This is a genomic window from Pseudomonas asplenii, from assembly GCF_900105475.1.
Lineage (GTDB): Bacteria > Pseudomonadota > Gammaproteobacteria > Pseudomonadales > Pseudomonadaceae > Aquipseudomonas > Aquipseudomonas asplenii.
The window spans coordinates 5,843,112-6,069,737 of record NZ_LT629777.1 but is presented as its reverse complement, the minus strand read 5'-3'; the positions used below and the strand labels follow the sequence as shown (position 1 = coordinate 6,069,737).

Sequence of the window (226,626 nt, the reverse complement as noted above, 5' to 3'; positions counted from 1 at the left end):
GCAACCTCCGGAGCGTTTGCGATCATCGTCGGTCTGGCGTTGCAGAGCACCCTCAGCGACGTGTTTTCCGGCATCGTGCTCAATACCACCAAGCCGTACCAGGTCGATGACTGGATCTCCATCGACGGTACCGAAGGCCGCGTGGTCGATATCGACTGGCGTGCCACGCGCCTGCAGACCTCCCAGGGCAGTCTGGCGGTGGTACCCAATTCGCTGGCGGCGAAAGCCCGGATCATCAACTTCAGCCGGCCCAGCGATGTCCACGGCCTGGCCATCAGCCTGGAGGTCAGCCCGCATGTACGGCCTAATGTGGTGGTCGAAGCGCTGGAGCGGGCGGTGCTGGGCTGCCGCTCGTTGTTGACCAAGCCGGCGCCGAGCGTCGCGCTGAAAAGCTCCAGCGCGGCCGGGGTGGAATACGAAATCAGCGGTTTTGTGGTGTCGATGGGTCTCAAGCGCGAGGTGAGCAACCAACTCTACGATCTGGCGTTCCGGCACCTGCAGGCGTCTGGCGTGAGCCTGCTGTCGACGGCGGAGAGCAATCTGGCGGCAACGATTTCCCGTCCGCGGGCATTGCTGGAAAGCTCACCGATCTTTTCGACGCTGCGTTCCGAGGAAAAGGAAACCTTCAGTCAGAACATGGTCCCGCAGCTGTTTCGTGCTGGCAGCATGATCCTGCCGCGCGGCGAGGTCAGCGATCATCTGTTCATCATCGAGTCGGGCGTGGTGTCGGTCACGTTGTTTCGGGGCGACAAGCCGAGCGAAGCAGCGCGGATGGGGCCGGGGGAGGTGATCGGTGAAGCCGGGATCCTCAGCGAGCAGGGTGTGCCGGCAGACTTCACGGCCAAGACCGATTGCCTGCTGTATCGGGTCGAGAAGGAATACCTCAAACCGTGCCTGGATGCCCGGCATGATATCGGCGAAGCGATGAAGAGCCTGCTGGATCACCGTCTGCATGCGGCGCAGAACTTTACCCTCGACGTGTCCAAACCGGTGGTCAAGCGCGGGTTCATGCATTGGTTGCGCAGTCGGGGTGTGTAGGGAACGGTGTGGATCACGGGGATCGCTTGCGCTCATAAACCGTAGCGCGGCGGTCGCTCACCAGGTCCTTGTAATGTGCGTCAGCAACACGCTTGGTTCGCTGTCCAGTTCGCGGTTTGCGACATTGGCCGATCATTCCCCCTGTCGACGATTGCTAGGAGTGGGGCGGGGCGAAAGCCCCATAACTTGAGTGGTCAGCCAGGCTGACCTATATTGGTTTCCTTTTTGCTGCAATATCAGATCAAGGAACCATCATGACGGGTAAGCGCGAAAACGCTGGTGAGCGATCCAGTATCGGGCAGCCAGCGGAAGAGGGCATACGCCTCTGTGAGTTCAAGATAGATAATTTCAAGTCCCTCGTCGGCTTTGAAATGCAGTTGGCGAATTTCACTTGTTTGATCGGTCTGAACGGTGCAGGAAAGTCGACGATCCTGCAGGCATTGGATTTCCTCTCTCAACAAATCAAGGGGGATTTTTCAGGATGGTTGAAAAAGCGCGATTGGAAACCGATCGATCTGAAATCCAAGTTAAGCAAGAGTAGCAACATAAAATTCGAAGCCGTTTTCGATGTCGATGGTCAACGTGCTGTGTGGAAGGCAAGCTTCAATCGGACCTTTCTGCGCTGTACCGAAGAATCATGGGAAATTGACGAAACCACGCTTTGGGTGGGTGATGGACGTCTTGCTACTTATGAAAAAAAAAGGGGAATCCTCAGGGGGCTGGCGGGACCGATGGACTTCGACTACCAAGGTTCGGTTCTTTCCGTTCTGAAAGAGTCCCGCTTGCCACCGGTAATCCTAAGACTCAAAAAGTTCATTTCCAGCATCACCTCCCTGGATGCTCTGTCTCCCCAGTATTTGCGCAAACAGGCCCGAGGAAGTGATGGCGACCTGGGTTTTGCCGGAGAGAAACTTTCCGCGTTTATCCATCAGTTAGCTCCACGCGAGTTGGGCTCCTTGCTAGCGATGCTTAAGAATAACTATCCGGCACTTCAGTCAATTGAACTCAAGTCCCTGAACTCCGGCTGGAAGTCCTTGGCTATACAGGAGACCTACACTACAGGAACATTCAGTACCCAAGCCCGGCACATGAATGACGGCATGCTGCGTTTGATGGCGATATTGGCAGAAACCTTGTCCCGTCACGGATTCATGCTTTTTGACGAAGTGGAAAACGGTATAAATCCAGAGTTGATCGAGTTTCTGCTGGACTATCTGGTGAGCCTCGATCGGCAGGTGATGGTGACGACCCATAGTCCGATGATTCTCAATTATCTGGAGGATGATATTGCCCTTGAGGGTGTTCAGCTTATCTATAAGACTGACGACGGCAGAACGCGGACGATCCCGTTCTTTTCCATCCCCTCCGTTGCCGAAAAGCTCACTGTGATGGGACCTGGAGAAGTGTTTGTTGATACCGACCTGGTGCGCCTGCCTCAGGAAATCGAGCGTTGGGTCGCGAGGTAATACGGATGTTGCTTTTGGTCAGTGGAGAGGGGCCGTCAGACATAGGTCGCCAGTCTCCCGGTGAAGAGGGCTTTGAGTTTATCCCAGGGCCGATGTGCCTGATTTTGGATCTGCTGATCGACAGATTGATGGGGTACTCATTGATCGATTATCACGCCGTGCAATTCGTCCATAAATCCGCACTGATTACCGTGGAGCCCAAGCATCAAGGGCGGCAGTTCTCGGCACCAGGAAAGCGTAAACCCAAGGAGACTGGTTACTATCACGAAAATGCCCGGCGTCTCGCCCTCAAGGCTGTTGCATTGGCTCATGAGCGTAATGATGTGGTTGTTCCTGTATTGTTTAGAGATGCCGATGGAACGCAGTCTTCAGGCCGAGGAGAGTGGCGGGAAAAATGGCAATCGATGATCAAGGGGTTTGCTGCGGGTGGTCTACCGCTGGGGGTTCCGATGTTGCCCAGGCCCAAGTCCGAAGCTTGGTTGCTGTGTGCATTTCGACAACCGATCTATCAACATTGTGCTGTGCTGGAACAGGCATCGGGTAACGACGACTCTCCCGATTCACTCAAACGTCAGCTTGAGCGAGTGCGCAATGGTTATTCGTCAGCCGCCGATCTCAATGATGCAATACGTAATGGTGAAGTTGACCCTCACCGGATCGACATGGACAGCTTCAATGACTTCCGGGATCGGCTGAGCGAGGTTATTCAACAAATTATTGCTCCGGCTGAAGCCGGCCCCCCGTCCGTATAGCCGCTGTCAGTTTTCAGGGCACAGCTGGAGCAGCAACTCGCGAATCCGATCCAGCGACGGCTGGATATCCAGGGTTTCAATCGAGCCATAACCCATCAGCAGGCCGGTACGCGCTGGCGCGGTGTAGTAGAAGGGCGCCAGCGGGTACAACCCGACCTCGAAGGTTTTCGCCAATTCGACTAACTGCGGGATATCCACCGTGCCACGATCGAGGATCGCCAGGTGGTAGCCGGCGGTGGAGTGGATGCGCTCGAACCAAGGCGACAGGTCGCCGTCGAGCCGTTCGATCAGGTGCTCGCGGCGGCTGGCGTAGGCCTGGTGGCAGCGGCGGATGTGCTTGACCAGGTAACCGTCGCCGATGAACTTGGCGAGCGCCCACTGGGTGAGGGTCGCGGTGTGCCAGTCGGTCAGTTGCTTGGCCGAGACCATCGCCTTGAGCAGCCCCGGCGGCGCCACCAGGTAACCCAGGCGCAGCTCCGGCAGAAGAGTCTTGGAAAAGGTCCCGACATAGGCCACCAGGCCATGCCGGTCGAGGCTCTGCAGGCAGTCGGTGGGGCGCCCTTCGTAGCGGAACTCACAGTCGTAGTCGTCCTCGATGATGATCGCGCCCAGTTCCCGGGCCCGTTCCAGGAGGGCCCGGCGGCGCTCCAGGCTCATCGGCATACCGAGGGGGAACTGGTGCGCCGGGGTCACGTAGATCAGCCGCGTGCCCTCGGGAATCAGCTCGACCCGGATACCTTGTTCGTCAACCGGCACGCCGACCACGCGCGCGCCCTGGGCGGCAAACAACAGCCGCGCCGGCGGGTAGCCGGGGTCTTCGACGGCGACGGTGCAGCCGGGCTCCACCAGTACCCGGGCGACCAGGTCCAGGGCCTGCTGTGCGCCATTGGTCACCAGCAGGTCGGCGGCGCTGCAACGCACGCCACGGGCGAAACCGATATGCCGGGCAATCGCCTCGCGCAGCATCCCGACACCTTCCGGCTGGCTGTACAGACCGTGGGCCTGGGCGGTCTGGCGCAGGGCGAAGAGCACGCAGCGGCGCCATGCTTCATGGGGGAACAGGTGCTTGCTGGTGGCCCCGCCGAGGTAGTCGTAGCGCAGGGTACCGAGCGGATGGTGCAAGGGGATCGAGGCTTCGCGCCATTGCCGCACCACCGCCGCGCCCGCCAGTGCTTCGCTCTGGGCCGGAGCGCGGGTTTGGGGCACATAGCCGTTGACGAAGGTCCCGGCCCCGACCCGACCGATCAGCAGGTTGTCGCAGGCCAATTGGGCGTAGGCATCGGCCACGGTCTTGCGCGACACGCCCAATTGTTCGGCGAGCAGCCGGGTGGGCGGCAATTGGGTCCCCTCGGCCAACTGGCCGCTGGTGATGGCGTGGCGCAGTTGCTCGGTGATCTGCCGGGCCAGGTCGCGACGACCCTCGAGGGTGATGTGCAGTTCCATGGGAGGGCTCGTTGGCGGGAGAGGCGGGACATGCCGGTGGGCAGTTTAGCCTGCCGGCCGCGCGGCTGGCAGCAGGGGCGCGATTGGCTACCTGATCTTGCCCGCAATTGGCTATTTGGCCCGTGCCCCGCCGGGCTTACTGTAGCGCCACTCACCCCCTGTCAGGAGCATTGCCATGCAACCTCGTATCGATTTCTACACCGCTTCCCCGGATGCCATGAAAGCCATGATGGCGCTGGAGGGCGCGGTGAACAAACTGCCGCTGGAAAAATCCCTGCTCGAACTGGTGAAGATGCGTACCTCGCAGATCAACGGCTGCGCCTTCTGCCTGGACATGCACAGTGCCGATGCGCGCAAGGCCGGGGAAACCGAGCGACGCCTCTACACTCTGTCGGCCTGGCGCGAAGCGCCCTTTTTCAGTGCCCGCGAACGCGCAGCCCTGGCCTGGACCGAGGCGCTCACCCGGATTGCCGAAAGCCACGCCCCGGACGAGGACTACGAACGGCTCAACGCCGAATTCAGTCCGGCGGAACAGGTCAACCTGACCCTGGCGATCAACACCATCAACAGTTGGAACCGCCTGGCCGTGGGGTTTCGCAAGATGCCCCAGGCGTGATCGGCTGTACGGTGGATTTTCCCCGCCACTGAGCCTGTTTCCATCGCGTGCGTCTGTTCTAGAGTGCCGGTACTTGTGCCAGCCTGATGGGGAGCGCCCGCGGATGTACAGTCAGTTGCAGCCACCGGCCCTGCCGGCAGCGTTTCACTCGCGGATCTACGCCGGGGAAGTGTTTGCCCTGACGTTGCCAGCCATGGTGCAGTTGATCGAAACGGCCCGTGGCCTGCTGGAAGAAGCGCTGTATCCCTTCGAACCGACCCGGATCCATCGGCACCTGGATCACGTCCAGCAGGCGCAATGCTTTACCCGTCTGCAGACGCTGTTCCACCGGCACGAGGGCATCCAGCGCAGTTGGTCGCAGGTGCTCGACAGCCTCGGCCTGGACGCCAGTGGCATCGCCTGCGATCGCCTGCACCTGCGCTTCCAGCCGCCTCATCCGCCGGGTGACAGTGCGCCACGGGACAGGGCCACGGCGACCATTGCCTTCCACCGCGACACCTGGGGTTCGAACCTCTACGCCCAGACCAATTGGTGGGCGCCGATCTACCCGATCAGCGCCGGGCGGACCTTCGCCCTTTACCCCCAGCTCTGGGAGCGAGCATTGGCCAACAGCAGTGCCGACTTCGACCTGAGCCATGTGCTGCAGCGCTCGCACCGCGACGGCCGCAACTCGGTGGATGCCGACCAGGCGATTCCCCATCTGCTGGAGTCCATCGACGGTGAGGTCGCGGTGCCGGTGGTGATCGACCCCGGCAGCCTGCTGGCCTTCTCCGGTGCCCACGCCCATGCCGGCGTGCCCAACCACACCGAACTGACGCGGATCTCGTTCGAGACCCGCACGGTGTGGATCGATGATGTCCTGGCCGGACGCGGCGCACCGAATGTCGATGGTCGGGCGCCTTGGCGTTCACCGGGGTTCTTCCGTCGGCTGAGCGACGGTCGGCGTCTGCACGAGGTGTTGGGTTGCAATTACCTGGATGCCTGTAGATAGGCCCCGGGGGTGGTGCCGGTCATCTGTCGGAAGAAACCGATAAAGCCGCTGTCGCTGGCAAAGCCCAGCTCGAAGGCCGTGTAGGCGATATTGCGACCGGTGGCCAGCAGTTCTATGGCGCGCATCAGCCGCCATTGCTGGCGCCACTGCTGATAGCCCATGCCGGTTTCCCGCAGGAAGATCCGGCCGATGGTCCGGCTGCTGGCACCTATACGCGTGGTCAGCGCCTGCAACTCCGGTGGCAATTGCTCCAGTGAGGCCAGCAGCGGCGCCAGGCGCTTGTCCCGCGGCAATGGCAGCAGCATCGGCTGGCGCGGCGCCTCGCGGATTTCCGCCAGGCACAGCCCCAGTAAATGCGCCGGTTTACCCTGGCTCCAGTCGGTATCGAAGGTAGCCAGGGTCATGGGCTCCAGCACGGCGCGCAACAGCGGGCTGACCTCGATGATCATCACCTGCTGCGGTAACCCGTCGAGCAGTTCGGGCGCCAGGTACAGCGAACGATAGTCGACGATCTGCTGCATCTGTGCGCGGTGTTCCACCCCGGGCGGTATCCACGCCGCGCGAGAGGGCGGTAGCAGGCACAGTTGGTGGGCCAGGGTAATACGCGAGCAGCCTTGGCGGGTGAACAGCAGTTGCCCGCGCCGATGGCAATGCAGACCCGAGTCATGGTCGCCCAGTTGTGCGGCGATACCGATGACCGGCGCGGTGAAACGGTCCGGGTTGAAGCACGCCAGGGGATCGATTCTCGCCATGGAGTTGTCCGATTTCAGCAGTTTTTTGTCAGAGCTTGAATAGTACGCCAAACCTGCCTCCCTAGAATCACCGTCTGTGAGTTCAAGGAGTGTGCTGTGATGAAATCTAAAGGCCTGTTGTCTCTGGCGATCGCCCTGTTGATGTTTCCGCAGATCGCCCAGAGCATGTTCAGCCCGGCCCTGGCCGATATCGGTCGGGTGATGGCGGTCAGTGCGACGGTGGCCTCGCAGATCCTGTCGGTCTATTTTCTTGCCTTTGCCTTTGGGGTGGTGGTGTGGGGACGCAGCTGCGATTGGCTTGGCCGACGTCCATCGATGCTGGCGGGTCTGGTGGTCTATCTGCTGGCGACCGGCCTGGCCTTGGCTGCCCGTCGCTTCGAGGTATTGCTGCTATCCCAGGCCTTGGCGGCCTTCGGTGCGGCGGCCTGTTCGGTGGTAATCCAGACCCTGCTGCGTGATCGTTTCCACGGCACGCAACTGGCCCAGGTCTTTTCCGTGGTCGGCATGGCCCTGGCGGCCAGCCCGGCCATCGGCCTGTTGGCCGGTGCGGGGCTGGTGGATAGCGGCGGTTATCGCGGGGTGTTGTTCGGTCTGCTGGGCCTGGCCTTGTTGCTGCTCGGCCTCTCGGCCTTGGCGTTGCCGGAAACCCGCCCGGCCAATGTGACCACGCCAGCGCTGTTCGAGACGCTGCTGTGCCTGCTCGGGGACCTGGCCATCTGGCGTTCGGCACTCTGGGTGGCGGCCTTCAATATCGCGCTGTTCAGCTACTACAGCCTGGCACCGTTCATGTTCCAGCGCCTGGGGCTCGACGGCGAACTGTTCGGTTACAGTGGCGTGGTACTGGCCTTGGGCTCGGGGCTGGGGGCCTGGTCGAACCGGCAGCTGTTGCAGCGTGGCTGGAGTGGTGGACGCTTGGTAACGCTGGCCTCCTGGTTGGTGCTGGGGGCTGGCGTCGCAGTGTGGGTGTTGCAGGATAGTGCGCTGTTCGTGCTGCCGATGCTGGCGGCGGTGCTGGGTTTCGGCCTGGCGATTCCGAATATCCTCGGCGCCGCGCTGGCGTCCTATGGCGATCGGCTGGGGACCGCAGGGGCGCTGTTTGGCCTGATGTATTACCTGATGATCGGCGCCGGGCTGATGCTGGTGGCCTGGAGTCAGAGCCTGGGCGCCAGCCTGTTGGGATGCGGGGCGATCGCGTTGCTGCTGACTGGGTTGCGGCCACCTTCAGCCCCGTGAGCCGGTAACGCTGCCTGCCCGTTGCTGACGAGCTTGCAGCCGGGCAAACAGCAGCATGCCCGACAACATCGCTACGACGAAGATCACACTCTGCCAATGTCCACCGGGCAGCAGTACCAGCGCTGGGCCTGGACAGATTCCGGCAATGCCCCAGCCCACGCCGAACAGTAGGTTCCCTCCGATCAGACGTCGATCCAGGTGGCGTGTGGTGGGTAATTGCATGGGCGCGTCCAGCAGTGATCGTTGCTGTTTCATCGCCCACTGAAAGGGTAGCCAGGCGCTGCCGATAGCGCCGATCATCACCAGCGCCAGGGATGGGTCCCAGTGGCCGAGGATATCCAGAAAGGCCAGAACCTTGGCCGGGTTGCTCATGCCCGCGAGCAACAAGCCAAGACCAAACAGCAAACCGGCGATAAAAGCCGTTATCTTGCGCATGCTCAGTACCCCACCAGGTGACGCAGCACCCAGACCGTCAGGAAGCCCGCCAGCATGAAGCTCAGTGTGGCGACCATGGACCGTGGCGATAGGCGTGATATCCCGCATACGCCATGCCCGCTGGTACAGCCGGAGCCGTAGCGTGTACCGATGCCGACCAGCAGACCGGCGAAGGCGAGCGTGAAGCCATTGCCTTCGAATACGACGACGTTCGGCAGTTGGAAAAGTCCCCAGGCCAGAGGGGCCACCAGCAAACCGAGCAGGAACAGGGCCTTTTCCGCGCGCCCTTCGCTGCCTTTTTGCAGCAGGCTGCCGAGCAACCCGCTGACCCCGGCGATCCGGCCGTTGAATAGCACAAACAGACTGGCGGCCAGCCCGATCAGTACCCCACCGCCAAGGGCGGACAGTGGCGTGAAGTGAAGTGTATCGATAGGCATGTGCGTTTCCTGGTCACGTGTGGCCTGTAAGACCCAGAGCATTGAGTGCCAACATCAGGGCGGCGAGCAGTCCGGTCAGCGCGAACAACTGCTGCAACCGTGGCCCGGCCAGCCGCCCGGCGAGCTGGCGCCCGAGCACCAGGCCCACCACTGCACCGCCGGCAAAGGGCACGCCGACCGACCAGTGCATCACCCCGGACAAGGTCGCCGTGACCACGCTGCCGGTGGACACCAGGGCAATCACCGCCAGGGAGGTGGCGACGATGCTCTTGCTGTCCAGATTGGTGTAGCGGGTCAGCGCCGGAATGATCACGAAACCACCGCCGACCCCGAGCAATCCGGACAGCAGCCCCGAGAGCATTCCCGTGACGGTCAGCGCCCGGGCGCAGGGCAGGGTCCAGCGCAGGCGACCCTGTGATGGATTCAGCACGCAAGGCAGGAAGGCTGCACGGGGCACTGGTTGACCATGCTTGAGTTCGTGCTGGGCCTTTTTGAAGATCCGCACGCAGGCGTAGAGCATCAACAAGGCAAAGCCCAGCGCCAGCGGCTCGTTCGGCAGCCGATGAGCCAGCCACAAGCCTACCGGCGTGAGCAGGATACCGATGCCGGCGATAAAACCGGCGGCGCGATACCGTACGATGCCTTGGCGCAGGCCGAGCAGGGCGCCGACTGCCGCCGCCAGACCCACCGCCAGCAGGCCGATCGGGGCGGCCTGGACCATCGACAGCCCGAGCACGAACACCAGCAGCGGCACTGCCAGGATGCCACCCCCGGCGCCCGTCAGGGCGAGGATTACGCCAATCAGTACGCCGAGCCCGCTGCCCAGCAAGAGAGAGTCGTTCATACCGCCGGCTTGTCCGCTTGCAGGGCGGGGCGGGCCAGCCACTCATGGCCCTTGAGCATGCCGCGCCAGTACAGCGGCGGCAGCAGTCGTTCCTTCAGCCACCAGGCCAGCCGGGTCGGCCGGCGACCGTCGAGCAGCCATGGGGCGAAGGTCGGCGCCAGCTTGCCACCGTAGGTGAATTCGGCGAGGACAATCTTGCCGCGCTCCACCGTCAGCGGGCAGGAACCATAACCGTCATAGACCGCCGGACGCGACAGTCGTCCCAGCGCCACCAGCACGTTGTTCGCCACCACCGGTGCCTGCTTGCGCGCCGCTGCGGCGGTCTTGGCATTGCTGGTGTTGGTGACGTCGCCAAGCCCGTGGATATTGGCGAACTGGCGATGGCGCAGGCTGGCGGGATCGACATCGACCCAGCCGGCGGCATCGGCCAGCGGGCTGCTGCGGATGAAGTCTGGAGCAATCTGCGGCGGCACCACGTGCAGCAGGTCGAACGGCCGCACCAGGGTTTCACGGCTGCCATCAGGCAGGGTGCGGGCGAAGGTCGCCTGTTTCGCCGGGCCGTCGACGGCGATCAGGTTGTGGCCGAACTGCAGGTCCACGGCGTAGCGGTCGATGTACTCCATAAGCGCCGGTACGTAGTCGGCCACGCCGAACAGCACCGCACCGGCGTTGAGGAAGCTCGCCTGGATCTTGCCCTGCAGACCGTTCCTGCGCCAATGATCGCAGGACAGATACAGCGCCTTCTGCGGTGCTCCGGCACACTTGATCGGCATCGGCGGCTGGCAGAACAGCGCCTGGCCTGCCTTGAGTTCCTGCACCAGTTTCCAGGTATAGGGGGCCAGGTCGTAGCGATAGTTGGAGGTCACGCCATTATGTCCAAGGGTCGCCTCCAGGCCGTCGATGGCACTCCAGTTCAGCTTCAGGCCAGGGCAGACGATCAATTGCTGGTAGCTGATGCGGCGTTGGTCGGCCAGCACCACGCAATGGGTGTCCGGTTCGAAGGCGCTGACCTCGGCCTTGATCCACTGCGCGCCGCGCGGAATCAGTGAGGCCAGCGGGCGGGCGGTCGACTCGGCGCTGAACACCCCGGCGCCGACCAGGGTCCAGCCCGGCTGGTAGTAGTGGGTATCGGCCGGGTCGATGAGCGCGATGTCCAGGCCGGGCGCGCGGGCCAGCAGGCTGGAGGCGGTGGCGATACCGGCGGCACCGGCGCCGATGATCACGACCTGGTGCTGGATCGGGGCATTGCGAGTATTTGAATTCATGGGAACAGGTCCTGGTTCAAAGGGCATTCATCGGGATTTTCAGGTAGCGCACGCCGTTGTCTTCCGGCTCCGGCAATTGGCCGCTGCGCATGTTGACCTGCACCGAAGGCAGCATCAGCACCGGCATGTCGAGGGTGGCGTCGCGAGCCTCGCGCATGCGGACGAAGGTGTCCTCGTCGATGCCCTCATGCACATGGATATTGCGCGCACGCTGCTCGGCCACGGTGGTCATGTACTGCAACTCGCGGCCGCCTGGCAGGTAGTCGTGGCACATGAACAACCGGGTCTGCGGCGGCAGCGCCAGCAGGCTGCGGATCGAGCGGTACAGGGTGCGCGCATCGGCGCCGGGGAAGTCGCAACGGGCGGTGCCGTAGTCGGGCATGAACAGTGTGTCGCCGACGAAGGCGACGGTTTCATCGCCGTCGTGGATCAGGTAGCTCATGCACGCCGGCGTATGCCCCGGGGTGTGCACGGCGGTGGCGCGCAGGTTACCGATGGTGAACTCGCCGTTGTCGGCCAGCAACACATCGAACTGGCTGCCGTCGCGGCGGAACGCGCTGCCCTCGTTGAACAGCTCGCCGAACACCTGTTGCACCTCGGTGATATGGCTGCCGATCGCCACCTTGGCGCCCAACTGCTCCTTGAGGTACGCCGCTGCCGACAAGTGATCGGCGTGCACGTGGGTTTCCAGGATCCACTCCACTCGCGCATCCAGCTCGCGGACGCGCGTCAGCAGGCGGTCGGCCGACTCGGTGCGGGTGCGCCCGGACTTGGGGTCGTAGTCGAGCACGCTGTCGATCAGGGCACAGCAGCGGGTGTCGCGATCCAGCACCAGGTAACTGATGGTCCAGGTGTTGGGATCGAAGAAGGCTTCTACGGTCAGCTTGTCGCCGATGTTCATTGCGTACTCCAGGCAAAGCGGGGCGGCGACCGACACTGGCGGGGGCCATCCCTTGTTCGTCGAGGATTTCAATAAGCATGCCAACCAGCGGCTGCGCGCTTTTCCCACTGTTCCTTGATGTTTGTCAGCACGATTGGCGGAATTTTGTGCTGATGAAACTCAGTCTGGCAGATATGGCAGTTATCATGGCGGTCAGTGGCAGTAAAATGGCAGAAGCCTTCGCGCTGTATTAAGCTGCGGCCTTCGCCCTGGAGCCTTCATGAACCTGATTGCCACCGATTTCTCCCAGCCGGACATGCAGGCGTTGGTGTCCTACCTTGAGCACGACGTGCAGCCGACCATTGTGCTCGATACCGACTACAACATCGTGGCGGCCAACACCGCCTACCAGCGCCAGTTCGGCGTCGAGGGCCGGCCCCATGTCGGCGCCAAGTGCTACCGGGTGTCCCACCAGTTCGCCGTCCCCTGCGACCAGGCCGGCGAGCACTGCCCGATGCGCAAGGCCTTCGAGACACGCCTGCCCGAGCGGGTGCTGCACATTCACCATACGCCGCGCGGCCCGGAGCATGTCGACGTGGAACTGCGCCCCTTGCTCGGCCGCGAGGGCGAAGTGGTGGGTTATGTCGAACGCCTGAACAGCGTCGCAGTGGCGGCGGCGCAACCCCAGCATCAGGGCCTGGTGGGCCGTTCGGCGGCCTTCAAGGCGGCGCTGACCGCACTGCAACGGGCGGCGCCGTCACCCATTCCGGTGTTGCTGCAGGGCGAGTCGGGCACCGGCAAGGAACTCTTCGCCCGCGCCCTGCACGAAGGCAGCCCGCGGGCGGGTGGACCGTTGGTGGTGGTCGACTGCACTGGTCTCACCGAAACCCTGCTGGAAAGCGAACTGTTCGGCTACGAGAAGGGCGCCTTTACCGGCGCCTTGCAACGCAAGATCGGCCTGGCCGAAGCGGCCCACGGCGGCACGCTGTTTCTCGACGAGATTGGTGAGGTGCCGCTGGCGATGCAGGTCAAGCTGCTGCGGCTGATCGAGTCCGGCAGTTTCCGCCCGGTGGGCAGCCTGCGCACCGTGCACTCGGACTTCCGTCTGGTCTGCGCCACCCACAAACCGCTCAAGGACATGGTCGCGGCCGGCAGTTTCCGCCAGGACCTGTTCTACCGCATCAGCGCCTTTCCGATCCGCTTGCCGGCGTTGCGTGAGCGCAGCGATGACCTGCCGCTATTGATCGACAGCCTGCTGCAGCGCCTGGCGCCGGGCGCTGTGCCGCGTCTCGATCCGCAGGCGTTGCGGGCGCTGACCCTCTACGCCTGGCCGGGCAATATCCGTGAGCTGCGCAATGTGCTGGAGCGGGCGCGGTTGTTTACCGATGACGGGGTGATTCGTCCGCAGGATCTGCCGGAGGAATTGCGTAACGAGGCTCCCATGGCTGCTGCACCTTCACGTCGTCGGGGGCGCAAGGATCTGGAGCAACTGGCCCATGCGCTGGAGGTGTTCGAGGGGTCGCGCAGTGAGCTGGCGAAGGAGCTGGGTATGAGTGAGCGGACGTTGTATCGGCGGTTGCAGGCGTTGGGGATTGAGCGCTAGTCGAGTCCGAAGGTGGTTGGGCATATCCGGCAGTGCCGAACCACTTCGTTCGTGAGCAGGCAGAGGTGCTTCTACTCTTGTCTCTCTTCGTTGGAGTCTGGTGTCGATGAGTTTTTACCAGCGTCTTTTTTCCTGTCTCGTAGAAAGGCCAAGGCAATCGCCACAAAGTTCGCTGCAATCAGCGTAACGGCCAGTCCAGGCTCGCCATGCTGCATCAACCAGAAACCGATAGCCAAAACGGAGAGAGAAAGTACCAATGCATAAGTCTGGCGGCGAAACACCTGCCAGCCAAAGACTTTCAGCGATTTCTCTTTGAGCGTTTCCTCAGTTACGGATATTTGATATTGCAGCTTGAACTCTTCGCGTTTGAGCTCCAGCAGTTGTCTATCCATATCCTGGCGATGCCTTTGTGCACTTTGTTCCATATCTTGACGATGCTTTTGTTCACTTTCTGTCATGGTGAACAATCGATTAGCTCCGTCGGGGAGTTCTTGATTGATTTCCCGAAGCTGACGCGAGGAGGGGTATGGAGAGGAGTGGTGTTCTTTTATGATCGAAATTGCTAGTGTCGAGATGGTGTCAATAACCTTTTCGCCGTTGTCTGAACTCAACAGATCACCAAGGCTGGGGTCCGATTCTTTCAGGTGTTGCACTGCGGCTTTAATCTCACCTGAAACTATTGTCTGTTCGGACTCAAGATTCAAGGGGTTGCTTTCACTATTTTCCTCGTTGTCCGGAATGCCACTTAGATCGCTCATGCAGTAATTCCCTGATCTCGAAGTCCTTTGCGAGCGCTACAGCGCTTCCTGCTGTGTAAGCTGTATCAGCATTTATCATTTTTATGGCTTTTTCGAAGTCATGGCCTATACGCACTGCGTCATCTTTTGCGCTTTGGATACACTCGCTACGATAGCTTCCGTAGCTCAATTCTTTCATTTCGATTTCGGCGATCTGCTCTTGAATGTGTTCAAGTGCCATTTTCTGGTCGCGCAACGTTTTGTGAAGAGCCTTTATCCCACGCGGCCCCTCGACGCTTTCCAGTTGCTTGATGATCTTGCTAGCCTCTTCGAGCGGACTACTCGTTTCTTTCAAGCTGAGAAACGATGAAAAAATATCGAGATTGGCATATCGACTCATCTTTCCACTACCTCTCAATGCTACCCACCCAGCAGCCCTTAGCTGGCTTTGGTGCGGATTTTCAGGCTCTCATTCTACCCCGATGCAAGCAAAAGTATATGTGCATTCCTAATACCAAATGTATGCAGAGCGGCTTTCGTACGGCGCTTTCTGTGCATGGGCTTAGGGCGCCAGAGGCGGGTTGCTGTGCCTGCATGGGGCTAGGCGAAAGCCCGAAGTCATAGCACTATTCGCCACTGACTCAGTCGTGTGCGCCCACGCCGGCGCACGTTTTACGGGAAACCCGTCAGTGAATGGACTCGTTGTCATCACCACCTACTTCAATCCCTGTGGCTACGTCACCCGGCGGAACAACTACGACCTGTTCATCGCCGGCATGCGCCAGGCCGGGGTGACCTGCATTACCGTCGAATGCGCTTTCGGCGACGAGCCCTTCGAACTGCCGCCGAGCCTGGACGTCATTCAGGTCCGCGCCCGTACGCTGCTCTGGCAGAAGGAGCGTCTGCTCAACCTGGCCGCTTCCTGGCTGCCCGGCAGTTGCCGCTACGTCGCCTGGCTCGACTGCGACATCCTCTTCGACAACCGGTCCTGGGCCAGCGATCTGGTGCGCGTGCTGCGCGAGTACCCGGTGGCGCAGGTCTTCGACAGCTGCCTGCGCCTGGAGCGCGGCAACGTCGAGGGCGCGACGGCCGACATTGCGCATTCCTTTGCCGTGGTCATGCAGCGCCAGCCCGACAGCCTCGACGCCGGCCGCTACGACCTGCATGGCCACACCGGCTACGGCTGGGCGATGCGCCGCGAGATCTTCGACGAAGTGGGGCTCTACGAGTGCGCGGTCTCCGGCAGCGCCGACCACTTCATGGCCCACGCGATCTTCGACGACTACAACTTCTGCATCCGCAACGCCCTCAAGCACGACCTTCGGCAGATCGACCACCTCAAGGCCTGGGGCCGGCGTTTTCACCAACGGGTGCAAGGCCGCCTCGGCGTGGTACCGGGCCGCATTCGCCACCTGTGGCACGGCGACGCCGTGAACCGCCGCTACTTCCTGCGCATGCACGACATCACCGACCTCGGCTTCGACCCCTGGACCGACCTGCAGATTGTCCCCGGTGCGCCGCTGGAGTGGGCCGAGGGCATGAACAAGCCGGGGCTGCGCCAGTACTTCGTCAACTATTTTGCCAGTCGTCGCGAAGACGGCCTCCAGGCGATTCAGGAGAACCTTGCATGAACGATTTCGCCAACCCGGACCTGGACGATGCCATTGTCGAACTGACCGATGTACTCGACACCCTCGAACAGCGTGTCCAGGACAACGAACTCGCCATCGACAAGCTGGCACGCCAGCGCAAGACCTACCTGACCCAGGTGACCTATGACCTGCTGCCCAAGCTGTCCAGCGGGGTATTGGCGAAACTGCGCGCACAGGTGCCGGGTTTCGTCACGTTGCAGGTGCAGGAGAGCTTTGACAGCCAGCGCAAGTTCCTCGGGCTGTTCGCCAGCAAGGACTACGCCCATACCCTGGCGCTGTTGCAGACCCGGTTGGCCAGCCACCTCGATCAACTCCAGTACGCCGGACTGCGCGAGCGCGACAACGAGATCGGCCAGGTGTCGGCGCAGCGGGAAGAGTTGCAGGCCCAGCGCAAGGCGACCGGGGAACTGCTGGCGTTGCTGCAGCAGGCCAGGCAGCAGGGCACGCCGTTGCCGCCACAGGTACAGGAGCAGGTTCGGCATCTGGCCTCGCTGGCGCGGGCGGCTCGCAAGGATGATGACCGGCCCTACGTCCCGGATCGCGATTACACGTCCTCGTCGCGTTATGCCAATGAGCCGAATCGCACGACGGTGGACGATCGGGTACCGGTGAGCCGGGATAATCCGCTGGATCTGCTGATTTATTGGGCGACGGATGTCAGTACCAGCCTGCGGACCTTGGTGATTGATACGGTCCAGGAGGCGAAGCACGATGTTGAGGCGCTTCGGCGGGAGGTGACTGGCGAGCCGAATGAGTCGAGGGCTGCCGTAGAACCGGGGGATTCGGGGTCGTCACCATCGTCGTCCGGAGGGGATTCGGTGGTGCCGGTTGCGGTGGCGGCGGGAGTGACGGCTGCCGCAGTGACGGGGGCGGTGATTGCTACGGATGATAGTTTGGGGTTGTTTTCGTGAGAGAGGGCTTTCGGCCGATTCTGTTGAAAAAGTCGGTCTGCCCAAACTGCCTGACCATTGACTGGTGGAAACGCCTTTTTTGCACGCTGCTACGTGAAATCCCAGTCCGGAAACCTCTGCCAAAACTAAAGATTTCAACCTCGGGCGTGTACTTTTCTGATGCGCAAACCATGGCTGACTTTTTCAACAAAATCGGCCAAAAGCGGACGTTTGCAATAGGTGAAAAGATATTTCTTTTCGTTGTGAACACTCGCTTTTAAGCTGTGAGATGTTGCCACACCGTGGCTCAGCGCGCCGACGATGCGTGGGGTCCAATGCTGATTTGCATACCCGTATGATTAACCCCGCTGCAACACCATGGAATGACCAGATGCACCCATCGTTAAAACAAGCGCTCGACATCATTAATATTGAGCGCAACGCCGCCGAATACACCCAGGCGTTTGACGCGGTGAATGAAGTGGTAAGCGTATTTGGCGAGCTTGACCTAGCCAATCGCCTGTTCGCGGAGATACCTCGCACAGTGCCCGAAGAGCTGGTTGTCGAACTGTTCAATTTATTGGCATGGCAAACAAACGATAACGGCGCGGCAATGACGCGTGAGGTAGAGACGTGGCTCAGAGAACAGCACGATCCGCGCAAGCTTAGGCTTGCCATGAGCCTGGATGTATATCCATTTCCAGATGCCCAGGAGATGTATCAGGTGTTGTCCACGCTGGCTGCGGCTATGCCAGAAGTGGCAGCTATGTGCCAGACGCTCATGACGTCACGAAAGGCGAGCACACACAGTCAAACATGACGAAAGAAGAAAGAAGCACCACTGGGTCCGCTATGTGTCGATATCTACCTGTCACCTCTAACAGAACCCGAACCGCCTTTCTTATCAGGAGCAAAGGCGCTCTGCGCAGTCAGAGCCAGGGCTATCGATCAGCCAGTGGAACAGACTAACTGTCGTGGTAGTCTCAAATGTTCCCCCTGGCACCGGACGGTTCTTACAGGGGGTAGTCCGCAACGTTGGGGTATTTTTTCCATAGGAGGTTTCGCGTGTCCTGGAAGTCAAACCTTGTAGTGCTCGCCCTGTCTGCCGTTGCCGTTTCGGCGCAGGCCCAATCCGATCGTCAAGTGGTCGAGGATATGGTGACTCGCTCGGCCAATATCTGCCCAGGCCACAGCGCCGAGAGCACCATGCCCACGGTGAAGGCGGTGCCTGTCGGCGCGTTGCGGGTGATGCTTGAACGCGGTTTGGTCATGTGTCCCGACCAGCGCCTCGATGTCGACGCGCCTGCTGTATTCTACGGCAGAGTTGGCGTCTTCGAATGGAACCCGCAAGTGTCTGCAAGCTCGGAGGTGATCATCAGGCAGATCGACGTCATGACCCGCAAGGACGAGTACCCCTCGGATACCTTGGTTTGGGATGCCAAGGGTATGCCACTTGAGCAGCGCACTGTGCCCGCTTTCGAACCCAAGCCAGGGGCTGCTGTGCTGTACCAGATACGGTAAGCCTTGTGTTCGGGGTTAGTAGACCACCACAGTTGTGGCTTGCACCAGATCGCTATCGCCAGCAAGCCGGCTCCCACGGGCAGCATTCCCACGCGGAGCGTAGGAACGATCAACGACGAGCTGCTTATTGATCCGGGATTGCCTGTAATGGGGGCTAGAGTCTCAAACTTTCCAGTTCGGCGGTGTCCCAACGTTGCAGGTTGATCGCGTGATATAGCATGCCGAGGGTCAAGGGGATCTTGCCTCGTCGTTCCTGGGGTCTTCGCCAGAAAAACAGGTCATACCCCTCAGGCCTGAAATAGCGATAGGCATCGTAGTCGATGAACCTGATAGGAAAGCGCTTCTGCAAGACTTCTAGCAGCTCGGCCGCATCGTCGCCATCGCAATGCAGATCATGGTTGACCGAGATGCCCAGGTTGAGAACGAGGTGCTTTGGCAGGCCAATATGCTCATCCAACAACTGGATAAGCTGCTTCATTGACTCGTCATCCGGCAGGTCTGAAGTCGGCTTCATTGTCAAAACACCTGGTCTGCCCCATCAACGACGGCGTTGTATTTCTTCACGCTGATCACTGCGACCTTGCCTAATTCGTAAGTAGTGTAAGCCCATCCGAAAACCGGAATGGCCCGTCCTGCGATGCTGCCTATCTTACTCGTCATGCGAAGGCTGGGCGGGAAGAAACCGGTGAGGGTCGGCATTCGGAATGGCAGGCGGCGCTTGCGTGCAAGGCGCCTGGCCAGGACGGAGGCAATGGACGTTCTTGGAATGGCACCTTGGGGCTTTGCTCGGGTCGGCACGATGTTGGCACCGCTCACAATGGCGATGGCGGCCGCGACGTCGGTGATTTCAAGTTCTTCCATCAGGGTTTCGATTGCGATCAACCACCACAGTTGATCGGCACTCAACCCGCATTCGCCTTCATAACAATACAGCCTGCTCATTGGTGGTATTCCATAGTTGATGGATCGTTCCCACGCTCCCGCGTGGGAATGCCTCACAGGACGCTCGGTGTCTGCTCTTGGTGTGACGCGGAGCGTCACAGGCTGCATTCCCACGCGGGGCGCGGGACCGATCAAAGACCCGAAAGCCACTGCTGCCAGCGCCCGAATTCCTGCCTGCTAGACTGGGATTTGCCCCACCGGCATTCAACGGTTTCAGTTGCACAACGAGGATGTGAGCCATGAACAGTTTCCTGGCGCTGTTGACCGATAACCGCTTCATGCCTCACGGCCACTGCTATCTATGGCGCCCGGATCTGCTCTGGATCAATGTGCTGTCCGATGGCCTCATCGCTCTTTGCTATGTCACCATTCCCTTTACGCTGATCTACTTCATCCGCAAGCGCAAGGACATCCCCTTCGACTGGATGTTCGGGGCCTTCGGCGTGTTTATTCTGGCCTGCGGGACCAGCCATGTGATGGAGATCGTGACCATATGGAAGCCGTACTACTGGCTGTCGGCACTGGTCAAGGTGATCACCGCCATCGCTTCGGTGATTACCGCCATCCTGCTGGTCAAGCTGGTGCCGGTTGCCTTGAAGATCCCCAGCCCGCAGCAACTGGCCAGGGTCAACGACGAGTTGCGCGAGGCGCAGGCCGAACTGGTCACTACCGCGCGCCGGGCGGGTATGGCGGAAATCGCCACCAACGTGCTGCATAACGTGGGTAACGTGCTCAATAGCGTCAATGTGTCGGCCCAGGTACTGTACGACAAGGTGCGGGCCTTCAAGGGGCAGGGAGTGGCCCGGGTCGTTCAACTGATGAAGGAGCACCCCGACGATCTTGGTGACTTCATCAACCACGATCCGAGAGGGCGCGCGCTGCCGGATTACCTCGCCAAACTGGCGGATGCGCTGGTGCTCGAGCAGCAGGCGATGATCGACGAGTTGGCGCAGTTGACCAGGAGCATCGAGCATATCAGGGACATTGTCACGACCCAGCAGTCCTATGCCGGCAACTCCAGCATGCTGGAGTCGGGTTCGCTTCAGGAGTTGATCGAGGATGTGGTACGCATCTGCGACGTCTCCCTGGCCCGCCATCAGATAACGCTGGTCAAGGAGTTCAACGATATTCCGACGATGGCGTTGGACAAGCACAAGGTGCTGCAGATTCTGATCAATCTGATCAACAACGCCAAGCAGGCGCTTGAGTCTGTCGAGGAGCGGTCGTTGCGGATCATCCTGCGCCTGAAGGCCACTGATGACCAGCGCGTACGAATCGAGGTTGAGGACAACGGCGAGGGCATTTGCGCGGATCATCTCGCGCGGGTGTTCGAACACGGTTTTACCACGCGTCCCACCGGCCATGGCTTTGGCCTGCATAGCTGCATTCTCGCCGCGCAGCAACTGGGCGGCAATCTGACTGCACAGAGCGCGGGGCCCGGCAAGGGCGCGCTCTTTATTCTGGAACTGCCGCTTGTGCTGACGCCGGAGCACGCTCAGCAGGGCGGGGCGGTTGCACAACGAGCCTCAGCCCCCTGATGCACCGTTCGTTCATGGCCTGGTTCGCTGAAGTGGCTCCGAAGGGGCCGCTGGCCATGCCCTCCCTGCCACTTTTGAGCATTTCCGTAATCCGTTGAGCGGGAAAAACCAACGATTGAGTCAGTGTTATTGTCTATCGTGATAAATTGACGGCATTCGTCGCTACGCCCAAATGGCAGCAGGCAACCCCACCAAGAGCGACATTAATGCAAGCAACGGCCCGCGAAGTTCATGTACCCCCGGTTCTGCAGGATCTGCGAACTGGAACGGCCGAACGTCATATCGCCCTGGAAAAACGCCTTCCCTTTTTCTCCGACAGCCTCGACGCGAAGGCCTTTCAACGGTTGATGCAGGCCTATTACGGTTTCTATCGTCCATTGGAAAGCGCCCTGCAGGACAGCAGCGTGTTTCCTGCCGATTTCGAGCTGGCACCCCGCCTGAAGGTCCAGACCCTGCGCCGCGATCTGCACGCCCTGGGGCTGTCGGTCGAGGCTATCGACAACCTGCCGATCTGCCCGGCATTACCCGTGGTCGACTCTAGTGCCGCCTGCCTGGGCGTGCTCTACGTACTCGAAGGGGCCACGCTCGGCGGGCAGATCCTGCGCCGGGAGGTCGCCAAACGGCTGGGCATTGAAGCTGAGAGCGGCGCGGGATTTCTGCATGTCTATGGCGACGCCACCGGGCGGCGCTGGCGCGATTTCATTGAATACCTGGGCAGTCGATCGATGGAAACGGTCGAGCGCCAGGCTGTCGTCACGGCAGCACAATCGACATTCGGCTGTTTCGAGCACTGGCTCGAAAGTCGCGAGGTACTGCATGCCCCTGCAAGATAAAAAAGTATTCGAAGAGCTGCTGGACAACTGTGCCAACGAGCCGATCCGCTTTCCCGGCGCCATCCAGCCCCATGGCCTGCTGTTGACCCTGAGTGAGCCGGCCCTGGAGATCATTCAGGTCAGCGCCAACGTCGAAACCCTGCTCGGCCGCGCGCCGCAGACATTGATCGGTCAGTCCTTGTCCAGTCTGCTCGGCGACGAGTACACGGCGGACGTGTGCGAGGCGTTGCAGCAGCCGGCGTTTTTCGATGCGCCACCGTTGTATTTCCAGCTCAATGGCACCGCGTTCGAAGGCTTGTTGCATCGGCATGAGGGCGTGCTGATTCTGGAACTGGAGATCCACGTCGAGAATTTCCAGTCGCTGAACATTGCCGGCAACCAGACCAACCTGGGCCGGATGCTGCAGCGGCTGCAAGCGGCGACATCGCTGCAGGTCCTGTACGACATCTGCGTCAAGGAAGTGCAGGCGATGACCGGTTACGACCGGGTGCTGATCTACCGTTTCGAGGAGGAGGGCCACGGCCAGGTTATCGCCGAAGCGTCTTCGCCATCCATGGAGCTGTTCAACGGGCTGTTTTTCCCGGCGTCCGATATTCCCGAGCAGGCGCGCGAGCTGTATCGCACCAACTGGCTGCGGATCATCCCCAATGCCGATTACGAGCCGGTGCCGCTGGTGCCGAAGCTGCGCCCCGACACGGGGACGCGGCTGGACTTGAGTTTTGCGACCCTGCGCAGTGTGTCGCCGATCCACTGCCAGTACATGAAGAACATGGGCGTGCTGTCGTCGATGAGCATTTCCCTGCTCAAGGGCGACAAGCTCTGGGGCCTGATCAGTTGTGGCAACCGTCAGCCCTTGCACGTGCCGCATGAATTGCGCATTGCCTGCCAGACCATCGGCCAGGTGCTCTCCCTGCAGATCAGTGCAATGGAAGCGCTGGAGGTCAGTCGCCAGCGCGAAGAAAAGGTCGAGGCCCTGGCAGTGCTCAACCAGGCGATGATCGACTCGCCGCAAAACGTCTTTGACGGTTTGGCTAATCAGTCACAGGTCCTGATGGCGTTGGTCAATGCCGGCGGCATTGCGATCATTGAGGACAAGCAGTTGCACTGTTATGGCAACTGCCCGGCTCCGCAGGAGATCCGCGCGCTGCACCAATGGTGGCAGGCGTCCGGCGAGCCGGTGTTCGCCAGCCATCATCTGTCCAGTGTCTACCCAACTGCTGCGGCCTATCAGCAGGTGGCCAGCGGTGTGCTCGCCATGAGTCTGCCCAAGCCGGTGGAAAACGGCGTGCTGTGGTTCCGGCCCGAGGTCAAGGACAGCATCAACTGGAGCGGTAATCCGAGCAAGCCACTGGATCTGGAAAACTCCGAGATGGGCATGCGCCTGCGGCCACGGACTTCATTCGAGATCTGGAAGGTCGAGATGGCCGGGATCTCGACCAAGTGGAGCCACGGCGACCTGTTCGCGGCCAAGGATCTGCGCCGTTCGGCGCTGGAAAACGACCTGGCCCGACAAGTGCGGCGTGAGCAGGAAGCGGTGCGCGCCCGTGATGATCTGGTCGCGGTGGTCTCTCACGACCTGCGCAATCCGATGACGGTCATCTCGATGCTCTGCGGCATGATGCAGAAGACCTTCAGTTCGGACGGCTCGCACACCTCGCGGCGTATCGCCACGGCCATCGACACCATGCAACAGGCCGCCGGGCGCATGAATACGCTGCTGGAGGACCTGCTCGATACCTCGAAGATCGACGCCGGGCGCTACACGATCAAACCGCAGAAGCTGGATGTGGGGCAGATGTTCGAAGAGGCGCAATCGCTGCTGGCGCCGTTGGCGCTGGACAAGGCCATCAGCATTTCCTTCGAGGCCGAGCCCGACTTGCGTATCCACGCCGATCCCGAACGGCTGTTCCAGGTACTGTCGAACCTGGTCAGCAATGCGATCAAGTTCACCCCGCGCCTGGGCACGGTTGGGGTACGCGCGCAGTCATCGGGCAGTGAAGCCGTCTTCACCGTGCGTGACAGCGGCGAAGGCATTGCCCAGGAAAACCTGCCGCATGTGTTCAGCCGTTACTGGACGTTGAAAGAGGGCAACCCGACCGGCACCGGCCTGGGTCTGTACATCACCCAGGGCATCGTCCATGCCCATGGCGGGCAGATCGTGGCCAACAGCGAGCCGGGTCAAGGTGCCGAGTTCCGGTTCACCTTGCCGGTGTTCAAGGAAAGCGCCTGATAGCCGAGCTGGCGCGCTTCAGTTTTCGGGCGAAAGCGTTTGTGCCTGACTGGTTTCCTCAGCCAGTTTCAGGCGGTCGGCCTTGCTGATGTATTTGGGCTTGTTCTTGGGGGCCAGTTTGGCGCTGGCCTTTTTGGCATGGGCTTTCAACAGCTGGCCGATTTTCTTGCGGCGGTTCATATTCTGACTTCCTATTCCTCGCGGGAATGATTTGAATAAAAATTATAGATTTCAGTAATTATCCTCTTCAGCATAGAGTGGTTTCAAGATGAATGGAGGGCATCATGAAACCGGAACCTAACAGCTCTTCGGCGAAGTTTGACGTATCACGTGCCGCAGAATACGGCATTCAAAGCCGCGTGGCCCTGGCGGGCTACGATGCCTGTCACGAGTTGACCGCGTGTGTATTGGCCGCAACGCTTTCGACTGGACGAGCGGCGCGAGTGCTGGTCGTCGGCGTCGGCGGGACGGCTCAGGAAGTCATCACCATGGGGACGCTGGAGCCAGCGTGGACCTTCGTCGGAGTGGACCCCTCGTCAGCCATGCTGGAGACGGCAGCAGCGAATCTGGAGGCCCACGGGATTCTTGGGAAAACGCAGTTGCTGCTGGGAACGGTTGATGATCTTCCGGTCGACGAGCCTTTTGATGCGGCGACGTTGATTGGCGTCCTGCATCACGTACCGGGTGACGATGCGAAGCGGCATCTTCTGCGTTCCATTCAGTCCCGGCTGAAAGTGGGTGCGCCCTTTGTCGTGGCGTGCAATCACTACACCTATGCCGAACAACCTTTGCTGCTCAAGACCTGGGGCGAGCGCTGGCGCCAGCAAGGGGCCAGCCCGGATGAGGTCAAGGCCAAGCAGGCCAGGATCATGCAAGGCGCCGAACCGCCCAGCTCGGAGGAGGCTGTTTACACGCTGCTGCGCGAGTGCGGTTTTGGCGAGAGTCAGCGCTTTTTCAGCAGTTTGTTCTGGGGGGCCTGGGTGACCCATAAATGCGGGTGAGATGCGGCTGATGCTACCCGTAACAGCCTTTCGTTGGGCGTCATTCCACGTAGCGCAGCCACAAATGCCTTCGACCGGAAATAGCCTGGCTGAAAACTGAAACCAGGGCTTGCCGGTTCTCTTCAGTAACGTTGTAGAGCGCACAGAAGTCTCTTGCCACCGCATCGGCCACGGACGCATCGACAGGCTCTGCACGCAAGAAACCCAGATAGGCCGCACCCACCCCGATCAGCTCATAGCCATGGGCGAGGGCCAAATGCTGTGCGACCGCATGGTTCTGTGCAGGGCTCAGGTCGCAGGTGAAATAACCGTTGGGAAAAGCCGCGAGCGCCAGGGCGGAATGCTCGACGGGCACCAGCAGGGCCGAGAGGGGCTGATCGAGCAGTGAAACAGGATCGTCCTGATAGCGGATCCACTCCTGGATGGCCTCTTCATCGAGCGTCAGGCCATGGGCGCAAGCGTCTTCGAACGAGACCGTGGCAATCAGTTGGGTGAAATTGCGCAGGCAGATGGCAAACTCGGCCTTCGTCGTGGGATAGCCCAGGTAGTCACCATTCTCGAAGCACTCCGGCGGCAGCTTGGCGATCTCCTCGTCCGTGGCCTCGTCCAGGTCGATGCTGTGGCGCGCATGCCCGGAGGTGTAGCGGGCCTGGGCCAGGTCGTCGAGGGAGAACAGGGGGATGAAGCCGGGATGCTGGTCGGCGATCGTCCGATGGGCCGCGAGCAACTCGTCCAGGCTGGAAATGGCGCTGATGCTGTACTCGTCGCAGGTGCCTGCCGACGGGTTGTGCGGCAATGCATTACCGCGAAATTGAATGTCCATGGAAGGGCTACCGGCTCCGTGGCGATATTCGGATGAAGGAGTAGATAACGATGCTCTTCACCTGGCAAGGCCCCATTCGGATGGGGCCTTGCCACGGCCGTCACAGGATGAATGCGGCAATCACCGGGTATTGCGAGTGGGAAGCAGGTCCTCAGGCTGCATCGTCAGGATGATCTTGCCGACGTTTTCGGAGGACTCCATGCGGCGATGGGCATCGGCGGCACGTGACAGAGCGAAGGTGCTGTCCACCACGGGCTCCAGGCTTTCTGCGCCTTCGAAGCGTTCCAGCCAATGTTCGCGGAATCGCCGGATCATCTCGTGTTTCTCGTGCTGGGTGCGCGATTTCATGACCGTGCCGATGATCTGCAGGTGCCGGTAGAGGAGATCTTCCAACTTCAACGTCACGTCGCCGCCTCCGCCCAGGATACCGACCTGGATAAGCCGCCCGCCCTTGGCCAGCGACGCGACGTTGCGTGCGAAATAGGGTTCGCCGATGAAGTCGATGACCACATCGACACCCTGGCCATTGCTCTGGCGAGCTATGAACTCAGCGAAGTCCTGACGTTTGTAGTCGATGGAGAAGTCGGCGCCCAGGTGCTCGACGCGCGACAGCTTGCTGGCGTCGGTCGTCGCGTAGACGGTCGCGCCCGTGGCATAGGCCAACTGCACCGCAGCAGAGCCGACACCACCGGCGGCGGCATGGATCAGGACCGAATCGCCGGATTTCAGTCGGCCCAGGTGCATCATCGCTTCATGGGCGGTGACGAAGACTTCGGGGATGGCGGCGGCCTGCACATAATCCAGTTGCGCTGGAATCGGCATCGCCATGCGGTAGTCGATACGGGCCAGTTCGGCATAGGCGCCGCCGCCCACGACCCCCATCACCCGATCACCGACCGCATAGCCGATGACGTCGCTGCCGGTCTCGATGACTTCCCCAGCAATTTCAAGGCCGATGATCGGCGAGTCGCCAAAGTTCGGGCGCCCGTAGCCACCTTTGCGGTGGGTCAGGTCGGCGCGATTGACGCCTGCCGCGTAGACGCGTACCAGCAGGTCGCCAGGACGCACTTCAGGTCTCGGTACGTCGGTCAGTTCCAGTACATCGGCGTCGCCGAAGGTTTCGAAGGTGATCGCTTTCATGATGGGTTCTCCTCAGGCTTGGCTGATGAATTTGTGGGTGAGGTAGTGTTCGATCCCTTCGATGCCACCTTCCGATCCGTGACCGCTTTCCTTCAGGCCGCCGAACGGCAGCTCGGTGGCGACGATGCGGTACTGGTTGATGCCAATCATTCCGGCCTCCAGCCCGTCGGCGACGTCGATGGCAGTGCGGGCATCGCGAGTGAAGGCGTAGGCGGAAAGCCCGTAGGGCAGACGATTGGCTTCAGCGAGCCCGTCGGCCAACTGATCGAACGGCATCAGGAGTGCGATAGGGCCAAACGGCTCCTCGTGCATCACCCGGGCATCCATTGGCACATCGGCCAGCACCGTTGGCTCGAAAAAGAAACCGGGGCCAGGCAGCGCCTTGCCACCGGCGAGAACCCGTGCGCCCTTGGCGACGGCATCGGCGACCAACTCTTGCATCTTGGCCAGTTGCCTTGGGTTGGCGAGCGGCCCGACCTGGGTGTGGAGGTGCAGGCCATTGCCGATGCGCAGGGCTTGGGTCGCGCTGACGAAGCATTCGACGAAGTGGTCGTAGACACCCCGCTGGACCAGGAACCGGGTCGAGGAAATGCACACCTGGCCAGTGCCCCGGAAGCGGTTCGCCACGCCTTCCTCGGCGGCCTTTTTCACCTCGGCGTCATCGAATACCAGGACCGGCCCGTGGCCGCCCAGCTCCAGGGTGATCGGCTTGACGCCTTCAGCGGCCCGGGCGGACAGCAGGCGGCCGATAGGGACCGAGCCGGTGAAGGTCACCTTGCGGATGCTCGGCGAGGCGATCAGGTGGCTGGACACCTGATCCGGCACGCCGAAAACCACCTGCAGGACGCCCTTGGGCAACCCGGCATCGTCGAGGGCACGCGCCAGGGCCAAGGCGGTGGAAGGGCTTTCCTCGCCAGGCTTGAGGATGACGCTGCAGCCGGCCGCGAGGGCTGCCGAGAGTTTGCGCGCCGGAGTAATCGCCGGAAAGTTCCAAGGCGTGAACGCTGCCACCGGGCCAATCGCCTGGCGCTTGACCAGTTGCAGTACGCCGGGACGGTTGGCCGGCACGACACGGCCATCGATACGGCGTGCGCTTTCGGCGAACCACTCGAAATACTCGGCGGCCCGGGTGACTTCATCCATGGCCTCGGTGAGTGGCTTGCCTTCCTCCAGCGTCATCTGTTCGGCGATGTGTGCGGCCCGTTCGAGGATCAGGTCGGCTGCGCGCTTGAGAACCCTGGCTCGCTGATCGGGTACGGTCTGGCGCCAGGTGGCGAAGCCCTGTTGGGTGACGTCGAGGGCGTGATCCAGGTCGGCCGTGGTGGCGAGTGGTACCCGGCCGATTTCATGTCCGGTGGCCGGGTTGATGACCGCGGCGGTCGCGCGGCCTTCGGTGCCGATCCATTCACCACCGATGAAAAGGTAGAGCGAGTCATAGGGCGTGTGCATTGATAGGGCCTTCATTGAGGGGTCGAGAACTGATGGCAACGTCGCCGGTTGCGGCTTGTCGAGGAGGCCGTTGCGGCGATCCGTGCCATCCAGTCTAGGGAGGACCGCCCCGTTGATTGAGTCGAGCAGGAGGGAAGGACTGTTGTCTGTAGAGGAAATATCCGGCGGGCGATATGCGGTACTCTCATCCACCCACCGCCGTCACCTGCCGCCCGGGCCTGGTGCATGGCATTCATCGATAACGCTGGGCACGCCCCTGTGGACGGTAGCAATGGACAAGTTTTCAAACATGGCGGTGTACGTGAAGGTGGTCGAAATGGGCAGCTTCACCGCAGTGGCGAACCACCTCGACTCGACGGTTGGCAATGTGTCCCGGGCCGTTTCGGCACTGGAGTCCCTGCTCAATACCCGCCTGTTGCAGCGCTCGACGCGGCGCCTGTCGGTGACTGATGCGGGCCGCCGTTTCTATGAGCGCTGCACGGCGATCCTCGCCGACCTCGAACATGCCGAAGCGGAAGCCGGCAGTGCGCTGCAGGAGCCCAGGGGGACGCTGCGGGTGCATTGCGTGCCGGGTCTGGCGCGTCATTTGGTGACCCAGGCCGTGCTCGGCTATCGCCAGGACTACCCCGAGGTCTCGGTGGATCTGCTGCTTTCCCAGCGCATGCCCAACCTGTTGGAAGACCAGTTGGATGTGTCGATCCTGATCGCCAGGACGCTACCGGATTCGGCGTATATCAGTCAGAAGATCGGGGTCAGCCACTGCGTGCTGGTCGCGTCCCCCGAGTATCTGGCGGCGCATGGAGCGCCGGCCGCGCCGGAAGATCTCCGCGATCATTCATGCCTATTGCTGGGCACCGTCGATTACGCCCGGGATGAATGGCAGTTGAGCAGCCCGGCCGGCAACACGACGTTCGTGCCGGCCGGGCCGAGCTTCAGTGTCAACGACATGGACGCCATGACGGTGGCGGTACGCGAAGGTGCGGGCATTGGCCTGCTGGCGGGGTTCTCGGCGATTGACGACCTTCGGTCGGGCAGGCTGGTGCGGGTGTTGCCGGCTTACCATACACAGGAGCGCAATGTGTATGCCGTTTATTCCTCGCGGCAGTTTCTCGACGCAAAAATCACCCGGTTCATCGATACCTTGAAGAGCCGGGTAGGCGGGCAGTTGGCGGAGATTGCGCAAGAACTGCTCGGCCGCTGAGCGTCAAACCTGGTGATGCTCCAGCAGAAAATCCACGAATACCCGGACCCGGGCCGTCATCGCCGTGCCGCCGGCAAACACCACGTGAATCGGTTCGCGGTCCCCTGGGTTGTAGGCTTCCAGTAACGGCACCAGCCGGCCGCTTTTCAATTCATCGACCACCGAGAACGCTCCGATGCGGGCGATACCGGCGCCCAGTAGCGCCAATTGGGCCAGCGCCTCGCCGCTGCTGCATTCGATGGTACCGCCGATCTTCAGCGAAAAATGCTGCCCATCCCGCAGAAACGGCCAGTCGGGTTCGGCCCGGCGGAAGTTGAAGCGCAGGCAGTTGTGTTGCAGCAGGTCTTCCGGTTGCAGGGGCGTGCCATGGCGCTCCAGGTACTTGGGGGAGGCAACCACCACCTGGCCGGTTTCGCCGATGCTGCGGGCGCTCAAGGGGCTGTCCGGCAGGTGTCCGAAGCGCAAGGCAACATCCGCCTGGCCGCCGAGGATATCGACGACCTCATCGCCGAGCATGAGGTCGACGATGATCTTCGGGTAGCGGGCGCTGAACGCCGCGATCAGTGGCACCACGGTCAGCCGGCCGTGGGCCAGTGCCGCGCTGACCCTCAGCCGACCCTTCGGCACGCCCTGGTCGGTAATCGCTTCCTCGACCTCGTCCATGTCGGCGAGGATGCGTCGTGCTCCGCGCAGGTAGGCTTCACCCTCGGCGGTGAAGGTGATGGCGCGGGTGCTGCGCAGCAGCAGGCGGGTACCTATGCGCTGCTCTGTGCGGGTGATGATTCTGCTGACTGCCGAAGGCGTCAGGCCCAGGGCGCGCGCGGCACCTGACAGGCTGCCTGCCTGCGCCACCTTGACGAACACCTCCATTTCGCCGGAGCGGCCGTTGAAGTCCATTTGTGCCTCGTAAGCAAAGGTGATTGTCGCGAAAGCGGGCTACTGCCGGAAAGTTACGAATTGTAGCATTTACGGCATAGATGAGGAGTCAGTCATGCGTATCAATCCACCCCTTGTAGCGTTGTCCATCGGTGCCTTTGGCATCGGTGTCACCGAGTTCGCCCCCATGGGCATGTTGCCGAGTATCGCTGCTGATCTCGGTGTTTCGATTCCCGCAGCCGGGCTGCTGGTCAGCGCCTATGCGCTGGGCGTGCTGATCGGCGCGCCGCTGATGACCCTCGCCACGGTCAAGGTGCCACGGCGTTACCTGTTGATCGGGCTGATGGCGATTTTTGCCCTGGGCAACCTGATGTCGGCGCTGGCCACCAGTTATGAGAGCCTGCTGGTCGCCCGGGTGGTGACCTCGCTCAACCATGGGGCGTTCTTTGGCGTCGGTTCTGTCGTCGCGGCCAGTGTGGTAGCGCCGGATAAACGGGCGGGGGCGGTGGCGGCGATGTTCATGGGGCTCACGTTGGCGACTATCGGCGGTGTGCCGCTGGCGACCTGGTTCGGCGAGTTGATGGGCTGGCGTACTGCGTTCTGGGGCATCGCTGCTCTGGGTGTGGTGGCGATGGTCGCGCTGTGGTTCGCCTTGCCCGACCTGCCGTTGCCGAAGAACGACGGTGTGCTGGCCGAGATTCGGGTGCTGGGCCGTGGACCGGTGCTCGCGGCGTTGGCGCTGACGGTGGTGGGTTCGGGGGCGATGTTTACCGTGTTCACCTACATTGCGCCGATCCTGAGCAGTGAGACCCATGCGTCGACCCCATTCATTACCGGCATGCTGGTGCTGTTCGGGGTTGGCCTGACGCTGGGCAATATGTGGGGCGGCAAGGCGGCGGATCGCTCGATTGATCGTACGCTGATTGTCTCGCTGGTGGCGCTGATTATGGTGCTGCTGGCGCTCTCGGTACTGCTACGTTGGCCGCTGCCGACTGCGGTGGCGATCCTGGTCTGGGGCGTGGCGAGTTTTGCCCTGGTGCCGCCGCTGCAGATGCGCGTGATGGAGGCGGCCAGGGATGCGCCCAACCTGGCCTCGGCGGTGAACATCGGCGCGTTCAATTTGGGTAATGCCATTGGGGCGGCGTTGGGTGGGGCGGTGATCAATGCCGGGCTGGGTTATCCGGCGATTTCCCTGGCCGGCGCGGCGATGGCGGCCTTGGGGTTGGTGATGGTGCTGCTGTTTACCTGGCGCGCCAGGGCTGCTCTGGCAGGGGCTGAGTGCAAGTTGGATGCGGCGGCTTGACGAGCGGCGTGCAGTTCTGGACATTGCTGGCAACACCATCAGGATGACAGAGCGCGCACAACCATGACCGACCGCGAACAACTCCATCGGGACGGCTATGTCCTGCTGCGCCAGGCGATCCCGGCGCAGTGGTTGGGTGAGCTGTGCGCGGTGTTCGAGGCGAGTGTCATGCCCTCGGAACAATGGCCGGTACCGCGGGGTATTGGCTGGCGGCATGCCTTGCTGGACGTCGAGCCGAAGGTGCAGACGGTGTGCCGTCTGCCTCGGGTGCTGGCGGCGGTCGGCGAGTTGATTGGCGAGGGGTTCTTCCTGTCCCAGGTGGAGGGGCGCGAGCCGCTGGCCGGTGGCGGTCATCAGGTATTGCACCGGGATCTGTCGGCGCTGCGGCCTGGCGACACCGTCAACGCCCTGGTGTATCTCGACGACTACGGCTCCGATAACGGTGCGACCCGTATCGTCCCCGGCAGCCATCGCCCGGATCCGCTTGCGCCGCCGTTCGATTTCAATGACGAGTCCCGCTCCGTACAGCTGTGTGGCAGGGCGGGCGACATCCTGGTGTTCGATGCCGACCTGATCCATGCGGGGAGCGTGAACACCAGCGGTGGGCACCGTCGCTCGCTGCTGGCCAGCTATTTTGCGCAGCCCTTGTACGCGTCGCACCTGGAAACACTGGGCCTGCGAAATATCCGCATGGACACCGGCGAACGCTTCGATCCTGCGGACTTCTGCTGGCGCAGGTGATTGCCGACAGGGCTGCCCGGCAACCGAGTGGTGCCTGATACACCGGGGGGCCGGTTTTTTGGGCGCTGGGCGCCCCAGCGCGGGCAAGTACGGCGTTCATCGTGACGAGCGAATGCTCGCCAGAAGTGTCTCAAACCCGCAGTATCTTGCCGCTGATCGCCACGCCCAGCAGCATCACTGCAATCAGCAGAAACGCCAGGTTCAGGCTGCTGGCATGGGCAATGAAACCGATTGCCGCCGGCCCGGCGAGGATTCCCGCATAACCCAGGGTGGTGATCGCCGGCACGGCAATGCTTTCCGGCATGACTTTCTGCTTGCCCACGGCGGTGTACAGCACCGGCACGATGTTCGAGCAACCGGCACCGACCAGGGCATAACCGACCAGCGTTGCTTCCCAGGCTGGCGTCAGGGTCGCCAGGGCCAGTCCGGCGGCGGCGGTGATGCCACCCACCACGATCACCCGCTTGGCCCCCAGGCGCCGTACGATGGCATCGCCGGTCAGCCGGCCGAGGGTCATGGTCAGCGCGAAGGCTGCATAACCAAGGCCGGCATAAGCGTCCGGTACCTGGCGCTCGGCGCTGAGAAAGACCGCGCTCCAGTCCAGCATCGCCCCTTCGGCAAGAAACACGATAAAGCACAGCAGGCCGATGAACAGCACCACCCCATGGGGCACCGCAAAGGCCGGGCCAGTGCTTTCGCTGCCATAGGGCAACAGGTGCGGCGCGGCCTTGAGCAACGCCAGCAGCAGGAGCACGATCACCACGCCGATGGCTCCCAGGGGCGACAACCCCAGGCCGAGCAGCGCGCTGACCCCGGCCGCGCCGGCGATGCCACCGAGGCTGAACAGGCCGTGGAAGCCGGACATCATGGTCTTGCCGCTGGCCCGCTCGACAATCACTGCCTGCAGGTTGACGGTGGAGTCTACGGTGCCGAGCCCTGCACCGAACAGGAACAGACTGACCACCAGCAACGGTACCGAACTGACGATCGCCAGCAGTGGCAAGGCGGCGCAGATCAGCAGGGTGCCGACGCTCAGCACCCGGCGACAGCCGAAGCGTGCGGCCAGGGTGCCGGCCACCGGCATGGCGATGATCGAGCCGACGCCGAGGCACAACAGCAGCAGGCCGAGAGTGCCTTCATCCAGGCCGATCCGGGTCTTGGCGTAGGGCACCAGCGGGGCCCAAGCGGCGACGCCGAAACCGGCGATGAAAAAGGCGACGCGGGTCGACATCTGTTCCAGCCGTCCCGGTCGGGTGGGGGCGTGGGCGGTGAGGGCAGTCATGCGAAATCCTTGTCGGTACGGCGGGCCATGCTGGGCTCTTGCTCTGATTTCTGCAGGAGCCGGTAAACCGGCTCCACAGGTTGCAGTCTCTGCGTTCGAGGGACGCTGGGGGCAAACAGTTCCAGCCTTAGCGCAGACGTCCGACGATATCGGCGATGCTGGTCAGCACGTCCTTGCCCAGTTGCGCCGAGCGCTGGCCCGACCAGCCGGTGCGGGCATTCGGGGCGTCGTCGTTGTCCTTGAAGGGCATCTCCAGGGTCAGGGACAGACAGTCGTACTGCTGGCCGACGCTGTTGCAGGCCAGGGTCATGTTGGCTTCGCCGGGCAGGTCGCGGGTGTAGCCGTGGATGGTCTGGAAGTCCCGGGTCAGGGCGCTGAGGTGGCGCCGGAAATGCTCTTCCAGCTCGGCGATGCGGGCTGTGTAGCCAGGATTGCCTTCGCAGCCGGCGGTGAACACGTAGGGGATTTCCTCGTCACCGTGGATGTCGAGGAACAGGTCCACGCCATGTACGGCCATCTGCTGCTGAACGAAGAACACTTCCGGGCTGATTTCCGGGCTGGCGTTCTGCCAGGCGCGGTTGAGATCCTGGCCCATGGCGTTGGTGCGCAGGTGGCCATGGAATGCGCCATCGGGGTTCATGTTGGGCACCAGGTAAAGGTCGGCGACGGCCAGCAGCGCGTTCAACTGCGCGTCGTCACGGTTCTTCAGGCGCTCGATCACCCCTTCCATGAACCATTCGGCCATGTGCTCGCCGGGATGCTGCTGAGCAATCAGCCAGATCTTGCGTTTGCCCGCGTCGCCGTTACCCTTGCGCAGCAACTGGATGTCGCGGCCCTCGGCACTTTTGCCGGTGGCCAGCAATTCGGTGCCGGCGTGGGTCAGGGCCTGTTCGATCAGCCAGTCATGCCGCTCGCGGCTGTAGGGTTCGAAGTAGGCGAACCAGGCTTGTGGCTGTTCGGCCTGGAACTGGATGTGCAGGCTTTCACCGTCGAAGCGAGTGTCGGTACGAAACCAGTCATGATGGTCATGGGAGGCCGCGGCGCGATAGTCGGTCCAGGCCTTGTTATAGGAAGACTGGCTGGCATTGGTCAGTTCGAAACTATAGGACTGGCCCGGTTGCAGACCTTCGACCTTGAAGTGAAACCACTGGAAGTGTTGGCTGCGGGTGTCCGGCTCGATGGCCAGCAGCAGATGCCGAGGGTTGCTGGCGTCCAGTACCTGGATGTTGCCGCTGTCGAAGTCGCTGCTGATTTTGAGAGAGGGCAGAACCACGGTCATAGTCTGTATACCTGAATATGATGTCTTGTGGTTGCTACTGTACACGGCAAGCGGCCATTGGCCGAAACACTCCGGCGCCGAGGTGGGGAGAGGGGGCGTCGTCCCTGACGCCTTGTCAGGGTAGTGTTTATGATATTGATTCTCAAGTGCTACGGTCGTTTACGATCGATCGCCCGACCTGGCGGACTTTCATTGGCCGATGGTCCTTTGCTATCATGCATGGCATCGCGACTGCCCGCCAAGATGGCAGCGCCCAAGTCTTCATTAGCCTGAAGCAGAGCCCGTAGAACGGGTGAAAAAAAAGACCCGGCAAAAAGCCGGGTCAAAAACCGTGATTAGCCTGATGAGGAGATAATCCAGGAGTCCGACCTAAGGTCTCCAGGGTTATCGACTGATCTCGCGACCAGCTGCTTGCAATAATAATCATTATCATTTGCAAGTCAAACGTTTTCCTGTCCCTTCTGGAAATTATTTTCCACTCCTCTCTCCAGACTTCGATTGGCTTTGTCATCGGCTGTGTATCGCCGGTTGTGCTCGCGCGCGTTTCAGGGAGCCGGGTACTGCACCGTCATGGCGCGATCGACCATGGCCTTGGCCATGTCGATCATGTGTACGACTGAAAAGGCCAGATCTCGTGATGAGCCCTGCAGGGCGTCGGCTGCCTCATAGGCGGTCGCGGCGGCACAGCGCAGCAGGTCGGAAGCATGGATCATCGCTTCCTCGGCGCTGAGGTCGTGGTGCACGGCGAACAATCGATCCTCGCAGACCCGATGCGCGCTGCCCTCGGAAATCGGTGCTGAAACGGTTGGTTTCAAATAATAGTCGAGCGCCCGTCGGGTCGCGGGCCCGTCCCTGAGCGAATCGTAGGAGGGCTTGGTGTCGATATCGGTCGTCTTCTTGATGGTGGAAGTCATGGAGAGCCTGCCTTTGAGGGGAGTTCGAAACAGCAGCTCAAGATTAGTACCAACTGTACTCCAGTGCTTGTCAGATATAATACATATTGTGTATTGATCCGTTGAGTACAGCCCGTATTGTGCCGTCCATGGATAAATGGATTGCATTGGTGAGAGCCAAGCTGCGCGAGCTTGATCTCACGCAAGAAAAACTCGGAGAGCGCGTTGGGGTGTCCCAGGGCGGCGTTGGCCATTGGCTCAATAAACGCCGTCAGCCGGATCTGGAAACCATGAACAAGGTCTTCCTGGCCTTGGGGCTCGGGCACCTGGAGATCGCGCTGGTGATCCGCGACCGTTCGGTGGCGGTACAGGCGCCTGCGGAGCGCGATGGTCAGCTTTACGACACCACGTCGGCGTTCCGCTACCCGGTCAGTGACTGGCGAGCGGTGGTGCGGACCTGCGAGCCGGGGGCCGAAGAGCTCGTCAGCGCGTATTATGAAGTGGCCGATCACTACGCTTCGGGAGCGGCGTTCTGGCTGAAGGTGGCGGGGGACGCAATGACCGCGCCGGTGGGTATCAGCGTGCCCGAGGGTATGCTGATCCTGGTGGATCCGGATCTGGAAGCCGAGCCTGGCAAGCTGGTGGTTGCCCGTCTGCGTGACAGCGAGGAGGCGATTTTCCGGCAGTGGGTGCAAGAGGGCGGCCAGCATTACCTGAAGCCATTGAATCCGACGTATCCGAAGATCCTGTTCACCGATGACTACAGCATTATCGGAGTAGTCGTGCAGGCAACTGCGAAGTTCTGACCGCCATCTGTTGTAGGAGCGGGCTTGCCCGCGAAGCTTTTAGCGATCTCAAGGGACCTTTCGCGGACAAGCCCGCTCCTACAGGACTAGAAGAAAGGCCCTCCACCGGTTGGGGGCGGGCCTTCCAGAACCGTTACTCCAACGCCACCAACACGCTGCCCTCGGCAACCATCTCGCCTTCCTGGCAATACAGCGCCTTGACCACGCCAGCTTGAGGCGCGCGGATGCTGTGTTCCATTTTCATCGCTTCGAGTACCACCAGTTGCGTTCCGGCCTCGACTGCCTGACCGACCTGGACCAGCACGCGAACGATGCTGCCGTTCATCGGTGCCGTGAGGCCACCCTGCTGGCCGTGGCTGGCGTCGACTGCGGCAATCGGGTCGAACGCGCTGAGCGCCAGCAGTTCGCCCTGCCACTGCAGGTACAGCTCGTTGTCCCGGCGGATCGCGCGATGACGCTGGCGCAAGCCCTGCTGCTCGATGGACAGCTCTTCACCCTGCCACGTGATCGCGGCGTTCGCTTCCAGCGTCACTGCGCGGTCTTCGTTGCGACAGCTCAGGTGCAGCACGGTCTCACTGGGTAAGCCACTGCGCAAACCGGTGCGTGCCGACCAGGGCGAGGCTGGATCGTCCTGGCGACGGGTTTCGGGCAGGCTCTGTAGCCACGCCTGGGCGGCCACTTGCCAGAATGCCTCGCTCAGTGGCTCGGCCGGCGGCAGGAGTTGTTCCTGGTAACGCGGGATGAAACCGGTATCCAGTTCTGCCGCAGCAAAAGCCGGATGGCCGACGATCCGCCGCAGGAAGGCGAGGTTGGTCTTGAGTCCGCCGACGGCGAATTCGTCGAGCATCGCCAGCAGGCGCAGGCGGGCCTGTTCACGGGTTTCGCCCCAGGCGATCAGCTTGCCCAGCATCGGGTCGTAGAAGGGCGAGACGCTGTCACCTTCGGCCACACCACTGTCGACCCGTCGGCCCGGCCCGGGCGCCGATTCGCGGTAGACCGCAAGACGTCCGGTTGCCGGGAGGAAATCATTGCCCGGATCTTCGGCATACAGCCGCACTTCGATGGCGTGCCCCCGCAGCGGCACGTCCTGTTGGCTGATCGGCAGTGGCTCGCCACTGGCCACGCGTATCTGCCAGGCGACCAGGTCGAGGCCGGTGATGGCTTCGGTGACGGGGTGCTCGACCTGCAGGCGGGTGTTCATTTCCATGAAGAAGAATTCGCCGCGCGAGTCCAGCAGGAATTCCACGGTGCCGGCGCCGACATAGCCGATGGCCTGTGCGGCGCGTACCGCTGCCTCGCCCATGGCCTGGCGCAGTGCCGGGCTGAGGCCGGGTGCGGGCGCTTCCTCGACGACTTTCTGGTGGCGGCGCTGGATCGAGCAGTCGCGCTCGTTGAGGTACAGGCAGTTGCCGTAGCGGTCGGCGAATACCTGGATTTCCACATGGCGCGGCTTGAGCAGGTACTTTTCCACCAGCATCCGCGAGTCGCCGAACGACGATTGCGCTTCGCGTTGCGCCGAGGCCAGGGCTTCGGCCAGTTGGCCGGGTTCCTCGACCACCTTCATGCCCTTGCCGCCACCGCCGGCGGTGGCCTTGAGCAGCACCGGGTAGCCGATACGTGTGGCAGCCTCACGGAAGGTTTCCAGGTCCTGGGCCGCACCGTGATAGCCGGGCACCAGCGGTACGCCGGCGGTCTCCATCAGCGCCTTGGCGGCGGACTTGCTGCCCATGGCGTCGATGGCGCTGGCGGGCGGGCCGAGCAGGACCAATCCGGCGGCCTCGACGGCGCGGGCGAAGTCGGCGTTTTCCGAGAGGAAGCCGTAGCCTGGGTGAATCGCCTGGGCGCCGCTGGCCTGGGCGGCGGCGATCAGTTTGTCGATCTGCAGGTAGCTGTCGGCGGCCTTGCTGCCGCCCAGGTCGACGCGGATATCGGCCTCGCGGCTGTGGCGGGCGTCACGGTCGATGGCGCTGTGCACGGCGACGGTGGTCAGGCCCATGGCCTTGGCGGTACGCATCACCCGGCAGGCGATTTCGCCCCGGTTGGCGACCAGCAGGGAAGTGATCACGGGGGCGCTCATCGATTGGACTCCTCGTTAGTCGATCCGCCTTGCCAGGCGGGCGGGCGTTTTTGCAGGAAGGCGCGCAGGCCTTCCTGGCCTTCGGGGCTGACCCGGATACGGGCAATCGCGTTTTCGCAGTAGCGACGCAGGGACGGGGTGAGGGCGCCGCTGCCGACTTCGCGCAGCAGGTCCTTGCTCACCCGCATCGCTTGCGGACTGTTGTGCATGAGGTTGTCGATCCAGGCCTCGACCTGCCGGTCCAGCTCGGCGGCCGGGTAGCATTCGGCCAATAGCCCGAGTTCACGGGCACGCAGGCCGCTGAAGCGCTCGGCGGTGAGGGCGTAGCGGCGGGTCGCGCGCTCGCCGATGGCCTGGACCACGAACGGGCTGATCACCGCCGGGGCCAGGCCGATGCGCACTTCCGACAGGCAGAACTGGGCATCCTCGGCGCCGATGGCCATGTCGCAGCAACTGATCAGGCCCAGCGCACCGCCATAGGCCGCGCCTTGTACCACGGCGAGGGTGGGGAGTTTCAGCCGGGCCAGGTTGTACATCAGCTCGGCGAGTTCGCGGGCATCGTCGAGGTTGGTGTGGTAGTCCAGCTCCGCCGATTGCTGCATCCAGGCCAGGTCGGCGCCGGCGCTGAAGTGCCGGCCACGGGCACGCAGCAGCAGGAAACGCAGTGCGGGGTTGGCCTGGACCTGGTCCAGGGCGATGATCAGTTCGCGGATCATCTCGGCGTTGAACGCGTTGTTCCTGGCTTCACGGCTGAGCCAGAGGGTGGCGAAACCGCGGGGATCGGTGTGCAGTTCCAGGGTGTTGAAGTCGGTCATTTTCGGGTCGCTCCGCTGGGAGAGTTGCAGCGTTTGCTCGATTCTAGGAGCCGGGCTTGCCCGCGAAGCTTCTAGCGATCTACAGGGCCTATTCGCGGGCGAGCCCGGCTCCGACAAGGATGTGTCAGCCTCGGAGGCATTCAGGCCTACATGCGGAACACGCCGAACCGGCTCTGCTCGATCGGCGCATTGAGCGCAGCCGAGAGGGCCAGGCCGAGGATGTCGCGGGTCTGTGCCGGGTCGATCACGCCGTCGTCCCACAAGCGGGCGCTGGAGTAGTACGGATGCCCCTGGTGCTCGTACTGGTCGAGGATCGGCTGCCTGATCTCGGCTTCCTGCTGCGCCGTGAAGGCCTGGCCGCTGCGCTCGCTCTGTTCGCGCTTGACCTGCACCAGTACGCCGGCCGCCTGTTCGGCGCCCATCACGCCGATCCGTGCATTCGGCCACATCCACAGGAACCGTGGGTCGTAGGCCCGTCCGCACATGCCATAGTTGCCGGCACCGAAGCTGCCCCCGATGATCACGGTGAATTTCGGCACCTTGGCACAGGCCACTGCGGTGACCAGTTTGGCGCCGTGCTTGGCGATGCCGCCAGCCTCGTATTTCTGGCCTACCATGAAGCCGGTGATATTCTGCAGGAACAGCAGCGGGATGCCGCGCTGGCAGGCCAGTTCGATGAAGTGCGCGCCTTTTTGCGCGGCTTCGGCGAAGAGAATGCCGTTGTTCGCCAGGATCGCTACCGGGTAGCCGTGCAGGTGGGCGAAGCCGCAGACCAGGGTGGTGCCGAACAGGGCCTTGAACTCGTCGAGTACCGAGCCATCCACCAGCCGGGCGATCACTTCGCGCACGTCGAACGGCTGCTTGGCGTCTGCCGGGATCACCCCGTACAGCTCATCGGCGGGGTAGTTCGGCGCAATCGGCGCGCGTTGCTGCAGTTCGCCGAGCTTGCGCCAGTTGAGGTTGGCGACACTGCGCCGGGCCAGGGCCAGGGCGTGTTCGTCGCTGTCGGCATAGTGGTCGGCGACGCCGGAGACCTTGCAGTGCACGTCGGCACCGCCGAGATCTTCGGCACTGACCACTTCGCCGGTGGCGGCTTTCACCAGTGGCGGGCCGGCGAGGAAGATGGTCGCCTGCTGGCGGACCATGATGGTTTCGTCGGCCATCGCTGGCACGTAGGCGCCGCCGGCGGTGCAGGAACCCATGACCACGGCGATCTGCGGGATGCCCTGGGCGCTCAGGTTGGCCTGGTTGAAGAAGATCCGTCCGAAGTGTTCGCGATCCGGGAACACTTCGTCCTGGCGCGGCAGGTTGGCGCCGCCGGAGTCCACCAGGTAGATGCATGGCAGGCGGTTCTGCTGGGCGATGGTCTGGGCGCGCAGGTGTTTCTTCACGGTGAGCGGGTAGTAGGAGCCACCTTTGACCGTGGCGTCGTTGGCGACGATCATGCATTCGATGCCTTCGACCCGGCCGATGCCGGCGATCACCCCGGCGGCTGGCACGTCTTCGCCATACACCTCATGGGCCGCGAGTTGGCTGATTTCCAGAAACGGCGAGCCGGGGTCGAGCAGGCGATTGATGCGCTCGCGGGGCAGCAACTTGCCGCGTGAGGTGTGCCGTTCCTGGGCCTTGGGCCCGCCGCCCTGACGGACCTGGGCGAGCAGCGTGCGCAGGGCGCTGACCTGTTCGAGCATCGCCGCGTGATTCTCGGCGAATTCGACAGAGCGCGGATTGAGTTGCGTGTGCAGAATGGCCATGGGCGCGCCCCTCAGCGGGTTTCGTTGAACAGTTCGCGGCCGATCAGCATCCGGCGGATCTCGCTGGTGCCGGCGCCGATTTCATAGAGCTTGGCGTCGCGCAGCAGGCGTCCGGCAGGGAATTCGTTGATGTAGCCGTTGCCGCCGAGAATCTGGATTGCCTCGAGGGCCATCTGGGTGGCGCGTTCGGCGGTGTAGAGGATCACCCCGGCGGCATCCTTGCGGGCGGTCTCGCCCCGTTCGCAGGCGCGGGCCACGGCATACAGGTAGGCACGGCTGGCGTTGAGCTGGGTGTACATGTCGGCGACCTTGCCCTGGATCAGCTGGAACTCGCCGATGCTCTGGCCGAACTGCTTGCGGTCGTGGATGTAGGGCAGCACCAGGTCCATGCAGGCCTGCATGATGCCGGTCGGGCCGCCGGCGAGCACCACGCGCTCGTAGTCCAGGCCGCTCATCAGCACCTTCACGCCGCCGTTGAGGCTGCCAAGGATATTTTCTTCCGGCACTTCGACGTCATCGAAGAACAGCTCGCAGGTGTTGGAGCCGCGCATGCCCAGCTTGTCGAACTTGTTGCCGCGGCTGAAGCCTTTCCAGTCGCGCTCGACGATGAAGGCGGTGATGCCGTGGGCCCCCTTGTCCAGGTCGGTCTTGGCGTAGATCACGTAGGTGTTGGCGTCGGGGCCGTTGGTGATCCAGGTCTTGCTGCCGTTGAGCACATAGTGGTCGCCGCGCTTGTCGGCGCGCAGTTTCATCGAGACCACGTCGGAGCCGGCGTTGGGTTCGCTCATGGCCAGTGCGCCGATATGTTCGCCACTGATCAGTTTGGGCAGGTAGCGGGTTTTCTGCGCGTGCGTACCGTTGCGGTTGATCTGGTTGACGCACAGATTGGAATGCGCACCGTAGGAGAGGGCGACCGAGGCCGAGCCTCGGCTGATTTCCTCCATGGCGACCACATGGGCCAGGTAGCTGAGGCCGGTGCCACCATATTCTTCTGCTACGGTAATACCCAGCAGACCCATCTCACCGAACTTGCGCCACATGTCGGCGGGAAACAGGTTGTCCGTATCGATCTGCGCGGCACGGGGTGCCAGTTCCCGGGCGACGAAGTCCTGGACCTGGTCGCGGAGCATGTCGAGGGTTTCGCCGAGGTCGAAGTTCAGGGTCGGATAGCTCATGGGGCACCTTTTGTTATGGAATGAGCAAGGCGGTGAGGCAGTATTTACCTTTACGTTAACGTAAGCTTGATGTAGCTGACTGTCAACCGGGCATTTTCCGCCGCCGCGCTCAGCTCGTTTTTGTGTGCTCCTGCAACGCCTGCGCGGTCAGGCGTTCCATTTCGTCGCTGTATTCACGCGCGATGGTTTCGTAGAGGGCCTGGTATTCGGCGTCGGTCATGGGCCGGGCAAACACGTCCTGCTCGGACTGGCCCAGGGTGCTGGCCGAGGTTTTCATGACGGCCTGCAGCCGGGTCTTTTCCTCCTCGGGCAGGGCACCATTGCCGAACCAGCGCTCCTGCGCCGATTGCAGGTCCAGCAGGGCGTCGCTCTTGCTGTCGCGCAGCGCCTCCTTCTCGCTGAGTTCCTGCAGATACTGGATCTCCAGGTAGTCTTTCCAGAACGACTGGCCGATCAGTTGCCGGACCGCATCCATGGGCTGTCGCTCCTGTTCGAGAATGGCCTGGTAAGCGGTCTCGATCTGCTGCGGGGTGACTCCGGCAATCTTTTCGTAATGCATTGTCGAGGCTTGCCAGGGCAGTTCCAGCCGTTCCCCCAGACCGATGCGAAAGGCCAGGTAGACTTCGGCTTCATCAGGACGTCGACCCGCCGCCCGGCGTTGATTGATCACGTCCCGGGCCTGGGCGTTGACGCGATCCAGGCGCGACTTGCCCTTCGCCAGTTGCAGCAGTTTCGACTCGACCTTCCCGGCGTCCGGCTCAGTGTAGGCCTCATGCAGCAACACATCGAAGCCCATGTCGCTGAAGGCCACGGTGATGCCGTCGGCGCAGGCGTCCGCTTGCGGCGCGTTGGCCTTGGCGAAGAGTTTCTCGCGCAATGCCGTGTCCTCGACCGCGGCGCTGACCATGCGCCGGACCTTGTCCAGGAGTTTCGGGCGCGCGATATCGTCGGCATAGTCGGCCGACTCCCTGAGGTCGCCGATGACCCGGAAAAACGCTTCGGACTGCTCGACCGGTTCCTCGCCGGCCAGGCGCAGCCAGGTGTCGCGAAAGGCTTCCTGTCCCTTGCCATCGAGGCCTTCCAGCCAGGCACCTTCATCGCGTGAAACGGGGGCGCGCGAGCCCTGCGGGCTATGTGCCGGCGAGTCGTCGCTCATGCTGGCATCCGACTCCGAGTCGACCGGTATCTCCAGTCCCAGATCGATGTCGGTTTCCGAGTGGTATTCCATGACATCGTTCATGTACTCGGCTTCGATGGGATTGCCAAAGAGGTAGTGGGCCCGGGCGATCTCTTGACCTCTCGTGCTGGTATCCAGGACCGATTCCGGGATCGTGGTCAATTGGTTCATGCTCAGGTCCAGCTGGACCAGGTCCAACAGCCCCTCATAGCCGGTCGGCCAGGCGGTGAGCCCGGTATTGCGCAGGTTGATGTTGGCCAGGTTGGGCATGGCGCTGAAATCCGGCAAACGACCCAGGTTCGGGTTGTTGCTCAGATTCAGGTGGGTCAGCTGTGTCAGCTCGGTCAGCAGGGTGGCCCGCTCTTCGCTCAGGACGATGGCATTGTTGGCCAGGTTGAGGTAACTCAGTCTGGACATCGAGCCCAGCGCCAGCGGAATCTCGGTCAGCGCACCGCCGATGACAGCCAGGCGGTTCACTTGGGGGAAACGCTCGAGGAACGTATTCAGCCCCTCGGCGATGTCCGGGTGGACCAGGTTGAGGTACAGTTCGGTGACATGGCTGAAATCGGCCGACAGGACCGGCAGGCGGGCTGCCCGGTCGTAAAGCGTCAAGTCGAGTCGGTAGCCGTGCTCGGCGCCGAATCGGAAGGGATCCCGGCGCCAGCATTGCCTGATCTCTCTGGCGATCATGCGCTTGTTCATCAGGTCTACCCCGCGAGCCTGCGGTGTTTCGACCCAGGCATCGAGTTGTGCGCACAAGGTGTTGTATTCGCTCTCCAATTGCTCCAGGCGTTGTATCGCCGCCCCCTCGTTCAGGCCTCGCAGCTCGAGAAACTCTTCCACATACCGCCACGGATGATCGGGGTAAATCCGTTGGGCAAGCTCGGTGAAGGCCCCGGAGCGGGTGCTGAATTCGGGTCCTGCAATCGAGGTGCCGGGGCGTCGGGTCGCCAGGCGCATCGGTGGCGTGTAGCCGGGCCTGATGGGGGGCAGGCCGAGGAGTTTTTCCATCTCCTTGCGCGGCGGCAATGGCTGCTCGAGCACCGTCTGTTTCAGGCTGGCGGCTTCATGGGGGCTGGGGAACCCCAGGGCCTTGCGCTCGGTATCGGGCAGGGCGTGCAAGACACTGCTGTACAGATTGTCCGCCCCATGCAGTTCCTGGCCCAGGGCGTCATGGGCTTCGTACTGGTCGCCGGTCTTGACCAGCACCTTGCGAATCAGTGCCTGCTGTTCGCCGAGGCTGTCGAGCAAGGTGCCGCCGAAGTGGGGCTCGCGTATTTCCAGGCGGACCTGATCCGACCAGCCAGGCAGCTTGCCGATCTGGCTCAGGACCAGTCGGTCGGTGTCGGGGTTGTTTGTCGCTTCCAGATAGAGCCCTTCGCGGGTCCGCGCCAGGCGGGCCGTGTGGCGGTAGTAGCGGGCCTCTTCGGCCAGTCGCAGCGGGACTCGCTCTGCGTCGTAGAGCATGCGCCGTTCGACCGGGCTGGCGTTGGCGAGCAACTCCTGGGCGACCGGCCCTGGCAGGTCGGGAAAGGCCTGGCGGATCACGGCCACGGCGGGGTCGCTGGTCTGGATGCGATAGCTGTAGTGGGATTCGAACAGCGCCGTGCGGCGGCTGACGGCCTGGGTCGCCAGTTTGCGCCTCAGGGCCACAGTGCGGGCGTCCAGGCTGATGGGACCGGTGCCGAAGTCCTCGCCCAGCAAGCGGCGGATTTCGCTTTCATCGAGATTTTCCAGGACCTTGCGCAGCAACTGGTTGGCATTGAGCCCGGGCCAGCGGACGTCGATGCGGCGCAAGGCTTGCGCCTGGCCGGCGGGGTATTCCTTCAGCGGCGCGCCATGCTCGTCGAGCAGGCGCAACACCTTGGTCGACGGCCAGACCGGCTCGGTGGTCAGCAATTGCAGTTCCATATGCAATTCGTCCAGGGAACCGTCGGCCGCGCCACCGTCTTGCAGGCGTTGCACCAGATGCTTGAGGTCCCGATCGAGCTTGAAGCGCGTCACGCTGTCTTCGAGCAGGGCCGGGGGCGGCTCCTGGTCCAGGTGCACGCGCCGTAGGACGGCGTCGTCGATCCCGCTCAGTTGCATGATTTTTTTCGCCGCCGCCGGCTCCAGGCTGGCTGCATCCGGTCCCAGCCGTGAAAACAGTTGCGGTTGTTGCCACTGCAAGGGCTGTTCGAACTCATGGCGCCAGGCGCCCTTGCCGTTGTGATAGACCAGCGGGCCATAGGCGTCGGGGTTTTTCGGGTGTTGCAGGTGGTAGCGGTTGCTGCTGGAGCCGGGGCGCAGCCGGTAATGGCGACCGTTGAACTCCAGGTAGGCGTTGTCCTGGTGGTGAAACAGGCCGCTGGCATCGCGCTTGAGCTGTGCCGTGTCGGGCAGTGGGTGTTCGTAAGGCGCAAGGTCGGGTTTCCACAGGGCGGGCTTGCCGTGGGGAGACTTGATCGGCTTGAGCCCCTCGACAAACGAGGCACCTTCGACATTCCGCGCCAGCACGGCTCCCGCCCCCAGCAGCTCGACGTTCAGCAGCACACCGATAAACCCGAGCACCGCCTGCATTTTCTCGTCATGGCGCCATTCTTCGATGCCGTTGTAGAGCTGCACGAGCAACTGCGCGCCCGCGACGGCGAGCATGGCTTCGCCAAGACCGGGCACCAGGAACAGCAGGTTGACGGTCCAGTTCAGCAGCGAGTGCAGCCGTGCGGCGCGGGTTTTCTTGTCCTCCTCGTCGGTGGACACCGCCGTGACGCGGGCGTCGTCGAGTTTTTTGACCGTCTGCAGCACACAGAACTCGCTGAAGGGGTTGTCGCCCAGCGGGCTTTTCTCCAGCTTCAGGCTGGCGTTCGGGGCCGGCTTGCGGTGCCCGCTGACCGGGTCCAGTGGGTTCAGGCGGTCTTCGAGGGCCTGGAAGAAGGCCGGCTGGGTGCGCAGGTGGACATAACGCCTGGCAAACGCCTGGTAGGTCTTGTCCCGCAGGCGTTCGCGCAGGTCCTGGTGCAAGGCGTTGAACGAGCTGTAGCGCTTGACCGCTTGTTGTGGGTCGCCCGCGAAATAGGCCACGCAGGGTCGCTCGCCGTTAGCGGCAGGGAGGCTGTGTTCGATCAGCAGGACGCCCTTGAGCAAGGCACCCCAGGCACCGCCGTCGACATTGGGAAAGTCCAGCAGGGTCAGGGTGTAGCACTTCACCGGCTGCTGGTCCCAGCGCGGGACTTGCGTCGAATCGACCAGGCTTTGCAGCATCTGGTAGGCCGAGGTGTCCAGGTGGCCCTTGAGCAGGGCGATTTCCGCCTCCAGCGCCAGTTCGTCCCTAGCCTGTTGTTCGAAGACGATGTTGTAGCGCGGGCTGGAGCGACCGCGTTCCTTGGGCAGGAGAAAGCGTTCGACGTGTTGCTGGTACTGGCCACCCAGGTCGAGCTGGCGACAGAGCGCGGCAAAATTCGCGGGGGTGATGGGTTTTTTCAGCGCAGTGGTACTTGTGCGAAGGATGGCCGAGCCGCGGTCGAAACCGAAGTGGCCGGTTTCGCTGCTTTCGAAGTTCTGCAGGGCGGCCTGCAGCAGGCTCTGCACGATGATGTTCTCGCGGCGCGGCTCGCCCAGGGTGGCGGCGGCGAGGATGTGCACGTGCCGCAGCTGGTCGCGGAGAATGTCCAGGCCGGGGCCATAATGCTGGTCCAGGGCCCGGGACAGCAGCGGCGCGGCAAAGTCCTCGACGCTCTGGAAACCTTCCAGGTGGTGCGCCAGTGCGCGCTTGGACGTCTGGCTCTGTTTGAGGCGCGTGGCGAATGCCTGGCGTCGCGCCAGGGAGGCCTGTGTCAACCAGGCCGGCAGTTGCTTGAGCAGCAGGCGATGGTTGCGGGTGGAGCGAAGCGGGGTGGCTGGTGCAGCTGTCTGGGTACTCATGAACGTCGACTTTTTCGGTGAACAGGCCCTTCAGCTTAGGCTGAATACGTGCCGGTAAAAGTTGAAAAAGTTGAGCTTTATCAGTGAGTTAATATCAGTTATCTGTACCTGGAAAATAGCCGGTTATGGCCTTGCGGTCATCGTCTTGTGCTAACGCCGTCCAGCGTTTCCCGAGCACTTATGCCCCGGTGGCGATGGCGTGTCGCTTTGGCTGGCGAGCCGGCAAGGCGTGCAGGTGGTGTGCGCAATGGCTGAACAGACATACCGCAGGGGGAGAGGTGAATGGCCCAGAAACACGAAGGGGAGCCGAAGCTCCCCTTGAATGCGTTTTGTGTGCTCTTTTCTTGTTATTGAGGGGCGGTCTGTTGTTGTTTTTGTCAACCGTGGCCCTTTACCGCTGTTCTGGCGACCCCCATCCGGGGTCAAAGAGCAAACATATTTTTTTGAGCGCTGACTTGCCTTATCAGGTGATCCAACCAGTTCGGGGCTACCTTGAGGTAGTTTTATTGTTCTCTGCCCGGTTGCGGGTGACCCGGAGGCTCCCTGAAAGCACACCTGCTCCAAAAGAATCTGTTAGCTGCGTCTCTGCCGTGTTGTTCTTGTTATGTCAGAGTCGGTACGTCTTATTTTTATGGGTTTGCTGCTTTTTATTCTTGTTATGCCAGAGATATAGCAGGTGGCGTGCCAACTTTTAAAAGTCCTTTTAAATCAATGGCTTGACATTTTTGTAGGACAATCGTCCGTAGGCCCATTCGCTGAATCTGTTTCCGTGTTACTCGTTTGTGTTTCCAGTCGGTAACACCAGGACACATTCATCCCGCCTGCCGCGCCCGGGCGACCCGCGACCCGCTGGCCCGGCCGAGCACGCTGCAGATTTCCTGGCCGGCCAGCAGCAGACGATCAAGGTCGACACCGGTGTTGATACCCAGGCCATTGAGCAGGTAGAGCACGTCTTCGGTGGCGACGTTACCGCTGGCGCCCTTGGCATAGGGGCAGCCGCCGAGGCCGGCGATGGAACTGTCGAACACCTGGATACCTTCGAGCAGGCTGGCATAGAGATTGGCCATGGCCTGGCCGTAGGTGTCGTGGAAATGTCCGGCGAGCTTGTCCCGTGGCACGCTGGCGGAGACCACCTCGAACATCCTTCGGGTAGCGCCTGCGGTGCCGGTGCCGATGGTGTCGCCCAGGGACACTTCGTAGCAGCCCATTGCATACAGCTCGCGGGCGACCACCGCGACCTGCTCGGCGGCCACTGGACCTTCGTACGGGCAGCCCAACACGCAGGACACGTAGCCGCGCACGGTTATGTCATGTTGGCGGGCGGCGTCCATGATCGGCGCGAAGCGTTCGAGGCTTTCCTTGATGGAACAGTTGATGTTGCGTTGGGAAAAAGCCTCGGACGCGGCGGCGAATACCGCCACTTCCTTGACCCCGGCGGCCACGGCATCTTCGAAGCCGCGCAGGTTGGGGGCCAGGGCGGCATAGGTAACGCCCGGCTTGCGCTGGATACCGGCGAAGACCTCGGCCGAGCCGGCCATCTGCGGCACCCATTTGGGCGAGACGAAACTGCCGACTTCGATGTAGTCCAGGCCCGCGTCGGTCAGGCGGTCGACCAGACGAACCTTGTCGGCGACGCTGATGGGCTGGGCTTCGTTCTGCAGGCCGTCGCGGGGGCCGACTTCGACCAGGCGGACGTGGGGGGGGAGGGACATGGGCGGGTACCTTGTGAAATGTGGGGCCGGTGCGGTCTTGAGTGTCGGATTATTCGAGGGTCTGTGCCAGCGCCTGCATGCAACGCTCCTCGGCGGTGTCGAGTTCCAGTTTCATCTGTTCGATATCCAGCAGTTGCTGTTCCAGTTGCGCGCGGCGCTCGGCGATTTTCGCCAGCATGGTGTTGAGCTGCTTCTGGTTGCCGCCGCTGGGGTCGTACAACTCGATCAGTTCGCGGCACTCGGCGAGGGAGAAGCCGATGCGCTTGCCACGCAGGATCAGTTTCAGGGTCACCTTGTCACGGGCCGAATAGATGCGCTCCAGGCCCCGGCGCTCGGGGGCCAGCATGCCTTGTTCTTCATAGAAGCGGATGGCACGGGTGGTGATGTCGAGCTCGCGGGCGAGGTCGGAGATGCTGTAGGTCTGGCTGCTCATGAAGGCGCTCGGGGAGGATCATGAGGGGTAAACTAAAGGCTGGTTGACGTATACGTCAAGCTGGCGGACGGCAGAGCGCGGGCAATGGGTGTGTCATCAAGAGGGAGGAGGGAGCTGCGCTCCCCTGCGCGGGCCAGCCCGCCCACCACAGGCGCCCGCTTATTAAAGTGGCTCAGGCCTTGTCGAGTTTCTTCTCGTGGGCGGTGACCTGCTGGCACAGTTCGATGATCTGTTCGCGCATCCAGCGGTTGGCCGGATCCTGGTCGGTGCTTTCGTGCCAGTAGAGGTGGGTTTCCACGGGGGGCACGTCATGGACCGGCAGGTGGAAGTAATGCAATTCGTGCCGGCGGGCGAAACGCTCCGGTACGGTCATGACCATGTCGGTCTGCTGCAGCACCTGCGAGGCCATCAGGTAATGCTGCGAGCGCAGGGCGATCTTGCGCTGGATGCCCATCTTGCCCAGGGCCAGGTCGACATGGCCCAGGCCGTTGCGCCGGCTGGAGATATGGATGTGGGTCAGCCCCAGGTAATCGTCCAGGCTCAGCTTGTCCTTGCCCGCCAGCGGGTGGCCCTTGCGCATGGCGCAGACGTAGCGGTCTTCCATCAGGCGCACGTGGCGCACCTGCGGGTCGGTGTTGAGCGGGGCGTCGACGGCGAAGTCGATGCGCCCGGCGGCCAGTTCCTTGGTGGTTTCGCGGCGCTTGGAGAGGAAACTCTCGATCGCCACGGTCGGTGCCAGGCGACGCAGGCGCTGGAACAGCGGCGGCAGGATCACCGCCTCGGTGAGGTCGGTCATGCTGATGCGGTAGGTCTTGTTCGCCTGCAACGGGTTGAAGATGCGGCTTTCCTGGACCGAGGTGCGCAACAGCGACAGCGCATTGCGTACCGGGCCGATGATGTTCTGCGCCATCGGCGTGGGCACCATCCCTTGGGCGGTGCGCACGAACAGCGGGTCGTTGAAGGTTTCCCGCAGGCGGGCCAGGGCATTGGAGACCGCCGGTTGGGTAATGCCGACGATCTGCCCGGCACGGGTCAGGTTGGCTTCGGTGTAGATGGCGTCGAAGACGATGAAAAGATTGAGGTCGACCTTGCTCAGATTCATTTCGCGGCGCTCTTATTGTCAGGGTGCGATCAGCTGATCATATATCGGTGATGAATGTTAATACACGCTGAGAATAGCTTTGGTAAATTTTCGTAGCGGCGACTAGCATCGGTTCCATGTCCCCAACCATCTGTTCAGGAAGGTAGCTGCCCATGGATTTCGCCTATTCGCCCAAGGTCCAGGAACTGCGCGAGCGTGTCACCGCGTTCATGGACGCCTATGTCTATCCGGCCGAACCGGTGTTCGAGCGTCAGGTCGCCGAGGGCGATCGCTGGCAGCCCACCGCGATCATGGAAGAACTCAAGGCCAAGGCCCGCGCCGAAGGTTTGTGGAACCTGTTCCTGCCGGAGTCCGAACTGGGCGCGGGGCTGACCAACCTGGAATACGCGCCGCTGGCGGAAATCATGGGCCGCTCGCTGCTGGGCCCGGAGCCGTTCAACTGCTCAGCGCCGGACACCGGCAACATGGAAGTGCTGGTGCGCTACGCCAATGAAGAACAGAAGCAGCGCTGGCTCGAACCGTTGCTGCGCGGCGAGATCCGCTCGGCCTTCGCCATGACCGAGCCGGACGTGGCTTCCTCCGATGCCACCAACATGGCCGCCCGCGCGGTGCGTGACGGCGACGAGTGGGTGATCAACGGCAAGAAATGGTGGACCTCCGGCGCTTGCGATCCGCGCTGCAAGATTCTCATCTTCATGGGCCTGAGCAACCCGGATGCGCCGCGGCACCAGCAGCATTCGATGATCCTGGTGCCGGTGGACACCCCCGGCGTGAAGATCCTCCGGCCACTGCCGGTGTTCGGTTACGACGATGCGCCGCACGGTCACGCCGAAGTGCTGTTCGAGAATGTGCGGGTGCCGTACGAGAACGTGCTGCTGGGCGAGGGCCGTGGTTTCGAGATCGCCCAGGGGCGCCTGGGGCCTGGGCGGATTCACCACTGCATGCGTTCGATCGGCATGGCCGAACGGGCACTGGAATTGATGTGCAAGCGCTCGGTCAACCGCACCGCGTTCGGCAAGCCGCTGGCACGACTGGGCGGTAACATCGACAAGATCGCCGATTCGCGGATGGAGATCGACATGGCACGCCTGCTGACCCTGAAGGCGGCGTACATGATGGACACTGCGGGTAACAAGGTGGCCAAGAGCGAGATTGCCCAGATCAAGGTGGTGGCGCCGAACGTGGCCTTGAAGGTGATTGACCGGGCGATCCAGATCCATGGCGGGGCAGGCGTCTCCAACGACTTCCCGCTGGCGTACATGTATGCGATGCAGCGCACCTTGCGCCTGGCCGATGGGCCGGATGAGGTGCATCGGGCGGCGATTGGCAAGTACGAGATTGGCAAGTACGTACCACGGGAGATGATGCGCAGCGGTCATTGAAAGCGCGTCACCCTGTTCGCGGCGGTCCGCCGCGAATGGGGGCCCCCGGAATCCTCAGTAGACCCACACCTCGACCCGGCGGTTCTTGATCCGGCCTTCATCGGCGGTATTGGCCGCCACCGGCATCTGCTCGCCCAAGCCTAGAATGTCGCGAAACACCACGCCGCCCTTGAGCAGTTCCCGACGCACGGCCATGGCCCGCAGTTTCGACAGCAGTTGCGCCCGCTCCGGGTCGCTCTTGGCATCGCCGAATCCCACCAGCGTGACCCGTTCGTTCAACTTGTCGCGGGCGCGCAGGTAATCGAGTACCCGTTGCAGATCCTGGCGGGCCTTGTTGTCCAGGCTGGCGCTGCCTTCTTCGAAACGGAAATTCACCGACAGGCGCTGGGCCTGTTTCGCCAATGCCTGGTAGTCGGCGGGCATCTGTGCGCTGGCGGCTACCGGCATCGCCTTGACCGTCTGGGCGATGAATCCGCTGCGCGCGACAAGCGCCTGGCCGGCTTGGCTCTGGGCGAATTGCAGCAGCGAGTGCGCCCAGGGATTGGCGGCATTCGGCGGCAAGTAGAAAAACAGTCGGCGCGACAGCGGATAGTCCTCGGTGGCGATCAGGCTGGCGAGCGGCAACATCGCTTGCGAGTCGCCATCGACAATCGCCACGGCCTTGGCCTGGCGTACATAAGGCAGGCCGATGAAGCCGATACCGGCCGGGTCCTGGCTCACGGCGTCCGACAACTGTTCGCTGGACTCGAATCGTCTGGCCGCGTTGCTCAGGGATTTGCCGTGCGGGGTCAGGACCAGCTCACGGAAGGTGTCCCAGGTACCGGACTGGTCATCGCGGGCATACAGATGAATCGGTCCGCCGATGCCGCCCAGTTCTTCCCAGGTTTTCACTTCGCCGGCGAAGATCTTCGCCAGTTGCCGGGTATCGAGGCGGGTCAGCGGGTTTTGCGGATGCAGGATGATCGCCACGCCATCAATGGCGATCACCTGTTCGGCCTCGGGGCTTTTCAGGTCGCCGAGTGACTCCAGCGCCTGGCGTTCGCTGTCCTTGATCGGTCGGGAAGCGGCGGCGAGGTCGGCACTGCCGGCCTTGAGGGCGGCAAAGCCGGTGCTGGAGCCATGGGCGGCGATGTCCACGCGCACGCGGCGGCCCTGCTCGGTGGTGGCCAGAACCCGCTGTTCGTTGGCCTTGCCGGTGGCGGTATCATGCACGCCGTGCAGGCCCAGTTCGACCAGCCAGCCCTTGACCAGCGCAGGCCCCAGGCTGGCACCGATGGTGTTGGAACCCTGGATACGCAGCACCAGACCGTCGTCGGGCGGTGTGGGGAGGGCGGCCTGGACCGTGGGGGCCAGGGCGCAGAAAAGCAGCAGGGCGAGCGCACGCAGCATGAGGCGGCACCTTCTGGAAACAAAAGTGCGGCAAGAATGAGTCAGTTAGGTTGCAGAAAGATGACAGCAGCCTGTGCGGGCCTCTTCGCGGGCAAGTCGGATCGCCGCACCGCCTGCTCCTACAGGGGGGGCGACGCAATCCTGTAGGACGACTTGCCCGCGAAGAAGCCCTCGCGGCCAAACCCGCCCCGAACGGCGTGACTCAGCTCAACTCCAGCCAGATCGGCGCATGATCGGAAGGTTTTTCCATACCGCGCAATTCATAGTCGACGCCACCGGCCTTGACCCGTGGCAGCAACCCGTTGGAGGCCATGATCACGTCGATGCGCAGCCCGCGCTTGGGCTCGTCCTCGAAACCCCGGCTGCGGTAGTCGAACCAGCTGAAACGGTCGTTCACCTCGGGATGCAGATGGCGGAAGCTGTCCACCAGGCCCCAGTTCTTCAGGCGGCCCAGCCACTCGCGCTCTTCCGGCAGGAAGCTGCACTTGCCGGTCTTCAGCCAGCGCTTGGCGTTGTCGGCACCGATGCCGATGTCGCTGTCCTCGGGGGAGATGTTGATGTCGCCCATCACCACCAGTGGCGCGTCGTTGCTGAAACGGCTTTCCAGCAACTGTTGCAGGTCCTGGTAGAACTTGGCCTTGGCTGGGAACTTGGTCGGGTGGTCGCGGCTTTCGCCCTGGGGGAAATAGCCATTCATGATGGTCACCGGGTTGCCGTTCTCATCGGCGAAGGTGCCCCAGATAAAGCGTTTCTGGGCTTGCTCGTCATCGCCTTCGAACCCCTTGTGCAGGCTCAGCGGCGCCTGGCGCGAGAGCAGCGCGACGCCGTAATGGCCCTTCTGCCCATGGAAGCTGACGTGGTAGCCCAGCGCCTCGATTTCTGCCTGGGGAAACTGTTCGTCGGAGACCTTGGTTTCCTGCAGGCCGATCACGTCCGGCTGGTGCTTCTCGATCAGCGCCGCCAGCTGATGGGGGCGGGCACGCAGGCCGTTGATGTTGAACGAGACGATCTTCATGGGCGGCAGTCCTGGCAAAACAGCGATGCTAGCCGACAAGTCCGATCCGGGCCAGCGTGGCAGTAGGACAAATGCACTGCTAACGTTATCCAACAGGTGTTGGCTGGGTAGTCGATTTGAACTGTCAGGCGGGTCAGGCGCTCGTACATGACAGCCAGCTATGTTCATGTAGCGTTCAGGGAGATCGAAATGCCCGACACTCCAGAAACCACTGCCAGTATTCACCTGCTCGACAGCGGCTACTCACGTGAAGCCCGCTCCCTGCTCTATCACGCCTATCGTCACGAACCGCTCTTCGGCTATCTGTTCGAGTCCGAACGGGCCGGTTACGAGCAGCGGGTGCGGGCCACCGTACGTGAGCTGGTCAAGCAGCATTTTTTCCAGGAGTTGCCCGCCATTGGCCTGTTGGTCAACGATCGCCTGATCGGCATCGCGCTGATCGCGCCGCCGCTACGTCGCCTGGGCATTACCGAGAGTTGGGCGTGGCGCATGCGTATGCTGCTCGGGACCGGTTTCAAGTGCACCCGGCGCTACCTGGACTACCAGCAGGCGGTATTGGCCTGTGTGCCTTCGGCCGCCCTGCATGTATTGCCGCTGCTGGGTATTCACCCGCAGTTCCAGGGCCAGCATTATGGTGAGCAGCTGCTGACGGCAGTACACAACTGGTGCGCCGAGGACGAGCACTCGCAGGGCGTGATCCTCGATACGGGGAACCCGCGCTACCTGGAGTTTTACAAGCGCCAAGGCTATGAGGAAATCGGAGAAATTGCTGTAGGACCGATTCTTGAACATGTGTTTTATCACGCCCACCCGCAGACGTTACAAACAGCAATGGCTTAAGTGTCGAACTTTTAACCGCAGTCGGGGTTCTATGACGGTCCCCAGCCCGTGGTAGCATCCGCGCTTATGACGTTTTCAGGAAGAGTTACCAGCGGCCTGCTCCTGCTTTTATGCAGTACGGTGGCGCTGGCGCAGAGTGAACTCGATGTTCGGGTCAACCCGGCCAACGATGAGTTGAAGTCCAATGTGGAAGGCTATATCGGCAGCCTCGGCGATCGCAGCGAGCGTGCACTCGAACGCTTCAGCCGGGGGGCCGAGGAGCAGGCGAAGAAAGCGGCCCAGGCCCTTGGCTACTATCAGCCACGTATCGACAGCGAGGTCGAGGGCGGCAAGACCCCGCGCCTGATCATCAAGATCGATCCTGGTGAGCCGGTGCACCTGCGCAACGTCACGGTGCGGATCGACGGGCCCGCCGCGCACCTCAAGGCGTTCCGTATTCCGAAAAGCGATGCCCTGCGTCCCGGTGCCGTGCTCAATCACGGTCATTATGAAGACGCCAAGCGGTTGATCCAGAACCAGGCCTCGCGCTACGGCTTCTTCAGCGGACGATTCACCGCGCAGAAACTGCTGGTCGATCCACAGGCCGGGGTTGCCGATATCGAGCTGGTCTACGACAGCGGTCCGCGCTATGCCTTGGGCCCGGTGCATTTTTCCGGCGACACGCCGTTCGACGAGGACCTGCTGCAACGCATGGTGCCGTTCAAGCCCGATACCCCGTACGACTCCGAGCTGATCGCCGAACTCAACCAGGCGCTGCAATCGAGCGGTTACTTCGAGGGGGTACGGGTCGACGCCGTGCCGACCGCCGCCACGGCCCAGGTGATTCCTGTGGATGTCCAGTTGGAAACCCGCAAACCACGGACCCTGGGCCTGGGCCTCGGTTTTTCGACCGACGTCGGGCCACGCGGCAAGGCCAGTTGGACCCGGCACTGGGTCAACGGCGAGGGTGACAGCTACGGTATCGAAAGCGAAATCTCCGCGCCCCGTCAGAACATCGGCGTCTGGTATGACCATCCACTGGACCCGCCACTGACCGACAAGCTGCGCTGGGCGGCCGGTTATCAATATGAAGAACTGGCCAACACCGACAGCCTGAGCAAGCTGCTCACCGTCGGCCCCGAGTGGCACAGCAAGTTGCCCAACGGCTGGCAACGGGTAATCTCGCTGAAATGGCAGCGCGAGGAATATCGCCTGGGCGACGACTCGGGCCTGAGCACCTTGCTGATGCCCGGCGTCAGCTATTCGTACCTGCGCAGCGACAACCGTATCGACCCGCACAACGGCTATCGTCTGCAGTTCGATGCCAAGGTTGCCAAGGAAGGGCTGGGCTCGGACAACAATCTGCTGTACGGCACGGCCCTGTTCAAGGGCCTGACCACCGTCTGGGACAAGCATCGGTTCCTTGGGCGGGTGCAGTTCGGCGGCAGCGCCACCAACGGCTACAAGTCGGTGCCGCCGTCGTTGCGCTTCTTTGCCGGGGGCGACCAGAGCGTACGCGGCTACGAGTACCAGACCCTGTCCCCGGAGAACTCTGACGGCGACCGGATCGGTGGCCGCTACATGGTGGCCGGCAGTGTCGAGTACCAGTATTCCATCGCCGACAAGTGGCGGATCGCGACCTTCATCGACCAGGGCAATTCCTTCAATACCCTGGATTTTCCCAGCTTGAAGACCGGTGTCGGTATCGGTGTGCGCTGGGTTTCGCCGGTCGGACCGATTCGTCTCGACCTGGCCCATGCCCTGGATGATCCGGGCGGTATTCGTTTGCACTTTTCCATGGGACCCGAGCTGTGACGCGTGGTTTGAAAATGGCCGGCCTGGTGATCCTGGCGCTGGTGTTACTGGTGGCCGCGACCCTGGCGGTGCTGCTGGGTACCCAGGGCGGCAGCCGTTGGGCGCTGGCACAAGTGCCGGGGCTGACGGTGGAGAACTTCCAGGGCCGCCTGGGCGGCCAGTGGAGTGCCGATCGGGTGTATTGGGAGCAAGGCGGCAGTCGGGTCGAACTGAGCCAGCCACGGTTCGACTGGTCGTTTCCCTGCCTGGCGCGACTGAGCCTGTGTATCGATCAACTGGATGTCGAGCGGGTCGAACTGCACTTCGCGCCCGGCGAGCCGCAAGCCGACAGCGGTCCGCTGGTCCTGCCCAACCTGAAACTGCCGCTGAGCATCCGTCTCGGCCAGGTGCGGATTGGCAGCCTGCTGCTGGATGGCAGCGAGCAGTTCCGTGAGCTGCAACTGGCGGCCCACTGGACTGCCGCCGGTTTGCAGATCGACACGCTGCATGTACGGCGCGACGATTTGAGCCTGGAGCTGTCCGGCCTGCTGCAACCGATTGCCCAGTGGCCGCTGGCGTTGCAGGGCAGACTGATGTTGCCGGCACCCGGCGGCGTCCCCTGGGCGTTGGCCCTGGACGTTCAGGGTGACTTGCTCAAGACCCTGAACCTCAAGGCCGACAGCAGTGGCTATCTGCAAGGGCAACTGACCGGGCAGTTGCAGGCCCTGGCGGAAAACCTCCCGGCCCAGTTGAAGATTACCGCTGACGGTTTCAAGGCCAGCCCCGAGCTGCCGGATACCCTGCAACTCAACCAGTTGGAACTGACCGGCAACGGTGACCTGAAAAACGGCTATCAACTGCAGGGCCAGGCCAGCCTGCCGGCCGAGCAGGGGGCTGTAGGCCTGCTCCTGAACGGTCGGGTTGATGCCAAGGGCGCGCAGATCGCCGCGCTGCAACTGGATGCCGGCACTGACCAGCATCTGAAAGTCAGTGGGCAATTGGACTGGCAGAAGGGTTTCAGTGCGGACGGTACTGTCGATTGGCTGGATTTCCCCTGGCATCGCCTCTATCCGCTGATCGATGAACCGGCGGTCAAGGCGCGGACCTTCGTCGGTGAAGTGCACTACACCGATGGCAATTACCTGGGCAACTTCAAGGCCGATCTCGAGGGTCCGGCCGGGCGTTTCAGTCTGCTCAGTCCGTTCAGTGGCGACTTGCAGCAGATCGCCTTGCCGCAGCTCGAACTGACGGCGGGGCAGGGCAAGGCCAGCGGTTATCTCAAGGTGCAGTTTGCCGAGGGTGTGGCGTGGGACACCGCGTTGGACCTCAGTGCGCTCAACCCGGCCTACTGGGTGGCGCAATTGCCTGGCACCCTGGCCGGACCTTTGCGCAGCAAGGGTGAATTCAGAAACGAGCGGCTCGCGCTGAGCGCCGATGTCGCCCTCAAGGGCAAGCTGCGCGGGCAACCGGCGGTGTTTCAGGCCAAGGCCGGTGGCAGCGGCGAGCAGTGGTCCCTCGCCGCGCTGGATATTCGCCTGGGGGACAATCGGATCACGGGGAATGGTCGCCTGGAACAGCAACTGGCCGGCCAGCTCGATCTGAACATGCCGCGCCTGGCACAGCTCTGGCCGCAATTGCGTGGTCAGCTCAAGGGCCGCATCGACGTCGCCGGCAGCCTCAAGGCCCCTCAGGGCAAAGTCAGCCTGCAGGGCCAGCAACTGGCGTTCGCCGATAACCGGCTGCAGAGCCTCAACCTCGATGCCAACCTCGACAAGGCCCAGCGCGCGCGCCTGGAACTCAAGGGCAATGCGATCCAGCTCGGCGAAACCGACCTGGGCAACCTGCTGGTCAATGGCGAGGGCGACATCAAGCGCCAACAGGTGCAACTGGATCTGCAAGGTCCGTTGCTGAAGCTGGCCCTGGGCGCCGATGGCTCGCTGGATGGCGGCAACTGGCGCGGCCGGCTGGCCTCGGGTGACATTCGTACCGGCGGGCAGGACTGGAAGCTGCAGGGGCCGGCCAGGCTCGAACGGCTGGAGCAGGGTCGCCTGACGCTCGGTGCCCACTGCTGGGCGTCCGGCGAGGCCAGCCTGTGTGGCGAAGATCAACGGCTGATGCCCGAACCCCGGTTGCGTCTGTACCTCAAGCAGTTCCCCCTGGAAAGCCTGGCCCAGTGGATGCCCCGGGATTTCGCCTGGCAGGGCCGGCTCAATGCCGACCTGCAAGTGGATCTGCCGGCCAGCGGTCCGAAGGGCCGGATTCTGATCGATGCCAGTGGCGGCACCTTGCGTGTGCGCGAGAAGCGTCGCCAATGGCTGGAGTTCCCCTATGAAACCCTTCGGCTGACCAGCGAACTGACACCGCGCCGGGTCGACACCAGCCTCGACTTTCGCGGTGGCAAGCTCGGCGAGCTGACCCTTCAGGCGCAGATCAATCCGCTGGCGAAGAACAAGCCGCTGAGCGGCGACTTCCGCCTCAGTGGGCTCGATATCGCCGTGATCCGGCCGTTCGTGCCGATGGTCGAGAAGCTGGCCGGTCGCCTGGACGGCAGCGGGCGCCTGTCGGGTGGACTGCTGGCGCCGCAGGTCAACGGCAACCTGTTGCTCAGCGGTGGCGAAGTATCGGGGCCGGAGCTACCGACCACGATCAGCGACCTGCAGGTCCAGGCGCAGATCGCCGGGGAAAATGTCCAGCTCAACGGTAGCTGGAAGGGCGGCGAATCGGGGCAGGGCCGTTTGAGCGGGCACATCGGTTGGGCCGACGCCCTGGCGGTGGACATCGCCCTCAAGGGTGAGCAACTGCCGGTGACCGTTGAGCCTTACGCGGCCTTGCAGGTGGCCCCGGATCTGCACATCACGATGCACGGCGACCGGTTGGCGATTGCTGGCAAGGTGCTGGTGCCCAAGGGCGAAATCACCGTGCGGGAGCTGCCGCCGTCGACGGTGAAGGTGTCGGACGATACGGTGATCGTCGGCAACCAGACCGAGGAGGGCAAGCCCCCGATGGCCATCGCCATGGACATTGATGTGATCGTGGGTCAGGACACGCTCAGTTTCAGCGGCTTCGGCCTGACCGCGACCCTGCAGGGGCAGGTGCATATCGGCGACAACCTCGATACCCGTGGCGAGTTGCGGCTCAACGACGGGCGTTATCGCGCCTACGGCCAGCGCCTGAGCATCCGCCGGGCGCGTCTGCTGTTCGCCGGTCCGGTCGACCAGCCGTATCTGGACATCGAGGCAATCCGCCAGACCGGCGATGTGATCGCCGGCATTCGCCTGAGCGGCAGTGCCGAACAGCCGACCACGCAGATCTTCTCGGAACCGGCGATGAGCCAGGAGCAGGCGTTGTCCTATCTGGTGCTGGGGCGCCCGTTGAGCACCACCGGCGAAGACAACAACATGCTCGCCCAGGCGGCATTGGGGTTGGGATTGATGGGCAGTTCGTCGGTCACCTCGAGCCTGGCGAAGAACCTCGGGGTCCAGGACTTCGAACTGGATACCCAGGGCAGCGGCAACAAGACGGCGGTGGTCGCCAGCGGCAAGATCACCGAGAAGCTGAGCCTGCGCTATGGCGTCGGAGTGTTCGAACCGGCCAACACCATCGCCTTGCGCTATCTGCTGACCAAGCGGGTGTACCTGGAGGCGGCGAGTGGGGTAGCCAGCTCATTGGACATCTTCTACAAGCGCGACTTCTAGCGTCGGCAGGCGTGGGATTGTGGTGGATTCTTCGCGGGCAAGCCCTGCGCCTACAAGTGTACGACGCAATCTTGTAGGCGCAGGGCTTGCCCGCGAAAGCGATCTCAAGACCGCCCACGGCTTCAAGCCTAGCGGTTGAGCCCCTGCATTACCGCCTCCGCATAACGGCTGCCGGCCGCTGCGTCCGCCGGAAACACCTCATCCAGCGCCCGCAGTTCGGCCGTGCTCAGGTGCACTTCCAGCGCCGCGACATTTTCTTCCAGGTATTTGCGCTGCCGGGTCCCGGGAATCGGGATCAGGTAGTCACCCTGGGCCAGCACCCAGGCGAGGGCCAGCTGTCCGGTGCTGACACCTTTTTGCGCCGCCAGCGCCCGAACCTGCTCGACCAGTTGCAGGTTCCTGGCGAAATTCTCGTCCTGGAAACGCGGGTTGGTGCGCCGAAAGTCATCGGCGGCAAAGTCGTCCGGGCTTTTCAGGGCGCCGGTGAGGAAGCCCCGGCCCAAGGGGCTGTAGGGCACGAAGGCGATACCCAATCGTTGGCAGGCCTGCAGGCAGCCGTTGTGCTCCGGGTCGCGACTCCACAGGGAATACTCGCTTTGCAGGGCGCTGATCGGATGGACCTTGTGCGCCCGTTCCAGGGTATTCACCGAGGCTTCGCTCAAGCCCAGGTAGCGCACCTTGCCGGCCTGGACCAGTTCAGCCATGGCGCCGACGGTTTCTTCGATGGCGACCTGCGGGTCGACCCGGTGCAGGTAATACAGGTCCAGGGTTTCGACACCCAGGCGCTTCAAGGTGCCATCGATGGAACTGCGCACATACTCCGGCCGCCCGTCGACCCCGCGCAATGCCGGGTTGGCCGAGTCGCGCAGAATGCCGAACTTGCTCGCCAGGAACGCCTGGTCGCGCTTGCCGGCAATCGCCTGGCCGATCAGTTCCTCGTTGCGATAGGGGCCATACATGTCGGCGGTATCGAGCAGCGTCACACCCAGTTCGAGGGCGCGGTGCAGGGTGGCAATGGACTCGCGGTTGCTGCCGTCGGTGTTGCCGCTCGTATAGAAATCGCTCATGCCCATGCAGCCAAGGCCGATGGCGGAAACCTGCGGGCCGTTTTTACCCAGTTGACGCGTATGCATCGTTGACGCTCCGTTGAGGTGAAGGTGGCCCATTCTGATCCTCGACAAAAGCGCGATAAACCGGCTAAAAATGCTATCACTGTTCGTATTTTCTAAACAATATTCTCAAGAGTGGATGTCCCATGGACCGCTTCAACGCCATGCGCGTGTTTACCCGGATCGTCGAGCTGGGCGGTTTCGCCAAGGCCGCGGACAGCCTGCAACTGCCACGGGCCTCGGTGACCATCCTGATCAAGCAATTGGAAACGCACCTGGGCGTGCAGTTGTTGCATCGGACCACCCGCCAGGTCAGCGCCACCCTCGATGGTGAGGCCTACTACCAGCGCTGTGTGCAACTGCTGGCGGATCTGGAGGAAACCGAGGCGGTGTTTCGCTCTTCCCGCCTCAATCCCCGGGGCACCTTGCGGGTCGACATGCCGGCGGCCATTGGCCGGTTGATCGTGATCCCGGTGCTGCCGGAGTTCACTGCACGCTACCCGTTGATCGAGTTGGAAATCGGTTTGAACGACCGTCCGGTCGATCTGATTCGCGAAGGCATCGACTGCGTCCTGCGTGGCGGTGGCGTGCTGGATGAGTCACTGGTGGCTCGGCCGCTGGTGACCATCGAACAACTGCTCTGCGCCAGTCCGGCCTATTTGCGTGAACAGGGTGTGCCGCAGTCACTGGAGGCGCTGTCCGGACATCGGATGGTCGAGTATTTTTCCAGCGTCAACGGCAGGCGTTTTGGCCTGGAGTTTCTCCGCGACGGCCAGGTGCAGGAGCTGTACCTGCCCAAGCAGATCTCGGTGAGCAGTGCCGATGGCTACCTGGCGGCCTGCGAAGCCGGCTTCGGCCTGGTGCAGATTCCGTATTATCACGTGGTCGAGCAACTGCGCGACGGGCGTCTGTGCGAAGTCTTGCCGGGTGTGCCGCAACCCGGCTTGCCGCTGGCGGCGCTGTACCCGCCACACCGGCAATTGTCCCAGCGGGTGCGGGTGTTCGTCGATTGGCTGGTGCAGGTGTGTGCCCGGCCGGGCATCGGTTTCAAGCGCTGAGAGAGGCGAGTGGCGGGGCTCAAACGAAACGGGTGAGCCGTTGGCTCACCCGTGAATGTCAGCGACGATAGTAACCGGGGCCGCCACCATAATAACCGGGACCGCCGTCATAGTAGCGGTGATCATGCCAACCACCGTGGTCGTGCGGCAGGATGATGCAACCGCTCAGCGACAACAGGATCAGCGCAGGAATCAGCAGTGTGATTCGACGAAACATGGACACATCCTCATGGTTAAAGGCGGGCAGCGAAAACTCTGGCTCGCCTGTATCATGAGACTGCGTTTGGGTCGGCTTATTCGTCGGGCGCTGTAGGTGCTTGGCATGGAATTCGATACAAACCGGATACATTTCACCCGAGGCCTGGGCGTTTCAGGTCTCCTTCAGGATATAGGCAATGACCCAGGCACAACGTTTGAAATACTCGATTCTGGTCGTCCTGGTAGTACTGGGGATCATGTTCGGCCTCACCTACCTGCAGAGCACCGGCGTGATCAGCGAGAAGCTGTTCCAGTACATCGCGATTGGCGTAGCGGTCGTGGTGGTGATCATCAACGGCGTGATGCGTCGCAAGGTCAAGCCCTGAGACGTTATCGTGCTTGATGTCAGCCGCCGCGCAATGGGCGGTTGATCGATAGTGAGTGGCAACGCGGAGCTTCCCTGCCGCATCGCCGACGTTCAGTCCTGATGTTCCAGTGCCGTCAGGGCATCGGAGTGCAGGCTGTAGGTCTTGTCGGTGTTCAACACCACGACACCCTCGCTGCACAAGCGCTTGAGGACTTCACGCACGCTGAGAAAGGACAACGGAATGTCCAGTTCCAGCAGATGGCCGTGAACGCCGCGCACGCCCAGGCGACGCTGGCCGTCGCCAGCGTTGAGCAGGGCATCGATCACCTTCAGCCGAATCAGGCTGGTGCGCAAGCCGAAGTGCTTGAGCAGTTGGCGAATGCGTTCGTTGCCATTGCGCTCGGCCGGTTTGGCAAACAGGGCGCCCGAGCTGTAGGTGGGATCGCGTTGCAATGAAATACCGTCCATAGGCCTGTGCTGGTCGTACATGCGAAAAACTCCTTTTCAGAGCCTGATCAGGAAAGTGATGTCTGCTCTCTTTAAAATTAAAGACGAACGAGACCGATAAATCATGAAGCCTCGAATGTAGAAAATTTGTTGGAACCAGGTCGCAGCGATGTCGAAGGGCTGAATTTGAGCTGTCTGACGGGCTAAATTTATGCATGACCATTCGTTTCTATGGGCAGGCACCGGCTGCCCTGTGCTTTTGCGTGGGCGCCGGTTTTTCCAGGCGCCCCGTTGTCGTCATGTTCCGTGCTGCCTGGTATTCGACGGTTTTATCAGGAGTCTGCGTGATCATTTTCCGGCCATTTTCCAGGTGCTGTCTTGCAACGTTGTTGATCGGCCTGAGCCTGGGCGCCCATGCCCGCTCCCAGGGCACTGAGCTGAGCGCTGACATCCGCCGTACCACTTTTGGTGTCCCGCATATTCTGGCCGCCGACGAGCGTGGCCTGGGCTATGGCATCGGCTATGCCTATGCCCAGGACAACCTGTGCCTGCTGGCCAATGAAATCGTCACGGTCAATGGCGAGCGGTCGAAGTATTTCGGGCCGCAGGAGACGACCGTCGAGCAGACGGAAAACCTTGTCAGCGACCTGTTCTTCAACGGATTCAACACCCCAGCGGCGGTCTCGGCGTTCTGGCAGGCGCAAACCCCGCAAATGAAACAGCGGGTTGAAGGTTATGTGGCCGGTTACAACCGCCAGTTGCGCGAGCGCCAGGCCCAGGGGCTGCCGGAACAGTGCCAGGGCGACTGGGTAAGGCCGATCACCGTGCTCGACCAGGTCAAGCTGACTCGAAGGCTGCTGGTTGAAGGTGGTCTCGGGCAATTCATCGAAGCCCTGGCTGCTGCGACTCCGCCCGAGCAGACCGCGCAACGGCCGTCGGCGGGCTTCCAGGTGGCGGCCGAACGCATGCAGCGCTTTGCCCTGGATCGCGGCAGCAACGGTGTGGCGATCGGGGGCGAGCGCTCGTTCAACGGCCGTGGCCTGTTGCTGGGTAACCCGCACTTCCCGTGGGTCGGCGGCATGCGTTTCTACCAGATGCACCTGACCATTCCTGGCAAGCTCGACGTGATGGGCGCGGCGCTGCCGGGCCTGCCACTGATCAATATCGGTTTCAACCAGCACCTGGCCTGGACCCATACGGTCGACACGTCCAAGCACTTCACCCTGTATCGCCTGCAATTGGACCCCAAGGACCCGACGCGCTACCTGCTCGATGGCCAGTCCACGGCGATGGACAAGCGTCAGGTCACCGTTCAGGTCAAGCAGGCGGATGGCAGCCTGAAACCGATGTCGCGGTGGGTCTACAGCTCGGTGTTCGGGCCGGTGGTGCAATGGCCCGGCAAGCTCGACTGGAATCGCCAGGTGGCGTTCAGCCTGCGTGATGCCAACCAGGACAACGACCGGGTCCTGCAACAGTGGAGCGAAATGAACCGCGCCGACAGCCTCAAGGCGTTCCAGGCGGCGGTGCACAGGATCCAGGGGATTCCGTGGGTCAATACCCTCGCCGTGGATGATCGCGGCCGGGCGCTGTACATGAACCTGTCGGTGGTGCCGTACGTGGACGCCGACCAGTTGCGCCAGTGCAGCGATCCGCGTGCCGGCAGCGAGCTGATCGTGCTCGATGGTTCACGCCGTGACTGTGCCTGGAAGGTCTCTGCCCAGGCTGCGCAGAAAGGGATTTTCCCGGCGGACCGCTTGCCGCAGCTCGAGCGCGGCGACTATGTGCAGAACTCCAATGACTCGGCTTGGATGGTCAACCCGGCGGCGCCGCTCAAGGGCTTTTCGCCGCTGATCAGCCGTGACGGCCAGCCGCTGGGCCCGCGTGCACGCTTTGCCCTGGATCAGTTGGAGCGCTTGAAGCAGAACGGGCCGGTCAAGGTCGAGGATCTGCAGGCGATGGTCATGGATGATCAGGTCTACCTGGCCAGCCAGGTACTGCCTGACCTGCTGCAGTTCTGTGGTGGCGATCTGGGGGCGGATGCTGCGACCCTGGCGCCGCTGTGTGCCAGTCTCAAGAGCTGGGACCAGCATGCCAATCTGCAGAGTGGCGTGGGGTTCGTGCATTTCCAGAAGATCATGGCCCAGTTGTTCGAGCACGACGATATCTGGCGCATCAGCTTTGATCCGGCCAACCCACGGCATACCCCGCGTGGGCTGGACATCGGGCGGGCCGAAGTGGCCGGGGCGGTGCGGGAAGCGATGCTGGCCTCGGTGGCGAGTGTGAACAAGGCGGGACTGACGGCGGATTCCCGCTGGGGTGATATCCAGCAGGTCAGTCTGGGCGGGCACCCGGTGCCGGTGCATGGCGGACCGTCGACGCTGGGGGTGTACAACGCAATCCAGAGTATTGAGGGCGAGGCTGGCAAACGTGAGGTGATCAGCGGTACCAGTTATCTGCAGGTGGTCAGCTTCGATGAGCACGGCCCGCAGGCGGTAGGGTTGTTGGCGCCGTCATTGTCCAGCGATCCGGCGTCGGCGCACTTTCGTGATCAGACCGAGGCCTTTTCGAAGAAGACCTGGAGCGTGTTGCCGTTTTCCGAGATGCAGATCAAGGCTGACCCGACGTATCGGTTGCAGGTGATTCGCGAGAAGGATTGAGGGACATCCGCCCTCGTCTGTAGGAGCGGGAGGGCTGCGGACTCAGGCCTGGGGTTTTGCCCCGGGAATGGCGTTGAGCACCGGGTTGCCATCCTTGTTCTGGGTCAGGTAGACCGGCAGCACCTTGGGCAGCGAGGTGACCAGCTTCCTGACGTCGCTGGTGTTGTAGATACCGCCGATGCGGATCGTGCCGGTGGCCGTGTCGGCAAGGACTACCGGGGCGGACAGGTAACGGTTGATCAGCGGCAGGGCCTCGCTGAGGGGCAGGTTGTCGAGGATCAACTTGCCGCTGCGCCAGGCCAGTGAGGTGTCATTGGCATAGGTCTGGCTGATTTGCGGCTCGTAGTCTGCGGCCTTGTAGCGGGCCTGCATGCCCGGGTCGAGGCGATAGCCACCGGGCGTGCTGCTGTCGCTGCTGACCAGCACGGAACCCTGCAGCAAGGTCACGCGCACCTGGTCTTGGTACATCCAGACGTTGAATTGGGTCCCGGTGACGCGGATCTGGCCCTTGGCGGCTTTCACCACGAAAGGGTGCTCGGCGTTGTGGCTGACATCGAAGAAAGCTTCGCCTTTCTTCAGCGTGACCCGGCGCTGATCCTTGTAGTTGCTGTAGGTCAGTTGGCTGCCCAGGTTCAGTTCGACCTGGCTGCCGTCGGCGAGAGTGATGTGCTCGACACGGTTGCCGGCTTCAAAGGTCTGGTAGGAACTGGGTATCCAGCCCAGGCTCCAGCCGATATAACCGGCCAGGGGAATCGCCAGCAGGGCGCTGGCGGCCATGCCATAACGCGGCCAGTGGCGGCGCTTGACGGGCAGAGGGATGACTTGGGCCTGCGGTGGACGTGGCAGGTGGCCGGCGACGTCCCAGATCTCCAGCATCGCCTCGTATTCGCTGGCATGCAGCGGATCAGCCTTGAGCCACGCCTCGAACTGAGCACGTTCCTGCGCCGTGCAATCCTGCTCATGCAGACGCATGCACCAGTGCGCGGCAGCATCGGTGATCGCATCGTACTCGGCTTCTGAGAGGATCTGCTCTGTCATTGACTCTTCCCTATTTCCTACATTCTAACCTTCCCAGGGACCCGCCGAGAACAGGATATGGCACATGCATATCCGTTCTGGCCGGATTCTTCATCCAGTGTCCCGGAAAAAGCGTCTGTCGATCAGGTATTCATCATGACTCAGGGCATGTGAAAACATTGAAAAATGGCGGCCTGTACTTTCAGTACCGCCGGATCGAGCGAGGCGCTGGTGCGCCAGCCCAGTTCGATCGGGTAGCGCGGCAGGGGCATGGGGCAGGGCAGCAGGCGCAGCCCGCTGAGTTCGACGATGGCCTGGGCGGCATGCGTCGGAATGGTTGCCACCGCCTGGCTGCCCTTGAGCAGGTAGGGCAAGGCGGCGAAATGGCTGGTCGAGGCGCTGACATGTCGGCCCAGGCCCAATCCGGCCAGTGCTTCGTCGGTGATCCCGATAAAACCGCCGGACGAGACCAGGATGTGCTCGCGGGCAACGAACTGCTCCAGATTCAGCTCGGTCTGGCCGGGCTCCAGGCTTTCGGGGTCGACCAGGCAGCGATAATCGCCTTCCGCCAATACCCGCCGGCTGAGCAGGCGTTCGGCGAAGCCGCCCGCGGTGATCGCCAGGTCGAACTGGCGTTGCAGCAGCCCTTCGCCGACTATCTGGCTGTGGGTCTGGCGAAAGATCAGGCGCAGGCGCGGTGCCTGCTGGGCGATCAGCGCCATCAGGCGGCGACCGTAGGCGATCTCGAAGTCGTCGGAGAGCCCGATGATCACCGAGCGGCCTTCGTAGTGCCGGGCTTGCGGGTCGACCAGCGCCAGGCTCTGTCGACATTTGTTCAAGGCTTCACTGATCACCGGTTTGAGCTGGTTGGCGCACAGGGTGGGCGCCAGCCCGCGGCCGGTGCGAACGAACAGCGGGTCGCCGTACACCTCGCGCAGCCGTCGCAGTGCGGCGCTTATGGCCGACTGGGTGACGCCCAGGCGTACCGCCGCGCGGCTGGCACTGGACTCGTCGTGCAGGGCTTCGAAGACCTTGAGCAGGTTCAGGTCCAGCGTCTTGATATTTGTAGTGTTCATATCATTCAGTGATGAAGTGGTCTTTATTCATGATCGGTTGCGCCATGACAATTCGCAACACGAACTCAAGCCAGGGAGAACCGCTCATGTCCACATCCATCGTTGCCGCGCTGCAGATCGGTTCCTTGCCGGGGGGCAAGGCCGATACGCTGGAACAGATCCTTTCCTATGAAGCGGCCATCGTCGACTCCGGCGCCTGCCTGGTGGTGATGCCGGAAGCGCTGCTCGGCGGCTACCCGAAAGGCGAGACCTTCGGCACCCAATTGGGTTATCGCTTGCCGGAAGGGCGTGAGGCGTTCGCCCGTTATCACGCCAATGCAATCGACGTTCCGGGGCCGGAAACCGAGGCGTTGGCCGGCTTGTCCGCCCGCACCGGGGCCAACCTGGTGCTCGGCGTGATCGAGCGCAACGGCCATAGCCTGTTTTGTACCGTGCTGTTCTTCGATCCGCAGGCTGGCTTGGTGGCCAAGCACCGCAAATTGATGCCGACCGGTACCGAGCGGCTGATCTGGGGCAAGGGCGACGGTTCGACCCTGCCAGTGGTGGAAGGCAAGGCCGGGCGGCTCGGTTCGGCGGTCTGCTGGGAAAACTACATGCCGCTGCTACGCACTGCGATGTACGCCAAGGGCGTGGACGTCTGGTGTGCGCCAACGGTGGACGAGCGCGAAATGTGGCGGGTGACCATGCGTCATGTGGCCTGCGAGGGGCGCTGCTTTGTGGTCACTGCCTGCCAGGTCCAGCCGTCACCGGCGGCACTGGGCAGCCACGTCGAGAACTGGCCGCACGAGCGGCCGTTGATCAACGGCGGCAGTCTGATCGTCGGGCCGATGGGCGACGTGCTGGCCGGGCCGTTGGTGGGTGAGGCCGGTCTGCTGACTGCCGAGATCGATACCGAGGAACTGGTCCGTGCCCGTTATGATTTCGACGTGACCGGCCACTACTCGCGCCCGGACGTGTTCGAGCTGCGGGTGGACGAGCGGGCCAAGCCGGGTGTGCGCTTCATCCAGGACTGATGCACGAATCCGGCGACTGGTTGCGCCGCCATTCTTCACGGGTGATTTCCCAGAGGTCGCAGGGTAATCGCCCGCTGACGAAGGTGCGCTCCTCGCTACGGATCAGGCGCATGCCTTCACGTTCTGAAATCCGCCTTGAGGCCAGGTTCGCTGCCGCCTTGGGCACGCGCATCAGCGGCCGCTCAAGCACTTCGAACCAGTAGTGGGCCACCACGCGGCTGGCTTCGCTCATCAGCCCCTGGCCCTGCCACTGCGGGGCGAGCCAGAAACCGCGGTTGTTGTCGGTTTCGTTCATGAGGCTGATGGAGCCGATCATCTGCTGCGGTGCGGTCTTCAGCCGAATCGACCAGAGCCATTCCTCGCCACGTTCGACGGCAGGCAGGGCGATATCGCGCAGATAGTTCAAGGCGCCATCGTCCGGGTAGGGCCAGGGCACCAGGGCATTGAGGTAGCGGACCACCTCCCAGTGCGGGAACAGTTGCTGGACGGCGGGGGCGTCGGCCAGCGTCATGGGTTGCAGGATCAACCGTTCGCTATACAGCGTGGGGTATTTTTCCATGAGAGGGGCCGTCCTGGACGCAAGTTGAAAGGGCTTTTATAGCAGCCTTTGCTGCCAGGCAGGTGAGCGCGCTCACCAACCGCTGGCGTTGGGGCCGGTCAGTTCCAGGCGACCCCGTTCGACGAAACGCATTGTGCCGAACGGTCCGCCGGCCAGCTTGCCGTGCAGCACGTAGGGCAGTCCGTCGAGGCTGCGTGCCTGGCTCAGGCCCAGGGTCTGGCGCAGCATGGAAAAGGCCGAGACGCTGACCGGCACCGTCAGTGTGGTTTCGGAAAAGCGCTGGAGCGTTCCCTGCTGATTGCTGACGCCGGAGGCCAGCGGCTGGTCGTTCACCTCCAGGTCGAGGGCCACGCCGTTGTAGGCGATGGCCGTCTCGTTGGGATTTTGCACGCGCAGGGTCACGGCAAAACGCACCTCCATGTCCTGGCTGGGCAACGGCTCGATACCGACCACGCTGATGTTCAGCGGATCGCGATTGGAGAACAGGGCGCAGGCACTGAGCGTCAGGAGCAGCAGGCCAAGGCCCAGGAGTTTGCGCATGGCGGAGTCCTCACGAGAAATGGCCGGTTGACGATACAGCAAAGCATAGACGCCAGGCTCATCCGAGAGTTCGCGGCAGGCGAGGAGCATCGGGGCGGATATGGCCCGGCGGATCGAACTGGCATACTGCCTGGCCATCTCCTGTTCCGGTCCTGCCCATGACTGTCGATTCCCCCCTGAGCGCCTACCAGCAAGCCGTCGAGCAAGGCTTCGTCGTTGACCCGGCCCAGCGGTTGGCGGTCCTGGCATTGCAAGACTGTCATGAAGCGTTGCACCAGGGGCAGATACCGCGCGGGGTGTATCTCTGGGGGCCGGTCGGACGCGGCAAGACCTGGCTGATGGACCAGTTCCACCAGACCCTGCGGGTGCCGTCACGGCGTCAGCATTTCCATCACTTCATGGGCTGGGTACACCAGCGTTCCTTTCAGTTGAGCGGGATCGCCGATCCGTTGCGGGCGCTGGCCCGCGAGCTGGCGGCTGAGGTGCGGGTGTTGTGTTTCGACGAATTGTTCGTCAATGACATCGGCGATGCGATCATTCTCGGGCGGCTGTTCCAGGTGATGTTCGATGAAGGCGTGGTCATCGTCTGCACCTCCAACCAGCCGCCGGAGCAACTGTATGCCGAGGGTTTCAACCGTGAACGCTTCCTGCCGGCGATTGCGGCGATCGAGCGGCACATGGTGGTGGTCGATGTCGATGGAGGGGAGGATCACCGACTGCATCCGGGGGCGGCGTTGCAGCGTTATTGGGTGCTGCCACTGGAAGGCTCGACGGGGTTCGCCCAGGCTTTCGCCGCACTGACCGCCGGGCAGGCGGTGTCTGCCGAGCCGGTCGCCATGGGGCATCGGACCCTGACGGTGGTGCAGGCTTCGCCGAGTGTGCTCTGGTGCCGTTATGCCGAACTGTGCGAGCAGCCGTTGGCGGCGATGGACTTCATGGCGCTGTGCGATCGTTACACGGCGATCTTCCTCGATCAGGTGCCGAACCTCAGTGCCCGCCAGCGCCCCGGACGCATCGCCCGGGGCACCGAGGATGCCGCGCAGCGCGTCGACGCCGGCGACCGCGAATTGCCGCAACTGTCGATCCATGATGACAGCGTGCGCCGTTTCATTGCCCTGGTGGACGAGTGCTACGACCGCAAGGTGGCGCTGTACGTCGCCGCGCAGGTGCCGCTGGACGAGTTGTACAGCGAAGGCTACCTGGCGTTCGCGTTTCGGCGCACCCTCAGCCGTCTGCACGAGATGCAGCTGCAGCGTTTCGGCCAGTGATGGGGCGACTCGACGGATAGGCCATTGGCCGGCGCAGGGGCCAGTTATATAACGCCGTTGTGAGGTGCCCTCGGGTTTGAATGCCGCCAGAGTCGTGTCCGGCAAGCTGCTGCGTGAGGTCATGACTCGTTCCCATCATTCGAACGAGGGCTGCAACCATGTCAACGCAAACTTCCCGTGTGGATCGGCCGACGACGGACCCGACCCAGGCCGCCAAGGCGTTGTTTCCAGAGATTCCGAGCGTATTGTCGGCCGCCGTGCCGCTGGTCCAGGCGGTGCTGGACGAGCACTATGGCAATTTTGCACTGTCGGCCGAGCAGGTGCGTCTTTCGGTTCCCTACTGGCTGCTGGCCCAGGGGATCGATGCCGAACCTGCGGGGCATAACGTCTACAGCCTGGCTGAAGTGCTGGTGGAAGGCTTCGCACAGGGCCATCCGACCCGGATGCAGTCCACCAGCCAGGACTGGGACGCGCGCAGCCAGCTTTGGCGACAGTGGCCTTCGGCGGGGGGCAAGCCGCTGGCGATCGACCTCAATACCTTGGTGCGGCGCCTGCATCAGGCCTCGCTCGGGTTGCCGCAAACCCTCAAACAGCAACTGATCGACAGCTGGAATGCTGCCCCGCAAGGCCGCGGCGCCAGCCGTTGGGAGCGCCTGGCGGCGATGCTCGGCAGCCTGCTGGTGCCCGGGCGGACGCCCGTCGCCGGTGGCCAGGCCGATCTGGCACGGCTGCCGTTCTACATGGGCTACGCGCCGTCCGGTGGCGGCGCTGACGACGACCTGTCCTCGCTGGATATCCGCGCCCATCGGATTCGGGTCTTCAGCATCGATGCCCAGGGGCGGCGTTACCCGGAACTGTTCCCGGTCATCAGTTTTATCCGTTATGAACAGAATCGCCCGTTGCCATACCCGCTCTACTTCCACCCAGCCGAAGGCGGCTTGCGCGCAGGGCGGCTGAGCGATAGCGAACTGGTCGGGCTGCTGCTCGGCAAGCGCATGGCCGGACGCGATCTGGAGATCGCCGAGCAGGTCATCTGGCGTTGGAACGAGCCCGTCCAACAGATTGGCGAAAGCCTGGTGAAGGGGCTGCTGGAGTATCAGTTGCAGGTGCTCAACCTGCTGGAGCCTGGGCAATGGCCCGGACGCAATGAGCTTCAGCGGCAACTGGACACGATCACCGATCCGGCCAGTTGGTTCGTCCTGCCGGAGAAAAGTCCCGATACCGGCAGTTTCCGGGTGATCCACCAGGAGAGCTGCGGCACGCTGGCGCCGAAGCTGGGCAGCGACTCCTTGCCGACCTGGCTGCTGCAGGCGAGCGCCGCCGATCGTGCGCTCTACAGCGGCCAGCTCAGCGAGCTGGCGCGAGTGCAATGCCAGTCGAAAGGCCGGGATTACCTGGAGGATATAGGCACGCTGGACCAGTTCGCCGCCCGGCAATTGCAGCGCCTGATGCGCGCGGATCACCCAACGGTGCAGGGCATCGCCCACCCGGATGACATCCACCTGCAACTGGAGCGCACCGTCGCTCAAGCGGTGCCTTCGCCCGGCGCTGCCGGTGGCGCGGTGGGCACGGTGGAAACAGTGCCCATGAGCCTGACGGAATTTGCCCTGGCCAACCTGGGCGGCTTTCGGCATGGCGGCATGCGCATCGCTGTTCGGCGCCAGGGGGTCGAATCGCCGGTTCCCGGTTGGTTGACGCCGGACTACATCAGGGCCCTGGTGACTCGGGCGGATATCGGCCAGGTGTATCCCGACCTGCTGAAAGCGCGCTTGATCACCGATGGGGTCGAGGCGTCGCGGCGAGAGGCGCTGTTCGTTGCGCAACTGCGCGCGAGCCTGCCATTGCAGGCCCTGGAATTGAAAATCAGGGGGCAGGCGGGATTCAACGATGAAGGCGTCGGCCTGGTCCAGGCGTTGCTTCGCCCGGCGGTCGGCGACCGATTGTCCAAGGGCGCTGAAGTCGTCCTGCGCCCGCTGGCCTTCAAGGCCAGGGCCGATTGGCAGGCGGACCCGGTGATGGCGATGTTTGTCATCGGGCTACGGGACATGGCCAGCGGCCCGGTGATTCTCTATCGGCCGTTGTTCCTGCGCCAGCCCCTGCAGCAGTTCGAGAGCGCCCAGGCGCTGCTCGCGGCCATCGCCCAAGGCGGCGAGTTGCAGAGCAGCGTATTGACCTGGATGGGCGAGACGGCCCGCGTTCGCTACCAGTCCGGAGGGTTTGCCGAACCGCATATCCAAACGTTCCAGCAGGGCGATGAATTTGCCCCTGAACCTGCGAAAGCCGCACCCGCGATCCTGGCCGAGGAGCTGGTCGAGGGTGATTACCCGCACGCGATCTTCGTTGCCACGGTCAAGGCCCTGGTCGAGCAGGCCGACCGGCAGTCGGTGTCGAATGTCGAGCAGCGCTGGGCGCAGTGGAAGGAGGGCGCCTGGCTGGTCCTGCTGAGTATCAGTCAGTTGCCGTTTGCCGGGTTGGTGCCCTACCTCGGGCACCTGGTGGCGGTGTTGTCCTGGCTGGTGGTGGTGAAGATCGTCCATGACGACTTGCAGCTCCTCGCTCGTGGCAGCCGGCAGGAGCTGTCGGCCGGGCTGGCGGACCTGCTGTTCAACCTCGCGACCCTGCTGTTGCAACACCGCGTCGCCGGCACGCGCGCTGTGCCGCGCACGTCCGAGCCGGTGCGTCCGGTGAACGCCTTGCCGCCGAGCATCACCCGCGTGAACGATTTGCCACGACCGCTGGTGCAACCGTGGTCGTCCGGCTGGCCGATTCCCGAGGCGCTGATGAAGCGCGTCCGCCCCTATCGGCTGCGCGCCTTCGACAAGCCGGCTTCGGCCCTGTCCGAGTTGGGCACGCTCGTTACTGCAGGTCCGGCCCGTGGCTTGGTGTATATCAAGCAGGACGTTGGCGGGAAGTGGTGTGCGCTGATTCAGGGTGATCTATATGAGGTGGCCTGGGAGGCCGATGGTGAAGGGGTACGGATCGTCGATGGCAAGGGCAACCCCGGCCCGTGGGTCCGTGCTGATGGCCACGGTCAGTGGAGCCTGGACCAGCGTTTGCGCGGCGGCTCTCCCAGGTCCGCCCTCTCGGCTGCCTCGGCGTCGGTGGAGGAGCGGCTCAAGGTTCTGCAAGATCAGCTGCTGAGTTTTGACCAGGTGAACGAGGCCGAGGAGGAGGGATTGATGAGCGCCCAGAAACGCTGGGTGAAGGTGTCCACGGAACAGATGATCAGCCGGCTGGGCTTCGAGCGCCTGACCCAGGAGTTGGAGGCCTTGACCCGGGCACTCGAGCCGCGTCTGGAACGCTATGTGGAGCAGATGAAGCTGATCGACCAGTACAAGGCCCTGCGCAGGCTTGATCCACGGGCCACGGTCACCGTGCTGAAAAACTCTCTGCTTGATCTGCATGCGCTGCTGCATTCGCACACTACCTGGCTCAGGGAACGCTGGAAAATGCCATTGCCGGCCTTGTTCGAGGCGTGGAGACGATCGGCCTCGCCGTTGTCGTTGCTGTCGCCGGCACGCCAGCAACTGTTGTTGGAGGAACTGACACCCCAGGAGCGTGCCAGCAGTTATGCCCTGTTGGAACATAATGGCGAGGTCATGGACAAGATGGTCGACTGGGCCACTCGCAAAAACGCCCTGCTGATCCGCCTGGAAAGCATTCGTGAGGGGCGTGAAGAGCATCAAAAATTGCTGGCGACGTTCAATTCCAGCCTGCCTGCTGAAACGGAGGTGCGGTTATGGCGAATCGAGCAGTTCTACACCTGGTTTTCCCGAGCCGAAGTGCACAGCGACGATATCGGCAGGGAAATGCTCGAGGAAATCTGGGGCCAGGGCGAGCGGCTTTACCAATCCTATTACTCCTCGTTCGATGCCATCCAGACCAGTGAGTTGGTGGAGAGCGAGCGCGTCAGCCTGCTGGAGTCCCTGCTCGGCCAATCCGCCGATTTTCGGCAGAAGCTCGAATTCTGCCGGGTCAGCCTCGACAATCGCCAGCCCGCGACCGCGCAGTTGGAGAAAGCCCTCGGGTTGCTGAGCCGACTCGAGCAGGACGCCGAGGAAGATTTGCGTAAGCAGTTGGGCCGCGATGATTGGGACCTGCCCGCGTTGCCGGTGGCGTCGACATCGGCCGGTCGCGCGCGGAAAAAAGTCATCCACACGCGCTACGACCAGATGTTGTCCGGTGAATTGCAGACCTCGCAGGATGGTCAGGAAGAGGTGGAAATCCGCGATCCCCATGGCCGCTCGACGGAGCGCTTCCGCCAGAGTTCCGCAGACGGCTTGTGGGACAAGGTCACGGTCGCGCCGGTAGCACCTGCGGCACCGAGACCGGCGATCGGCCTGGAGAAACTGTTGAGCACCGCACAACAGTGGCTCGACGACGAGTCATCGATTATTTCGCGGGTGAGTGCGCAGGCCAGGCGTTCGGATTCGCCCCGGGCCCAGCAGGACATCCTGCGTATCCGCGCCGAAATGATGGAGCACCAGGCCGAGGAGATCGATCGGGTCCTGGCGATGCCGCAGACGCCGCCGCGCAACCCCGAGCGGGTCAAGAGTGCCCGCACGGTGGCGCGCCTGTTGCGCGAAGCAGCGCCCAGGCTCACGGCTGCAGGGCGACAGGCGCGGATCGACGCCATCAAGGCCAATCCACCACAATTGCTGCGTGTCGATTACCTGCTGGAGCTAGGCGAGGCACGGGTGCGACGTGAAGGCAGACGTTTTCAACTGCCGACGCAGAAGAAGCAGAAGGACGACTTCCTGCAGGAGTTCGCGATACTCGACAGCGCCGGTAACCCGCTCTGGTACGCGCATTTTCATTACCCGAGCCTGCAGGCTGCGGAGGCAGACTTTACCGCCGCTCATCTGAAGACCGTGGAGCAACGCAAGATCGGCGGCCACTACCAGTCGCAACGGGAGGAAGAGGCCTTCAGGAAAATCCAGGCCGGACAAGGCGGCCGCGCCCGTCTGGCACTGCAGATTCACCGCAGTACCATCGACCTGGCGTCGGCGCAGAAGCACTTTTTCCCGGTTGCGTGAACCGGTGGGCCAAGGTCCGGCCCTGCTGATGCCCGGGTTGGCGAATTTCCTTCATTCGGGCTTTGGCTCGGGCTTACAATCGTGTTTCCCTGAAAGAGAACTGACTTTTAATGATGCCGTCGAGGATGAACATGGACGTTGCAGATGTATTGATACTGCAGGCGAGCTACACCAACCCGGTGCACGCCGAGGCCATTGCCCAGGTGCTGAACCACTATGCCGAAGATCCGATGGGCGGCGGCCAGTCGCTCGATCCGCACCTGCTTGAGCAATTGCCGGCCGAGCTGGCCAAACGTGCCCATGCGTTCAGCGTGCTGGCCTTTGTCGGCGGTGAGCCGGCGGGGCTGGTGAACTGTTTCGAAGGCTTCTCGACCTTTGCCTGCCGGCCCTTGGTGAACGTGCATGACGTGGCGGTGCTGAGCAAGTTTCGTGGGCTGGGCCTGAGCCGCAAGATGCTGCAGAAGGTCGAGGATATCGCTCGCCAGCGTGGCTGCTGCAAGCTCACCCTCGAAGTGCTCGAAGGCAATACGGTGGCCCGGGCCGCCTACGAGAAGTTCGGGTTCAGCGGTGCCCAACTCGATCCGAGCCATGGTCAGATGATGTTCTGGAACAAATACCTGTAACCGTCGAGGGTTGCCATGAGTCAGCAGGCGCATCAGGCCGGTACCACGAGCGTATGGGCGGTATTCCTGATCTTCCTGCGGCTGCTGCTGGCGGCGTTTTGGCGGCCGCTCTGGAGTAGCGCGATTCTGGGGCCGTTGGATTTTGGGCTGGCGGCAGGGGCTTTTGCTGCTCTGGTTTGGTGGAGGTGGGCGCCCTGGGTCGTTGTGTTGGCTGGGGGCGTTTGTGGGGCTTTTTTTGAGTGGTAGGCAGGTGTGTATATCCGTTTGCGCGGATTGATGACGTAGCGCATACCCTGAGTAAGAAATTTACTCGATAGTTCCAGTTAAAACCGCGATCAAAAAATAGCGCCCAATCCGGGCGCTAAAAGAAAACACCTCTCGCAAGAAGCTTGCGGAGCACTTGGAGGTGTTATCGCTAGAGCAAAATCAGGTATCAGGCTGCTGCTGAACCGCTTTTACTTCACCCGAAGCCGCGTCGTTCTTCTGCGCCTGAGCGGTCAATGTCTGCTGCTCAGCCTGTTCACGCGCCATCTGCTGGCTGGCCTGAAAGTTCTCCCAGCGCTCACGGACGCGATCGGAGCCGCCTTCGGCGAATGCCGCAAATGAAGTAACGGACAATACGCCAGCCATAAACAAGGTAGACAGTTTCATGGGTCATGTTTCCTGAGTTGTTGAAAGGATCTCGCCTTGGCGATATGAAATTCAGAGCAACTCTGGAGGGACGGCATTAAGTGGTAATTAAGATCAGCTAATGCCGGATGAACGGTGATGTTATTGATAAGGTTTGATGGATATTGTGAGTTCTGGCGGCTACATAATATTTAGTTAATATTCGCTCGTTACTGCGTTGTATCGTGATGCCTGTTTTATTCAGGGGTTACGGTTATTCCATTGAGCCACTTTCATCGAAACATGGCCTGTTCCCGCGCGAACCACGAGAACAGGCCCCTACCTCATTTATTTGCCACATTCCCCTGCGGCTTGGGCTTGATCAGGCTGAAATCGATCAACGCCTTCTGCGGACGCGCGTAGGGATCGCCGATCAGTAATGGCCGAACCTTGAACTGATCGCTCACCACGCTCTTGCTCAGATCCTGCTCATCGAAGCTCAAACCGGCCAGGTCGGTCCAGGTGTGGATCAGGTTCGAGCTGCTGTAGGGCCGGCTCAGGTCCGAAGCAAAGCTCCAGTCATGGGTTTTACGCCATTTCGGCGAGGCCCAGGCGATGAACGGAATGGTGTACATCGGCGCCGTTGGCTTGGCTTCGTTGCGGCCCAGGGTGCCATGGCCCGCAGAGTCGAAAACGTCTTCGCCGTGGTCCGACAGATACAGCAGGAAACCATTGGGGTCGGTCTTGGCGTAGTCCTTGATCAGGCTCGATACCACGAAGTCGTTGTACAGCACTGCGTTGTCATAGCTGTTGTAGGTCGGAATCTGATCGTCGGTCAGGCCCGGCGGGGCGCCGGTACGGTCGGTGAATTTGTCGAAGCTCGGCGGATAACGGTACTGGTAGCTCATGTGCGTGCCCAGCAGATGAATCACGATCAGTTTGCGCGGCGCGCTGTCGGCCAGGGCCTTGTTGAAGGGCTCGAGTACGTCACCGTCGTACTGACGGGCGTTCTGGTTGCGATTGTTGTTCAGGTACACCTGTTCGTCGGCCTGTTCGGAGAAGGTCGTGAGCATGGTGTTGCGCTTGGTCATGGTCTGCTGGTTGGTGATCCACCAGGTTTTGTAGCCGGCCTGTTTCATCACACTGACCAGCGATGGCGTCTTGAGATACAGGTCGGGGTTTTCTTCGTCGGCGAAGGTCAGGACCTGCTGCAAGGCCTCGATGGTGTAGGGGCGCGGGGTCACGACATTATCGAAAACCGCCAATTGCTCCTTGAGTTTGTCGAGGTTGGGTGTGGTTTCCCGGGGATAGCCGTACAAGCTCATGCGCTGGCGGTTGGTTGACTCGCCGATGACCAGTACGAGGGTGGTCGGCAGGCCGGCCTGGCTGTCCTTGAGGTTATGCAGTGGCGGGATCTTGCTGACGCTGTCGAGCATGCCCTGCATGTTGTCCAACTGTTCGCGGTAGCGCCGGTAAGCCACCACCATCTGCCAGGGCACTGCCGGTTCGATGCGCGTCTCGAAGCGCTCCAGGCCGTCGGCCAGGGTTGCGCTGCGGTTGATCTGAGTGAACAGCGGATAACCGAGGATCGCCACGAGGATCGCCGTCGCCGCCAGCAGCGCCTTGCCCCGGGGCAGGTAGACCGGGCGCAGGCGCGTCCAGAGCAAGATGGCCACGGCGGTGTGGGCGAGCAGCGCCAGCACGATCCACCATTTGAAATACTGGGTCAGGTACTCGCTGGCTTCGGAGATGTTCGACTCGAACATGATGAAGATGACGCTTTGCGAGAACTCCTGCTGGTAGACGAAGAAGTAGCCCAGGCTGGCCATTGAGCAGGCCCACAGTACAAGGCCGATCACGGCTGCGAGCAGACGGGTCTGTTTGGCGAACACCAGCATCGGCGCGAGCCAGATGGCGCTGATGAAGAACGCCTGGCGAAAACCGCTGAAGCCGGAAGTCCCGCTCAGCTGGATCAGCAGTTGGGTGATGCCCGAGAAATACCAGAAGAAGAGGAACAGCCAGCCGAGTCCGGCCCAATCAAAACCCTTCGCAGACGTATTGCTGCGTTTGAACAGCGTCATTTAACACTCCAATCAATCGCCAACTGAGCCATGGGGCTGATGGAAAAAGCTCGCCATGGGGAATGGCCGCACGAATTGCGCACGGCTGGAAGGCGTGGAGTATCGGTAAGGACGTGTGAAAAAAACGTTCAGCGCCAGGCACACCGGTGGTGTGCCTGTAGGAGATGTCTGGAGAGGCGGTGGACCGTCGTATCAGTTGCCCAGTCGCGACAGCGGGTCATGGGCCGTCAGGGATTGACCCTGCAAGGCTTCACGCAATTGCGCAACCTGCAGCAGCAGGGCCTCGCGTTCGTCGCGCAACTGCCGCAACTCATCGCGGCGGATTGTGACGTACAGGGTTTGTGGGGGACGTACTGCGGCTACCGTACCCATTGCTCACCTCGCGAAGGGTCTGTTTCGGTGGAACCGATCCGGCCGAAGGGGCTGGCGGTTCGTTCAAGACAATTTTGAATTCTTTTTCAGCGGATGGGAACTTTTTTATTTTTTGCGGTCGCCGTGTCTTGAGGGCGAGTTCGAGCGTAAGAAGAGGGTCATGAGCGGCACTGGCGAACCAATACCTGGCGTATTTGACTAACCTTGGGTGGGACATATCCAGTCTGGCTGGGCTATGGTGTCGTTTCTATCTTTTTCGAGTTTTTTCGAACTCGTCGTCTGGAGTAGCGTTACATGCAACTTGGAATCATCGGACTGGGCCGCATGGGCGGCAATATCGCACGGCGGTTGATGCTCAAGGGCCATGAGACCGTGGTTTACGACCGCAACGCCGACTTTGTCGCCACCCTGAGCCAGGAGGGTTCCACGGGGGTGGCCGACCTGCCGGCGCTGGTTGCCGGGCTGACCGCGCCACGTGCGGTCTGGGTCATGTTGCCGGCCGGTGCGCCTACCGAAGACACCATCGCTGAGCTGGGCAAGCTGCTGCAGCCGGGCGATGTCATCATCGACGGTGGCAACACCTACTATAAGGATGATATCCGTCGTGGCCAGGAACTGGCGCAGCAGGGCATCCACTATATCGACGTGGGCACCTCCGGCGGCGTCTGGGGCCTGGAGCGTGGCTACTGCATGATGATCGGCGGCGATGCCGAGGTGGTCCGCCGTCTCGATCCGCTGTTCGATGCCCTGGCACCGGGCCTGGGCAATATCCCGCGGACCCGCGATCGCAGCCCGGCCGCCGACGACCGTGCCGAGCGCGGCTACATTCATGCCGGCCCTCCGGGCTCCGGCCACTTCGTCAAGATGATCCACAACGGCATTGAATACGGGATGATGCAGGCCTTCGCCGAAGGTTTCGACATCCTCAAGACCAAGAACGCCGAAAGCCTGCCGGCCGACCAGCGTTTCGACCTGAACCTGGGCGATATCGCCGAGGTCTGGCGCCGTGGCAGTGTGGTGTCCTCCTGGCTGCTGGACCTGACCGCCGATGCCCTGGCCACTGACCCCAAGCTGGACAACTATTCCGGCGCGGTAGCCGATAGTGGCGAAGGCCGCTGGACCATCGAGGCGGCGATCGAGCAGGCGGTGCCGGTGCCGGTGTTGTCCAGTTCGCTGTTCGCCCGCTTCCGTTCGCGCCAGCAGAGCACCTATGGCGACAAACTGCTGTCGGCGATGCGCTTCGGCTTCGGCGGCCATGTGGAGACACCGAAAAAATGAATACTCCCGGCAAGAAAAGCAAGGTTGAGGCCGCCCCGCCGACCACGCTGTTCCTGTTCGGTGCTCACGGTGATCTGGTCAAGCGTCTGCTGATGCCGGCGTTGTACAACCTGAGTCGTGACGGTCTGCTCGACGATGGCCTGCATATCGTCGGGGTCGATCACAACGCAGTCACCGACGCCGAGTTCGCCAGGAAGCTGGAAGAATTCAGCCGCGCCGAGGTCGCCGCCAAGAGCGGTAAGGCCCCGGAGCAGGCGCTGGATGCCGCGCTCTGGAGCCGGCTGGCGAAGAACATCAGTTATGTGCAGGGCGATTTTCTCGACGATTCGACCTACACCGCGCTGGCGGCGAAGATTGCTGCCAGCGGTACCGGTAATGCGGTGTTCTACCTGGCGACCGCGCCGCGCTTCTTCAGTGAGGTCGCTCGGCGGCTGGGCGCGGCCGGGCTGCTCGAGGAAACCCCGGAGGCCTTCCGACGGGTGGTGATCGAAAAACCGTTCGGTTCCGACCTGGCGACCGCCGAGGCCTTGAACGCCTGTCTGCTCAAGGTGATGAGCGAGAAACAGATCTATCGGATCGATCATTACCTGGGCAAGGAAACCGTGCAGAACATCCTGGTCAGCCGGTTTTCCAACGTGCTGTTCGAGGCGTTCTGGAACAACCACTACATCGACCATGTGCAGATCACCGCGGCGGAAACCGTCGGCGTGGAAACCCGTGGCAGTTTCTACGAGCACACCGGGGCCTTGCGCGACATGGTGCCCAATCACCTGTTCCAGCTGCTGGCGATGGTCGCCATGGAGCCGCCAGCCGCCTTTGGCGCCGATGCGGTGCGGGGCGAGAAGGCCAAGGTGGTGGGGGCGATTCGTCCCTGGAGTGTCGAAGAGGCGAGGGCCAACTCGGTTCGCGGCCAGTACGCGGCGGGTGAGTTGGCGGGCAAGGCCGTGGCCGGCTATCGCGAAGAAAACAACGTGGCACCCGACAGCAACACCGAAACCTATGTCGCGCTCAAGGTGATGATCGACAACTGGCGTTGGGTGGGTGTGCCGTTCTACCTGCGCACCGGCAAGCGCATGAGCGTTCGCGACACGGAAATCGCCATCTGCTTCAAGCCGGCGCCGTATGCGCAGTTCCGTGATACCGAAGTCGACCGCCTGCAGCCGACCTACCTGAAAATCCAGATCCAGCCGAACGAGGGCATGTGGTTCGACCTGCTGGCCAAGCGACCGGGGCCGGCCCTGGACATGGCCAATATCGAACTGGGGTTCGCCTACAAGGACTTCTTTGAAATGCAGCCGTCCACCGGCTACGAGACGCTGATCTACGACTGCCTGACTGGCGACCAGACGCTGTTCCAGCGCGCCGATAACATCGAAAACGGTTGGCGGGCGGTGCAGCCGTTCCTCGACGCCTGGCGTGAGGACAACCGGGTGCAGTTGTACAAGGCGGGAGAGAACGGTCCCCAGGCCGCCGATGAACTGCTGGCGCGCGATGGCCGTGCCTGGCATGGCATCGGATGAGCGGCTCGGCGCAGTACCCCATCCGCCTGCTGCTCAGCGATATGGACGGCACCCTGTTACGCCCCGATCACAGCCTCAGCCCGCGTACCGTCGAGGCGGTACGGGCGTTGCGGGCGGCGGGAGTGTTCTTCAGCCTGGCCACCGGGCGCCCACCCCGGGCCATGCGCGAGCAGATCGAGGCCCTGGGTGTCGACCTGCCGGTGGCGGCGTTCAACGGCGGCACGCTGATGCATCCCGATGGCAGCTATCTGGTGACTCACTATGTGCCGCGCGAGGCGGCCATCTGCACGCTGGAGCTGCTTTCGCGGCATGATGAGGTGGAGATCTGGGTGTTTGCCGACAATGAGTGGCTGCTGCGCAACCCTCACGGCAAAATGGTCCCTCGGGAGGAGCATGCCCTGGGGTATCCGCCGACGGTGGTGGAGAGTTTCGAGCCTTACCTGGATCGTATCGACAAGATCGTCGGTGCCAGTGGCAATGCCCAACTGCTGATCGAGCTGGAGACGGTGCTGCAGCCGTTGGTGGCGGACCAGGCCTTGGCCAGCCGTTCGCAGCGGGCCTACCTGGATATCACGGCGATGCAGGCGAACAAGGGCGAGGCGTTGGTGACGCTGGCCAGGTTCCTTGGCGTGCCGTTGGCGCAGACGGCTGCGATCGGCGATGGTGGCAATGACCCGGCGATGTTCCATCGGGCCGGGTTGGCGATTGCCATGGGCCAGGCGGAAGAGGTGGTGAAGCGGCAGGCGGATGTGGTGACCGGCAGCAACACCGAGGATGGTGCGGCGCAGGCCATCGAGCAGTGGGTCCTGAGGGCGCGGTGAATGGCCGCCCTTGGCGGTTCGCGGGCAAGCCAAAGGCGGCCAGCCACCCCAGTCCGGCTTTTGGCACATCCGCTACCTACAGCCCCCAAACCCGCTTGCTATATTCCCCTGTCTCCCATCGCACAGCCAAGGATGCCCGTCATGTCCGAATACCAAGCTTTCCGCGTCGAACTGACCGATAACATCGCCCATGTGCAGATCAACCGCCCGGAAAAGATCAACGCGATGAACGCGGCGTTCTGGAGCGAGATCACCGAGATCTTCCAGTGGGCCGATGACACCGACGAAGTGCGGGTGGTGGTCCTGAGCGGTGCGGGCAAGCACTTTTCTTCAGGCATCGACCTGATGCTATTGGCCTCGGTCGGCAATGAGCTGGGCAAGGACGTCGGCCGCAACGCCCGCCTGCTGCGCCGCAAGATCCTTCAGTTGCAGGCCTCCTTCAATGCCGTCGACAACTGCCGCAAGCCGGTCCTGGCGGCGATCCAGGGTTATTGCCTGGGCGGCGCCATCGACCTGATCGCTGCCTGCGACATGCGTTATTGCGCCGAAGACGCACATTTCTCGATCAAGGAAGTGGATATCGGCATGGCCGCCGATGTCGGCACTTTGCAACGTTTGCCCCGTATCATCGGTGACGGCATGCTGCGCGAGCTGGCTTACACCGGCCGTGCGTTCGGTGCGGACGAAGCGCAGCGAATCGGCCTGGTCAATCGTGTCTATTCTGATCAGGTGGCCTTGCTCGATGGCGTGATGGAACTGGCCCGGGAGATTGCCAGCAAGTCGCCGATCGCTGTGACCGGCACCAAGGAAATGCTCAGCTACATGCGCGACCACCGGATCGACGACGGCTTGGAATACGTTGCCACCTGGAACGCCGCCATGTTGCAATCGAACGACCTGCGTGTGGCCATCGCGGCGCACATGAGCAAGCAGAAACCCGAATTTCTGGACTGAGGAAGGTTTTCCGGTCCCTAAGGAACCCGCAATGACTCAAGGCTGGACAACCGCAGTACTGGATACCGAACAACCCGGTGGCTGGGCCGTGGCCCGTGGTCCCGAGGGGTTCCTGCTGGATGACAACGGCGTGCTGTTCCCGCGCGAATGGCTCAAGCGCCAGGACTTGCCGGTGCTCTGCGAGCATGGCATCGGCCATCGCGATGGCGAGCCGGTGTACCTGCTGGAACTCAAGTCCATGGCCGAGGTGCCCGGTTGCCGCTGGCAGGGGCTGCGGCGGTTCATGCTCGAAGGCGATTTCACCACGTACCGCATGCTTGGTTATGCCGCGCAGATCGGCACCTGGGCCCGCGAGCACCGTTTCTGCGGCAGTTGTGGCCAGCCGACCCGCCAGGTGCCGCGCGAACGGGCGATGTACTGCGAACCGTGCGACCTGCGCGCCTACCCGCGAATCTCACCGAGCATGATCGTGCTGGTGACCCGTGGTGATGAAGTGTTGCTGGCGCGTTCGCCGCGTTTCGTCACGGGGGTCTACAGCACCCTGGCCGGTTTCGCCGAGCCGGGCGAGTCGGCCGAGGATTGCCTGGTGCGGGAAGTGCGGGAGGAGGTGCAGGTCGAGGTCAGCAACATCCAGTACGTCGGCAGCCAGTGCTGGCCATTCCCGCACTCGATGATGCTGGGTTTTCATGCCGAATACGCCGGTGGCGAGATCGTGCCTCAGGTCGACGAGATCGAGGATGCGCAGTGGTTCAACATTCGTGAGCTACCGCCGCTGCCGGCGGCGAAGTCGATCGCCCGCTACCTGATCGACCTGTATGTGGCGCGCCGTCTAGGCCACGCTGAACCAGTGCTGCCAGGCTAGGCGCACGGTCAGCCCGAGGACCACGGTGATGAACACCGGGCGGATGAACTTCGCGCCGCCGCTGATGGCGGTGCGGGCGCCGAAGAACGCTCCGAGCATCACCGAAATCCCCATGCACAGGCCGATGATCCAGTCGACCTGGCCGGAAAACACGAACACCGACAGCGCGGCGATGTTGCTGACGAAGTTCATGCTGCGCGCCACGCCGCTGGCCTTGACCAGGTCGAGCGGGTAAAGCAGCAGGCTGCTGACGGTCCAGAAGGCCCCGGTGCCGGGGCCGGCCACGCCGTCGTAGAAGCCCAGGCTGAAGCCCTGGGGGAACTGCCACTTCTTGCGGATCGGCGCGTCGCTATCCAGCGGCGCCTTGGGCGTGCCGCCGAACAACAGGTACAGGCCGCAGGCGAAGACGATCACCGGGAGCATCTTGTTCAGCCATTCGGCCGGCATGAAGTGTGCGGTTATCGCGCCGATCAGTGCGCCGGCCAGGGTACCGAAGATCGCCAGTTTCCATTGGCGTGGGTGGAACAGTTTGCGCCGGTAGAAGGTGAAGCCGGCGGTGGCCGAGCCGAAGGTCGAACTGAGTTTGTTGGTGCCCAACACCAGGTGCGGTGGCAGACCGACGGTCAGCAGCGCCGGGGTGGTCAACAGACCGCCGCCGCCGGCGATGGCATCGATGAAGCCGGCGATGAAGGCGACGACGGCGAGAATGGCGAGGGTGGTCAGGTCTACGCTGAGATCGAAAGGCATGGGTTCGGCTTAGGTCGGCAGGATGGCGCGCAACGCGCCTGAAGGGGCGCCATCTTACCGATTAGCCGGAGTTGCCGCGACCTCAGCCGTTGGCCGGCCCGTTGCCGATCTGCCAGACGAACGGTGGCTCGGTGCCATTGATCGCCCAGTCGCCGATGATCCGCGCCTTGTAGATCAACGGGTTGTGCGACGACACCGTCCGTGCGTTGCGCCAATGACGGTCCAGTGCCTTGCCCTGGCGGACATCGGAGCCCCCGAGGGCATTGAACAGTTCGCTGGTGGCGCGCTGGATCAGTTCCGAGACCACCACCTGCGCCGTGGCCGATTCGATTTCCGCGTCGACATTGGCCTGCCGTTCGACCGCCTCATCGCCACCAAACCGTGCGAGGTAGGCCCTCTGGGCCGGTTGCGCGGCGCGGATCGCACTGGCCTCGGCGGCATACACCAGGGCGGCGACCTCTCCGACCACCTGCTGCACCTGGGCATCCTCGCTGACCCGCTGGGCATTGCCATGGCTATAGATGCGCTTGCGCTCGCGCACCTGTCGCGCCACGTCCTTGAGCGCCGAACGGCCGATACCGGCCAGGGTCGCCAGCAGCACCAATTGATAGAATGCCGTCTGGTACTTGAAGCGGGTGGCGAAGTCGATGACATGGCCGCTTTCCACCACTGCATCGATGAACCGCGAGGTACCGCTGCCGGTGGTGCGCTGGCCGAAACCGTCCCAGTCGTCGCTGTGCTCGATGCCCGGCTGGCGGGCGCGCACGGCAGCAATCACGTCGCCGCCGGTGTCACTGCGGCGGGCATAGACGTCGATCCAGTCGGCGAAGATGCTGCCGGTGCTGTAGAACTTCTCGCCGTTCAGGCGCCACCGTTCACCGTCCGGCGAGACCTGGGTCACCACGTCGCCGATGGCCACGTTGCCGATCTCGGTCCAGGCGCAGCCGACGATATCGCCGTCGACAAAGCGCTTGAACCACAGGTCGCGGTTGGGGCCAGGGGCGGCGTTCAGGCGATCCTCGGCAAAGGCGAAGTGGCCGCGCAGGGCCTGCGGCACGTTGGAGTCGGCCTCGGCCAGTTCAATCAGCAACTGGAACAGCTGCGGCAGGGAAGCACCGCCACCGCCGTATTCCACGGGTACCCGTACCGCGCCGAAACCGGCCTGCTTGAGCCACTGGATCGGCTCGTGGGGCAACTCACGGTTCAGCTCCCGTTGCACGGCGCCGTCGGCGATGCGAGCGAAGATCGGCCGAAAGCGTTCGGCCAGGGACTCGTAGTCGACGCCGAGGGACAGTGGGTTGATTACCTGGTGTTCGGTCATGGGACAGCTCCTTGGGGCAGGCAGAGAAAACTGCGGTTGCCGGGAGCGGTTGCAGGGTCCATGCCGTTGGCGACTGCCCCGTGTTCTCGGGACTTTGTCTCGCCGTGGGAGGAGACTACTGTTGCCTGGGCAACAGTTTTTCAACAAAACGTCCTGCCAGCTCACAGACTCCTGCCGTTGTGGGGGGCTGTGAACCCTGGGGCAGAAGGGCCTGTTGCAGGAGCGGGCTTCCCCGCGAAGAGGCCCTTGAAACCGCCAGAAGCTTCGCGGGCAAGCCCGCTCACAGGGTGCAGCGCTGTGTCCAGGTGGCCGCGGATTCCGGCGCTGGCACGCTTGCTGCTCCAGTGACCTGACATTCCCTGGTCCGAGGTGCAGCACCATGAGTCAGCAAGCCGTGAAATTCGCCTACTGGGTACCTAATGTCAGTGGCGGCCTGGTGGTCAGCAAGATCGAGCAGCGTACCCGCTGGGACATCGACTACAACCGCAAACTGGCGCAACTGGCGGAGGAGGCCGGGTTCGAGTACGGCCTGACCCAGATCCGTTTCACCGCCGGTTATGGCGCCGAATACCAGCACGAATCCGTTGCGTTCAGCCATGCCCTGCTGGCGGCGACCACCAGACTGAAGGTGATCGCCGCGATCCTGCCCGGTCCCTGGCAGCCGGCGCTGGCGGCCAAGCAACTGGCGACCATCGATCAACTGACCGGCGGGCGGATCGCCGTGAACATCGTCAGTGGCTGGTTTCGCGGCGAGTTCCACGCCATCGGCGAGCACTGGCTGGAGCACGACGAGCGTTATCGTCGTTCCGAGGAGTTCATCCGCGCCCTGAAGGGCATCTGGACCGAGGACGCGTTTACCCTCAAGGGCGACTTCTACCGTTTCAACGGTTATAGCCTCAAGCCCAAACCCCTGAGCCAGCCGCATCCGGAGATCTTCCAGGGCGGCAGTTCGCGGGCAGCGCGGGACATGGCGGCACGGGTGTCGGACTGGTACTTCACCAACGGCAATACCCCGGAAGGCATCAAGGCCCAGGTCGACGACATCCGCGCCAAGGCCGCGGCCAACGGTCATTCGGTGAAGGTTGGGGTGAACGCCTTCGTCATTGCCCGCGACACCGAGGAAGAGGCCCGTGCGGTGCTGGCGGAAATCATCGACAAGGCCGACCCCGAAGCGGTCGGCGCGTTTGGCGATGCCGCCAGGCAGGCGGGCAAGTCATCGCCGGAAGGCGAGGGCAACTGGGCCAAGTCCAGTTTTGAAGACCTGGTGCAGTACAACGATGGCTTCAAGACCAACCTGATCGGCACCCCGCAGCAGATCGCCGAGCGGATCGTTGCGTTGAAGGCGGTGGGCGTGGACCTGGTGCTGGCGGGGTTCCTGCACTTCCAGGAAGAGGTCGAATACTTCGGCAAACGGGTGCTGCCGCTGGTGCGTGAGCTGGAGGCGCAGAAGGCCGCGCGACCAGTGGCCGAGCCGGCCTGAGTCGTTCTGCCTGGATCGCCGCACCCCTGTAGGATCACCGCACCGCCTGCTCCTACAGGGACGATCAGCTTTCCGGCTCCAGCAGGCGGGGCCCAGGGCCCTGCTCGCCGAGCACGTCACCCTGATTGCGCAAGGGGCAGTTCTCCATCGACAGGCAGCCGCAGCCGATGCAGCCATTGAGCTTGTCCCGCAGCCGGGTCAGGCGGGCGATGCGCTCGTCCAGTTCATCCTTCCAGCGTTCCGACATCCGCGCCCAGTCCGCCGCTGTCGGTGTGCGGCCTTCAGGCAGCTCCAGCAGGGCCCGGTGAATCTCCGCCAGCGCAATCCCCAGGCTCTGGGCCGTCTTGATCAACGAGACCCGGCGCAGCACGTCGCGGGCGTATTGGCGCTGGTTGCCGGCATTGCGGCTGCTCTGGATCAAGCCCTTGGATTCATAGAAGTGCAGGGCCGTCACCGATACGCCGCTGCGTGCGGCCAGTTGGCCGACCGTGAGCGTCTTGTCCGTGGGTTGGACTTTGTGCAGTGCCATGATAAAAATTCTTGACCTCTAGTTAACTTGAGGTTTTACCCTGCATCACCTCGGATCTCAAGATCCCTGTGACTTCCCGGGAGAACCTTTCATGCCATCGACAGAGAAAAACCGCAGCTTCACGCAACTGATCCAGTTCGAGATCGAACCCCGGCAACAGGACGCCCTGGTCAATGCCCTGGCACGGCAGACCGAGCGCCTGGCCGAGGGATTTGTCGGCTTCATCAGCGGTAATGTGCAGGCCAGCGACGATGGTCGGCGCGTACTGAACGTGCTGCAGTGGCAATCGAAACAGGCCGGTGAGGCGGCCTTCGCCCGTTTCGAGAGTGGCGAGGAGGATTTCTGGCGGCTGATTCGCTCGCACCAGGCCAAGGCGGTGACCTTCGGCTCGTTCCAGGTGCTGCGCAGTATCGAGCGCAGCCACGATGATGCGCTGCACTGTGCCCTGATCAGTCAGATCGGCTGATCGGCTGGCTAGATCGATAACTGCAGCATACGGTCACCCTGGACGTTTTCGCCGGGGCGGCGCTTGTTCACCGCCAGTTCGCCGATCCTGATCAGCCGGGTGCGGGTCACGTTGCGGCTCAGGCCCAACAGGTTGGCGGTGTGCACCTGGTTGTAGTGGCTGAAACGGTAGGCGGCGCGCAGTAGCGCATCCTCGACTTTTTCGTGGAGGGCGCCGGCCTGTTCCTCGAACAGTTTCTGGAAGGCACGGTCGAGCAGGGCCTCGGCCGAATCGTCGGTGGCTGTGGCGCTGTCGTCCTGGCGCTCGATGCGCATGTTCGACAGACGCAGGTCGTCGCGTTCGATCACACCGTTACGGCAGATCAGCAGGGTGTGGTGGATGACGTTTTCCAGCTCGCGGATGTTCCCAGGCCAGCTGTAGCTCTTGAGCTTCTGCTCCGCCGCCGGACTGAGACGGATGTCGCCATAGCCCAGACGCTGGCTGTAGGCGTCGATGAAGTGCCGGGTCAGCGGCAGGATGTCGCCGGGGCGTTCGCGCAATGGGCTGAGTTCCAGATTGACGACGTCGAGGCGGTAGTACAGGTCTTCGCGGAAATGCCCGGCGTTGATCGCCTTTTCCAGCTGGACGTTGGTGGCTGCCAGCACCCGCACATCGATCGGGATGCTCTTGCGCGAGCCCAGGCGCACCACTTCACGTTCCTGCAGTACCCGCAGCAGCTTGACCTGGATCGGCATCGGCAGGTCACCTATCTCGTCGAGAAACAGCGTGCCGCCGTTGGCTTCCTCGAACCAGCCGGCCTTGGCGCTGAGGGCACCGGTAAAGGCACCTTTCTCATGGCCGAACAGTTCGGCTTCCACCAGGGACTCGGAAAACGCTCCGCAGTTGACTGCGATGAACGGTCGGTTGCGACGGGCGCTGAGGTTGTGGATGTGCCGTGCCACCAGTTCCTTGCCGGTGCCGGTTTCGCCGATGATCAGCACGCTGGCTTCGCTGGGCGCGACCTGCTGCAGATGGGCGAGCAGGGCCTGGGACTTGGGGTCTTCGAAGACCTGGGCGGTGGCGCGGATCGAGGTCGCCAGGGCCGGCGAGGGCGGTAGGGTTAGCAGCTGCATGGTCGCCTCTACGAGTAGAAGGTGGGGATTGGTAGCGTCTGGTTCAGGGCCCAGTCGCCAAGTTCCTGGAGCTTGTAGTCCAGTGGGTCGTGCAAAGTCTGGGTACGCAGGTTGCGCCAGTGGCGGTCCAGCCGTAACGAGGCATGGGTTGCGCGCGCGCCGGTGACTTCGAACAGCTTGCTGCACAATTCCAGGCCCTGGCGGCTGGCGGCGACCTTGGCGGTGGCGATGGCGATCGCCAGTTGCCCGCGCTCCTCGGCGCTGAGGTCCGGGCCCTTGGCCCAGGCCCGATCGAGTCCTTCGGCGGCGCGCTCGACCAGCAGCCGTACGCCTTCGAGAGCGACCCAGAAATCGCCATAGTGGCTGAGGATGTACGGGTCGTTGCGGATGTCTTCGGTCCCGGACTTGAACCATGGGCGGGTCTCGGTGAGGGTGTAGCGCCGGGCTTCCTCGAAGGCCCCTTCGGCGATGCCGAGAAACATGTGGCTGAAGGTCAGTTGCGCGATCAGCGGGCGCAGGCAGGCGAAGGGGGTGCTCAGCGGACCGGGTTCGAGCAGCAGCTCCGACTCTTCGACCCGCACCCGTTCGAAGCTGGCGCTGCCGCTGTCGGTCTGGCGCTGGCCCATGTTGTGCCAGTCGTTGTGCAGGGTGATGCCGGAGCGGCCGCTGGGAATCGCGGCGATCAGCAGCTTGCCGCCAGCGCTTTCATCGACGGCCGAGGCGATCAGCATTTGTGAATCGCTGGCACCGGAGCAGAAGCTCTTCTTGCCGGAGAACTCGCGCCAGCCATCGAGCTTGCGCACCACGGTACGGGTATCCAGCGGGTTGAGGGCGTTGCCCCAGAACCAGTTCTTGCGGGCGGTCTGTTCGAACCAGGGTTGCCATTGCTCGGGACGCGAGAACAGGCGCACGGTGGCGAGCATCAAGTGATGGAAGCCGAAGACGTGGGCGATGGAGCTGTCGACCTTGGCGAACTCGCGCACCACGTTGAGGGTTTCGCTCCAGCTGGCACCGAGGCCGCCGTACTGGGTGGGAATGCTCAGGGCCAGCAGGCCGCTGTGGCGCAGGGCGTCGCGCTGGGCTTTCGGCGTGCCGCCACGCTCGTCGCGCTCGACGGCGGTTTCGGCAAACTCGGCGGCCAGCAGGCGAGCGGTCTGCAAGGGATCGGGAAGGATATTGTGCGGTTGAGCCGTCACGCGGTGGTCCTCTGTCTAGGGCGGTGTGTCGAGGCTGATAGGGGCGCAGCGGCTGACCTGTGGGAGCGGGCTTGCCCGCGAATGGGGCCTTGAGGCTGGCAAAAGCTTCGCGGGCAAGCCCGGTTCCTAGCCGTCACCGCGCTCCACACGTTGCAGCAGTGCCTTCTCCCGGTTGTCAGTCCCCGGCCTTGGCCGGCAACACATCGTTGGCAATCATTTCGCCAAACGGCCCGGTCAGGTTGGTCACCCCGCGTCCGGCCAGGCTGGCATAGGGCTCGGGTAGCAGGGGGAACACCAGCTCGGCGAAGCGGTAGGCTTCTTCCAGATGCGGATACCCGGAGAAGATGAAACTCTCGATCCCCAGGTCGGCGTATTCCTTGATGCGCTCGGCGACCTGTTGCGGGTTGCCGACCAGTGCGGTGCCGGCGCCACCGCGGACCAGGCCGACGCCGGCCCACAGGTTCGGTGAGATTTCCAGGTTGTCGCGCCGACCGCCGTGGAGGGCGGCCATGCGCCGCTGGCCTTCGGAGTCGAAGCGCGAAAAGGATTGCTGCGCGGCGGCGATGGTCTCGTCGCTGATGTGTTCGATCAGCTGGTCAGCGGCTTTCCAGGCCTCTTCGGCGGTTTCCCGGACGATCACATGCAGGCGAATCCCGAAGCGCACGGTACGCCCCTTGCGCGCGGCCCGCTCGCGGATGTCCGCCAACTTGGCGGCCACGGCGACTGGCGGTTCGCCCCAGGTCAGGTAGACATCGACCTGGTCGGCGGCGAGGTCGTGGGCCGCGTCCGATGAACCACCGAAATACAACGGCGGATAAGGCTTCTGTACGGGCGGATAGAGTGCCTTGGCGTTCTGTACCTTCAGGTGCTTGCCTTCGAAGTCCACGGCTTCGCCCTGCAGTACTCGGCGCCAGATTTGCAGGAATTCGTCGGTGACTTCGTAACGTTCGCTGTGGCTGAGGAAACTGCCGTCGCCACGGTTTTCATCGGGATCGCCGCCGGTCACCACGTTGATCAGCAGGCGACCGTTGGACAGCCGGTCGAGGGTGGCGGCCATGCGCGCCGAAACGGTCGGCGAAATGATGCCCGGGCGGATCGCCACCAGATAACGCAGGCGTTCGGTCAGCGGCACCAGGGCCGAGGCGATGACCCAGGAGTCTTCGCAGGAGCGGCCGGTGGGAATCAGCACGCCGTGGTAGCCGAGGCTGTCGGCGGCCTGCGCCACCTGTTTCAGATAATTGAGGGTGACCGGGCGCGCACCCTGGGTTGTGCCCAGATAGTGGCCGTCGCCGTGAGTGGGAAGAAACCAGAAGACATCCATGGCAAGTCCTTAAGCAGTTTTCAGCAACTGTTTGGAATGGGCGCCGAACAACGGGGCGGCGCGTTCTACGGCAAGGCGGATGCGGGCCTTCAAGGGCTCGCTGGTTATCTGGTAGTTGCTGAAGTCGGTTTCGGTGGCGTAGATGCCGATGGGCAGGGTCAGGGCCTGGAAGAAGCTGAACAGCGGTCGCAACTGGTGATCGATAACCAGGGCATGGCGCTCGCTGCCGCCCGTGGCGGCCAGCAGCACCGGGGTGTCGATCAATGCATTGAGGTCCACGAGATCGAACAGGTGCTTGAGCAGGCCCGGATAGGAGCCGCGATAGACCGGCGAGGCGACGATCAGCAGGTCGGCGCTTTCGATGGCCTGTAACTGAGCCTCGACTTCGGCGCTCAGTTCAGCGCGCGACAGTGCCGCGCCGAGGGGGCGGGCGATGTCGGTCAATTCGATCAGCCGGCTTTCGAGGTGCAGGTGTTGCGCCAGTTCGGCCAGCAACGCCTGGGTCAGCACCAGGGTACGGGAGGGGCGGTAGGGGCCCCCGGAGAGGGCAACGACTTTCAGTGTACGGGACATGAGCAGTTCCTTTTCAAACAGTTGCGTGGCGAGCAGGCCGGTGACCGGGATCTGGTCCTGCGGCTTGAGCAAGACCTGTACCAAACGCCCGGGCCCCGTATTCATGGGCTTCTGGCATCCCCCGGCGATGTGCCGGGTGCTGGCTGGCGAGCTGTTTTGTTGATCGACTGTTGGCTGGCGAACAGTTGCCCTGGCAACAGTCGATCAAACGCCTGGAGCAGTTGTACGGGGTTTGTGATATTCCGTAAATGAACGTATTTCCATATTTATAGTTCGTTATGGAATATGTGGTGCTCAGGAGGCGGGCAGAGCAAGTGGTCGATAGCGACTATCGAGAGAGGTGATTTCTGTTGTCTGGGGTTGCCCCGGTAGCCTGTGTTCATCCAATCAAACCAGGCATCCGGGAGTCATTTCATGAAACATGCACCAGCGGTTCTCTTGCTTTTACTGCTTTCGGTTCTGGCCGGTTGTGCCAGCCATCCGGCCCCGGAACTGCGGCCCTATACCGCCGAGGAAACCCGGGAATTGGCCTTGGAAGCGCTGAACCGCCGAGGCTTGTCCTTTGATGAATACCAGCGCAAGAAGGCCGAGCTGATGGGCCAGCCACAGCCGGGCTACGGTTTCGATGAGCAGGGTGAGGTCAGTGCTGACCGTGGCGGTAGTCGGCGCAGCAACCAGGGCTGAGACTCGGGGCCGCCAGCGACTGGCGCTCGCAACACCTCCCCGAGCGTTGTAAGCTGGATTCCAGGAGCGTTCCTACGCACTTTGAATGAAAGTCCCCTTCTTTGATCGTTTTCCATCGGGTACAGCTGTCTGTTCAACTTCCGCTTGAGCGCAGTGAGAGATCGATCCGCGGGACACGCTTTATGAGTCTTTTGCCATGAATCAACAGCCTTTGTATTTTGACTACGCAGCCACGACTCCGGTGGACGAGCGGGTCATCCAGGTCATGGTCGAGTGCCTGGGTTTTTCCGGCAACTTCGGCAACCCGGCCTCCAGCTCCCATGCTTTTGGCCAGCGCGCCCGGCAGACGGTCGAGCAGGCCCGGCAACAGGTGGCGAGCCTGGTGGGCGCAAGCCCCGAGCAGATCGTCTGGACTTCCGGTGCCACCGAATCGAACAACCTGGCTCTTAAAGGTGTGGCCCAGGCCCGTGGCGCTGGCGGCGGACACGTGATCACCAGTCAGATCGAACACAAGGCGGTCCTCGATACTGCCCGCCAACTGGAGGAAAGCGGGGTCGAGGTGACCTGGCTGGTGCCGGATGCCGAAGGCTTGATCACGGCGCAAATGGTCGACGAAGCCTTGCGCGAGGACACTTTCCTGGTGTCGCTGATGCTGGTGAACAACGAATTGGGCACCCTTAATGACATTCGCGCCATCGGCCAGCGGGTGCGTGAGCATGGCGCGCTGTTTCATGTGGATGCGGCCCAGGGCGCCGGCAAAGTCGCCATCGACCTGGAAGAGTGGCCGGTGGACCTGATGTCGTTCTCGGCGCACAAGCTGTATGGGCCCAAGGGGATCGGTGCGCTGTATGTTGGGCCGCGTGCCCGGCAGCGGCTGAACGCGCAGATTCACGGCGGTGGTCATGAAGGTGGGCTGCGTTCGGGCACGCTGGCGACCCACCAGATCGCCGGCATGGGCAGCGCCTTTGCCTTGGCGACCGAGGCGTTCGAGAAAGAAGAGGCGCAGATTCGTGCCTTGCGTCAGCGTCTGCTGGACCAGTTGGCGGATATCCCGGGCCTGCGCCTCAATGGTAGTGCTGAGCAACGCATTCCCCACACCCTGAGCCTGACCTTCGCCGAAGGCCGGTTCAATGGTGCGCAACTCAGCCAGGCGCTGGCCTATTCGGCCACTTCGGCGTGCAATTCGGCGAGCAATGCGCCGTCCCATGTGCTGCTGGCGCTGGGGCACGATGCCGGTTCCGCCGCCCGGACCATCCGCTTGAGCCTGGGGCGTTTCACCACCGAACAGGACATCGATCGGGCGGCTGCAGCGATCAAGGCCTGTGCCAGTGCGCCGACACCGTTCTGGGCGGTTGCTCCGTCTTGATGGCTGATCCATCATCAGTGCCCAATAGCAATTAAACCCGTGAGTAGCAGGAGACATGATGAGCACGCAGACCTCGAGTCAGGGAACCGTACCCCAGCGCCTGGCGCGTACCCGCGAGCTGATGAAGCGCGAGGGTGTCCACGCCTTGCTGGTGCCATCGGCCGACCCGCACCTGTCGGAATACCTGCCGGCGTACTGGCAGGGGCGGCAGTGGTTGTCGGGCTTTTATGGTTCGGTCGGTACCCTGATCGTCACGGCGGAGTTTGCCGGGGTCTGGGCGGATAGCCGTTATTGGGAACAGGCGACCAAGGAACTGAACGGCAGCGGCATCGAACTGGTCAAGTTGCAGCCAGGGCAGCCCGGGCCACTGGAGTGGTTGGCTGAGCAGACGCCGGCGGGTGGTGTGGTGGCGGTGGACGGCGCGGTGATGGCGCTGGCCTCGGCACGCACTCTGGGGGAGAAGTTGCAAGCCCGTGGTGCTCGTCTGCGTACCGATGTCGATCTGCTGCAGCAGGTCTGGGAAGATCGCCCGGTGTTGCCGAACCAGCCGGTGTACGAGCACCTGCCGCCGCAGGCAACTGTCAGCCGTGCTGAGAAACTGGCGCAACTGCGTGAAGAACTGAAGAATCGTGGCGCCGACTGGCATTTCATCGCGACCCTGGACGACATCGCCTGGCTGTTCAACCTGCGTGGCGCCGATGTGTCGTTCAACCCGGTGTTCGTCTCCTTCGCCCTGGTCAACCAGCAGCAGGCGACGTTGTTCGTTGCGCTGGACAAGGTCAGTGCCGAGTTGGCGCAGATCCTCAAGGATGACGGCGTGATCCTGCGTGACTACGCCGAGATTGCCGCAGCGCTGGCAGCCGTGCCGGGCGGTTCGAGCCTGCTGGTCGATCCTGCCCGTGTTACCTGTGGCCTGCTGGACAACCTGCACGCTGACGTCAGGCTGGTGGAAGGGCTGAATCCGACCACTCTGGCCAAGTCGCGCAAGAGCCTGGACGACGCAGTGCATATTCGTCAGGCCATGGAGCAGGATGGCGCGGCCTTGTGCGAATTCTTCGTCTGGCTGGAAACGGCGCTGGGGCGCGAGCGCATCACCGAGTTGACCATTGATGAGAAGCTGACCGCCGCACGGGCCCGTCGTCCCGACTATGTCTCCCTGAGCTTCAACACCATCGCTGCGTTCAATGCCAATGGCGCGATGCCGCACTATCACGCCACCGAGCAGGAACACGCGGTGATCGAAGGCGATGGTCTGTTGCTGATCGACTCTGGCGGTCAGTACCTGGGCGGCACCACTGATATCACCCGAATGGTCCCGGTGGGTACGCCGAGCACCGAGCAGAAGGCTGACTGTACGCGAGTGCTCAAGGGCGTGATTGCCTTGTCCCGGGCGCGTTTCCCCCGTGGCATTCTTTCGCCGTTGCTCGATGCCATCGCGCGGGCACCGATCTGGGCCGATAACGTCAACTATGGCCATGGCACCGGCCATGGCGTGGGTTACTTCCTCAACGTTCACGAAGGCCCGCAGGTGATCGCCTACCAGGCAGTGGCGGCGCCGCAGACGGCGATGCAGCCAGGTATGATCACCTCGATCGAGCCGGGTACCTATCGTCCGGGGCGTTGGGGCGTACGTATCGAGAACCTGGCAATGAACCGCGAGGCGGGCGAGAGCGAGTTTGGCGAGTTCCTGCGTTTCGAAACCCTGACCCTGTGTCCGATCGACACCCGTTGCCTGGAGCCGGCATTGCTGACGCAGGAAGAGCGCGACTGGTTGAACGGCTACCATGTCGAGGTGCGTGAGCGGTTGAGCCCGTGGGTGAGTGGTGCGGCGTTGGAGTGGTTGAACACCCGTACTGCCGCGATCTGAGCCTGAATGGATGGCGTCGTAGGCGGATTCCGCTTACGACGCCGCTCCCTGGTGGTCAGGGTTTACTTGCAGATGATGATCATGCTGCGGCTGGTATAGCCGGCAGGATTCAGACCAAAGGGATAATCACCCGGGTCTTCGACGGCATCGCCGGACTTGGCGAGGATCTTGTAGCCCTTCTCGCCGCAGGAGTTTGCAGCCTTGGCGTAGCATTTTTCCCAGGAAGACGTCAGGCCCGAGCAGTTGACATGCAGGCCCCGCTTGCCGTGCTTCAAGGGTTTGGAGGTCGCGGCGCAACCGGCGACGGCGAGTACTGCCAAGACAATCAAAAAGCGCTTCATTCCTGTCCTTATCTCCAGCCCTCGGATCAAGTTGCCCGAGTTTGGCGTCTTTCGTGCCTGCCTGTTCTTCCCTGAGCGCCCCATCCAAATTTATCAAGGCTGACATTGATTTAGCTGTAAACATCTCTTATTTGTACGACAAATGCCAGAGTAACGTCACGTGTTGTATCAATCTGACGCAATTGCCGGCTTGGGCTCGCTGCGCAGTGTCAGTGTGGCGCCTACGGAAGCACTGATGATACAGGCGATTGCCAACCACTGTGCCAGCGATAGGTATTCGCCCAGGAACAGCAGGCCGGAGAGTGCACCAAAGGCCGGTTCGATGCTCATCAGCGTGCCGAAGGTCCGCGCGGGGATGCGGGTCAAGGCGACCATCTCCAGGCTGTAGGGCAGGGCGGTGGAGAGGACGGCCACGCCGAGTGCCATCGGAATCAGTGCCGGATTCAGCAGGGCTGCCCCGGCGTGGGCAATGCCGACTGGCGCGATAACCACGGCGGCGATCATGACGCCCAGCGCAGCGGTCTGGACACCGTTGTCGGCACCGGCCTTCTGCCCGAAGAGAATATAGAGGGCCCAACAGGCTCCTGCGCCCAGAGCGTAAAGGCTGCCGACCAGGTCGATATTGACGCTGGTACTTGAGGTGGGGATCAAGAGCAGCAGGCCGGTGATTGCCAGGCCGATCCACAGGAAGTCCACGGCTCTGCGCGAGGCATATATCGCCACGGCCAGGGGACCGGTGAATTCCAGGGCGACCGCAACGCCCAACGGCACGCTCCTGAGGGCCATATAGAAGAGCAGGTTCATGCCGCCCAGGGCGATCCCATAGATCGCCACCGTACGCAGTGACTTGGCTGTGAGTGTTGCCCGCCAGGGACGCAGGACCAGCAGCATCATCACACTGGCAAAGATCAGGCGCAGGGTGGTGGTGCCCTGGGCGCCGACCATTGGGAACATGGTCTTGGCCAGGGAGGCGCCGGATTGAATCGAGGCCATTGCGATAATCAGCAGGGCGACGGGAAAGAGCGTCGTGGCCAGGCTGCGGGGTTGCTGGGTCATGGGGCGGGGTGTCCGGCACAGGTATATAGAAGAGGGATGCCGGAGTATGATGCTAAACAATCGGGGGATGAGCAATATATTGCTCAAAGAGCAACTTCTGCTTTATCAGGGGGCTTCGGGGCTTTATGACAGAAATCTGAAAATAACGGTTGACGCTCGCTGTCAGGGGCCTATAATTCGCCCCACTTCCGGCGCAGCCAGAACGGAAAACTCCTTGAGATTCAATGAGTTATCTAGTTTCAGGCGGTGCAGCTTCAGATCATCGAAGCACGGAACAAGCTGTAAAAGAGGTGTTGACAGCAGCGTGTAACGCTGTAGAATTCGCCTCCCGCTGACGAGAGATCGGAAGCGCAAGTGGTTGAAGTTGAAGAGGAAATTCTGAAACTTCTGAAAATAATCACTTGACAGCAAATGAGGCTGCTGTAGAATGCGCGCCTCGGTTGAGCGAACAGCTCACCCACCGCTCTTTAACAACTGAATCAAGCAATTCGTGTGGGTGCTTGTGGTGTCAGACTGAATAGTCACTAGATTATCAGCAACGCAAGTTACTCCGCGAGAAATCAAAGATGTAACCAACGATTGCTGAGCCAAGTTTAGGGTTTTCTCAAAACCCAAGCAGTATTGAACTGAAGAGTTTGATCATGGCTCAGATTGAACGCTGGCGGCAGGCCTAACACATGCAAGTCGAGCGGATGAGAAGAGCTTGCTCTTCGATTCAGCGGCGGACGGGTGAGTAATGCCTAGGAATCTGCCTGGTAGTGGGGGACAACGTTTCGAAAGGAACGCTAATACCGCATACGTCCTACGGGAGAAAGCAGGGGACCTTCGGGCCTTGCGCTATCAGATGAGCCTAGGTCGGATTAGCTAGTTGGTGAGGTAATGGCTCACCAAGGCGACGATCCGTAACTGGTCTGAGAGGATGATCAGTCACACTGGAACTGAGACACGGTCCAGACTCCTACGGGAGGCAGCAGTGGGGAATATTGGACAATGGGCGAAAGCCTGATCCAGCCATGCCGCGTGTGTGAAGAAGGTCTTCGGATTGTAAAGCACTTTAAGTTGGGAGGAAGGGCATTAACCTAATACGTTAGTGTTTTGACGTTACCGACAGAATAAGCACCGGCTAACTCTGTGCCAGCAGCCGCGGTAATACAGAGGGTGCAAGCGTTAATCGGAATTACTGGGCGTAAAGCGCGCGTAGGTGGTTCGTTAAGTTGGATGTGAAATCCCCGGGCTCAACCTGGGAACTGCATCCAAAACTGGCGAGCTAGAGTAGGGTAGAGGGTGGTGGAATTTCCTGTGTAGCGGTGAAATGCGTAGATATAGGAAGGAACACCAGTGGCGAAGGCGACCACCTGGACTCATACTGACACTGAGGTGCGAAAGCGTGGGGAGCAAACAGGATTAGATACCCTGGTAGTCCACGCCGTAAACGATGTCAACTAGCCGTTGGGAACCTTGAGTTCTTAGTGGCGCAGCTAACGCATTAAGTTGACCGCCTGGGGAGTACGGCCGCAAGGTTAAAACTCAAATGAATTGACGGGGGCCCGCACAAGCGGTGGAGCATGTGGTTTAATTCGAAGCAACGCGAAGAACCTTACCAGGCCTTGACATGCAGAGAACTTTCCAGAGATGGATTGGTGCCTTCGGGAACTCTGACACAGGTGCTGCATGGCTGTCGTCAGCTCGTGTCGTGAGATGTTGGGTTAAGTCCCGTAACGAGCGCAACCCTTGTCCTTAGTTACCAGCACGTCATGGTGGGCACTCTAAGGAGACTGCCGGTGACAAACCGGAGGAAGGTGGGGATGACGTCAAGTCATCATGGCCCTTACGGCCTGGGCTACACACGTGCTACAATGGTCGGTACAGAGGGTTGCCAAGCCGCGAGGTGGAGCTAATCCCACAAAACCGATCGTAGTCCGGATCGCAGTCTGCAACTCGACTGCGTGAAGTCGGAATCGCTAGTAATCGCGAATCAGAATGTCGCGGTGAATACGTTCCCGGGCCTTGTACACACCGCCCGTCACACCATGGGAGTGGGTTGCACCAGAAGTAGCTAGTCTAACCTTCGGGAGGACGGTTACCACGGTGTGATTCATGACTGGGGTGAAGTCGTAACAAGGTAGCCGTAGGGGAACCTGCGGCTGGATCACCTCCTTAATCGACGACATCAGCTGCACCATAAGTTCCCACACGAATTGCTTGATTCATTGAAGAAGACGATAGAAGCAGCCCGATATTGGGTCTGTAGCTCAGTTGGTTAGAGCGCACCCCTGATAAGGGTGAGGTCGGCAGTTCGAATCTGCCCAGACCCACCAGTTTAGGTGGGAAGTTGTAGGAACCTGTAGCGATACGGGGCCATAGCTCAGCTGGGAGAGCGCCTGCCTTGCACGCAGGAGGTCAACGGTTCGATCCCGTTTGGCTCCACCATTTACTGCGGTTAACTGTTTCTGCGTTAAAGCTTAGAAATGAGCATTCCATCGTTGTGATGGTGAATGTTGATTTCTAGTCTTTGATTAGATCGTTCTTTAAAAATTTGGGTATGTGATAGAAAGATAGACTGAACGTTACTTTCACTGGTAACGGATCAGGCTAAGGTAAAATTTGTGAGTAATTGCAAATTTTCGGCGAATGTCGTCTTCATAGTATAACCAGATTGCTTGGGGTTATATGGTCAAGTGAAGAAGCGCATACGGTGGATGCCTTGGCAGTCAGAGGCGATGAAAGACGTGGTAGCCTGCGAAAAGCTTCGGGGAGTCGGCAAACAGACTTTGATCCGGAGATGTCTGAATGGGGGAACCCAGCCATCATAAGATGGTTATCTTGTACTGAATACATAGGTGCAAGAGGCGAACCAGGGGAACTGAAACATCTAAGTACCCTGAGGAAAAGAAATCAACCGAGATTCCCTTAGTAGTGGCGAGCGAACGGGGACCAGCCCTTAAGTGGCTTTGAGATTAGCGGAACGCTCTGGAAAGTGCGGCCATAGTGGGTGATAGCCCTGTACGCGAAAGTCTCTTAGTCATGAAATCGAGTAGGACGGGGCACGAGAAACCTTGTCTGAATATGGGGGGACCATCCTCCAAGGCTAAATACTACTGACTGACCGATAGTGAACTAGTACCGTGAGGGAAAGGCGAAAAGAACCCCGGAGAGGGGAGTGAAATAGATCCTGAAACCGTATGCGTACAAGCAGTGGGAGCAGACTTTGTTCTGTGACTGCGTACCTTTTGTATAATGGGTCAGCGACTTATATTCAGTGGCGAGCTTAACCGAATAGGGGAGGCGTAGCGAAAGCGAGTCTTAATAGGGCGTTTAGTCGCTGGGTATAGACCCGAAACCGGGCGATCTATCCATGGGCAGGTTGAAGGTTAGGTAACACTGACTGGAGGACCGAACCGACTACCGTTGAAAAGTTAGCGGATGACCTGTGGATCGGAGTGAAAGGCTAATCAAGCTCGGAGATAGCTGGTTCTCCTCGAAAGCTATTTAGGTAGCGCCTCATGTATCACTGTAGGGGGTAGAGCACTGTTTCGGCTAGGGGGTCATCCCGACTTACCAAACCGATGCAAACTCCGAATACCTACAAGTGCCGAGCATGGGAGACACACGGCGGGTGCTAACGTCCGTCGTGAAAAGGGAAACAACCCAGACCGTCAGCTAAGGTCCCAAAGTCATGGTTAAGTGGGAAACGATGTGGGAAGGCTTAGACAGCTAGGAGGTTGGCTTAGAAGCAGCCACCCTTTAAAGAAAGCGTAATAGCTCACTAGTCGAGTCGGCCTGCGCGGAAGATGTAACGGGGCTCAAACCATGCACCGAAGCTACGGGTATCACGTAAGTGATGCGGTAGAGGAGCGTTCTGTAAGCCTGTGAAGGTGAGTTGAGAAGCTTGCTGGAGGTATCAGAAGTGCGAATGCTGACATGAGTAACGACAATGGGTGTGAAAAACACCCACGCCGAAAGACCAAGGTTTCCTGCGCAACGTTAATCGACGCAGGGTTAGTCGGTCCCTAAGGCGAGGCTGAAAAGCGTAGTCGATGGAAAACAGGTTAATATTCCTGTACTTCTGGTTATTGCGATGGAGGGACGGAGAAGGCTAGGCCAGCTTGGCGTTGGTTGTCCAAGTTTAAGGTGGTAGGCTGAGATCTTAGGTAAATCCGGGATCTTAAGGCCGAGAGCTGATGACGAGTGTCCTTTAGGACGCGAAGTGGTTGATGCCATGCTTCCAAGAAAAGCTTCTAAGCTTCAGATAATCAGGAACCGTACCCCAAACCGACACAGGTGGTTAGGTAGAGAATACCAAGGCGCTTGAGAGAACTCGGGTGAAGGAACTAGGCAAAATGGCACCGTAACTTCGGGAGAAGGTGCGCCGGTGAGGGTGAAGGACTTGCTCCGTAAGCCCATGCCGGTCGAAGATACCAGGCCGCTGCGACTGTTTATTAAAAACACAGCACTCTGCAAACACGAAAGTGGACGTATAGGGTGTGACGCCTGCCCGGTGCCGGAAGGTTAATTGATGGGGTTAGCTAACGCGAAGCTCTTGATCGAAGCCCCGGTAAACGGCGGCCGTAACTATAACGGTCCTAAGGTAGCGAAATTCCTTGTCGGGTAAGTTCCGACCTGCACGAATGGCGTAACGATGGCGGCGCTGTCTCCACCCGAGACTCAGTGAAATTGAAATCGCTGTGAAGATGCAGTGTATCCGCGGCTAGACGGAAAGACCCCGTGAACCTTTACTATAGCTTTGCACTGGACTTTGAATTTGCTTGTGTAGGATAGGTGGGAGGCTTTGAAGCGTGGACGCCAGTCTGCGTGGAGCCATCCTTGAAATACCACCCTGGCAACTTTGAGGTTCTAACTCAGGTCCGTTATCCGGATCGAGGACAGTGTATGGTGGGTAGTTTGACTGGGGCGGTCTCCTCCTAAAGAGTAACGGAGGAGTACGAAGGTGCGCTCAGACCGGTCGGAAATCGGTCGTAGAGTATAAAGGCAAAAGCGCGCTTGACTGCGAGACAGACACGTCGAGCAGGTACGAAAGTAGGTCTTAGTGATCCGGTGGTTCTGTATGGAAGGGCCATCGCTCAACGGATAAAAGGTACTCCGGGGATAACAGGCTGATACCGCCCAAGAGTTCATATCGACGGCGGTGTTTGGCACCTCGATGTCGGCTCATCACATCCTGGGGCTGAAGCCGGTCCCAAGGGTATGGCTGTTCGCCATTTAAAGTGGTACGCGAGCTGGGTTTAGAACGTCGTGAGACAGTTCGGTCCCTATCTGCCGTGGACGTTTGAGATTTGAGAGGGGCTGCTCCTAGTACGAGAGGACCGGAGTGGACGAACCTCTGGTGTTCCGGTTGTCACGCCAGTGGCATTGCCGGGTAGCTATGTTCGGAATAGATAACCGCTGAAAGCATCTAAGCGGGAAACTAGCCTCAAGATGAGATCTCACTGGAACCTTGAGTTCCCTGAAGGGCCGTCGAAGACTACGACGTTGATAGGTGGGGTGTGTAAGCGCTGTGAGGCGTTGAGCTAACCCATACTAATTGCCCGTGAGGCTTGACCATATAACACCCAAGCAATTTGAGTCGAAAGGCCAGATTGCGGTGTATGAAGACGAAGTGAACCGAAAGTTTGCGACTCACCACACCGAAAACTGTCACATACCCAATTTGCTGAAGCGCGGCCACAGGCCTCGGTTCGGTACCAGAATTTCTTGACGACCATAGAGCATTGGAACCACCTGATCCCATCCCGAACTCAGCAGTGAAACGATGCATCGCCGATGGTAGTGTGGGGTTTCCCCATGTGAGAGTAGGTCATCGTCAAGATTAAATTCCGAAACCCCAATTGCGAAAGCAGTTGGGGTTTTGTTTTTTCGGCGTTGAAAAGTCCGGTGTAGGGCTTGGCTGGATTCAGCAAATGATCAGCCGCGAAGGTGCAGACTTGCACATTGGCTTCAACCTGCACAGCATCCTGACGCAGGTTGGGTTAAGTGTTGAGTCCGTACGGGCAGAAGCCTCGTGCAAACACCCAGTGCGCCTTATGGTCTTGCTAACATCGTGAAGGCCTGTTTACCGCGAATCATCGCGCTCGGAGTCGCGACAGCCGTTTACAAAAAAACCACCTCTGCAGGTGGTTTTTTTATGTCCGGGATTCACTCCCCGCGATAGATGCACCCGCTGGTGCAGGTCTCATGAATCCGGATTGCCGAAAGCTCCGGCAGCAGTGGCTTCAATTCCTCCCAGATCCACTTCGCCAGATTCTCGCTGGTGGGGTTTTCCAGTCCGGGAATGTCGTTCAGATAGTTGTGGTCCAGGCGCTCGTACAGCGGTTTGAAGATCGCCTTGATCTCGGAGAAGTCCCGAATCCAGCCGGTATGCTGGTCAATCTCGCCGCTCAGGTGGATCGCCACCTTGAACGAGTGACCGTGCAGGCGACCACACTTGTGCCCATCAGGCACGTGGGGCAGGCGATGGGCGGATTCGAAGGTAAATTCTTTAAAGATTTCCACGGTATTGTTCAGCTCTGAAGGATGCATGCAGCTCGACAGTTTAACAGCTCCGCCGCGGGATAACCGGCTCAAAGCGCCAGCAGGCGCTCGCCCAGTCGACCGTTATCGGCCAGTTCGAGGAATTCGTCACCCAGTCGTCGGCTCTCGGCCATTGCCTTGCGCCAGTAGGCCTGGCGACCCTTGTCGTCACCCATGTAGCGCTTGAAGTCATTGCGGTCTGGCAGTTTGCCGTGAGGCAGTCGGGCCAGGTATTCCCGCGAAGGCGCAAGCAGCAGCACATCCTGCAGCCGATCAGGGTTGCCACGTCGCCAGGGCAAGGTCTTGTCGAACCAGCCGGGAATGACCCTGTCGGTAAAATGCGGATACAACACCACATCGTCACCGTCATAGGGCAAGTCCAGGTGATAGTCGAGCAGCCCGCCGTCACGATAGGTACCGTTCCCGACGCCGATGATGTCACGGACACCTTCCATGACCATCGGAATCGAGCCGGATGCCAGCAGGCCCTGGCGCAGGTTGTCCGCCGCCAGCGGCAGCAGGCGTGAGGGAAAGTCCTTCAGGGGGAGCAGAGGCGGGGAGAGGCGTGGGTCATGGAGAATCACCCGCTCGAAATGACGGGCCAGACGCGCGCGTCCCAGCAGATTGTCGGCGATGACCGACGACAGCCCCAGTCCCAGGCGGCCACGATGATCGTCCGCCAGCAGGCCGTGACTTTTGACGATGACCACATTCAAGCGATAGTGCTCGTTGCTCAATATCGAGGCATCCCGACCCTCGAGCAGGTCATGCAGCATGCGTTCGCAACTGCGGCTGACCTCGGCCATGGTCACGCCCTTGGCAAAACTCTGTTCGTTGTAGAGTTGTCCCAGGCGCTCGATCCCTTGTGCGGCATCCGGCAGGCAGGCACTGGCAAACCGCCAGGCACCAATCGACGCGCCGATCAGTGAGCGTTCCCGTGGGCTGGCTGGCAGCCATTGACCAAACAGCGCCAGGTCCAGCCCCTGGATGCCCAAGGCCTTCGGTCCGCCTGCGGCACCGGGCAGGGTACCGACATCGGCGGCTTTCAGCCCACCTTCGCGGATGCGTCGATAGCTTCGCTTGCCGGCCTTGAGCGTGAGTGCGGGAAATTTGATATGGATCGCAGTCATACAGCTCTCGTTTTCTGGATAGCCGGATTATAGGGAAGGTTGTCGCGAGCCGCTGCGGCTATCCGGACAATCCACACACCGCATCTGCACGTGGACAGACAATGGCCGGGGAAATTCAGCTTCATTTAAGTTGAAGTGGCTACCTTGGAGCAGGTAACTGGCCAATTGCCACGGAATCCTCTGATGAAAGCCCTGGGCATTGCTTTGGTCTTTTTTACGCTCTGGACGGCGACCTCCGAGGTATCGGGTCGTGATATTGCCGCTGATGAGGCGGCGAAACTGCAAGCGGCAGGTACAATCCTGTCTCTTGATCGATTGGCCACGATCGCCCTGGCCAGGCATCCCGGCGCGTCGCCTGACGAGACCGGGCTGGAGCGGCGATACGGTCACTATATTTATCGAATAGAACTGCGCGATGCTCAGGGAATTGAGTGGGAAATCGAATTGGACGCCAGTAGCGGTCAGGTTCTCAAGGACCATCAGGACAGGTAATGATCTTCAATTTACGCGCCTGCAGTCTGTTGATGCTGGCAACCCTGTGTTTCCAGGCATCGGCCAGGGACCTGGATCAGGACGAGGCCCTGCGCCTGCGTCAGCAGGGGATAATTCTGCCTCTGGAAACCCTGCTGCAACGGGCCATGGGACATTATCCCGGGGCGAAGTTGCTGGAGGCCGAGTTGGAAACCAAGCACGGCCATTATCTCTATGAAGTCGAGTTGCTGACCCAGGCCGGGGTGGTCCGGGAACTCAAGCTCGATGCCAGCAATGGTGATCTGCTCAAAGACGAGGAGGACGACTGATGCGCCTGTTGTTGGTGGAAGACAACGTGCCCCTGGCGGATGAGCTGCAAGCGGGCCTGGTGCGCCAGGGGTACGCCGTCGATTGGCTGGCTGATGGGCGCGATGCGGCCTACCAGGGAGCTGTCGAGCCGTATGATCTGGTCATTCTCGATCTCGGCCTTCCGGGCTTGCCGGGGCTTGAGGTCCTGCGGCAATGGCGGGCGGGTGGATTGGCGATCCCGGTGCTGATCCTCACGGCGCGCGACTCCTGGGCCGAACGTATCGAAGGTCTCAAGGCCGGCGCCGACGACTACCTGACCAAACCGTTTCATCCTGAAGAACTGCAACTGCGGGTTCAGTCGCTGCTGCGTCGTGCCCACGGCCAGCCGAACCAGCAAACCCTGAACGCCGCGGGCCTGCATCTGGATGAGGGCCGTCAATGCGTCATTCGCGATGGCGCGGAGATTCAACTGACGGCGGCCGAATTTCGTCTATTGCGCTATTTCATGCTGCACCCGGAGCAGATCCTTTCCAAGAGCCACCTGGCCGAACACCTCTATAACGGCGAGACCGAACGGGATTCGAACGTGCTGGAAGTGCACGTCAATCACCTGCGCCGCAAGCTGGGACGCACGGTGATCGAGACCCGTCGCGGCCAGGGTTATCTGTTTGGCGGAGCCAGCGGGTGAGGTCGATCCAGCGCCGCCTGAGCCTGGGGCTGGTCAGCGTGCTGCTGATCGTCGGCCTGATCGTTGCGCAAACCAGTCTCTGGTTGTTCGAGTTGGGCCTGCAACGTTATCTGGAAGACGGTCTGCACGCCGACAGCGAGAACCTGCTGGTGGCCCTGGTGCGGGGCCCCGACGGCCTGCAACTGGATGAGCGGCGTTTGTCCGCCGCCTATCAGCGACCGTTCTCCGGGCACTATTTCCGTATCGATTTCGCCGACCATCACTGGCGCTCCCGTTCGCTCTGGGACCAGCAACTGCCGGTGCCGGAACAGCCGGGCCTGCACGCCAACCTGCAATTGGGTCCGGAGGGGCAGATGCTGTTGGTGCTGCGCTCGGATTACCGGCGCCTGGGACAGTCGATCAGCATCAGCGTGGCCCAGGACTACACGCCGGTACGGGAAAGTTTCCAACTGATGCAGCGCATCGGCCTGGGGATCGGCCTGGCGGCGCTGATCGTGATACTGCTGTTGCAACGGGTGACGGTGCGTCGTGCCCTGCGGCCGCTGGAAAACGCCCGTAAACAGATCGCGCAATTGCAGCAGGGCAAGCGCTCTCAACTGGAGACCCAGGTGCCGCAGGAGCTGGAACCGCTGGTGGCGCAGATCAACCACTTGCTGGCCCATACCGAAGACAGTCTCAAGCGCTCGCGCAACGCTTTGGGCAACCTGGGCCACGCACTGAAAACTCCGCTGGCGGTGCTGTTGAGCCTGGCATCCGATGCGCGGCTGGATGACCATCCGCAACTGCGCAAGGTCTTGCGCGAACAACTGGAGCAGATCGAACAGCGCCTGAGTCGCGAATTGAACCGGGCGCGCCTCGCCGGTGATGCGCTACCCGGTGTTCTGTTCGACTGCGATACGGAATTGCCAAGCCTGCTCGCGACCCTGGGGATGATTCATGGCGATCACCTGTCGCTGAGCCACACGGCACCGCCAGGCCTGCAATTGCCCTGGGATCGCGAGGACCTGCTCGAGCTGTTGGGCAACCTGCTGGACAACGCCTGCAAGTGGGCGGATGCCGAGATTCGTCTGGAGATCGTCGAAACGGCGGGCGGTTATCGCTTGAGTATCGAAGATGATGGTCCGGGCATTCCCGAACAGCGCCGGGACGACGTATTCAGCCGTGGTGCGCGTCTCGATGAGCAGACCACCGGGCATGGTCTCGGCCTGGGCATCGTGCGCGATATCGTCGAGGCCTGGGGTGCACAGATGCGCTTGCTGAGCAGCCCGTTGGGCGGGCTGCTGGTGATGATCGATCTACCACGCAGAAGCTGAAACCGCGCACGTCATGGCTCAGCTCCGAAACGTCGACAATACGTCAGGAGCGGTCGATAGACCGTCGGGAAAAACAGCCTGCTTACCCTTCCGTAAGCCGGTACGACAGTCTCTTCCGTTCAACTTTTCAGGTGCCGGGCCGTTAACCGTTCAACAGCCCAATAATAAGAGAGCACCGCCATGCGCCTGAGCCTCAAGGCCAAAGTTCTGTCCCTCGCCGTCCTGCCGGTCCTGTTGTTCGCGGTAGTGATCAGCGTGACCACCGTACTGATTCTGCAGAACCAGGCGCGTACCGAGGTCGAGGAAACCCGCCTGCGCTTGATCAGCAACGCACGGGCCACCCTGCAGAGTTATGTCGCCGTGGCGATGACCGCGATCAAGCCGCTCTACGATGCTGCTGCGCCGGGTGATCAGGCGTCCCGGGACCAGGCCATCAAGTTGCTGTCGAGCATCAAGTACAGCAAGGACGGTTACTTCTTCGGCTACGACTCGCAGGTCATCCGGTTGTTCAAGAGCGACAGTCCCGAGGGCCTGGGCAAGAGCTTCAAGGACACCCGTGACCCCAATGGCGTATATGTGAACCGTGGTCTGGTGGAGGTGGCAAAGAACGGCACTCACTACCTGGAGTACAGTTCGCCGCTGCCGGGCAACGAATCGGTACTGGTCCCCAAGTTGGGTTACACCGAATACCTGGCCAAGTGGGATATGGCCGTCGGCTCCTCCGTCAACCTCGATGGTATCGAAGCCCAGGTCGAGGTGGTTCGGGTCAAGGTCAACGAGCGAATGGAAGGCGTGGTGCTGAGCATTGTCGGTATCGCCGTGCTGGTGCTGCTGGTGATTGCGGTGATCGGGATGGTCGTGGCCAATACCATCCTGCGGCCGTTGCTGCTGATGAAAGCCAATCTGGACGATATCGCTGCCGGGGAAGGTGATCTCACCCATCGTCTGACCATCACCAGCCAGGACGAGCTGGGGCAGTTGGCCGGTTCGTTCAACCGTTTTGTCGAGAAGATCCACGGCCTGGTGCGGCAGATCACCGAGATGACAGGTCAGTTGACCGGGTTGGTCAGCCAGGTTTCAGATCAGGCGAACCGTTCGGAAGAGGCCATGGAGCGCCAGCGTCACGAAACCGACCAGGTTGCCACGGCCATCAACCAGATGTCCTCGGCGGCCCAGGAGGTGGCGCGTAGCGCTCAGGGCGCGGCGATTGCCGCCCAGCAGACCGACGCCGAAGGCCAGGCCGCCAAGCGCGTGGTCGATGGCAGCATCCAGCAGATTCATGCACTGGTGAAGGATATCCGCAGCAGTGGCGTGTCGCTGGACAGCCTGCAGCAGGACGTGACCTCGATCGTCAGTGTGCTCGGCGTGATCCGCTCTATCGCCGAGCAGACCAACCTGCTGGCCCTCAACGCGGCCATTGAGGCGGCCCGCGCCGGTGAGGCCGGGCGTGGCTTCGCGGTGGTGGCTGACGAAGTGCGGGCTTTGGCCAGCCGGACTCAGCAGAGTACCCAGGAGATCCAGGGCATGATCGATCGTCTGCAGTCGGGAACGCAGTTGGCGGTGGAGGCGATGCGGCGTTCCAGCGAGGCCGGTGACGGCACCTCGGACAAGGCCAACGAGGCGGGTGCATCGCTGGATACCATTGCGCAACTGATTGGCACCATCAACGCGATGAACGCGCAGATCGCCAGCGCCGCCGAGGAACAGACGGCGGTGGCCGAGGAAATCAACCGTAGCGTGCACCAGATCGCGGTGGCGGTGGACAACGTCGCGGATCAGACTCAGCAGGGCGCACAGACTTCCCGCAGCCTGGCGGACCTGGGCCAGCGCCTGGGCAAATTGGTGGGGCAGTTCCGGATCTGAGGCGGATGCTGTGATCGCTCTTCGCGGATTCATCCGCGAAGAGGCCCTTCAGCCCTGAAGATTTACGGATGGACCGGGATATCGCGCATCAACAGGCCGAACTCCAGCTCGACCTGGTCGGGAATCGGCAGGTACACCGTATGCCCATCCCCCGGCGCGACCTCGATCGCTTCGCCATTGCCGTTGCGCAATTCGCCCAGGTCGAAATGAAAGTTGCCCTTGGGCGTCATCAGTTCCAGGTGATCACCCAGCTCGAAGCGGTTCTTCACCTTGACCTCTGCCAGCCGTTGGCGGCGCACGCCGGTCAGTTCGCCGACAAACTGCTGGCGTTCGGACACCGAACTGCCGTTCTGGTAGTTCTGGTATTCGTCATGCACGTGCCGGCGCAGGAAGCCTTCGGTGTAACCACGTTGGGCCAGTGATTCGAGGTTGGTCATCAGGCTGCGGTCGAACTCGCGACCGGCCACCGCATCGTCGATGGCCTGGCGATAGACCTGGGTGGTCCGCGCGCAGTAGAAGTGCGATTTGGTCCGGCCTTCGATCTTCAGCGAGTGCACGCCCATGCGCGCCAGGCGCTCAACGTGTTGCACCGCACGCAGGTCCTTGGCGTTCATGATGTAGGTGCCATGCTCGTCCTCGAAGGCCGGCATCGACTCTTCAGGGCGATTGGCCTCTTGCAGCAGGAACACCTGGTCGGTTGGTGCCCCCAGGCCGAGGGTCGGCTCGGGCTCGAAGGCCTTGACGATCTCGCCGGTAAGATTTTCCTCGGCCGGCTGTGCGCTGTATTTCCAGCGGCAGGCGTTGGTGCAGGTGCCCTGGTTGGCGTCGCGCCGGTTCATGTAGCCAGACAACAGGCAACGCCCGGAGTAGGCCATGCACAGGGCCCCGTGGACGAACACCTCGAGTTCCATGTCCGGCACCTGCTGGCGGATTTCCTCGATTTCCTCCAGGGACAGCTCCCGGGACAGGATGATCCGCGTCAGGCCCATCTGCTGCCAGAACTGTACGCTGGCCCAGTTCACCGTGTTGGCTTGCACCGAGAGGTGGATCGGCATCTGCGGGAAGTGCTGGCGCACCAGCATGATCAACCCCGGGTCGGACATGATCAGCGCGTCCGGTGCCATGTCGATCACCGGTGCCAGGTCCTTGAGGAAGGTCTTGAGCTTGGCATTGTGCGGGGCAATGTTCACCACCACGTAGAAGCGCTTGCCCTGGGCCTGGGCTTCACGAATGCCGAGCGCCAGGTTGGCGTGGTCGAACTCGTTGTTGCGCACCCGCAGGCTGTAGCGCGGCTGGCCGGCATAGACGGCGTCGGCGCCATAGGCGAAGGCATAACGCATGTTCTTGAGGGTGCCAGCCGGAGCCAGCAATTCGGGGGCGGGGAAGGACATGGGCGGACCGTCGGCAAAAAGTCGTGAGATTAAGGCCTTCGGTGCCGGGTTTTATTGATCTGGGTCCAGACTTTGTGAACGAATCGATGCGTTCGCCTGACTAACGCGCTGAGGGAGCATCTGCCCCTGCGTTTTCCCGACATGGACCGGACATGAGCGAAGCTTCCCTGCACAACAAATGCCTGCTGGCCCTGCTGGTGCTGGTGACCATTGCCTTCCTGTGGATCCTCCAGCCGTTCTATGGTGCGGTGTTCTGGGCGGTCATCCTCGGCATCGTCTTCGCGCCCCTGCAGCGCCGCCTGCTGTTACGCCTGAAGACTCGGCGCAACCTGGCGTCGCTGTGCACCCTGGGCGCCTGCCTGCTGATTGCCGTGCTACCGGTGATCGTCATCGGCGTCCTGCTGGTGCAGGAAGGCACGGCGTTGTACAGGAGCATCGAAGGCGGCCGCCTGGATATTGCCGGCCACGTGGCGCAGTTCAAGCACCTGCTGCCTGGCTCTTTTCAGCGGTTGCTCGATCGCTTCGGCCTGGGTGACCTCGATGGCCTGCAGGCCAAGGTGGTCGAGGGAGTGACCCAGGGCAGCCAGTTCCTGGCCAGTCAGGCGGTCAGCGTCGGGCAGGGCACCTTCGAGTTCGTGGTGAGTTTTTTCATCATGCTTTACCTGCTGTTTTTCTTCCTGCGCGATGGCCCGGACCTGGTACGAAAAATCCGCACGGCGGTGCCCCTGGCCGAACAGCAGAAGCGTCGGCTGCAACTGAAGTTCAACCGCGTGGTGCGCGCCACGGTGAAGGGCAACCTGGTCGTGGCCGTGACCCAGGGTGGCCTCGGCGGGTTGATCTTCTGGTTGCTTGACATCCCCAGTGCATTGCTCTGGGCGGTGGTCATGGCGTTTCTCTCGCTGCTGCCGGCGGTGGGGGCGGGGATTGTCTGGGCGCCGGTGGCACTGTACTTCCTGCTGAACGGCGCGATCTGGCAAGGGGTGGTGCTGGCGCTGTTCGGCGTGTTCGTGATCGGGCTGGTGGACAACCTGCTGCGGCCGATTCTGGTGGGCAAGGACACGCGTATGCCCGATTACCTGATCCTGATCAGCACCCTGGGCGGGCTGTCGGTATTCGGGCTGAACGGTTTTGTCATCGGGCCGTTGATCGCCGCGCTGTTCCTCTCCAGCTGGGATATCTTCACCGAGAACAAGAAACGCGTGAGATTGCCCTCCTGAGCGCGCACTGCCTCCTGTAGGCGCCGGGCTTGCCCGCGAAGGGCCCTCACTCCGCACACATCACCTGAAACTGTAGGAAACCCCGGCGTACACCCCCATCCCTTCGCCTGGCACCGAACGCGCGGCATCGGCACCCTTGTCGTCGTAGCCAGGCACCACCAGCGCGGCGTAGTGCTGGTTGGTCAGGTTGCGCAGGTCCAGCCAGGTCTGCCAGTCCTGCTTGGGCGAGGCGTAGCCCAGGGTGGCGCCGAACAAGGCATAGGACGACGCATAACGGGAGTTGGCGTAGTCCACGGCCATGCGTGAGGCCACCTGAGTATTCAGGCCGACATAGACGCCGGTGGGGTGGTCGTAGCGGATCTCTGCCTGATAGTAATGCTGTGGGATTCCGGGCAGGCGATTGTCACCGAAAGCCTGGTCATCGTGGTAATGGAAATCGCTGAAGGTGTAGGCCTGGCGCAGGCTGACCTTGCCCAGGGTCGGTCGCTCCCACAGCAGGCTGTCGAGGCCGGCTTCGATACCCTGGTGTACGGTGGGGCTGGCATTCACTTCACCGGTGATCTGGTTCTGGCTCTGCGTGGCGGCCTGCATCTCCACGGTCAGCAATTCGTGACGTACCGCCGAGTAGTACCAGGCAAGGTCCCACTTGCCGAGCCACGACTCGCCGCGACTGCCCAGCTCAAGGGTGGTGGCGGTCTGGTTATGCAGTTTGATCGGTGTGCTTTGCAGGCCGGTAGAAGCACCATTGCCTGGACCGAAACGGGTCCCCGAACTCCAGATCAACGACCACGGATGTGGCGGCTCGACCGAGCGGCTGATATTGCCGTAAACCTGCAACTGTGGACTGAACTCATAGCGCAGGCCCACGCGCGGCGCGTAGTCCCAGTCCTGCTGGCTGACCTTGCCGCCGCTGGCCGGGTAAGTCACCTCGCTTTCACGACGGGTATGGATCATCGCCAGGCCGGTAGTCAGCCAGAGATCAGGCATCAGCTCCAGATCATTGCTGACGTGCAGCACATTGTCCGAGCCCTGGTAGGTGAAATCTCGAGTCTTGGTTCCGACCGGATAGCCGACGGTTGTCGGTGTAGGCGTACGTACATATTCCGAGGCGCCACTGTTGGGCAGGTGCTGGGTGCTGCGCCAACCCAGGGTGGTCTTGCTCTCCAGGCCGAACAGCGTATCGCGGCGGAGATAGTTCAGAGTACCGCTGACATCGGTGTAGGCCACCTTGAGGCGGTTGGGGCCTTCGCGCAGGTCCATCGGATAGTCGTGATAGACCAGCCCCACCTCAAGCTTCGAGTCGTCGTCCAGGTACATCGTGGTCTTGCTGCCCAACCAGGTGCTGCCCGGTTGTGGACGGCTCGCGTCGCGACTGAGATAGGCCGCGTTGGCCGAGCGCGGATGGTGCTTGATCTGGTCCTGGGTCACCCGCCCGGCCAGTTCGTTGTCGGTCTCGCGATAGCGCAGGTAGAGACGCGTCTCCAGTTCCGGGCTGAAGCGATAGCCGACATTCGCCGCGATGCCCTTGCTGCTGCCTTGAGTGTGGTCCTGATAGCCGTCGTAGTCCGAGTCGGTCAGCGACACGTAGTAATCCAGGTCGCCCAGCACCTGGCCGGAACTGATCTGGCGCTTGCGGTAGCCGTAGCTGCCGGTCTCATAGCGTACCTGCAAGGGCGCGGCATCCCGCCCGGTATGGGTGATGTAGTCGATGGCGCCCCCCAGGGCCAGCGAGCCGCGGTCGAAACCGTTGGCGCCGCGCAGCACTTCGGCACGGCTCAGCCACAGCGGTTCGAACAGTTCGTAGGGCGTGCCGCCGGGACCGGTCAGGGGCAGGCCGTCGAACATCGTGTAGACACCCGAGCCGTGGGCGCCAGGTGCGCGGTTGATGCCGGAGCCGCGAATCGACACCTTGGTGCCGTCATTGCCGGCCGACTGGGCATAGACTCCCGGCTGGTAGGCGAGCACATCCTGGTTGCTGGCGACACGACCATTCTCCACCTGGGTCAGATCGATCAGGTTGCTGGCACCGGGAACTTCATTCAAGCGCTCGCGGGCGTCCTCGATCTCGCTGACTTCTTCACCGCGCACTTGCATTTCACCCAACTCCAAGTCGGCAGCGGTGGTTTGCAAGGGGGTGGCGCACAACAGGGCGAGGGGAAGCAGCGAGGGGAGGGCGGTACGCATCGACAGGGGCTCGGCGGAACAGGGCGGGCCAGCCTATAGAAGTCGAGAATGGTTCACAACGGATTCGAGGGGCGCTGAAAACAAAACACCCCGCCAGAGTTGCCTCGGGCGGGGTGTCGGGTACGGCTGGCCGTTTGCTTAGCTGGCCAGTACCGCGTGTTGCACCAGCTCCAGCAGCGGTTGTGGGTACACGCCGAGGAAGAAGGCCAGGATCGCGATTGCCAGCAGCATCACGCCGCCCGCACGTTGTTCCCAGTGCAGTTGGGCATCGTGACGACGCAGGTTCGGCTCCATCAGGTACAGGGTGACCATCACGCGCAGGTAGTAGAAGACGCCGATGGCACTACCGATCACCAGGGAACCGATCAGCCACCAGTGCTGAGACTCGACACCGGTCGCGATGATGTAGAACTTGCCGATGAAGCCGGCGGTCAGCGGGATACCGGCCAGGGACAGCATCATCACGGTCAGCACGGCGGTCAGGTACGGACGACGCCAGAACAGGCCGCGGTATTCGTACAGGGCATCCATGTCGCGGCCGTTGTATGGCGAGGACATCAGAGTGATCACACCGAAGGCGCCGAGGCTGGTGACCACGTAGGTGACCAGGTACACGCCCATGGCTTCCAGCGCCAGGCCCTTGCTCGCCACCAGGGCAATCAGCAGGTAACCGAAGTGGGCGATGGACGAGTAACCGAGCAGACGCTTGAGGTTGCTCTGGGTCAGCGCCAGCAGGTTACCAACCAGGATCGATGCCACGGCGATGACCGCCAGGACGTTGCTCAGTACACCACTGCTGGCGACCGGCGAGATCTGGAACAGGCGAATCATCACGGCAAACACCGCCACCTTGCTGGCGGTGGCCAGGAAGGCCGCTACCGGTGCCGGAGCCCCTTCGTAGACGTCCGGGGTCCAGAGGTGGAAGGGTACCAGCGACAGCTTGAACCCCAGGCCGACCAGCATCATGCCCAGGCCCAACTGGGCGATCGGGCTTGGCAGGCCGGTGGCCGCCAATGCGTGGCCGATCCCGCTGAAGCTCAGGGTACCGGCTTCGGCGTACAGCAGGGCCATGCCGAACAACAGGAACGCGGAACCGGCGGCCGACAACACCATGTACTTGATGCCGGCTTCCAGCGAACGCTTGTTGAAGAAGGCATAGGCCACCAGACCGTAGACCGGTACCGACAGCAGCTCCAGGCCGATGAACAGGCTGGCCAGGTGTTGCGCGCTGACCAGTACCAGGCCGCCGGCGGCGGCCATCAGGATCAGCAGGTACAGTTCTTCACGGTTGCCCGGGTAGCCGCTGCCGCCTTCGCCGAGGTAGGCGTGGGCGAGGGTGACGCAGGCCAGGGTCGCGACCAGGATCAGCGCCATGTACAGGCAGGCGAAATCGTCGATCTGGATCAGCGGGGTGACCGCCAGCGGAGCGACTTTCAGCACCGGGAAGATCGACAGCAACGCCAGGTTGAGGCCGGCACAGGACAGCAGGAAAGTCTGTGAGTGGTTACGGCGCCAGGCGATCGCCAGCATCACCACGATAATGGTGAGGCTGGTGATCAACAGCGGCGCCAGCGCGATAAAGTGTTGAATCGTGAATTCCATAGCGCTCTTACCGGGCCGAAGCGAGTTGAGTGAAGGCGGTGCCGAGCCACTGCTGCACGCCATGCATGGTGGCGGCAGAGGTGTCGAGGAATGGTTGCGGGTACACGCCGAGGTAGATCAGCAGTGCCGCAAGGCCGAGCACCATGGTCAGTTCGCGACCGTCCATGCCGTGCAGCACTTCATCGGACTTGGCCGGGCCGAAGTAGGCACGGTGGATCATGATCAGCGAGTAGACCGAGCCGAACACCAGGCCGGAAGTGGCAATGGCGGTAATCCACGGTGCGCTGACGAAGGTGCCGATCAGGATCAGGAACTCGCCGACGAAGTTGCCGGTCCCCGGCAGCCCTAGGGAGGCGGCGGCAAAGAACAGGCTGATGGCCGGCAGGTAGGCGATCTTCGACCACAGGCCACCCATTTCACGCATGTCGCGGGTGTGGGTGCGCTCGTACAACTGGCCGCTGAGGATAAACAGGGCTGCTGCCGAGACGCCGTGGGCCAGCATCTGGATCACCGCGCCTTGCAGGGCCTGCTGGCTGCCGGAGTAGATACCGATCAGCACGAAGCCCATGTGCGAAACGCTGGAGAAGGCGATCAGGCGCTTGATGTCGGTCTGTGCGAAGGCCAGGAAGGCACCGTAGAAAATCCCGATCAGACCCAGGGTCATGGCGATCGGCGCGAACTCGGCCGAGGCATTCGGGAACAGTGGCAGGGCGAAACGCAGCAGGCCGTAGGCAGCGGTCTTCAGCAGGATACCGGCGAGGTCGACGGAACCGGCGGTAGGCGCCTGGGCGTGGGCATCCGGCAGCCAGGAGTGGAACGGCACCACCGGCAGCTTCACCGCGAAGGCGATGAAGAAGCCGAGCATCAGCAGGTACTCGACGCCGTGCGACATCTTGGTCTTCAGCAGGTCGGCGTAGTTGAAGGTGATCACGCCGGTGTTGTTGAAGTTCACCAGTACCAGGCCGAGGATCGCCACCAGCATGATCAGGCCGGAAGCCTGGGTGAAGATGAAGAACTTGGTCGCCGCGTAGATCCGGGTCTTCTTGCCATCGGAGGAGCTGTGACCCCAGAGCGCGATGAGGAAATACATCGGCACCAGCATCATTTCCCAGAAGAAGAAGAACATGAACAGGTCGAGGGCGAGGAACACGCCGACGACACCGCCCAGGATCCACATCAGGTTCAGGTGGAAGAAGCCCACGTGGCGCTGGATCTCTTTCCACGAGCAGAGTACCGAGAGGATACCCAGCAGGCCGGTCAGCAGGATCATCAGCAGCGACAGGCCGTCGAGGGCCAGGTGCACGTTGATGCCGAAGCGCTGGATCCAGACGTGCTTGAACTCGATGGCCCAGGTCGGATCGGCGCCAGGCGCCGGTGCCAGGTGGTAGTCCCCGTGCGCCCACAGCCAGAGGCCGAGGGCGAGTTCGAGGGTCATGGTCAGCAGCGCAATCCAGCGGGGGAGGGTGGCGCTGGTACGCTCACCCAGCCAGCACAGCAGGCCGCCGATGAAGGGGATCAGGATTAGCCAAGGCAGAATCATGACGGGCTCAATTCCTTTCGCAATGTCGCAAGGTTCATAGTCAGACCGCTACCAGTACAATGGCGCCGAGCACCACGACTGCACCAGCGGCGATCGACGCGGCATACCAACGCAGTTGACCGGTCTCGCTGCGGCTCAGGGCGGTGTGACCGCCTTTGGCCATACGCGGGATCAGGCCGATGGTCTGGTCGAGCGGGTCTTTGCGCAGCACATGGCTGATCGCCAGGTAAGGCTTGACGAACAGTTTGTCGTAGATCCAGTCGAAGCCCCAGGCGGCGAACCACCAGGCCGAAAGGATACGTCCGATGCCGCTGTTGGCGACGGCTGTCACGAAGCGACGCTTGCCGAGGAACAGCATGGCGGCCAGCAGGATACCGGCCAGGGCGATGGCGCCCGAGGCGATTTCCAGGCTGTGCTTGGCTTCGCCGCCGGCATGCCCGGCACTTTCCGGCAGCACGCCGGCCAGTGGTGGATGAATCCAGGCACCGACGAAGGTCGACAGCACGATCAGCACGCCCAGCGGCAGCCAGTGGGAAATCCCGTGGCCGGCATGGGCTTCGGTCTTGGCTTCGCCGTGGAAGGCGATGAAGATCAGGCGGAAGGTGTACAGCGAGGTCATGAACGCACCGACCAGACCGGCGTACAGCAGGCCATGGTTACCGCTGGCGAACGCTTCCCAGAGGATCTCGTCCTTGGAGTAGAAACCGGCGGTGACGATCGGCAGGGCGGACAGGGCGGCACCACCGACGATGAAGCTGGTATAGGCCAACGGCAGTTTCTTCCACAGGCCACCCATCTTGAAGATGTTCTGCTCGTGGTGGCAGGCAACGATCACCGCACCGGACGCGAGGAACAGCAGGGCCTTGAAGAAGGCGTGGGTCATCAGGTGGAAGATCGCGCCTTCCCAGGCGCCAACGCCCAGGGCCAGGAACATGTAGCCGATCTGGCTCATGGTCGAGTAGGCGAGAATCCGCTTGATGTCGGTCTGCACGAGTGCGGCGAAGCCTGCGAGAACCAGGGTCACGCCACCGACGATACCGACCAGATGCAGGATATCCGGCGCCAGGGCGAAAAGGCCGTGGGTACGGGCGATCAGGTAGACACCGGCGGTCACCATGGTCGCGGCGTGGATCAGTGCCGAAACCGGGGTAGGACCGGCCATCGCGTCAGCCAACCAGGTCTGCAGCGGCAGCTGGGCCGATTTACCGACCGCACCGCCCAACAGCAGCAGGGTGGCCAGCACGATCCAGAAGTCACCGACCTTGAAGTGCTCAGGTGCCTTGACCAGCAGTTCCTGGATGTTCAGCGTGCCCAACTGTTGGAACAGGATGAACAGGCCGATGGCCATGAACACGTCGCCGATCCGGGTGACGATGAAGGCCTTGAGTGCTGCGTTACCGTTGTTGCGGTTGCTGTAGTAGAAACCGATCAACAGGTAGGAGCACAGGCCCACGCCTTCCCAACCGAAGTACAGGAACAGCAGGTTATCGCCGAGCACCAGGAACAGCATGCTGGCGATGAACAGGTTGGTGTAGGCGAAGAAACGCGAGTAGCCGTCTTCACCGCGCATGTACCAGGACGCGAACAGGTGGATCAGGAAACCCACCCCGACCACCACGCCGAGCATGGTCACCGACAGACCGTCGATGTACAGGGCGAAGTTGGGGGCAAAGCCGTCCACCGACATCCACTGCCACAACACCAGGGTGTAGTGACCGCCTTCCGGCGGCGCGACGTTGAACTGCCAGATCACGTAGGCGGCGACGATCGCCGACAGGCCGATGGAGCCGACGCCGATCAGGGCCGAGAGGTTTTCCGAGAAGCGTCCACGGGAGAACGACAGCAGCAGGAAACCGATCAGGGGAAATACGAAAGTCAGAAAGATCATGTTCATCCGCGCATCTCACTGGCAGCGTCGATATCGAGCGTGTGGAAGCGGCGATACAGTTGCAGCAGGATCGCCAGGCCGATACTGGCCTCGGCGGCTGCGAGGCTGATCACCAGGATGAACATGATCTGTCCATCCGGCTGCGCCCAGCGAGCGCCCGCGACGACGAACGCCAGAGCGGCGGCGTTCATCATCACTTCCAGGCTCATCAGCACGAAGAGAATGTTGCGGCGGACCATCAGGCCGACCAGGCCGAGGCAGAACAGGATGCCGGCGACGGCCAGACCATGCTCAAGAGGGATAGCAGGCATCGTATTACTCCTTCGCCTCGTTGCGGCCCAGGTGGAAAGCCGTGATGGCTGCAGCGAGCAGCAGCATCGAGGCCAGTTCGACAACCAGCAGGTACGGACCGAACAGGCTGATGCCCACGGCCTTGGCACCCACGGTGGTTTGACCGATGCCCACACCGCTGCTGTGGCTGAACAGCACGTAGAGCAGTTCGGCCAGCAGCAGGGCGGCGAGAATCACCGGCCCGATCCAGATGCCGGGCTTGAGCCAGTCGCGCTCCTGGCGCACCGAAGCCGGTCCCAGGTTGAGCATCATCACCACGAAGACGAACAGCACCATGATGGCACCAGCGTAGGCGATCACTTCCAGGGCCCCGGCGAACGGTGCGCCGAGGCTGAAGAAGGTCATCGCCACGGCGATCAGCGAAATGATCAGGTAGAGCAGGGCGTGCACGGGGTTGGTGTTGGTGATCACGCGAAGCGTGGACACAACCGCGATACCCGATGCGAAATAGAAAGCGAATTCCATCGTTCTTCCTTAAGGCAGCAAGCTCTTCACGTTGATCGGCTCGGCTTCGTTCTGGGCAGCGCCTTTCGGCTTCCCGGCGACGGCCATACCGGCAACACGATAGAAGTTGTAGTCAGGGTTCTTGCCGGGGCCGGAGATCAGCAGATCTTCTTTCTCGTACACCAGGTCCTGACGTTTGAACTCGGCCATTTCGAAATCCGGTGTCAGCTGGATCGCGGTGGTCGGGCAGGCTTCCTCGCAGAGACCGCAGAAAATGCAGCGCGAGAAGTTGATGCGGAAGAACTCCGGGTACCAACGACCGTCGTCGGTTTCGGCCTTCTGCAGCGAGATGCACCCGACCGGGCAGGCCACGGCACACAGGTTGCACGCCACGCAGCGCTCTTCGCCATCGGGATCGCGGGTCAGGACGATACGGCCGCGGTAGCGCGGCGGCAGGTAGACCTGCTCCTCCGGATATTGCAGGGTGTCACGCTTGCGAAAGCCATGGCCGAAAACCATCACCAGGCTTCGCAACTGGGTACCGGTACCCTTAACGATGTCGCCAATATATTTGAACATGGGTCAAATCCTCACTGAACCGCGCCGGCAGGCGTGTTCAACAACACGACCGCAGCGGTCACCAGCATATTGATCAGGGTCAGTGGCAGGCAGAACTTCCAGCTGAAGTCCATCACCTGGTCATACCGTGGGCGCGGAATAGAAGCGCGCAACAGGATGAACAGCATGATGAAGAACGCGGTCTTCAGAGCGAACCAGACGAACGACAGTTGCGGCAGGATGCCGAACGGACCATGCCAGCCGCCGAAGAACAGGGTGACCAGCAGTGCCGAGATCAGGATGATGCCGATGTATTCGCCAACGAAGAACATGCCCCATTTCATGCCCGCATATTCAATGTGGTAACCGTCGGCCAGCTCTTGTTCCGCTTCCGGCTGGTCGAAGGGGTGACGGTGAGTCACGGCCACGCCAGCGATGAAGAAGGTCAGGAAACCGAAGATCTGCGGGATGATGAACCACAGGTGTTGAGCCTGATAGTCGACGATGTCGCGCATGTTGAACGAGCCGACCTGGATCACGATGCCCATCAGCGACAGGCCCATGAACACTTCGTACGACACGGTCTGAGCCGATGCCCGCAGGCTGCCGAGCAGAGCGTACTTGTTGCTGCTCGACCAGCCGGCGAACAGCACCGCGTACACCGACAGACCAGCCATGGCGAAGAAGAACAGCAGGCCGATGTTCAGGTCCGCGACACCCCAGGTCGGGGTGATCGGGATGATCGCGAAGGCGATCAGCAGGGCGCTCATGGCCACGACCGGTGCCAGGGTGAAGATCACCTTGTCGGCAAACGGAGGCGTCCAGTCTTCCTTGAAGAACATCTTCAGCATGTCCGCAGCGATCTGGAACATGCCGAACGGGCCGACGCGGTTCGGACCGTAGCGGTCCTGCCACCAGCCCAGCAGACGACGTTCGACGAAGCTCAGCAGTGCGCCGCAGACCACCACGGCCAGCAGGATCACGATGGCCTTGATGACCGTGAGGATCACGTCAATCACTTCAGGTGTGAACCAGGTCATTGAGCCGCCTCCTGCAGACCGTCAACGGATTTGCCGAAAATCGCCGGCGGGATACCGGCCAGGCCAGCCGGCAGGGCCACCAGGCCAGCGCCCAGTTGTTCATTGACCCGCAGCGGCAGACGCAGGGTGGTGCCGGCCACATTGAGGCTCAGCAGGGCACCGTCGTTGACACCCAGGCGGTCCGCTTCGGACTTGGCCAGCGCCACATAGGCGGCCGGGATACGTTCCTGCACCGGGGCGGCTTTCGACGAGTTTTCCTCGCTGCCGAACAGATGATAGAACGGTACCGCCTGCCAGGTGCCACGCGATGGCGAGAACGCCGCCGGTACGCTGGCGAACCAGCCCAGATTGTCGCCACGGCTTTCGATCAGGCGCACGCCCGGGTCACCGGCACGGATATGCCCGCCGACTTCGTCCTGGAACTTGTTCCAGGCCTGTGGCGAGTTCCAGCCCGGCGACCAGGCGAACGGCACCTGCTGGCGCGGTTCGGCGGAGCCCGAATAACCTTCCATGGAGAAGGCGAACGCGGTGTCCTGGTCCTGCGGGGTCCGTGGCTCGTGCACGCTGATGTTGGCGCGCATGGCGGTACGACCGGAGTAGCGCAGCGGTTCGCGCGCCAGTTTCATGCCCTTGATGCGGAACGCGGCCGATGGCGCGGCGTCGACGATGCCGGCCAGTTGCGACGCGCTGGCGGCGCAGGCTGCGGTGACGTGGTCCAGTTGGGTCCAGTCGACCGGCTTGTTCAGCAGGGTCGCGCGCAGGGCATGCAGCCAGCGCCAGCCTTCGTGAACCAGGATGCTGGCGTCCATGTATTGCGGGTCGAAGACCTGGAAGAAGCGCTGGGCGCGGCCTTCCTGGCTGACCAGGGTACCGTCGCCTTCGGCGAAGCTCGCCGCCGGCAGCACCAGGTGGGCGCGGTCGGTGGTGGCGGTCTTCTGGTGGTCGGCAACGATCACCACCTTGGCAGCCTTGAGGGCGGCGTCGACCTTGGCGGCATCGGTACGGGTGAACAGATCGTTTTCCAGTACGACGATGGCGTCGGCACGGCCAGCGATCACCGCGTCCAGCGCGGCATCGACGGACTCGCCACCGAACATGGCCAGGCCGAGGCTGTTGGCCTCAGGCACGACCAGGCTGATGGAACCGTCCTTCTCGCGCAGCTTGAGGGCCTTGGCGATGTTCGCCGCGGCCTCGATCAGCGCCTTGGAACCCAGCGAGGTGCCGGCGATGATCAGTGGACGCTTGGCCGCGAGCAGGGCATCGGCGATGCGCTGGGCCAGTTCGCGGGCTTCGCTGTCCAGGCCTTCGACCGCTGGCGCGCTGGCGTCCAGGGCGTGGGCCACGGCGAAACCGATACGGGCCAGGTCATCCGGAGCGGCGTGCACGCATTCTTCGGCAACGTCGTCGAGCTTGGTTTCGGCGAGACTGGCGATGAACAGCGGGTTCAGTGCGTTCTGGCCGATGTTTTTCACTGCGGCGTTGAGCCATGGCTGTACGCGCATTGCGTCGGCCATTTCCTCGGCCTTGCCCTTGACCGACTGGCGCAGGGCCAGGGCCAGGCGGGCGGCGGTCTGGGTCAGGTCTTCACCGAGGACGAACACGGCGTCGTGGTCTTCGATGTCGCGCAGGTTCGGCACGGGCAGCGGGCTGTCCTTGAGAACTTGCAGTACCAGGCGGATACGCTCCAGCTCGGTGGCTTCGATCCCGGAGTAGAAGTGCTCGGCACCGACCAGTTCCTGCAACGCGTAGTTGCTTTCCAGGCTGGCGCGGGGCGAACCGATACCGACGATGTTGCGACCGCGCAGCAGGTCGGCGGCCTTGTCCAGGGCGCTGTCCAGGCTCAGCTTGGTGCCGTCGGCCAGCAGCGGCTGGCGTGGACGGTCGGCGCGGTTGACGTAGCCGTAGCCGAAACGGCCACGGTCGCACAGGAAGTACTGGTTCACCGAACCGTTGAAACGGTTTTCGATACGACGCAGTTCGCCGTAGCGTTCACCTGGGCTGATGTTGCAACCGCTGGAGCAGCCATGGCAGATGCTCGGGGCGAACTGCATGTCCCATTTGCGGTTGTAGCGCTCGGAGTGGGTCTTGTCGGTGAACACGCCGGTCGGGCAGACCTCGGTGAGGTTGCCGGAGAACTCGCTTTCGAGCACGCCGTCTTCAACGCGACCGAAGTACACGTTGTCGTGGGCACCGAATACGCCCAGGTCGGTACCGCCGGCGTAGTCCTTGTAGAAACGCACACAGCGATAGCAGGCGATGCAGCGGTTCATCTCGTGGGAAATGAACGGGCCGAGGTCCTGGTTCTGGTGGGTACGCTTGGTGAAACGATAACGGCGCTCGTTGTGGCCGGTCATCACCGTCATGTCTTGCAGGTGGCAGTGACCGCCTTCCTCACAGACCGGGCAGTCGTGTGGGTGGTTGGTCATCAGCCATTCGACGACGCTGGCGCGGAACGCCTTGGATTCGTCATCGTCGATGGAGATCCAGGTGTTGTCGGTGGCGGGCGTCATGCAGGACATGACGATACGACCGCGGGTGTCGTTCTCGTCGTTGTACTGCTTGACCGCGCACTGGCGACAGGCACCGACGCTGCCAAGAGCGGGGTGCCAGCAGAAATAAGGAATGTCGAGGCCTAGCGACAGACATGCCTGTAACAGGTTGTCTGCACCGTTGACTTCGAGCGCCTTGCCGTCTACGTGGATAGTGGCCATGGTTCAAAGTTCTTCGTTGGCCCGCGTCTGCGGGCGTGGCTAATGGAATCCTGTTCTCGCCTGGCGCATCAACGTGCGGCTGCAGACGAGGAAGAGGGCGGCACGGACCGCCCCCCTTCGATACGTGTTATGCGCCGACTACGATCGGCCGTGCCAAAGGCGGGACGGCAGCACCTGCGGGGGCGATGCCGGCCTCGAACTCCGGACGGAAATATTTGATTGCGCTGCCCAATGGCTCCACGGCGCCCGGTGCGTGAGCACAGAAGGTCTTGCCCGGGCCTAGGAAACCGACCAGACCCAGCAGGGTCTCGATATCGCCGGCCTGGCCTTCGCCTTTCTCGAGGGCGCGCAGCAGCTTGACGCTCCACGGCAACCCGTCGCGGCAAGGGGTGCAGAAACCGCACGACTCACGGGCGAAGAACTCTTCCATGTTGCGCAGCAGCGAAACCATGTTGATGCTGTCGTCGACCGCCATGGCCAGGCCGGTACCCATCCGGGTGCCGACCTTGGCGATGCCGCCGGCGTACATCTGCGCATCCAGGTGCTCGGGCAGCAGGAAACCGGTACCGGCGCCGCCAGGCTGCCAGCACTTGAGCTTGAAGCCGTCGCGCATGCCACCGGCGTAGTCTTCGAACAGTTCGCGTGCGGTCACGCCGAACGGCAGTTCCCACAGGCCAGGGTTCTTCACCTTGCCGGAGAAGCCCATCAGCTTGGTGCCGTGGTCTTCACTGCCTTCGCGGGCGAGGGACTTGTACCAGTCGACACCGTTGCCGATGATCGCCGGCACGTTGCACAGCGTCTCGACGTTGTTCACGCAAGTCGGCTTGCCCCACACGCCAACGGCGGCAGGGAAGGGCGGCTTGGAGCGCGGGTTGGCGCGGCGGCCTTCGAGGGAGTTGATCAGCGCGGTTTCTTCGCCGCAGATGTAGCGCCCGGCACCGGTGTGGACGAACAGCTCGAAGTCGAAGCCGCTGCCGAGGATGTTCTTGCCCAACAGGCCGGCGGCCTTGGCTTCTTCCACGGCACGGTTGAGGTGCTTGGCGGCAGTCACGTACTCACCGCGCAGGAAGATGTAGCCCCGGTAGGTTTTCAGCGCACGGGCGCTGATCAGCATGCCTTCGATCAGTTGATGGGGCAGTTGCTCCATCAGCATGCGGTCTTTCCAGGTGTTGGGCTCCATTTCATCCGCGTTGCACAGCAGGTAGCGGATGTTCATGGATTCGTCTTTGGGCATCAGGCCCCACTTGACCCCGGTGGGGAAGCCCGCACCGCCACGACCCTTGAGGCCGGAATCCTTCACGGTCTGGACGATATCGTCGGCAGCCATGTCGGCGAAGGCCTTGCGGGCGGCGGCATAGCCGTTCTTCGCCTGGTACTCGTCGAGCCACACGGGCTCGGCGTCGTCACGTAGACGCCAGGTCAGCGGGTGGGTTTCTGCCGTGCGCGCGATGCGGTTGGCAGGGCCGAAGGAAGTCAGGGTCATACGTAGCCCTCCAGCAGTTTGTCGACGCCGGCGGCGGTCACATCGCCGAAGGTGTCGTCGTCGATCATCAGGGCCGGGGCCTTGTCGCAGTTGCCCAGGCAGCACACTGGCAGCAGGGTGAAGCGGCCGTCGGCGGTGGTCTGACCCAGGCCGATGCCCAGCTTGCTCTGGATTTCGCTGACCATCGACTCGTGGCCACCGATGTAGCAGACCATGCTGTCGCAGACGCGAATGATGTGGCGACCGACCGGCTGGCGGAAGATCTGGCTGTAGAAGGTGGCCACGCCTTCGACGTCGCTGGCCGGTATGCCGAGGATCTCGCCGATGGCGTAGAGCGCGCCATCAGGCACCCAGCCACGTTCCTTCTGAACGATCTTCAGGGCTTCGATGGACGCCGCGCGCGGGTCCTCGTAGTGGTGCAACTCGTGCTCGATGGCCGAGCGCTCGGTTTCGCTGAGAACGAAACGGTCTGTCTGGATGAGCGTGCTGTTCATGCTTAGCGGTCCACGTCGGCCATAACGAAGTCGATACTACCCAGGTACGCGATCAAGTCCGCGACCATGCTGCCGCGGATCACCGAAGGGATCTGCTGCAGGTGCGGGTAGCTTGGGGTACGAATCCGGGTGCGGTAGCTCATGGTGCCGCCATCGCTCGTCAGGTAATAACTGTTGATGCCCTTGGTCGCTTCGATCATCTGGAAGGATTCGTTGGCCGGCATGACCGGGCCCCACGAAACTTGCAGGAAGTGCGTGATCAGGGTTTCGATGTGCTGCAGCGTGCGCTCTTTGGGCGGCGGCGTGGTCAGCGGGTGATCCGCCTTGTACGGGCCTTCCGGCATGTTGCGCAGGCACTGGTCGATGATCCTGATGCTCTGGCGCATCTCTTCGACGCGGACCATGCAGCGGTCGTAGGCATCGCCATTGGCGGCCAGCGGTACTTCGAACTCGAAGTTCTCGTAGCCGGAGTACGGACGCGCCTTGCGCAGGTCGAAGTCGCAACCGGTGGAGCGCAGGCCGGCACCGGTGACGCCCCATTCCAGGGCTTCCTTGGTGTTGTAGGCGGCGACGCCGATGGTCCGACCCTTGAGGATACTGTTCTGCAGGGCAGCCTTGGTGTATTCGTCCAGGCGCTTGGGCAGCCAGTCGACGAATTCCTTGACCAGCTTGTCCCAGCCCCGTGGCAGGTCGTGGGCGACACCACCGATGCGGTACCAGGCCGGATGCAGGCGGAAACCGGTGATGGCTTCGATCACCTTGTAGGCGCGCTGGCGGTCGGTGAAGGTGAAGAACACCGGAGTCATGGCGCCGACGTCCTGGATGTAGGTACCCAGGAACAGCAGGTGGCTGGTGATCCGGAAGAACTCCGCCATCATGATGCGGATGGTGTCGACCCGATCCGGCACCTTGATGCCGGCCAGTTTTTCCACCGAGAGCACGTACGGCAGGTTGTTCATCACCCCGCCGAGGTAGTCGATACGGTCGGTGTAGGGGATGAAGCTGTGCCAGGACTGACGCTCGGCCATCTTCTCGGCACCACGGTGGTGGTAGCCGATGTCCGGAACGCAGTCGACGATCTCTTCACCGTCCAGTTGCAGGACGATACGGAACGCACCGTGGGCCGAAGGGTGGTTCGGGCCGAGGTTGAGGAACATGTAGTCCTCGTTGGCACCGGAGCGTTTCATGCCCCAGTCTTCCGGATTGAAGCGCGCGGCTTCTTCTTCCAGTTGCTGCTTGGCCAGGGTCAGGCTGTAGGGATCGAACTCGGTGGCGCGGGCAGGGTAGTCCTTGCGCAGCGGGTGACCTTCCCAGGTCGGCGGCATCATGATGCGCGACAGGTGCGGGTGGCCTTTGAAGTCGATGCCGAACATGTCCCAGACTTCGCGCTCGTTCCAGTTGGCGTTCGGCCAGATGCTGGTGACGCTTGGCAAGCTGAGGTCGCTTTCGGACAAGGCGACCTTGATCATCACGTCACTATTACGCTCGATCGAGAGCAGGTGATAGAAGACGCTGAAATCGGCCGCCGGCAGGCCCTGACGCTTGGTGCGCAGACGCTCGTCCACGCCGTGCAGGTCATAGAGCATGACGTACGGCTTGGGCAGGTTGCGCAGGAAGCTCAGGACTTCGACGAGTTGGGCGCGGCTCACCCACAGTACCGGCATGCCGGTACGGGTGGCCTGGGCGGTGAACGCCTCGGCGCCAAAACGGTTGTTCAGTTCGACGACCACATCCTGGTCGTCAGCCTTGTAGGGCGGGATGTACAGAGCACTGCCTGTAGTCATGGTTTTTTATCGCTTTCGGTCAACGTAAAGAATGAAGCCAGGTACACGTTTCTTTGGAAGAAGCAGAACTGGATCAGACTTCGTCGGGGCTGCGCAGGTTGGTGACCTGGATACGCTGTTCGCGGCGCTGTTCCTTTTGCGACGGCATCTCGGCACGGTAAATGCCTTGATCACCGACGACCCAGGAAAGTGGGCGACGCTCCTGGCCAATCGACTCTTGCAAGAGCATCAAGCCCTGCAGGAAAGCCTCGGGGCGGGGCGGGCAGCCTGGCACGTAGACGTCCACGGGCAGGAACTTGTCCACCCCCTGAACGACGGAGTAGATGTCGTACATGCCACCGGAGTTGGCGCACGAACCCATGGAAATCACCCACTTCGGTTCGAGCATCTGCTCGTACAGGCGCTGGATGATCGGCGCCATCTTGACGAAGCAGGTGCCGGCAATAACCATGAAGTCGGCCTGGCGCGGTGACGCCCGGATAACTTCAGCGCCGAAGCGTGCGATGTCGTGAGGTGCGGTGAAGGCGGTGGTCATCTCCACGTAGCAGCAGGACAGACCAAAGTTGTACGGCCACAGGGAGTTCTTGCGCCCCCAGTTGACCGCGCCACTCAGCACGTCTTCCAGCTTGCCCATGAAAATGTTCTTGTGGACTTGATCCTCTAACGGATCGGCAACGGTTTCCCGTTGGCCAATCGGATATTGCTCGTTAGGAGCGTCCGGGTCGATTCTGGTGAGATTGTATTGCATTGCCAAAGCCTCATTGTTTCAGCTTCGCTTGCCTCTTCTGACGAGCTTGCGGAGCCCAATCAAGCGCTCCCACTCGGTAAAGGTAGACAAGACCTGCCAACAGAATTGCTATGAAAACGAGAGCTTCGACGAATCCGGTCCAGCCGCTTTCGCGGACGGACACAGACCAGGCAAAGAGAAAGAGGGCTTCGATATCGAAGATCACGAACAGCATCGCGACCAGATAGAATTTGGCGGAGAGCCGCAGACGGGCGCTGCCGGTGGGCAGCATGCCGGATTCGAACGGTTCGTTCTTGCTGCGTCCCCAGGCTTTTGACCCAAGAAGGCTGGAAAGACCGAGCATGAAGGCACACAGGCCGACGACGCCGAGCAGGAAAATGGCAAAGCCCCAGTTGTGGGCCATGAGTCCGGTCGCTTCGGTCATGCGGGTAATCCTTAACAGAGAGCAAGGTTCTCTGAGCTTGAAAAAAGTAACAAGGCAGTGACGATATGTCGCAGAGCCATCAATCTGGTGATTTTATGGGTAAACACCAGGCAAGTAAATTTTCTATAGCGAAATTATTTAATGGAATAAGGACATAAGGACCTCTGGAGGGCCCGCAGGCCATGTACTGCGGGCATTAGCCGGGTTTCTGTTAATTATGTTTTATCCGGGCTGTAACGAATAAAGCTTTTTCTAAATGATAATCAATATTGTTTGTCTTTGGCTGTAACAGCTCTCGTCAGGGTGGCTGTTCTAGTTGCGATACAGGGAGGTTAGTTGAAAGTTGCAGGAAGGGGAGACGTTTTAACGGATTTGTCGTGAGCGGACGCTGCGCTGGGTCAATGTTTGGGCGTTGTGTCGGTCATTCCGGCCCCTTCGCGGGCAAGCCCTGCTCCTGCAGGATTTGTGTCGTGCATCAATCCCGCAGGCGACCCCGTCCCTGTAGGAGCCGGGCTTGCCCGCGAAGGGGCTCGCCAGTCCTGCACCGCCATCCAGGCAAAAAAATGCCCCGAACCAGTCGGGGCATCAGTGTGTCAGGCATTCCAGTTAGGTCTTACACGGTCTGGAATGGCCGCTTGCTCGGGTGACTCAGTGGAACTGCTCTTCTTCGGTCGAACCGGTCAGTGCGGTCACCGAGGAGGCGCCGCCCTGGATCACGGTGGTCATGTCGTCGAAGTAGCCGGTGCCCACTTCCTGCTGGTGCGCAACGAAGGTGTAGCCCTTGGCGGCGTCGGCGAACTCCTGCTCCTGCAGCTTCACGTAGGCAGTCATGTCGTTGCGGGCGTAGTCGTGCGCCAGGTTGAACATGCTGTGCCACATGTTGTGAATGCCGGCCAGGGTGATGAACTGGTGCTTGTAGCCCATCGCCGACAGCTCGCGCTGGAACTTGGCGATAGTCGCGTCGTCCAGGTTTTTCTTCCAGTTGAAGGAAGGCGAGCAGTTGTAGGACAGCAGTTGGTCCGGGTATTCCTTCTTGATCGCTTCGGCAAAGCGGCGCGCTTCGTCCAGGTCCGGCTTGGCGGTTTCGCACCAGATCAGGTCGGCATATGGCGCGTAGGCCAGGCCACGGGCGATAGCCTGGTCGAGGCCGGCGCGAACCTTGTAGAAGCCTTCCGGGGTACGGGTACCGGTGACGAACGGCTGGTCGTACGGGTCGCAGTCAGAGGTCAACAGGTCGGCAGCGTTGGCGTCGGTACGGGCCAGGATGATGGTCGGTACACCGGCGACGTCGGCGGCCAGGCGGGCAGCGACCAGCTTCTGGACGGCTTCCTGGGTGGGAACCAGTACCTTGCCGCCCATGTGGCCGCATTTTTTCACCGAGGCCAGCTGGTCTTCGAAGTGCACGCCGGCAGCGCCCGCTTCGATCATGTTCTTCATCAGTTCGTAGGCGTTCAAGACGCCGCCAAAACCGGCTTCGGCATCGGCCACGATGGGTGCGAAATAGTCGATGTAGCCGTCATCGCCCGGGTTCTTGCCGGCTTTCCACTGGATCTGGTCGGCACGACGGAACGAGTTGTTGATGCGCTTGACCACGGTCGGCACGGAGTCGACCGGGTACAGCGACTGGTCGGGGTACATGGACTCTGCGGAGTTGTTGTCCGCAGCCACTTGCCAGCCCGACAGGTAGATCGCCTGGATACCGGCCTTGACCTGTTGCACGGCCTGACCGCCCGTCAGAGCGCCCATGCAGTTGACGAAATCTTTATCCGGACGGAAGGACGGCTTGGCACCTTGGGTGACCAGCTTCCAGAGCTTCTCGGCACCCAGGCGGGCCAGGGTGTGCTCAGGCTGGACCGAGCCACGCAGACGAACCACGTCAGCGGCGGTGTAGGTGCGAGTCACGCCTTTCCAGCGCGGGTTCTCAGCCCAGTCTTTTTCAAGGGCTGCAATTTGCTGTTCGCGTGTCAGTGCCATGGACATAAACCTCGTCGCGTCTTTATCAAAAGTCGATCTTGGGTGGAAAGTTCCGTGCTCCACTGCATGCCGGGGCCTGGAGGGGCTTGGGCAGAGGCTGCTCGCTGACCAGAAGCTCAGGTATGCGAGTCGGGTCTGACGGGAAATGCGACGGGTGAACGATGGGCTCGACGGAGGAAGTGAGCTAGGCGAGGGCGATCCTTGGGCTCAGCGGGGCGTCGTGGGCCTCATGCTGGCGTCGGGGTGTTGCCGTTCTACCTGATTACGCTTCCGTCCCTCGGGACAACTTCGTTCCAGTCGCAATCTCGTCAAACACGCCTTGTGGGCGGTACAGACACGAATCGGCTCAGGTGGGTGAGTTAGAGCGGCGATCCGAAGGCCCTTGCCAGGGCCCCTGATTAGCGGGAGCGAGGCCATCATGCCTTCGGTTCTTGAGCGCGTCAAACGTTTTGTAGTGCTTTTTTAAAGGCACTACATCTTTGGTCTAATACGACTGACCAGTCAATTTTTGGTGGTTCAGTCCAGGCTGTCGACTTTCACCCGCAACGTCATGTCATTGCGGCTGGAGGTAGAGTAGCTGCGGGTTAGCGCCTGACGGTCGGCTTGGCTCTGACCATTGACACCGGCCAGGGTGATCCATTCGCCGAGGGGGCCGCTGACGGTTGTGTCGGTACTTTGTACGTTCACTACATCCTGACGCTCCTGGCTCATCCGGTCACGATTGGTACTGATGGCCAGGTGAACGATGTTGCCGGTGACGCTGGCAGTGACGTAGAAACCCTGGGTGACGTTACGATATTGCGTTTGGGTTTGCGGGCGGCCGTAGGCATCGAACTGGCCGGTGCTGCTGGTCAGCGGCACGCTTTGGCCGACCTGGATCAGCGCCGGCGTGCCTTCGCTGGCCTGCACTTGCTGGATGCCGCCATCACGGCTGTCGGTGCTGCGGCTGATAATGCGGGTCTGGCCCTGGCCGTTGATCGAATAGCCCTGGGCGCCCTGGTCGTTGTTTTCGCTGGTGTCGACGCTGATCAGCAGGCGCCGGGCCGGTTTGTCCAATTGCCCGATGAATTCCCGCAGTTCGCCGATCTTGCGCGGTTCGGCATTGACGATCAGCTGGTTCTGGTAGGCGCTGACCTTGCCGTCCTGGCCAAGAAAGTTCTGTGCAACCGGCAGCAGGTCGTTGCTGGTGCGGTAGTTCAGGGGAATGATCTCGGTGGCCGCCTGGGCACTGAAGGCGCAGGTCAGCAGCAGGCCGGCAAAGAGGGTGCGTAGGGACATGTCCGTTATCTCCGCGTATGACTGGGCAATGCACTTGAGTGTGATGCATTGAGTTTGACAGTTTCTCGGCGGCGGGGGAGGCAAATTGAATGGCAGACAGCAAAACGCCCCGTCATCGGGGCGTTTTGTGGGTGGAGCAATGCAGGGGACGCTATTGGCCTGGTGGCTGGAGGGCGACTCTCTGCGGCGCGCGGGCAAGCCCGCTCACCACAACAGCCGATCACCACAGGTCCGTCGGCCCCTTTCAGGCTGCGCCGCGGACCATGTCGACGTGGGGAATCCCAGCCTCGAGAAACTCCTCGCTGACGATGCTGAAGCCATGCCGTTCATAGAACGCCGTGGCCTGCACCTGGGCGCTGAGCATCTGTTGCTGCAGGCCGCGTTTCTCCGCTTCGCCGATCACCGCTTGTAGCAGCGCGTCGCCGACTTTCAAACCGCGCCAGTCACGCAACACCGAAACCCGGCCGATCTGCCCGTCCGGCAGCAGGCGGGCGGTGCCGATCGGGAAGTCGCTTTCGTACGCCAGGAAATGCACGGCTCCGTCGTCCTCCGAATCCCACTCAAGCTCCGGAGGTACAGCTTGTTCGGCAATGAACACCGACTCACGAATGCGCCGAATCTCGGCGTTATCCTTTCGCCAGTCCGCGACACGTACGTGAATTCTATTCATCGGCAAATCCCACGCTTCCTTGTTTGACCAGCTCGCACAGCAGGCCGCGTCCGTCTTCGTCCTCGAGCCATGGGCCGAGGTTGTCGATGTGCAGGGCTTCGGCCGCGCAGATCATTTTCAGCAGCTCACGCAGCTTGCCCGGCAGGTAACGGCTCTGGCCGCTGGCGAACAGCAGCAGGTCGTCATCGACTTCAGACCAGGCCAGGCGTGCGCTCGGGTTACGAATCAGTATGGCACCGTGTTGCAGACCAGCGAGCAGGTCTTCTTCTTCCAGTTCCGGGCCGACCACCAGTTCCGGGTAGCGGGGTTCGGTCATGAACTGGCCGAACCAGGTCAGTAGCAGGCGTTCGTCGCTCATGTGCTCGGCCAGCAGGCTCTTGAGGCGATCGAGGGCGTCGTGCTGGATCTGGTGCGGGTCGGTCACCGGTTGAGCGTCGGCGTCGGTGTAGCGATCCTCGTCCGGCAGGAACTGGCTGAGGAAATCGGTGAAGTGGGTCAGCACTTCAGCCGCGCTCGGCGCCCGGAAACCCACCGAGTAGGTCATGCAGTCATCCAGGGCGACGCCGCAGTGGGCCAGACGTGGCGGCAGGTACAGCATGTCGCCCGGTTCCAGGACCCAGCCTTCGCTTTCCTCGAAGTCGGCGAGGATGCGCAGGTCGGCGTGCTCCAGCAGGGCGCTGTCGGAATCGCACATCTGGCCGATCTTCCAGTGGCGCTTGCCCTTGCCCTGCAGCAGGAACACGTCGTAGTTGTCGAAGTGCGGGCCGACGCTGCCGCCCGGAGCGGCAAAGCTGATCATCACATCGTCGATCCGCCAGCTTGGCAGGAAGCGGAAGTGCTCCAGCAACTCGGCGACTTCCGGGACGAACTGGTCGACCGCCTGCACCAGCAGGGTCCACTCACGCTCCGGCAGTTGGCTGAAGGAGTCTTCGGAGAAGGGGCCGCGACGCAGCTCCCATGGGCGCTCGCCGTGTTCGATGATCACCCGCGATTCGACTTCTTCTTCCAGCGCGAGACCGGCCAGTTCGTCGGCGTCGATCGGGCTTTCGAAGTCCGGAATCGCCTGACGGATCAGCAGCGGTTTCTTTTGCCAGTAGTCGCGCAGGAATTCCCGAGCGGTCAGCCCGCCCAGAAGTTGCAGAGGAGTATCAGGATTCATGTGTAACCTATTGAAAAAACGTATTTTTCAGACTGGAATAAAAACGCCCGGCTCAGCCGGGCGTTCAGAGCGGGTGCCGTACGATCAGATACGCTGGGCCTGGGCCACGGCGTTGCCGATGTAGTTGGCCGGGGTCAGCTGTTTCAGCTCGGCCTTGGCTTCTGCAGGCATGTCGAGTCCGTCGATGAAAGTCTGCAGTGCTTGAGGGCTGATGCCCTTGCCGCGGGTCAGTTCTTTCAGTTTTTCGTACGGGTTTTCGATGTTGTAGCGACGCATGACGGTCTGGATCGGCTCGGCCAGGACTTCCCAGCAGGCGTCCAGATCGGCGGCGATTTTCTGCTCGTTGATCTCCAGCTTGCCGATGCCCTTGAGGCTGGCTTCATAGGCGATCACGCTGTGGGCGAAGCCGACACCGAGGTTGCGCAGTACGGTGGAGTCGGTCAGGTCGCGCTGCCAGCGGGAGATCGGCAGTTTGCTGGCCAGGTGCTGGAACAGCGCGTTGGCGATACCCAGGTTGCCTTCGGAGTTTTCGAAGTCGATCGGGTTGACCTTGTGCGGCATGGTCGAGGAGCCGATTTCGCCAGCGACAGTCTTCTGCTTGAAGTAGCCCAGGGAGATGTAGCCCCAGACGTCGCGGTCGAAGTCGATCAGGATGGTGTTGAAGCGCGCGATTGCATCGAACAGCTCGGCGATGTAGTCGTGCGGCTCGATCTGGGTGGTGTAGGGGTTGAACACCAGGCCCAGTTCGTCTTCGATGAAGGCGCGGGCGTTGGCTTCCCAGTCGACTTGCGAGTAGGCCGACAGGTGGGCGTTGTAGTTACCAACAGCGCCGTTGATCTTGCCCAGCAGCGGCACGGCGGCCACTTGGGCGATCTGGCGTTCCAGGCGGTAGACGACGTTCGCCAGTTCCTTGCCCAGGGTGGTCGGCGATGCCGGCTGGCCGTGGGTGCGCGAGAGCATCGGTACGGCGGCGAAGCGGTGGGCCAGTTCACGGATCGATTCGGCGATCTGGCGCATCAGTGGCAGCAGCACGTCGTCGCGGCCTTCGCGCAGCATCAGGGCGTGGGACAGGTTGTTGATGTCTTCGCTGGTGCAGGCGAAGTGGATGAATTCGCTGACGGCGGCCAGTTCAGGCAACTTGGCGGCCTGCTCCTTGAGCAGGTACTCGATGGCCTTGACGTCGTGGTTGGTGGTGCGTTCGATCTCTTTGACGCGCTCGGCGTGCTCCAGGGCGAAGTTCTCGGCCAGGGTGTTGAGCACCGCGTTGGCTTCGGCGGAAAACGCCGGGACTTCGGTGATTGCCGGGTGAGCGGCCAGGCGCTGGAGCCAGCGGACTTCCACCAGGGCGCGGGCACGGATCAGGCCGTATTCGCTGAAAATCGGGCGCAGGGCCTGGGTTTTGCCGGCGTAGCGGCCGTCAACAGGGGAAACCGCAGTGAGCGAAGAGAGCTGCATGGGGCGTTCTCGGACAGTCAGGCAACGAAATGGGGCGCGTATCATACATGAAAAAATCCGCCGGTCCGTTGCGAACTGACCGGCGTATCGCGCTTTTAAAGCTCCGTCGATGGCCTCAGGCGCTACGCATCAACGGATAGAGTTCCTTGAGCAGCTTGCGGCGGCTGATCACCAGCTGCCAGCGATGGCCGCCCAACTGGCGCCACAGGCGTGCCGAGCGGATGCCGGCCAGCAGCAGGGCGCGGATCTTCGAGGCATTGCTCGGTTGCTGCAGGTTGCGCATGTCGCCGTGCACCTGGATGCGTTGGCGCAGGGTACTGAGGGTGTCCTGGTACAGTGCACCGCAGGCGGCCACGACGTTTTCGTGGGCCGGGCCGAAGTGCTCGACCTGCGACTGGATCTGCGGCAGGCGTTTGCCGATGGTTTCCAGCATGTCCTCGCGTTTGGCCAGTTGGCGCTCCAGGCCGAGCATCGACAGGGCGTAGCGCAGCGGCTCGCGTTGCAGGGCGCTGGGGTCGCGCTCGAGCGCGGCGATCAGCGCGCGATAACCGTCGCGCAGGTTGATGTCGTCACCGCCGTAGACTTCCAGGGTGTCCTTGGGGTCGCGGACCAGCAGGCTGCCGAGCATGCAACTGACCCCGGCTTCGCTGGACTGGCCGGTCTTGGCGATCCGATCCACCAGCACCGCGGCCAGAAATACGCCGCCCAGTGCGGTCAACTGTTCCTGAGTCGGGCTCATGGGCGTGCTCCGCCAATCGAGGGTTCGGCGACTTCGATGACGCCGCCGCCCAGGCAGACTTCGCCATCGTAGAACACCACGGACTGGCCGGGTGTGACCGCGCGCTGAGGTTCATCGAACACTGCGCGGTAGCCGTCGACGGTCTTTTCCAGGGTGCAGTGCTGGTCGCCCTGGCGGTAGCGGACTTTTGCCGTCAGCTGGCGCGGGCTGCTCAGGTCGATCGGGTTGACCCAGTAGATGTCCGAGGCGAGCAGGGCGCCGGAGAACAGCCAGGGGTGTTCGTTACCCTGGCCGACGATCAGCTCGTTATGCTCCAGGTCCTTGCGCAGCACGTACCACGGCTCGTCACCGGCGTCCTTCAGGCCGCCGATGCCCAGGCCCTGGCGCTGGCCGATAGTGTGGTACATCAAACCGTGGTGGCGGCCGATGACTTCGCCGTCCGTGGTCTTGATCTCACCGGGCTGGGCCGGCAGGTATTGCTTGAGGAAGTCGCTGAAGCGCCGCTCGCCGATGAAGCAGATGCCGGTGGAATCCTTTTTCTTCGCGGTGGCCAGGTCGTGTTTCTCGGCAATGGCGCGCACTTGCGGTTTTTCCAGCTCGCCGACCGGGAACAGGGTCTTGGCGATCTGTTCGCCGCCCACCGCGTGCAGGAAGTAACTCTGGTCCTTGTTCGGGTCCAGGCCCTTGAGCAGCTCGGTGCGGCCGTCGATATCGCGGCGGCGCACGTAGTGGCCGGTGGCAATCAGGTCGGCGCCCAGGCTCAGGGCGTAGTCGAGGAACGCCTTGAACTTGATTTCGCGGTTGCAGAGGATGTCTGGATTCGGCGTGCGTCCGGCCTTGTACTCGGCCAGGAAGTGCTCGAACACGTTATCCCAGTATTCGGCGGCGAAGTTGGCGGTGTGCAGCTTGATGCCGATCTTGTCGCACACGGCCTGGGCGTCCGCCAGGTCGTCCATGGCGGTGCAGTACTCCGTTCCGTCGTCTTCCTCCCAGTTCTTCATGAACAAGCCTTCCACCTGATAGCCCTGCTCCATGAGCAGGACAGCGGAAACGGAAGAGTCCACGCCGCCGGACATGCCGACGATGACGCGCAGGTTTTCTGGGGCGGTGGCAGCTGGATCACGCATAGGGATTCAATGAGTGTCTTCGAAAAAGGACGCGATTCTAACAGGCCCTGGCCTTCAAGGCTAAAGGGAAGGGCGGATCAGTTCGAGGCTGTGTAGCGGACCGGCCAGAAAATCGTCCAGGCAGCGGATGATCAGCTCGCTGCGCCATTGCGGGCGCAAGGCCAGCAATTCGTCGCGAGTCAGCCAGCGCGGGCCGATGATGCCGTGGTCCAGCGAGTAGTCGGGCCGCTGGCGCAACGGTTTGCCAGCGAAACACACGCGCTGGTAGGTCACGCCATTGCTCGGGGCAGTGTACAGATAGAGGCCGATCACGCCGGTCAGTTCGACATCCCAACCGGTCTCTTCCAGGGTTTCGCGCAGGGCGGCTTCGATCAGACTTTCGTTCGGGTCGAGGTGACCGGCGGGTTGGTTGAAGACGACCTGGCCGTCCTGCAGTTCCTCGACGAACAGGAAGCGGCCCTGGTCCTCGATGACGGTGGCGACGGTGATGTGGGGTTGCCATTCCATAGAGTGAGCTTCTCCTCGAGTGTGGAAACGCCGCCCCTGTAGGCGCCGGGCTCGCCCGCGAAGCTTTTGGCGGTCTTGAGATCGCTTTCGCGGCGGTTCTGCGCCCCGACAAGCCCGGCTCCTACAGGGGGGGGGTGTATTTTGTTTTTGTGCAAACACAAACCCCGGCACGGGGCCGGGGCTTGTGGTACTGCCGGAGAGCTTACACCAACGCAGCGATAGCCGCGTTCAGGGTAGCGCTCGGACGCATGGCCTGGCTGATCAGCTCGGCGCTGGCGTGGTAGTAGCCGCCGATATCGACTGGCTTGCCCTGTACGGCGTTGAGTTCGGCAACGATTTTTGCCTCGTTCTCGCTCAGGGTTTTCGCCAGAGGTGCGAACTGCGCCTGCAGGGCAGTGTCCTCGGTCTGGGCAGCCAGGGCCTGAGCCCAGTACAGCGCCAGGTAGAAGTGGCTGCCGCGGTTGTCGATGTTGCCGACTTTGCGCGATGGCGACTTGTTGTTGTCGAGGAACTGGCCGGTGGCCTGGTCCAGGGTCTTGGCCAGTACCAGCGCTTTCGGGTTGTTGTAGTTCACGCCCAGGTGCTCCAGGGAAGCGGCCAGGGCCAGGAACTCACCCAGGGAGTCCCAACGCAGGAAGTTTTCTTCCAGCAGTTGCTGAACGTGCTTGGGTGCCGAACCGCCAGCGCCGGTTTCGAACAGGCCGCCGCCATTCATCAGCGGGACGATCGACAGCATCTTGGCGCTGGTGCCCAGTTCCATGATCGGGAACAGGTCGGTCAGGTAGTCGCGCAGCACGTTACCGGTCACCGAAATGGTGTCCTTGCCGGCGCGGGTACGAGCCAGGGTGGTCTTCATTGCGTCGACCGGCGACATGATCTGGATGTCCAGGCCATTGGTGTCGTGGTCTTTCAGGTAGGTCTGAACCTTCTCGATCACCACGCCGTCGTGGGCGCGCTGTGGGTCGAGCCAGAAAATGGCTGGCGTGCTGCTGGCGCGGGCGCGGTTGACGGCGAGTTTGACCCAATCCTGGATCGGCGCGTCCTTGGTCTGGCACATGCGGAAGATGTCGCCGGCTTCGACGTTCTGTTCCAGCAGGGTGCGGCCGTTGCTGTCGCTCACGCGGACCACGCCGTTGGCCTTGATCTGGAAGGTCTTGTCGTGGGAGCCGTACTCTTCGGCTTTCTTCGCCATCAGGCCAACGTTTGGCACGCTGCCCATGGTGGTTGGGTCGAAGGCGCCATTGGCCTTGCAGTCTTCGATCACTGCCTGGTAGATGGTGGCGTAGCAACGATCCGGGATCACTGCCTTGGTGTCGTGCAGTTGACCGTCGGTGCCCCACATTTTGCCGGAGTCACGGATCATGGCCGGCATCGAGGCGTCGACGATGACGTCGCTCGGCACGTGCAGGTTGGTGATGCCCTTGTCGGAGTTGACCATGGCCAGTGCCGGGCGAACGGCGTAGACCGCCTGGATGTCCGCTTCGATCTGTGCCTGCTGCTCGGCCGGCAGGGTCTTGATACGGGCGTACAGGTCGCCGATGCCGTTGTTCAGGTTGAAGCCGATCTGCTCCAGCACCTGGGCGTGCTTGGCCAGCGCGTCCTTGTAGTACTCGGCAACGATCTGGCCGAACATGATCGGGTCGGAAACCTTCATCATGGTCGCTTTCAGGTGAACCGACAGCAGCACGCCTTCGTTCTTGGCGGCTTCGATTTCAGCGGCGATGAAGCTGCGCAAGGCATTCTTGCTCAGCACGGCGCAGTCGAGGATCTCGCCGGCCTGGACGCTGGTCTTCTCTTTCAGGACGCTGGTGCTGCCGTCCTGGGCGATGAGTTCGATCTTGACGCTGCCCGCAGCTTCGATCAGGGCAGCTTTTTCGCTGCCGTAGAAGTCGCCGTTGCTCATGTGGGCAACGTGGGACTTGGAGTCGGCAGCCCAGGCGCCCATCTTGTGCGGGTGCTTGCGTGCATAGTTCTTGACCGACAGTGGCGCGCGGCGGTCGGAGTTGCCTTCGCGCAGAACCGGGTTCACGGCACTGCCCTTGATCTTGTCGTAACGGGCGCGAGCATCTTTCTCGGCATCGTTGGTGACGGTTTCCGGGTAGTCCGGAATGTTGAAGCCCTGAGCCTGCAGTTCCTTGATCGCGGCCTGCAGCTGAGGTACCGAGGCGCTGATGTTCGGCAGCTTGATGATGTTGGCTTCGGGGGTGATGGCCAGTTCGCCCAGTTCGGCGAGGTGGTCCGGCACTGCTTTGGCGCCCAGCTGCTCGGGGAAACTGGCGAGAATGCGTCCGGCCAGCGAGATATCGCGGGTTTCCACGGCGATATCAGCCGAAGCGGTGAAGGCCTCTACGATAGGCAACAGTGAATAGGTGGCGAGGGCAGGCGCTTCGTCGGTGAAGGTGTAGATGATCTTCGAGCGGGTGGGCATATTCGGATTAACTCTCTTCTTTGCTAAAGCATGCGCAGAAACTCGAGGTGCGCCGGATAAGCGCGTTCGTTCAAAGTTGTCCATGAGCCGAAAATCGAAGTTTCTTCGCGGTGATGTTGGGTGCATCAGTCGAGCGTCAAGCGGTCGGGCTACGGTGGCAGCCCGGCTCTGGGCGGTCGTTCCTGGCTGCATTTCGTGTAACAGAGGAGTCGGCCAGCGTGACCCTATGGTCAGCGGCGCGAGTATACATAGGTTGCTGGCAAAACGCCGAGGGTTCATGGACAACTCTTTTCGTCCATTGGTCTAAAGGTCGCACCCGAAACGGCGGCGTTGCGCCGCATCCGGTGCTGGAGATTGGCGCTTTTACCTTTGTTTTCAGGCTTGTACGCTGCGAATTGGTTGCTTTTCACGACAGGTGGGTGGGCGCGAGGTTTCCGTCTACATTTAACTGGGGTACGCTCGAACGCAGCCAGATGTTCAATCCATAGATGGAGTACAACATGGGATACAAGAAGATTCAGGTTCCAGCTGTCGGAGACAAAATCACCGTCAATGCAGACCACTCTCTCAATGTTCCTGATCACCCGATCATCCCTTTCATCGAAGGTGACGGGATTGGCATCGACATCAGCCCGGTGATGATCAAGGTCGTCGATGCTGCTGTCGAAAAGGCTTACGGCGGCAAACGCAAGATCTCATGGATGGAGGTTTATGCCGGCGAAAAGGCGACTCAAGTGTATGACCAGGACACCTGGCTGCCCCAGGAAACCCTGGATGCGGTCAAGGATTACGTGGTGTCCATCAAGGGCCCGCTGACCACGCCGGTGGGCGGCGGTATCCGCTCCCTCAACGTGGCCCTGCGCCAACAGCTCGACCTGTATGTCTGCCTGCGCCCGGTGCGCTGGTTCGAAGGCGTGCCGAGCCCGGTGAAAAAGCCTGGCGACGTCGACATGACGATCTTCCGTGAGAACTCCGAAGACATCTATGCCGGGATCGAGTGGAAGGCCGGTTCGCCGGAAGCGAACAAGGTCATCAAGTTCCTCAAGGAAGAAATGGGCGTGACCAAGATCCGTTTCGACCAGGACTGCGGTATCGGCGTCAAACCGGTATCGAAGGAAGGCACCAAGCGCCTGGCGCGCAAGGCCCTGCAGTATGTGGTCGACAACGATCGCAAGTCGCTGACCATCGTCCACAAGGGCAACATCATGAAGTTCACCGAAGGTGCCTTCAAGGAGTGGGCCTATGAGGTGGCGGCCGAGGAGTTCGGCGCGACCCTGCTCGACGGCGGCCCCTGGATGCAGTTCAAAAACCCCAGGACCGGCCGCAATGTGGTGGTCAAGGACGCCATTGCCGATGCCATGCTCCAGCAGATCCTCCTGCGTCCGGCCGAGTATGACGTGATCGCCACGCTTAACCTCAATGGTGACTATCTGTCCGATGCCCTGGCGGCCGAGGTGGGTGGTATCGGTATCGCGCCGGGCGCCAACCTGTCCGACACCGTGGCGATGTTCGAGGCGACCCATGGCACCGCGCCCAAGTATGCCGGCAAGGACCAGGTCAACCCCGGTTCGTTGATCCTGTCCGCAGAAATGATGCTGCGCCATCTGGGGTGGACCGAAGCGGCCGACCTGATCATCAAGGGCACCAACGGCGCCATCGGTGCCAAGACCGTGACCTATGACTTCGAGCGCCTGATGGACGGCGCCAAACTGGTGTCGTCATCCGGGTTCGGCGATGCGCTGATTGCGCATATGTAGAGAGAGGGCTGGCAAGAGAAACGCCCGGCTCAGCTCACTGAATCGGGCGTTTTTTATACCTGGATGTTTCTGCGAGTGATTCAGGCGCCGACGTTGCTTGCCTTACTCTTGGAAACCACTGCTTTCTCATCGGTTGGGGTCACGACGGCAGCGCTCTGGATATTGACCGCATGCAGACCTTTGGGGCCCTGGATGATCTCAAAGCTGACTGCCTGACCAGCCTTGAGGGTTTTGTAGCCATCCATCTGGATGGCTGAATAGTGGGCAAACAAGTCTTCATCCTTGCCTTCTTCCAGGACGAAACCATAGCCCTTGGCGTTGTTGAACCACTTGACCTTACCGCTCGGCATGCTCATATCCCTCTGCAAACGACCCCATCACTGGAGTATCATCCAGTTCATCCTTCACTGCGTGAACCAGAAAAATGGTTGACGATATGGACCTTTATTACCCAATCTGGTCTCTATTGGTTGTAACACCGATTTGCCGATAGTCAAGGTGGCCGTCAGGTCAGTATTGAAATGTGCCGAATCGTCCCCATCACTGTAACTGCTCAACTGACGAACCTTTCTTTCCATGCATGCAATCAGCCAGATTCGACTAACATTCAATCAGGATCGCCCGGATTTCCACGACGACGACTCCTCGGGCGTTGCCATGCAGGAGGCGAAGCCTGCGTTGCAGGCGCCGCCGATGTACAAGGTGGTTTTGTTCAATGATGACTACACGCCGATGGATTTCGTCGTCGAAGTGCTTGAAGTGTTTTTTAATTTGAATCGCGAGTTGGCCACGAAGGTCATGCTGGCGGTTCACACGGAAGGACGGGCAGTATGCGGAGTGTTTACCCGCGACATCGCCGAGACCAAGGCCATGCAGGTCAACCAGTACGCCAGGGAAAGCCAGCATCCGCTACTCTGTGAAATCGAGAAGGACGGTTAACGCCGACCAGTTGGGTATGAGGTGAACCATGTTAAACCGCGAGCTCGAAGTCACCCTCAATCTTGCCTTCAAGGAGGCCCGTTCGAAGCGTCATGAGTTCATGACGGTCGAGCATCTCTTGCTGGCCCTTTTGGATAACGAAGCCGCTGCGACCGTTTTACGGGCCTGCGGTGCGAACCTCGACAAACTCAAACACGACCTGCAGGAGTTCATCGACTCCACCACGCCGTTGATTCCCGTGCATGACGAAGATCGTGAAACCCAGCCGACTCTGGGCTTCCAGCGTGTCCTGCAGCGGGCCGTGTTCCATGTGCAGAGCTCCGGTAAACGCGAGGTGACGGGTGCCAACGTGCTCGTCGCGATCTTCAGCGAGCAGGAAAGCCAGGCGGTATTCCTGCTCAAGCAGCAAAGTGTTGCGCGTATCGATGTCGTCAACTACATCGCCCATGGCATTTCCAAGGTGCCCGGGCATGGCGATCACTCTGAAGGCGAGCAGGATATGCAGGACGAAGAGGGCGGTGAGTCTTCATCTTCAGGCAACCCACTGGATGCGTATGCCAGCAATCTCAACGAGCTGGCGCGTCAGGGGCGTATCGATCCGCTGGTCGGGCGGGAGCAGGAGGTCGAGCGCGTGGCGCAGATCCTCGCCCGCCGCCGCAAGAACAACCCGTTGCTGGTGGGTGAGGCCGGTGTCGGCAAGACCGCCATCGCCGAAGGCCTGGCCAAGCGCATCGTCGATAACCAGGTGCCGGACCTGCTGTCCAACAGTGTGGTCTACTCCCTCGACCTGGGTGCCTTGCTGGCCGGTACCAAATACCGCGGCGACTTCGAGAAGCGTTTCAAGGCGCTGCTCGGCGAGCTGAAAAAACGCCCGCAGGCGATCCTGTTCATCGACGAAATCCACACCATCATTGGTGCCGGTGCCGCTTCCGGCGGCGTCATGGATGCCTCGAACCTGCTCAAGCCGCTGCTTTCCTCGGGTGATATCCGTTGCATCGGCTCGACCACCTTCCAGGAATTTCGCGGCATCTTCGAGAAAGATCGGGCCCTGGCCCGACGCTTCCAGAAAGTCGATGTGTCCGAACCTTCGGTCGAGGACACCATCGGTATCCTGCGTGGCCTGAAAGGGCGCTTCGAGCAGCACCACAATATCGAGTACAGCGATGAGGCGCTGCGTGCGGCTGCCGAGCTGGCGTCGCGTTACATCAATGACCGGCATATGCCGGACAAGGCCATCGACGTCATCGACGAGGCTGGTGCGTTCCAGCGCCTGCAGCCGGCCGACAAGCGCGTCAAGCGCATCGAAGTGCCGCAGGTCGAGGACATCGTTGCGAAAATCGCCCGGATTCCGCCGAAACATGTCACCAGTTCCGACAAGGAATTGCTGCGTAATCTTGAGCGCGACCTCAAGCTGACGGTGTTTGGTCAGGACGCGGCGATCGATTCGCTGTCGACCGCCATCAAGCTGTCCCGTGCCGGGCTGAAGTCTCCCGACAAACCGGTCGGTTCGTTCCTGTTTGCAGGTCCTACCGGCGTCGGCAAGACCGAGGCGGCGCGGCAGTTGGCCAAGGCCATGGGCATCGAGCTGGTGCGTTTCGACATGTCCGAGTATATGGAGCGCCACACGGTGTCGCGCCTGATCGGTGCGCCTCCGGGTTATGTCGGTTTCGACCAGGGTGGCCTGCTGACCGAGGCCATTACCAAGCAGCCGCATTGCGTGCTGTTGCTCGATGAGATCGAGAAGGCCCACCCGGAAGTCTTCAACCTGCTGCTGCAGGTCATGGACCACGGTACCCTGACCGACAACAACGGGCGCAAGGCCGACTTCCGCAATGTGATCCTGATCATGACCACCAACGCCGGTGCCGAAACCGCGTCGCGGGCGTCGATTGGTTTTACCCATCAGGACCACTCGTCCGATGCCATGGAAGTGATCAAGAAGAGCTTCACGCCGGAGTTCCGCAACCGCCTGGACACCATCATCCAGTTTGGTCGCCTCAGCCACGAGGTGATCAAGAGCGTGGTGGACAAGTTCCTCACCGAGCTGCAGGCGCAACTGGAAGACAAACGCGTACAGCTGGAAGTCACCGACGCGGCCCGCAGCTGGCTGGCCGAGGGCGGTTACGATTCGGCCATGGGTGCACGCCCGATGGCGCGCCTGATCCAGGACAAGATCAAGCGTCCGTTGGCGGAGGAGATCCTGTTTGGCGAGTTGTCCGAACATGGCGGTGTGGTACACATCGACATCAAGGATGGCGAACTGACCTTCGAGTTCGAGACCACGGCCGAAATGGCTTGATGTAAGCCTGTCATGCAAAAACGCCCGGTTTAGCCGGGCGTTTTTGTTTGTGGGCGGGGTGACCCGTCTGTGGGTTTGGTGTTGTATTCAATGGCCCCTTCGCGGGCAAGCCGCGCTCCTGCAGTTTATCGCCGTGCACGCCATCGCATGACGCATATCCCCGTAGGAGCGCGGCTTGCCCGCGAAGGGGTTATCAAGACAATTCCCGAAAAGCGCACAAACAAAAACGCCCGGCAGTGCCGGGCGTCTTGTATCGACCTGATTAGCGAGCGCGGTAGGTGATGCGCCCTTTGCTCAAGTCGTAGGGCGTCAGTTCGACGCGCACTTTGTCACCGGTAAGAATACGAATGTAGTTCTTGCGCATCTTGCCGGAGATATGCGCGGTTACGACGTGCCCATTTTCCAATTCCACGCGAAACATGGTGTTTGGCAGGGTGTCGACGACAGTGCCTTCCATTTCGAAGCTGTCTTCTTTCGACATGCAGTAAAGCCCTCGGTGTCCAGTGAATGGCCCGGTGCAACTGCGCCAGGCAAAAGCGGCGTGCATTGTGCCCGAAAAAGCACCTTCACGCCAAGTGGTTAGTGCCTTTGGACGAAAATAACTGTCTGATTCCAGCGTGCTTTGCCGCTGCAATGGAGGTGTTTCAGGCTGGGGAAATGCTCAGTTGAGAGTGACCCAGCGCTGATTGATCAGCAGTTCGATCGGTCGATACTGGGTCTTGTAGTTCATCTTCTTGCAGTTCTTGATCCAGTACCCCAGGTAGAGCGCATCCAGGCCCAGGCGCAGGCTTTCGCTGATCTGCCAGAGAATGGCGTGACGCCCCAGGCTGCGACGTTCTTCTTGCGGCTCGTAGAAAGTGTACACCGCTGACAGGCCGTTTGGCAGCAGGTCCGTAACCGCCACGGCCAGCAGGCGGCCCTGCAGGCGAAACTCGTAGAAGCGCGAGAAGGGCAGGTCACGTACCAGGAAAGTCGAGAACTGGTCCCGGCTGGGCGGGTACATGTCGCCATCGGCATGACGCTGCTCGATGTAGCGCTGGTACAGGTCGAAATATTCCTCGCTGAATTGGGGTTTGGCGGCGCTGACCTCCAGGTCCATGTTGCGCTTGAGAATACGTTTTTGCTGGCGATTGGGCATGAATTGCGCCGCCGGGATGCGCGCGGGCACGCAGGCATTGCAGTTCTGGCAATGGGGCCGGTAGAGATGGTCGCCGCTACGACGAAAACCCATCTCCGACAGGTCTGCGTAGACATGCACGTCCATGGGCTGGCTAGGGTCGAGGAACAACGTGGTGGCCTGTTCCTCGGGCAGATAGCTGCAAGAGTGGGGTTGAGTGGCATAAAACTTCAAACGCGCCAGCTCGGTCATGATCAACCCTCGGGATAAACTTTGAATTGCTTGGGATCAAGTGTAAGCCAGCCTGGGAAAAGACGCCTGGGCGCTGTACGAAGGTTACTTGATCATCGTGTGATTTTCCGGCTTGCCGCTGCTACAGCGGCTTCTGCCACGCCGCATTGCTGGGCTGGTCCAGGTGCTCGTGCAGGTAACGGGCAAATTCGCTGCGAGGAATCGACCGGGCACCCAGGCTGTGCAAGTGCTCGGTGGGCATCTGGCAGTCGATCAGCACGAAGCCTGCGTTCTTCAGGTGGCGGACCAGCGTCGCAAAACCGACTTTCGAGGCATTGTCGGCGCGGCTGAACATCGATTCGCCAAAGAACAACTGACCCATCGCCAGGCCATAGAGGCCGCCGACCAGTTGCTCCTGGTCCCAGACTTCGACCGAATGGGCAAAACCGCGCTCATGCAGTTGCAGATAGGCGTTCTGCATCGCCTCGGTGATCCAGGTGCCGTCGGCATAGGCACGTGGCGCCGCGCAGGCACGGATCACGGCGGCAAAATCGCGATCGAAGGTGACCTGATAGCGCTGCTGGCGCAGCAGCTTGGCCAAGCTGCGGGAAACGTGCAGTTCATCGGGAAACAGCACGGTGCGTGGGTCCGGCGACCACCAGAGGATTGGCTGGCCTTCGGAAAACCATGGGAAACAGCCGTGGCGGTAAGCCTGGACCAAACGCTCGGCGCTGAGGTCGCCGCCGGCGGCCAGCAGGCCATTGGGTTCGCGCATGGCCTTGGCCAGGGGTGGAAAGCTCAGGTTGTCGCGTTGTAACCAGGTCAGCATGGCATTCTTGGCTTGAAGGGAAGAGGGAGGGGCAGTGTATAGGCATTGCCTGCTGGCGAGAGCCGTCCTGGCCGTTTGGCCATCAGGCATGGGGCAGTGAAACCCGTTCCTGCAAGCAAGCCTCAGCTCATCTTGAGGATATGCAGCCCCAGGCGTTGTCCGCCATCCTGATCGCGTACCCAGACCACCTCGGTCTCGGCCTCCAGCCCTTTCAATGACGGATGGTCGGAATCGATGCGTACCAGCAACTGGTCGCCCGCCTCAAAGGCGCGAGGCGCGGCGACCTGCATGCCGCTGCTGGACAGGTCCAGGCACACCGCCGAAATCTCCAGCCCGGCATGGATCAGAGTCACGTCGGCATCGACACGCATCCGGATGTAATCACGCTTTTCGGTGTAGTCACGATCGGTTTGGCTCATGGACTCTGTCCTTCGATTCCGTTGTGGTTTTCACGCTTCTTATAACTCCCGGCGATTTGAGGTGTAAAGACCTCAAGCGACCATCGGCATGAGCTTGAAACGCCCGGCGGATGGGAGTACCGTCTGCGCCTTAGAAGGGCACCTCTGATACCGATGCACCGGACCTGATCGTTTGGCTGCGAAAACCAGAGAGGCTAGAAAGCGAATCCAGTAGTACGAGCAGGGCCCAGGCCCAGCTGTCTACGCCAACCTAATTCTGGCGCCGTTTGCCCACATGCAGAAAACCAGTGCCACGCTGCTGATAATAGATGACGACGAAGTAGTGCGCGCAAGCCTTGCAGCCTATTTGGAAGACAGCGGATTCAGCATCCTGCAAGCCAGCAACGGCCAGCAGGGACTTCAGGTATTCGAGCAAGCACAGCCTGACTTGGTGATTTGCGACCTGCGCATGCCTCAAATGGGCGGCCTGGAGTTGATCCGCCAGGTCTCCGAGCTGTCTTCGCAGACGCCGGTGATCGTGGTTTCGGGCGCCGGAGTCATGAACGATGCCGTCGAGGCCCTGCGCCTGGGCGCGGCGGATTACCTGATCAAGCCCCTCGAAGACCTCGCCGTGCTGGAGCACTCCGTGCGCCGGGCCCTGGATCGAGCGCGTCTGCTGCAGGAAAACCAGCGCTACCGCGACAAGCTCGAAGCGGCCAATCGCGAGCTGGAAGCCAGCCTTCATCTGTTGCAGGAAGACCAGAACGCCGGGCGCCAGGTGCAGATGAACATGCTGCCGGTCAGTCCGTGGCGCATCGATGACTTCCATTTCGCCCACCAGATCATTCCCTCGCTCTACCTGTCCGGTGACTTCGTTGACTATTTCCGGGTCGACGAGCGGCGGGTGGCGTTTTATCTGGCGGATGTTTCCGGCCATGGCGCTTCGTCGGCCTTTGTCACCGTCCTGCTGAAATTCATGACCACGCGTCTGCTTTTCGAATCCAAGCGCAATGGCACCCTGCCGGAGTTCAAGCCGTCGCAGGTGCTCGGTCATATCAACCGTGGGTTGATCAACTGCAAGCTGGGCAAGCACGTGACCATGGTGGGTGGTGTGATCGACGAAGACACCGGGCTGTTGACCTACAGCATTGGCGGTCATCTGCCGTTGCCGGTGCTGTATACCCCGGACAGCGTGCGTTACCTGGAAGGGCGTGGTCTGCCGGTGGGCCTGTTCAACGAGGCCACCTACGAAGACCATATTCTGGAGCTGCCGCCGACATTCAGTCTTACACTTATGTCCGATGGCATTCTGGATCTTTTGCAACAAGATACACTCAAAGAGAAAGAGGCTGCCTTACCTGAACGGGTGAAAGCAGCCGGGGGCAGCCTGGATGGCTTGCGCCAGGTTTTTGGATTGGCCACGCTAGGGGAGATGCCGGATGATATCGCCCTGTTAGTGTTGAGCAGGAACCTTTGATGAGTACCGGTAGAATCCAATTCGCCGAGCAGGATGGCACCTTCGTTCTGAAGTTCGTGGGTGAAGTGCGCCTGACCCTCTGTTCAGCGTTGGATGCCACGATCGAGAAGATCTTCACGGCGCTGAACTTCACGGCGATCGTGATCGACCTGACCGAAACCCGCAGTATCGACAGCACCACGCTGGGCTTGCTGGCCAAGCTCTCGATCCTGTCGCGGCAGAAAGTCGGCCTGTTGCCGACGGTGGTGACCGTCCACGACGACATCACCCGCCTGCTGCAGTCCATGGGCTTCGACCAGGTGTTCAACATCGTCAATCGCCCGATTCCGTGCCCGGAATGCCTGACCGACCTGCCATCGCAGGACCAGTCGGAAGAAGTGGTGCGGGTCAAGGTGCTGGAAGCGCACAAGATCCTCATGGGCTTGAACGAGTCCAACCGCGAAGCGTTTCACGACCTGGTGAACGCGCTGGAACGCAGTTGAACCACTGACGCCCCGAGGCGTACAAAAAAGGGCGACACCTTGCCGGGTGCCGCCCTTTTTGCGCTGGCGCTCTCAGCGCTCAGTCATGGTTTCCTGCGCAACGGGGATCTCTGGTGGAAGCGGGCTGGCTGGCGATGAACGATAACACCGCCCCAGCTGACTCCAGACCCAACAATCACCGCCCCTCCAGCAACTCCCCGGCCTGATCCAGCAGCGCCAGCGGGTCCTGCGCCTTGTGAATATCCACCGACAGCAACTGCCGGAACCGCCGCGCTCCCGGAAACCCGGTACCCAGCCCCAGCACATGGCGGGTCACATGATGCATCGCTCCGCCACTGGCAATATGCTCGGCCACATAAGGCCGTAGGAGCGTCAGCGCCTCGGCCCGGGAAAGCACCGGGGCCGTGCTGCCGAACAACTGCTGGTCGACTTGCGCCAGCAGATACGGGTTGTGGTAAGCCTCGCGCCCCAGCATCACCCCGTCGAAGGTCTGCAGGTGCTCCTGGCATTGTTCCAGCGTCTTGATCCCGCCGTTGAGGACGATCTCCAGTTCCGGGAAGTCCTGCTTCAAGCGCGCCGCCACGTCATAACGCAGCGGTGGAATCTCGCGGTTCTCCTTGGGCGACAAGCCCTCCAGAATCGCGATCCGCGCATGCACGGTAAAGCTGCCGCAACCGGCCTCACGCACCTGGCCGACGAAGTCACAGAGTGCTTCGTAGCTGTCCCGGCCATTGATGCCGATGCGGTGCTTGACCGTCACCGGAATCGACACCGCATCGCGCATCGCCTTCACACAGTCGGCGACCACTTGCGGATGGCCCATGAGGCAGGCGCCGATCATGTTGTTCTGCACCCGATCGCTGGGGCAGCCGACATTGAGGTTCACCTCGTCATACCCGGCGTCCTCGGCCAGACGCGCGCAAGCCGCCAGGTCGGCCGGCACGCTGCCGCCCAATTGCAACGCCAGCGGATGCTCGGAGGCGTTGTAGCGCAGGAACCGCTCACGGTCACCATGGAGAATGGCACCGGTGGTGACCATCTCGGTGTAAAGCAGGGTGTGCTTGGAGAGCAGGCGCAGGAAGTACCGACAATGGCGATCGGTCCAGTCCATCATGGGCGCAACGCTGAAGCGGCGAGAGGGCTCGGAGCGGGGAGGGGTAACGTCGTTCAAGGGCATGGAAAATCGGTCGCTATGGGCGCAGCCGGCGCGAATGGAGCAGGGCGCGGGCTTGATGGGCGTGGGGCTGAATGGGGGGAGTTTACCAGAATGTGGGGTGGCTCAGACGATGGGGGCAAGAGAGCATGATTGCGATCAAAGCGCTCTCAGCAGTCCTTCCAACACCTTGTGCTCCCAAGTGCTGAGCAGGGCGATTGGATCAGTCCCGTATCGATCTCCAGGGGCGAGCTGCCAGACCCTCCCATTCGGGCTTTCAGCCTGCTCGCAGTAGTCGAGCTTATCGCCATCGTTGCAAACCGTGATTCGCCATCCCTCGACGTCGACCGCAAAGTGGCCGGCGTAGGCCCCGTTCCTGGTTTGTCTGTCGGCTTTCACCATCGTACGTCGTCCAAGAACGACATCGCGCAGCAGCTGGCAGACCTCTCGTGTGGTGAGCGTGCCAGCGGATACCCCATCGTGATTGCCAGTGATGATGGAAGAGTTCATTACAGGTCATCTCCTGCGCACACTTTCAGAGCGCGGCGTAGCATGTCTTTGGAATATGGGAAAAGGCTTACTTTTACACCTGCCGTATTGATAAAAAATAAATCCGTCCCAGTTTTTCCAGAGATTTTTTCATAGTTTCCTTGGAAAATATATGTTTTGACTGAGGCAGCTTACATTGACGAAGGTCACGGTTATGAGTTGACTAGATAGTTATTAATTCTTATCATGGGTCTCAACTATTACTTTTGGTAAAATTGCAATGAAAAAAATATTAGCGGGGCTGGTTTTCGGCTTTTGTATTGCGTTAAATTGTTTTGGAGCCACTTGGCCGGCAGTATCGCCGGTTGGATATTGGAAACTGTCAACATTCCAAGTGCCAAGCGGTTTGCCTGCCACCACTCAAATGGTCTGCTTTAATGCCGATAATACTTGGACGTCTTCATCGCAATTACAGTGGACAGGTGGTTGGTTTGGCGATGTAAATAATTTTCAGTGGTATGGTAGCGTCCCAATTACGCAAGGAGGCAACACATTCAACGTAGCAACGGCGGGAATGGGACAAGTTGTTAATCCTACGACTATGTCGGGTAACTATGCGGAGTGGTCTTCTCCGGGTTCTCTGCCTCTGTCTTGGGATAGGCATTTCACATATTTGATGGTTTACCAGGGCGCGACCTGCGCGAACCAGTAAGGCTGGAATCCGTCGAATGCTGTGTGATATCCCCCGGCAATGATATTTAAGTTTTGATCCTGTATTATTGGAGTTGAATATCACACATGCTTTGGCGAGAGCTTTTCGCGAGATGTTGAGGAGACTGAATATTTTTCCTGGTCGAGTTTGATCCAAGAAATTCCGTCGCTAAAAATTGAGTTGCACCAAAAATAGAATTGCTCGCCGGAGGGTCAGCTCTCAATGGAGCTTGCGATGTATAAAACATTGAAGGCGATGGCACAGGAGCGACGTCAACGTAATACTCCATTTTTAAAATCCTTTTCTGATTTTTGGGGCCGTTGATAAGAGTTCTCTAGCTTTCTCGGTGAGTCAGTGGTTCGAAAATGGTACGGACTCTAGGATTATCGTCTGTGAGAATTACTGCGCAAGGGTTTCAGGAAAAATAGGTCCAACCCATCATCGGCGCAACACTGAGGCGGCGGGACGGCTCGGAGCGGATGGGCTTAACGTCGTTCAAGGGCATGAAAAATCGGTCGCTGTGGGCGTAGCCGGCTAGATGATTCTCAGATTTATTTTCACAATCTGTTGTACTGACGAAAATAAATGCATTCCTCTTTTTGCCATGTTGTCTCGAAACGTCTTGCCTCAAATGTCACCTTGAGCGCCCCCGTCACTTCTCTATGCTTGAACTGCCGCTGCCAATTCAGCGGTCGGACCTGAGAATCCGTGGAAACAATAGGCGTACATAGGAGCTACGCGCATGTTGGTTTTCACTGAGTTACGTTTTCCGCGTCCAAACCCCGACACCCTTGCCATTGCAGGAGGTGCTCAATGAACAATCCCCCTTCGAACAAAACGAACAAAACCGTGGGCGCCGTCACTTTCGCGACGTGCGGTTCTCAAGGCCGTGAATTGTTCCGAGTCAATCCCGGTGTCCCCATTCAGGAAGCGCTGGAGCATGCCTCCTTGCTGCTTCATTGCGCCAAGACGCTTTCCCTGGAGGCTGCAATGGACGCAGATGGCTCCCGTTATGCCTGGGCATCTCACTACTTGAGCGAGATGGGCAAGGCGGTGATCGATGATCTGACACAGGCCATGTTGTGTGAGGCGGTGGTCTCGACGGCAGCTGGAGGTTGCGTTCGACGATAGCTGTGGAACGGCATTCGCTGGAGTGGAGCAGGGCGTCGGCATGCGCGGTGTGTTGGGGTCCAATGGTCAGAATAAAACTGCCCAGTTACCCAGGGGACTGCGTCGCATCGGTGCCAGTCAGCGCTGGCACCTTGCGGCTGTGGGCTCTGGGCATCAGCCCCTCACGCATGGCCCACTCCGTGAAGTCGAACGCAGCCGCCGTTCGCCCATCAAGGTGCGCAGTTCGATCCACAGCGTCATGGGGATCGGGTGGCAGTCCTGCTCCCATTCCTTGTAGAGGGCGGTCGGCACCCGAATCAGTTCGGCGCAGGCCTGTGGGGTCAGGTCGTGACGGCGGCGGAAGGCTTTCAGTTCAGGTCCGGCCGGGGGCTTGGGGGCCATGCCGAGTACTTCGGGAAACCAGGTCGCCAGCAAGGAGCGGGCACGCGCGTCAAAGCCGAGCTGCGAGGCACCCACGCCGCGCTGTTGCAGTTGCACCATCAGTTGAAACACCTGGGACATGTCGGCGCCCACGCGTGGGGAGACTTTCCAGCCCACCAGCGACAGGTCGATGCCGCCGACCTCGCCAGGGTAGAACCAGCCCAGCAGAAATACCGCACAGCGCGAGGCTTCGAGGGTCAGGCCGTGCGCCACCGTAAATAGACGATCCAGTGCTTCCAGTTGCTCCCCCCAATGTCTGCCGGCCTCGATCGTGGCCAGGTTCACCGGTGTTCTGCTCAACTGTTCTGCGCTCACTTCAAGCATGGAAACCTCTGCGATATCTGGCATTTCACGCGGAACACTCCCTGTTTCCTGTTCAGGTGCAAGCGCTTGGGACGCTGTGACGTAGCCCACTATCGAGGTTGTTTCCTGACACAACAAGTAACAGTTCTCTGCCTTTTATGCTTAACTGTTCTCCTGATAAACCCGAACAGTGGATGTTTCAGTGAAAGACTTCATGGTAAGCAAGGACGATGACCTTTCCCTGACGCAGCAACTGGTCAATGGCCTCTGTCAGTGGATCGAGGTGCAGCGGATTCGTCCCGGCACGCGCTTGCCGTCGATCCGGCAGTTGGCCCGGGAGAAACAGGTCAGTCATTCGCGGGTCATCGAAGCCTATGATCGACTGGTGTCGATGGGGATTCTGGAGTCCCGCCAGGGCAAGGGGTTTTTCCTGGCCGAACAGGTCGCCGCAGAGGTGGGCAGTCAGCCAGATGCGCAGGAGATCAACGATGCGCAGTGGCAGCCGTTGACCCAGTTCTGCAAGACTCGGCTGAACCTGTGCTGTGGCTGGGTGCCCGAGGACTGGCGGGAGACGCAGGCCATCGGCTTTGCCATTCGCCAGGTGACCCGCACCGATCCCGACAGCCTGTTCAGCTATGGTACGCCGCTGGGTTCGCCGCTCCTGCGCCAGCAGATTCACAAGCGCCTCGAGCGAATGGATGTCCGGGTCGATCATCAGCAGATCCTGACCACCCAGGGGGTGAGCCATGCCATGGACCTGCTGGTCAGGAGCCTGTTGAAGCCGGGCGATTGCGTCGTGGTCGAGTCCCCGGGCTACCCCAATCTGTTCAATCTGCTGCAGGCCAGTGGCATCCGCATGCTGAGCGTACCCAGGGAGCAGGACGGACCTGATATCCGTAAGCTGGAAGTCTTGCTGCAAGACCATCGGCCGCAATGCCTTTTCATCAACAGCATGTACCACAATCCCACTGGCACCTCGCTGCGCCCGGCGATCGCGCACCGGCTGTTGCAGTTGGCCGAGATCCACGATTTTCAGATCGTCGAGGACGACACCTACGCCGACTTGTACAACGGCTCCGGAACACGCCTGGCCAGTCTGGATTCGCAGAACCGGGTCATCTACGTCGCCAGCTTTTCCAAGACCTTGAGCGGATCGTTACGGGTCGGCTACCTGGTCTCCAGCGCCGAAAGGGTACGTGGTCTGGCCCAGCTCAAGTCGGTGACGAGCATGGGCACTTCGCGGTTCGTCGAGAGCGTGGTTGCCACGCTGCTCGGCAACGGTGCCTATCGCAAGCTGGTGCAACGCTTGCGTGATCGCCTGGACAAGGCCATGGCCCAGACCCTCAAGCGCCTGGAAGACTATGGCTGGGAAACCTTCGCCGAACCGGTCGGTGGCATGTTCGTCTGGGCGCGTTGCGCGCCGTTCGATTTTGCCCAGCTCAATGCCGTTGCCGCGGCCTGTGACGTCATGCTGTCCAGTGGCGATGCCTATTACCTGGACGGCCAGCGTAGTGACTGGATACGCATCAATGTCGCCTACGCTGGCGATCCGCGTGCAACGGAGTTTTTCAAGCGTCTGGCTGCCGCACGCGCTCGGCATCGGGGCGATGTACCCGGGGAATCAGCGAGCGATAGGCTTCTTCGATGATCTGCAGGCCATGCCGGATCTGCGCAGGCGACAGGTAACTGAAGCACAGGCGCACGTAGCGTCGCGACTGCGGGCCATTGTGGAGGCCGTTGGACAGGCGCACGTTGCCCAGCTCCCGGGCCTTGTCGATGAGCGCCGCCGGCTCGACCCCGTCGGCGATCCTGACCCAGAACGAGAAACCGCCGGTCGGCAGCAGGTAATCCTGCGCGCAGAATGTGCAGGACTTGAGCAGATCGGCCATCAGGTCGCGTTTGGTCCGGTAGTGTTCGCGCAGGTCGTCGATGTGCGAATCGAAAGCCTCGTTGCGCAGCAGGCTGAGCACCAGGTTGCTGACCAGGGGGCTGACACCGCCGTCGAGCTTGAGTTGTGCCAGGCCCTGGATGAGCCGGGGCTCGGCGATCACCCAGCCGAGCCGCAAGCCGGCGCCGGCAATCTTCGAGCTGCTGTGCACGTTGATCACGCCTTGGCCGGCCGGCAGGACGTTCGGACGCTGGGCCTGGTACGGCAGTTCCGAGTAGACCAGGTCCTGGATCAGCGGTACCCCGTGACGGCTCAGCAACTGTGCCACGGCCTGCATGCGCTCGATGGAAAAACAGCATCCGGTCGGGTTATGGAAGACCGGCGAGGTGTAGTAGAGCGCTACCTTGCCGGTGGTGCTCGTCAACGTGTGGGCCAACTGATCGAGATCGACCCCGTCGCGATCCATCCCCAGTTGAATGATCTGTGCGCCCGCCACGGAAAAGATCCGCAGCGCGCCGAGGTAGCTGGGGTCTTCGGTCAGGACGATGTCGCCCGGATCGATCAGCAGGTCCGCCAGCAACGTCAACGCCTGCGAGGCCCCGGCGGTCACCTGGATATTCTCCAGCGCCACCTTGTGGCGCTGGGCAAGGGCCTGGCGCAGCTCGGGCAGGCCCTGGGAGTCGGTGTACTGGAGCAAGTCGCCGATGCCGATGCCCGTCTCCGGCAATGATGAACTCGCCAGGGGGAGGCCGGCAAAGGTCACCGGATCGGGCATCCCGATGGCCAGGTTGAGGGTCTGTTTGGTCGATGAGTAATCGAAGGCACCAAAGCCGCTGGCGCGCTGACTGCGTAACGAGTACATGGGCTTCTCCTCGGTCTCAGGCGATGGCGGCGGCGCGGAAACGTTGCTTGTACGCGCGAATGTAGGCATCGGGCAGATGCGCATCGATCATCGGGAAGGAGGCCTGCGGTAACGGCCACGCGGGCACTGACAGCGGCTGGCTGGCCGCTGCCCAATCCGCGCCGAAGTACAGCGCGGCATAGCGCTGGGTCCACTGCGGGATGAAGGGCGCTAGCATGCCCAGCAAGGCCGACACCTGGGTCGCTTGCCACTGTGATGCGGTGTCGGTGATGTCGGCGTTGTCGAGGAAGTCCTCGATCGCCTGCAGGGCATCCCAGAACGCCAGTCCGTCCATTGCGTGTGTGTAGCGTTCGACCTGCTCGGCCAGTCGCGCCGGCAAGGGTTCGTTGACGACCTGCCGTGCCTGTCGGGCATGAGCGCGCAGCCTTGCCTCCCAGTCATGCAACTGCTGCGCGGCGGCCATCAGGCCTTCGAGTTCGAACTCGTTGTCCTGGTTGCCGAAGGGTTTGGCGATGCTCGCCAGGTACAGCCGCAAGACGTTCTGGTCGACGACCTTGGCCACTTCATCGGCCCAGATGACGTGATCGCGGCTGGTGGAGAACTTCGAGCCTTCGAGTGTCGAGAAGTCCTGGATACTCTGGTTGAACGGCGCGGCGAAGCCCCTGCCCAGCAGGCTCGCGGTGACGCCCACGGTGTAGTAGAAACGGTTGTCCTGGCCCATGAAGAACACCACCCGGCTGTCCGGGCTGGCGAGCACCTGCTGGTAGTCGCTCGCCTCGCGGGCACACAGCCGGCGGATGCCGGTGTCGAAGCACCACAGGCCCTCGAACCAGGTCAGCAGGGTTTGCCCGGCGACGTCCTCGGGGTCGTCCAGAACGACGCCCCGGTCGAAGTGCCGGGACATCGGCAGCGAGCGCAGCGACTCGCGCAGCCAGCTCAACTCCAGGTGTTTGATGGGCTCGGGCCACTGGCTGTCGACGATTGCCTGCTGCAGGGTCGGCGCAAGCTTTTCGATATCCAGGTGGGCCTGACGGATCGGCCTCAGGCTCAGCGGCCCCGAGCAGGGCGCATGCCGCGGTTGTTTCAGGCGGGCATGGGGGACGGCCAGCCCGCAGTTTTCGCACAGGTTGCTGTCGGTCGGTGCCGAGCAGTCCGGGCAGAGCCCGCTGGCCAGCGAGTCGGCGGCGAATTCGGCGCAGGTTTCGCAATACAGCTGCACGCCGTCCTTGACGGTGATGAAACCGTTGTCCTTGAGCGTCTGGTAGATGGCCAGGCTGTTCTCGACATGATCAGCGCTGGTGGTGCGCACGAACTCATCCGGTTCGATGCCGAGGGCGCCCAGGCAGGCGAGGATTTCCCGATTGTGCATCTGGGCCACGTCATCGACCGGGCGTTGCAGCTTTTGCGCCTTGACCAGTGTGTAGGTGCCATGTTCGTCGGAGCCGGTGACGTAGAAAGCACGATGCCCGGCCAGGCGCTGGAACCTTGCGTAGATATCGGCCAGCAGGTAAACGCCGGCGATGTGCCCCAGGTGCAATTTGCCATTGGGGCAGGGCGGCGCAGGACAGATGAAGTAGGTTTTTTGTGTGTCAGTCATGTTAGTCCCACCAAACTGCCAGGAATTTCAGCGGCTGTTGTGAATGTGTGTTGTGAATGGCGTGTGGGCTATGCGGCTGCATGTAGAACAGCATCGAGCCGGTCACCGGCATTTGCCGTTCCTGCTCCTGGAAAATGCCTTCGCCCTCCATCAATACCCACACTTCATGTTCGTGATGCGAGTGCAGATCGACCGCCCCACCGGGTTCGACTTCGACAATCGACATGCCGAACTTCGGGCTCAGGCTGGCGGGCAGATGATCCAGCAAGCGGCAAACCAGCACGCCGTACTCCGGGCGCATCATCTGCGGCTCAATAGGCTTTACATGCATGTCGATCTCACCCAGTCGCTCAGTCGCGGTAGAAGATGCCGTTGGACGGCTTGAGGTTTTCCAGGTCGGCCACCCGGCCTTCCGGCGGGTTGTAGGCGCGTTTCATGGCGTTGTACTCATCGCGGGTCGGGCCCCCCGTCGAGGCGCGTTGATAGACCAGGTACAAGGTGCGGCGCGAGCGGTCGCTCTTGTTCGGCAAGGAGTAATGCGGGGCGTAGTCGTCGAAGATGAAGATGTCGCCGGCGCGCCACGGCACTTCCGTCCAGCTGAACTGCTCGGCGACTTCCGGTAGGATCACGCCGCCCTCGTCCATGGGGAACACGCCCTTTTTGTGCTGGCCGGGACTGAAGAACAGACCGCCGTTGCTGGCGTCCGCGTCGTCGATGGCCACGGCGACCACCGCATGGACCATCCGCTCCTTGAGCTTGTGCGGGATGTGGTAGATGTCCTGGTGGGGGCGGAAACCACCGCTGTCCGGGTACTTGAAGATCAGCAGTTCCTTCAGGCGACGGGTCTTTTCGTCGAGCAGGTATTCGACCGTGCGGGTGATGCGCTCGTCCTGCAGCAGCACCTCTTGCAGGCCTGGGTGAAATTCGATGAAGTTCTCGACCTTGGAGGTGATCTTCTCGCCCTGGTCGGTCTTTTCGAACCACATCATCCAGCGATCGTCGCTGATGTTCCAGCGCCCGATTTCCTGGGTGAACTCGGACAGTCGCGCCAGATCTTCCGGTGGGAAAAAGCCTTCCAGCCGGATGTAGCCTTCGTCGTGCCACTGGGTTTTCTGAGCTTCAGACAACATCAACGCTACTCCTTTACGGGTGATTAACCAGTTTCAAACCGTCAGCATCTTGCTGCTGCGGGTACTCGCCATCAGTGCCAGGTTGGTCAGTGCGGCGACGAGCAGACACGCCAACACCCAATCGACGCCCCAGCGACTCATGATCGCGCCGCCAATCGAGGGAAAACCGAACAGGCCAATGAAGTAGCCCAGAGTGAAGACTTGCGAAGTGACCGCAGGCGAAAGGCCGTTCGCTTCCGCCTGATTGACCGCCAGACTGTTGAGCGTGGAGTAGCTCAGGCCATAGCCGATGGCGAAAATCACCGTCGCCGAGAGGTAGACCAGCGTGCTGTCATCGTTGAGCAGAAACATCCCCAGCGACAGGCTGGTGAACAGGAACAGGCCGATTGCCAGGCGTTGCAGCGGCAGGCGGCCGATCGAGCGGGCCACCGAGAACCGCAGCAGCACGCTGGTGAGGGTAAAGGTGACGAAAAAGTTGTCGGCTTTCAGTTGGCGCATCTGTGCATAGCTGGCCTGGTAGGTGGACAGGCCCGAGAAGATGCAGGCGCCCAGCACGATCATCGCGATCGGCAAGGCGGCCCGGCTGCCGAGCAGTGCCTTGAGATCGACGAGCCGCAGCGACACTTGCCGGATAGCGGACGTGGGCAGGTGGGTCATGGCGCGCCGTGCGAGCATCACGCACAGGGCCGATACCAGGCAGGCCGCGCCCAGCAGTGCGTAGAACAAGCCGTAGCTGGCGCTTGCCTTGACGACCAGGTGTCCCAGCGGCGTGGTCAGGCCCAGTCCTGCCATCTGCGCCCCGGACATGATCGTGAAGTACTGCAGGCGGGCAGCGGGGCGCAGGTGGTGGATGATCTGCAGCGGCGCGAGGATGTAGAACACCGACCAGCCCACCCCCAGCAACAGCCCTCCCGGATACGCCGCGCCCGGCACCTGCGCCACGCAGGCGAAGGCGAACATGGCCAGGGCCATGGCGAGGCAGGCGACGGTGATGCTGCCCATGACCCCGATGCGTTGTGCTGTCCAGCCGGCCAGACAACAGCACAGGATGGTGCTGATCATCCCGGTGGAGATCACGCGACCGACCGTGGCGTTATCGAACCCTATCACCTGCAGGTACTCCGGCAACAGGAAGCTTGAGCCGTAGGCGCCGGCGATGATGACGCCCGCGATCAGGAACGGCAGAAACGCGGAGGGCGGCAGCCGGTCAGGCAGTGGCTCGGGTGTGTCGGGCATGGCGCGGTGCTCCGGCGGTGTGGGCGGCAAAGTCAGAACTGCACGAGGCTGAGGGCGTGCCGGGGTTCCATCTGTCGGGCCGGCGTGTCGGTCAGCGCGTCGATATGGCTGAACATCGGTGTGTCCGGCTCGGCCTGAAAGTATTCGTAGCCGAGCAGGTCGTTGAGGATGCGGCTGTTGCGGTAGGCGACCATCGACAGGTTCACCGACTGCAGTCCGTGCTGGACGATGCTGCGGTTCTGCAGATACACCGGGCCCGGCATGGGCGTGGCGAACTGCACGCGGTAGCTGCCGTCGATCAGCGGTTGCCCGCCGTCGCGCTGCGCGTTGGCGAGCAGGGTATCGACATAGGGTTGGGGGCAGGGCTGAAAACCGGTGGCGAGAATCACCCGGTCGACCACGACGGTGCGCTGGCGTCCGCTGCTCAACGATCTGAGCCGTGCGCGCCAGCGCCGACCCTCCGGTTCGAGCCCATCGAGCACGGCCGATTGCAGGATATCGATGGCCTGGCGCTGCTCGTGGCCGACATGGCGCTCATACAGTTGTTCATAGAGCCGGTTGCACAGGTCCGCCGAGATGCCGTCGCTGGTCAGCCGCTCCTGCTGCACCGCGTGACTGCGCTGGGCCATGGGCAGGGTCTGGAAGCGCTGGTTGTAGGCGGGGCAGAAGGCCTCGTTGACGAACGCATTGTCATCCATGGCGAACAGGTTCGAGCGCGAAGTGACCCAGGTGAGCGCCCCCATCGATGGGTTGCCCAGCAGTTGCTCGACGGCTTCGGCGCCGCTTTGGCCGCCGCCGACCACCAGCACCTGCTCGCCGGGCTGGATGGCTTCGCGGTGGAGAAAGTCCGCCACGTGGTAGATGGCGTTGCCCAGCCAGGGCCGCGCGCACTCGGGAACCCGGGGGGTGATTCCGACACCGATGACGACTGCTCTGGCCTGGTAGCTCTGCTCGGCGGTGATGATCGTGTAGCCCTCGGCGGACTCGACCACATCCAGCACTTCCTGGGCGAAGCGCAGGTTGGAGAGTTGCCGCGCCACCCAGCCGTAATAGTCGGCGAACTCCTTGCGCGAGGTCGACGCGCCGCCCTTGTTGATGAAGCTGTACAGGCGGCGATGCTCGGCGAGGTAATTCAGAAAGGAATAGCGGCTGGTCGGAGAGGCCAGGGTGACGCAATCCTTGAGCGGGGAAACCTGCAACTGACCATTGGATAACAGCATTCCGGGGTGCCAGGCGAACGTGTCCCGCTTGTCCAGGAACAGCGTTTGCAGGCCGGTGGGTTCTGCCAATGCCGCAAGACTGAGGTTGAATGGACCGATGCCAATACCGATGAGGTCGTATGTTTTCATTAATTGCCCGCCGCCCTGCGAATCAATGGTGAGTGCGTCTGGCCGTCTTGTCCTGACGGGCTGCCGATCGGCATGACGCACCTATACGCTGCGGTTGACCCAGGAGGATTGGCCAACTGCAATGTAGGATATATCCGACATTTTGGCGTTGCAAGCCTCGGGCCGCACATTTCACGGCAGGGGGCGGGGCGGGGTTAGAGCAGTTCGGCCAGCGGGTAGCCCACCGCGTTCGCCAGGCGGTCCATCATGTCGATGGTGACGTTGTGCTTGCCTTGCTCGATGTCCGAGAGCGTGGTGCGCTGTACGCCGCTGCGGCTCATCACGTCCGCCTGGGTCAAACCGGCGGCTTGGCGGGCCTGCTTGAATTTCTGGGCGAACCGCAGGCGGGCAGGGGAAGCACCTTCGACCGAACGGCGTGGGGATTCATCGGTGAGGGGAGTTTCGCAGGGCATGGTGGGGTCCGGGTACGCGACCGCGTGGCTGGCGCCGGCGAATACGCAGGTTGACGGTATCGGTTGGAGATAAGTATACGGGGCATTGATCCGGACGGTATCGGTTGCAGGTCGGTGATCGCCAGGCAGCCTATACCTGTCAGCCTGGGAGCCCCTGGGATAGAGTCTGGAGTGTTGCCTACCGCGCTCATGAAGCGAAAAAGCAGGGTTGAAATGACTCTCTCGGAGCGCCAACCCCTCGTCATGTTCGAGTCCTGCTGACAGCAGGCCAATAGCCGGACTCTGCTGAGCCCGGCTGCTGCCCTCGCGACCTACCACATGAACTTCAGCTCAACCCCCAGATAATTGCTGTCATCCCCGCCCGCATCGCGCAGGGCCTGGCCGACTTCGTAATGGACCGCCTCGATGGCTCCCGACAGGTTGCGGTTGAACGCATAATCCATCCGTAGCTGATCGTAGTAACCGGTCCAGCGACCGCCATGCCCGGCCGTGCCGGCCACCGGCAGGTTCGGCTGGGTGTAGACGGCATCCTCGGTGGTCTGGCGCCAGAGCAGGCCGACCGCCGTCTGGATCGACAGGTCGGTGACCGGCTTGAAGGTGATCGACGGTTTGACGTGAATCAGGTTGCTGTAGCCGGTATAGCCCGCCAGCGAAAAATAGTAGCCGTTCGGGAACAGCGGGTTGAAGGTGTTCAGCGTGCCGTCGCCAGGATGCCGGTCACCCGAAGCAGCATCGAGTTGCAGGCCCAGGCGCGGTTTCCACGGCGTCGTTTGCCACGTGTAGCCCAGCCGACTGCCGCCACCCCAGGCACGAATGTCCTTGGCGCCGACCGAGCCGCTCTGGACCATGGCTTCCACATCCCAGTCGTAAGGGCCTGACGCACCACCGAGGCGTACATCGAAGAGGTTGCGATGCTCGTCGCCCTGGGCGTCGAGGAAGCGTGCATCACGTTCCTCATAAAGACCGTAGTAGGCGGACAGCTCGTTCTTGCCGTCGAGCAGCCGTTCGACCCGGAGCATGTGGAACGCCACGTCCGAGTTGGACTTGTCGTCAAAATGCTGTTCGTCCAGGTATTGCACCGGATGGCTGGCCAGGCCGATGAAGCGCCAGTTCTCGGTTTCCCAATCGCCCCACACGGCATCGAACGACTGGCGCACGTTCGGGCCGTCGCGCGAGGAGATGAAGCGCTGCAGGTCGAAGGCAAAATCCTGGCGGCCGACCCGGGCCTTGAAGGTGTGGTCGGCGGTCTGGTCGACGTACTCGGCGAACGCCAGGCGCAGGTCGAGGTGGTTCTGGTCGGCGCCGCCAATGCTGTCCTTGCCGAAGGCGCGGGCGTCTTCCAGTTGGGTGAAGACGCGCCAGTGCTCGTTCAGGTGCAAGTCGGCATGCGCCTGCAGGCGCTGGATCAACCAGGAGTCGCGCGAGCGCCCACCGATGCCGAAGCCGTTGGCATCGTTGAGTTCGAAACGTTCACGCAAGGTCGCCCCGAACGACAGGTAGCTGGCCGGATCGTCTGCAGACAAGGGGATGTACTTGAGGTCATCGAGCGGGGCGGTTTTCAGGGCCGGGTTCTGCAACACTGACCAGTCTTCCTGCCAGCGGTTGGTTTTCAGTACCGGACGTTCGGCGGGTTCGGCGGCATGGCCGCTGGAAACTCCCAGCGGCCACAGCACGGCCAGAGCCCAGGCATAGACGCTATGCGAAGGGCGTCGGCTCATGGTGCACCTCTCTTCAAGTCACTTTGCCGCAACGGGCTGGTGGATCTCGGCGACGTAGCCGCCAGGAAATTCGACGATGGCCGACTGCCGACCCGGCTCGGCCTTGGGCTCGACGACCAGGCGTGCGCCCGAGCTTTCGGCCTTGGCCACCGTGGCTGCCAGGTCGCTGACCTCGTAGCCGGTGGTTTCCCGACCGTACGGGTAAGGCAGGTGGCCGTCGGTGACGAACACGACCATCTTGCCGAAGTCGGACTCCAGCTTGACCCGGCGGATGGGCTTGCCCGGCTCGCCGACCACGGCGCCGTCCAGGCGTTTTTCATCGGCGATCACCTTGCCGTGGGAGAAGCCGACGAAGCCTTTGATGAAGGCATCGGCGCGCTGCTCGGAGAGGTACACGCGGTTCTCCGGAACGGTCTGGAAGGCCGCGTAGTCCGGGGTCTTGGTGTGCCAGTAGAGCTGCATGTTCACACCACCCGGCCATTGCACCACGGCATCGCGACCGATCGGATCGGGGAAGTCATGGACGATCACGTCGGCACCATTTTTCTTCGCTTCGGCCAGGGCCTTGTCGAGGTCCTTGACCAGGTAGCCGTTACGCTCGGCGCCGAACGGATACGGTACCGGCGTGGTGAAGCCGAACAGCGACACGGTGCCGACCGGCGTCTGCAGCAACTGCGAGGTGGTGCTGCTCGGCACCGGCAGCACGTTGACCACGACCTGCGCGGTGCTCTTGCCGCCGAAGGTGGCGAGGAAGCTCTTGACGAAGGCATCCACTTCGCCCGGGGCAACATAGACGTGGCTGGTGTCGTATTGCGGTGCGACGGCAACGCTGGAGGACGTGGCGGCGTGTGCCGGCAGCGAGGCGGTGAGTCCCAGGGCCAGGGCCAGGGAGATGGGTTTGAGTGACTGTTTCATTGAATACCCTTTCATTGGAAGTGAGAAGTGAGAGCGCCCACTGCGGATATCGGGCGCCATGGCGTTCCGGATGGCTTGAGAGTCAGGGCTATCGGGTTGCGGTAGTTCGGCGGCGGGGTAGAGCATGGAGAGCTCCATCCGTCGATAGGGCACAGTTGCACATGGGGTGTTCTTTCAGTCGGCCGCGAGCCAGCCGGCCAGCCAGCGGGTGACCTTGGGCATGATCAGGTAGGTGACGAGACCGACGATGCAGGCCGTGATGATGAGGTTGCTCGGGATGATGCCACCCAGCGCTGGGTGCGCCTGGAACAGCGGGCTCCAGAGCTGTGGAATGACCATCGACAGGGGCGCGATCACTACGTAGCTGAGCAGCGCCTGTTTCCACTTGGGCGGCTGTCTGGAGTCGGTGTGATTGGGGGTGAACCAGAACTCCGCCTGGCTGTCGATCTGCGGGTGATCTTCCTCTTGCAGCATCGGTGCGACTTCGGCGATCAAGCGTTCGCGCAACGGTGAGTTGATCCAGGTTTGCAGGTGCACGGCGTCGCTGAAGCGGACGATGGTGGTGAAGGTGTTGTCGGCTTCGCCCGGGCGAATCACATTGACCCCCAGGTGGCCCTCCTGCGACATGGCCGCGCGTACCGAAGTCTTGAGCCAGGCCTCGTACTCGGCCAGATAGGCCATGCGTACACGGTGGCGGACCACGAGTGTCACGATGTCATTGGGAGCGGTCGGGGTTGGCATCACGGGATCTCGCAGAGAAAAAGAACATGAGCCCGAGGATAGAGAGTGAGCCTTCGGCGAGATTGGACTGATGTGCTGTTTTCCCGATTCTCCGTATCAGACGTCTGAAGGCTGATTTCAGCCGTATCGGTCTCTTTCCAGGATGATTCGTTCACATTCTTCAAGGCGCAGGCTGAACGCCTGGATGAAGTGCGCGAAAATGAGGCAATAATCCCGATCCGCACTACATTGATTTCAGACAAACGAATAGTTGAGCACCACCGGCAGGAGCCACCCATGACGATGATCGACTCGGAACTCTTGGCACCTTACCTGGCAGCCAGGGACAACGCCCGTGCGGCCTGGCGGTTGACGGTGGCCTCTTTGAGCAAGAAGCCCCCGCAAACGCTGGAGGAGGGCTTCAAGGCGGTCAAGATCGCCGAGCGCGCCTATTTCCGTTGCTGTGAGGATCTGTGCGACGTGTTGCGCAGTGAGATCGACCGGGCAGAAGAGATGGCTGGCCGGGAGGCCTCACACAATGACGAGGTCCAGAGCAACCTGTAGCGGGCAGGCCCATTCGGCTGTTTTCTCAAGTGCAGTGGCTGGTTACATCGCCAGTGCGCCCAGCACGTGCACTGGATCGTTGTGAATGGCACGCAGCAGAGCCTTGGCCGGCCCCGTCGGTTCACGGCGACCTTGCTCCCAGTTGCGTAGTGTCGCCAGTTGGACGTCGATCATGGCGGCGAACTTGGCCTGTGTCAGTCCCGTGGACTTGCGGATTTCCTTGACTTGCAGGGCGTCAACCTTGAACTCCCGGGAAGGCTGGCGTTCGCCCCGTACGATTTCGTCCATTTGTTGCACGCTTTCCATCAGCTCATCAAAAAACTTGCTCATGGTTTCCTCCAGTGTTCGATGATCGCTTTCAATGCTTTGCGCTCATCGGTAGTCAGGTCTTGCTGTTCGTTTTTGGGGTAGATCATCAGCAGGGCGATTTGAGAGGCTGAGACGAAGTGGAAGTAGATCACTCTGGCTCCGCCTCTTTTGCCGTGTCCATTGGCTGCGATACGGATTTTTCGAATCCCGCCAGTGCCTTCGATTACCACACCGGCCGATGGATTGAGCACCAGTGACTTCTGAAAGCTCGTATAGGTGTCATCATCCACCAGCTCTTTCACGCGCCGGGTAAAAACCGGAGTCTCAATAAAGATCATTATAAATGTACGCCATTGGCTTACTATCAGGCAATGCTAATTCAGCTTTAAATGGCGTTCATTCTTGGAAATGTAACTTTGTCTTGGGTGCGGGGAGGGCGCCTGAAAAACAGGTAGTTCGTTAGAGAATCAGAGTGTATCAAGCTGATTCATAGGCGCCTGATCCGTCGCGATCTCACTCTTTCCTGGCGATTTTCGCCTTGCCCTGCCCATGCTGGTACAAGGCCTTGCCCAGTTTCTGGCGCTCCTCCTGCGGCAAGCCGCCGGCGAAGTCCGCCAGGGTGTTGTCGACCAGTACCCGTAGCGAATTGTCCGCTTCCCGGGCTCGGCCCAGGTCGGCCAGCAGGGCATTGCGATCCAGGGTTGGCGCTTCCAGTTGGTGGATCACGTCCAGACGGGCTTCACGGCCGGCCATCACCAGCGGCTGGCTGTTCGCCTGGTTCTGCCTGAGCAACTGGCGTAGTTGCTTGCGCCGAGGCTCAGGCAACTGCATCAGCGCCAGGCGCAGGCCGTGCTGGTTGACCATGGCCTCGGCTGGCCGGTTATTGACCAGCCAGTGATAGAGGCCGCCGCCGACGCCGCCGATCAGGAACACATTGAGCAGCAACGACACGACCAGCAGCGGTTTCAGGTACTTGGGGGGAGTCATTGCTCGGCGTCCTCGGCGTTGACGGTAAAGACGATGTCGGCATCGCCGTGGTCGAAGACGCTGGGCAGCACTTCGGCGGAATGCAGCGGCAGGCTCAGGGAGGCCACCAGAATGCCGGCAGCGATCCCGGCCACACCCACGCCGACAAAGCCGGCTGGGGACAGCCAGCCGGCATAACGCTGCCAGAACGAGGGCGTGCGCACCGGTCCGGCGGCCAGGCGAATCTGTCGGACCAGCGCCAGGTCCGGTGCCGGCAACTGATAGCCATCCAGCAGGCTGTCGAGGGCGCGGGCATGGTCCAGGGCGGCGAGGGCCGCGCCGTCGCCATGCTTGAGCCGTAGTTCGGCGCCGGCCCGCTCGGTGGCCGGCCAGCGTCGCAGGTCCGCGCCATAAATCTCGGCCAGTTGGGCAAATCGTTCGGGCGTCATGGTTTTTCCCTCCCTAGTCCGGCCTCGCCGAGCGTTTCGGCAAGGTAGCTGCGCAGATTGCGCCGGGCCCGCGACAGCAGACTCTCCAGTGCTTCGACGCTGATGTTCATCAATGCCGCGGCTTCGATGTTCGACAGTTCCTGGTAGTACTGCAGCACGATGGCCTCGCGCTGCCGTTCGGGCAATGCTGCCAAGGCTGCGGCGATCTGTTTGCTGCGGACCGTCGCCTCCAGTTGTTCGTCGGGCGCCGGCGTGCTGTCGGGCACCTCGACCGGCTCCTCGTCATCGGCCAGCGGGCGCTCCCTGCGCCGACGCAGCCGATCATGACAGAGGTTCAAGGCGACCCGGTGCAGCCAGGTGTCGAAACGTGCCTCGCCGCTGCGCCAGTTCGCCGCCTGCTTCCAGATACGCAGGAAGCTCTCCTGCGCCACATCCCTGGCCTCTTCGGCGTCGCCAAGAATCCGTGCGGCGAGCGCCAACAGACGCGGCAGCTTGCGCGACACCATCTCGTTGACGGCCGCCGGTTCGTTGTTGCCGATGCGAACCAGCAATTCAACGTCCGGATCAGTTTCTTTCAATATGGCAAATCCCGCTCCGGTGGTTCAGCCTCGGATGTCCCGGCGGCGGGGCACGCCGCCGGGCACCTGTACTCAGCGTATCCAGTGGCCTTCGATCCAGACCCAGTTCGGCCCGCGCGGTGCCCAGTGGCCCGGTTCCCAGCGGGCATTGCGCATCACCCGTTGCCAATGGCCCGGCTCCCAGACGTAACCACGACCGTCCCAACGCCAGTGACCGCGGTCCCAGGCATAACCGGGGCGTTCGACAGGGATGGTTTCGACGCGCATGGGTGGCGGCGCCTCGCGGATGATGATTTCGGGTTGGGCGAAGGTCGGGGTACTGGTCAGGGCTGCGAATGCCAGTGGAATGAGCAGGGCAAGGCGAAATTTGGCCAGAGGTCGTGCAGGTCTCATGACAACTCCTTCATGCGGCGGACGAAAATGAACGCTGCTGATGGGTTGAACGTAGGGCGTTGAAAAATCCGTCGCAGAAAATTCGATTCTTTTTGCGAGGCCCTTCAGCGCTGTCGCCATGAAGTATTACGCAGGCGTCACGAGGTGTTGATGAAATCCTGCGACGGATTCTGTCAGGTGGTTGCGTTTAACCGGTAACCGTTGGCCATCGGCAGGCACCCAGGTGTCGGCCCTTGACCAGCCTTAACCACCGCACCATGAGGAACCCCACCATGTCTCGTCGTCTCTCGCTGCTTGTTGCCGCTGTCCTGCTGTTGAGCCTCAGTGGCTGTGTGATTCTGCCGGGGCACAGGGATCATTGCTGCTGGCGCTACTACGGCGCTGTCGCCAGTTCGACGCAGGATGCAACTGCCTGATCGGTCATCCCGGCCCCTGATGACAGGACGGTGCCGGGGTGAGCGTCATTGTGTCGCTTGCGCGATCAGGGCCAGACGCAACAGGTCGTTGATGAGCGTCTGGCTGCCGGTTCCGTGGCGTTGCGCGCGGACCTGCGCGGCCTCGATGATCTCGGGGTCGAGCAGCAGGGTGATGCGCATTTTGCCCTCGTTGCTGGCCACGGCGCCGCGCTTTGCCCTGGCGAAATCGTAGTGTGCTTTCATCGATCAATTCTCCAGATACTGGCGAGCTTCATGGCTGGAGGCGATGCGTGCGCCAGTGACTTGCACAACGCCTGGCCCGGCATGGGTGTAGGCAGCCACCAGCAGGCGTCGGGTCGCATCCAGCCCCATGATGATCCAGGGTTGTTGGTCATGATCGTGGTCGTGGAGCCTGAGCGCGCCTTCATCGTAGAACACCGCCTCGGCGTCGGCGAGACTGATCCCCGCGTGTTGCTGCAGGTTTGCGACGTTGCTGGTTTCATCGTATTGAATTCGGAAGGTATTCATCATGCGTATCCCGTTGCTGGATTAAGAGGTATCGATACCGCTTGGGGAATGAAGCAGCTTCGTAGGGCTCAATCCTGATCATCGGCGCATGAGGCGCAGAGGATCGATACCGGGTGTTTCGCGAAGGCCGAATATTGCAGCGACATACTCCGGCCCGGCGGCAGCGCTGACGGGGGGAGCGATGGTCAGAAATAGAACCGTTGTCATAAATGGAATTATTTTACTGCTTGCATTTTTGCTTTTGTTTTAACTGGAAATTCGGCAAAAACCGGCCCATCATTCGCCGCGCTGTCTGCGCGCCAGGGGACTGCGGCGCGACGGCTCGAAGACCGTGAACCACTCGCCATTTTTCAGGAACTCATTTTGTCTAACGTCTGCTCCAGCGGCCTCGATATTGGCTTCGCTTCCTTGAACTACCTCCAGATCGGCATTCTCGGGATCATCCAGGGCATCACCGAATTGCTGCCGATTTCCTCCACGGCCCACATGCGCGTCGTGCCGGCCGTGCTCGGCTGGCAGGACCCGGGCTCGGCATTTTCGGCGGCCATGCAGTTGGCGGCGCTGGCGGCGGTGGTCAGTTATTTCTGGCGCGATGTGCGTGATGTGGTCGGCGGCAGTATCGATGCGGTGCGCCAGCGCGACTTCGACAGCCGGTGGTTCAAACTGGCGGTGGCAATCATCCTGGCGACCATCCCGATCGGTATTGCCGGCCTGGCCTTGTCCTCGACACTCAACAGCTGCGATTCGCCCCTGCGCGGTCTGACCGTGATTGGCGTGTCCTGCCTGGTGATGGCAGTGCTGCTGGCGGTGTCGGAGTTCACCTGTCGGCATCAACGGGTGGTCGGTGAAATGCGTCTGCGCGATGCGTTGATCGTCGGTATTGCCCAGATCGGCGCGCTGATTCCCGGTGTCTCGCGCTCCGGCTCGACGCTGACGGCGGCGCTGTTCCTCAACTTCAAGCGTGAAGAGGCGGCGCGTTTCTCGTTCCTGCTCGGTTTGCCGGCGATTGCCCTGGCGGGGCTGAAGGAACTGTGGGTGCTGCACCACGCGCAGATTCCGGCTGAGGCCTGGAGCCATCTGCTGTTCGGTATCGCGGTAGCCAGCGTTTCGGCCTTCGCCGCGATCTGGGGCCTGATGCGCTTCCTCGAGCGTTTCTCCACCTGGCCGTTCGTGATCTACCGCGCCGCGCTCGGGATTTTCCTGATCGTCGCCGTGCAGCGCGGTTTCCTCTCCTGAGGCCGCGCCCGGGGCGCAGCCGCGAGGCTGCGTACTGTCACTTGTCGGTTCCCAGCGCATAGCGCCGGCAATGTTCCAGATAACCCTGTTCGTAATCCCCCACCAATTGCACCACGCTGGTCCATAGCCAGGACGGCGCGTCGAGGGTTTTGGAGCGGTTCAGGCGCAGTTCCGCCAGCCAGCTCTTGCGGGTCGCTTCATCCATCTGCCGGGCATGGGCAATGCCGACCACGCGTGCCAGATAACCGGCGGCATGCTTGGCGTCGGTGTTGTCGAGGATGTCGAGTTCGAGCTTGAGGTCCTGGGGCAGCAATTCCCGAATGAACACCCCGTGATCGAGAAAACGCGTCGCCATCATCCGTTCGCCCAGGCTCGGCGACAGTTGGCGCGCGCCTTCGACCACCCGGCGGGCGTTGTCGCGTGGCATGTGTACGTGGGCGCCGCGGGGGGCCAGGGCCGCCACCGCTTCCTTGAGGTCGAGCAGACAGTAGTCCTGTTCGTCCTTCTCGCCGACCCCGAGCAGCACCGCGTAGCGCATCAGCCCCAGCGAACTGCAGCCCTTGACCCAATAGGCGCTGTCGAGCAATTGCACCTGCGCATCCTGTGGCCGGCCCTTGAGGGCGGTGACCAGGGCGTGGATCTCCGGTCCTTCGCAGAGCGCCTTGATCGCGCTTTTCTCGCTGCGTGAGGTCGGCCAGAAGTGGCGGCCGATGGGCAAGGTCGGCTGGGTGTGTTCCATGCGTTCGCGGGCCAGGTGTTTCCAGGTGCGCTTGACCGCGTCGCGCAGGCCGGCCTTGACCTGTGATGGCCGATGCGGGATGTGGTCGGTTGCGTCCTGCAGGGCCTGCTCGTAGCCGACCATCATTTCCTCGAGCATACGCGCGGTGGTCACACCGGGCAGGTCCGAGCCGCGCGCGGCGGTCGCCAGCGAGAGGGCCAGGCGCACCAGGTCGTGCACGGGGTTGCCGATCACGGTCTGGTCGAGGTCACGGATGTGGATGTCGATATCACCGTTGACGTCGCCGGTCGGCCCGAGGTTGCCGACATGGCAGTCGCCGCAGATCCACACGTTCGGGCCGTGGGGCAGGCGCCGGCCGCGCTGGCTGTGCAGCCATTCGTAGAATTGCGCAGTGTTGCCGCGAACATAGGCATGGGCGGAGCGGGCCATTTTCTCGTTGCGCAGGTTGGACAGGATGGCGGAGCGCTGGCTGGGGCGGGGTGGTTTCAAGGGGCACGCTCTCTGGCAGGGATATGGGCGTTGGAGCGTTTGGCTGGCGGATTGGTTTCGTCTTGGCGGTGTGTTTTTACAGCCAGGCCGGCGTAAAAAAAAGCCCGCATGCGGGCGGGCTTGAATGGGAGGTTCATCAAAGGAGCCGTTTCAATATAAGCAGCCCGGCGCCTGGGCACAGTGAAAGATGTTTTACCTCAAAGTCATGTCCGGCAAGGCTTCAGAGCGGTTTTTCGATATGGTCGTAGCGTTCCTTCAACTGGCTCAGACGCTTCTGGTACTGGCGCTGGATGCAGTCCTTGTCGCTGCCGCAAGCGTTACGGTCCTGCAGCCAGGCCACCTGCTCATCCTGCATTGCGCCCCGGTTTCCCATGGCGAACAGGCCGCGTAACAGGCGGTAGGTGGTAGCCATCTCGACGTCGAGATCGTTCAGCGAGCGGTCGCTGCAGATGGCGATTTCAGTCGGTTGCTTGGCCCGTCCGCAGTCGAAGCTGGCGGCCTGGGCGCCCTCGATGAACAGGGGAAGGGCGACCAGTGCCCATAACGATTTTTTCATGCTGATGCCTGCTGCTCGGTTTTGCCTGGATTCTCATCAGACCGAACTGAAGGCCATTTGCTCCCGGGAGTTTTTTGGGCGGGGCGGGGGACCGTTGTTCCAGGTGGGAGGATTACGTCCCCGGTGAGAAGCGGCGTGCCGGAGCCAGGCCTATTCCTGGCTGATATCGAGCAAGCGTGGCCGGGCAATCGCCAGGTAATCGTCGCTGGCGAGCACCATCGAGGCGTCCAGCCGCCCGGCATTGAAGGCGATCTCGGCATAGCGGCGGGTCAGGCTCGGGTCGACGATCAGTTCGATCCGCTCATCGAAGACGAACGGCGGAATCGCGCCGATCCGGCAGCCGGTCAGTTCCATGGCCGTCTCGGCTTTCACCAGCTCGGCCTTTTTCCCGCCGAGGGCGGCGCCGAGCTTTTTCATGTCGAGCTTCTGGTCGCCCGGCAGAATGGCCAGGGCATAACGTTCGGCTTGGCCCTTGAGCGAGCAGAGCATCGCCTTGGCGCCCTGGCCCGGTTCGGTGCCACGGATTTCGGCGACCCGCGCCGACTGCCCTTCGGCATCGTGCTGCAGCACGCGGTAGTTGGCCTTATGGCTGTCGAGCAGGCTGATCAGTTGATCGAAGACGGGGTACATGGGCTTTCCTCAGATTTGCGTGATCAGGTCATAGGAGAGCTTGCTGATCAGAATCACCAGCAGCACCAGGAACAGCGCCCGGACGAAGGGCACACCCTTGTGCACCGCCAGCCAGGTGCCGGTCAGGGCGCCGAGGATATTGAACAGCGCCATGGGCAGGGCCACCAGGTACATGACGTTGCCGGTGGGAATGAAGAACACCAGCGCGGCGACGTTGGTGGCGATGTTCACCAGCTTGGCCGAGGCCGAGGCGTGCAGGAAGTCGAAGGCGAAGCAGCGGATGAACAGGAAAATCAGAAAGCTGCCGGTGCCGGGACCGAACAGGCCATCATAGAAACCAATGGCGCCGCCGATCAGCACCGCCAGCAGTTTTTCCCGGGTGCCGATACGCAGTGGCTTGTGCAGCGCACCGAAGTCCTTTTTCCAGAAGGTGTAGAGCGCCATCAGCACGATCAGCACCAGCACCGCCGGGCGCACCACCGATTGCGGCACGGCCGACACGGTGGCCGCACCGAAGAACGACATGACAAACGCCGCGCTGGCTGCGGGGATCACCAGCCCCCAGTCGATCACCACCTTGCGCACGAACGAGCGGGCCGCGAAGGTCGTGCCGCAGGCGGCCGCGACCTTGTTGGTACCCAGCAAGGCCGCCGGCGGCGCGCTGGGCAGTATGTTGAACAGCGCGGGGATCTGGATCAATCCGCCTCCGCCGACTGCGGCGTCGATGAGACCGGCAGCGAAGGCGAAGAGACACAGCAGGGTGATATCAAACATTCAATCAGGCTCTGACAATAAAGGGTTGGGTCGGGTCCAGTGGCACCACGCGCGCCGGGTCATCGACCCCGAACACCCGGATCATCCAGCGATCGCGACCATCGTAGCGGGGGGCGAAACCATCCCGGGCGTGCAGGGTCTGCTGGTTCTTGAAGATCAACATGTCGCCGGGCTGGAGCAGGATATGGCGGGTGACATCGGGGTGGTTGGCGGTGGCCGCGAACAATTGCATGGCGAAGTCGGCGTTGGCGCTGGTCGCGGTGACGGCGGCCTTGTTGTAGCGGCAGTGCAGGCCGCCGGCTTGCGGTTTGTAGAGCAGCGGCACGTTTTCCAGCACATTACCTTGCGTGCCGAACGAGTCCGGCCGGCGAATGCTGAAGTTCGGGCGCAGCAGTTCCTGCTCGACGAATTCGGGCAGGGTATCGAGCACATCGCGGATCGCGACGATGCGCGTGGGGACATCCAGTTCACAGCGCAGGCCGGTCAGGCTCAGGTACTCGGGACAGGCTGAAAGTCCGGTGACCGGTTCGCAGGTCAAGGGCAGGTGTGGGTTGTCGACATGCATGCCCAGGCCCAGGCGCGAGCCAAAGGAACTGGTTTCGGTCTCGCGTTCCTGCTTGGGCGAGACGTGGCGGAATACCGTGTCGTGGCTTTCTCCCTCGTAGCCCACGGGGCGGGTGCCCAGTGTCGCCAGAACGGAGAGGATCGCGCCCGCCAGGACCGGCAGTTCTTCGATGCCGGGCTCGAGGTCATAGGGCGTTGCCGGCAATTGCCGGTCGACCGGGAGTCCGCGCACGATCAGGGCCACTGCGTCGGACCGGGGGAAGTCGCGCAGGGCCTGGTATTTCTCGGCACTCAACACCTTCTCCAGCAGGCAGGCCAGCGCCGGCATCTGCTCGATACCCGAGGCGCTATCGGTGATGGCGAGGTGGCTGAGTGCTTCATGCCATTGTTGTTGCTCGTTGAACGACACATGGATTTCGGGCAAGGCCTGCAACGGAGTAGTCGGTGGATTTCGGATCAACCAATGCGCGCTTGTTTCGTTGACTCGGCTGGCCGAATTCCTGACTGTTTCATCCAGTTTTGACACGTCCTTGCTCCTCTATTCCTACGTCCCTGTGGGTTAAGCGCGAAGGCTAACGGAAGGGACCTTTTTGTGTTGCAATACCACATTGCAAAAAGTGCAATGAGGTGAGGGATGGCACTGGACATGTTGGCTGAACTTGAAGCATTCACGACGGTGGCGCGCAAGCGCAGCTTCATCGCCGCGGCGCGGACCCTGGGGCGCTCGCCAAGCTCTGTAACCCGTGCCGTCCAGGCCCTGGAGGAGAACGCCGGGTTCAAGCTGTTCAATCGTTCGGCCAACGCGGTGAGCCTGACCGAAGCCGGCGAGCGCCTGCTGCCGCATGCCTACAAAATGCTGGATCTGCAACGTGAGGCCGATGAAGACCTGGCCGGTATCAGCGGCCTGGCCAACGGCTGGATTCGCTTCTCGGCGCCGGAGTTTCTCGGCCATGGGGTCATGCCCAGGCTGATTGCCCAGTATGGCGAGCGCTACCCGCAGGTGAACATCGATGTGATCTTCACTGACGAAACCATCGACCCAGCCAAGAGCAAGCTGGACTTCTCGATTCGTGGTGCCTTTCCGCAATCCAGCGACCTGATCGGCTTTCCGCTATGGAGTTACGCCCGATTCCTCTATGCCAGTCCCGCCTATCTGGAGCGCCGTGGCACTCCCGATTCGATAGAGGCATTGGACCGTCATTCGCTGATTCTGCACACTGCCCCGCGGATTCTTAAAGAGTGGAATTTTCGCAACGAGCAGCAGGCCATCAGCTTTCGAGTGCATCCGAAATTTCGCTTCAGTTCTGGTGCTGCGGTGTTTCAGGCGGCATTGGCCGGGGTGGGAATTGCCCGCCTGGCCGACTGGCTGGCAGAGCCTGAGGTCGAGTTGGGGCGGCTGGTGCGGGTTTGCCCCGAGTACCGGCTGACCTCCAGCAGTGGCGAAAATCCGCAGATGCACGCGGTGTATCCCGCCGGCAACCTGCCGCTACGGGTCAAGAGGCTGCTGGAACTGATCCGCACCTTCGGCGACAACGTCGGCCGGCTCTGATCGGCTATTTCCGGCCAGGGTGAAGCGTTCACGGACCAGGGCGGCAAAGCGTGCCGGTGCCGGCCCGAGGGACTGTCCGGAGCGGGTGATCAGGCCGATTTCGCGGCTCACCCCCGCGTGCTCCACCGGCAGGCGCCTGAGGCCACTGAGCCGGTCATCCGCCGATTCCGGCAGCAGGGCCATGCCCAGCCCCTGGCGCACCAGGGCCAGCACCGTGGACATGTAGTTGGCCTCCAGCCCCGGCACCAGCGTCAGGCGTTGTTCGTCGAACAATTGTTCGACCCGTTCGCGCACACTGCTGTCGCGCCCGGTGAGGATCATCGGTTGGCCGCTGAGGTCGGTCAGCCGTACGCGCTGCTGACGCGCCAGCGGATGTTGCTCGGGCACGAACAGGCAGAGCCGGTCGACCATCACTACGTCGAAGTCCAGGCCATGGCTGAGGCGCGCCCGCACGCCGAGCCCGAAGTCGACCTCGTTCTCCCGGACCAGCGCGTCGATACGTTGGGCGACCACATCACGCAGGCGCACCTCGACTCCCGGATAGGCCTCGCGAAACGCCCGCAGTACCGGTGGCAGGGCACCGGCGCAGATCGAGGGCAGGGCGGCGATGGTCACCACGCCGCGCTGCAGGCTGGCCAGGTCGCGGGAGCCGCTGACAATGTTGTCCAGGTCCAGCAGCAACTTCTCCATCGGCCCGCGCGCCTGTTGCCCGGCATGGGTCAGGCTGACCTGGCGTGGGCTGCGCTCAAGCAGGGCGACCCCGAGCCAGTCTTCCAACTGTTGCACCTGTACGGTCAGGGCCGAGGGTGACAGGTGCAGTTCGTCCGCCGCGCGGGTGAAGCTGGCGGTGCGCGCCACGGTGAGGAAGGCGCGAATATGCTGCATGGAGTTCTTCATTTTGTTTTTCCGAATGCAAGGCGGTGAACATTCCAATTTACAAAGCTTAACTGCCTTCCAATACTCCTGTGAAAACAATAACCGTCCGCTCCCGGGTCTGACTTGGCGATGCGGCTCACTGGAGTCTTCCCATGCTTGCCACGCTGGGTGTCATCACCATTCTCTGTCTGCTTGCAGCTGTCATGAGCAAGCGCCTTTCGCCCCTGGTCGCGCTGATTGCCTTGCCCATCATCGCCGCATTGCTCGGCGGCTTCGGTCTGCAGACCAGCGCCTTCATCATCACCGGTATCAAGAACGTCGCCCCGGTCGTCGGCATGTTCGTCTTCGCCATCCTGTTCTTCGGGGTGATGACCGATGCTGGCATGCTCGACCCGATCATCGACCGTATCCTGCGCACCGTCGGCACCCGGCCGAGTCGTATCGTCATGGGCACGGCCTTGCTGGCGCTGCTGGTGCACCTCGACGGTTCGGGCGCGGTGACGTTCCTGGTCACGGTGCCGGCGATGCTGCCGCTGTACACCCGGCTGGGGATCGACCGGCGCATTCTGGCCTGTGTTGCAGCCATGGCCGCCGGGGTCAATTTTCTGCCGTGGACCGGGCCGGTGCTGCGTTCTTCAGCGGCGCTGCACGTGCCGGTGGCGGATCTGTTCCAGCCGCTGATCCCGGTGCAGATCGTCGGCCTGCTGTTCGTTTTTGCCACTGCCTGGTGGCTGGGGCGGCTTGAAGAGCGCCGTCTCGGCCTGGGTGCGGGCGCGGCGGTGGACAGTGTGCCGACCCGGGTCATCAGCGCCGAGGAAGAACAGTTGCGGCGTCCCCGGCTGTTCTGGGCCAACCTGCTGCTGACGGGGTTGGTGATGGTGGTGATGATCGCTGGCTGGGTCGACCCGGTGGTGATGTTCATGCTCGGCACCGTGGTCGCCCTGTGCCTGAACTACCCCAATGTCGATGCCCAGCGGGCACGCATCGATGCCCATGCCAAGACCGCGCTGACCATGGCCAGCATCCTCCTGGCCGCCGGTGTGTTCACCGGCATCATGCAGGGGACCGGCATGCTCAAGGCCATGGCCGAGGTGGCGGTGGCGCAGATTCCGGCTGGACACGGCAAGCTGATTCCGACGGTGGTGGGACTGTTGTCGATGCCGCTGAGCCTGCTGTTCGACCCGGACTCGTTCTACTTCGGGGTGATGCCGGTGATTGCCGAGGTTGGCAAGGCCCTGGGGGTCGAGCCGTTGCAGGTGGCCCAGGCATCCCTGCTCGGCGTGCACACCACCGGTTTCCCGGTCAGCCCGCTGACTCCGGCGACGTTCCTGCTGGTGGGCTTGTGCAAGATCGAACTGGCCGATCACCAGCGCTTCACCATTCCATTCCTGTTTGCCGCCTCGGTGCTGATGACCGTGACGGCGTTGCTTCTTGGCGTCTTTTGAAATGAAGGGCTTTGCGATGAAAACCTTGCGTATCGGCTCCGGTGCCGGTTATTCCGGCGACCGTATCGAGCCGGCCGTGGAACTGGCGGCCAAGGGCGAACTGGATTATCTGGTGTTCGAATGCCTGGCCGAGCGGACCATCGCCCTGGCCCAGCAGGCCCGCTTGAGCGATCCCGAGGCGGGCTACGACCCCTTGCTGCGCGAGCGAATGCAGCGGGTGCTGCCCTATGTGGCCGGCAACGCGCGGCGCTTGCGGATCATCACCAACATGGGCGCGGCCAATCCGCTGGCGGCGGCCCGGGAAGTGCGGCGAATTGCTCTCGAGTTGGGCCTGCCGGCGCTGAAGGTGGCTGCCGTCACCGGCGACGATGTGCTGGCTGTCCTGCAGGCCGAGCCCGAGCGACTGCTGGACAATGGCCTGTCGGTTGCGCAGTTGGGCGAACGGCTGGTGTCGGCCAACGCCTACATGGGTGTCGAGGGCATCGTCCAGGCCCTGGCGGCGCAGGCCGATGTGGTGATTACCGGACGGGTCGCCGATCCGTCGCTGTTTCTTGCTCCGCAGGTGTTCGAGTTCGGTTGGGCGCAGGACGACTGGTCGCGCCTTGGACGCGGCACCCTGATCGGTCATCTGCTCGAGTGCGCCGGGCAGATCACTGGCGGCTATTTTGCCGACCCCGGCGTAAAGGACGTACCGGACCTGGCGCACCTGGGCTTCCCGTTGGCCGAGGTCAATGACCAGGGCGAAGCGATCATCACCAAGGTCGCTGGCAGCGGCGGCCGGGTCGACCGCGCCACCTGCGCCGAGCAGTTGATCTACGAAGTGCATGACCCGGCGGCCTACCTGACCCCGGACGTCACGGCGAATTTTTCCCAGGTGAGTTTTGCCGATCAGGGCGCGGACCGGGTGCAGGTGCAAGGCGCCACGGGGCAAGCGCGGCCGGAGTCGCTGAAGGTCTCGGTAGGTTACCTGGACGGCTGGATCGGCGAGGGGCAGATGTCCTATGGCGGCCCCGGAGCCTTGGCCCGGGCGCGGCTGGCTCGTGAGGTGGTACTGGAGCGCTTGCGCATCATTGGCGTCGAGATGGAGGAGGTACGGGCCGAACTGATGGGTGTCGATTCGCTGCATGGCGAGCGCCTCGGCCATCGAGTGGCGAGCGAGCCGTGGGAAGTCCGCCTGCGTGTTGCCGCCCGTTGCGCGCAACGGGCCGATGCCGTGCGGGTCGGTAACGAAGTGGAAACCCTGTACACCAATGGCCCCTCGGGCGGCGGCGGTGCCAGCAAAAACCTGCGTCAGGTGGTGGCGGTGGCGTCTTTGCTGTTGCCGCGCGAGCGTCTGGTGGCCCGGGTGCATCTGGAGGAACTGCAATGAGCGGCTTGATTCTGCGGGCCCTGGCCCATTCGCGTACTGGCGACAAGGGCGACACCTCGAACATCTCGGTGATCTCCTATTGCCCCGAAGACTATCCACGGCTGTGCGAATGGTTGACTGCGGAGCGGGTCGCGGCCTGGTTCGCTGAACTGCGCGACCCGGCCGCTGCGCCGGTGCGGCGTTATGAGCTGCCCGGTGTGCAGGCCCTGAACTTCGTGCTGCCGGGCATCCTGCGCGGTGGCGTGACCCGCTCCCTGGCCCTGGATGCCCATGGCAAGAGCCTGGGCTCGGCACTGCTGGACATGCCGTTGGACGAATAGCCCGGCTAGCGTGCGCCGAGGATTCGTTCGGCGATCATCTCGCCGATCGGCATGGCCGATGTGGCGGCCGGCGAGGGCGCGTTGCAGACGTGGACCATGCGTGCCGTTTCCGCGAACAGGAAGTCATGCACCAGGCTGCCATCGCGCATGACCGCCTGGGCGCGGATGCCGGCCTCGTAGGGCAGCAGGTCTTCGACGACCAGCGACGGGCAGTATTTGCGGCACAGCTCCAGGTAGCCCCCTTTGAACAGTGAGTTTTTCATCTCCTGGGTGCCGGAGCGCAAGTTCTGCCGCAGGGTTCTCCAGAAACCGGGAAACGTGGCGTATTGCGCGACATCGCGCCAGTTGATCGAGCTCTTGCGGTAGTTTTCCCGGCCCAGCCCGAGGACCGCATTCGGGCCGACGGTAACGCTGCCGTCGATCATGCGGGTCAGGTGCACACCCAGGAACGGCAGGTCGGGGTCGGGTATCGGGTAGATCAGGTGGTTGACGATGTCGTTCTTCGACGCCGGCAGGCGGAAGTACTCGCCACGAAACGGGATGATCTGGTGGTCGATGGGCACGCCGGCCAGCTTCGCCAGGCGATCGGACTGCAAGCCGGCGCACGCCACCAGCTTGCGTGCCTGCCAGACGCCGTCTGCGGTGCTGACGGTGACGCTGTCAGTATGTTCCTGAATCGCCGTGACCGTCTTCTGCAGGTGGATTTCGCCACCGTTGCTGCGGATCACCCGCGCCATCGCTTCGCAGACCTGGCGGTAATCGACGATCCCCGTGGCATCGAGAAACAGGGCGCCGAGGCCGACGATATTCGGTTCGCGTCGACGCAGTTCTTCACCATCCAGGCGTTCGACCTTCAGGCCATTGAGTTGCGAGCGTTCGTACAGCGCCTGCATGCGCTGCATTTCCAGGGGCGTGGAGGCCACCAGCATCTTGCCGCAGATCTCGTAGCGGATGCCATGCTTGCGGCAGAAATCCTGGGTCGCCTGGGCGCCGCGCTTGCACAGCTCGGCCTTGAGGCTGCCCGGTGCGTAATAGATCCCGGCATGAATGACGCCGCTGTTGTGTCCGGTCTGATGACGCGCGAGGCTGGCCTCTTTTTCCAGAATCACCAGGCTGGCGCCGGGTTGGCGCTTGAGCAGTTCCATAGCGGTGGCGAGCCCGACGATGCCGCCGCCGATGATGCAGAAATCGTAGATCATTATTTGAGTTTTCCCTGGCTCGGGTGTTTGCCTGGTCAGTAGGTTGCCAGAGAAAAGCAGGCTTGTGGGAAACTCCAACAGGGTTTGTGTCGTGCGCAAACTGCTTGCGGGTTCCCACAAAATGGGCGGTGCCAGCCGAAGGTGTCAGTGCAGACCCAGGCGCTCGGCCGCGCGGGCAGTGATCTCGCCACGCACGCGCCGCGATTCCACCACCCGTTGCCGGGCCGCGTCGAGCACGGCCTGAGGGGCGGTTTGCGGGCTGCCGGAGTTGAACGGTGGCGCCGGGGCGTATTCCAGTTGCAACTGGATCAACTGGGCTTCATCGGCGCCCACCAGCTCGCTGGCCAGGGTCAGGGCGAAATCGATGCCGGCGGTGATGCCGCCGCCCGTCAGCAGGTTGCCGTCGCGTACCACGCGATCGTTGACGGCCACAGCGCCAAGCGTCGTCAGCATGTCGTGATAGGCCCAGTGGGTAGTGGCCTTGCGGCCGCGCAGCAGGCCGGCGGCCCCCAGCACCAGCGAACCGGTGCACACCGAGGTGACATAGCGTGCCTGTGCCGCCTGTTCCTGGATAAACGCCAGGGTCTCGGGGTCTTCCATCAGCGGCCCGACACCCGCGCCGCCCGGTACGCAAATCACATCCAGCGGCGGGCAATCGTCGAAGCGGGTGGTCGGGCTGAAGACCAGGCCGGTGCTCGACTTCACCGGTTCCAGGTCTTTCCAGACCAGGTGCAGCTTGACCCCCGGCAGCGAGGCGAGGACGTCGTAGGGGCCGGTCAGGTCCAATTGCTGGACGTTGGGGAACAGCAGGAAACCGATGTGTAGCGTCATGGCGCAAGTTCCTTTCAGAAGGCGGGGTCAATGTCTGTAGACGGCTTTACTGTAGTTTCGTAGGATCTGGCGAATACGCCATACCACCCACTTTTTACGCCAATCACCATGAATACGCCCCGCAGCATCGAGATACTGGCTTTCCCCAATGTGCAGTTGCTCGATGTCACCGGGCCGCTGCAGGTCTTTGCTTCGGCCAACGACCTGGCCCTTTCCCAGGGCCTGGCGCTGCCTTATGCGCCGCGGGTGATTGCCGCCCAGGCCGGGCCGGTGTTGAGTTCGGCTGGCCTGGCCATGCTCGCCGAACCGCTGCCCGCGCCGGGAACGCCGTGTGACAGCCTGATCATCGCCGGTGGCTGGGGCACCTATGCCGCCGCCGAGGACCCACAGTTGGTGGAGTGGGTGCGCCAGCAGGCGGCTTGCGCGCGGCGGGTCGCTTCGGTGTGTACCGGGGCGTTTCTGTTGGCCGCCAGCGGCTGGCTCGATGGCCGGCGCGTAGCGACCCACTGGACCCGTTGCGAGCAATTGGCCGAGCGTTACCCGCAGTTGCAGGTCGAGCCCAATCCGATTTTCATCAACGATGGTCCGGTCTGGACCTCGGCGGGCGTGACGGCCGGTATCGACCTGTCGCTGGCGCTGGTGGAGGCGGACCTCGGGCGGCCGATGGCCCTGGAGGTCGCCCGGCACCTGGTGGTGTTTCTCAAGCGCCCGGGTGGACAGTCGCAGTTCAGCGCTACGTTGTCACTGCAGAAGAGCACCAGCCGTTTCGGCGATTTGCATGCCTGGATCGCCGAGCATCTGGCACTGGATCTGTCGATCCCGGTGTTGGCCCAGCAGGTGGGCATGAGCGAGCGCAGCTTTGTCCGCCATTACCGCCTGGAAACCGGCCAGACACCGGCCCGTGCGGTGGAGAACATCCGCGTGGAAAATGCCCGGCGCTTGCTCAGTGATACCGCCACGCCAATCAAGCGCATCGCCGCCCGTTGCGGGTTTGGCAGCGAGGAAACCTTGCGGCGCAGTTTCCTGCGGGCCGTGGGGGTGACGCCGCAGGCCTATCGCGAGCGTTTTTCGGTACGTGGTCCCTTGATCTAGGGCATACCCTGATGGCTGAGGGGGCGATAGGCTGGTGAATTGCTCGGTGGGGTTCTCAATAAAACCTCATTAATCAGCGGTTCATGTCAGTTTCATGGCATCATGCCACTAATGTTTCCCTGATGCCCAATACGATGAGCGCCGGTCTGTGTCAGTGATTCCCCTACTTGTGTGTGATGACTCCACCATGGCGCGCAAGCAGGTACTGCGCGCACTGCCGGCTGACTGGCCCGTCTCGATCACCGAGGCCGATGACGGGCGCAAGGGGCTGGAGGCCATACGCAGCGGGCTGGGGCAGGTGGTGCTGCTCGATTTGACCATGCCGGAGATGGACGGTTACCAGGTCCTGGCGGCGATGCAGGCCGAAGGGCTCCAGGCCCAGGTCATCGTGATTTCCGGCGACGTCCAGGAAGAGGCCGTGCGCCGGGTCCGCGCGCTGGGTGCCCTGGCGTTCCTGAAAAAGCCCTTCGATGAGCAAGAACTGCGTAGCACCCTGGACGCACTGGGCTTGCTCGGAGCACTCGACGAGGCGCCGTTGCGTCAGGCGGTGGAGGCGCCAGTCAGTTTTCGCGATGCGTTTCGCGAGACGGTCAACGTCGCCATCGGCCGGGCGGCGGCACTGATTGCCAAGGTGCTGGGGGTCTTCGTGCAATTGCCGGTACCCAACGTGAATATCCTCGAGGTCGGTGAGCTGCACATGGCCTTGATGGACGCCGGCAGTTGCCAGCAACTCACTGCCATCTGCCAGGGGTTTATCGGTGCCGGTATCGCGGGCGAAGCGCTGCTGATGTTCCATGATTCGGAAATCGCCGACATGGCCCAGCTGCTCAAGCGCCAGGGACCGGAATACTCGGACCTGGAGATGCTGCTGGACCTGTCAAGCGTGCTGATCGGCGCCTGCCTGAGCAGCATCGCCGAGCAGATCGACGTGGTTTTTTCCCAGGGGCATCCGCAGATCCTCGGGCAGCACGCGGCCATCGAGGACCTGATCCGGGTCAATCAGCTGCGCTGGAAAAAGACCCTGGCGGTGGAGATCAGCTACAGCCTGGAAGGGCACGACATTCACTTCGACCTGCTGTTGCTGTTCACCGAGGACTCGATCGAGCGCCTGACCCATAAACTTGCCTACCTGATGACCTGAACCATGAGCGATCACCTCGATCTGAACGAGTTTCACTGGTTGCTGGCGATCGTCCAGAGCATCGATGTCGGCGTAGTGGTGCTCGACCGCGACTACTGCGTGCAGGTCTGGAACACCTTCATGGAGAACCGTTCCGGGGTCCAGCCCAGGGATGCCTACAACCAGTCGTTTTTCGCGTTGTTTCCCGAGGTGGACCGCGAGTGGTTCAGCCGCAAGGTCGAGAGCGTCGCCACCCTTGGCACGCCGGGCTTCACCATCTGGGAGCAACGGCCTTATCTGGTGCGGTTCAAGAACTACCAGCCGATCACCGGCCAGGAAGACTTCATGTACCAGAACACCACCTTGCTGGCGCTGCGTTCGACCGACAGCGCGATCCACCATATCTGCCTGGTGATCTACGACGTCACCGACGTGGCCACCAACCGCAACCAGTTGCAGGCGGTCAACGCGCAGTTGCAGAAGCTCTCCAGTACCGACCGGCTGACCGGGCTGTACAACCGTGGGCATTGGGAAGAGAGCCTGAAGGTTGCCTATGCGCGCAACCAGCGCCATGGCAACCCGACCAGCCTGGTGATGTTTGACATCGACCACTTCAAGCGCGTCAACGACACCTACGGCCACCAGGCCGGCGACAAGGTGATCGAACAGGTGGCCGACCTGGTGCGCGAGCATGTGCGTGACAGCGACGTGGCCGGGCGTTATGGCGGCGAAGAGTTCGGCGTGGTGCTTTCGGACACCGACAAGGTGGGGGCCTGGCACTTTGCAGAGCGCCTGCGCAACGCGGTCGCAGCACTGGAAGTGGTGCATGAGGGCGTGGGCATCCGCTTTACCATCAGCCTCGGTGTGGCCGACCTCAGCCGCCCGTCAGTCACCCACGCCGACCTGATCGCCTGGGCGGACCAGGCGTTGTATCAGTCGAAGAAGGCTGGGCGTAATCGCGTGACGGTGTACGAGTAGGGCCGGCGTGGTTGCCTGCTTCGTCTTGACCAGCCCGCATGCCAGTGAGTTGCATGATTTTATGCCGTTGAGGGGCACTGGCGCTTTTTAAACATCGATACACATCTATACAAAACAGCGACAGTTTCTATACAGCGGCTTACATCTGCCCGTGGAAAAATGCGCTCGCTGCCCTGGATACCCCAGCGCCGCCTGGACCTCCCTTCGTACCTGATTGCCATTGCGCTGCAATCTCGGCGCTTAAACCTGCACTTGTGGTGGTGACTATCAAACTTCCTGAACGAGCGGCGTCTGCCAGGTTTCCCTGCGCGCTGCTGGTGCTGTTCATGCTGGGCGGCTGCTCGGTGGCCCCGTTGCCTGACCTGAAACCATCGCCCCCCGATACCTGGCGCAATGCGCCTGCGAATGTGCAGCCTTTGCGGCCCGACCTGAACGGGTGGTGGCACGCCTTCGGCGACCCGGAGCTGGACGCACTGGTCGAACGGGCCCTGCAGAACAACCTGGACGTCGCCCAGGCGGTTGAGCGTCTGCGTGCCACGCGGCTATTGAGTCGGCACGTTCAGGATCCTTACCTGCCGTCGCTGTCGATCCAGAGCCGGGACGCCGTCAGTGCCGATACCAGTACGTCCAACTACCTGGTCGGTTTTGATGCGCTGTGGGAGCTGCCGCTGTTCGGGGTCAAACAGAGTGCCGATCGGCTTGCCCAGGGCAACGAGGAGCGGGTGAAAGCCGATCTGCGTTCGACCCAGGTCTCGTTGGTGGCACAGGTCACTCGATGCTGGATTGAGCTGCGTTCGGCGCAACAGGCGCAAAAGCTCCTGGTGGTCGTCCAGGAAAACCAACGGGAAAAGTTGCGGCTGCTGCGGGTGCGTGAAGACCTCAAGCTGGTGACCCCGGTCGATATCGCTGGCGCCCAGGCTGAGCTGGCCCGGGCCGACATGGCCTTGGGCGAGCCGCGACAGGCGATCAACCGCAACGCGCAACAATTGGCACTGCTGCTCGGCCAGAGTGAGCCCGATCTCCACTGGCTACAACCGGGGCCGCTGCCCACGCTCGGCCAATGGCAATTGAACAGCGTGCCGACCGACCTGTTGCGCACACGCCCGGAAATTGCCGGGGCCGAAGCCGAGGTGATACGTGCGGCGGGGGAGGCAGGCATGAGCCGGGCTGAGATCTATCCGCACATCAGCTTCGGCACCTCGTTGCAGTGGTCGCTGAATCTGGACAGCAATCGCAAGCGTACACGCAGCGGTGACAGCATCTTCTCCTATGGGCCCGGTATCAGCATTCCCCTGTTCGACTGGGGGCTGCGCGTGGCCAGGGCCGAGGCCCAGGATCACCAGTTGCAGGCGGCGGTCCTGGCTTATCGGCAAAGCGTCCTGCTGGGCGTGGCCGAAGCCGAAACCGCCCTGGGTGACCTCGAACAGTTGCGCCAGCGCGAGCAATCCTCCCAGCAAGCCCTCAGTGCGGTGCAAGCCCGCCTGGAAGCCGGTAGGCAACGGTCCAGGCTGGGGTTGCAGAGTGACCTGGACCTTAAGAACGAGCAGATCGACCAGCACCAGGCGATGTTGCAACTGGCCCGTGCCCGTACCGAGCGCAACATCGCCTATGTCGCCTTGTACAAGGCACTCGGGGGTGCGCCGTTGCCAGACGAGCCCTTGAAGGAGATCCACTGATGGTCGCGCTTGCCCGTCAAACGCTGCTGCATGAGTGGCGACGTTTCCTGCCAGCGATGATCGCTGTGGGCTTCGCCGGCTTGCTGCAATTGCTCCAGGCCGCACTGGTGCTGGGGATCTTCGGCAGTGCCAGTGTCTATATCAATGGCTCCTCGGCCGACCTCTGGGTCGGCTATCCCGGTACCCAGAGCGTCAACCTGGGGCGGCCGATCGACGCGGGCGTGGAGATGCACCTGCGCATGGAGCCGCAGGTGCGGCAGGTCGAGCCTTTCCTGTGGGTCGACGGTGACTGGCGCGGTGCGCGGGATACCGGTGGCGTTTCGGTGTATGTCTCCGGAATCGATACGGGGCCACAGGGCCTGATGTTCGATCGGGTTCTGTCGGCTGCATTGCGCGTCCGTCTGCAGGAGGTGGACACGGTGGTGGTCGATCGGGCCGACCTGGGCAGCCTGGGTGTTGCCGTTGGCGACACTGCCTTGATCAATGGCCATCGCGTGCGCGTGATCGGCGTCACCAGCGGATTGCGAGCGCTGGGAGGGGTGAACGTCGTGGCCTCGTTGTCGACGGCGCGGCAGATCGACCTCCCGTCAGGCCGGGGTGAGCGCATGACCTATCTGCTCGCCAAACTGAATGATCCGCAGCAGGCGGACGCGGTCGCTGCCCGCCTGCGCGGTGTCACGGCGTTCGGCCAATACGATGTATGGACTGCAGAGGATTTCGCCCACCGCTCGCAGATGTACTGGATGTTCGATACCGGTGCCGGGGCCGGCGTGCTGTTTCTGGCCGGCATCGTCTTTCTGGTCGGGGCGGTGATCACCAGCCAGACCCTGGTGGCTGCGGTCATTGGTTCGATCCGCGAATACGCGACCCTGAATGCGCTGGGTGTCGGGATAGGGGCCTTGCGCAAGGTGGTGATGGAGCAGGCGTTCTGGGTCGGGGCGCTGGGGCTGTTGGGCAGCCTTGTGGTGGCCGGCCTGATGTTTGTCCTGGCCGCGGCCTACAACGTGCCCGTGGCGCTTTCTCCCGCGGCAGCCATTGCCTGTCTGGTCCTCAGCATGGCCCTGGTGCTGGTCTCCGGCCTGGCCGCGATCCGTACCTTGCGTCATGCCGACCCGGCCAGCCTGTTGAGATAAAGAGAGAACATGTCGAATCCATCATTGGCAGCACCTGTTACGCTCCAGGCCCGAGGGATCAGCAAGTCGTTCACGTCGGGTCGCATCGTCAGCCCGGTGTTGCACGAGGTCACACTGGATATACGGGCCGGTGAGCTGACATTGATCTCGGGACCCTCCGGCTGCGGAAAGAGCACCCTGTTGGCGATCCTCAGCGGTTTGCAGTCGCCCGATCAGGGCAGTGTCATGGCGTTGGGGCAGAGTCTGGGCAATCTCGACACCCGCGCGCTGGAACGCTTTCGCTTGCAGCACACCGGCTTCGTCTTCCAGGGGTTCAATCTGTTTCCCGCCTTGAGTGCGCTGCAGCAGGTCGAGCTGCCCCTGAGCTATCTCGGGTTGACGACAAAAGAGGCCCAACAGCGCGCCAGGCAGGCCCTGGAACAGGTCGGCCTGGGGCCGCGCATGGGCTTGCGTCCGGCCGAACTGTCCGGTGGCGAGAAGCAGCGCGTGGCGATTGCCCGTGCGGTGGCCAAGGAGCCCGAACTGCTGTTCGCCGACGAACCCACCAGCGCCCTGGACGCTGCCAGCGGCCAGGTCGTCATCGACATCCTCCACGCGATTGCCCGCGAGCGCGGTACCACGGTGCTGTGCGTCAGTCACGATCCGCGTCTGGTCAGCCATGTCGATCGTGTGCTCAGCATCGAGGACGGCCGCATCCTGAACGATCATATCCCGTCATCCCGACCGGCCAATGCGGCCGTCGCCAAGGAACACTCCGTATGAACCTGCGTTCTTTCAGTCTCTGCTTCGTTCTGCTTGCCTGCACCTGCCTGCTGGTCGGTTGCCCGCGTGACGAGGCCGCTCCTCAGAGCGCTTCCGCAGCGCCGGCGCAAGTGGCCGTTGCGCGTGGTCGTATCGACGTCGAAGGCGGCCTGCTCAAGCTCGGCTTGTCCCGTGACGGTGTGGTGAGCGATATCACGGTGCGTGAGGGCCAGCATGTGCGCAAGGGCCAGTTGCTCGCTTCGCTGGACAGCGAACTGGCGCGCCTGGCGGTGAGTGCGGCGCAGACCGAGCAGCAACAGGTCCAGCTCCAGGTCCGGCAACTGGAAAAGCAGGCCAGCTTTGCCGAGTTGAAGGCCAAGCGTTTGGCCAAGGCCGCTGCGGTCGGTGCCGGGGATGGGCAGAGCGCCGACGATGCGCGCGAGGCCGCGCAGCAGTTGCGTTACGCCATTGAAACCAATCGCACGCAGGCTGCGGTTGCGGCACGAAAGCTGACGGCTGCGCGTTATGAGTTGGAGCAGCGCAACCTGCGCGCGCCTGTCGAGGCCGAAGTGGTTCGCCGCCTGATTCAACCCGGCGCCACGGTGTCGCCGCAAAGTGGTCCGGCCTTCGTGTTGTTGCCCAGTGAGGAACGTATCGTGCGGGCCGAATTGAACGAGTCCTTCACTGGCGTGGTGGTGCCCGGGATGAAGGCTGAAATCACGGACGACAGCGGCAGCGGCCTGCCGCCGTTATCGGCTCGTGTACAGCGTATCGGTGCGGTGTTTGGCAACAGCACGCTCGAAGAGGACCCGCTGATCCGCGGCAATACGCGCACCGTCGAATGTGTCCTGGTGTTCGACAAACCGGCGCCGGCGTCGTTGCGGATCGGGCAGCGCATGCTGGTGCGTTTCGGTGTTGAATCGCAGGCCGTTCATGTGGCCGACCAGAAGTCGAGGGTGTTCTGAAACAAGGCAGAGCAGGTCCCTCTGGAGCATGCAGCGGGGAACTGAAGCGTTCGGCCCTGGCGAAGGTTGGCCAGGGCTGGGCGGGCCGTCTCATTGGGGCCCGTCTTATTAGGGCAGGGTGAGTTCGTCGCGTACCTGCATGAGTGCAAAACCCAGCAGATTCAAGCCTTGCCAGCTGTTGGGATCTTTCGCCCGGGGATCGTCCTGGGCGAGGCCTATGCCCCAGATGTTGTCGACCGGACTGGCTTCGACGAGGATGCGTGAGCCGGTTTCCCTGAGGAAGGTTTCGAGTTCCGGATTCTGGGAAAACTTGGCCTGATTGGCCCGCACGACAATCGCATACCGATGCTGCAGCCATTGTTCATTGTCGAAGCCGCTGACCTTGCGCCCCAGGGCCTTGGCCGCATTGGGCGTGGGGGCTTGCAGCACCTGGCTGCGAATGTCCTGGTCGTCGAACAGGGCGGCCTTTTCGGCCATCATGAAATGCTCGGCGGTCGGGTAGCCTTGCCCGTCGACGGTGAATTCGGCGTCGTACCACTGGCTGAAGCAACTGGCGGTGATCTTGTGCGAGTTACGCTGGTGGCCCCAGAAAAATACGTATTCCAGGGCTTCGCCGGCGTTGAAGCGCGCGCGCAGAGCACCCAGGTGATTTGAATGGGACAAAGGGGCCTCCTGGTGCTGAAAATTCGATGACAGAGATTACCACGATGCGATGAGGTCGATTGCAAGGTGGGCTCTAGCGTTGAATCGAGTGAATTTTTGCTTGATCCGCAGTGGGAGGTCGGCAGAGAAAGTTTATCGTTGTAGAGCGGGGCGATTTAAAAGCAACGACTATTCCTGAGTGATGAAAGAAGTAGGGACATGGTCTGTTAACCATACACCGTTGTCGGCCTGGAAAAACTTGAAGCCCTGCTGATGCATTTTCAGAGCATCAATGTGCAATACCACAGGCTTTCCATATCGCTGTCCGACAGTGACGGCTGTGTTCACTTCTTGCGAGAGGTGCACATGGTGGCGAGAGCCAGGGATCAATCCTTTCTGTTGAATCGACTCCAGAAAGCGGGTGGCTGTTCCGTGGTACAGCCTCTCGGGAGGCACTTTCTCGATGTGCTGGAGGCTGACCGTTTCGGTGGAGTGGCCCTGTACGGCGCGAATGCAGCGTGCATCGTCAGAGATTGCAAAGCGCTTCTTGTCGTTGCTGCTGACAACCGCCTGGATCAGTTCGCGTTCCAGCGTGCGGCCTGCCTGGGCTGCGTTTGTGATCAGGGCGTCGATATCGGCCCAGCCTTCGGTGTCCAGCTGGAGGCCGATGGATTGGGGTTCATGTCGTAGAACATAACTGAGGAATTTACTGGTTTCGGTGAGTTTCTTATTGTTCATGATTTCTGTTTTGGTTTTCTCTTGGGTGAAAAGTATTTCAGTCTTTAAAAGTTATCACACCGATTAGGGCGGGAACACGATTGGGTGGCGGCTGTAGGCAGTGTGGTAGACCGGGACTCCAGGAGCCCCGTGCGTCCAAGGACGCCCTATGTGACGGGTTCGTCAGGTTGTTGACGCCAGGATGGTGGCAAATTAATATCTTGTAATCATTTTGATATTATTCAGTACAAAAGCGTGGAGTTTGTGTCTTCATTGACACAATAGGCCCCGTTTTTGTGCGTGGATCGCCGAGATTTCTGACATGGACGTTCGCCAGTTTGCCTTCCTCGTAGGCCAGCCTTCTGCTGCCCTGAAAAAACGTGACCACTTTCTGGGCCTGCCCAAGCGCGGGTTGGCGTTCCTGCTGGCGAACGTCATGTTCTGGCAGCCGTTGTGGGCGCAGGCGGACGGCATCGTGGTCAGCGCACCGGGGACGACGCTGGGTCAGGCGGGCAACGGCGTGCCTATCGTCAACATTGCCGCACCGAACGGCGCGGGTCTGTCGCACAACCAGTTCCACGATTACAACGTCGGCAGCCAGGGCGTCATCCTCAACAACGCGACTGACCGAACTCAGTCGACGCAATTGGGCGGGATCATCCTCGGCAACAGCAACCTCAACGGGCGTGCCGCTTCCACCATCCTCAATGAGGTCAACGGTGGCAGCCCGAGTCAGTTGCGCGGCTACACCGAAGTGGCGGGGCAGTCGGCCCATGTGATCGTTGCCAACCCGTACGGCATCAGTTGTAACGGCTGTGGTTTCATCAACACGCCGCAAGCCACGCTGACCACCGGTAAACCAGTGGTGGAAAACGGCCAGGTCAGCCGCTATCAGGTCGACCAGGGCAGTGTGTCCATCGAAGGCGCAGGTCTGAACGCCAACAACATCGACCGCTTCGAGATCATCACCCGCTCGGCCAAGCTCAATGCCGAGATCCAGGCCAAGAATCTGGCGATCATCGCCGGTGCCAGCGACGTCGATGCCAAGACCCTCAAGGCCACCGCGCGGGCGGCTGATCCGGCCACTGCGCCGCAACTGGCGATCGACTCCTCGGCGCTGGGTGGGATGTATGCCGGTGCGATCAAACTGGTCGGTACCGAAGCCGGTGTCGGGGTAAAACTCGACGGCAAGATGGTTGCCAGCGGTGGCGATATCCAGCTCGATGCCAACGGCCACCTGAGCATGGTCGACACGGCGGCGACCGGTGCGGTCAACGTCAAGGCCCAGAGTCTGGAAACCAAGGGGGCGGTCTATGCCGGCACCACCCTGGATGTGACCACCCAGGGTGACCTGACCAGCCAGAACAATCTGGTGGCCAAGGATCGCATCACCCTGAGCAGCGGCGGGCAGTTGACCAACAACGGCATCATCGAAGCCGGGGTCAACGCCGATAACAGCCGCAACACCGCAGGCGACATCAGTATCACGGCGCAGAACTTCAACAACACCGGCAAAAGCGTGATCGCCAGCCGTGACTTGGCCGTGACCACGAGCCAGAGCCTGAATAACCAGGGCGGTACCCTGGGTGGCCAGCGCCAGACCGTGGTCAGCGCCGCGGTTCTGGATAACCGGAACAAGGGCCGGCTACTGAGTGGCGGCACCCTGACGATCAATACCGGGCAATTGCTCAATACCCAGGGCGGGCTGGTCAACAGCAACGGTGAACTGGTTGCCAACCTGGGCACGGTGACCAATAACGCCGCCGAGATTTCCGGCTTGGCCGGAGTCACCCTGACGGTTGCGAGCCTGGATAACGTGGCCGGTCTGATCGCGGCCGGTACCGCGCTGGATATCAAGGCCAGCGGAGCCTTCAACAACCAGGGCGGTCGGCTGTCCGCGCAACAGCAGTTGCAACTCAATGCCGCCTCGCTGGACAACAGCCAGCAGGGCACCATCACCAGCCTGGGCACCCTGGGCCTGACAAGTGCTGGTGCCTTGGCCAATCATCATGGTGGCAGGATACAGGGCCAGGGCGCCACGGTCATCAACAGTGCCAGCCTGGACAACCATCAGTCCGGGTTGCTCAGCAGCGACAATAATCTGACCCTGGTCAGTGGTCTGGTGGACAACAGCGAAAGCGGCCGGATCACCAGTGCCATGGCGCTGACCGTCACGGTCAGCACACTCGACCAGCATGACCAGGGCCAATTGACCGGCATCAGCGGTCTGACCCTCGATCTGAACCAGGGGCAGCTCGACAACCGCAATGCGTTGATCAACAGCGCCGGTGCGTTGCTGTTCAAGAACCTGTCCAGTGTTGCCAACCAGAATGGCGAGATCTCCAGCCAGCAAGGATTCACCCTGGCCGCTGACAGCCTGGATAACAGTGCCGGTGGCAAGGTTCTGAGTGATGCCTCCCTGGCATTGTCGATCCATCAGGGGCTGAACAATACCCACGGTGTGCTTTCGGCCAATGGCCTGACAGTCAACACTGGCAGCCTGAACAACAACGGCGGCCAGCTGTCCAGCGTTCGCGCAATGACCGTCAATAGCCAGGGTACGTTGAGCAACCTGGGCGGCAACCTGGTCAGCGGCGATACCCTGGACTTGACCAGCGCCCAGCTCAACAACGGCAATGCCGGTAGCATTTCCAGCAGCAAGGCCCTCACCGCGCGAGTCACGGGCCTTGACCAACAGGGCGGCAAGCTCTTCAGCAGCGGCGCCCTGAACCTGGACCTGGGCAACGGTTTGCTCAATAACCAGAACGGCCTGATCAACGCCGTCGGCCCGCTGGCGCTGAAAAATCTCAGGGATGTACTCAACCGCAACGGTGAGATCTCCAGTGATCAAGCCTTCACCCTGGCTGCCCGCAGCCTGGACAATAACCGCGGCAAGCTGATCAGCCAGCAGGCGCTGATCGTGGGCATCGATCAGGCTCTGAGCAACGTCAGGGGACTGGTCTCGGCCAACGGTCTGGATCTGCAGGCTGGCAGCCTCGATAACCGCAATGGCACCCTCGGCAGTGATGCCGACCTGACGTTGGTGGTGCAGGGTGCACTGAGCAACCTCAATGGCAGCCTGACCAGTGCGGGTCAGGGCACGCTCAAAGCCGCCAGCCTGGACAACACCCAAGGGCAGGTGACGGGTGATCTGGGACTGAACATTGACCTTGGCGGTGCTCTGAACAACCAGGGCGGCATCCTGGGTTCCGGAGGGGCGTTGACCCTCAACGCAGCGAGCCTCGACAACCGTGCGGCCGGTACCGTGCTGGCAGCCGGCGGTGCTCTGACCGCGACAGTCAGTGGCGCTGTCGACAACCGTGAACAAGGCAAGCTGCGCGCCACGGGTGCGATCGACCTGAACGCCGGTAGTCTGGACAACCGCGGCGGCAGCGTGGCCGGCAAGGATCAACTGACCCTGCGCAGCGCTTCGGCCGATAACCGTGGCGGCCTGATCCAGGCTGACCAGGACGTCCAGCTACGGGTCGACCAGTTGGACAACCGAGACAAGGGCAACCTGCTCGGCAAGGCGGCCCTGCGCTATGAAGGCACTCGCCTGGACAGCAGCGGTGGCCTGCTCAGCGCCACAGGTCCGGTTACGCTCAAGGTCCAGGAAGTGCTCAACGCCCAGGGTCGTATCGCCAGCCAGAGTAATCTGACCGCCACCATCGAGACCCTGACCCAGCAAGGCGGGGCACTGGTTGCCCAAGGCGCACTGCTGCTGACCGGCAAGAGCCTCGACAACCGCAATGGCGGGACTGTCGCCAGCATCCAGGACCTGAACCTCGATGTCGACCAGATCGACAACCGTGCCGGCGAACTGTCCAGCACCCGTGGCAAGGTCAAGCTGAGCGCGCAGCGCCTGGATAACAGCGACGGCGGCAAGCTGCTCGCCGAAACCGATCTTGCCCTGACCGTGGCGCAAGTGATCAACCAGACCAAGGGTCGGCTTTTTGCCAAGGGTAGCGCCAGCCTGGTCGGTACCTCGCTGGACAATACCGGCGGCACCTTCTCGAGCCTTAACGCAGTGGATATCCGCCTCGACGGCGCGCTGCTCAACAACACCGGCCTGCTCAGCAGCGAAGGTGCCTTGAGCCTCAAGACCGGCAGCCTGGACAACAGCAGCGGGCAACTCGGCAGTGCCGGTGACCTGTCCATCGACAGCCTCGGTGCGCTGCTCAACCAGGGCGGTTCGATCCTCACGGATCATGGCCTGACCCTGGCCAGTTCGCGACTCGACAACAGCCAGAAAGGTCGGATCAGTGGCCTGGGTGCGACCCGCGTCACGACCGGGGCTTTTGACAACAGCCAGGACGGCCGTCTGACCAGCGATGATCGCCTGGACCTGACCGCCACCCAGGTCAACAACGCCTCCGGGCGGATTGCCAGCGGCAAGGACCTGACTGCCAATGTCACCGGCCTCGACCAGCAGGGCGGTGAACTGTTCAGTAAAACCCGCCTGAACCTGGATCTGAACAACGGCCAACTGAACAACCAGGGCGGCCTGATCAACGGCCCGCTGCTGGTGCTGAACAACCTCAAGGGCGTGAACAACCAGGGCGGTGAGATTTCCAGCGCCCAGGCGTTCACTCTGGCGGCCCAAAGCCTGGATAACAGCAGTGGCAAACTGCTGAGCAACCAGGGCCTGACCCTGCGCATCGAACAGGCGCTGAGCAACGTCAAGGGCCTGATCTCGGCTGCCGCCCTCGACAAACAGCCAGGGGCAGATCAGCAGTCGTGGGCTGCTTGACCTGGGCACCCGCGATGCCTTGATCAACCAGAACGGTACCCTGATCGCCGACGGCGCCATCCTGCTGGCCGCCGACAGCCTGGACAACAGCCAGGGTGCGATTTCCGGCAAGAGCGATATCACCGCCACCGTTGCCAGCCTGAACAACCAGAACGGTCAACTGATCACCCAAGGCAATCTGGGCCTGACTGGCGGTTCTCTGGACAATCGCCAGAACGGTCTGGTGGGGGCGACAAAAGCGCTGAAACTCAAGGTCGACCAGATCGACAACCGCGCCGGTGAGCTGTCCAGCAATGCGGACATCCATATTACCGCCAGCCGCCTGGATAACCGCGATGGCGGCAAGGTCCTGGCCGAGACCAGCCTGACGTTGAACAGCGCCCAGGTCCTCAACGGCAACCTGGGCCTGCTCAAGGGCAAGACCGGCCTGAGCCTCGACGGCCAGACCCTCGACAATACCCATGGCCTGCTGATCAGCGGGCAGGACAGCCGCCTCACCCTCACCGGTGATCTGGACAACAGCCAGGGCCTGATCAGTAGCGAAGGGCAGTTGGATGTCAGTGCCGCCAAGCTGAGCAACACCGCCGGTAGCCTGTCCAGTGCCGGCACCCTGACGGCCAACGCCAGCACTGCTCTGGTCAACCAGGGCGGACGCCTGGTCAGCGACAGTAGCATCACCGTCAACAGCGCCAGCCTCGACAACAGCGCCCAAGGCATGATCAGCGGCAAGGGCGCAGTGGGCGTCACTACCGGTGCCTTCGATAACAGTGCCGGTAGCCTGACCAGTGCTGACAGCCTGACGCTGACGGCCGGACAGGTCAGCAACCAGGGCGGTCGCATCGGCAGCGACAAGGCCCTGACTGCCAGCGTGATGGGCCTCGATCAGCAGGGTGGCAAGCTGTTCAGCAACAGTGCCCTGACCCTGGACCTGAACCACGGCCAACTGAACAACCAGAATGGCCTGATCAATGCGCCGTCCCTGATACTCAACAACCTGAAGGGCGTGAACAACCAGGGCGGCGAAATATCCAGCGCCCAGGCCTTCACCCTGGCCGCCGACAGCCTGGACAACAACAACGGCAAACTCCTGAGCAATCAGGCAGTGACCCTGCGGGTCAACCAGGCCCTGACCAACCTCAAGGGGCTGATTGCGGCCGCGGCACTGGATGTTCGCGCGGCCAGCCTGGATAACGCCAGCGGGACCCTGACCAGCCGTAGCAACCTCGACCTGACCACCACCGGCCAGTTGGGCAACCAGGCCCAGGGCCTGATCAATGCTGCCCAGGCGCTGACAATCAACAGTGGCGACCTGAACAACCAGGGCGGAACCCTGCTCGGCAAAACAGCCGTGACTCTGAACGCCATGGCCCTGAATAACAGTGCCAACGGCTTGATCAACAGTCAGAGTGGCCTGAGCATCAACGCCACCCATCTGGACTCGAGCAATGGCGGTGAGGTTTCGGCCAAGGGCGATATCGTTCTGGCGCTCACCGGCGTAACCCAGAACGGTGGTCGACTGCTGGGCGATCAAGCGATCACTGTCGGCCTGACCGGTGGCGACCTCGACAACCGCAACGGCCTGCTCAACGCCAAGGGCCCGTTGACCCTCACAAACTTGCGCGACCTGAACAACCAGAACGGCGAACTCTCCAGCAGCCAGAGCTTCAACGTCGTCGGTCGTAACCTGGACAACAGCAACGGCAAGCTGATCAGCAACAACCGCTTGGGCGTGACCGGCAGCAGCCTGGTCAACCAGGGTGGCCTGATCTCCGGTTGGCAGGGCCTGAGCGTCACAGGTGCCAGCCTGGACAACCGTAACGGCGGCACCTTGTCCAGCCGCAACGGCAACCTGGATGTAACGCTGAGCGGTGCACTGCTCAACGGCAATATGGGTGCACTGGTCAGTCAACAAACCCTGACCGTCAACGCCGACAGCCTCGACAATAGCGCCGGTATCCTCTCCAGCGGTGCCGAGCAGAAGCTGACCGTCGCCGGTCTGCTGAACAATATTCAGGGCGGCTCCATCGACAGCGGCGCGGGCCTGACCCTCCAGGCCATGGCCCTGAACAACGCCGGCAGCATCAGCGCCCAGCAGGCCATCGGCTTCACCGGCACTCGCCTGGATAACAGCGCCGGCACCCTGACCGGCAATGGCGCGGTCACCCTCGACCTGCTCGGTGCCCTGATCAACAACAGCGGCAAGCTGGCCAGCGCCGGCCCGCTGGTGATCAGCCGCAGCAGCCAGATCAGCAACCAGGGCGGCCAACTGGTCAGCCAGGGGCTACTGAGCCTGCTGACCGGCAGCCTCGACAACAGCAATCGCGGCACCGTGGCTGCCAATGGCAACCTGCAGATCACCAGCACCGGTGCTGTGCAGAACAACGCCGATGGCCTGATCTACAGCCAGAACGGCGACCTCACCGTCAACGCCGCCAGCCTGGCCAACGGCAAGGGCTCATTGCAAGGGCAGGGCGCCCTGAGCCTGACCGTGGCCGGTGATATCGACAACCAGAGCGGCAAGCTGATTGCCCAGAACGGCAACCTGACCGCCAGCGCCGCCAACCTGGACAACCGCGGTGGCACTCTGAGCAGCCTCAAGGGCGCGCTGGAAACCCGCATCGTCGGTGTGCTGAAAAACGGCTACGACCTGAACAACAACCGCCAGGGCGGCATTATCCAAGGCCAGCGCCTGAACCTCAGTGCGCTGGGCGGCATCGACAACTACGGCGGCCGGATCTCGGCACAAAGCGGCGATACGCTGATCACCACCGCCGACTTCGATAACCGCAACGGCGGTGTCTATGCCAAGGGCCTGGTGCAGGTCACCGGCAACAACTTCGACAACAGCGGCGATAACGATGGCCAGATCGCGGGTCAGCGCATCGACCTGAGCCTCAATGGCGCCCTCAACAACCGCCTCGGCATCATCGAAAGTGACAGCACCCTGAGCGTACGCGCGGCCAGCCTGGACAACCAGACCGGCCAACTGCGCGCCCTGGGCACCAGCGGCAAGACCGACTTCCAGATCGGCGGCCTGTTCGACAACAGTAACGGCAAACTGGAAACCGCCAACAGCGACCTGACCCTGAACGTCGGTGGTTTCCAGAACCAGGGCGGCAGCCTGCAGCACGGGGGCGTCGGCACCTTCGATATTGCCACGGCCAACCTGCTCAATGCCGGCGGCAACGTAGTGACCCGCGGCGGCCTCACCCTGACGATGGACAACTGGACCAACAGCAGCGTGATCCAGGCTGGCCGACTGACGCTGAACATCGGCACCCTGAACCAGACGGCAGGTGGGCAACTGCTGGCCGTTGACAGCCTGACTGGCAGCGGCGGCAATTGGAACAACGATGGTCTGATCGCCAGCGATGGTACGGCCAGTTTGAACCTGAGCGGCAGCTATGGCGGTAACGGCCGCTACAGCACTCAGGGGACGCTGGGCCTGAATGCAGCCTCGGTCAGTCTGGGCAGCGCTGGCAGCATTGCCGGCGGCGGTGATACCGCGATCAATGTCGGCGGGCAATTGACCAACCAGGGGCGCATGACTTCAATCTCCGACCTGATTATCACTGCCGATACTGTTCATAACATCGGCACCCTGGCGGCCTCGAAGGCTCTGGTGATCAGCACTCGCAGCCTGCTCAACGACCACGCTATCGGTGATATCAATAACAGTGGCTTCGTTTTCAGCGGTGAAGACTCGACGTTCAACGTCGGTAGTCTCACCAACAACTATGGTGAGTTCTTCAGTCTGGGTGGCATGACGGTTGGGGGGCTTTCCGCTGGCACCGCCGCGCAGAGCTTGCGCAACACATCAGGGCGTATTCAAAGCACTGGCGACATGACCCTGGCCGTTGGCGAACTGCTCAACGAGCGTGAGAAATTCAGCGCAGCCCAGAAGCTGACCTCGGTGGGTGTCAGTATCCGCTGTGTGCAGCACTGCTCCGGTGGCTGGAGCGACAGGCGTCCCGAGCTGACCCTGACTCGTACGGTCGAAAGCGTGGTCGATGAGAATTCGCCATCAGCGACTCTCAGCGCCGGGCGTAACCTGAGCTTTACCGGTACGAATTTCACCAACCGCTATAGCCTGGTGTCTGCCACCAACGATCTGTCGATCCAGAGTAACAATATCCTCAACCAGGCAGCGCTGAGCGCTGCGGGAACTGATAGCCGCGTCGTCACGGCAAATCCGAAGGTGTCCAAGGCGCAGTACAACCAGATGGTCCAGGCTGTGGCCAGCTACAACCAGGCCCATCCCCAGGGCAGTCAGGTTGATGAAGCGGCCTACGCCGCCTTGTTGTCGAGGTTCAGCCCATCGCTCTTTGCCGGTATCAACGATCCGATCAGAGTCAATACCAATGGCGCTATCGTCGCGCCTGCGGTGATTCAGGCCGGAGGTGCCGTCAAGCTCAACGCGAAGAACGATATCAGCAGCATCAGTGTGCTCAAGACGGCACGCGCCGTTGATGGTCGTTCCATCGACACCACAGTTGGTGCCAGCCAGGTTCCCCTGGTGGTGGTGAATTCGCAACTGCCGTCGGATCATGCCCAGCAGCAGGTCAATCCTCTGACCCTCCCAGGATTCGCCCTGCCGTCCGGGCAGAATGGTCTGTTCCGCCTTAGCGGGCAGGGTAGTTCGACCCAGCAGGTGACTCAGGCCAATACAGCGCCGCAGAACTGGAGTATCGGCGGTGCCCAGGTGGGTGCCGCACAGCGGCAGCAGACCCAGCCGGATGTCCAGGCTCGCAATGTCCAGGTGGGTGACAGCGCACCGGTCATCGCGACTGATCGGCAACTGAGCCAGGCTTCCCGCCAGGCCATTGCAAGTGGTGCCGGTGCCAGCGTCATCAACGTTGCTTCACCGGGCGATAACGGCAATAGCGTTCTCCAACTGCCGGGCCATAACAGCAACAGTTCTGCCATCGCCCAGATGGACACAGTTCAGGTTGCTGCTGCCCAGCAGCCGGTAGTAGCCGTCATTCCCGGGGGTACCCCGATGGTGCCGGCGATCGCTACTGCTCCCGTGTCTGGTGCGGCCACCGGCCTATCGAGCCTGTCTCGGGTCCAGGGGTTGCCGGACATGTCGGGCAAGTCCAACCCGCAGAAATACCTGATCGAAACCAACCCGGTGCTCACCGAGCTCAAGCAGTTCATGAGTTCCGATTATCTGTTGTCCAACCTGGGTTACGACCCGGACAACAGCGCCAAGCGTCTGGGGGATGGTTTCTACGAGCAGAAACTGATCCAGCAGGCGGTGGTGGCGCGCACCGGCCAGCGCTTTATCGACGGCCAGAACTCCGACGAGGGGCTGTACAAGTACTTGATGGACAATGCCATCAAGAGCAAGCAGGAGCTCAATCTGGCAGTGGGGGTGACCTTGACCTCCCAGCAGGTCGCGGCGCTGACCCACGACATCGTCTGGCTTGAAGAACACGAAGTGAATGGCGAAAAGGTCCTGGTGCCGGTGCTCTATCTGGCCCAGGCCACGGGGCGTCTGGCGCCGAATGGGGCGTTGATTCAGGGCTCGGACGTTACGCTGATTGCGGGCAAGGACCTGAACAACAGTGGGACCCTGCGCGCCAGCAACAACCTGTCGGCCATGGCTGGCAATGACCTGGTCAACAGTGGGCTAGTGGAGGCAGGCAACCGCCTGGACCTGTTGGCAGGCAACAACATCGTCAACAAGTCCGGGGGCATTATCTCCGGTCGTGATGTCAGCCTGAATGCGACCCGAGGCGATGTAATCAACCAGCGTGACGTCACCCACCTCGACTCCAGCTACGGTGCCAGCACCCGGCATCGTGACATCCTGGATAGCGCGGCCCGCATCGAAGCGTCCAATAACATGAGCATCGGTGCCGGGCGTGATATCAACAATAACGCATCGGTGATTAGCAGCGGCGCGGATATGAAGCTGAGCGCGGGGCGTGATGTCAACGTCAATGCTATTGCCGAGCGCACCACGGATGCTCGTGGCAACTCGTACCTCAGCCAGCAAATCACCCAGCATGGCGCGACGGTCACTACCGGTCGGGATCTGTCCATCAGTGCCGGGCGCGACATCAGTGCGATTGCCAGTAAGCTCGAAAGCAAGCGCGACATGGCGCTTGCTGCGGGGGAGGATATTCATCTCGAGTCTGCTGCGAATGAGAGCGAGTTTGCCTCACGCAGCAAAAAGAAAACCCTGGAAACCCGTAGTGTCAGTCAGCAATCCACCGAGCTGAAAGCCGGCCGGGACATTTCCATCGACGCAGGGAAGGACCTGGATGTCATTGCCAGCCGTATCACGGCCGGTGGTGATGTTGCACTGGACGCGGCCCAGGACATGACCATCGCCTCGGCGAAGGATGAAAGCTCCTACTATTACTCGAAAAAGAGCAAGGGCTCGTTTGGGAGCAGCAGTAGCAAGCAGGTCGAGAGCTATGACAGTACCAACGTCGCCTCCGTGGTGGAGGCTGGCAAGGACCTGACCATCAATGCCAGTAAAAGCGCCGATGGTGCAATGAATATCAACGGCGGTCGTGATGTCACGATCATCGGCAGCCAGCTCAAGGCTCATGATGACCTGATGGTCGCGGCCCAGGGCGATGTCGCCGTGTTGTCGGGTGTCGAGGAACATGGTTCCTACAGCAAGAAGACCAAGTCCGGGTTCCTTGGGCTTTCCAAGAGTGGCAAGAGCGAGCTGAAAACCACGGCGAGCCAGGTCGGTAGCGAGCTGGAGGCTGGCAATGATGTGGTGGTCGCTGCGGGGAACGATATCCGCTTGCGCGCCAGCGAGGCGACGGCGGGCAATGATGTTGAACTGCATGCTGGCGTGGTCAACAAGGACGGTGACATCAACCTTGTATCGGCCAATGACACGGCGTACAGCCGCAGCGAGCAATACAAGAAGAAAACCGGTCTTTCGGTCTCGGGTGGTTTTATTTCCATCTCCTCGGCCAAGGCGGCCGGGAAAGAGGCGCAAAGCAGCACCAGCGTGGGCAGCCAGGTGACTGCTGATCGCGATGCGAGCCTGCAGGCTGAGCGCGATATCAATATCAGCGGTAGTGGGGTCAAGGCGGGGCGCAATGTCGCGTTAAATGCTGGGCGCGATGTGAATGTGGTTGCTGCGCAGAACAGCAGTGCTGAGCAGGATTGGAAGAAGGACAAGCGCGCGGGTATTGGTGTTTCGGGTGATGACAATGGCGTGAGCATGTTTATCGGCGCCGAACGCACTAAAGAGAAAAATCGCCTGGAGCAGCAGACTGCCGCTGCGAGTCAGATCAGTGCCGGTCAGGATTTGGCAATCAATGCCAAGCGGGATATCAATCAGGTTGGTTCGGACCTCAAGGCATCCCACGATATCAATCTGGCTGCCGGGAGAAACATCAATATCGACGCGGCTCGTGAGAGTCAGTTGATTGAGCAGCAGCGTGAGTCCGAGCGTAACGGTCTTGGCATGACCCTCAATCACAACTACGGCAATACAAAGAATGCCGTAAGTGGAGCTGGCAAGGGTGAAGACAATGTCAGCAAGGGGTCAAGCACGCTCAAGGCGGTGGACTCTGTTGGTCAGTTCCTCTCTGGACCCACGGCTGATGTGAAATTCGGCAATAGCAAGCAGAGCAATAGTCAGCAGGTCGTGGAGCAAACCAATCGTTCCTCGACGCTTAGCGCAGGCAATGACCTGAACCTGTCGGCTGGCAATGATGTGCAGGTCCGTGGTGCCCAGTTGGATGCCGGGCGTGACATCAATATCAAGGGACGAGATCTGGTGTTGGATGCAGCCAAGGGCAGCGTCAGCCAGGAAACCCGCGAAAGCCAGAGCTGGGGTGGTATTCACGGAGGCACCAGCGGTGGTTTTAAAGTCGGTGTTGGTGGAAGTCATGGTGTAGCCAGCGGCGACAGCAGCCAGGGGACTTCGACGGTCACTCAGTTGGGAGCAGGGCGGGACGTCAACCTGCAGGCAAGCAACGACCTGAATCTGATCGGTACCCAGGTCAAGGCTGGACGTGACATCGACCTCAAGGCTGGCAACGAATTGAACATTCGCTCAGCTCAGAATGGCTATTCCAGCGAAAACAACAGGAGCAGTGGTGGCGGAGAGGTTGGTCTGACCTTCGGCTCCGAAGGGGTTGGCGTGTACGCGAGTGTCAGCCTGGGCAAGGGTAACCTCGAGCGTGAAGGTGAGCGCCAGCAGGAAGCATATTTATATGCGGGAGATCGCCTGGGCTTCACCAGCGGAAAAGATACCAACGTTTCTGGTGCCACCTTGCGTGGGGATGAGGTGGTCGGTCGTGTGGGTGGTGATCTGAATGTCTCGTCTGCCGCGGATACCGGTACCGTCAAAGGCAAAGAGTTCGATATCAATGTAACGGTTACCGTTGGTCCGGGTGCCGGCGTAAGTGGTTCGGTGGGATATGGAGCAACCACTGGCAAGACCAACTGGGTCGATCAACAGACCAGTATTACCGGAAAAGAAAAAGTCGATATCCGCACTGAAAATCACACCCAGATTGATGGGGCGTTGATCGCTGCTGATAACGGAAACCTGAAGCTGGATACTGGAACACTGGGTTTCAGTGATATTGCCGGTAAGGACAAGGAACATGGTTACTACCTGAATGTCGGTGGCAGCTATAACCAGAGCGGTTCTGGTGGTACTGCTCAGGACCCTAGCCAGACAGGTAAAGGCGAGGAAGGGAAGACTGGCTGGAGTGTCAGTGGTTGGAATTACGAAAAAGACAGAGAGCAAATTGTCAGGGCAACCGTAGGTGCAGGGGACATCATTGTCCGTAAGGATGCCGAAACGGGCGGAGACTCAACTCAAGGGCTTAACCGCGATGTCGGGAAGGCGTACGAGGTTACCAAGGACAAGGAGAGCCGGACGGACCTGTATGCTTCGGGTACGTCAGTAGGGGCTGTACTGGATCCTGGGAAAACCTATGACCAGTGGGAACGCAATGTTTCGCTATATGGGGAGAATAGCGAGGAAGCACTCAGGAGCCAACGACAGTACCCACCACCGGAGGCAGCCAGATTGTGGACCCAAGGGGGGAAAGCTATACCTCTCCAGCAGGTGATAGCGATCTACCTTCACCAGGCAATGTATACAGCACTGGTGGTGTTAAAATTACACAGGGAGAGCATGCTAAAATTAGAGGTGGTGAAGGGAGAGCAACGGGTGCGGTAATCAATGATGTTCAAACATCGCGTCCGGCAGATATTCTTCTTCAAGACGATGGGCGCTGGGTTGTTAGAGGTGCTAATGGTCGTATCCATATTTTGGAAGCTGATGGAGAGCTTGTTACCACTTATAGTAATCCGGAGCGTAATACAAATAATCGGATCATGGAGGGGCGGTGGATTAGGCCGACTCAGGATGAGTTGAAGAAATTTAGTGAGCAGTTCTCTGATTATGTGAGGTGGTGATTGTGGATATTTTGAAAAAAGAGTGCGTGGGTAGCGTGACGCTTTTTGATCTTAAAGTGTCGGAGGGGGAATTAATGGTTTATGCTGATTGTATGCGAGTTGTCATGGAAAAGTTTGAGGATGGTGAAATATCGGATATGACAATTTGTGAGTCAAGGAAAGAGATTTCTTATTTTCTGGCTGAAGTAAAAAAGGTATTGAGGGAAATGGTGTGTCAAGAGTTTTTGGAGGATCGATTTAAAGATTGAGATAGGCGGAGTTGTGGCGGATTTGAATGGCTCTTACTAAACACCTAAGAGTTTTAACTGAAAGCGGAAAGTGAAGAAAGTCTGCTTTGGGACGACGGTGATGGTCGCGTATATTCATGAAGGTTTGGGGGCAAAAGTTGTCTCTCTCTTGTGATAAGGGGCGCACTACCTGTTTCCAGAGAGCGAGAAGCGGAGAAACGGGGGCAAATTTATTTTATGATTGTCTATTTTATGATTCCTGCGGAAATGGGGACGTGTGAAAATAAATCCGTTCTCCATTTCGTCCCCATTTTTACGCATTTTGCTATGAAAGAGTCGCGTATGATTCCAGAGAGTATCTGATGATTGCTCAAGATTTTGATATCGCCAAGCAGGTTTTTGCACTGATAGAATCAGGTATTGTACAGGGTTATGACTATTTTCGTTACGAGGCTGAGCTGTTTGAAGGGTATATGAGAGAGCAGCTTTCAGTTGAGAATAATGGGGTTGAAGTAACAGATGCGGAGCGGGATTATAATGGGGCGATACTTTATCGATTACTGAGAGAGCTCAAGGCTAACTCTGTTGGAAGGGGGGAGGAGTGGTCTGTTTTTATTATGTCTTGCCGGCGTGGTGAAGAGGTGAAGACTAATTTCGTATATTGAAATTCAAAGAGTAGAATCGAAAGGCATTTACTTAACACCTAAGTGCCTGAGCTGAAAGAGAAGAATGAATACGTACTGACCTTGGCCGAAGCTTGGTTTCGGGGATAGTCGTAAATAAGCGCTCCGAGAAACGGGGCGGATTTATTTTATACTCTGCTGGAAAATAAATCCGTCCCTGTTTTGCTCCTTCTGGGAAATAAATCCATCTCCGTTTTTGAGGGTTGATTGATGCTGGGAGTTAAGTTGGTTGATTGTGCAAGCTCTACAGTGTCAAGAGGGAGTATTCTTCGCCTGCCCGCATGCTGGCCGTATGAGGATTTGGTGGAATTCATGGTTGTTGATTTTCCTGATGGAAATTATGGGCATTCTATAGTCGTATCGTCTGGAAATAAGTCTGGGTTGGTTGTTGTGCAGTTGCCTCTTGAGAGTAAATCTGTTGAACATGGTATCTCTGTCAGTTGGCTAATTAAGAACTGGGGGGAATGGGTATACCCTGACTGTCCAGTCGAGTCTGTATATCTATTTGAGCGCGTTGATATTTCTGGAGATGTCATGGTTCGTTAATGCTCTGGTTAAAATAAAAGTAGAAACGGTGACGGATTTATTTTCTACTCTACGGGGAAATAAATTCGTCACCGTTTTTTCACTCTTCAGTGTGGGCCGAAAGCAGGTTGTTGGTCTTGTTGATGAGGCGTGGTCCTCAAAGGTTTGGCCTGGTACGCTACAAGCCAACGGCAACCGTGTATGGATTGTCGACATGGGGCGGCAAGTCGGAACGAGCGGACAAGCTTCGATTCAGATTGTGGTTCGCGATGGTACAACGCAAATTATTACGGCTTTCCCGAAATGAAACTCTGTCCCTTCTGTCTGCAAGATGTTGTTTGGCGTGTTCAGCTTAAAACTATGCCCGAGTATCATTTCTTAATGTGCTTCGAATGCGATTCAGTATGGCTTGAAGATCAGCCCGTTTCCGACCTGGCAGGAACGGTTTTTGAAAAATACATGCAATCACTTGGGCTTGCACCGGGTTGGAAAGATATCGAGAAGCTAGAACCCTTGCGGAGAAACGGGGACGAATTTATTTTATGATTGTCTATTTTATGAATCCTGCGGAAACGGGGGCGTGTGAAAATAAATCCGTCCTCCATTTTGACGCATTTTGCTATGAAAGAGTCGCATATGACCCCAGAGGGTATCTGATGATTTCTCAAGATTTTGATATCGCCAAGCAGGTTTTTGCACTGATAGAGTCAGGTGTTGTGCAGGGTTATGACTATTTTCGTTACGAAGCTGAGCAGTTTGAAGGGTATATGAGAGAGCAGCTTTTTGGGGGGCGGGACGGGAAGCGGGGACGGATTTATTTTCCAGAAACGGGGACATGTGGAAAGGTGTTACTCCGAGTGGGGTTAAGGTCACAGGTTATTTGAGCTTCGATGTAACTCTTTATCTATTGATGTAGGCTTTATATGAAGATATCTTTTTTTTGGGGGGAGTCTTTTGATGAGCTGGTTCCCCATTGTAGTTCCGATGTCTGTAATGAAGCTGGGATTGATTTGCTAGCATGCCTGTTAATGGATGACGGTGGGATACCGTATCTTGAGACTGTCCCATGGCTTGATCACGGTCTTTTAGTCGTGAATTCGGTACGATCAGGAGAAATTAGGGATGGGGAGTGGGGGCGAGATTGTTGGGGGACAAATCTTAATTTGGATCGAGTTAGAATATACTCTCACTATGACGAGAATTATTTTGTAGATATGAATATTGATGATTTTGAGAGGGCTTTGTCGGAGTGGAAAAAGTTTATTGTCTCCAGTTGCCCCTCGCCTAGCCAATAGCGCCTTCTGGCATTGATGTGGAATCTCCAGCGCTATGACCTCAGCACGGCGGCGATCGTAGCGCTGATCGCCGGTGTCTGTACGCCTATCTTGCGTTCTACATCGAGCCAACACCGCCACAGCAACATCGCAACATCTTGTTCCAGGGCATCAGTTGCACGGGTCAGCCATCCTCAGTTTTTTGCGTAGAAACGGGGACGCCCATTAGCCGGTCTCGAGTCAAGGTCAAAAGCCACCACGCCCTGCTGTTTTTAACTGCAGGATTTGTCCTCCAACTCAACCTGATCGGTTTAGCCCGTTTTCTCATGCACTGGCTACGACCGAGCCGTGCCTGACACCCATCTTGAAGTGCCATTAGGAACGAATTTATTTTCTTCGCGAAAGAACGGTGCTGTCTTTCCGCTCCAACAGCGCCCTAGACACCGAGCCAGGCGTGCTCATGCCGAGAAAGCAGCCAGCCACGCGGAGGAGTAGCGAACCCGAAGTTCTTGCAGTGTACTGACGTGCCTATGCGCAGCTAAACCCACTCCGATGGGGGCCACGTCGTGATGAATAGCACCCGCCGAAAACTTTTCGCAGCCTGCGGACTTTTCACGCAGCCAGCGGACAGCGCCAGTCGCGCAACCGCCTGAAGATGTCCCCACGTCAACGACTGGAGACATCGCAATGAAGGGACATTATGTCAACGTCCGCTCGGATTCCGGCGAGCAGTTCCAGGCCTACCTGGCTACGTCCATCGATGGCCGCGGCCCGGGCGTGGTGCTCTGCCAGGAGATCTTCGGGGTCAACGCCGCCATGCGCGAAGTGGCGGACCAGTTGGCCGAGGAAGGCTACACGGTGCTGGTGCCGGACCTGTACTGGCGCCAGGAGGCCGGGGTCGATCTGGGCTACAACGAAGCCGATTTCCAGCGCGCCTTTGCGCTTTACCAGGCCTTTGACGAAAGCCACGGCATCCGCGACATTGCCGCCAGCCTGCGCCATTTGCGTGGTCTGGACGTTTGCAGCGCAGACGGTCTCGGCGTGGTCGGCTACTGTCTGGGCGGCAAGCTTGCCTACCTCGCCGCCTGTCGCCTGCCGGAAGTGGCCTGCGCCGTCGGTTACTACGGGGTGGGCATCGAGCAGGCCCTGCCTGAACTGGAAGGCCTGAGCGGTCGTCTGGTCCTGCATTTTGCTGAACTTGATCAGTTCTGCCAGGCCGACGCCCGTGAGTCGATCATCGCCGCGCTGCAGCAGAAACCGGGCACCGAAGCCTACGTCTACCCGAATGTCGACCATGCCTTCGCCCGTCCTGCCGGCGATCACTTTCACAAGCCTTCGGCATTGCTCGCCCACGAGCGCACCATTGCCGCGCTGCGCCGTACCATCGGCCCGGACTACAACCTCTCGGCGCTGTGGGAAGAACATATCCGCCACGAGTTCGATACCCGCGACGTACCCGCCACCATGGCGACCATGGTGCCCCAGCCCTACGTCAACCATATCCCGACCATGACCGGTGGCGTCGGCTCCCGCGAGCTGGCGCGTTTCTATCGCTACCACTTCGTGCATGGCAATCCGCAGGACATGAGCCTGACGCCGATCTCGCGCACCGTGGGCGCTTCGCAGATCGTCGATGAGTTCATCATGAGTTTCACCCACGACCGCGAGATCGACTGGCTGCTGCCGGGTGTCGCACCCACGGGGCGTTTTGTCGAGATCCCGATGCTTGGTGTGGTCAAGTTCCGCGGGCCGAAGCTCTATCACGAGCATATCTACTGGGACCAGGCCAGCGTGCTGGTGCAGATCGGCCTGCTCGATCCTGCCGGCCTGCCGGTGGCCGGGGCGGTGACCGCGCACAAGCTGCTCGATGAAAGCCTACCTTCGAACACGCTGATGCCCAGTTGGGCCGCCAGCGCCGACCTGCCGATCGAGGGCTGAGCCATGTCCATGAACCTGCAAGACAAGGTGGCGCTGATCAGTGGCGGCGCGACCCTGATCGGTGCCGCTGTCGCCGAGGCGCTGGTCGCCGCCGGTGCCCGGGTGGCGCTGCTGGATATCGATCCCCGGGGCGCCGAGGTGGCGGCGGGCTTCGCCGACAACGGCCTGTTCGTGGCGGTGGACCTGACCGACGATGCCGCTCTTGGCGACGCGCTGGGGCAGGTCCGGCAGCGCTGGGACCGGATCGACCTGGTGATCAACCTGGCTTGCACCTACCTCGACCAGGGCATCGCCTCCGATCGCAGCGAGTGGCTGCGCGCCCTCGACATCAACCTGGTGTCGGCGGTGCAACTGGTGCGTGCGGTGCACGCCGACCTCAAGGTCAACGGCGGCGTGGTGATCAATTTCACCTCGATTTCCGCCGGCTGCGCCCAGACCGGGCGCTGGCTCTACCCGGTGTCCAAGGCCGCCTTGCACCAGTTGACCCGGTGCATGGCCATGGACCTGGCCGCCGATGGCATCCGGGTCAACTCGGTGTCGCCGGGCTGGACCTGGTCGCGGGTGATCGCCGAAGTCAGTGGCGGCGACCGCGCCAAGGCTGATCGGGTGGCCGCCGACTATCACCTGCTCGGACGCCTCGGCGATCCGGCCGAAGTGGCCCAGGTGGTGGCCTTCCTCTGTTCGCCGGCGGCCAGCTTCGTCACTGGTGCGGACTACGCGGTGGATGGCGGTTACTCGGTGATGGGACCTGAACGCAACCAGCCCGCCATTGCGCGGCTGGCCCAATAGCACCGTTTTTCTCGCGCCGGGTGCGCGGGCTTTTTCTTCAAGACATTCGAACAACAGGAGACACTCCATGCGTCGCATCGCTATCGTCGGGGCCGGACAAGCCGGCCTGCAACTGGGCCTCGGGCTGCTTGCCCAGGGCTACCAGGTGAGCATCACCACTAACCGCACCGCCGAGCAGATCCGCGCCGGCAAGGTCATGTCCAGCCAATGCATGTTCAACACCGCCTTGCAGACCGAACGCGACCTGGGCCTGAACTTCTGGGAAGAACAGTGCCCCGCCGTGGAAGGCATCGGCCTGACCGTGCCCAATCCGCAGCAACCGGGTAGCAAGCTGATCGACTGGAGCGCGCGCCTGGAGCGTTACGCCCAGGCAGTGGACCAGCGCCTGAAGATGCCGGCGTGGATGGACGAGTTCGTCCGCCGTGGCGGCGAGCTGAAGATCGAGGACGTCGGCATCGTGGAACTGGAGCGCCTGGCCGCCAGCCACGACCTGGTGCTGCTGGCCGCCGGCAAGGGCGAGATCGTCAACCAGTTCCCCAAGGACGCCGAGCGCACCCGCTTCAACCAGCCGCAGCGGGCCCTGGCCCTGACCTATGTGAAGGGTATGACGCCGATGTCGCCGTACTCGCGGGTGGCCTTCAACCTGATTCCAGGAGTGGGCGAGTACTTCGTGTTCCCGGCGCTGACCCTGAGCGGTCCGTGCGAAATCATGGTTTTCGAAGGCATTCCCGGTGGCCCGATGGACTGCTGGCAGGACGTGCAGACCCCCGAGCAGCATCTGCAGCGCAGCCTGGAGATCGTGCGCCGCTATGTGCCGTGGGAAGCCGAGCGCTGCCGTCATGTCGAGCTGACCGACGCCGGCGGCGTGCTGGCCGGGCGCTTCACGCCGATGGTACGCAAGCCGGTGCTGGAACTGCCCTCGGGCCTGCCGGTGTTCGGCATGGCCGATGCCCTGGTGGTCAACGATCCGATCACCGGGCAGGGCTCCAACAACGCCGCCAAGTGCAGCAAGGTCTACCTCGACGCCATCCTCGCCCACGGCGACCAGCCGTTCAGCCCGCAGTGGATGGTGCAGACCTTCGAACGCTACTGGGACTATGCCCAGCACGTGGTTGGCTGGACCAACAGCATGCTGCTGCCACCGCCTGAGCACCTGCTGCAGTTGCTCGGCGCGGCTGGCCAGTCGCAGGCCTTGGCTTCGGTCATCGCCAACAACTTCGACGATCCGCGCCGCTTCGCCCCGTGGTGGTTTGATGCCCAGGCCTGCCAGGCCTTTATCGCCAAGCTTTCGCCCGTGGCCGCCTGAGGAGTGATGGATATGAACGCAATGAACCTGCCCCTCGACCTGATCGCCGCCGACAGCAGCGAGCCCCGCGCCCTGCGCAACCTGCTCGGCCAGTTCGCCACCGGCGTCACCGTGATCACCACCCGCGGCGCCGATGGGCGCAAGGTCGGCATGACCGCCAACTCGTTTTCCTCGGTGTCCCTGGACCCGCCGCTGGTGCTCTGGAGCCTGGCGCGCACCGCGCCGAGCGTGAACGACTTCCTCGCCGCCAGCCACTTCGCCATCAACGTGCTGGGCAGCGACCAGCATGGCCTGTCCGGGCACTTTGCGCGGCCGGCGGCGGACAAGTTCGTTGGCATCGAGCATGTCGAGGCGACAGCGGGCGTGCCGCTGCTGGACGGCGCCATCGCCACCCTGGTGTGTCGCAACCTGACCCAGTACGAGGGCGGCGACCACCTGATCTTCCTCGGTGAAATCGAGCACTACCGACACAGCGGCGGAGAACCGCTGGTCTTCCACGCCGGGCAATATCGGGTCGCTGTCGCGCACCCCGAACTCGGCCGTTGAGTCTCCTGCCTCTTACAACAACATTAGGAGCCTTGCATGAACAACATCCGTAACCTGGCCTGTGCTCTCGCGCTCGGCAGTGGTGCCGCCCAGGCCTATGACCTGCCGGTGGTCAACCTCGGCCTCACCAGCTTTCTCGACGGCGGCCTGCCGGCGGGGCCGGGCTGGTACCTGCAGCAGTACTTCCAGAACTACAGCGCCAACCGCCTGGTGGACAAGAACGGCGACAAGCTGGGCTTGCCCAAGACCGCACTGGATTACCAGGTCTCGGTCACCCAGGTCAGCTACCTCTCGGACCTGCGCCTGGGCAACGCCAGCCTCGGCCTTAACACCCTGTTGCCCATCGTGACCAAAATGAAGGTCGACGATGGCCTCGACAACGCGGCCCTGAAGGACCAGGGTGGGGTCGGCGACTTGCTGATCGGCCCGTTCATCCAGTTCGACCCGATCATGGGCAAGGACGGTCCGCAGTTCGTGCACCGCATCGAACTGCAGGTCAACCTGCCCACCGGCGAGTACAGCGACAAGAAGGACATCAACCCGGGCAACAACGCGGTGTCGTTCAACCCGTACTGGGCGGCGACCTACTGGTTCACCCCGAACTGGACGGCCTCGGTGCGTGCCCACTACCTGTACAACTTCAAGAACCACGACCCCGGCTACGGCTTCGGCGATGCCAGCGATATCCAGGCCGGCCAGGCCCTGCATGCCAACTTCGCCACCGACTACGCAGTCACCCCGCAACTGCGCCTGGGCATCAACGGCTACTGGCTCAAGCAGATCAGCGACACCCGGGTCGACGGCCACGAAGTCTCCGGGCGCCGGGAAAAGGTCTGGGCCATCGGGCCGGGGGCGATGTACAGCTTCTCCAAGGACGATCACCTGGTGTTCAACGCCTATTTCGAACAGGACGTGGAAAACCGCCCGGACGGTTCGCGGCTGCAGGTGCGTTACATCCACCACTTCTGATCGGCCCCTGGGCGTCAGTCTTCATCAGCGTTTGGCCTGCCCTGGGTGGCAGGCCTTTTTTTTGAGGTATTTTGAGGGGGTGCCATGGATTTCGATGCATTGATCTGCCGGACCGACCTGCAGGGGCGGTTGGTATTTTTCACCGAGGCTTTCTGCCAGGCCCACGGGCTCACCACGACCGCGGTGCAGCAGTCGTCCCTCGATGACCTCCTGCATCCGCAGGTGCCGCGCCGCCTGGTCGAGCACCTGTACCAGACCCTCGGTCGCGGCCGGCCCTGGCTGGGGCCGTTGTGCCATCGGCGCAGCGACGGTGGCGAGCTATGGCTGGAGCTGTATATCAAGCCGGTGCATGGGGCTGCGGGCGTCAGTGGTTACGGGGCGGTATTCCTGCCACTGGACGAGGCGGGCATCGGGCAGGCTCGTCGGGGTTATCGGCGTATCGCCCGGCATGGCGCGCCGGGCGGCGCGTCCTGGTGGCGCTGGTTGTCTGCGGCGGCTGGCGGCTTGCTGCCGCACGTGTGGCAGCGACGACGCATGGCCGGTCTGCTGGATGATCGCATCAAAGTCTGCGCCGATCCCTGGCTGGCCGGTTTTCTCGGGGGCGAGAGCAGCCAGGCCCGGGTCGCCTGGAGCCTGCGCAGCGAAGAGCGGCGCCTGCAGGCGGCACTGGTGCGTATCGCTGGCTCCGGGGCCGGGCTGGGCGGACAGGCCCGGGACATGGCCGGGATGATCCGCGAGGAGGCGCTGCAGCTGGATCGCCAGCGCGAGGCCAACCAGCAGGTGGCCACGGCGCTGCATGAACTTGCGGCGACCATCCAGGAAGTGACGCGCAATGTTCAGTTCGCCAGCCAGTCCACCAGCGAGGCCAGCAGCCTGGCCAGCGGCGGTGAGCGACAGGCGCGGGAGGCGGGTGAGGCGCTGGGCACGTTGGAGCAGGCCATCGGTTCCAGCGCCCGCGCGGCCCGCGACGTGGCGCAGGAGGTGGAAGCCATCGGCGGGTTCACCAGCCTGATCGATGCCATTGCCAGTCAGACCAATCTGCTGGCGCTCAATGCCGCCATCGAAGCCGCCCGTGCGGGTGAGGCGGGGCGCGGTTTCAGTGTGGTAGCCGACGAGGTGCGGCAACTGGCGGCGCGGACCCAGGAGGCCACGGCACGCATCCGGCCGTTGCTCGAACGTCTGGAGCAGGCCAACGGCCGCAACCGCGAGGTCGCCCGGCAGTGCGAGGAACTGGCCCGGGCCGGTGCCGACCGGGTACAGGAGGTTGCCAGCGCCTTGAGCGCGGTCGCCGGGCAATTGCAGAGTGTCGACAGCCTCGGGCAGCAGATTGCCGTGGCCATGCATGAACAGGAGCAGGTGGTGCAACTGCTGGATGAACAGTTGCAGGGCAATGTCGAGGCGATCGGGCGCAGCGTGGAGCAGGCGAGGAGGGCGCAGGGGGTGAGCGAGGAGTTGACGCGGCAGTCGGAGGGCCTGTTGAGCCTGGCGCGCTACTTCGATCGCTGACGCCCTCCTGTAGAGCGCGGCTGTTCGGGCCGCCGAGCCGCCGCGCTGCTGTGAAGACCGGTGCGAGGTCAGTGACTCAATGCCCCTGCAACGCCCGAGGCCGCTGGCTGCGCTCCTGGTCATCGGCACGGGTGGCCGCCTGCAGGGCAAAGTCGAAGGTCATCTGTGCGCAGCGCCCGCTCACGCCCTGCACGCCGTTCTCGCTGAAGGTCACTTCCCCCACCAGCCCATCTCGCGTGGCATAGGCAAAGTCATCCCACAGGTACTGGTCACCCGAGAGGTTGATCTGGGTCGTCAGGTGCCGGTAACCCGGTGCCGAGATGAAGAAATGCACATGGGCCGGCCGCTGGCCATGACGGCCCAACTGGTTCAGGCATTCCTGGGTCGGGCCCTGCGGGTTGCAGCCATAGCCGCTGGGGACGATGCTGCGGGCGCGGTAGCGGCCCTCGGCGTCGGTGATGATGCGCCGGCGCAGATTGTACTCCGACTGGCTCTGGTCGAAGTACGAGTAGTTGCCCTGGGTATTGGCATGCCACAAGTCGACGATGGCCCCGGCGATCGGAGCGCCGTCCAGGTCCAGCACCCGACCCTCGAGGAACATCACCGTGGCCTGGCCGTCCTCGCTGCCGTCGTCCATGCGTGTTTCACCTTCGGCAATCGGCGCGCCGGCCACGTACAGCGGCCCTTCGATGGTCCGCGGGGTGCCACCGATCTTGCCGACCTGGGCGTCCCGGGCATCGGCGAGCAGGTCGAGGAAGTGCTCCAGGCCCAGCCCGGCCACAAGCAGCCCGGCTTCGTTCTGCCCGCCGAGGCGGTTGAGGTAGTCCACGGCGGTCCAGAATTCGTCGTCGCTGATCTGCAAGTCCTCGATCAACCGCGCGGCGTCCTGCAGCACCCGCAGGATGATGCGCTTGATCCGCGGCTTGCCGTTGTCGTTGCGGTAGCCGGCGGCTTCTTCGAAAAAGCGCTGCACGTCAGCGTTTTGGGAAATGGCTACGGTCATGATGTTTGCCTCTGTTGTTGTGATTGTTCGGGTTAGCGTCGGGTCGTTGCGCTTTGCAGGAATTTCTCGGCGTAGATCTGTACCTCGCCCGGTGCCTGGTCGGCGACCCAGCCTTTCACCGCTTCCACCATCGGCGGCGGGCCGCACAGGTACATGTCGAAGGGTTCGGCGCTCAGACGCGCTGCGTCGAAGTGCTCGTGGATATAGCCGCGGCGGCCGTTCCAGTCCGTGCCGGGCTGGCTCACCACCGGGGTGAACTCGAAGCCGGGAATACGCTGGCACAGCGCTTCCAGGCGCGCGGTCTCGCACAGGTCGGCTTCCTGGTTGACCCCGTAGAACAGTTGGATCGGGTACGAGCAGTCGCCGCGCTCGGCGATCTCGTCGAGCATGCCGAGGAACGCCGACAGGCCGGTGCCACCCGCCACCATCACCAGTGGCCGCTCCACCTGACGCAGGTAGAAGCTGCCCAGCGGCGCCTCCAGTTGCATCTCCATACCGGCTTCGCAGTGTTCGCGCAGGAAGTTGCTCATCACCCCGTCCGGCAGCAGGCGGATCAGGAACTGCAACTGGTTGCCGGCATTCGGCCGGTTGGCGAAGGAATAGGCGCGCCACTGATCGGTGCCCGGCACCTGCAGGCGGGCGTACTGGCCCGGCAGGAATTGCAGCATGTCGGCCTGGGCGCTGGCATCCAGGTGGAGGATGGCGGTGCTGGCCGAGACCTGTTCGACCCGCAGCACCTTGCTCTGCAACCGCAGCGGCTCGCCGGCATGGCAGTGGCTGGAGTTGTGGTCGAAATAGAAGGTGGCGTCGGACTGCACGCGGGTCTGGCAGGCGAGCATCTTGCGCTGGGCCAGGTCGCGAGCGCTGAGGGCTTCGTCGTCGACGTATTCCTGCTCGTAGCGCCCGGATTCGCAGCGACCCTGGCAGGTGCCGCAGACCCCTTCGCGGCAGTCCAGTGGCAGGCTGATGCCCTGGCGCAAGGCGGCGTCCAGCAGCAGTTCGCCAGGCTTGACGGCGATGAAGAAGGTCTTGCCGTCGGCAAAGCTGAGGGCAACGTTATGGGTCATGGCGGCAGCCCTCAGAGGTGATAGAAGTCCAGCACGGAATCGATGGTGTCGTTGAGCAGCAGCACGTGCTTGCGGCGGATGCGCAAGTCCTCGCCATCCTGGCGCAGCAGGTAGGTGCAATGGCCGAAGAAGCTGCCCTGGCGACCCTGGCGGGCATACAGGGTCTGCCAGGCGACGCGCGCCTCGAACTGCCCGTCTTCCAGCTCGCGCACCCGCAGGTTGCTGATCTGGTGCAGGGTGCGCGGATGCGGCGTGGACGCCGCGGACTTGCCGGTGCGCAGGCGGAACACCCGGTCTTCGAGGCCGCTGCGGTCCTCGTAGTAGATGTACGAGAGGCCCTGGTTGGGATCTTCAACGTAGCGGTGCTCGTTTTCCCACTGTGGCAGGTGGAACACGCTGTCCGGGTCGAACAGCTCCAGGTAGGCATCCCAGTCCTGGGCATCGCAAAGCTCGGCCTTGCGCAACAGAAACTGCTCGATGGTGTAGTGCAGGGAGAGGTTCATGCTTGGACTTCCTTCGGTTGCAGGGCGCGACGGGCCAGGCCTTCGAGCAGCAGGCGCTGCCAGGTGCCGTGCTGGTTGACGTAGAGGCCTTCGTGGGTGAATTCGCGACCGGTCAGCACCGGCCGGATCCCCAGGGCTTCGCTGTTGGGCGTGGCGCCCTCGGTCCAGCGGTGATGGCCACGGGAGATATCGCTCCAGCGCTCCAGGCGGGCCTGGAAGCCGCGTTGCTGTTCGCGGAATTCCACCAGGTCATCCGGCGTGCCCATGCCCGAGACGTTGAAGAAATCCTCGAACTGACGGATGCGATTGCGCCGGTCGGCCGCAGACTCGCCCTTGACCCCGATGCACTGGCTGGTCACTTCGGTCTTGTTCCAGCCCACCGGGCGCACGATGCGCAGTTGCGAGCTGATCTGGTCCATGAAGAACAGGCTGGGGTAGATGTTCAGGTTGCGCAGGCGGTGCATCATCCATTCGGCGCGGACCTGCCCGTATTCCTCGACCAGCCGTTGCATGACGCTGGCGTAGCCGGGGCGCACGGTGGGGTTGGGCATGTCGCTGAACAGCACGCTGTGGCCGTTGTGGAAGCTGAACCAGCCGTCATCGGTTTCCTCATCGCCGGCGCCCAGCTTGCTGTAGTCCAGGGTGCTGTCACCCTGGCCCTTTTCGGCGTTGACCTGCTGGCGGTGCTGCACCGTGGACACGTAGTTGTAGTGCACGGTGGAGACGTGGTAACCGTCCAGGCCGTTCTCGTTCTGCAGCTTCCAGTTGCCGTCGTAGGTGTAGGTGGACTTGCCCGCCAGCACTTCGAGTTCGCCGGTAGGCGACTGGGCCACCATCATGTCGAAGAAGATCCGCGCATCGCCCAGGAAGTCCTCCAGCGAGTCGCTGGCATGGGTGTCCAGGCTGATGAAGACAAAGCCCTTGTAGCTCTCGATCCGCGCCTTGCGCAGGCCGCGGGTGGCCTTGTCGAAGCCTTCCGGGTATTCGCCGGGGGCCTTGACCTTGACCAGGCGGCCGTCGCTCTTGTAGCACCAGGCGTGGAACGGGCAGGTGAAGGTGGACTGGTTGCCGGCGCCCTGGCGGGTCAGGGTGGCACCACGGTGCTGGCAGGCGTTGATCAGTGCGTGCAGCTCGCCATGGCTATCGCGGGTGATGATCATCGGCTGGCGCCCGGCGCGCATCGTGATGAAGTCGTTGGGGTTGGCGATTTCGCTTTCGTGACAGGCGTAGATCCACTGCTTCTCGAAAATCAGCTCCATTTCCAGGTCGAACAGTTCCGGCTCGGTGAAGATATCGCGGGCGACGCGGTAGATCCCCTCGACGGGGCGGAAGTCCAGGCAGCCCTGGACGTAGTCTTGCCATTGGCTCGGGTTGCGGGTGCTCATCGGGCGTGTCCTCGTTGTTGGCGTTCTGTACCGGATTGAAGCGCTGGCGGCGGGGTCGCTCTAGCCGTTTAGTGGGCGTTGACCAGCCATTTCTTCCGCCCTTGCAGGGCGCGGATGACCGCGGGGCAAATAACTGCACAAAATGGATAGTGGGACGGGGCGTTGTCGCCGGACAATCGAGCCAGTCCACCGAGCCGAGGAGACGCCCATGCACCGTGCCATTGCCACCTTGCATAACCGCTGCGCCGAACTGACCCAGGCACAGCAATGGATGAGTGCTATCTGTGGCCCGCACCAGTTGCGTTCCCGGCATCCCGAACAGCTCAGCTTCAGCCACCTCGGCACGCGCCTGCCGGCGCTGGGCACGGTGCTGGGGCGCATCGCCTACGGCACGGCGGTGAATATCGATATCCGCTCGCTCGATGCCTACAGCATCAGCCTGCCGCTGCGCGGGCGGCAGCGTTTGCGCAGCGGCCGGGACCAGGTGCGTTCGGATGCGGGCTGCGGGCTGGTGGTGTCACCGCTGGAAGCGCACTCGCTGGAACTGGGGGGCGACTGCGAGAAACTCCAGGTGGTGGTGCATCGGCGGGCGCTGGAGGAGGTGGCCGAGCACATGCTGCAGCGGCCGTTGCGCGAGCCGATCCGCTTTCGGGCGCAAATGGATATTGGTCGCGAGGAAGTGGCGGCGTGGTGGCTGAGCGTGCGCCAGTTGCTCGATAACTGGCCGCAGCTCAGCGCGCTGTACGCCCAGCCGCGCCTGGCCCTGGACATGGAAGGCCTGCTGATCCGCGCGCTGCTGCTGGCGCAGCCGAACAACTACTCAGATGAACTGGAGCAGTGCGGGCAGGAGCGGATTCCGCACTACCTGGTGCGTGCCCGCCAGTTTCTTCAGGACCATGCCCGGGAGGCGCTGCACCTGGACGATCTGGAGCAGGTGGCCGGGGTCTCGCGGGAGAAACTCTACGATGCGTTTCGGCGTCATCACGGGCTGACGCCGATGGCCTATCTCAAGCATTACCGGCTGACTGCGGTGCGCAGCGCGTTGTTGAGTGGCGGGGCAGCGGCGAGTGTGTCGAGTGTCGCGCTGGAGTGGGGGTTCGGGCACCTGGGGCGGTTTGCCAGTGATTACCGCAAGGCGTTCGGGGAGTCGCCGTCCGGGACCCTGGCGCGCTTGCGCTGAACTCCGCTCTCTTGTCGAGACCGTCTTGATCGCCCTCGCACCGGGGCTCTGGAGACGGTCGCTATGGCATCAGGTTGGGCCGTGCCTGTTCACGACACCCGAAACCGCCGTGTCGCCGACGGCAACTCCCCATACCGCCGCTTGTACTCCTGGGCAAACCGCCCCAGGTGGGCAAATCCCCATTTGAACGCCACGTCCGTCACCGACGCCTGTTCATTGCGCGTCAGCTCCTCATGCACCTGCTCCAGGCGCAGCTCGCGCATGTAGGCCATCGGGCTGGTGTTGCGAAAACTGCGAAAGCCGGCGAACAGCGTGCGCACGCTGACCCCGGCCTGCTCGGCCAGTGATTCGACGCTGAGCGGCTCATGCAGGTGTTCGCGGATGTAGGCCTCGGTGCGCTTGATGAAGTAGGGCGAGATGTTCTTTTCCGCCGGGCGTTCCAGATTGTCCAGGGCGCTGTGGGGCTGCCCGTAGAGCAGGGAATTGAGCAGCGCCGATTCGAACTGCTTGAGCACCAGCGGCTGGTGCAGCGGATGCTCCGCGCTGCCGATGGCGTGGACCAGGGTGTTGAGCAACTGCAGGAAATAGGCGGCCCCGGGACGTGAGAAGTCCAGGCGCGGGTCGAATTGCGGCAGGCGCTGGCTGGCCTGGGGGATGTGCTGGCGGCAATGGTAGGCCATGTCGGCCTGCTCGATGCGCAAGGTCAACTGCGGCGAGTGCCCCTGCCAACGCATTCGCGCCGGCAGGGTCGGCGACAGCAGCGAGGCGACCAGCGGCGAGGACTCGAACTCCAGCCCCTCGCAGCGGATCAGCGCGCCGCCCTGGATGGGGATCTGGATCAGGTAGAAATCTTCCAGGCGTCCGGGGTCGATATCCACTTCCGTGGCGTATTCCAGCCGGCTCAGGGCCAGGCCGCCACGGGTAACATGATGCATGCAGGCGCCGACCGCCTCGCTGGTGTGCACCGCGACCAGCTCGTGCGGCTTGAAGATACGCCCGACACTGGTACGCACGCTGTCCAGGTCGTAATGCAGGAACAATTGGTTCTGTTCAGTGAAAAGCTGCAAATCACTGAAGCACTCACCGCTCGCAAGGCTTGCTTCGATGGAGATCATTGTCACCTCTCGTTACACAGGCAACCACGTCTGCACGCTTTTGGGCACCGACTCCTGCAGTTATCGGATAGTCGTTGCAGTGTCCGGATAATGCCCGGGCGGCAGTGTGATCCTTGGTGCCGATCACCGTCGGCTTATCCCTCTCTCAGCAAGGAACAGACCAACCTGGATGTTGATCGTCGCGCGAGGGGAACTGAACGCAGTTGACGATGAGGCTATGGCGCCTATGCCGCGAGCAGTGCTTCGACTCATTCCTGGCAACGCTGCAACTCCGGACCCGCTTCGTCCTTGCGTCTTCGCGTGTCGTTCCTCAGGCCTTCGAGAAATGCCTGATGGAGTCTTTCGCGGGCAGAGCGGACGTTGAGCGCTGCTCGTCGTTATCGCCTTGGGCTGGCTCTCACCTCGGCATGAAATCCTTCTGCCACTGATGCGGAATCCTCAGCGCCAGCAGCCCCAATATTGCGGCCACCGCCGCGCTGACCACCAGCGCCTGTACGCCCATTTTCCGTTCCAGCATCGCGCCAAACACCGCTCCCAGCAGCATGCCGCTCCAGGGCACCAGTTGCACCCGCCAGCCATCGCGCTTTTCGCCCAGCAGCCGGCGTCCCAGGCCGCGGCCGAAGCGTGACAGGGCGCCGGTCACGTAGGTCAGGCCGATTGGCAGGCCGTTGACCTGTTCTACCGCAGCATTGAGCATGCCCATGGCGATGATCGCGGTCAGCAGCGCCGGGACGCGGGTGTTCAACGGCAGTATCGCGGCGATGCAGAGCAGAGTGGCGACGCACAGCAACAACGGCAGTGAACGCCTGCCGCCAATGCGTCCGGCCAGTACGCCGAGCACGTTG

198 protein-coding genes, 2 tRNA genes, 3 rRNA genes and 2 pseudogenes (2 of these 205 running past the window's edge) are annotated in these 226,626 nt (G+C 61.8%); 89 read left to right on the top strand and 116 right to left on the bottom strand.

Annotated features, from left to right (window positions below):
• From BLU37_RS26940 to BLU37_RS26930, 3 genes are all read left to right on the top strand, one after another.
• Positions 1-1,038 carry the 3' portion of a mechanosensitive ion channel domain-containing protein gene (locus BLU37_RS26940; RefSeq protein WP_090210436.1) on the top strand. Its footprint begins 426 nt before the window's first position, so only the last 1,038 of its 1,464 coding nucleotides appear in the window; its start codon lies beyond the left edge, outside the window; it ends in the stop codon at positions 1,036-1,038.
• A 254-nt stretch (positions 1,039-1,292) separates the two neighbouring features.
• Positions 1,293-2,504, top strand: coding sequence for an AAA family ATPase (locus BLU37_RS26935; RefSeq protein ID WP_090210434.1), 1,212 nt, complete (start codon positions 1,293-1,295; stop codon positions 2,502-2,504).
• 5 nt (positions 2,505-2,509) lie between these two features.
• A complete protein-coding gene (locus BLU37_RS26930; protein WP_090210432.1) occupies positions 2,510-3,256 on the top strand; it encodes a hypothetical protein in 747 nt (248 codons plus the stop codon).
• 6 nt (positions 3,257-3,262) lie between these two features.
• On the opposite strand, the gene pdxR is transcribed toward BLU37_RS26930, so the two are convergent.
• Positions 3,263-4,699 carry a MocR-like pyridoxine biosynthesis transcription factor PdxR gene (gene pdxR, locus BLU37_RS26925; protein ID WP_090210429.1) on the bottom strand — a complete coding sequence of 479 codons (1,437 nt, stop codon included), beginning with the start codon at positions 4,697-4,699 and terminating at the stop codon, positions 3,263-3,265.
• 175 nt (positions 4,700-4,874) lie between these two features.
• Here pdxR and BLU37_RS26920 point away from each other — a divergent pair, with 175 nt between their 5' ends.
• Positions 4,875-5,315 carry a carboxymuconolactone decarboxylase family protein gene (locus tag BLU37_RS26920; RefSeq protein WP_010446813.1) on the top strand — a complete coding sequence of 147 codons (441 nt, stop codon included), beginning with the start codon at positions 4,875-4,877 and terminating at the stop codon, positions 5,313-5,315.
• A 103-nt stretch (positions 5,316-5,418) separates the two neighbouring features.
• Positions 5,419-6,306 (top strand): phytanoyl-CoA dioxygenase family protein, encoded by an 888-nt coding sequence (locus BLU37_RS26915; protein WP_090210427.1) that lies wholly within the window; start codon positions 5,419-5,421, stop codon positions 6,304-6,306.
• On the opposite strand, the gene BLU37_RS26910 is transcribed toward BLU37_RS26915, so the two are convergent.
• Positions 6,285-7,058 (bottom strand): AraC family transcriptional regulator, encoded by a 774-nt coding sequence (locus tag BLU37_RS26910; protein WP_090211017.1) that lies wholly within the window; start codon positions 7,056-7,058, stop codon positions 6,285-6,287. The two genes, BLU37_RS26915 and BLU37_RS26910, sit on opposite strands and share 22 nt — an antisense overlap.
• 99 nt (positions 7,059-7,157) lie before the next feature.
• Between BLU37_RS26910 and BLU37_RS26905 the strand changes: the two genes are divergently transcribed.
• Positions 7,158-8,291: an MFS transporter gene (locus BLU37_RS26905; RefSeq protein ID WP_090210425.1), complete on the top strand. Its 1,134-nt coding sequence runs from the start codon at positions 7,158-7,160 to the stop codon at positions 8,289-8,291.
• Here BLU37_RS26905 and BLU37_RS26900 read toward each other — a convergent pair.
• From BLU37_RS26900 to BLU37_RS26880, 5 genes are read right to left on the bottom strand one after another with little or no spacing between them, the layout of a single operon-like run.
• Positions 8,280-8,726 (bottom strand): DUF6691 family protein, encoded by a 447-nt coding sequence (locus tag BLU37_RS26900; protein ID WP_090210423.1) that lies wholly within the window; start codon positions 8,724-8,726, stop codon positions 8,280-8,282. The two genes, BLU37_RS26905 and BLU37_RS26900, sit on opposite strands and share 12 nt — an antisense overlap.
• A 2-nt stretch (positions 8,727-8,728) precedes the next feature.
• The gene (locus BLU37_RS26895; protein WP_090210420.1) at positions 8,729-9,163 is read right to left on the bottom strand and encodes a YeeE/YedE family protein; all 435 of its coding nucleotides are present in this window, start codon (positions 9,161-9,163) and stop codon (positions 8,729-8,731) included.
• Between the two features lie 13 nt (positions 9,164-9,176).
• Positions 9,177-10,007: a sulfite exporter TauE/SafE family protein gene (locus BLU37_RS26890; RefSeq protein ID WP_019363509.1), complete on the bottom strand. Its 831-nt coding sequence runs from the start codon at positions 10,005-10,007 to the stop codon at positions 9,177-9,179.
• Positions 10,004-11,272 carry an NAD(P)/FAD-dependent oxidoreductase gene (locus tag BLU37_RS26885; protein ID WP_090210417.1) on the bottom strand — a complete coding sequence of 423 codons (1,269 nt, stop codon included), beginning with the start codon at positions 11,270-11,272 and terminating at the stop codon, positions 10,004-10,006. The genes BLU37_RS26890 and BLU37_RS26885 overlap by 4 nt, the downstream gene beginning before the upstream one ends.
• Positions 11,273-11,288: 16 nt before the next feature.
• Positions 11,289-12,173, bottom strand: a complete 885-nt coding sequence (locus BLU37_RS26880; protein WP_090210415.1) for an MBL fold metallo-hydrolase — start codon at positions 12,171-12,173, stop codon at positions 11,289-11,291.
• 77 nt (positions 12,174-12,250) lie between these two features.
• Between BLU37_RS26880 and BLU37_RS29185 the strand changes: the two genes are divergently transcribed.
• Both BLU37_RS29185 and BLU37_RS26875 read left to right on the top strand, forming a co-directional pair.
• Positions 12,251-12,406: a hypothetical protein gene (locus BLU37_RS29185; protein ID WP_019363506.1), complete on the top strand. Its 156-nt coding sequence runs from the start codon at positions 12,251-12,253 to the stop codon at positions 12,404-12,406.
• 26 nt (positions 12,407-12,432) lie between these two features.
• Positions 12,433-13,755 (top strand): sigma-54 interaction domain-containing protein, encoded by a 1,323-nt coding sequence (locus BLU37_RS26875; RefSeq protein WP_090210413.1) that lies wholly within the window; start codon positions 12,433-12,435, stop codon positions 13,753-13,755.
• Between the two features lie 71 nt (positions 13,756-13,826).
• On the opposite strand, the gene BLU37_RS26870 is transcribed toward BLU37_RS26875, so the two are convergent.
• Together BLU37_RS26870 and BLU37_RS26865 are read right to left on the bottom strand one after the other, a co-directional pair.
• Positions 13,827-14,513 carry a DUF2335 domain-containing protein gene (locus BLU37_RS26870; RefSeq protein WP_157696418.1) on the bottom strand — a complete coding sequence of 229 codons (687 nt, stop codon included), beginning with the start codon at positions 14,511-14,513 and terminating at the stop codon, positions 13,827-13,829.
• Positions 14,473-14,892 carry a hypothetical protein gene (locus BLU37_RS26865; RefSeq protein ID WP_090210409.1) on the bottom strand — a complete coding sequence of 140 codons (420 nt, stop codon included), beginning with the start codon at positions 14,890-14,892 and terminating at the stop codon, positions 14,473-14,475. Before BLU37_RS26865 ends, BLU37_RS26870 begins: the two co-directional genes overlap by 41 nt.
• 289 nt (positions 14,893-15,181) lie before the next feature.
• On the opposite strand from BLU37_RS26865, the gene BLU37_RS26860 reads away from it, so the two are divergent.
• From BLU37_RS26860 to BLU37_RS26840, 4 genes are all read left to right on the top strand, one after another.
• The gene (locus BLU37_RS26860; RefSeq protein ID WP_090210407.1) at positions 15,182-16,123 is read left to right on the top strand and encodes a hypothetical protein; all 942 of its coding nucleotides are present in this window, start codon (positions 15,182-15,184) and stop codon (positions 16,121-16,123) included.
• Entirely contained in the window at positions 16,120-17,055 is a 936-nt protein-coding gene (locus tag BLU37_RS26855) for a hypothetical protein (protein WP_090210404.1), read from the top strand. The genes BLU37_RS26860 and BLU37_RS26855 overlap by 4 nt, the downstream gene beginning before the upstream one ends.
• A gap of 370 nt (positions 17,056-17,425) precedes the next feature.
• Complete coding sequence (locus BLU37_RS26845; protein WP_090210400.1) at positions 17,426-17,854, top strand: hypothetical protein; 429 nt, start codon at positions 17,426-17,428, stop codon at positions 17,852-17,854.
• A 245-nt stretch (positions 17,855-18,099) separates the two neighbouring features.
• On the top strand, positions 18,100-18,555 hold the full coding sequence (locus BLU37_RS26840; RefSeq protein WP_090210398.1) for a hypothetical protein: 456 nt from the start codon (positions 18,100-18,102) through the stop codon (positions 18,553-18,555).
• A gap of 154 nt (positions 18,556-18,709) precedes the next feature.
• Here the strand turns inward: BLU37_RS26840 and BLU37_RS26835 are convergent, their stop codons facing one another.
• Positions 18,710-19,069, bottom strand: coding sequence for a DUF1493 family protein (locus BLU37_RS26835; protein ID WP_090210396.1), 360 nt, complete (start codon positions 19,067-19,069; stop codon positions 18,710-18,712).
• Between the two features lie 2 nt (positions 19,070-19,071).
• The gene (locus BLU37_RS26830) at positions 19,072-19,497 is read right to left on the bottom strand and encodes an STM2901 family protein (protein WP_090210394.1); all 426 of its coding nucleotides are present in this window, start codon (positions 19,495-19,497) and stop codon (positions 19,072-19,074) included.
• Positions 19,498-19,736: 239 nt separating this feature from the next.
• Here BLU37_RS26830 and BLU37_RS26825 point away from each other — a divergent pair, with 239 nt between their 5' ends.
• The 3 genes from BLU37_RS26825 (at position 19,737) to BLU37_RS26815 (ending at position 24,098) form a co-directional block, all read left to right on the top strand.
• Positions 19,737-21,035: a sensor histidine kinase gene (locus BLU37_RS26825; RefSeq protein ID WP_090210392.1), complete on the top strand. Its 1,299-nt coding sequence runs from the start codon at positions 19,737-19,739 to the stop codon at positions 21,033-21,035.
• Between the two features lie 206 nt (positions 21,036-21,241).
• Positions 21,242-21,868, top strand: coding sequence for a biliverdin-producing heme oxygenase (locus tag BLU37_RS26820; protein WP_090210390.1), 627 nt, complete (start codon positions 21,242-21,244; stop codon positions 21,866-21,868).
• The gene (locus tag BLU37_RS26815) at positions 21,852-24,098 is read left to right on the top strand and encodes an ATP-binding protein (protein WP_090210388.1); all 2,247 of its coding nucleotides are present in this window, start codon (positions 21,852-21,854) and stop codon (positions 24,096-24,098) included. The genes BLU37_RS26820 and BLU37_RS26815 overlap by 17 nt, the downstream gene beginning before the upstream one ends.
• 18 nt (positions 24,099-24,116) lie before the next feature.
• On the opposite strand, the gene BLU37_RS26810 is transcribed toward BLU37_RS26815, so the two are convergent.
• Positions 24,117-24,278 (bottom strand): DUF2986 domain-containing protein, encoded by a 162-nt coding sequence (locus tag BLU37_RS26810; protein ID WP_090210386.1) that lies wholly within the window; start codon positions 24,276-24,278, stop codon positions 24,117-24,119.
• Between the two features lie 104 nt (positions 24,279-24,382).
• On the opposite strand from BLU37_RS26810, the gene BLU37_RS26805 reads away from it, so the two are divergent.
• On the top strand, positions 24,383-25,099 hold the full coding sequence (locus BLU37_RS26805; RefSeq protein WP_090210384.1) for a class I SAM-dependent methyltransferase: 717 nt from the start codon (positions 24,383-24,385) through the stop codon (positions 25,097-25,099).
• 40 nt (positions 25,100-25,139) lie between these two features.
• Here BLU37_RS26805 and BLU37_RS26800 read toward each other — a convergent pair whose 3' ends face one another.
• The 3 genes from BLU37_RS26800 to BLU37_RS26790 all read right to left on the bottom strand — a co-directional run bounded on the left by BLU37_RS26800 (position 25,140) and on the right by BLU37_RS26790 (position 28,511).
• Positions 25,140-25,922, bottom strand: coding sequence for a hypothetical protein (locus BLU37_RS26800; RefSeq protein ID WP_090210382.1), 783 nt, complete (start codon positions 25,920-25,922; stop codon positions 25,140-25,142).
• Positions 25,923-26,042: 120 nt separating this feature from the next.
• A complete protein-coding gene (locus BLU37_RS26795; RefSeq protein WP_090210380.1) occupies positions 26,043-27,062 on the bottom strand; it encodes an NAD(P)H-quinone oxidoreductase in 1,020 nt (339 codons plus the stop codon).
• A gap of 12 nt (positions 27,063-27,074) precedes the next feature.
• Positions 27,075-28,511: an NAD-dependent succinate-semialdehyde dehydrogenase gene (locus BLU37_RS26790; RefSeq protein ID WP_090210378.1), complete on the bottom strand. Its 1,437-nt coding sequence runs from the start codon at positions 28,509-28,511 to the stop codon at positions 27,075-27,077.
• A gap of 271 nt (positions 28,512-28,782) precedes the next feature.
• On the opposite strand from BLU37_RS26790, the gene BLU37_RS26785 reads away from it, so the two are divergent.
• Positions 28,783-29,712: a LysR family transcriptional regulator gene (locus BLU37_RS26785; RefSeq protein WP_090210376.1), complete on the top strand. Its 930-nt coding sequence runs from the start codon at positions 28,783-28,785 to the stop codon at positions 29,710-29,712.
• 3 nt (positions 29,713-29,715) lie between these two features.
• Here BLU37_RS26785 and BLU37_RS26780 read toward each other — a convergent pair whose 3' ends face one another.
• A complete protein-coding gene (locus tag BLU37_RS26780; protein WP_090210374.1) occupies positions 29,716-30,609 on the bottom strand; it encodes a LysR substrate-binding domain-containing protein in 894 nt (297 codons plus the stop codon).
• A 94-nt stretch (positions 30,610-30,703) separates the two neighbouring features.
• Here BLU37_RS26780 and BLU37_RS26775 point away from each other — a divergent pair, with 94 nt between their 5' ends.
• Both BLU37_RS26775 and BLU37_RS26770 read left to right on the top strand, forming a co-directional pair.
• A complete protein-coding gene (locus tag BLU37_RS26775) occupies positions 30,704-31,891 on the top strand; it encodes an MFS transporter (RefSeq protein ID WP_090210372.1) in 1,188 nt (395 codons plus the stop codon).
• Between the two features lie 63 nt (positions 31,892-31,954).
• On the top strand, positions 31,955-32,632 hold the full coding sequence (locus BLU37_RS26770) for a phytanoyl-CoA dioxygenase family protein (protein ID WP_090210370.1): 678 nt from the start codon (positions 31,955-31,957) through the stop codon (positions 32,630-32,632).
• A 130-nt stretch (positions 32,633-32,762) separates the two neighbouring features.
• Here the strand turns inward: BLU37_RS26770 and BLU37_RS26765 are convergent, their stop codons facing one another.
• From BLU37_RS26765 to BLU37_RS26750, 3 genes are all read right to left on the bottom strand, one after another.
• On the bottom strand, positions 32,763-33,914 hold the full coding sequence (locus BLU37_RS26765) for an MFS transporter (protein WP_090210368.1): 1,152 nt from the start codon (positions 33,912-33,914) through the stop codon (positions 32,763-32,765).
• 127 nt (positions 33,915-34,041) lie between these two features.
• Positions 34,042-35,193 carry a M14 family metallopeptidase gene (locus BLU37_RS26760; RefSeq protein ID WP_010445586.1) on the bottom strand — a complete coding sequence of 384 codons (1,152 nt, stop codon included), beginning with the start codon at positions 35,191-35,193 and terminating at the stop codon, positions 34,042-34,044.
• Between the two features lie 545 nt (positions 35,194-35,738).
• Positions 35,739-36,107 (bottom strand): DUF6124 family protein, encoded by a 369-nt coding sequence (locus BLU37_RS26750; RefSeq protein ID WP_010445585.1) that lies wholly within the window; start codon positions 36,105-36,107, stop codon positions 35,739-35,741.
• A gap of 128 nt (positions 36,108-36,235) precedes the next feature.
• Here BLU37_RS26750 and BLU37_RS26745 point away from each other — a divergent pair, with 128 nt between their 5' ends.
• The gene (locus BLU37_RS26745; RefSeq protein ID WP_026007737.1) at positions 36,236-36,892 is read left to right on the top strand and encodes a LexA family protein; all 657 of its coding nucleotides are present in this window, start codon (positions 36,236-36,238) and stop codon (positions 36,890-36,892) included.
• 133 nt (positions 36,893-37,025) lie between these two features.
• On the opposite strand, the gene BLU37_RS26740 is transcribed toward BLU37_RS26745, so the two are convergent.
• From BLU37_RS26740 to BLU37_RS26705, 8 genes are all read right to left on the bottom strand, one after another.
• On the bottom strand, positions 37,026-38,969 hold the full coding sequence (locus BLU37_RS26740; RefSeq protein ID WP_090210366.1) for an acetyl/propionyl/methylcrotonyl-CoA carboxylase subunit alpha: 1,944 nt from the start codon (positions 38,967-38,969) through the stop codon (positions 37,026-37,028).
• Entirely contained in the window at positions 38,966-39,784 is an 819-nt protein-coding gene (locus BLU37_RS26735; protein ID WP_090210364.1) for a gamma-carboxygeranoyl-CoA hydratase, read from the bottom strand. Before BLU37_RS26735 ends, BLU37_RS26740 begins: the two co-directional genes overlap by 4 nt.
• 146 nt (positions 39,785-39,930) lie before the next feature.
• Entirely contained in the window at positions 39,931-41,538 is a 1,608-nt protein-coding gene (locus BLU37_RS26730) for a carboxyl transferase domain-containing protein (RefSeq protein ID WP_090210362.1), read from the bottom strand.
• Positions 41,539-41,549: 11 nt separating this feature from the next.
• Positions 41,550-42,713, bottom strand: coding sequence for an isovaleryl-CoA dehydrogenase (locus BLU37_RS26725; protein WP_090210360.1), 1,164 nt, complete (start codon positions 42,711-42,713; stop codon positions 41,550-41,552).
• A 109-nt stretch (positions 42,714-42,822) separates the two neighbouring features.
• Entirely contained in the window at positions 42,823-47,790 is a 4,968-nt protein-coding gene (locus BLU37_RS26720) for a dermonecrotic toxin domain-containing protein (RefSeq protein ID WP_090210358.1), read from the bottom strand.
• 812 nt (positions 47,791-48,602) lie between these two features.
• The gene (locus BLU37_RS26715) at positions 48,603-49,502 is read right to left on the bottom strand and encodes a hydroxymethylglutaryl-CoA lyase (RefSeq protein ID WP_090210356.1); all 900 of its coding nucleotides are present in this window, start codon (positions 49,500-49,502) and stop codon (positions 48,603-48,605) included.
• Positions 49,503-49,551: 49 nt separating this feature from the next.
• Positions 49,552-49,935, bottom strand: a complete 384-nt coding sequence (locus tag BLU37_RS26710) for a MerR family transcriptional regulator (RefSeq protein ID WP_090210354.1) — start codon at positions 49,933-49,935, stop codon at positions 49,552-49,554.
• A gap of 172 nt (positions 49,936-50,107) precedes the next feature.
• Positions 50,108-51,037, bottom strand: coding sequence for a LysR family transcriptional regulator (locus BLU37_RS26705; protein WP_029533873.1), 930 nt, complete (start codon positions 51,035-51,037; stop codon positions 50,108-50,110).
• A gap of 152 nt (positions 51,038-51,189) precedes the next feature.
• Between BLU37_RS26705 and BLU37_RS26700 the strand changes: the two genes are divergently transcribed.
• On the top strand, positions 51,190-52,419 hold the full coding sequence (locus BLU37_RS26700; protein WP_010445573.1) for an acyl-CoA dehydrogenase: 1,230 nt from the start codon (positions 51,190-51,192) through the stop codon (positions 52,417-52,419).
• Between the two features lie 54 nt (positions 52,420-52,473).
• Here the strand turns inward: BLU37_RS26700 and BLU37_RS26695 are convergent, their stop codons facing one another.
• Both BLU37_RS26695 and xthA read right to left on the bottom strand, forming a co-directional pair.
• Positions 52,474-53,808, bottom strand: coding sequence for a substrate-binding domain-containing protein (locus BLU37_RS26695; protein ID WP_090210352.1), 1,335 nt, complete (start codon positions 53,806-53,808; stop codon positions 52,474-52,476).
• 202 nt (positions 53,809-54,010) lie between these two features.
• The gene (xthA, locus tag BLU37_RS26690) at positions 54,011-54,823 is read right to left on the bottom strand and encodes an exodeoxyribonuclease III (RefSeq protein ID WP_090210350.1); all 813 of its coding nucleotides are present in this window, start codon (positions 54,821-54,823) and stop codon (positions 54,011-54,013) included.
• 189 nt (positions 54,824-55,012) lie between these two features.
• Between xthA and BLU37_RS26685 the strand changes: the two genes are divergently transcribed.
• The 3 genes from BLU37_RS26685 (at position 55,013) to BLU37_RS26675 (ending at position 61,131) form a co-directional block, all read left to right on the top strand.
• Positions 55,013-55,663: a GNAT family N-acetyltransferase gene (locus BLU37_RS26685; protein WP_090210348.1), complete on the top strand. Its 651-nt coding sequence runs from the start codon at positions 55,013-55,015 to the stop codon at positions 55,661-55,663.
• Positions 55,664-55,729: 66 nt separating this feature from the next.
• Entirely contained in the window at positions 55,730-57,457 is a 1,728-nt protein-coding gene (locus BLU37_RS26680; RefSeq protein ID WP_090210345.1) for an autotransporter assembly complex protein TamA, read from the top strand.
• Entirely contained in the window at positions 57,454-61,131 is a 3,678-nt protein-coding gene (locus BLU37_RS26675; RefSeq protein ID WP_090210343.1) for a translocation/assembly module TamB domain-containing protein, read from the top strand. Before BLU37_RS26680 ends, BLU37_RS26675 begins: the two co-directional genes overlap by 4 nt.
• Positions 61,132-61,259: 128 nt before the next feature.
• Here the strand turns inward: BLU37_RS26675 and BLU37_RS26670 are convergent, their stop codons facing one another.
• Positions 61,260-62,264, bottom strand: a complete 1,005-nt coding sequence (locus BLU37_RS26670) for an aldo/keto reductase (protein ID WP_090210341.1) — start codon at positions 62,262-62,264, stop codon at positions 61,260-61,262.
• A 122-nt stretch (positions 62,265-62,386) separates the two neighbouring features.
• Here BLU37_RS26670 and BLU37_RS26665 point away from each other — a divergent pair, with 122 nt between their 5' ends.
• Positions 62,387-63,298 (top strand): LysR family transcriptional regulator, encoded by a 912-nt coding sequence (locus tag BLU37_RS26665; RefSeq protein WP_090210339.1) that lies wholly within the window; start codon positions 62,387-62,389, stop codon positions 63,296-63,298.
• Between the two features lie 58 nt (positions 63,299-63,356).
• Here the strand turns inward: BLU37_RS26665 and BLU37_RS29300 are convergent, their stop codons facing one another.
• Positions 63,357-63,515, bottom strand: coding sequence for a hypothetical protein (locus BLU37_RS29300; RefSeq protein WP_010445565.1), 159 nt, complete (start codon positions 63,513-63,515; stop codon positions 63,357-63,359).
• 178 nt (positions 63,516-63,693) lie between these two features.
• Between BLU37_RS29300 and BLU37_RS26655 the strand changes: the two genes are divergently transcribed.
• On the top strand, positions 63,694-63,882 hold the full coding sequence (locus tag BLU37_RS26655) for a hypothetical protein (RefSeq protein ID WP_010445564.1): 189 nt from the start codon (positions 63,694-63,696) through the stop codon (positions 63,880-63,882).
• Positions 63,883-63,974: 92 nt separating this feature from the next.
• On the opposite strand, the gene BLU37_RS26650 is transcribed toward BLU37_RS26655, so the two are convergent.
• Entirely contained in the window at positions 63,975-64,352 is a 378-nt protein-coding gene (locus BLU37_RS26650) for a fe2+ zn2+ uptake regulation protein (protein ID WP_090210337.1), read from the bottom strand.
• A gap of 302 nt (positions 64,353-64,654) precedes the next feature.
• On the opposite strand from BLU37_RS26650, the gene pvdQ reads away from it, so the two are divergent.
• Positions 64,655-66,967: a bifunctional acylase PvdQ gene (gene pvdQ, locus BLU37_RS26645; protein WP_172833068.1), complete on the top strand. Its 2,313-nt coding sequence runs from the start codon at positions 64,655-64,657 to the stop codon at positions 66,965-66,967.
• A gap of 42 nt (positions 66,968-67,009) precedes the next feature.
• Here the strand turns inward: pvdQ and BLU37_RS26640 are convergent, their stop codons facing one another.
• Entirely contained in the window at positions 67,010-68,005 is a 996-nt protein-coding gene (locus tag BLU37_RS26640; RefSeq protein ID WP_010445561.1) for a FecR family protein, read from the bottom strand.
• Positions 68,006-68,145: 140 nt separating this feature from the next.
• On the bottom strand, positions 68,146-69,060 hold the full coding sequence (locus BLU37_RS26635) for a LysR family transcriptional regulator (RefSeq protein ID WP_010445560.1): 915 nt from the start codon (positions 69,058-69,060) through the stop codon (positions 68,146-68,148).
• 86 nt (positions 69,061-69,146) lie between these two features.
• On the opposite strand from BLU37_RS26635, the gene BLU37_RS26630 reads away from it, so the two are divergent.
• A complete protein-coding gene (locus tag BLU37_RS26630) occupies positions 69,147-70,073 on the top strand; it encodes a carbon-nitrogen hydrolase family protein (protein ID WP_010445559.1) in 927 nt (308 codons plus the stop codon).
• On the opposite strand, the gene BLU37_RS26625 is transcribed toward BLU37_RS26630, so the two are convergent.
• Together BLU37_RS26625 and BLU37_RS26620 are read right to left on the bottom strand one after the other, a co-directional pair.
• Complete coding sequence (locus BLU37_RS26625) at positions 70,060-70,632, bottom strand: GNAT family N-acetyltransferase (protein WP_090210333.1); 573 nt, start codon at positions 70,630-70,632, stop codon at positions 70,060-70,062. The genes BLU37_RS26630 and BLU37_RS26625 overlap by 14 nt on opposite strands.
• A gap of 72 nt (positions 70,633-70,704) precedes the next feature.
• Positions 70,705-71,172 (bottom strand): LEA type 2 family protein, encoded by a 468-nt coding sequence (locus tag BLU37_RS26620; protein ID WP_090211015.1) that lies wholly within the window; start codon positions 71,170-71,172, stop codon positions 70,705-70,707.
• 158 nt (positions 71,173-71,330) lie between these two features.
• On the opposite strand from BLU37_RS26620, the gene zapE reads away from it, so the two are divergent.
• The 3 genes from zapE (at position 71,331) to BLU37_RS26605 (ending at position 78,099) form a co-directional block, all read left to right on the top strand.
• Entirely contained in the window at positions 71,331-72,440 is a 1,110-nt protein-coding gene (zapE, locus tag BLU37_RS26615) for a cell division protein ZapE (protein ID WP_090210331.1), read from the top strand.
• Between the two features lie 158 nt (positions 72,441-72,598).
• Positions 72,599-77,476 carry a hypothetical protein gene (locus tag BLU37_RS26610; RefSeq protein WP_157696417.1) on the top strand — a complete coding sequence of 1,626 codons (4,878 nt, stop codon included), beginning with the start codon at positions 72,599-72,601 and terminating at the stop codon, positions 77,474-77,476.
• Positions 77,477-77,607: 131 nt separating this feature from the next.
• Complete coding sequence (locus BLU37_RS26605; protein ID WP_010445553.1) at positions 77,608-78,099, top strand: GNAT family N-acetyltransferase; 492 nt, start codon at positions 77,608-77,610, stop codon at positions 78,097-78,099.
• A gap of 426 nt (positions 78,100-78,525) precedes the next feature.
• Here BLU37_RS26605 and BLU37_RS26595 read toward each other — a convergent pair whose 3' ends face one another.
• The 3 genes from BLU37_RS26595 to BLU37_RS26585 all read right to left on the bottom strand — a co-directional run bounded on the left by BLU37_RS26595 (position 78,526) and on the right by BLU37_RS26585 (position 81,161).
• The gene (locus BLU37_RS26595) at positions 78,526-78,750 is read right to left on the bottom strand and encodes a hypothetical protein (protein WP_019361813.1); all 225 of its coding nucleotides are present in this window, start codon (positions 78,748-78,750) and stop codon (positions 78,526-78,528) included.
• 302 nt (positions 78,751-79,052) lie between these two features.
• Positions 79,053-80,789 (bottom strand): phosphoethanolamine transferase CptA, encoded by a 1,737-nt coding sequence (locus tag BLU37_RS26590; RefSeq protein ID WP_090210324.1) that lies wholly within the window; start codon positions 80,787-80,789, stop codon positions 79,053-79,055.
• Between the two features lie 192 nt (positions 80,790-80,981).
• Positions 80,982-81,161: a DUF6026 family protein gene (locus tag BLU37_RS26585; RefSeq protein WP_010445549.1), complete on the bottom strand. Its 180-nt coding sequence runs from the start codon at positions 81,159-81,161 to the stop codon at positions 80,982-80,984.
• 294 nt (positions 81,162-81,455) lie between these two features.
• Here BLU37_RS26585 and gnd point away from each other — a divergent pair, with 294 nt between their 5' ends.
• The 5 genes from gnd (at position 81,456) to nudC (ending at position 86,596) form a co-directional block, all read left to right on the top strand.
• A complete protein-coding gene (gnd, locus tag BLU37_RS26580; RefSeq protein ID WP_010445548.1) occupies positions 81,456-82,439 on the top strand; it encodes a phosphogluconate dehydrogenase (NAD(+)-dependent, decarboxylating) in 984 nt (327 codons plus the stop codon).
• A complete protein-coding gene (gene zwf, locus BLU37_RS26575; protein ID WP_081354442.1) occupies positions 82,436-83,959 on the top strand; it encodes a glucose-6-phosphate dehydrogenase in 1,524 nt (507 codons plus the stop codon). The genes gnd and zwf overlap by 4 nt, the downstream gene beginning before the upstream one ends.
• Positions 83,956-84,780 (top strand): HAD family hydrolase, encoded by an 825-nt coding sequence (locus BLU37_RS26570; protein WP_090210322.1) that lies wholly within the window; start codon positions 83,956-83,958, stop codon positions 84,778-84,780. Before zwf ends, BLU37_RS26570 begins: the two co-directional genes overlap by 4 nt.
• 141 nt (positions 84,781-84,921) lie before the next feature.
• On the top strand, positions 84,922-85,734 hold the full coding sequence (locus tag BLU37_RS26565; RefSeq protein ID WP_010445545.1) for a crotonase/enoyl-CoA hydratase family protein: 813 nt from the start codon (positions 84,922-84,924) through the stop codon (positions 85,732-85,734).
• Positions 85,735-85,765: 31 nt separating this feature from the next.
• Positions 85,766-86,596, top strand: coding sequence for an NAD(+) diphosphatase (nudC, locus tag BLU37_RS26560; RefSeq protein WP_090210320.1), 831 nt, complete (start codon positions 85,766-85,768; stop codon positions 86,594-86,596).
• Here the strand turns inward: nudC and BLU37_RS26555 are convergent.
• Entirely contained in the window at positions 86,564-87,343 is a 780-nt protein-coding gene (locus tag BLU37_RS26555) for a TSUP family transporter (protein ID WP_090210318.1), read from the bottom strand. The two genes, nudC and BLU37_RS26555, sit on opposite strands and share 33 nt — an antisense overlap.
• Before the next feature lie 82 nt (positions 87,344-87,425).
• Positions 87,426-88,664, bottom strand: a complete 1,239-nt coding sequence (locus tag BLU37_RS26550) for an acyl-CoA dehydrogenase family protein (protein WP_090210316.1) — start codon at positions 88,662-88,664, stop codon at positions 87,426-87,428.
• 379 nt (positions 88,665-89,043) lie between these two features.
• On the opposite strand from BLU37_RS26550, the gene sfnG reads away from it, so the two are divergent.
• Positions 89,044-90,144 (top strand): dimethylsulfone monooxygenase SfnG, encoded by a 1,101-nt coding sequence (gene sfnG, locus BLU37_RS26545; RefSeq protein ID WP_081354443.1) that lies wholly within the window; start codon positions 89,044-89,046, stop codon positions 90,142-90,144.
• Between the two features lie 64 nt (positions 90,145-90,208).
• Here the strand turns inward: sfnG and soxR are convergent, their stop codons facing one another.
• Positions 90,209-90,673, bottom strand: coding sequence for a redox-sensitive transcriptional activator SoxR (soxR, locus tag BLU37_RS26540; RefSeq protein ID WP_010448534.1), 465 nt, complete (start codon positions 90,671-90,673; stop codon positions 90,209-90,211).
• Between the two features lie 91 nt (positions 90,674-90,764).
• On the opposite strand from soxR, the gene BLU37_RS26535 reads away from it, so the two are divergent.
• On the top strand, positions 90,765-91,139 hold the full coding sequence (locus BLU37_RS26535) for an antibiotic biosynthesis monooxygenase (RefSeq protein WP_010448536.1): 375 nt from the start codon (positions 90,765-90,767) through the stop codon (positions 91,137-91,139).
• Between the two features lie 8 nt (positions 91,140-91,147).
• On the opposite strand, the gene BLU37_RS26530 is transcribed toward BLU37_RS26535, so the two are convergent.
• The 4 genes from BLU37_RS26530 to msuE form a co-directional block, all read right to left on the bottom strand.
• Positions 91,148-92,251 carry a sigma-54 interaction domain-containing protein gene (locus BLU37_RS26530; RefSeq protein ID WP_010448537.1) on the bottom strand — a complete coding sequence of 368 codons (1,104 nt, stop codon included), beginning with the start codon at positions 92,249-92,251 and terminating at the stop codon, positions 91,148-91,150.
• An 8-nt stretch (positions 92,252-92,259) separates the two neighbouring features.
• Positions 92,260-93,447, bottom strand: coding sequence for an acyl-CoA dehydrogenase family protein (locus BLU37_RS26525; RefSeq protein WP_090210315.1), 1,188 nt, complete (start codon positions 93,445-93,447; stop codon positions 92,260-92,262).
• A 175-nt stretch (positions 93,448-93,622) separates the two neighbouring features.
• Positions 93,623-94,768, bottom strand: coding sequence for an FMNH2-dependent alkanesulfonate monooxygenase (gene ssuD, locus BLU37_RS26520; protein WP_090210313.1), 1,146 nt, complete (start codon positions 94,766-94,768; stop codon positions 93,623-93,625).
• Positions 94,769-94,777: 9 nt separating this feature from the next.
• Entirely contained in the window at positions 94,778-95,341 is a 564-nt protein-coding gene (msuE, locus tag BLU37_RS26515) for an FMN reductase (protein WP_090211014.1), read from the bottom strand.
• Positions 95,342-95,755: 414 nt separating this feature from the next.
• Between msuE and BLU37_RS26510 the strand changes: the two genes are divergently transcribed.
• The 3 genes from BLU37_RS26510 (at position 95,756) to BLU37_RS26500 (ending at position 99,258) form a co-directional block, all read left to right on the top strand.
• Entirely contained in the window at positions 95,756-96,025 is a 270-nt protein-coding gene (locus BLU37_RS26510; RefSeq protein WP_010448541.1) for a hypothetical protein, read from the top strand.
• A gap of 196 nt (positions 96,026-96,221) precedes the next feature.
• Positions 96,222-97,391, top strand: a complete 1,170-nt coding sequence (locus BLU37_RS26505) for a cysteine desulfurase family protein (protein WP_090210311.1) — start codon at positions 96,222-96,224, stop codon at positions 97,389-97,391.
• A 58-nt stretch (positions 97,392-97,449) separates the two neighbouring features.
• Positions 97,450-99,258, top strand: a complete 1,809-nt coding sequence (locus tag BLU37_RS26500; RefSeq protein ID WP_090210309.1) for an aminopeptidase P family protein — start codon at positions 97,450-97,452, stop codon at positions 99,256-99,258.
• Positions 99,259-99,320: 62 nt separating this feature from the next.
• On the opposite strand, the gene BLU37_RS26495 is transcribed toward BLU37_RS26500, so the two are convergent.
• Positions 99,321-99,599: a hypothetical protein gene (locus BLU37_RS26495; RefSeq protein ID WP_010448544.1), complete on the bottom strand. Its 279-nt coding sequence runs from the start codon at positions 99,597-99,599 to the stop codon at positions 99,321-99,323.
• Between the two features lie 168 nt (positions 99,600-99,767).
• Positions 99,768-100,655, bottom strand: a complete 888-nt coding sequence (gene rhtA, locus BLU37_RS26490; RefSeq protein ID WP_090210307.1) for a threonine/homoserine exporter RhtA — start codon at positions 100,653-100,655, stop codon at positions 99,768-99,770.
• Between the two features lie 623 nt (positions 100,656-101,278).
• On the opposite strand from rhtA, the gene BLU37_RS26480 reads away from it, so the two are divergent.
• From BLU37_RS26480 to rrf, 5 genes are all read left to right on the top strand, one after another.
• Positions 101,279-102,815: ribosomal RNA gene (locus tag BLU37_RS26480) — 16S ribosomal RNA — on the top strand.
• 81 nt (positions 102,816-102,896) lie between these two features.
• Positions 102,897-102,973, top strand: a tRNA-Ile gene (locus tag BLU37_RS26475).
• 36 nt (positions 102,974-103,009) lie between these two features.
• A tRNA-Ala gene (locus BLU37_RS26470) sits at positions 103,010-103,085 on the top strand.
• Positions 103,086-103,327: 242 nt separating this feature from the next.
• Positions 103,328-106,218: ribosomal RNA gene (locus tag BLU37_RS26465) — 23S ribosomal RNA — on the top strand.
• A gap of 148 nt (positions 106,219-106,366) precedes the next feature.
• A 5S ribosomal RNA gene (rrf, locus tag BLU37_RS26460) occupies positions 106,367-106,482 on the top strand.
• The 16S, 23S and 5S rRNA genes sit together here with 2 tRNA genes alongside, the layout of an rRNA operon.
• Before the next feature lie 326 nt (positions 106,483-106,808).
• Here the strand turns inward: rrf and queD are convergent.
• Together queD and BLU37_RS26445 are read right to left on the bottom strand one after the other, a co-directional pair.
• Positions 106,809-107,165 (bottom strand): 6-carboxytetrahydropterin synthase QueD, encoded by a 357-nt coding sequence (gene queD / locus BLU37_RS26450; protein WP_010444568.1) that lies wholly within the window; start codon positions 107,163-107,165, stop codon positions 106,809-106,811.
• A gap of 68 nt (positions 107,166-107,233) precedes the next feature.
• Positions 107,234-108,313, bottom strand: coding sequence for a hypothetical protein (locus tag BLU37_RS26445; protein WP_010444571.1), 1,080 nt, complete (start codon positions 108,311-108,313; stop codon positions 107,234-107,236).
• 183 nt (positions 108,314-108,496) lie between these two features.
• Between BLU37_RS26445 and BLU37_RS26440 the strand changes: the two genes are divergently transcribed.
• From BLU37_RS26440 to BLU37_RS30090, 6 genes and pseudogenes are all read left to right on the top strand, one after another.
• Positions 108,497-108,805 carry a PepSY domain-containing protein gene (locus BLU37_RS26440; RefSeq protein ID WP_010444573.1) on the top strand — a complete coding sequence of 103 codons (309 nt, stop codon included), beginning with the start codon at positions 108,497-108,499 and terminating at the stop codon, positions 108,803-108,805.
• Entirely contained in the window at positions 108,805-109,113 is a 309-nt protein-coding gene (locus BLU37_RS26435) for a PepSY domain-containing protein (protein ID WP_010444575.1), read from the top strand. The genes BLU37_RS26440 and BLU37_RS26435 overlap by 1 nt, the downstream gene beginning before the upstream one ends.
• Entirely contained in the window at positions 109,113-109,781 is a 669-nt protein-coding gene (locus tag BLU37_RS26430) for a response regulator transcription factor (protein ID WP_090210305.1), read from the top strand. The genes BLU37_RS26435 and BLU37_RS26430 overlap by 1 nt, the downstream gene beginning before the upstream one ends.
• Positions 109,778-111,094 carry an ATP-binding protein gene (locus tag BLU37_RS26425; protein ID WP_090210303.1) on the top strand — a complete coding sequence of 439 codons (1,317 nt, stop codon included), beginning with the start codon at positions 109,778-109,780 and terminating at the stop codon, positions 111,092-111,094. The genes BLU37_RS26430 and BLU37_RS26425 overlap by 4 nt, the downstream gene beginning before the upstream one ends.
• Before the next feature lie 180 nt (positions 111,095-111,274).
• A pseudogene (locus BLU37_RS30095) lies at positions 111,275-112,099 on the top strand (cache domain-containing protein); the annotation flags it as partial.
• A gap of 36 nt (positions 112,100-112,135) precedes the next feature.
• The gene (locus BLU37_RS30090) at positions 112,136-112,957 is read left to right on the top strand and encodes a methyl-accepting chemotaxis protein (protein WP_397428773.1); all 822 of its coding nucleotides are present in this window, start codon (positions 112,136-112,138) and stop codon (positions 112,955-112,957) included.
• A gap of 62 nt (positions 112,958-113,019) precedes the next feature.
• Here BLU37_RS30090 and trhP read toward each other — a convergent pair whose 3' ends face one another.
• Complete coding sequence (gene trhP, locus BLU37_RS26415) at positions 113,020-114,348, bottom strand: prephenate-dependent tRNA uridine(34) hydroxylase TrhP (protein WP_090210299.1); 1,329 nt, start codon at positions 114,346-114,348, stop codon at positions 113,020-113,022.
• A gap of 152 nt (positions 114,349-114,500) precedes the next feature.
• Here trhP and BLU37_RS26410 point away from each other — a divergent pair, with 152 nt between their 5' ends.
• The gene (locus BLU37_RS26410; RefSeq protein ID WP_090210297.1) at positions 114,501-115,565 is read left to right on the top strand and encodes an AI-2E family transporter; all 1,065 of its coding nucleotides are present in this window, start codon (positions 114,501-114,503) and stop codon (positions 115,563-115,565) included.
• 60 nt (positions 115,566-115,625) lie between these two features.
• Here BLU37_RS26410 and BLU37_RS26405 read toward each other — a convergent pair whose 3' ends face one another.
• From BLU37_RS26405 to BLU37_RS26295, 23 genes are all read right to left on the bottom strand, one after another.
• The gene (locus tag BLU37_RS26405; RefSeq protein WP_090210294.1) at positions 115,626-117,749 is read right to left on the bottom strand and encodes a TonB-dependent receptor family protein; all 2,124 of its coding nucleotides are present in this window, start codon (positions 117,747-117,749) and stop codon (positions 115,626-115,628) included.
• 138 nt (positions 117,750-117,887) lie between these two features.
• Positions 117,888-119,351, bottom strand: a complete 1,464-nt coding sequence (gene nuoN / locus BLU37_RS26400) for an NADH-quinone oxidoreductase subunit NuoN (RefSeq protein WP_081354445.1) — start codon at positions 119,349-119,351, stop codon at positions 117,888-117,890.
• 7 nt (positions 119,352-119,358) lie between these two features.
• Positions 119,359-120,891, bottom strand: a complete 1,533-nt coding sequence (gene nuoM, locus BLU37_RS26395; RefSeq protein WP_010444589.1) for an NADH-quinone oxidoreductase subunit M — start codon at positions 120,889-120,891, stop codon at positions 119,359-119,361.
• A 40-nt stretch (positions 120,892-120,931) separates the two neighbouring features.
• Entirely contained in the window at positions 120,932-122,785 is a 1,854-nt protein-coding gene (nuoL, locus tag BLU37_RS26390; RefSeq protein ID WP_090210291.1) for an NADH-quinone oxidoreductase subunit L, read from the bottom strand.
• The gene (gene nuoK, locus BLU37_RS26385) at positions 122,782-123,090 is read right to left on the bottom strand and encodes an NADH-quinone oxidoreductase subunit NuoK (protein WP_010444593.1); all 309 of its coding nucleotides are present in this window, start codon (positions 123,088-123,090) and stop codon (positions 122,782-122,784) included. The genes nuoL and nuoK overlap by 4 nt, the downstream gene beginning before the upstream one ends.
• 4 nt (positions 123,091-123,094) lie before the next feature.
• Positions 123,095-123,595 carry an NADH-quinone oxidoreductase subunit J gene (gene nuoJ, locus BLU37_RS26380; protein ID WP_010444594.1) on the bottom strand — a complete coding sequence of 167 codons (501 nt, stop codon included), beginning with the start codon at positions 123,593-123,595 and terminating at the stop codon, positions 123,095-123,097.
• Positions 123,596-123,604: 9 nt separating this feature from the next.
• The gene (gene nuoI, locus BLU37_RS26375; RefSeq protein WP_010444596.1) at positions 123,605-124,153 is read right to left on the bottom strand and encodes an NADH-quinone oxidoreductase subunit NuoI; all 549 of its coding nucleotides are present in this window, start codon (positions 124,151-124,153) and stop codon (positions 123,605-123,607) included.
• A gap of 11 nt (positions 124,154-124,164) precedes the next feature.
• On the bottom strand, positions 124,165-125,172 hold the full coding sequence (nuoH, locus tag BLU37_RS26370; RefSeq protein WP_010444598.1) for an NADH-quinone oxidoreductase subunit NuoH: 1,008 nt from the start codon (positions 125,170-125,172) through the stop codon (positions 124,165-124,167).
• On the bottom strand, positions 125,169-127,883 hold the full coding sequence (nuoG, locus tag BLU37_RS26365) for an NADH-quinone oxidoreductase subunit NuoG (RefSeq protein WP_090210289.1): 2,715 nt from the start codon (positions 127,881-127,883) through the stop codon (positions 125,169-125,171). Before nuoG ends, nuoH begins: the two co-directional genes overlap by 4 nt.
• Before the next feature lie 127 nt (positions 127,884-128,010).
• Entirely contained in the window at positions 128,011-129,366 is a 1,356-nt protein-coding gene (nuoF, locus tag BLU37_RS26360) for an NADH-quinone oxidoreductase subunit NuoF (RefSeq protein WP_090210287.1), read from the bottom strand.
• Entirely contained in the window at positions 129,363-129,860 is a 498-nt protein-coding gene (gene nuoE / locus BLU37_RS26355) for an NADH-quinone oxidoreductase subunit NuoE (protein WP_090210285.1), read from the bottom strand. The genes nuoF and nuoE overlap by 4 nt, the downstream gene beginning before the upstream one ends.
• 2 nt (positions 129,861-129,862) lie before the next feature.
• Positions 129,863-131,644 (bottom strand): NADH-quinone oxidoreductase subunit C/D, encoded by a 1,782-nt coding sequence (gene nuoC, locus BLU37_RS26350; protein ID WP_010444606.1) that lies wholly within the window; start codon positions 131,642-131,644, stop codon positions 129,863-129,865.
• 73 nt (positions 131,645-131,717) lie between these two features.
• Complete coding sequence (locus BLU37_RS26345) at positions 131,718-132,392, bottom strand: NuoB/complex I 20 kDa subunit family protein (protein ID WP_010444608.1); 675 nt, start codon at positions 132,390-132,392, stop codon at positions 131,718-131,720.
• 10 nt (positions 132,393-132,402) lie between these two features.
• Positions 132,403-132,816 (bottom strand): NADH-quinone oxidoreductase subunit A, encoded by a 414-nt coding sequence (locus BLU37_RS26340; protein ID WP_010444610.1) that lies wholly within the window; start codon positions 132,814-132,816, stop codon positions 132,403-132,405.
• 648 nt (positions 132,817-133,464) lie between these two features.
• Positions 133,465-134,790 (bottom strand): isocitrate lyase, encoded by a 1,326-nt coding sequence (gene aceA, locus BLU37_RS26335; protein WP_090211013.1) that lies wholly within the window; start codon positions 134,788-134,790, stop codon positions 133,465-133,467.
• A gap of 516 nt (positions 134,791-135,306) precedes the next feature.
• Entirely contained in the window at positions 135,307-136,068 is a 762-nt protein-coding gene (locus tag BLU37_RS26330; protein ID WP_090210284.1) for a secretin N-terminal domain-containing protein, read from the bottom strand.
• A gap of 244 nt (positions 136,069-136,312) precedes the next feature.
• The gene (locus BLU37_RS26325) at positions 136,313-136,738 is read right to left on the bottom strand and encodes a GNAT family N-acetyltransferase (RefSeq protein WP_090210282.1); all 426 of its coding nucleotides are present in this window, start codon (positions 136,736-136,738) and stop codon (positions 136,313-136,315) included.
• Positions 136,731-137,897: a ribosomal protein uL16 3-hydroxylase gene (locus tag BLU37_RS26320; protein WP_090210280.1), complete on the bottom strand. Its 1,167-nt coding sequence runs from the start codon at positions 137,895-137,897 to the stop codon at positions 136,731-136,733. The genes BLU37_RS26325 and BLU37_RS26320 overlap by 8 nt, the downstream gene beginning before the upstream one ends.
• An 84-nt stretch (positions 137,898-137,981) precedes the next feature.
• A complete protein-coding gene (gene purB / locus BLU37_RS26315; RefSeq protein WP_029529963.1) occupies positions 137,982-139,352 on the bottom strand; it encodes an adenylosuccinate lyase in 1,371 nt (456 codons plus the stop codon).
• 115 nt (positions 139,353-139,467) lie between these two features.
• Positions 139,468-140,091: a high frequency lysogenization protein HflD gene (gene hflD, locus BLU37_RS26310; RefSeq protein WP_010444618.1), complete on the bottom strand. Its 624-nt coding sequence runs from the start codon at positions 140,089-140,091 to the stop codon at positions 139,468-139,470.
• Complete coding sequence (gene mnmA, locus BLU37_RS26305) at positions 140,088-141,218, bottom strand: tRNA 2-thiouridine(34) synthase MnmA (protein WP_010444619.1); 1,131 nt, start codon at positions 141,216-141,218, stop codon at positions 140,088-140,090. Before mnmA ends, hflD begins: the two co-directional genes overlap by 4 nt.
• A gap of 60 nt (positions 141,219-141,278) precedes the next feature.
• Positions 141,279-141,725 carry an NUDIX hydrolase gene (locus BLU37_RS26300; protein WP_090210278.1) on the bottom strand — a complete coding sequence of 149 codons (447 nt, stop codon included), beginning with the start codon at positions 141,723-141,725 and terminating at the stop codon, positions 141,279-141,281.
• A gap of 202 nt (positions 141,726-141,927) precedes the next feature.
• The gene (locus BLU37_RS26295) at positions 141,928-144,153 is read right to left on the bottom strand and encodes an NADP-dependent isocitrate dehydrogenase (RefSeq protein WP_010444621.1); all 2,226 of its coding nucleotides are present in this window, start codon (positions 144,151-144,153) and stop codon (positions 141,928-141,930) included.
• Between the two features lie 500 nt (positions 144,154-144,653).
• Between BLU37_RS26295 and icd the strand changes: the two genes are divergently transcribed.
• Positions 144,654-145,910, top strand: coding sequence for an NADP-dependent isocitrate dehydrogenase (gene icd, locus BLU37_RS26285; protein ID WP_010444622.1), 1,257 nt, complete (start codon positions 144,654-144,656; stop codon positions 145,908-145,910).
• A gap of 80 nt (positions 145,911-145,990) precedes the next feature.
• Here the strand turns inward: icd and cspD are convergent, their stop codons facing one another.
• On the bottom strand, positions 145,991-146,260 hold the full coding sequence (gene cspD / locus BLU37_RS26280) for a cold shock domain-containing protein CspD (protein ID WP_029529967.1): 270 nt from the start codon (positions 146,258-146,260) through the stop codon (positions 145,991-145,993).
• A 226-nt stretch (positions 146,261-146,486) separates the two neighbouring features.
• Here cspD and clpS point away from each other — a divergent pair, with 226 nt between their 5' ends.
• Positions 146,487-146,849 (top strand): ATP-dependent Clp protease adapter ClpS, encoded by a 363-nt coding sequence (gene clpS, locus BLU37_RS26275; protein ID WP_010444625.1) that lies wholly within the window; start codon positions 146,487-146,489, stop codon positions 146,847-146,849.
• Between the two features lie 28 nt (positions 146,850-146,877).
• Positions 146,878-149,148 (top strand): ATP-dependent Clp protease ATP-binding subunit ClpA, encoded by a 2,271-nt coding sequence (clpA, locus tag BLU37_RS26270; protein ID WP_010444626.1) that lies wholly within the window; start codon positions 146,878-146,880, stop codon positions 149,146-149,148.
• A 262-nt stretch (positions 149,149-149,410) separates the two neighbouring features.
• Here the strand turns inward: clpA and infA are convergent, their stop codons facing one another.
• The 4 genes from infA to BLU37_RS26250 form a co-directional block, all read right to left on the bottom strand.
• Positions 149,411-149,629, bottom strand: coding sequence for a translation initiation factor IF-1 (gene infA, locus BLU37_RS26265; protein ID WP_002553999.1), 219 nt, complete (start codon positions 149,627-149,629; stop codon positions 149,411-149,413).
• Between the two features lie 180 nt (positions 149,630-149,809).
• Entirely contained in the window at positions 149,810-150,517 is a 708-nt protein-coding gene (locus BLU37_RS26260; protein ID WP_010444627.1) for an arginyltransferase, read from the bottom strand.
• A 121-nt stretch (positions 150,518-150,638) separates the two neighbouring features.
• Complete coding sequence (gene aat / locus BLU37_RS26255) at positions 150,639-151,325, bottom strand: leucyl/phenylalanyl-tRNA--protein transferase (protein ID WP_090210276.1); 687 nt, start codon at positions 151,323-151,325, stop codon at positions 150,639-150,641.
• 122 nt (positions 151,326-151,447) lie between these two features.
• On the bottom strand, positions 151,448-151,744 hold the full coding sequence (locus tag BLU37_RS26250; protein WP_010444629.1) for a PilZ domain-containing protein: 297 nt from the start codon (positions 151,742-151,744) through the stop codon (positions 151,448-151,450).
• Between the two features lie 274 nt (positions 151,745-152,018).
• Here BLU37_RS26250 and rssB point away from each other — a divergent pair, with 274 nt between their 5' ends.
• Together rssB and rssC are read left to right on the top strand one after the other, a co-directional pair.
• A complete protein-coding gene (gene rssB / locus BLU37_RS26245; RefSeq protein WP_010444630.1) occupies positions 152,019-153,200 on the top strand; it encodes a two-component system response regulator RssB in 1,182 nt (393 codons plus the stop codon).
• The gene (gene rssC, locus BLU37_RS26240; protein ID WP_010444631.1) at positions 153,200-153,682 is read left to right on the top strand and encodes an anti-sigma factor antagonist RssC; all 483 of its coding nucleotides are present in this window, start codon (positions 153,200-153,202) and stop codon (positions 153,680-153,682) included. Before rssB ends, rssC begins: the two co-directional genes overlap by 1 nt.
• Positions 153,683-153,857: 175 nt before the next feature.
• Here the strand turns inward: rssC and dusA are convergent, their stop codons facing one another.
• Entirely contained in the window at positions 153,858-154,859 is a 1,002-nt protein-coding gene (gene dusA, locus BLU37_RS26235) for a tRNA dihydrouridine(20/20a) synthase DusA (protein WP_090210274.1), read from the bottom strand.
• 135 nt (positions 154,860-154,994) lie between these two features.
• Entirely contained in the window at positions 154,995-155,345 is a 351-nt protein-coding gene (locus tag BLU37_RS26230; RefSeq protein WP_090210272.1) for a DUF7693 family protein, read from the bottom strand.
• 1,504 nt (positions 155,346-156,849) lie between these two features.
• On the opposite strand from BLU37_RS26230, the gene BLU37_RS26225 reads away from it, so the two are divergent.
• Positions 156,850-157,167, top strand: a complete 318-nt coding sequence (locus BLU37_RS26225; RefSeq protein ID WP_090210270.1) for a DUF3077 domain-containing protein — start codon at positions 156,850-156,852, stop codon at positions 157,165-157,167.
• Positions 157,168-157,320: 153 nt separating this feature from the next.
• Here the strand turns inward: BLU37_RS26225 and BLU37_RS26220 are convergent, their stop codons facing one another.
• On the bottom strand, positions 157,321-157,911 hold the full coding sequence (locus tag BLU37_RS26220; RefSeq protein WP_157581046.1) for a DUF7673 family protein: 591 nt from the start codon (positions 157,909-157,911) through the stop codon (positions 157,321-157,323).
• A gap of 193 nt (positions 157,912-158,104) precedes the next feature.
• Between BLU37_RS26220 and BLU37_RS26215 the strand changes: the two genes are divergently transcribed.
• Positions 158,105-159,538 (top strand): aminotransferase-like domain-containing protein, encoded by a 1,434-nt coding sequence (locus BLU37_RS26215; RefSeq protein ID WP_010444635.1) that lies wholly within the window; start codon positions 158,105-158,107, stop codon positions 159,536-159,538.
• Here BLU37_RS26215 and BLU37_RS26210 read toward each other — a convergent pair.
• From BLU37_RS26210 to BLU37_RS26165, 10 genes are all read right to left on the bottom strand, one after another.
• Positions 159,459-160,640 carry an aminotransferase-like domain-containing protein gene (locus BLU37_RS26210; RefSeq protein WP_090210269.1) on the bottom strand — a complete coding sequence of 394 codons (1,182 nt, stop codon included), beginning with the start codon at positions 160,638-160,640 and terminating at the stop codon, positions 159,459-159,461. The genes BLU37_RS26215 and BLU37_RS26210 overlap by 80 nt on opposite strands.
• A gap of 16 nt (positions 160,641-160,656) precedes the next feature.
• Positions 160,657-162,237, bottom strand: coding sequence for a class I tRNA ligase family protein (locus tag BLU37_RS26205; protein WP_090210267.1), 1,581 nt, complete (start codon positions 162,235-162,237; stop codon positions 160,657-160,659).
• Position 162,238: 1 nt separating this feature from the next.
• Entirely contained in the window at positions 162,239-162,568 is a 330-nt protein-coding gene (locus BLU37_RS26200) for a cupin domain-containing protein (protein WP_029379333.1), read from the bottom strand.
• Between the two features lie 19 nt (positions 162,569-162,587).
• A complete protein-coding gene (locus tag BLU37_RS26195; RefSeq protein ID WP_029531979.1) occupies positions 162,588-163,367 on the bottom strand; it encodes a phytanoyl-CoA dioxygenase family protein in 780 nt (259 codons plus the stop codon).
• Between the two features lie 33 nt (positions 163,368-163,400).
• Positions 163,401-164,633 carry an MFS transporter gene (locus BLU37_RS26190; protein ID WP_408003632.1) on the bottom strand — a complete coding sequence of 411 codons (1,233 nt, stop codon included), beginning with the start codon at positions 164,631-164,633 and terminating at the stop codon, positions 163,401-163,403.
• Between the two features lie 2 nt (positions 164,634-164,635).
• The gene (locus tag BLU37_RS26185; RefSeq protein WP_090210263.1) at positions 164,636-165,952 is read right to left on the bottom strand and encodes a lysine N(6)-hydroxylase/L-ornithine N(5)-oxygenase family protein; all 1,317 of its coding nucleotides are present in this window, start codon (positions 165,950-165,952) and stop codon (positions 164,636-164,638) included.
• Between the two features lie 194 nt (positions 165,953-166,146).
• On the bottom strand, positions 166,147-166,404 hold the full coding sequence (locus BLU37_RS26180) for a helix-turn-helix domain-containing protein (protein WP_010444642.1): 258 nt from the start codon (positions 166,402-166,404) through the stop codon (positions 166,147-166,149).
• A 311-nt stretch (positions 166,405-166,715) separates the two neighbouring features.
• On the bottom strand, positions 166,716-168,122 hold the full coding sequence (locus BLU37_RS26175; protein ID WP_090210261.1) for an alginate export family protein: 1,407 nt from the start codon (positions 168,120-168,122) through the stop codon (positions 166,716-166,718).
• 18 nt (positions 168,123-168,140) lie between these two features.
• Complete coding sequence (locus tag BLU37_RS26170; protein WP_090210259.1) at positions 168,141-169,037, bottom strand: VOC family protein; 897 nt, start codon at positions 169,035-169,037, stop codon at positions 168,141-168,143.
• Positions 169,038-169,211: 174 nt separating this feature from the next.
• On the bottom strand, positions 169,212-169,778 hold the full coding sequence (locus BLU37_RS26165) for an antibiotic biosynthesis monooxygenase (protein WP_010444644.1): 567 nt from the start codon (positions 169,776-169,778) through the stop codon (positions 169,212-169,214).
• Between the two features lie 276 nt (positions 169,779-170,054).
• On the opposite strand from BLU37_RS26165, the gene BLU37_RS26160 reads away from it, so the two are divergent.
• Positions 170,055-170,321 carry a hypothetical protein gene (locus BLU37_RS26160; protein ID WP_019362877.1) on the top strand — a complete coding sequence of 89 codons (267 nt, stop codon included), beginning with the start codon at positions 170,055-170,057 and terminating at the stop codon, positions 170,319-170,321.
• A gap of 42 nt (positions 170,322-170,363) precedes the next feature.
• Here the strand turns inward: BLU37_RS26160 and nadS are convergent, their stop codons facing one another.
• The 6 genes from nadS to BLU37_RS26130 all read right to left on the bottom strand — a co-directional run bounded on the left by nadS (position 170,364) and on the right by BLU37_RS26130 (position 173,016).
• The gene (gene nadS / locus BLU37_RS26155; protein ID WP_029531983.1) at positions 170,364-170,651 is read right to left on the bottom strand and encodes a NadS family protein; all 288 of its coding nucleotides are present in this window, start codon (positions 170,649-170,651) and stop codon (positions 170,364-170,366) included.
• Positions 170,648-170,968 carry a type II toxin-antitoxin system RelE/ParE family toxin gene (locus tag BLU37_RS26150; protein ID WP_029531984.1) on the bottom strand — a complete coding sequence of 107 codons (321 nt, stop codon included), beginning with the start codon at positions 170,966-170,968 and terminating at the stop codon, positions 170,648-170,650. The genes nadS and BLU37_RS26150 overlap by 4 nt, the downstream gene beginning before the upstream one ends.
• A 175-nt stretch (positions 170,969-171,143) precedes the next feature.
• Positions 171,144-171,617 carry a periplasmic heavy metal sensor gene (locus BLU37_RS26145; RefSeq protein WP_019362876.1) on the bottom strand — a complete coding sequence of 158 codons (474 nt, stop codon included), beginning with the start codon at positions 171,615-171,617 and terminating at the stop codon, positions 171,144-171,146.
• Positions 171,614-172,045 (bottom strand): hypothetical protein, encoded by a 432-nt coding sequence (locus tag BLU37_RS26140; RefSeq protein WP_010444648.1) that lies wholly within the window; start codon positions 172,043-172,045, stop codon positions 171,614-171,616. Before BLU37_RS26140 ends, BLU37_RS26145 begins: the two co-directional genes overlap by 4 nt.
• Positions 172,042-172,623, bottom strand: a complete 582-nt coding sequence (locus BLU37_RS26135; protein WP_010444649.1) for an RNA polymerase sigma factor — start codon at positions 172,621-172,623, stop codon at positions 172,042-172,044. The genes BLU37_RS26140 and BLU37_RS26135 overlap by 4 nt, the downstream gene beginning before the upstream one ends.
• Before the next feature lie 72 nt (positions 172,624-172,695).
• Positions 172,696-173,016, bottom strand: a complete 321-nt coding sequence (locus BLU37_RS26130; RefSeq protein ID WP_010444650.1) for a YXWGXW repeat-containing protein — start codon at positions 173,014-173,016, stop codon at positions 172,696-172,698.
• Between the two features lie 272 nt (positions 173,017-173,288).
• Between BLU37_RS26130 and BLU37_RS29295 the strand changes: the two genes are divergently transcribed.
• Positions 173,289-173,432, top strand: coding sequence for a hypothetical protein (locus BLU37_RS29295; protein WP_172833067.1), 144 nt, complete (start codon positions 173,289-173,291; stop codon positions 173,430-173,432).
• A gap of 45 nt (positions 173,433-173,477) precedes the next feature.
• Here BLU37_RS29295 and BLU37_RS26125 read toward each other — a convergent pair whose 3' ends face one another.
• Both BLU37_RS26125 and BLU37_RS26120 read right to left on the bottom strand, forming a co-directional pair.
• The gene (locus BLU37_RS26125; protein WP_090210257.1) at positions 173,478-173,675 is read right to left on the bottom strand and encodes a BrnA antitoxin family protein; all 198 of its coding nucleotides are present in this window, start codon (positions 173,673-173,675) and stop codon (positions 173,478-173,480) included.
• Positions 173,676-173,678: 3 nt separating this feature from the next.
• The gene (locus BLU37_RS26120) at positions 173,679-173,960 is read right to left on the bottom strand and encodes a BrnT family toxin (RefSeq protein ID WP_172833066.1); all 282 of its coding nucleotides are present in this window, start codon (positions 173,958-173,960) and stop codon (positions 173,679-173,681) included.
• Positions 173,961-174,323: 363 nt separating this feature from the next.
• On the opposite strand from BLU37_RS26120, the gene BLU37_RS26115 reads away from it, so the two are divergent.
• Complete coding sequence (locus BLU37_RS26115) at positions 174,324-175,196, top strand: undecaprenyl-diphosphate phosphatase (protein ID WP_010444653.1); 873 nt, start codon at positions 174,324-174,326, stop codon at positions 175,194-175,196.
• Between the two features lie 37 nt (positions 175,197-175,233).
• On the opposite strand, the gene BLU37_RS26110 is transcribed toward BLU37_RS26115, so the two are convergent.
• The 5 genes from BLU37_RS26110 to BLU37_RS26090 all read right to left on the bottom strand — a co-directional run bounded on the left by BLU37_RS26110 (position 175,234) and on the right by BLU37_RS26090 (position 179,474).
• Positions 175,234-176,424 (bottom strand): DUF2252 family protein, encoded by a 1,191-nt coding sequence (locus tag BLU37_RS26110; protein WP_090210253.1) that lies wholly within the window; start codon positions 176,422-176,424, stop codon positions 175,234-175,236.
• Between the two features lie 220 nt (positions 176,425-176,644).
• Positions 176,645-176,980, bottom strand: coding sequence for a lysozyme inhibitor LprI family protein (locus BLU37_RS26105; protein WP_090210251.1), 336 nt, complete (start codon positions 176,978-176,980; stop codon positions 176,645-176,647).
• A 150-nt stretch (positions 176,981-177,130) separates the two neighbouring features.
• On the bottom strand, positions 177,131-177,610 hold the full coding sequence (locus BLU37_RS26100; RefSeq protein WP_010444656.1) for a YbaK/prolyl-tRNA synthetase associated domain-containing protein: 480 nt from the start codon (positions 177,608-177,610) through the stop codon (positions 177,131-177,133).
• A gap of 9 nt (positions 177,611-177,619) precedes the next feature.
• Complete coding sequence (locus BLU37_RS26095) at positions 177,620-178,384, bottom strand: sulfite exporter TauE/SafE family protein (RefSeq protein ID WP_010444657.1); 765 nt, start codon at positions 178,382-178,384, stop codon at positions 177,620-177,622.
• Positions 178,385-178,388: 4 nt separating this feature from the next.
• The gene (locus tag BLU37_RS26090; protein ID WP_232000421.1) at positions 178,389-179,474 is read right to left on the bottom strand and encodes a TauD/TfdA family dioxygenase; all 1,086 of its coding nucleotides are present in this window, start codon (positions 179,472-179,474) and stop codon (positions 178,389-178,391) included.
• 108 nt (positions 179,475-179,582) lie between these two features.
• Here BLU37_RS26090 and BLU37_RS26085 point away from each other — a divergent pair, with 108 nt between their 5' ends.
• A complete protein-coding gene (locus BLU37_RS26085) occupies positions 179,583-180,497 on the top strand; it encodes a LysR family transcriptional regulator (protein WP_010444659.1) in 915 nt (304 codons plus the stop codon).
• Here the strand turns inward: BLU37_RS26085 and BLU37_RS26080 are convergent.
• Positions 180,435-181,394: a LysR family transcriptional regulator gene (locus BLU37_RS26080; protein WP_090210247.1), complete on the bottom strand. Its 960-nt coding sequence runs from the start codon at positions 181,392-181,394 to the stop codon at positions 180,435-180,437. The two genes, BLU37_RS26085 and BLU37_RS26080, sit on opposite strands and share 63 nt — an antisense overlap.
• A 131-nt stretch (positions 181,395-181,525) precedes the next feature.
• Between BLU37_RS26080 and BLU37_RS26075 the strand changes: the two genes are divergently transcribed.
• From BLU37_RS26075 to BLU37_RS26065, 3 genes are read left to right on the top strand one after another with little or no spacing between them, the layout of a single operon-like run.
• Complete coding sequence (locus BLU37_RS26075; protein ID WP_090210245.1) at positions 181,526-182,818, top strand: CitMHS family transporter; 1,293 nt, start codon at positions 181,526-181,528, stop codon at positions 182,816-182,818.
• Between the two features lie 16 nt (positions 182,819-182,834).
• A complete protein-coding gene (locus BLU37_RS26070) occupies positions 182,835-184,187 on the top strand; it encodes an acyclic terpene utilization AtuA family protein (protein ID WP_090210243.1) in 1,353 nt (450 codons plus the stop codon).
• Positions 184,184-184,507: an AtuA-related protein gene (locus BLU37_RS26065; protein WP_090210241.1), complete on the top strand. Its 324-nt coding sequence runs from the start codon at positions 184,184-184,186 to the stop codon at positions 184,505-184,507. Before BLU37_RS26070 ends, BLU37_RS26065 begins: the two co-directional genes overlap by 4 nt.
• Before the next feature lie 5 nt (positions 184,508-184,512).
• Here the strand turns inward: BLU37_RS26065 and lhgO are convergent, their stop codons facing one another.
• Positions 184,513-185,706: an L-2-hydroxyglutarate oxidase gene (gene lhgO / locus BLU37_RS26060; RefSeq protein WP_090210239.1), complete on the bottom strand. Its 1,194-nt coding sequence runs from the start codon at positions 185,704-185,706 to the stop codon at positions 184,513-184,515.
• Positions 185,707-185,850: 144 nt separating this feature from the next.
• Positions 185,851-186,537, bottom strand: coding sequence for an isonitrile hydratase (gene inhA, locus BLU37_RS26055; protein WP_010444669.1), 687 nt, complete (start codon positions 186,535-186,537; stop codon positions 185,851-185,853).
• Between the two features lie 108 nt (positions 186,538-186,645).
• Here inhA and BLU37_RS26050 point away from each other — a divergent pair, with 108 nt between their 5' ends.
• From BLU37_RS26050 to BLU37_RS26020, 7 genes are all read left to right on the top strand, one after another.
• Positions 186,646-187,629, top strand: coding sequence for a GlxA family transcriptional regulator (locus BLU37_RS26050; RefSeq protein ID WP_090210237.1), 984 nt, complete (start codon positions 186,646-186,648; stop codon positions 187,627-187,629).
• Between the two features lie 148 nt (positions 187,630-187,777).
• Complete coding sequence (locus BLU37_RS26045; protein WP_090210235.1) at positions 187,778-188,770, top strand: response regulator; 993 nt, start codon at positions 187,778-187,780, stop codon at positions 188,768-188,770.
• Positions 188,771-188,773: 3 nt separating this feature from the next.
• Complete coding sequence (locus BLU37_RS26040) at positions 188,774-189,727, top strand: sensor domain-containing diguanylate cyclase (RefSeq protein WP_090210233.1); 954 nt, start codon at positions 188,774-188,776, stop codon at positions 189,725-189,727.
• 260 nt (positions 189,728-189,987) lie between these two features.
• Positions 189,988-191,403: a TolC family protein gene (locus BLU37_RS26035; RefSeq protein WP_232000417.1), complete on the top strand. Its 1,416-nt coding sequence runs from the start codon at positions 189,988-189,990 to the stop codon at positions 191,401-191,403.
• Positions 191,403-192,536, top strand: coding sequence for an ABC transporter permease (locus tag BLU37_RS26030; RefSeq protein ID WP_090210230.1), 1,134 nt, complete (start codon positions 191,403-191,405; stop codon positions 192,534-192,536). Before BLU37_RS26035 ends, BLU37_RS26030 begins: the two co-directional genes overlap by 1 nt.
• Before the next feature lie 9 nt (positions 192,537-192,545).
• On the top strand, positions 192,546-193,298 hold the full coding sequence (locus tag BLU37_RS26025; RefSeq protein ID WP_026007772.1) for an ABC transporter ATP-binding protein: 753 nt from the start codon (positions 192,546-192,548) through the stop codon (positions 193,296-193,298).
• On the top strand, positions 193,295-194,242 hold the full coding sequence (locus BLU37_RS26020; RefSeq protein ID WP_090210226.1) for an efflux RND transporter periplasmic adaptor subunit: 948 nt from the start codon (positions 193,295-193,297) through the stop codon (positions 194,240-194,242). The genes BLU37_RS26025 and BLU37_RS26020 overlap by 4 nt, the downstream gene beginning before the upstream one ends.
• Positions 194,243-194,350: 108 nt before the next feature.
• Here the strand turns inward: BLU37_RS26020 and BLU37_RS26015 are convergent, their stop codons facing one another.
• Positions 194,351-194,905: an NADAR family protein gene (locus tag BLU37_RS26015; protein ID WP_090210224.1), complete on the bottom strand. Its 555-nt coding sequence runs from the start codon at positions 194,903-194,905 to the stop codon at positions 194,351-194,353.
• A 168-nt stretch (positions 194,906-195,073) separates the two neighbouring features.
• Positions 195,074-195,622: an RNA 2'-phosphotransferase gene (locus BLU37_RS26010; protein ID WP_090210222.1), complete on the bottom strand. Its 549-nt coding sequence runs from the start codon at positions 195,620-195,622 to the stop codon at positions 195,074-195,076.
• Between the two features lie 301 nt (positions 195,623-195,923).
• Here BLU37_RS26010 and BLU37_RS30085 point away from each other — a divergent pair, with 301 nt between their 5' ends.
• The 14 genes and pseudogenes from BLU37_RS30085 to BLU37_RS25940 all read left to right on the top strand — a co-directional run bounded on the left by BLU37_RS30085 (position 195,924) and on the right by BLU37_RS25940 (position 219,528).
• Positions 195,924-200,351 carry a two-partner secretion domain-containing protein gene (locus BLU37_RS30085; RefSeq protein ID WP_090210220.1) on the top strand — a complete coding sequence of 1,476 codons (4,428 nt, stop codon included), beginning with the start codon at positions 195,924-195,926 and terminating at the stop codon, positions 200,349-200,351.
• Positions 200,352-200,370: 19 nt separating this feature from the next.
• The gene (locus BLU37_RS29630; RefSeq protein ID WP_090210218.1) at positions 200,371-209,526 is read left to right on the top strand and encodes a hemagglutinin repeat-containing protein; all 9,156 of its coding nucleotides are present in this window, start codon (positions 200,371-200,373) and stop codon (positions 209,524-209,526) included.
• Between the two features lie 241 nt (positions 209,527-209,767).
• Positions 209,768-210,013: a hypothetical protein gene (locus BLU37_RS25990; protein ID WP_157696415.1), complete on the top strand. Its 246-nt coding sequence runs from the start codon at positions 209,768-209,770 to the stop codon at positions 210,011-210,013.
• Positions 210,014-210,354: 341 nt separating this feature from the next.
• The gene (locus BLU37_RS25985) at positions 210,355-210,657 is read left to right on the top strand and encodes a hypothetical protein (protein ID WP_090210214.1); all 303 of its coding nucleotides are present in this window, start codon (positions 210,355-210,357) and stop codon (positions 210,655-210,657) included.
• Positions 210,658-210,885: 228 nt separating this feature from the next.
• Positions 210,886-211,221, top strand: coding sequence for an Imm45 family immunity protein (imm45, locus tag BLU37_RS30080; RefSeq protein WP_090210212.1), 336 nt, complete (start codon positions 210,886-210,888; stop codon positions 211,219-211,221).
• Positions 211,205-211,507 (top strand): hypothetical protein, encoded by a 303-nt coding sequence (locus tag BLU37_RS29165; protein ID WP_157696414.1) that lies wholly within the window; start codon positions 211,205-211,207, stop codon positions 211,505-211,507. The genes imm45 and BLU37_RS29165 overlap by 17 nt, the downstream gene beginning before the upstream one ends.
• Positions 211,508-211,742: 235 nt before the next feature.
• Complete coding sequence (locus BLU37_RS25975) at positions 211,743-212,084, top strand: hypothetical protein (RefSeq protein WP_090210210.1); 342 nt, start codon at positions 211,743-211,745, stop codon at positions 212,082-212,084.
• 1,077 nt (positions 212,085-213,161) lie between these two features.
• On the top strand, positions 213,162-214,412 hold the full coding sequence (locus BLU37_RS25965) for a dienelactone hydrolase family protein (protein WP_090210208.1): 1,251 nt from the start codon (positions 213,162-213,164) through the stop codon (positions 214,410-214,412).
• A gap of 3 nt (positions 214,413-214,415) precedes the next feature.
• Positions 214,416-215,201, top strand: a complete 786-nt coding sequence (locus BLU37_RS25960) for an SDR family oxidoreductase (protein WP_090210206.1) — start codon at positions 214,416-214,418, stop codon at positions 215,199-215,201.
• A gap of 67 nt (positions 215,202-215,268) precedes the next feature.
• Positions 215,269-216,507 carry a styrene monooxygenase/indole monooxygenase family protein gene (locus BLU37_RS25955; RefSeq protein WP_090210204.1) on the top strand — a complete coding sequence of 413 codons (1,239 nt, stop codon included), beginning with the start codon at positions 215,269-215,271 and terminating at the stop codon, positions 216,505-216,507.
• A gap of 12 nt (positions 216,508-216,519) precedes the next feature.
• Entirely contained in the window at positions 216,520-217,053 is a 534-nt protein-coding gene (locus BLU37_RS25950) for a flavin reductase family protein (RefSeq protein WP_090210201.1), read from the top strand.
• Positions 217,054-217,089: 36 nt separating this feature from the next.
• Positions 217,090-218,022 carry a SphA family protein gene (locus BLU37_RS25945; RefSeq protein WP_090210199.1) on the top strand — a complete coding sequence of 311 codons (933 nt, stop codon included), beginning with the start codon at positions 217,090-217,092 and terminating at the stop codon, positions 218,020-218,022.
• Positions 218,023-218,106: 84 nt separating this feature from the next.
• Positions 218,107-218,382: pseudogene (locus tag BLU37_RS30150) on the top strand (PAS domain S-box protein); the annotation flags it as partial.
• Positions 218,383-218,556: 174 nt separating this feature from the next.
• Positions 218,557-219,528, top strand: coding sequence for a methyl-accepting chemotaxis protein (locus BLU37_RS25940; protein WP_456239036.1), 972 nt, complete (start codon positions 218,557-218,559; stop codon positions 219,526-219,528).
• Positions 219,529-219,604: 76 nt separating this feature from the next.
• On the opposite strand, the gene catA is transcribed toward BLU37_RS25940, so the two are convergent.
• Genes catA through antA form a run of 4 tightly spaced genes read right to left on the bottom strand, consistent with a single transcriptional unit; the run spans position 219,605 to position 223,486 of the window.
• The gene (catA, locus tag BLU37_RS25935; RefSeq protein WP_090210195.1) at positions 219,605-220,531 is read right to left on the bottom strand and encodes a catechol 1,2-dioxygenase; all 927 of its coding nucleotides are present in this window, start codon (positions 220,529-220,531) and stop codon (positions 219,605-219,607) included.
• 32 nt (positions 220,532-220,563) lie between these two features.
• Positions 220,564-221,598: an anthranilate 1,2-dioxygenase electron transfer component AntC gene (antC, locus tag BLU37_RS25930; protein ID WP_090210193.1), complete on the bottom strand. Its 1,035-nt coding sequence runs from the start codon at positions 221,596-221,598 to the stop codon at positions 220,564-220,566.
• 11 nt (positions 221,599-221,609) lie between these two features.
• Positions 221,610-222,101 carry an anthranilate 1,2-dioxygenase small subunit gene (antB, locus tag BLU37_RS25925; protein WP_090210191.1) on the bottom strand — a complete coding sequence of 164 codons (492 nt, stop codon included), beginning with the start codon at positions 222,099-222,101 and terminating at the stop codon, positions 221,610-221,612.
• Positions 222,098-223,486 carry an anthranilate 1,2-dioxygenase large subunit gene (antA, locus tag BLU37_RS25920; RefSeq protein WP_090210189.1) on the bottom strand — a complete coding sequence of 463 codons (1,389 nt, stop codon included), beginning with the start codon at positions 223,484-223,486 and terminating at the stop codon, positions 222,098-222,100. Before antA ends, antB begins: the two co-directional genes overlap by 4 nt.
• 208 nt (positions 223,487-223,694) lie before the next feature.
• On the opposite strand from antA, the gene BLU37_RS25915 reads away from it, so the two are divergent.
• The gene (locus BLU37_RS25915) at positions 223,695-224,666 is read left to right on the top strand and encodes an AraC family transcriptional regulator (RefSeq protein WP_029532172.1); all 972 of its coding nucleotides are present in this window, start codon (positions 223,695-223,697) and stop codon (positions 224,664-224,666) included.
• An 89-nt stretch (positions 224,667-224,755) separates the two neighbouring features.
• On the opposite strand, the gene BLU37_RS25910 is transcribed toward BLU37_RS25915, so the two are convergent.
• The gene (locus BLU37_RS25910; RefSeq protein ID WP_010443676.1) at positions 224,756-225,781 is read right to left on the bottom strand and encodes an AraC family transcriptional regulator; all 1,026 of its coding nucleotides are present in this window, start codon (positions 225,779-225,781) and stop codon (positions 224,756-224,758) included.
• 397 nt (positions 225,782-226,178) lie between these two features.
• Positions 226,179-226,626, bottom strand: the 3' portion of a protein-coding gene (locus BLU37_RS25905) for a YoaK family protein (RefSeq protein ID WP_090210187.1). It continues 251 nt past the right edge of the window; only the last 448 of its 699 coding nucleotides appear in the window; its start codon lies beyond the right edge, outside the window; the stop codon is at positions 226,179-226,181.

Excerpts from the sequence above, each read along its gene's own strand:
- nuoG (WP_090210289.1), bottom strand. The coding sequence starts at position 127,883 with ATGGCCACTATCCACGTAGACGGCAAGGCGCTCGAAGTCAACGGTGCA.
- BLU37_RS26125 (WP_090210257.1), bottom strand. The coding sequence starts at position 173,675 with ATGAAAGCACACTACGATTTCGCCAGGGCAAAGCGCGGCGCCGTGGCC.
- aceA (WP_090211013.1), bottom strand. The coding sequence starts at position 134,790 with ATGGCACTGACACGCGAACAGCAAATTGCAGCCCTTGAAAAAGACTGG.
- BLU37_RS26805 (WP_090210384.1), top strand. The coding sequence starts at position 24,383 with ATGAAACCGGAACCTAACAGCTCTTCGGCGAAGTTTGACGTATCACGT.
- BLU37_RS25960 (WP_090210206.1), top strand. The coding sequence starts at position 214,416 with ATGTCCATGAACCTGCAAGACAAGGTGGCGCTGATCAGTGGCGGCGCG.
- antC (WP_090210193.1), bottom strand. The coding sequence starts at position 221,598 with ATGACCCATAACGTTGCCCTCAGCTTTGCCGACGGCAAGACCTTCTTC.
- BLU37_RS26320 (WP_090210280.1), bottom strand. The coding sequence starts at position 137,897 with ATGAATCCTGATACTCCTCTGCAACTTCTGGGCGGGCTGACCGCTCGG.
- BLU37_RS26530 (WP_010448537.1), bottom strand. The coding sequence starts at position 92,251 with ATGCAGCTGCTAACCCTACCGCCCTCGCCGGCCCTGGCGACCTCGATC.
- BLU37_RS26505 (WP_090210311.1), top strand. The coding sequence starts at position 96,222 with ATGAATCAACAGCCTTTGTATTTTGACTACGCAGCCACGACTCCGGTG.
- BLU37_RS26710 (WP_090210354.1), bottom strand. The coding sequence starts at position 49,935 with ATGAGCAGCCAGACCTACAGCATCTCCGACCTCGCCCGCGAGCTCGAC.
- BLU37_RS25915 (WP_029532172.1), top strand. The coding sequence starts at position 223,695 with ATGCACCGTGCCATTGCCACCTTGCATAACCGCTGCGCCGAACTGACC.
- BLU37_RS26500 (WP_090210309.1), top strand. The coding sequence starts at position 97,450 with ATGAGCACGCAGACCTCGAGTCAGGGAACCGTACCCCAGCGCCTGGCG.
- BLU37_RS26845 (WP_090210400.1), top strand. The coding sequence starts at position 17,426 with ATGCACCCATCGTTAAAACAAGCGCTCGACATCATTAATATTGAGCGC.
- soxR (WP_010448534.1), bottom strand. The coding sequence starts at position 90,673 with ATGGCACTGCACAAAGTCCAACCCACGGACAAGACGCTCACGGTCGGC.
- zapE (WP_090210331.1), top strand. The coding sequence starts at position 71,331 with ATGACTGTCGATTCCCCCCTGAGCGCCTACCAGCAAGCCGTCGAGCAA.
- BLU37_RS26780 (WP_090210374.1), bottom strand. The coding sequence starts at position 30,609 with ATGGACTTCAACGGCCGCTCCGGCGAAATGGAGGTGTTCGTCAAGGTG.
- BLU37_RS26510 (WP_010448541.1), top strand. The coding sequence starts at position 95,756 with ATGAAACATGCACCAGCGGTTCTCTTGCTTTTACTGCTTTCGGTTCTG.
- BLU37_RS26650 (WP_090210337.1), bottom strand. The coding sequence starts at position 64,352 with ATGTACGACCAGCACAGGCCTATGGACGGTATTTCATTGCAACGCGAT.
- BLU37_RS26445 (WP_010444571.1), bottom strand. The coding sequence starts at position 108,313 with ATGACTGCGATCCATATCAAATTTCCCGCACTCACGCTCAAGGCCGGC.
- BLU37_RS26910 (WP_090211017.1), bottom strand. The coding sequence starts at position 7,058 with ATGGCGAGAATCGATCCCCTGGCGTGCTTCAACCCGGACCGTTTCACC.
- BLU37_RS25945 (WP_090210199.1), top strand. The coding sequence starts at position 217,090 with ATGAACAACATCCGTAACCTGGCCTGTGCTCTCGCGCTCGGCAGTGGT.
- dusA (WP_090210274.1), bottom strand. The coding sequence starts at position 154,859 with ATGCCCTTGAACGACGTTACCCCTCCCCGCTCCGAGCCCTCTCGCCGC.
- zwf (WP_081354442.1), top strand. The coding sequence starts at position 82,436 with ATGAATACTCCCGGCAAGAAAAGCAAGGTTGAGGCCGCCCCGCCGACC.
- BLU37_RS26205 (WP_090210267.1), bottom strand. The coding sequence starts at position 162,237 with ATGACTGACACACAAAAAACCTACTTCATCTGTCCTGCGCCGCCCTGC.
- BLU37_RS26065 (WP_090210241.1), top strand. The coding sequence starts at position 184,184 with ATGAGCGGCTTGATTCTGCGGGCCCTGGCCCATTCGCGTACTGGCGAC.
- BLU37_RS26900 (WP_090210423.1), bottom strand. The coding sequence starts at position 8,726 with ATGCGCAAGATAACGGCTTTTATCGCCGGTTTGCTGTTTGGTCTTGGC.
- BLU37_RS26720 (WP_090210358.1), bottom strand. The coding sequence starts at position 47,790 with ATGAGTACCCAGACAGCTGCACCAGCCACCCCGCTTCGCTCCACCCGC.
- BLU37_RS26820 (WP_090210390.1), top strand. The coding sequence starts at position 21,242 with ATGCAAGCAACGGCCCGCGAAGTTCATGTACCCCCGGTTCTGCAGGAT.
- BLU37_RS25910 (WP_010443676.1), bottom strand. The coding sequence starts at position 225,781 with ATGATCTCCATCGAAGCAAGCCTTGCGAGCGGTGAGTGCTTCAGTGAT.
- BLU37_RS26750 (WP_010445585.1), bottom strand. The coding sequence starts at position 36,107 with ATGACTTCCACCATCAAGAAGACGACCGATATCGACACCAAGCCCTCC.
- BLU37_RS26610 (WP_157696417.1), top strand. The coding sequence starts at position 72,599 with ATGTCAACGCAAACTTCCCGTGTGGATCGGCCGACGACGGACCCGACC.
- xthA (WP_090210350.1), bottom strand. The coding sequence starts at position 54,823 with ATGAAGATCGTCTCGTTCAACATCAACGGCCTGCGTGCCCGCCCCCAT.
- BLU37_RS26930 (WP_090210432.1), top strand. The coding sequence starts at position 2,510 with ATGTTGCTTTTGGTCAGTGGAGAGGGGCCGTCAGACATAGGTCGCCAG.
- BLU37_RS26085 (WP_010444659.1), top strand. The coding sequence starts at position 179,583 with ATGGCACTGGACATGTTGGCTGAACTTGAAGCATTCACGACGGTGGCG.
- BLU37_RS26260 (WP_010444627.1), bottom strand. The coding sequence starts at position 150,517 with ATGACCGAGCTGGCGCGTTTGAAGTTTTATGCCACTCAACCCCACTCT.
- BLU37_RS26715 (WP_090210356.1), bottom strand. The coding sequence starts at position 49,502 with ATGTCCCTCCCCCCCCACGTCCGCCTGGTCGAAGTCGGCCCCCGCGAC.
- rhtA (WP_090210307.1), bottom strand. The coding sequence starts at position 100,655 with ATGACCCAGCAACCCCGCAGCCTGGCCACGACGCTCTTTCCCGTCGCC.
- nuoH (WP_010444598.1), bottom strand. The coding sequence starts at position 125,172 with ATGACCTGGTTCACACCTGAAGTGATTGACGTGATCCTCACGGTCATC.
- BLU37_RS26700 (WP_010445573.1), top strand. The coding sequence starts at position 51,190 with ATGGATTTCGCCTATTCGCCCAAGGTCCAGGAACTGCGCGAGCGTGTC.
- nuoC (WP_010444606.1), bottom strand. The coding sequence starts at position 131,644 with ATGACTACAGGCAGTGCTCTGTACATCCCGCCCTACAAGGCTGACGAC.
- BLU37_RS26095 (WP_010444657.1), bottom strand. The coding sequence starts at position 178,384 with ATGTTTGATATCACCCTGCTGTGTCTCTTCGCCTTCGCTGCCGGTCTC.
- nuoJ (WP_010444594.1), bottom strand. The coding sequence starts at position 123,595 with ATGGAATTCGCTTTCTATTTCGCATCGGGTATCGCGGTTGTGTCCACG.
- BLU37_RS29295 (WP_172833067.1), top strand. The coding sequence starts at position 173,289 with ATGTCTCGTCGTCTCTCGCTGCTTGTTGCCGCTGTCCTGCTGTTGAGC.
- BLU37_RS26725 (WP_090210360.1), bottom strand. The coding sequence starts at position 42,713 with ATGAGCTATCCGACCCTGAACTTCGACCTCGGCGAAACCCTCGACATG.
- BLU37_RS26070 (WP_090210243.1), top strand. The coding sequence starts at position 182,835 with ATGAAAACCTTGCGTATCGGCTCCGGTGCCGGTTATTCCGGCGACCGT.
- BLU37_RS26865 (WP_090210409.1), bottom strand. The coding sequence starts at position 14,892 with ATGAGTCGATATGCCAATCTCGATATTTTTTCATCGTTTCTCAGCTTG.
- pdxR (WP_090210429.1), bottom strand. The coding sequence starts at position 4,699 with ATGGAACTGCACATCACCCTCGAGGGTCGTCGCGACCTGGCCCGGCAG.
- BLU37_RS26875 (WP_090210413.1), top strand. The coding sequence starts at position 12,433 with ATGAACCTGATTGCCACCGATTTCTCCCAGCCGGACATGCAGGCGTTG.
- clpA (WP_010444626.1), top strand. The coding sequence starts at position 146,878 with ATGTTAAACCGCGAGCTCGAAGTCACCCTCAATCTTGCCTTCAAGGAG.
- BLU37_RS26340 (WP_010444610.1), bottom strand. The coding sequence starts at position 132,816 with ATGACCGAAGCGACCGGACTCATGGCCCACAACTGGGGCTTTGCCATT.
- BLU37_RS26595 (WP_019361813.1), bottom strand. The coding sequence starts at position 78,750 with ATGAAACTGTCTACCTTGTTTATGGCTGGCGTATTGTCCGTTACTTCA.
- BLU37_RS26590 (WP_090210324.1), bottom strand. The coding sequence starts at position 80,789 with ATGACGCTGTTCAAACGCAGCAATACGTCTGCGAAGGGTTTTGATTGG.
- nadS (WP_029531983.1), bottom strand. The coding sequence starts at position 170,651 with ATGAGCAAGTTTTTTGATGAGCTGATGGAAAGCGTGCAACAAATGGAC.
- BLU37_RS30085 (WP_090210220.1), top strand. The coding sequence starts at position 195,924 with ATGGACGTTCGCCAGTTTGCCTTCCTCGTAGGCCAGCCTTCTGCTGCC.
- BLU37_RS26435 (WP_010444575.1), top strand. The coding sequence starts at position 108,805 with ATGATCTTCAATTTACGCGCCTGCAGTCTGTTGATGCTGGCAACCCTG.
- BLU37_RS26220 (WP_157581046.1), bottom strand. The coding sequence starts at position 157,911 with ATGCTTGAAGTGAGCGCAGAACAGTTGAGCAGAACACCGGTGAACCTG.
- BLU37_RS26825 (WP_090210392.1), top strand. The coding sequence starts at position 19,737 with ATGAACAGTTTCCTGGCGCTGTTGACCGATAACCGCTTCATGCCTCAC.
- BLU37_RS26570 (WP_090210322.1), top strand. The coding sequence starts at position 83,956 with ATGAGCGGCTCGGCGCAGTACCCCATCCGCCTGCTGCTCAGCGATATG.
- BLU37_RS26410 (WP_090210297.1), top strand. The coding sequence starts at position 114,501 with ATGAGCGAAGCTTCCCTGCACAACAAATGCCTGCTGGCCCTGCTGGTG.
- BLU37_RS26440 (WP_010444573.1), top strand. The coding sequence starts at position 108,497 with ATGAAAGCCCTGGGCATTGCTTTGGTCTTTTTTACGCTCTGGACGGCG.
- BLU37_RS26740 (WP_090210366.1), bottom strand. The coding sequence starts at position 38,969 with ATGAGCGCCCCCGTGATCACTTCCCTGCTGGTCGCCAACCGGGGCGAA.
- rssB (WP_010444630.1), top strand. The coding sequence starts at position 152,019 with ATGCAGAAAACCAGTGCCACGCTGCTGATAATAGATGACGACGAAGTA.
- BLU37_RS26300 (WP_090210278.1), bottom strand. The coding sequence starts at position 141,725 with ATGGAATGGCAACCCCACATCACCGTCGCCACCGTCATCGAGGACCAG.
- BLU37_RS26770 (WP_090210370.1), top strand. The coding sequence starts at position 31,955 with ATGACCGACCGCGAACAACTCCATCGGGACGGCTATGTCCTGCTGCGC.
- BLU37_RS26795 (WP_090210380.1), bottom strand. The coding sequence starts at position 27,062 with ATGAAAGCGATCACCTTCGAAACCTTCGGCGACGCCGATGTACTGGAA.
- BLU37_RS26040 (WP_090210233.1), top strand. The coding sequence starts at position 188,774 with ATGAGCGATCACCTCGATCTGAACGAGTTTCACTGGTTGCTGGCGATC.
- mnmA (WP_010444619.1), bottom strand. The coding sequence starts at position 141,218 with ATGCGTGATCCAGCTGCCACCGCCCCAGAAAACCTGCGCGTCATCGTC.
- BLU37_RS26730 (WP_090210362.1), bottom strand. The coding sequence starts at position 41,538 with ATGGCCATTCTGCACACGCAACTCAATCCGCGCTCTGTCGAATTCGCC.
- BLU37_RS25940 (WP_456239036.1), top strand. The coding sequence starts at position 218,557 with ATGGCCGGTCTGCTGGATGATCGCATCAAAGTCTGCGCCGATCCCTGG.
- BLU37_RS26075 (WP_090210245.1), top strand. The coding sequence starts at position 181,526 with ATGCTTGCCACGCTGGGTGTCATCACCATTCTCTGTCTGCTTGCAGCT.
- BLU37_RS26665 (WP_090210339.1), top strand. The coding sequence starts at position 62,387 with ATGGACCGCTTCAACGCCATGCGCGTGTTTACCCGGATCGTCGAGCTG.
- BLU37_RS26835 (WP_090210396.1), bottom strand. The coding sequence starts at position 19,069 with ATGAAGCCGACTTCAGACCTGCCGGATGACGAGTCAATGAAGCAGCTT.
- ssuD (WP_090210313.1), bottom strand. The coding sequence starts at position 94,768 with ATGGATGTCTTCTGGTTTCTTCCCACTCACGGCGACGGCCACTATCTG.
- BLU37_RS26565 (WP_010445545.1), top strand. The coding sequence starts at position 84,922 with ATGTCCGAATACCAAGCTTTCCGCGTCGAACTGACCGATAACATCGCC.
- BLU37_RS26215 (WP_010444635.1), top strand. The coding sequence starts at position 158,105 with ATGGTAAGCAAGGACGATGACCTTTCCCTGACGCAGCAACTGGTCAAT.
- BLU37_RS26695 (WP_090210352.1), bottom strand. The coding sequence starts at position 53,808 with ATGCTGCGTGCGCTCGCCCTGCTGCTTTTCTGCGCCCTGGCCCCCACG.
- BLU37_RS26905 (WP_090210425.1), top strand. The coding sequence starts at position 7,158 with ATGAAATCTAAAGGCCTGTTGTCTCTGGCGATCGCCCTGTTGATGTTT.
- clpS (WP_010444625.1), top strand. The coding sequence starts at position 146,487 with ATGCATGCAATCAGCCAGATTCGACTAACATTCAATCAGGATCGCCCG.
- BLU37_RS26295 (WP_010444621.1), bottom strand. The coding sequence starts at position 144,153 with ATGCCCACCCGCTCGAAGATCATCTACACCTTCACCGACGAAGCGCCT.
- BLU37_RS26585 (WP_010445549.1), bottom strand. The coding sequence starts at position 81,161 with ATGGGTACGGTAGCCGCAGTACGTCCCCCACAAACCCTGTACGTCACA.
- BLU37_RS26760 (WP_010445586.1), bottom strand. The coding sequence starts at position 35,193 with ATGACCGTGGTTCTGCCCTCTCTCAAAATCAGCAGCGACTTCGACAGC.
- rssC (WP_010444631.1), top strand. The coding sequence starts at position 153,200 with ATGAGTACCGGTAGAATCCAATTCGCCGAGCAGGATGGCACCTTCGTT.
- BLU37_RS26325 (WP_090210282.1), bottom strand. The coding sequence starts at position 136,738 with ATGAATAGAATTCACGTACGTGTCGCGGACTGGCGAAAGGATAACGCC.
- lhgO (WP_090210239.1), bottom strand. The coding sequence starts at position 185,706 with ATGATCTACGATTTCTGCATCATCGGCGGCGGCATCGTCGGGCTCGCC.
- BLU37_RS26775 (WP_090210372.1), top strand. The coding sequence starts at position 30,704 with ATGCGTATCAATCCACCCCTTGTAGCGTTGTCCATCGGTGCCTTTGGC.
- BLU37_RS26145 (WP_019362876.1), bottom strand. The coding sequence starts at position 171,617 with ATGACTCCCCCCAAGTACCTGAAACCGCTGCTGGTCGTGTCGTTGCTG.
- BLU37_RS26830 (WP_090210394.1), bottom strand. The coding sequence starts at position 19,497 with ATGAGCAGGCTGTATTGTTATGAAGGCGAATGCGGGTTGAGTGCCGAT.
- BLU37_RS26785 (WP_090210376.1), top strand. The coding sequence starts at position 28,783 with ATGGACAAGTTTTCAAACATGGCGGTGTACGTGAAGGTGGTCGAAATG.
- antB (WP_090210191.1), bottom strand. The coding sequence starts at position 222,101 with ATGAACCTCTCCCTGCACTACACCATCGAGCAGTTTCTGTTGCGCAAG.
- BLU37_RS26935 (WP_090210434.1), top strand. The coding sequence starts at position 1,293 with ATGACGGGTAAGCGCGAAAACGCTGGTGAGCGATCCAGTATCGGGCAG.
- BLU37_RS26745 (WP_026007737.1), top strand. The coding sequence starts at position 36,236 with ATGGATAAATGGATTGCATTGGTGAGAGCCAAGCTGCGCGAGCTTGAT.
- BLU37_RS26555 (WP_090210318.1), bottom strand. The coding sequence starts at position 87,343 with ATGCCTTTCGATCTCAGCGTAGACCTGACCACCCTCGCCATTCTCGCC.
- nuoM (WP_010444589.1), bottom strand. The coding sequence starts at position 120,891 with ATGATTCTGCCTTGGCTAATCCTGATCCCCTTCATCGGCGGCCTGCTG.
- BLU37_RS26230 (WP_090210272.1), bottom strand. The coding sequence starts at position 155,345 with ATGAACTCTTCCATCATCACTGGCAATCACGATGGGGTATCCGCTGGC.
- BLU37_RS26140 (WP_010444648.1), bottom strand. The coding sequence starts at position 172,045 with ATGACGCCCGAACGATTTGCCCAACTGGCCGAGATTTATGGCGCGGAC.
- BLU37_RS26120 (WP_172833066.1), bottom strand. The coding sequence starts at position 173,960 with ATGAATACCTTCCGAATTCAATACGATGAAACCAGCAACGTCGCAAAC.
- BLU37_RS26620 (WP_090211015.1), bottom strand. The coding sequence starts at position 71,172 with ATGCGCAAACTCCTGGGCCTTGGCCTGCTGCTCCTGACGCTCAGTGCC.
- BLU37_RS26165 (WP_010444644.1), bottom strand. The coding sequence starts at position 169,778 with ATGCCAACCCCGACCGCTCCCAATGACATCGTGACACTCGTGGTCCGC.
- BLU37_RS25955 (WP_090210204.1), top strand. The coding sequence starts at position 215,269 with ATGCGTCGCATCGCTATCGTCGGGGCCGGACAAGCCGGCCTGCAACTG.
- sfnG (WP_081354443.1), top strand. The coding sequence starts at position 89,044 with ATGAGTCAGCAAGCCGTGAAATTCGCCTACTGGGTACCTAATGTCAGT.
- BLU37_RS29300 (WP_010445565.1), bottom strand. The coding sequence starts at position 63,515 with ATGTTTCGTCGAATCACACTGCTGATTCCTGCGCTGATCCTGTTGTCG.
- BLU37_RS26890 (WP_019363509.1), bottom strand. The coding sequence starts at position 10,007 with ATGAACGACTCTCTCTTGCTGGGCAGCGGGCTCGGCGTACTGATTGGC.
- BLU37_RS26210 (WP_090210269.1), bottom strand. The coding sequence starts at position 160,640 with ATGTACTCGTTACGCAGTCAGCGCGCCAGCGGCTTTGGTGCCTTCGAT.
- BLU37_RS26200 (WP_029379333.1), bottom strand. The coding sequence starts at position 162,568 with ATGCATGTAAAGCCTATTGAGCCGCAGATGATGCGCCCGGAGTACGGC.
- catA (WP_090210195.1), bottom strand. The coding sequence starts at position 220,531 with ATGACCGTAGCCATTTCCCAAAACGCTGACGTGCAGCGCTTTTTCGAA.
- BLU37_RS26800 (WP_090210382.1), bottom strand. The coding sequence starts at position 25,922 with ATGGACATTCAATTTCGCGGTAATGCATTGCCGCACAACCCGTCGGCA.
- BLU37_RS26225 (WP_090210270.1), top strand. The coding sequence starts at position 156,850 with ATGAACAATCCCCCTTCGAACAAAACGAACAAAACCGTGGGCGCCGTC.
- BLU37_RS26150 (WP_029531984.1), bottom strand. The coding sequence starts at position 170,968 with ATGATCTTTATTGAGACTCCGGTTTTTACCCGGCGCGTGAAAGAGCTG.
- BLU37_RS26195 (WP_029531979.1), bottom strand. The coding sequence starts at position 163,367 with ATGTTGTCTGAAGCTCAGAAAACCCAGTGGCACGACGAAGGCTACATC.
- BLU37_RS26895 (WP_090210420.1), bottom strand. The coding sequence starts at position 9,163 with ATGCCTATCGATACACTTCACTTCACGCCACTGTCCGCCCTTGGCGGT.
- BLU37_RS26855 (WP_090210404.1), top strand. The coding sequence starts at position 16,120 with ATGAACGATTTCGCCAACCCGGACCTGGACGATGCCATTGTCGAACTG.
- BLU37_RS26635 (WP_010445560.1), bottom strand. The coding sequence starts at position 69,060 with ATGAACACTACAAATATCAAGACGCTGGACCTGAACCTGCTCAAGGTC.
- BLU37_RS26870 (WP_157696418.1), bottom strand. The coding sequence starts at position 14,513 with ATGAGCGATCTAAGTGGCATTCCGGACAACGAGGAAAATAGTGAAAGC.
- BLU37_RS26030 (WP_090210230.1), top strand. The coding sequence starts at position 191,403 with ATGGTCGCGCTTGCCCGTCAAACGCTGCTGCATGAGTGGCGACGTTTC.
- msuE (WP_090211014.1), bottom strand. The coding sequence starts at position 95,341 with ATGTCCCGTACACTGAAAGTCGTTGCCCTCTCCGGGGGCCCCTACCGC.
- BLU37_RS26885 (WP_090210417.1), bottom strand. The coding sequence starts at position 11,272 with ATGAATTCAAATACTCGCAATGCCCCGATCCAGCACCAGGTCGTGATC.
- BLU37_RS26020 (WP_090210226.1), top strand. The coding sequence starts at position 193,295 with ATGAACCTGCGTTCTTTCAGTCTCTGCTTCGTTCTGCTTGCCTGCACC.
- BLU37_RS25975 (WP_090210210.1), top strand. The coding sequence starts at position 211,743 with ATGATTGTCTATTTTATGAATCCTGCGGAAACGGGGGCGTGTGAAAAT.
- hflD (WP_010444618.1), bottom strand. The coding sequence starts at position 140,091 with ATGAGCCCGACTCAGGAACAGTTGACCGCACTGGGCGGCGTATTTCTG.
- BLU37_RS26495 (WP_010448544.1), bottom strand. The coding sequence starts at position 99,599 with ATGAAGCGCTTTTTGATTGTCTTGGCAGTACTCGCCGTCGCCGGTTGC.
- BLU37_RS26405 (WP_090210294.1), bottom strand. The coding sequence starts at position 117,749 with ATGCGTACCGCCCTCCCCTCGCTGCTTCCCCTCGCCCTGTTGTGCGCC.
- BLU37_RS26685 (WP_090210348.1), top strand. The coding sequence starts at position 55,013 with ATGCCCGACACTCCAGAAACCACTGCCAGTATTCACCTGCTCGACAGC.
- BLU37_RS26130 (WP_010444650.1), bottom strand. The coding sequence starts at position 173,016 with ATGAGACCTGCACGACCTCTGGCCAAATTTCGCCTTGCCCTGCTCATT.
- BLU37_RS29165 (WP_157696414.1), top strand. The coding sequence starts at position 211,205 with ATGTCATGGTTCGTTAATGCTCTGGTTAAAATAAAAGTAGAAACGGTG.
- BLU37_RS26105 (WP_090210251.1), bottom strand. The coding sequence starts at position 176,980 with ATGAAAAAATCGTTATGGGCACTGGTCGCCCTTCCCCTGTTCATCGAG.
- BLU37_RS26735 (WP_090210364.1), bottom strand. The coding sequence starts at position 39,784 with ATGACCGACTTCAACACCCTGGAACTGCACACCGATCCCCGCGGTTTC.
- antA (WP_090210189.1), bottom strand. The coding sequence starts at position 223,486 with ATGAGCACCCGCAACCCGAGCCAATGGCAAGACTACGTCCAGGGCTGC.
- nuoE (WP_090210285.1), bottom strand. The coding sequence starts at position 129,860 with ATGAACAGCACGCTCATCCAGACAGACCGTTTCGTTCTCAGCGAAACC.
- BLU37_RS26010 (WP_090210222.1), bottom strand. The coding sequence starts at position 195,622 with ATGAACAATAAGAAACTCACCGAAACCAGTAAATTCCTCAGTTATGTT.
- BLU37_RS26625 (WP_090210333.1), bottom strand. The coding sequence starts at position 70,632 with ATGGAAAAATACCCCACGCTGTATAGCGAACGGTTGATCCTGCAACCC.
- nuoI (WP_010444596.1), bottom strand. The coding sequence starts at position 124,153 with ATGTTCAAATATATTGGCGACATCGTTAAGGGTACCGGTACCCAGTTG.
- BLU37_RS26915 (WP_090210427.1), top strand. The coding sequence starts at position 5,419 with ATGTACAGTCAGTTGCAGCCACCGGCCCTGCCGGCAGCGTTTCACTCG.
- BLU37_RS26790 (WP_090210378.1), bottom strand. The coding sequence starts at position 28,511 with ATGCACACGCCCTATGACTCGCTCTACCTTTTCATCGGTGGTGAATGG.
- inhA (WP_010444669.1), bottom strand. The coding sequence starts at position 186,537 with ATGACGCTACACATCGGTTTCCTGCTGTTCCCCAACGTCCAGCAATTG.
- BLU37_RS26630 (WP_010445559.1), top strand. The coding sequence starts at position 69,147 with ATGTCCACATCCATCGTTGCCGCGCTGCAGATCGGTTCCTTGCCGGGG.
- gnd (WP_010445548.1), top strand. The coding sequence starts at position 81,456 with ATGCAACTTGGAATCATCGGACTGGGCCGCATGGGCGGCAATATCGCA.
- BLU37_RS26160 (WP_019362877.1), top strand. The coding sequence starts at position 170,055 with ATGACGATGATCGACTCGGAACTCTTGGCACCTTACCTGGCAGCCAGG.
- purB (WP_029529963.1), bottom strand. The coding sequence starts at position 139,352 with ATGCAGCTCTCTTCGCTCACTGCGGTTTCCCCTGTTGACGGCCGCTAC.
- BLU37_RS26185 (WP_090210263.1), bottom strand. The coding sequence starts at position 165,952 with ATGAAAACATACGACCTCATCGGTATTGGCATCGGTCCATTCAACCTC.
- icd (WP_010444622.1), top strand. The coding sequence starts at position 144,654 with ATGGGATACAAGAAGATTCAGGTTCCAGCTGTCGGAGACAAAATCACC.
- BLU37_RS26765 (WP_090210368.1), bottom strand. The coding sequence starts at position 33,914 with ATGACTGCCCTCACCGCCCACGCCCCCACCCGACCGGGACGGCTGGAA.
- imm45 (WP_090210212.1), top strand. The coding sequence starts at position 210,886 with ATGCTGGGAGTTAAGTTGGTTGATTGTGCAAGCTCTACAGTGTCAAGA.
- BLU37_RS25965 (WP_090210208.1), top strand. The coding sequence starts at position 213,162 with ATGAAGGGACATTATGTCAACGTCCGCTCGGATTCCGGCGAGCAGTTC.
- BLU37_RS26345 (WP_010444608.1), bottom strand. The coding sequence starts at position 132,392 with ATGCAATACAATCTCACCAGAATCGACCCGGACGCTCCTAACGAGCAA.
- trhP (WP_090210299.1), bottom strand. The coding sequence starts at position 114,348 with ATGTCCTTCCCCGCCCCCGAATTGCTGGCTCCGGCTGGCACCCTCAAG.
- BLU37_RS26175 (WP_090210261.1), bottom strand. The coding sequence starts at position 168,122 with ATGAGCCGACGCCCTTCGCATAGCGTCTATGCCTGGGCTCTGGCCGTG.
- BLU37_RS30090 (WP_397428773.1), top strand. The coding sequence starts at position 112,136 with ATGACAGGTCAGTTGACCGGGTTGGTCAGCCAGGTTTCAGATCAGGCG.
- infA (WP_002553999.1), bottom strand. The coding sequence starts at position 149,629 with ATGTCGAAAGAAGACAGCTTCGAAATGGAAGGCACTGTCGTCGACACC.
- BLU37_RS26655 (WP_010445564.1), top strand. The coding sequence starts at position 63,694 with ATGACCCAGGCACAACGTTTGAAATACTCGATTCTGGTCGTCCTGGTA.
- nuoN (WP_081354445.1), bottom strand. The coding sequence starts at position 119,351 with ATGGAATTCACGATTCAACACTTTATCGCGCTGGCGCCGCTGTTGATC.
- BLU37_RS26815 (WP_090210388.1), top strand. The coding sequence starts at position 21,852 with ATGCCCCTGCAAGATAAAAAAGTATTCGAAGAGCTGCTGGACAACTGT.
- nuoK (WP_010444593.1), bottom strand. The coding sequence starts at position 123,090 with ATGCCTGCTATCCCTCTTGAGCATGGTCTGGCCGTCGCCGGCATCCTG.
- BLU37_RS26880 (WP_090210415.1), bottom strand. The coding sequence starts at position 12,173 with ATGAACATCGGCGACAAGCTGACCGTAGAAGCCTTCTTCGATCCCAAC.
- BLU37_RS26100 (WP_010444656.1), bottom strand. The coding sequence starts at position 177,610 with ATGTACCCCGTCTTCGATCAACTGATCAGCCTGCTCGACAGCCATAAG.
- BLU37_RS26670 (WP_090210341.1), bottom strand. The coding sequence starts at position 62,264 with ATGCATACGCGTCAACTGGGTAAAAACGGCCCGCAGGTTTCCGCCATC.
- BLU37_RS26080 (WP_090210247.1), bottom strand. The coding sequence starts at position 181,394 with ATGAAGAACTCCATGCAGCATATTCGCGCCTTCCTCACCGTGGCGCGC.
- BLU37_RS25950 (WP_090210201.1), top strand. The coding sequence starts at position 216,520 with ATGAACGCAATGAACCTGCCCCTCGACCTGATCGCCGCCGACAGCAGC.
- cspD (WP_029529967.1), bottom strand. The coding sequence starts at position 146,260 with ATGCCGAGCGGTAAGGTCAAGTGGTTCAACAACGCCAAGGGCTATGGT.
- BLU37_RS26705 (WP_029533873.1), bottom strand. The coding sequence starts at position 51,037 with ATGAATCTGAGCAAGGTCGACCTCAATCTTTTCATCGTCTTCGACGCC.
- BLU37_RS26050 (WP_090210237.1), top strand. The coding sequence starts at position 186,646 with ATGAATACGCCCCGCAGCATCGAGATACTGGCTTTCCCCAATGTGCAG.
- BLU37_RS26330 (WP_090210284.1), bottom strand. The coding sequence starts at position 136,068 with ATGTCCCTACGCACCCTCTTTGCCGGCCTGCTGCTGACCTGCGCCTTC.
- BLU37_RS29185 (WP_019363506.1), top strand. The coding sequence starts at position 12,251 with ATGCCAACCAGCGGCTGCGCGCTTTTCCCACTGTTCCTTGATGTTTGT.
- BLU37_RS26535 (WP_010448536.1), top strand. The coding sequence starts at position 90,765 with ATGCCATCGACAGAGAAAAACCGCAGCTTCACGCAACTGATCCAGTTC.
- nuoL (WP_090210291.1), bottom strand. The coding sequence starts at position 122,785 with ATGAACATGATCTTTCTGACTTTCGTATTTCCCCTGATCGGTTTCCTG.
- BLU37_RS26640 (WP_010445561.1), bottom strand. The coding sequence starts at position 68,005 with ATGACAGAGCAGATCCTCTCAGAAGCCGAGTACGATGCGATCACCGAT.
- BLU37_RS26180 (WP_010444642.1), bottom strand. The coding sequence starts at position 166,404 with ATGCCCTGCGAAACTCCCCTCACCGATGAATCCCCACGCCGTTCGGTC.
- BLU37_RS26605 (WP_010445553.1), top strand. The coding sequence starts at position 77,608 with ATGGACGTTGCAGATGTATTGATACTGCAGGCGAGCTACACCAACCCG.
- BLU37_RS26250 (WP_010444629.1), bottom strand. The coding sequence starts at position 151,744 with ATGAGCCAAACCGATCGTGACTACACCGAAAAGCGTGATTACATCCGG.
- BLU37_RS26025 (WP_026007772.1), top strand. The coding sequence starts at position 192,546 with ATGTCGAATCCATCATTGGCAGCACCTGTTACGCTCCAGGCCCGAGGG.
- nudC (WP_090210320.1), top strand. The coding sequence starts at position 85,766 with ATGACTCAAGGCTGGACAACCGCAGTACTGGATACCGAACAACCCGGT.
- aat (WP_090210276.1), bottom strand. The coding sequence starts at position 151,325 with ATGCTGACCTGGTTACAACGCGACAACCTGAGCTTTCCACCCCTGGCC.
- BLU37_RS26550 (WP_090210316.1), bottom strand. The coding sequence starts at position 88,664 with ATGACCGAACACCAGGTAATCAACCCACTGTCCCTCGGCGTCGACTAC.
- BLU37_RS25985 (WP_090210214.1), top strand. The coding sequence starts at position 210,355 with ATGATTGCTCAAGATTTTGATATCGCCAAGCAGGTTTTTGCACTGATA.
- BLU37_RS26680 (WP_090210345.1), top strand. The coding sequence starts at position 55,730 with ATGACGTTTTCAGGAAGAGTTACCAGCGGCCTGCTCCTGCTTTTATGC.
- BLU37_RS26810 (WP_090210386.1), bottom strand. The coding sequence starts at position 24,278 with ATGAACCGCCGCAAGAAAATCGGCCAGCTGTTGAAAGCCCATGCCAAA.
- BLU37_RS26430 (WP_090210305.1), top strand. The coding sequence starts at position 109,113 with ATGCGCCTGTTGTTGGTGGAAGACAACGTGCCCCTGGCGGATGAGCTG.
- nuoF (WP_090210287.1), bottom strand. The coding sequence starts at position 129,366 with ATGACCCTGACTTCCTTCGGCCCTGCCAACCGCATCGCGCGCACGGCA.
- BLU37_RS26170 (WP_090210259.1), bottom strand. The coding sequence starts at position 169,037 with ATGAAACAGTCACTCAAACCCATCTCCCTGGCCCTGGCCCTGGGACTC.
- BLU37_RS26920 (WP_010446813.1), top strand. The coding sequence starts at position 4,875 with ATGCAACCTCGTATCGATTTCTACACCGCTTCCCCGGATGCCATGAAA.